The organism is Acidovorax sp. DW039 (assembly GCF_037101375.1).
In the GTDB taxonomy this organism is placed as follows: Bacteria; Pseudomonadota; Gammaproteobacteria; order Burkholderiales; family Burkholderiaceae_C; genus Acidovorax.
Genome location: NZ_AP029019.1, coordinates 3,567,672 through 3,795,030, shown reverse-complemented (window position 1 = coordinate 3,795,030; position 227,359 = coordinate 3,567,672). Strand labels below are relative to the sequence as shown.

Genomic DNA, 227,359 nt, shown 5'->3' with positions numbered 1-227,359 from the left:
CCTGCCGGTTTTTTGCGCAATGCTACATTTGAAGAGCCTTCTCGATGATTGTGTACGTCGGGCATTCCGGCGCTTGACCCTTTTGAGTGTCTTGGTGCCTGCGTGTGGGCGTTGCGGAAAACGGACTGTTCTGGCTCTCTCTGCAGCGGCTGTTCTCGCGGGGGGCGTACATGCGGCTCAGTCCGTAGGTTCGCAGGCGGCAACACCTTCTCAAGCTGCTTCACCTGCAACACTTCCTGTGCAAGACATGGATGTTGCGCGCTGGGTGGCCCGTCTCAGGGGAAATGGCTGCAGCAGATCGTATGTTGGTACGTTTGTGGTCATCTCCGCCAACGGTGCGATGTCCAGCTCACGGATTGCCCAGGCCTGCGATGGCGAAAAGCAGGTGGAGCGTGTTGAGGCGCTGTCTGGTGTGCCGCGTACGGTGTATCGCCGCAATGGAGAGGTTCGCACCTTTCTGACGCAGCCCCGCACGGTGCGTACTGACCGTAGCGATGCCTCTGGTTTGTTTCCCCAGCCACCCCTGGTTCCGGGTGCCAAGTTGTCGGATTTTTACGAAGTCCAGCGATTAGGCGTTGATCGCGTGGCGGGCCGCGGCGCTGATGTGTTTTTGTTTCGACCTAAGGACGATTTGCGCTTGGGATACCGGATTTGGGCAGACCAACAAACGGGTTTGCTGGTGAAACTGCAGACGCTTTCCGCCACATCTACTGTTGTGGAGCAGGCTGCTTTCTCGGAGATCGACTGGAATGCGTCTGTGTCTGTGGATGATCTCTCTCGCGGCATGGACGCCACGGAGGGATATCAGGTCATCTCTGCCCAGGTTTTGAAGACGACCGCACAGGCCGAAGGTTGGGGACTGCGCCAGGCGGTGGATGGATTTGTGCCTGTTCAATGCTATCGCCGGAGCCTGAATCCCAGAGCGCAGGGCTCCAGCAGCGTGCTGCAATGCCTCTACTCGGATGGCCTTGCATCCGTTTCCTTGTTTCTGGAGCCTTTGGATCCGGCCCGTCACGGCAATATCAAAGTCCAGGAAGTCAGCATGGGGGCAACTCAACTCCTCGCGCGGCGTGCTTCGGATGACACTTGGCTGACCATCGTGGGTGAAGTACCTCGTAAGACTCTGCATCTGTTTTCCAACTACTGGGAACGTTTGCGCTGATCGCTGCGACCATAGGGGCAGCCGTCGCAGAATCTCTCTACATCCACTCTGCGGACCCTCCGGTTCTGAAAAGGTCAGGGAACCATTCCCGCTGTAGACCTTCACAGCAACATTCATTCACTCAACCATCACAACATGTTTGAAAGGTCGAAGATGTCCGCAATGGATTGGAAACTCCTTCGCTCTGTCGCCCTTGCGGGGCTGGTCACCACCCTTTCCTTGGGTGCTGCCATCGCTCCGCAGTCCGTCTTGGCTCAGTCTGCGGTGGTGCGAGGGTTGCCAGATTTCACGGATCTGGTGGAGCAAGTCGGGCCCTCTGTCGTGAACATTCGCACCACGGAAAAGGTGACCAGCCGCGGTAATGTCAACGGTATGGACGAGGAAATGGCGGAGTTCTTCAGGCGTTTTGGTGTGCCTATTCCGAACATTCCTCGCCAACAGCGCCCCCAGCAATCCCAGCCCGAGGAGCAGCCGCGGGGCGTGGGGTCCGGGTTCATTCTCACTTCAGACGGCTTTGTCATGACCAATGCGCACGTCGTGGAAGGTGCAGACGAGGTCATCGTGACGCTGACCGACAAGCGGGAGTTCAAGGCCCGCATCGTGGGCTCTGACAAGCGTACGGATGTGGCCGTCGTCAAGATTGACGCGACTGGCTTGCCGGCCGTGAAGGTGGGGGATGTCAGCCGTCTCAAGGTCGGTGAGTGGGTGATGGCCATCGGTTCGCCGTTTGGTCTGGACAATTCCGTCACCGCGGGCATTGTGAGTGCCAAGCAGCGTGATACGGGGGACTATCTGCCTTTCATCCAGACGGATGTCGCCATCAACCCCGGCAATTCGGGCGGGCCGCTGATCAACATGCGTGGTGAGGTAGTAGGTATCAACAGCCAGATCTACTCGCGCTCAGGGGGGTTCATGGGAATCTCCTTTGCCATTCCCATGGACGAGGCGATCCGGGTGAGTGAGCAACTGCGTGCTTCCGGCAAAGTGACCCGTGGCCGTATTGGTGTGCAAATTGGTCCGGTGACCAAGGATGTCGCGGAATCCCTAGGGCTGGGCAAGGCCCAGGGGGCACTGGTAACCGGGGTCGAGGCCGGGTCTCCTGCTGAAAAAGCGGGTGTCGAGGCGGGGGACATCATCACCCGGTTTGATGGCAAGGCCATCGAAAAGGTTGCCGACCTGCCTCGTCTGGTCGGAAACACCAAGCCTGGCAGCAAGAGTTCTCTCACCGTGTTCCGTCGAGGCCAAAGCCGTGATTTGACGGTCACCATTGCGGAGATTGAGCCTGACAAGGTTGCTACCAAGTCTACGGAGCGCGAGGAGCGCGCCAAGTCTTCATCTGCAGGCCAGCAAGTGGGGTTGACGGTCTCTGATCTGACGGACGCCCAGAAGAAAGAACTCAAACTCAAGGGCGGTGTAATGGTCACGGCCGCAACAGACGGCGCGGCCCGTGCAGGTTTGCGCGAGGGGGATGTGATCCTGGCAATTGCGAACACCGAGGTGAGCAATGTGAAGGATTTCGATGCCATCCTCGGCAAAGTGGACAAAGCCAAGACGATCAACGTGCTGTTCCGCCGGGGCGACTGGGCACAGTACGCGTTGATCCGGCCCGCTCGGTGAGTTCAGCGGTGGGGTGTCAAGCACCCCACTTTTTTTCGCTTTCAATCTCAAGTTAGTGCATGCAAACTTGAAATAGGCGTATGGACGGATTTCGATAGAATAGAGCCTGTTTTTCAATGCTGCTGTGTATATCGGGAGAGAAATTCCTCACGATGCGATATGCATTGAAATGCTGCACAACCCTTCCACAGGCTGCGCACATGTTGTTCAGTTTTCATGCTTGCGTTTTGTGAATAACTTGTGCATAAAATTGCTGTTGCAGCATGGCAACGACCCTTGCATGCGTCATGCAGGCCTGTTGAGGAAAGGCTTTTTGCCTACAATGAAGGCCCAGCTATCGCAGTTGCCAATGATTGTTGGTTCAGGGCGCGTCGCCATTCGACGCGCCCTTTTTTCTTGTGTGCGCCGTTTTAATTCAATTACTTGACGCTTTCCGTTGATGAATCACATCAGAAATTTCTCCATCATTGCGCACATCGATCACGGCAAGTCCACCTTGGCTGACCGCCTGATCCAGCGTTGCGGTGGTTTGGCCGAACGCGACATGGAGGCCCAGGTGCTTGACTCCATGGACATTGAGAAAGAGCGCGGGATAACCATCAAGGCGCAGACCGCTGCGCTGCAATACAAGGCCAAGGATGGGCAGGTCTACAACCTCAACCTGATCGACACACCCGGCCATGTGGACTTCTCTTATGAAGTCAGCCGCTCGCTCTCTGCCTGCGAAGGTGCTCTGCTGGTGGTGGATGCCTCACAGGGTGTGGAAGCGCAGACGGTGGCCAATTGCTACACCGCGCTGGACTTGGGCGTCGAGGTTCTGCCTGTCCTCAACAAGATGGACCTGCCCAACGCGGACCCAGATAACGCCCGCGCTGAGGTCGAGGACGTGATCGGCATTGATGCGACCGATGCGATCCCTTGCTCGGCCAAGACCGGCATGGGCATCGAAGAGATTCTGGAAATGATCGTGGCCAAGGTGCCCGCGCCCAAGGGCAACCCCGAGGGCCCGCTGCGTGCCATGATCATTGACAGCTGGTTTGACAGCTATGTGGGCGTGGTCATGCTGGTGCGCATGGTCGACGGACGCCTGGTGAAGGGCGAACGCATCAAGATGATGGCGACTGGCGCTGTCTATGAGGCAGGCAGCCTGGGTGTGTTCACCCCGGCCAACCAGCCGCGCGAAAGTCTGGAAGCGGGTGAGGTGGGCTACATCATCGCCGGTATCAAGGAGCTCAAGGCCGCCAAGGTGGGGGACACCATCACGCTGGAAAAGAAGCTGCCCAACAACGTGGGCTCGGCCACCGAGGCGTTGCCAGGTTTCAAGGAAATCCAGCCCCAGGTGTTTGCGGGCCTTTACCCGACAGAAGCCAACCAGTACGACGCATTGCGCGATGCGCTGGAAAAGCTCCAGCTCAACGATGCTTCGCTCCATTTCGAGCCTGAAGTCTCGCAAGCGCTGGGCTTTGGTTTCCGTTGCGGCTTTCTCGGGTTGCTGCACATGGAAATCGTGCAGGAACGCCTGGAGCGCGAGTTTGACCAGGACCTCATCACCACCGCGCCCAGCGTGGTGTACGAAGTGGTCAAGGGTGATGGCGAAGTCATCATGGTCGAGAACCCTTCCAAAATGCCGGAGCAGGGCAAGATCCAGGAAATCCGCGAACCCATCGTGACGGTGCATCTCTACATGCCCCAGGACTACGTGGGGCCGGTGATGACCCTGGCCAACCAGAAGCGGGGTGTGCAGATCAACATGGCCTACCACGGTCGCCAGGTCATGCTCACATACGAGCTGCCGCTGGGCGAAATCGTGCTCGACTTCTTCGACAAACTCAAGTCTGTGTCGCGGGGCTACGCTTCCATGGACTACGAGTTCAAGGAATATCGGGCGTCAGACGTGGTCAAAGTCGATATCCTGCTCAACGGCGAGAAGGTGGATGCCCTGTCCATCATCGTGCACCGCTCCCAGTCCCAATACCGGGGCCGTGCGGTGGCTGCCAAGATGCGTGAAATCATCAGCCGCCAGATGTTTGACGTGGCGATTCAGGCCGCCATCGGTGCCAACATCATCGCGCGCGAGACCATCAAGGCCCTGCGCAAGAACGTGCTGGCCAAGTGCTATGGCGGCGACATCACCCGCAAGCGCAAGCTGCTCGAAAAGCAGAAAGCGGGCAAGAAGCGGATGAAACAGATTGGATCGGTGGAAGTGCCCCAAGAGGCGTTTCTGGCCATTTTGCAGGTGGAAGACTGATGCGCCTTATGGAAATCATCACGTCGCTGGTACTGGCGGCATTTGTGGGCTACATCGGAGCCTGGTATCTCGGTTGGCTGGAGGGCAACTTTGCACTGCTGCTATTCCTGGCGACGGTCGTCACAGGCGCTTATTGGCTGGGTGAGCGTTTCTACTTTTTGCCGCAGCGTCGCAAGGCTGCCCAGGCCGTTGAAGAGGCCGCGGTACAGCGCCGCGTAGAACTGGACCGCATGGGTATCCAGAAGGTGGATGTGGATGCGGAAGAAGCCAAAGGCCGCATCCTCATGCAGCCCTGGTGGCTGGACTGGACGGCTGGTCTCTTTCCAGTGATCGTCGCGGTCTTTGTACTGCGCTCGTTCCTGTTTGAGCCCTTCAAGATTCCGTCGGGCTCCATGGTGCCCACGCTGCGTGTGGGTGACCTGATTCTGGTGAACAAGTTCACCTATGGCATCAAGCTGCCGGTCATCCACACCAAGATCACGGAAGGCAACAAACCGGCTCGCGGGGATGTGCTGGTGTTTCGCTATCCTCCCCAGCCCAGTCTGGACTACATCAAGCGCGTGGTGGGTGTGCCGGGCGATGAGGTGGCTTACCTGAACAAACGTCTGACCATCAATGGCCAGCCGGTGGCAACCAGCAACCAGCCCGACTTTCTGGACGAAGAAAGCATGCGCTACTTCAAGCAGTTTGAGGAAAAGCTGGGGGAGCACACGCACCGCATGATCAACAACCCTGAGGTCCCACCCTTTGTGCAGGGAGCCAGCAATTTTGCCTACCGCGACAACTGCCGCTACAGTGTGGAAGGAGTGGTCTGCAAGGTGCCTGAGGGCCACTATTTCATGATGGGCGACAACCGCGACAACTCCCTCGATTCTCGCTACTGGGGCTTTGTGCCCGAGGGCAATATCGTAGGCAAGGCGTTTTTCGTCTGGATGAATTTTGGGAATATCAAGCGCATCGGGTCGTTCAACTGACCTGCTGAATGTCTGTACAACCGAGGAGGGTGAGAGGTATGAATTTGCATCGCACTGCTGCGCGTGCGCGTCAACGGGGTCTGTCTTTCATTGGCGTGATTTTTATTGGGCTGATTGCCGTCGCCACCTTTGCCATCGGTGGTCAGTCGGTGCCCATCTTTCTTGAATATCAAGCCATCCGCAAGGCTGCATTGAAAGCATCCAAGGAAGGCAGTTCCGTCGCTGAAATCCGGGCTTCTTTTGACCGTGCGGGAGCCATTGACAACATCAGCTCCATCGCTGGCAAAGACCTCGAAATTACCAAGCGCGGCGACAAGACCGTGGTGGGCGTCAAATACTCCCGCGAGATCGAGCTGGCCGGTCCTGCCTTCCTGGTGTACCGCTTCCAGTACCAGACGACTGATTAACCGAACTGAATCATTAGTGCATCCCAGTCTTTCTTCGCTGCAGACCCGTCTGCAGCATGTCTTTTCTGATCCCTCACTGCTGCAGCGGGCTGTCACCCACCGCAGCTTTTCGTCCGACCACAACGAGCGGCTCGAATTTTTGGGGGACTCTGTTCTCAACCTCGCGGTGTCCAGCTTGCTGTACCAGCGGTTGACCGAGTTGCCCGAAGGTGATCTTTCGCGGGTGCGGGCCAATCTGGTCAAGCAGGACACGCTGCACCAGATCGCCTTGCGCCTGCAGCTTTCTGAAGTGCTGCGGCTGGGCGAGGGTGAAGCCAAATCGGGCGGGCAAAAGCGCCCCTCCATCCTTGCCGACGCGCTGGAGGCCCTGATTGGTGCCGTGTACCTGGATGCGGGCTATGGCCCTGCACAAGCGCTGGTGCATCGCCTGTTCAACGGTGTGGAGATCAACCCCCACATGCAGGCCGCGGCCAAAGACCCCAAGACCGCTTTGCAGGAGTGGCTGCAGGGCCGCAAAATGAAGCTGCCGCAGTACCGTGTGGTGGGCACCGTGGGCGAAGCCCACCGCCAGACCTTTGACGTGGAATGCGATATTGCAGAACTGGGCCTGACCGAGCGTGGCATCGGCGGCTCCCGCAGGGCGGGCGAACAAGCCGCTGCTGCGGCCATGCTGGCCACACTGAAAGCGAAAAAACTATGAATGATGCTACCAAAAACGTAGCTGGTAGCGCTGATTCAGCAAGCGCTCAAGGCCCAAATGATCTGGATGCCATGCTCGCGGCAGCGCGCACGGCGGGTGCCGTTAAGGCTGCAGGTGCCAACCCCTCTGTGCCAGTAGAGGGCCAGCGCTGCGGCGTGATCGCCATCGTGGGCAAGCCCAACGTGGGCAAGTCCACACTGATGAATGCGCTGGTGGGGCAGAAGATCAGCATCACCTCGCGCAAGGCGCAGACCACGCGCCACCGCATCACCGGCATTCGCACGTTGGGGGCCACGCAGTTTGTGTTTGTCGATACGCCGGGCTTTCAGACCAAGCACAGCACCGCGTTGAACAAGTCGCTCAACAAGACCGTGATGGGCGCGATTGGCGATGTGGACCTGATTCTGTTTGTGGTGGAGGCTGGCAACTTCACCCTGGCCGACGCCAAGGTGTTGTCGCTGTTCAAGCCCGGCATTCCCACGCTGCTGCTCGCCAACAAGCTCGACATGGTCAACCGCCGCGCCGAGCTGGCCCCATGGCTCAAGAGCATGCAGGAGCGCCACCCGTTTGCCGAGTTCGTGCCCATGTCGGCCAAGAACAAGGGCGATATTGAACGCCTGTTTGGTGTCTGCGAGAAGTACCTGCCCGAGCAGCCCTGGTGGTATGCCGAGGATGAGCTGACCGACCGCAGCGAGAAGTTCCTGGCCGGTGAGACCGTGCGTGAAAAGCTGTTCCGCTTCACCGGCGATGAACTGCCCTATACCTCCACCGTCGTCATCGACAAGTTTGACGAAGAGCCCAGCAAGACCCACAAGCGCTTTGTGCGCGTGGCCGCCACCATCGTGGTGGAGCGCGACGGCCACAAGGCCATGGTGATTGGCGAAAAGGGCGAGCGTCTCAAGCGCATCAGCACCGAAGCCCGCCAAGAGCTGGAGAAGCTGCTGGATGCCAAGGTGTTCCTCGAAGTGTGGGTGAAGGTGCGTTCTGGCTGGGCCGACGATGAAGCCCGCGTGCGGTCCTTCGGCTATGAATAAGGCCCAACCCCCTGAGCGGCTGCGCCGCTTCCCCCTTCTCTCGCAACGCTGCGCGCTGCGGGAAGGGGGACGACGCCTGTGGCCGGGCCCAGCCCGCTCCACGGCGTCCGCTGGCATGGCCTGCTCCGCGGCCTTCTGACGGGCGGGTGTAGCGCGCTTCCATGCCCGTACGTCGCATCTCCGACGAACCCGCCTACGTGCTGCACAGCTACGACTGGAGCGAGTCCAGTCTGATCCTGGAGGCGTTCTGCCGCCGCCAGGGCCGTGTGGCGCTGGTGGCCAAGGGTGCCAAAAAGCCCAGCTCCAACTTCCGCCCCGTGCTGCTGCCGCTGCAGCCGCTGCTGCTCACCTACACCCTGGCGGGCGATGGCGCAGGCGACATCCACACCCTCAAGGCGGCCGAGTGGGTGGGCGGGCATGTGATGCCCACGGGCGACGCGCTGCTGTCGGGCCTGTACCTCAACGAACTGCTGCTGCGCCTGCTGGCCCGTGCCGATGCGCATACGGGCCTGTTTGACGTGTACGCCGGGGTGGTGCGCGTGCTGGCCAGCGAGCATGGCGATGCCTTGGAGCCCGTGCTGCGCAGCTTTGAGTTGCTGCTGCTGCGTGACCTGGGCCTGCTGCCCACGCTGGATGCCGAAACCGCCACGCTGGCCACCCTGCGCCCTGAAGGCCGCTACACGCTGGTGGCCGAAGGCGGTTTGCGCACCGCCTCGCAGACCGATCGCGCCAGCCTGACGGGCAGCCAATGGCGTGCGCTGCAAAAGGCGCTGGACGAAGCCGCCAGCTACACCGCCACGCTGCGCGCTTGCGCTCCCGTGGCGGCCGAACTCAAACCCCAGCTGCGGGCGGTGCTGCAATACCATTGCGGCAGTCCGGTGCTGCGCACCCGCCAGCTCATGATGGACCTGCAAACCTTATGACCACCCAGCCCTCCCAACATTCTCGTCACCGCACCGCCCTGTCCGTCAACGTCAACAAGGTCGCCCTGGTACGCAACACGCGCCACCTGGGTATTCCCAGCGTGACCCGCGCTGCTACCCTGTGCCTGCAGGCCGGTGCACAGGGCATTACTGTGCACCCCCGGCCTGACGAGCGCCACATCCGCGCGCACGATGTGTACGAGCTGGCCGAACTGATGAAGGCCTGGCCTGACCGCGAATACAACATTGAAGGCAACCCCTCGCAGAACCTGATGGAGTTCATCCGCACCGTGCGCCCCCATCAGGCCACCTTTGTGCCCGACAGCGAAGACCAATTCACCAGCGACCACGGCTGGAGCTTTCCGCAAGACGCTGAGCGCCTGGCCCCGCTGGTGGCCGAGTGCAAGGCCTTGGGCGTGCGCGTGAGCCTGTTCATGGACCCCGTGCCCGAGCAGATGGCTGCAGCCAAGGCCGTGGGCGCAGACCGCGTGGAGCTGTACACCGAACCCTACGCCGCCGCCTGGGGAACCCCCCAGCAGGCCGAGCAACTGGCCCGCTACGCTGCAGCCGCCCAGGCGGCGCTGGATGCGGGGCTGGGCGTGAACGCCGGGCATGACCTCAACCGCTACAACCTCGCCGCTTTTGTGCGCGAAGTGCCCGGTGTGCTCGAAGTCTCCATCGGCCACGCGCTGATTGCCGACGCGCTGGAGCTGGGCTACGCCGCCACGGTGCAGGCTTACCAAGCGTGTATCGATGCGGGCTTTGAAGGTCACAGCAACTCCTGATTTGATAGCTGCTTGCGCTGATCTATCAAGCGCTAGAGGCATATTTCACTCAAAACCATGATCTACGGCATTGGCACCGACATCTGCGATGTGCGCCGCATTCGCGAGAGCCTGGAGCGTCACGGCGACCGCTTTGCCGAGAAGGTGCTGGCTGCGGGCGAACTGGCTGTGTGGCGCGAGCGCACCGAGCGCTGGCCCGACCGCGGCCTGCGCTACCTGGCCACGCGCTTCTCAGCCAAAGAGGCCTTCAGCAAGGCCGTAGGCCTGGGCATGCGCATGCCCATGACGTGGCGCCACTGCGAGGTGGCCAAGCTGCCCAGCGGCCAGCCTGTCATCGTGCTGCACGGAGCTTTGAAAGCTTGGTTTGAAGAACGCAGCCTGCACGCGCACCTGAGCGTGACCGACGAGACCGACTATGCCGCCAGCTTCTGCGTGGTGGAACGTTTGGAGGCAAATCAGCCTCCAGCGCTCATCCCATAAGCGCAAGAAGCTCTTGATTTGATAGCAATTCATCCCCTCCGATCTTCCATGACCGAACACGCCCCTCTCATCATTGACATCGCTGGCACCGAACTCACCGCCACCGACCGCCGCCGCCTGGCCCACCCGCTGGTGGGCGGCATCATCCTGTTCGCCCGCAACTGGGTGGACCGAGCCCAGCTGCTGCAGCTCACCAGCAGCATCAAGGCCGTGCGTGACGATCTGCTCATTTGTGTGGACCACGAAGGCGGGCGCGTGCAGCGTTTTCGCACCGATGGCTTCACCCACCTGCCGCCCATGCGCGCGCTGGGCGAGATGTGGATGGATGACGGCAAGGGTGCCAAGGCTGTGCCCGGCAGCGGTGCGCTGCGTGCCACCAATGCGGCCACCGCAGCGGGCTATGTGCTGGGCAGCGAGCTGCGTGCGTGCGGCGTGGATTTCAGCTTTACGCCCGTGCTGGATTTGGACTGGGGCGAAAGCGGCGTGATTGGCGACCGCGCCTTCCACCGCGACCCGCGCGTGGTGGCCCTGCTGGCCAAGAGCCTGATGCACGGCCTGCTGCAGGCGGGCATGGCCAACTGCGGCAAACATTTCCCAGGCCACGGTTTCGTCAAGGCCGATTCGCACACCGAAGTGCCGGTGGACAAGCGCAGCCTCAAAGCCATCCTGGCCGACGACGCTGCGCCATACCCCTGGCTCAGCACCACGCTCACCAGCGTAATGCCCGCCCACGTCATCTACCCCAAGGTGGACAGCCGTCCCGCAGGCTTCTCGCAGCGCTGGCTGCAAGAGATTTTGCGCCGCCAGATGCGCTTTGACGGGACCATCTTCAGCGACGACCTGAGCATGGAAGGCGCACGGCGCATTGATGGCCAGGTGGTGAGCTACACCGATGCTGCATTGGCTGCGCTGGAGGCAGGCTGCGATCTCGTGCTGCTGTGCAACCAGAGCCTGGGCAAGGGCGAGGCAGTGGACGAGTTGATTGACGGACTGGCCGCCGCACAGGCGCAAGGCCGCTGGCAGCCTGATGTAGACAGCGAATCACGCCGCGTGGCGCTGCTGCCCGAAACCCTGCCCCAGCCCTGGGATGAGCTGATGCTGCAGCCTGCGTACATGCAGGCGCTGGATTTGTTGATGTGATGAGACATCGGTGCCCCACATAGCGCATGAGGGGCACTGTGCTGAGCGATCTTGTGCAGACCGTTCCGGTGTCAAGGCACCGGTGACGCCGCCCCAGGCTCCGGCCTGTTTTCGTGAGCGGGGGGTGATGATTGCGTGGGGGCTACAGCCCCTGCGGGCGGCACCCCATGCCAGCGCCGCACTACGCGCTGGAAGATCAGCGCATTCGGAATCTGCATCCAGGCGCTGCCCGGTGGGGTGTTGAACTCTTCCAGCGTGGTGTAGAGCAGGTTCACATCCACCACCATGCCCTTGGCTCCGGGCTTCTCGGCGGTGTCCAGCACCTCGATGTGGTCCCCAATGCGAAAGGGCCGCACGGTGAAGATCAGCAGCGCGCAGAACAGGTTGGACAGCACGCTCCACGCCGCAAAAAACGCTACGGCTCCCACGGTGGCAAAGCCGGTGAAGGCTGTCCACAGCACAGTGGCCGACACGCCCAGGCGCTCCAGCGCCAACAGCACGGCGCTGGCCATGATGGTCCAGCGGATCAGGCCGTTGATGGGCACCACCAGCTCGCCCGGTAACTGGTAGCGCACAGCAGCCTTGCGCACCAGCCGCCGCAGGAGCCCCTGCAGCAGGTACGCAATGAGCAGGATGCCCAGAATCTGACCGCCGGGCACGATCACCTCCAGCCAGTCTTGCACCCACTCTGGCAAGCGATGTTTGGGGATGGCCATGGCGCTTGTGATGTTCAGATCCTGCCCGTGTACTGCGGCTTGTTGCCCTGGTCTCAGGCGTGGTGGCCTTCGCGGCGCAGGGCCGGGAAGAGGATGATGTCGCGGATGCTGGGGCTATCGGTCAGCAGCATCATCAGACGGTCAATGCCAATACCGCAGCCGCCGGTGGGAGGCATGCCGTATTCGAGCGCACGCACAAAGTCGTGGTCGAAGAACATGGCTTCGTCGTCGCCGCTGTCCTTGGCGGCCACCTGGGCGTGGAAGCGTGCAGCCTGGTCTTCAGCGTCGTTCAGCTCGCTGAAGCCGTTGCCGAATTCGCGGCCGGTGATGTACAGCTCAAAGCGCTCTGTCACCTCGGGGCGGGTGTCGTTGGCGCGCGCCAGGGGGCTGATCTCGGTGGGGTGCTCCATGATGAAGGTGGGGTTCCACAGCTTCTCTTCCACCACTTCTTCAAAGTACAGCACCTGCAGGCTGGCCAGCGTACGGGTGGAGAGCTTGTCCTTCTCTTCGTTCATACCCAGCTTCTTGAGTGCGGCCACCAGCCAGTCGCGGCTGTTCACGTTGTCGCCTGCGTCTGTGTGCTTGACGATGGCTTCGGTGATGGTCAGGCGCTCAAACGGCTGGGCCAGGTCCACGGGCTTGCCGCCGTAGGTGAGCTGCAGCGTGCCAGCGGCTTTCATGGCGGCGTCGCGAACCAGTTGCTCGGTGTAGTCCATCAGGTCGCGGTAGTTCCAGTAGGCCGCGTAGAACTCCATCATCGTGAACTCGGGGTTGTGGCGCACCGAGATGCCTTCGTTGCGGAAGTTGCGGTTGATTTCGAACACACGCTCAAACCCGCCCACGATCAGGCGCTTGAGGTACAGCTCAGGCGCAATGCGCAGGTACATCTCCTGGTCCAGCGCGTTGTGGTGCGTGATGAACGGCTTGGCATTGGCACCGCCAGGAATGGGGTGGAGCATGGGCGTTTCCACCTCCAGAAAGCCGTGCTGCACCATGAAGTCACGAATGCCCGACACCGCCTTGCTGCGCGCCATGAAGCGCTTGCGGGCGTGTTCGTCGGTGATCAGGTCCACATAGCGCTGGCGGTACTTCTGCTCCTGGTCGCTCATGCCGTGGAACTTGTCGGGCAGGGGGCGCAGGCTCTTGGTGAGCAGGCGCAGGCTCGTCACCTTGATGGACAGCTCGCCCGTCTTGGTCTTCATCAGCGTGCCTTCTGCACCCAAGATGTCGCCCAGATCCCAGTGCTTGAAGGCGGCGTACAGTTCCTCGCCCAGCGCATCGCGCGTCACATACAGCTGGATGCGGCCACCGGTGTCACCCAGGGAGCCGTCTTGCACCGTGGCAAAGCTGGCCTTGCCCATCACGCGCTTGAGCATCATGCGGCCACCCACGCTGACGGTGACGGGACTGGCTTCCAGCGTTTCTGCGTCGTGGCCTGCGTAGGCCGTTTGCAGCTCGGCCGCCTTGTGGGCGGGCTTGAAGTCGTTGGGGAAGGCAACGCCGCCGCCTTGTGCCTGGGCTTCACGCAGGGCGCGGAGCTTTTCGCGGCGCTCGGCGATGAGCTGGTTTTCGTCTTGGGGTGCGAGGGCGTGGTTCTGTTCAGACATGGTGGCTGTGTGCTGTGGATGCAGGGCTTTTGGAAGGGGGCCACGGCGCGCAAGGGGCGGCCGTGGGGTGGCTATCGGCGCTGTACTGGGGCGAAATCGGTGGGCTGTGAAGGCATGCTTTCACAGCCGAACCTGTCATTTTAAGGTTTCTGCGGGTCCGCTGGCGCGCTGAACACGGCAGCCGCCGTGCGGGCGATGATGCGCAGGTCCAGCCACAGGCTGCGCTGCTGCACATATTGGCAGGCGTATTGCAGCTTGGCGGGCAGAATTTCCTGCACATAGGCACGCTCGGGGTCGTTGCTGCGTGCCAGCACTTCGCTCTCATCGCGGTAGGCCAGCGAGGCCAGGTCGGTGATGCCGGGGCGCACGCTCAGCACCTGCGCAGCGACCTCGGTGGGATACAGCGCCACGTACTTAGGCACCTCAGGCCTCGGGCCCACCACGCTCATGTCACCGCACAGCACATTGGCAAACTGGGGCAGTTCATCGAGCTTGGTGCGGCGCAAGAATTGGCCCGCACGGGTGATGCGTGCGTCGGCCCCCACCGTGATCTGCGGCCCGGCGGCATCGGCCCCCACGCGCATGGTGCGGAACTTGTAGATGCGAAACAGCTGCCCATGCCGGCCCACGCGCTCTTGCTGGTAGATGATGGGGCCGGGCGAGTCACGGCGCACCCACAGCGCAATCACGGCCAGCAGCGGTGCCAGCATCAGCAGCACGGTGGCCGAAAAGGCGATGTCAAAAGCGCGCTTGATCCACATGGTTGATAGAGGTGGCGGGCAGAGTTCTTCAGCCCAGCAGCTCGTGCAGAGCGGCAATCACCCGTTCCTGGTCTGCATCGCTCATGGCGGTGAACAGGGGCAGGCTCACCATGGCTAGGTAGGCGGCATCGGCATGCGGAAACTGCTCGGGCGTGAGCTGGTAGCGGTCGCGCCAGTAGGGGTGGCGGTGCAGCGGCACATAGTGCACGCTGGTGCCAATGCCCCGGTCTGACAGGCCCTGGATCAACGCATCGCGCCCGATGCGTGCCTGCGGCGCAAGGCGCACCACGTACAGGTGCCAGGCATGCACATCGCCCGTTGGGGCCGTGGCGGGCAGTACCAGGGGCAGGCTGGCCAGCGCGGCGTGGTAGCGCTGGGCCAGCTCCTCACGCCGTTGCACAAACTGTGGCAGGCGTGCCAGCTGCTGCACGCCCATGGCGGCAGCCACATCGGTCATGTTGTATTTGAAGCCGGGGGCGACCACCTCGTAGTACCAGGCCGGGGTCTTGGATGTGAAGCGGTCAAACGCATCGCGGTTCATGCCGTGCAGGCGCATCACGCGCATGCGCTGGGCCAGGGCTGCATCGCGCGTCACGGCCATGCCGCCTTCGCCGGTGGTGATGGTCTTGTTGGCGTAAAAGCTGAACACCGTCACATCAGACTGCAACTGCCCCACCAGCGCGCCGCGCCAGGTGGTGGGCAGAGCATGGGCAGCGTCTTCCACTACCTTCAGGCCATGCTCTTGGGCAATGGTCAGGATCGCATCCATGTCGCATGCCAGGCCGCCGTAGTGCACCGGCATGATGGCTTTGGTGCGGGGCGTGATGGCGGCGCGGATTTTGGCGGGGTCGATGTTCAGCGTGACCGGGTCCACATCCACCAGTACCGCATCGGCCCCCAGATAGCGCACCACCTCCACCGTGGCGGTGAAGGTGAGGGTGGGTGCAATCACCTCGTCCCCCGGGCCAATGCCCAAGGCCTCCAGCGCCAGGTGCAACCCGGCCGTGGCCGAATTCACGGCCACGCCCTGCAGCCCACCGCCCAGGTAGTCCACAAAGTTCTGTTCAAACTGGCGTGTGACGGGGCCGGTGGTGACCCAGCCGGAGCGCATGGCCTCGGTCACAGCGGCGATTTCGGCGTCACCGATGTCGGGGCGGGCGAAGGGGAGGAAAGGTGTGGTGGACATGGTGTTCAGGGATGTGAGGCGGCCACGAACGGAACGGCAGCACGGCCAACAGGGTGGTACTCCAGTCCGGCGGTGCGCATCGTATCGGGCTCAAACAGATTGCGTCCGTCAAACACCACCGGTTGCTTCAGTGTGGCAGCCATGTGGGCAAAGTCAGGGCTGCGGAATTCCTTCCACTCGGTGACGATGACCAGGGCATCCGCGCCCACCAGGGCTGCATCGGCCTGGGGTGCGTAGTACAGGTGGGGCCGTGGGCTCAGCACCGCTTGCGCTTGCAGCATGGCCTGCGGGTCATAGGCCACCACCTCGGCACCCCGCGCTAGCAGTTGCTCGATCACCGTCAGGCTCGGCGCCTCGCGCATGTCATCGGTGCCGGGCTTGAAGGCCAGGCCCCACAGCGCAAAGCGGCGGCCTTGCAAGTCGGGGCCAAAGCGGGCGACGATCTTGTCGATCAGCACCTGCTTTTGCCGCTGGTTCACCGCCTGCACGGCCTGCAGAATCTGCAGCGGCTGGCCCGCACTTTCGCCTGTCTGAATCAGGGCGCGTACATCTTTGGGAAAGCACGAGCCGCCGTAGCCGGTGCCCGCGTACAAAAAATGCGTGCCAATGCGCGGATCGGTGCCGATGCCGGTGCGCACCTGCTCAATGTCTGCCCCCAGCTTTTCAGCCAGCAGGGCCAGCTCGTTCATGAAACTGATGCGCGTGGCCAGCATGGCGTTGGCGGCGTATTTGGTGAACTCGGCACTGCGCACATCCATCTCGATCAGCCGCTCGCGGTTGCGCATGAAGGGGGCGTACAGCGTGCGCATCAGGGCGGTGGCGCGCTCGTTGTCGCTGCCCACGATCACGCGGTCGGGCCGCATGAAGTCCTGCACTGCAGAGCCTTCCTTGAGGAATTCGGGGTTGGACACGACGGCAAAGTCGGGCGGCAGCCCGCGGGCGGCCAGCTCCTGCGTTACTTCCTTCGCCACGGCATCTGCCGTGCCCACGGGCACCGTGCTTTTGTTGATGATGAGCTTGTAGCCCTGCATGCGCTCGGCCACGGCCCGTGCAGCGGCCAGCACATGCTGCAGGTCGGCCGATCCGTCCTCGCTGGGCGGTGTGCCCACGGCAATGAACTGCAGCAGGCCGTGCGCCACGGCGGTGTCGATGTCGGTGGTGAAGCGCAGGCGCCCGGCCTGGGCATTGCGCGCCACCACATCGCCCAGGCCGGGCTCGTGGATGGGCATCTCGCCCCGGTTCAGCGCGGCGATGCGCTGGGCGTCCAGATCGAGGCAGACCACCTGGTTGCCCATTTCTGCCAGGCAAGCGCCAGTGACCAGACCCACATAGCCGGTGCCGATAACGGTGATTTTCATGACGGTAAAGCGGTAGGCCCCGTACTGAGGGCTGGTTTCACCGCCCAGGTCAGGCGGTGGGTGCGCAAAAAGGGCAGCAGCGCGGCGCAAGGCGCAATCATGCCGCCGGGAAGGCGGCGCGCCACCGGCGGTGCCAGCGTGATGCGGTGCGAATGCAGTCGGGCCTGTGGGAACAGCCGCCGCACTTCGGCCAACGGCACGCCCTGCACATCGGGGTTACGCGGGTTGTTGACGACAAAGTCATACACCAGCACGCCGCCGCCGGGGGCCACCCACTGCCACATCTGCTGCGCAAGCGCGGTGCGGAAGGGGGCGTCGAGCAGCGAGCTGAACAGAGTGAACGCGAGCACGGCCTGCTGGCTGCCGGGGGCGATGGTGGCGCTGGCCGCATCGCCTGCGTGGATAGCCAGCGCGGCGGGCAAGGTGGCACGGGCCTGGGCGGCGCGTTCGGTCTGCAATTCCAGCCCTTGCAAGCGCTGGGGCTCTGCGCCCAGGCGCACCAGGTCGTGCAGGTTGCCGCCGCTGCCGCAGCCCACTTCGGTGATGTGCAGGCCCGCTAGGCTTTGCCAACCGTGCGTGCGCCACAGCTGCACCATGGCGCGCAGCCGTTCTTGCTGCGCCTGCAGAGCCGATGCGCTGGCGTACAGGCTGTAGTGCTGCGCGTCGGCTACCGCATTGCGCCGGGCGTAGCGGGCCTGCACGGCGGCGGGTTCGTGGGAGGGGTCGAGGCTCATGGGGAGGCGTGCAGCGGTTGGGAACAGGCTTATCGCGTGATGCGCGCAAACTGGGCCGAGGGCTCGCTGCCCCGCAGCACATCCCACAGGCCACGCCAGGTGCCCAGTCCGTAGGCGACGTGGTAGGCCGCAATCACCACCGGCAGGCGCGGCAAGGTGTTCCACTGGCCTGCAGCGCGGGCGGCCAACACCGAGGCTGCGCCCACATAGCCGCCATACGCTGCCAGCAGCGCTGCCAGTGGCCAAACACTCCAGGGGCTGATGGCAACAAAGCCCAGCAACGCGGCCACAAAGGCCGCTGGCACCAGCTGCCGCACCGAGCCTGGCTGGCCATGCTTTTGCATCACAAAGGGCCGCCAGTAGCCGTACTGCCGCTGCTGGGCAAACAGGTGGCGCAGCGAATCGCGGGGGCGGTAGCTCGACTGGATGCGCCCGCTTTGCCAGATGCGTGCACCGCCCAGGCGCAGCCGCAGGTTGTGCTCGTCGTCCTGGTTGCGCACCAGGGCTTCGTCAAAGCCGCCAAAGCGCTCCAGCGTGGCGCGGGGCCAGCAGCCCAGGTACACGGTGTCTACAGGGCCTTCGTAGGCTGTGTCGCGCGAAAGCGCCCCGCCCACCACCCATCGGCTCTGGAAGGCGGCAGCAATGGCACTACCCATGGCACCGCGCCCTTTGGCCACCCAGGGGCCGCCCACGTTGTCGGCCCCGGTGCGTTCCAGCGCCGCTAGGCACTGGGCTAGGTAGTCCGGCGCAAACTGGGTGTGCACATCCAGCCGTGCCACCACGCTGCCACGCGCCAGGCGCAGGCAGGCATTGAGCCCGGTGGAGACGATGCGGCCTGGGTTGTCCACCCAGCGCAGGCGCGGGTCGGCCGCGCAGCGCTGCTGCAGCCGCTCGCGCGTGCCGTCGTCGCTGCAACCGTCAGCCACCAGCACTTCCATCTGCCAGCCAGGGGGCAATTGCTGCTGCAAGGCGCTGTCGCAAAAAGCGTCGATGTGCGCGGCCTCGTTGCGGCAGGGCACGATGACGCTGAGCAGCTGGGGCTGGGCGGGCTGGGTGAACATGGTTGCTATATTTTATGTAGCTGCCAGCGCTTGATTGGATTGCGCTAGACGCCTATTTTCTTGTTAACTGGTGCCCGTGTGTGTCGCGGGGCGCTTCAACAGCCCACGGTACAGCGCATCCATGCGGTCCATTTGCACGGCGCGGTCGCCCTCTTGTTGAATGCGCTGGGCATTGTGCTGACCTGCCACATGCGCTGCGGCGTCGTCTTGCGCCAATACGGCCAGCTTCTGCGCCAAGGCGTGGCTGTCCTGTGCGGGTACCAGCCATTCTGCAGGCAACCATTGCGCGTTGGCCTGGAGCTGGGTGGCCACCACGGGCAGGCCGCAGGCCATGCTTTCGAGCACCGAGACCGAGGTGGCATCTTGCGTGGGCACCGACACCGACACTTTGCACCGCGCCAGCACGCGGGCCATGCCAGCGTCGTCGAGCCGTCCGTGAAAAGTCACTGCTCCGCTCAGGCCCAGGCGGGCGATTTGTTCGCGCAGGGCGGCCTCGAGGCTACCGCCGCCCAGCAAGTGCAGGTGCACGGGCAAAGCAGGTTGCTGCGCCCGCAGGTGCGCCACGGCCTCGATGATGGTGGCGATGTTGTAGTTGGGTTCCCACGAGCGCAGGCTCACGATTTCAAAGCCGGGTTTGTCTGGCCAGGGCGCAGGCGCAAAGCGCGCCAGGTCCACGCCCCAGTGGATGCAGTGCACCGCAGCGCGCGGGTGGTAGCTGTGCGCCGCATCGACCAAGCTTTGCGAATCGCCGGTGATGAGGTCTGCGCGGCGCAGCGTCCAGCCGGTGAGCCAGCGCATCCAGGGGTTGGCGAGCGGCGTCACCAGCAAGTCGCTGCCCCAGGCCGTCATCACCAGCGGGTAGCGGCCGCAACGTGCGCCCAGGTAGCCGTAGGACGTGGTGTAGTGCGCGTGCACGATGTCAGGAGCCAGCGCCTGCACGGCACGGCGTGTCTCGCCAGCGCGCAGCAGCCATTGGGCCGAGCGGCGCACCGGGTGCAGCACATGCTGCTCTACGCCATCGATGGGCGCAGGCCGCGCAGTGACCAGCGACACACGGTAGCCGCGCCCCTGCATCTCGCGCGCCCAGCGCTGGATGTGGGGGCTGGTGGCATCGCCCAGCAGGCACAGGTGGATGGGGGGCATGTCAGGCGTGATCAGAAGGTGGCATGGTTGTGGACGCGGGCGAGAGCGAGGTGGGCAGCGTGCCAGCCCATGCTGCGTAGTGCGCCTGCATGTCGGGGTATTGCGCCAGCAGGGCGGCGTCGCGCGTGCGCACGTCGCCCACTACACGGGCCGGTTGCCCGGCCACGATGGCAAAGTCTGGCACCTCGCCGCGCACTTGCGCGTAGGCGCACACCACCGCCCCCTTGCCGATGCGGCTGCCTGCTTCGATCAGGCTGTGCGGGCCCACAAAGGCGTAGGCACCGATGTGAACGGCCCCCTGCAGGTAGCCGGGGCGTACACCTGCAGTCCCCTCATGGGTCGCATAGCTGCGCCCCATGAGGCGTACGGCCCGGTGCGAGCTGTGGGTGACGATGCTCACAAAGTTGGTGATCTGCACGCCCTCGTCGATGCGCAGGCCGCCTGCCGCATCCAGAAAATTGAAGTGGCCGATGAATACATGGTCTGCCAGTTGCAGGCCCTCTTCACCCTCGATGCAGGTGCTGGGCGCGATGCGGGTGTGGGGCAGCGGGGTGCCCTGCGCGGTGCGCTCACCAAACACCATGCGGTAGAACAGCGCCTGCCACAGGCGGCGGCGCCAGCGGTTAAGCAAGGCTTTCATCGCGTCCTTCATGGGGGATGTCCTTCCAGGTAGCCAGGGCCCAAAAATAGTAGCCAAAGTACAGCAGCATGGAGGCCGAAATGCCCCAGGCTGCGCCCGTGAGGCCCCCCAGCGCCAACCCGCCCAGCAGCCCTGAAAAATAGGCCACCTGGCCTACCACGGCAAGGCGCAAGGCCCAGGCCTGGGCTTTCCATGCCAGCGTGGTCACCGCCAGGGGTGAAGCAATGAAATGCAGGGCAATGTAGGGGGCAAGGGCACGGGCCAGCTCCCCTGCTGCGCTCCATCGGGGGCCGAAGAACCATGCAAACAGATCAGGCCCCCAGAGCAAAAGCACCGCCGCCAAGGGCAGGGCCATGGCGGCCAAGGCCCGCATGCTGTGGTGAACAGCCTGGCGCGCTGCCTGCGCGTTGGGGGCTTGCACCAGGCGCGGGTACAGGGCCTGAGACAGGGCTCCGCCCAGCAGGCTGGCGGGTGCCTTCAGGTAGCGCAGTGACATGGCCCACAGCCCGGCAGCGGCATCGCCCGACCAAGCCGTGACGGCCAGCAGCGTCAAGGTGTCTTGCAACGCCCCCATGAAGGCATGCGGCGTGTTGAGCAGTGGAAAGTCGCGGTGCCGCAGTGCCATGTTGCGCAGCGTTTGCCTGGGTGTGTGCAGCAGCTTTTGCCAGCCGCCAACGGGTGCGGGGCGTGCCAGCAGCATGGCAGCCATCAGGCCTGCGGCCACAGCGCCTGCAAACAACCCGGCCATTCCCCCGACCCACCAGCCCAGCAGCAATTGCAGGACAGCACCGCCGCCGTACTGCACCAGCCGCGCGCCGGAGAGCAGGCCGAAGCGTTGTGCGCGGGTCGCCCACATCGTCAGCCACTGCGTGGCGGCCAGCGAGAGCACGGCCAGTGGCAGCAGCCCGTAGAGGCCAGCATGGTGGTGCCACGCCAGCGCGCCCCCTACACCCGCAGACAGCAATATGACTGCACCCAGCACCTGGGCACACAGCGCCATCAGGTGTGCGGCGTCAGGTTCGCTGCGCTCCAGCGGCAGGGCGTATTCGTAGCGTGCGCAGCCCACCACGGCGATATTGCTGGCCATGGCCCACAGCAGGGCAAACTGCCCAAAGGCTTCTGGCGGGTACGTGCGCGTGAGGGCAGGGCCCAGCACCAGCGGCAGGGCATGTGCGGCCACACTGCCGGTGAGCAGTGTGGCGGTGGCCTTGAACAGCCCGGTGGTCATGGCGCGGACGTCATGGGGGATGGGGCCTGTAGCGGCATCAAGTGGGCTGCCCGCCCATGTCCGGCTGGTAGCCGGGCACCAGCGTCTGAAGCAGGGGGCGTATGCGGTCCAGATCGTTGGCCTGGGCTGCCGCGTGCAGCTGGCCCAGCAGGTGGTGCAGGGTGGGCCAGTCAAACCGCTCTTCCTGCGCACGCAGGATGCGCGGGTGCGGGGTGGGCAGCGGGTTGTCACCGATCAGCAGCTCTTCGTAGAGCTTTTCGCCCGGACGCAGGCCAGTGAAGGTGATGGCAATGTCGCCACTGGGGTGCTCTGCGTCGCGTACGGTCAGGCCTGCCAGTGTCACCATGCGCTCTGCCAGCTCGCGGATGCGGATGGGCTCACCCATGTCGAGCACGAACACATCGCCCCCTTCGGCCATGGCACCGGCCTGCAGCACCAGCTGGGCGGCTTCAGCAATCGTCATGAAATAGCGGGTCACTTCCGGATGTGTGACGGTGATGGGGCCCCCGTGCGCAATCTGCTGGCGAAACAGCGGGATAACGCTGCCGCTGGAGCCCAGCACATTGCCAAAGCGCACCATCGAAAAACGGGTGGGGCTGCGCCAGGCGTGGGTTGGCTGTGTGGGTGAAGTGTCGAGTGCGCTTGTGATCTGCACTTCTTCACGGTTCGTGGTGAAAGGCAAAGGCAAAGGCAGTTGCGAGGCATGGGCCATGGCCTGCAACACCAGCTCGGCCACGCGTTTGCTGGCGCCCATCACATTGGTGGGGCGCACGGCCTTGTCGGTGGACACCAGCACAAAATCCTGCACGCCGTGCTGCATGGCGAGCTGCACCATGTGCAGGGTGCCAAAGACGTTGTTCAGGATGCCTTCCCCTGCATTGGCTTCCACCATGGGAACATGCTTGTAGGCTGCGGCATGGTAGATGGATGCGGGGCGGTGGGTACGGCACAGGTCTGCCATGCGCTGCAGGTGGTTGACGCTGGCGAGCAAGGGGGTCAGGCGGCACGCCACCACGCCCTGCTGCACAAGGGTCTGCAGCTCGTGGTGGATGCTGTAGAGCGCAAACTCGCTGTGGTCGACCAGCAGCAGCTCGGCCGCGCCCAGCTGTGCGAGCTGGCGGCACAGCTCGCTACCGATGCTGCCCCCGGCACCGGTCACCATCACCACCTTGCCTGCAATGTGTTGCTGCATGCGGGGCAGGTCTGGCTCTACCGTAGGGCGGCCCAGCAGGTCTTCAATGTCCAGGTCCTGAAAGTCTGTGACGGTGACCTTGCCGCTGGCCAGGTCGGTCAGGCCTGGCAGGGTGCGGATGCGCACTGGCAGGGAGCGCAGGCTTTCAATGATCTGCTGCCGCCTTTGTCGGGGCACGCTGGGCAGGGCCAGCAGCACGTCGGTAATGCCCAAGCGCTGGATGGTCGCGGCCAGGGTAGAGGGGGCGTACACACGCACCCCGTTGATGCTGCGGCCCACCTTGCTGGCGTCGTCATCTGCAAAGGCCAGCAACTGGTAGCTGCGTGCCGAGGCCAGGCCTGCGGCCGTTTGTGCGCCTGCCACGCCGGCACCGTAGATAAGCAACCGGTGCGTGGCGGCCCTGGGGCGGCCCGCCAGCCAAAGCCAGCCCAAGGCGCGGCTGGCACCCACCAGCAGCAGCAACAGCACCGGCTGCAAAATGCCCACGCTGCGCGGAATCCCCTCCCATTTGCCCATCAGCAAGATGAGTAGCAGCACTGCGCCATAGATGGCCACCGCCTTGCCTGTGGTGACCATGGCCTGCATGCCGGTATAGCGGAAGATGGCCCGGTACAGCCCCAGGTTCATCAGAATGGGAAACGCCAGCGCAGGGGCCAGCACATAGGCAATCCACTGGTTGCCCTCAGGCCAGTGCAGTGTGTCGAGCCGCAGGGTGAAGGCCAGCCACATGGCAAACAGGCCCATGCCTGCATCCAGTGCGGCCACAAAAAGGCGTTTGGTGGTGCGGTGCCAGCCAAGAATGCGCTGGGGCACGGTATGTCGGTCCTTGTCCGGCATGGTCACTCGGCGATGCCAGTGCGTTCGAGCACGTCTCCCACGAGCTCCAGCCGTACCAGGGGGTTGTCGAGTTCCATCAGGCGTTGTTTCAGCTCCAGTGGCACGGGCAGCAGTTCGCACCAGCGGTTGGCCACCCAGCCGCAGTTGTCCAGTTGCTCACGGGTGGGCAGGATGGACGTGGGGTTGAGCGCGTCGCGCGCGTGCAGGGTGTGCAGCACCTGCTGCAGCGCAGAGGCGGCTTTTTTCAGGTCTTCGGGCACGGGGATTGTCAGGTCGCGATCCAGCTGGTCCACGTCTGCCACCCACAAGCCGTGTACCAGATGATTGCTGCGTGTGATGCGAAAACGCTCGGTACCGCGGCATAGCAGGGTCATCAGACCGGGCTGGGCGGTCTCCAGCCGCTCGATCACTGCAAGCGTACCCACCTCGTTGAATTGCTCTTGCGCAGCCCCCGGCTTTCTCACTTCGCTTCCCTGGGTCAGGGAAACCACCCCGAAGGGCGCTCCGGTCTGATGGCATTTGCGCACCATGTCGAGGTAGCGCACCTCAAAGACGCGCAGCGCCAGATAGCCTTCGGGAAAGAGTACCGAAGCCAGGGGGAACAGGGGCAGCGAGGAGAGGGTAAGGGCTTGTGTCATGAAGGGGCTGAACCTTCAGCAGGTTCTCAGGCCGCTATCATCCCACGACGCTCCACCTCTCCGCACTACGCGATCGCTTTCTCTGCTCCACCCATGCTGTACCAGATTGTTACCTTGCTGCTCGATGTTGTCGGTGGTCTGCTCACCGGGGCCTGTCTTTTGCGGCTTTACATGCAGTGGCAGCGCGTGCCTTTTTCCAACCCCGTAGGGGCGCTGGTGTTTGCGTTGACGGACTGGTTCATCATGCCGCTGCGCCGCATCATTCCGCCCACCGGCCGGTGGGATGTGTCCAGCCTGGTGGGGGCGTTGCTGGTGCAGCAGGTGCAGTACGCGGTGCTGTGGCTCATCATCGGTGGCGCGATGACGGGAACGATGGTGCCTATCCTGGCTGCCTTTGGCCTGCTGCGGGTGGGCATCTCCGGGCTGATTGGCCTGTTGATCGTGCATGCCGTGCTCTCGTGGGTCCAGACCCGCTCCCCTTTGTCAGACGTGATCAGCCGCTTGTGCGCTCCTTTGCTGCGGCCTGTACAGCGCGTGGTGCCGCTGATGGGCGGACTGGATCTCTCTCCCCTGGTGCTGCTGGTGCTTTTGCAGATCGCCATGATCGTTCTGGGTCATCTGCAGGCCACCGTGCTGGCCAGCGTGGTGCGGTTCTGATAGCAGCCGCTTGCAGGATGAATAATTTCTACCCAAATAAGCTGCTAGCGCTTGAGGAATAAGCGCAGATAGCTATTTATTTGATAGCAGAAACACAAACGGGGCCTGAGGCCCCGTTTGTGTTTCTGCGTCACGCCGCGATTACATCACCGCATCCGCAGGCAGGCGCTGCAACATGGCCAGGCTGCTCGCCACAGTGTTGCGCAACTCGCGGCGGTCGCAGATCAGGTCGACGGCCCCCTTGGTTTGCAGGAACTCGGCGCGCTGGAAGCCTTCGGGCAACGTCACGCGCACGGTGGATTCGATCACGCGGGGGCCAGCAAAGCCGATCAGGGCCTTGGGCTCGGCAATCACGATGTCGCCCACAAAGGCAAAACCTGCGCTCACGCCACCCATGGTCGGATCGGTCAGCACGCTGATGTAGGGCAGGCCCTTCTTGGCCAGGCGGGTCAGCGCCGCATTGGTCTTGGCCATCTGCATGAGCGACAGCAGGCCTTCCTGCATGCGCGCGCCGCCAGTGGCAGTGAAGCAGATGAAAGGCACTTTCTGCTCAATGGCGGTTTCCACGCCACGCACAAAGCGCTCGCCCACCACGGAGCCCATGGAGCCGCCCATGAAGTCGAACTCGAAGCAGGCGGCCACCACATTGATGCTCTTGACGGCACCGCCCATCACGATGAGCGCATCGGTCTCGCCCGTGTTTTCCAGCGCTTCCTTCAGGCGCTCGGGGTACTTGCGGCTGTCCTTGAACTTGAGAGCATCCACCGGCAGCACTTCCTGGCCAATTTCGTAGCGGCCTTCCGCGTCCAGGAAAGCGTCCAAACGCGCACGGGCACCAATGCGGTGGTGGTGGCTGCAATGGGGGCAAACGTTCTGGTTTTGCTCCAGGTCCGCCTTGTAGAGCACCGTTTCGCAGCTCGGGCATTTGATCCACAGCCCTTCGGGCACCTGGCGGCGCTCGGTGGGGTCGGTTTGCTGGATCTTGGAAGGCAGAAGTTTTTCGAGCCAGGACATGGTGTTTTCCTCTCTAAGAATGGACCAGCAGCAGCACGGCCTTGATGGAGCACGCTGACCAATATCAGTGCTCCCGCGCCAGGGCCGTCCCGCCGCGCTGGGAGCGTCCTCCTTCCCGTGCGAAGCAAGAGAGAAGGGGGAAGCGGCAAAGCCGCTCAGGGGATGCCCCTATTTTATGCGTCGAGCGCCTTACGCACCCCGCGCAGGAAGTCCACCGTGAGGGGGACCACCTTGGCGTGCTCCTGATCCTCAATGATCTGGATGATGCGGCTGCCGATCACCACCGCGTCGGCCACCTTGCCAATGGCTTGTGCCGTTGCGGCATCGCGGATGCCGAAACCCACGCCGACGGGAATATGAACATGCTGGCGGATGCGTGGCAGCATCTGCTCCACAGCGCTGGTGTCCAGTGCCCCGGAGCCCGTCACGCCTTTGAGCGACACGTAATACACATACCCGCTGGCCACGCGGGCCACCTGGGCCATACGCTCATCGGTACTGGTGGGGGCCAGCAGGAAGATCAGGTCCATGCCCTGTTCGCGCAGGCTGGCCGCAAAGGCCTCGCACTCCTCAGGCGGGTAGTCCACGATGAGCACGCCGTCCACACCTGCCTCAGCCGCGTCCCGCACAAAGGCGCCGCTGCCGTGCTTTTGGTCGTAGCGTTCCACGGGGTTGGCATACCCCATCAACACCACGGGGGTGGTGCTGTTGCGCTTGCGAAATTCGCGCACGTAGTCCAGCACTTGCACCATGCCCACGCCTAGGCTTAGGGCCTTTTCTCCGGCCTTCTGGATGACGGGGCCATCGGCCATGGGATCGGAAAACGGCACGCCCAGCTCGATCACATCCGCTCCCGCTTCCACCATGCCGTGCATGAGGGCCGGAGTGATGTCTGCGAACGGGAAGCCTGCTGTCACATAGGGAATCAGCGCCTTACGGCCCTGCGCCTTGAGAGCGGAGAACGTTGCTTCGATGCGGCTCATTTGACCACCTTGATGGGTTGCTCGCCGCCCTTGACGGACTGCCCCTGGCAGCTGGGGCGGCAGTAGAAGTCGGCGCCACTGAGGTCGGCCACTGTGCCAATGTCCTTGTCGCCACGGCCGGACAGGTTGACCAGCACCGATTGATCGGGGCGCATGGTCTTGGCCAGCTTCATGGCGTAGGCCACGGCGTGGCTGGATTCCAGCGCGGGGATGATGCCCTCGGTGCGGCACAGGTAGTGGAAGGCGTCCAGCGCCTCCTTATCGGTGATGCCGACATATTCGGCACGGCCAATCTCCTGCAGCCAGGCGTGCTCTGGGCCCACGCCGGGGTAGTCCAGGCCCGCGCTGATGCTGTGGGTTTCGGTGATCTGGCCGTTGTCATCCTGCAGGATGAACGTGCGATTGCCATGCAGTACGCCAGCGCTGCCCTTTTGCAGCGATGCCGAGTGTTTGCCCGACTCCAGGCCTTCGCCCGCAGCCTCCACGCCGATGAGGCGTGTTTTCTCGAACGGGATGTAGGGGTGGAAGATGCCCATGGCATTGCTGCCGCCGCCCACGCAGGCGATCACGGCGTCAGGCTGCTGGCCCAGCACCTTTTGCTCGGCGAGCATGGCAGGCATCTGCTCAATGCATTCCTTGCCGATCACGCTCTGGAAGTCGCGCACCATCATGGGGTAGGGATGCGGGCCCGCCACCGTGCCGATGATGTAGAAAGTGTTGTCCACATTCGCCACCCAGTCGCGCATGGCGTCGTTCAGGGCGTCCTTCAGGGTCTTGCTGCCGGACTCGACGGGCACCACCGTGGCGCCCAGGAGCTTCATGCGGTACACGTTGGGGCTCTGGCGCTTCACGTCTTCAGCACCCATGTACACCACGCACTCCAGGCCATAACGTGCGCAGATGGTGGCTGTGGCCACGCCGTGCTGGCCTGCGCCGGTTTCAGCAATCACACGGGGCTTGCCCATGCGCTTGGCCAACATGGCCTGGCCGATCACGTTGTTGATCTTGTGCGCGCCGGTGTGGTTCAGGTCTTCGCGCTTGAGGAAGATCTGTGCGCCGCCCACTTCGCGGCTCGTGCGCGCTGCGTGGTAAATGGGCGATGGGCGGCCGACGAAGTGCTTGAGTTCGTACTGGAATTCCGCCAGAAACTCAGGATCGTTCTGGTAGCGGGCGTAGGCCTCGCGCAGTTCCTGGATGGCGTGGGTCAGGGTTTCGCTGACAAAACTGCCTCCATAGGGGCCAAAGTGCCCGGAGGCGTCAGGTTGCTGATAGGAGCTCATGGGGATTCTTTGCAAGTTGTGCATCGGCCGCACGCACGGCGGCTACGAAGCGTTGAATTTTTTCGGCGTCCTTGATGCCCTTGATGGGCTTGCCATCAGGGCCATCGGCTTCAACGCCAGAGCTGACATCCACCGCCAGCGAGAGTCCTCGCGGGCGGACTTGCAAAATGCCATCGGTCACGTTTGCAGGCGTGAGTCCACCAGACAAAACGAGGTGAGAGCTGACGCTTGGTGGAAGGAGTGACCAATTGAATGCCTTGCCGCCGCCGCCATAGCCGTCGACATGCGCGTCGAGCAGGATGGCTTGGGCGTGTGAAAAATCGTGAGCGTATTTTACGAGATCAAAACTTTCAGCACCGTCCCCTAGGGGTATGCGCGCAGCCCGCAGAAAGGGGCGTGCCCCGCCAGCCGTCCCTTCCAGGCAATCCTGAGGTGTTTCATCACCATGAAATTGCACGATAGCACCCTTCACCAAAGCGCTGGCAGCTATTATTTTAGGAGCGACTTCGTTCACAAAAAGCAGCACGGGTGTGACGAAGGGCGGAAGCCGCTGCGCCAGCTGTGCTGCACGTTCGGGCGTTACGGCGCGCGGGCTGGGGGCGTAGAGCACAAAGCCTATGGCGTCAGCGCCTGCCTGAACGGCCGCGTCCACATCCTGCTCGCGCGTCAGGCCGCAGATCTTGATGCGGGTGCGGGTGGAAGCTGGGCTGGTGGCGTGGGCGAAAGTGGGCTCGGTGCGGTTGAAAGGCGTGGATGGCGTCATGGTATCCAGTCAAACGGTGGGGTGCGCGCTGGCAAATTCCAGGCAGCATCGTAGACCGGACCCAGAAAGTACAAACCGTCAGGCGAGAAAGTGGGCGCAGCAGCATCACGTGAACGGGCTTGCAGCACATGCAACATCCATTCAGGCGGCTGTTTGCCGGTGCCGATCGTGATGAGGCAGCCCATGATGTTCCTGATCATGTGGTGCAGGAAGGCATTGGCCTGGAATTCAAAACGCCAGTAGCAAGGACTCCAGTCTAGATCGCCTGTGGGCTCAGATGGAACCGAGTGTCTGATTTCGATGCGCTCTACCGTCTTGATCGGGGTGTGAGCCTGGCAAGCCGCAGCACGGAACGAGGTGAAGTCATGCTCCCCCAGCAGGAAGGCCGCGCCTTCACGCATGGCGTGGGCATTCAGAGGCTGGTGTACCCACCCCACGCGGCCCGCATCAATGCTGGGGCGCACCGGGGACTGCAGCAGAACGTATGCGTAGCGGCGTGCCGTGGCGCTGGCCCGTGCATGAAAAGTGTCGGGCACATGGCGTGCCCACTGTACAGCGATGTCCGGAGGCAAAAAGGTGTTGGTCCCGCGCACCCAGGAGGCATCTGCACGGCGCAGGGGGGTGTCAAAGTGCACCACCTGCATCAGCCCATGCACACCGCTGTCGGTGCGGCCAGCGCACAGGGTGCTGACCTCATGCGTAGCAAAGCGGCCCAGGGCCGCTTCAAGCTTGTCTTGCACTGTGTCGCCAGAGGGCTGGCTTTGCCAGCCTTTGTAAGCCTGGCCGTTGTAACTGACCCCAAGCGCTACCCGTACCTTGGCGGGTTCGGAGAGCGCAGGGGTGTTCAGATCATTCGATGGCAGCGATTCCTGCATCAGCCCAGTTCAGCAAGCAGACGCTGGGCTCGTGTCTTCAGCGGGCCCGTTGCTTCTGCCACCACTTCTTCGATCAGGGTACGTGCGCCGTCCGTGTCACCGATGGCGTTGAACTCCTCTGCCAGTGCCAGCTTGGTGGCCAGAGGGTCATCGTTGGCTGGCTCGCCTTCATCTTCCTCTTCCACAGGGACCGATGCTGTGGAGATTTCTTCCACGGCAGGGGGCATGCTGGGGGTAAGAGGGGCAGGTGCAGACAGGTCCAGAGACAGGTCGCCGAGATCAAACTCCAGCGTCTCAGGCTCGGGCGCTTTGGAGCCTGCCAGCGGCGTCAGGCCAGAAGGCAGCATGCTCAGCTCTTCAGGCTGTGTGGGAATGTCCAGCGTGGGAGCTGGTTCCGAAATCGGCGCGCGTGCCGTGACGGGCTCATCGTCATCAGGCAGGCTGGGCAGATCCAAGCCGGAAGCTGCTGCAGCCGCAGCAAACCCGCCGGCCGCAGGAGCTTCTGTCAGCGCGTCCGTGGGCAGATCCAGATCCAGGTCGAGGTCCAGATCCGAAGGCAGCGCAGCACCAGGAGCGCCAGGCATCGTGGATGCAAAGCCCGCTGCAGGCACGGCAGGAGCCGCGTCTGCAGCACTGCCGGGACGGCCGCCAGGCTGGTACAGCGGATTTTCTGGGTCCAGCGTGCGACCCAGATCGGCGATACGCGCCCAGTCGGGGCCTTCGCCCTGTGTGAGCTTGAACACGTCACCTGCCACCGCTTCCAAGGCTTTGCGATCCTGGCGCTTGGCGTAGATCTCGCCCAGCTTCACATGCACGGAGACGCGTGCAGGGTTGTGGCGGATGGCTTCCTTCAGAATTTCTTCGGCTTGCAGGTCACGCCCGTAAGCGAGGTACACGTCGGCTTCCGCAACGGGGTCCACATCGCCGCCAGCATCCAGCTGACTGGGCGAATAGGCCATGGACGAGCCGCCTGTGGTCATCTCACTGTTGGCAGTGTCGATACGCTGACCGCCGCTGGCACCAAAGAAAGAGTCGGGCTGAATGCGGCTTTCGAGGAACGAGCTGTCTACCCCTCCCGCATTGCGGCGGCGCTGCACCACGCGGTACACGCCGTAACCCGCCAGCAATGCGAGCACGCCGCCACCGGCCAGAGGGATCAGTGGGTCGTCAAACAGGCCGGAGAAGAAGCTGGGCTCTTCCGCAGGTGGAGGAACCGGTGCTGGCTTGGGAGCCGGTGCGGGCGCCGATGCCACGGGAGCGGGTGCAGAGGCCGCATCAGACGCTGCCGAAGCTGCTTCCACGGGCAGGCTGGCTGCTTCTGCAGGAGCTGCCGGGGCGGACGCTGGGGCTTCAGGTGCAGTAGGTGTGGCAGGAACGCCTGGAGCTTCTACCTTGACCGGTGCCGGAGCACTGGCGGCGGCTGCCGGGGCAGGAGACGCTGCAGCGGCAGAAGCTGCACCCACCTTGTTCAGGTCGCTAATGTTCTTGGACAGCTCTGCCATGCGGGCGTTGGCCTCGTTGGCTTGCTTGTCCTTGGCCAACTGGTCTTCGGCTGCCTTTTGACCCTTGATGGAGCCCTTGGACAATGTCAGCTTGTCGGGTGCAGCCGTGGCGGGCTTGCGGTCTTCCACCTGAGCCTGCACCTTGCCACTGGCAGAGCGCTCTGCCGAAGCGACCGTGGCATTGGGTGCGGTGTCGGCCAGCTTGCGGCGGAAGGTGTTGAAGTCACGGCTCTGGGCGGCCAGAATCTGGCGCGCTTCGCTGGTCGGGACCGACTTTGCGGCACCTTCGTCGGGAATCTGCAGGACGGCACCCGCGCGAATGCGGTTGACATTGCCCTGGATGAAGGCGTCCGGGTTGGCGCGCATCATGGCTACCAGCATCTGATCCAGCGAGACGTCTGCAGGGCGATGTGCGTTGGCAATACGGCCTGCTGTGTCGCCGGGTTTGACGGTGACACCGTCCGCCGGGGCGGGGCGTGGTGCCGCAGCCGGAGCAGGACGTGGCGCAGCGGCAGGTGCTGCCGCTGCAGAAGGCGTGGTGGTGCGAGGCGCTGCTGCAGGGGCAGATGCCTGTGCCGTGACTTGGGGAGATGCCGTGACCGTAGGCGCTGCGCGGCGCAGTGCTGGCGGGTCGAACAGCATGGTGTAGCTGCGCACGATCTTGCCGCTGCCCCATGTGGCGTCCAGTACCAGATCCACAAACGGCTCGTTGACAGGGCGGTCGCTGGTGACGCGCAGCACGGCGCTGCCGTCAGCGCGGCGTTGCAGTTGCACCTGCAGGGCGTTCATCAGCGGAGTGAACTCCATGCCCTGGGAACGGAACACCTCGGGCGAGGCGGTGGATGTACGCAGGGTATCGGCTTCTGCGGGGGTGATCTGGGGGACTTCGATCTCTGCACGCAGAGGCTCACCCAGAGCGGATTGCACCGTGATGCGGCCCAAGGCCAAAGCCGAAGCGTCGCTGGCATAAAAACCGGCAGAGACTACGGCCGCGGCCGCTAGAGCTGAAAATTTCCAACGATGCATGTTTGCCATCAACTGATTAGGTTTTGCGGCTCGGTCGAGCGGTGCTGTTTTTCTCATGATCTGGTTCCCGCCCCGGCGCGTGAAAATATGTAAAAAGCACCATAGCAGCAATGTTTTGCACTGACAAGCTGAGGTGGTGTCCAAGCTTTGGTACCCCGTGTCACGCCCCGTTTTGGTGCAAAAGTCTGTTGTCATTCGGCAACGTGGCGTAACGGGTTGTTTCGATGCGTCAGACGCAAAAAAGCGCGCAAAACCGGGGTTTTGCGCGCTTTGCAGGCTGGGTGGATCAGGCGTCGAGCAGGATGCGCAGCATGCGGCGCAGAGGCTCTGCAGCACCCCACAGCAGCTGGTCACCAATGGTGAATGCGCCCACGTATTCGGGGCCCATGGCTAGCTTGCGGATGCGGCCCACAGGGATGGTCATGGTGCCGGTCACGGCCACGGGGGTCAGGTCCTTGATGGTGGCTTCGCGGGTGTTGGGCACTACCTTCACCCACTGGTTGTCGGCCGCAATCATGGCTTCGATATCGGCCACGGGCACGTCCTTCTTGAGCTTGAAGGTCAGGGCCTGGCTGTGGCAGCGCATGGCACCCACGCGCACGCAGAATCCGTCCACGGGGATGGCTGCAGAGTCGAAGCCTTCGCCCATGCCCAGAATCTTGTTGGTCTCCGCCATGCCCTTCCATTCTTCCTTGGACTGGCCATTGCCCAGGTCCTTGTCGATCCAGGGAATCAGGCTGCCACCCAGCGGGACGCCGAAATTGGCGGTTTCAGCGGCAGACAGGCTGCGCTGCTTGGCGATCACCTTGCGGTCGATTTCCAGGATGGCGCTCTTGGGGTCGTCGAGCAGCGCCTTCACTTCGGCGTTGAGGGTGCCGTATTGGGTCAACAGCTCACGCATGTGCTGTGCGCCGCCGCCGGACGCGGCTTGGTAAGTCTGGGTGCTCATCCACTCGACCAGACCGGCCTTGTAGAGCGCACCCACACCCATCAGCATGCAGCTCACGGTGCAGTTGCCGCCGATCCAGTCCTTGCCGCCGTGGGCCAGCGCGTTCTTGATGACGGGCATGTTCACCGGGTCTAGCACGATGACCGCGTTCTTTTCCATGCGCAGCGAGGAAGCGGCATCAATCCAGTGGCCGTTCCAGCCTGCAGCGCGCAGCTTGGGGTACACCTCGTTGGTGTAGTCGCCACCTTGGGCGGTGATGATGATCTCGCAGCGCTTGAGGGCCTCAATGTTGAAAGCGTCCTGCAGGGTGGTTTCGTTCTTGGCCTGTGCAGGGGCCTTGCCGCCAGCGTTGGATGTGGAGAAGAACAATGGCTCGATCAGGTCGAAGTCTTTTTCTTCGATCATGCGGTCCATCAACACCGAGCCGACCATGCCGCGCCAGCCGACCAAACCTACCAACTTGCTCATTTCAACGCCCTTTCAGTGATAAACAGTGCCAGACCAGACTGTTTGCCCCGGCTCGTCTGGCCAGGGAGGGCGCACGACGATACCGGAGCTGGATCAGCCCTTAATAATGGTCGTGGTTTTGGTGGTGATTGCGCGCACAGCCACGCCTGCCAGGGCGGCAGTAGCGGTGTTCAGGGCGAACGGGCGGGCGGCAAACATGCGCAGATTCTAGCCGATTGCGTGCATGGACCAATGCGGGAACTGCATACACCGATTTCCCAAAACAAAAAGGGCGGCCACAGCCGCCCTTGGGGTGACATGGCAAGCCAGGGATCAGGCGAGCGCCTTCACCACCGCATCGCCCATCTGCGCAGTGCCTACCTTGGTGGTACCTTCGCTGTAGATGTCGGGCGTGCGCAGGCCTTGGGCCAGCACCTTTTGCACGGCGGCTTCGATGCGCTGGGCGGCGGCTTCCTGGTTCAGGCTGAAGCGCAGCATCATGGCTGCAGACAGGATGGTGGCCAGGGGGTTGGCTACGCCCTTGCCTGCGATGTCGGGTGCGCTGCCATGGCTGGGTTCGTACAGGCCCTGGTTGCTGCTGTTCAGGCTGGCTGAGGGCAGCATGCCGATGGAGCCGGTGAGCATGGAGGCTTCGTCGCTCAAGATGTCGCCAAACATGTTGCCGGTCACCACCACGTCAAACGCCTTGGGGGCCTTGACGAGTTGCATGGCGGCGTTGTCCACGTACATGTGCTGCAGTTCGACGTCGGGGTATTCCTTGTGCACGTCGGTGACCACGTCCTTCCAGAACTGGAAGGTTTCGAGCACGTTGGCCTTGTCCACGCTGGTGACCTTCTTGTTGCGCTTGCGGGCGGCCTGGAAGGCGACGTGGGCGATGCGCTCGATCTCGGGGCGGCTGTAGCGCATGGTGTCGAAGGCTTCTTCCGCACCGGGGAAGTGGCCATCCACCGCTGTACGGCGGCCACGGGGCTGGCCGAAGTAGATGTCACCGGTCAGCTCGCGGATGATGAGGATGTCCAGGCCCGCAATCAGTTCGGGCTTGAGACTCGAAGCGCCCACCAGTTGCTCGTAGCAGATGGCGGGGCGGAAGTTGGCGAACAGGCCCAGGTTCTTGCGCAGGCCCAAGATGGCCTGTTCGGGGCGCAGGGGGCGGTCGAGCTTGTCGTATTTCCAGTCGCCCACAGCGCCGAACAGGATGGCGTCGGCTTCCTTGGCGAGCTTGAGGGTGGACTCGGGCAGCGGGTGGCCGTGGGCCTCGTAAGCGGCACCACCGACCAGGGCGGATTCCATTTCGAACTTCAGGTCGAGTGCCTTGAGGACCTTGACGGCCTCGGCCACGATTTCGGTACCGATGCCGTCACCCGGCAGAACTGCGATTTTCATTGTCTGGTGCTTCTGTTTTGATAGCTGCCAGCGCTTATTGCGTAAGCGCTGGAGGCTATTTTTCTTGAAATGAGAGATCAGGAAACCATCGAGTGCGCGAGCCAGGGCTTGGTGGCCAGGCGTTGCGCTTCAAAGGCCTTGATCTTGTCGGACTGGCGCAGGGTCAGGCCGATGTCGTCAAAGCCGTTGAGCAGGCAGTATTTGCGGAAGGCCTGCACCTCAAACGCAATCTCCTCGCCCTGCGGCGGCACGATCACCTGGCGTTCCAGATCGATGGTGAGCTGGTAGCCGGGGAAGGCATGCACTTCGTCAAACAGCTTGGCCACGGTGGCCTCGGGCAGCACGATGGGCAGCAGGCCGTTCTTGAAGCAGTTGTTGAAGAAGATGTCGGCAAAGCTGGGCGCGATGATGGCGCGGAAGCCATATTGGTCCAGCGCCCAGGGCGCGTGCTCGCGGCTGGAGCCGCAGCCGAAGTTCTTGCGCGCCAGAAGGATGCTGGCACCCTGGTAGCGGGGCTGGTTCAGCACAAAGTCGGGGTTGGGTTTGCGCTGGCTCTCGGGGATGCCGGGCTCGCCCTTGTCCAGGTAGCGCCATTCGTCAAACAGGTTGGGGCCAAAGCCCGTTTTCTTGATCGACTTGAGGAACTGCTTGGGAATGATGGCGTCGGTGTCGACGTTTTCCCGGTCCATGGGCGCGACGAGGCCCTTGAGCAAGGTGAATTTCTGCATGGTGGCCTTGGGTTGTGCCTTGTGATTTGCTTTTTACTTGGCGGCGCGCTCGATGGCGTTGCCTGCGCGTTCAATGTCCTGGCCCACACCCTTGACGGTGTTGCAGCCAGCCAGCACGAAGGCCAGGGACAGGGCGATGAGGGTGGCGGTCTTTTTCATGACAGGGCTCCTTCAGTCTGGGTCAAGTGATGGTGGATGGTGAGGTGATAAATCAGGCGAACTGGCGGATATCGACAAAGTGGCCGTGCACCGCAGCGGCAGCCGCCATGGCGGGGCTGACGAGGTGGGTGCGGCCACCGTTGCCCTGGCGGCCCTCGAAGTTGCGGTTGCTGGTGGATGCGCAGCGTTCGCCGGGCTCCAGACGGTCGGCGTTCATGGCCAGGCACATGCTGCAGCCGGGCTCGCGCCATTCAAAGCCTGCCGCCTTGAAGATCTGGTCCAGGCCCTCGCGCTCGGCCTGCTCTTTGACGAGGCCGGAGCCAGGCACCACCATGGCCAGCTTCACGTTGCTGGCCACCTTGCGGCCCAGGCTCTTCACCACGGCGGCAGCTTCGCGCATGTCTTCGATGCGGCTGTTGGTGCAGCTGCCGATGAACACCTTGTCTATGGTGATGTCATTGATCGGCTTGCCGGGCTGCAGGCCCATGTAGGTCAAGGCGCGCTCGATGGCGCCGCGCTTGTTGGCGTCCTTTTCCTTGTCGGGATCGGGCACGCGGGCGTCCACGCCCAGCACCATCTCGGGGCTGGTGCCCCAGGTGACTTGAGGCACGATCTCGGCAGCGTCCAGCTTGACCACAGCGTCAAACTTCGCGTCGGGGTCGGAGTGCAGCGTCTTCCAGTAAGCCACGACTTGGTCCCATTCCACGCCCGTGGGCGACAGGGGGCGGCCCTTCACGTATTCAATGGTCTTGTCGTCCACAGCCACCAGACCGGCGCGCGCACCGGCTTCGATGGCCATGTTGCACACGGTCATGCGGCCTTCCATGCTCATCGCGCGGAAGACGGAACCAGCAAACTCAATGGTGTAGCCCGTGCCGCCAGCGGTGCCGATCTTGCCGATGATGGCCAGCACCACATCCTTGGGCGTGACGCCTTTGGCCAGCGTGCCGTCCACCTGCACCAGCATGTTCTTGGCTTTTTTGGCCAGCAGGGTTTGCGTGGCCATGACGTGCTCGACCTCACTGGTGCCGATACCGTGGGCCAGTGCACCAAACGCGCCGTGGGTGGATGTGTGCGAATCCCCGCACACCACCGTCATGCCGGGCAGGGTGGCACCGTTTTCGGGGCCAATCACATGCACGATGCCTTGGCGCTTGTGCATGAAGGGGAAGAAGGCCGCTGGCGAGATTTCTGCCATGTTGGCATTCAGCGTGGTGATCTGTTCCTTGCTGATCGGGTCGGTGATGCCGTCGTAACCTTTTTCCCAGCCGGTGGTGGGCGTGTTGTGGTCGGCTGTGGCCACGATGGAGCTCATGCGCCACACCTTGCGACCGGCCCCGCGCAGGCCTTCAAAGGCTTGCGGGCTGGTTACCTCGTGCACCAGGTGCCGGTCGATGTAGAGGATGGAGGTGCCATCTTCTTCGGTGTGGACGACGTGTTCGTCCCAGATCTTGTCGTAGAGGGTGCGTCCCATGGTTTTGTCTTTCAGGTGGGTCAATGATTCTAGTGGTGAGGGGCTGATTCGGCGGGGCTTGCGGTGGGTTGCCCGGTGCTGGGGCGCTGGGCAGTCAGGTGCTCTACCAGCAGGCGCGAGGTGATGGGCAGGGCATCAAAATCACGCGCCACCACGCGCAGCTCGCGGTGAGCCCAGGCGTCTGTCAATGGAACGGCAGCCAGGCGGCCCACGCTGCGCATCAGCTCGAAGGCTCGGTCTGGCAGCAGGCCCACGCCCAGGCCGTTGTCGATCATGCGGCACATGGCGTCCAGCCCCGTGACCTGGATGCGCTGGCGCAGCGGGCGGCCCGCAGCCGCCGCGGCGGCACGCATGGCCAGGCTGATGCTGCTGTTGGCATGCAGGCCCACAATGTCCCAGTCCAGAACTGCTTCAAAATCAATAGCGTCCAGCGCTTGCAGCTCGTGCCCTGCAGGCACAACCAGCACCAGCCGGTCCGATCGGTAGAGCCTGCTGGGCAGGTCGTGGGCATTGCTGCCCATGCCCACATTGCAAATGCCCAGGTCTGCCGCCCCTTCCTGCACCGCGTGCAGCACGGCGCTGGAGAGGTGTTCTTGCAGGTCAATCTTGATCTGGCTGTGCTGGCGTGCAAAAGCGCCCAGGTCTTCCGGCAGAAACTGCAGGATGGCCGAGATGTTGGCGTGCACGCGCACATGGCCGCGCACGCCCTCGGCGTACTCGCTCAGCTCGCCCTGCATGCGCTCCAGCCCAAACAGCACGGTGCGGGCGTGGTGCAGCAGGCTTTCACCCGCCGGGGTCAGGGTCACGCCCCGGCTGTGGCGGTAGAGCAGGGCGGTATCCACGGCGGCTTCCAGATCGGACAGCCGCTTGCTGACGGCCGATGCGGCGATGAATTCGCGCTCTGCCGCTCGGCCAATGCTGCCCAGCTCGCACACGGCCACAAACAACTGCAGCGAGGTCAGGTCAATACGGCGCGCAAAGCTGCGCTCTGAGCTTTTCATCGGGGGGCCTTGAAGGAGACTTGCCTTCTTGTTTTGCGAAGGCACTCCATTTTCTACCTATTTTTAATGAGTTGTCATCGCTGAATGCGATGGGTTTCATCATTTTTAGGTAGCTGATCCCCGGTGAAGCTGCTTGGTATGTCTGGTTTGAAAGGTGAAAAGTGCCTTGGATGGCGTCAATAGAGCGCAAGCCGCTCTCATTTTGAGAGCGGATGGGCTGATGCCGGTGACCCGTAGCCGCGCTGCGGAGAGGGTGGCTACAAGGTCACTGTGCTGCCATGTTCGGGCACATCGGCTTGCCAGCGCAGTTCATGGCTGATGCGCTGGCGCAGGTGATCGGCTGCGTTCATTTCACCGTGGACCACCCATACATGCCCCGGCGCATGGTCCATGCTGCGCAGCCAGGCCATCAACTGGTTGCCATCGGCATGGGCTGAGGCCGAGTTCAGCTTGACCACTTCCGCGCGCACGGCCACATCCTGCCCGTGGATGCGGACGGACTTTTCGCCATCGGCCAGACGCGCGCCCCGCGTGCCCGGTGCCTGATGTCCGGTCAGGATGATCATGTTGCGGTGGTCCCCCGCATGCAGTGCCAAGTGATGCAGCACGCGCCCGCCCGTGGCCATGCCGCTGGCGGCCAGGATGACCATGGGGCCATGCAGGCGGGCCAGGCCTTTGGATTGTTCGGGCGTCTGCACCATGGTGGCCCCGTGCTCCAGTGCGTTGACCTCCCTCGCGTTCAGGCGGTGTTCGCCCAGGTGGTGCTGGTACAGCCCGGTGGTGCTGACGGCCATGGGGCTGTCGAGAAACACTTTGAGCGACGCAGGAATGAGCCCTTGCGCCTTGAGCAGACCAATGGCGTGCAGCACCACCTGGGCGCGGCCCACAGCGAAGACGGGTACCACGGCCACCCCGCCGCGCGCGGCCAGCCGGGCCAGTGCCGGGCCCAGTTCGCTCAGCAGGTCTTCGGGCGGGTGCTCGCGGTCGCCGTAGGTGGATTCGATCAGTACAGCATCGGCCTGGGGTGGCGCGTCCGGCGGGTTCATCAGCATGTCGTCGGGCCTGCCCAGGTCGCCGGAGAACAGGATGCGCCGTCCGCCCACTTCCAGCAGCACACTGGCCGCGCCCAGAATGTGGCCTGCATTGGAGAACGTGGCATGCCAGCCGGGCAGGGGCTCAAAGCGCTCGTGCAAGCGGTGGGCCTTGAACTGCTGGAGGCAATGCTGCGCGTCCAGCTTGGTGTAAAGCGGCAGTGCGGGCGCGTGGCTGCTCAGTTTGTGCCGGTTCAGAAAAGCGGCGTCCTCTTCCTGCAGGTGTCCGCTGTCGGGCAGCAGGATGGCGCAGAGGTCACGCGTGCCTGTGGTGGCATGCACGGGGCCTTTGAATCCGTCACGGGCCAGCAGGGGAAGGTAGCCGCTGTGGTCCAGGTGTGCGTGGGTGAGCAGTACGGCATCCACTTGCGAAGGCGACAAAGGCAGGGGCTGCCAGTTGCGCAGCCGCAGCTGCTTGTAGCCCTGGAACAGACCGCAGTCCACCAAGAGGCTTTTGCCGTTGTGGCGAACGAGGTATTTGGAGCCGGTGACGGTGCCTGAGCCGCCCAGGAAGGTGATTTTCACGTCCATGTGTGTCCTCCGATACTGCAGAGTCCCCATGGTAGGCCTGCTGCGGGAAGCAAGCCCGCCGGAAGCAGGCTTGCTTGATGCGAATCAAGAAGACGGTGTCGCGCATGGAAATGAAAAAAGCGACCGGGCTGTAGGCTCGGTCGCTTGGAGGGGGTACGCCTGCGGGTGAAGGCAGGCGGCTGGGTCAACTGAAGAAGTTCTTCAGCCGGTCTGTCCAGCTCTCGCCGCTGGGGGAGTGGCGGGAGCCGCCCTTTTTCAGCGACTCTTCCAGCTCACGCAACAGCTTGCGCTGGTGCTCGGTGAGCTTGACGGGTGTCTCCACTGCAATGTGGCAGTACAGGTCGCCCGGATAGCTGGAGCGCACGCCCTTGATGCCTTTGCCGCGCAGGCGGAACTGCTTGCCCGCTTGCGTGCCTTCGGGGATATCAATGGCTGCCTTGCCTTGCAGGGTGGGCACTTCAATTTCGCCGCCCAGCGCGGCGGTGATGAAGCTCACCGGCACCTGGCAGTGCAGGTCGTCGCCATCGCGCTCGAAGATGTCGTGCTTCTTGATGCGGATCTCGATGTACAGATCGCCGGGTGGGCCGCCATTGGTGCCCGGTTCGCCATTGCCTGTGCTGCGGATGCGCATGCCATCGTCGATGCCCGCAGGAATCTTCACTTCCAGCGTCTTTTGCTTCTTGATCTTGCCTTGGCCATGGCACGCAGTGCAGGGCTCGGGGATGATCTTGCCCGTGCCGCGGCAGTGCGGGCAGGTTTGCTGCACGCTGAAGAAGCCCTGGCGCATCTGCACCGTGCCTGAACCCTGGCAGGTGCCGCAGGTCTTGGCGCTGGTGCCGGGCTTGGCGCCGCTGCCGTGGCAGGTGTCACAGCTGTCCCACGAGGGGATGCGGATCTGTGCATCCTTGCCGCGGGCAGCTTCTTCCAGGGTGATTTCCATGGCATAGCTGAGATCGCTGCCGCGGTACACCTGACGCCCGCCCCGGCCACGCCCACCTTGCTGGCCGAACATGTCGCCGAAGATGTCGCCGAAAGCCTCGGCAAAACCGCCAAAGCCTTCTGCGCCGCCCCCGGGGCCGCGCATGTTGGGGTCCACCCCCGCGTGGCCATACTGGTCGTAGGCCGCCCGTTTCTGCGGGTCGGAGAGCATCTCGTAGGCCTCCTTGGCCTCCTTGAACTTCTCCTCTGCAGTCTTGGCGGCGTCCCCCTGGTTGCGGTCAGGGTGGTACTTCATCGCCAGCTTGCGATAAGCCTTCTTGATGTCTTCATCCGAAGCGTTTTTGGCAACGCCCAGGACTTCGTAAAAGTCTTTTTTCGACATGGTGATTTGTGGCCCGGTTGGAACAGGAACGCCGCGCAAGCCCCGTCAAGGGCCCCGCGCGGCGGCTGGGGTCAACGGGAAGGCGCTCAGCCCTTCTTGACTTCCTTCACCTCTGCGTCCACCACGTTGTCGTCGTCCGCAGGCTTGGCGGATGCGGTCGATGCACCAGCACCTGCCTCAGCACCACCGGCAGCCTGAGCCGCCTGGGCTGCTTGGGATTCGGCGTACATCTTCTCGCCCAGCTTCTGGCTGGCGGCCATCAGTGCGTTGGTTTTGTCTTCGATCGCAGCCTTGTCTTCACCCTTGAGGGCTTCTTCCAGGGCCTTCACGGCGGCGGTGATCGCGTCTTTCTCGCCAGCTTCCAGCTTGTCGCCATGCTCGGTCAGGCTCTTGTTTACGCTGTGGACAGCCGCTTCGCCCTGGTTCTTGGCCTGCACCAGTTCGAGCTTCTTCTTGTCGTCTGCAGCGTTCAGCTCGGCGTCCTTCACCATCTTCTGGATTTCCTCCTCGGACAGACCCGAGTTGGCCTTGATGGTGATCTTGTTTTCCTTGCCGGTGCCCTTGTCCTTGGCGCCCACGTGCAGGATACCGTTGGCGTCGATGTCGAACGACACTTCGATCTGTGGAACGCCACGGGCTGCAGGTGGGATGCCTTCCAGATTGAACTCACCCAGCAGCTTGTTGCCCGAAGCCATTTCACGCTCACCCTGGTAGACCTTGATGGTCACGGCAGGCTGGTTGTCATCGGCCGTCGAGAAGGTCTGCGCGAACTTGGTGGGGATCGTGGTGTTCTTGGTGATCATCTTGGTCATGACGCCGCCCAGGGTTTCGATACCCAGGGACAGGGGGGTCACGTCCAGCAGCAGCACGTCCTTGCGGTCACCCGACAGCACCTGGCCCTGGATGGCAGCGCCTACGGCCACGGCTTCGTCAGGGTTCACGTCCTTGCGGGGGTCCTTGCCGAAGAATTCCTTCACCTTTTCCTGCACCTTGGGCATGCGGGTCATACCGCCGACCAGGATCACGTCATGGATGTCGGACACGCTCACGCCAGCATCCTTGATGGCGGTGCGGCAAGGGGCGATGGTGCGCTCGATCAGCTCTTCCACCAGGCTTTCCAGCTTGGCGCGGGTGAGCTTGATGTTCAGGTGCTTGGGGCCCGAGGCGTCGGCTGTGATGTAGGGCAGGTTGATGTCGGTGGCGGACGAGTTCGACAGCTCGATCTTGGCCTTCTCAGCAGCTTCCTTCAGGCGCTGCAGGGCCAGCACGTCCTTGGACAGGTCCACGCCTTGTTCCTTCTTGAACTCGGCAATGATGTAGTCGATGATGCGTTGGTCAAAGTCTTCGCCGCCCAGGAAGGTGTCGCCGTTGGTCGACAGCACTTCGAACTGCTTTTCGCCGTCCACGTCGGCGATTTCGATGATGGACACGTCGAACGTGCCGCCACCCAGGTCATAAACGGCGATCTTGCGGTCACCCTTTTCAGCCTTGTCCAGACCAAAGGCCAGTGCTGCTGCGGTAGGTTCGTTGATGATGCGCTTCACGTCCAGGCCTGCAATACGGCCGGCATCCTTGGTGGCCTGGCGCTGGGCGTCGTTGAAGTAGGCGGGAACGGTAATGACGGCCTCGGTGACGGCTTCGCCCAGATAGTCTTCCGCCGTCTTTTTCATCTTGCGCAGCACTTCAGCGCTGATTTGAGGAGGTGCCAGCTTGTTGCCGCGCACTTCCACCCATGCGTCACCGTTGTCAGCCTTCGCGATGGTGTAGGGCATCAGGTCGATGTCCTTTTGCACTTCTTTTTCTTCGAACTTGCGACCAATCAGGCGCTTGGCTGCGTAGATGGTGTTCTTGGGGTTGGTAACGGCCTGGCGCTTGGCAGATGCACCCACCAGAATTTCGCCGTCTTCCTGGTACGCAATGATGGAAGGCGTCGTGCGTGCGCCTTCGCTGTTTTCGATCACGCGCGTGGTGTTGCCTTCCATGATGGCCACGCAGCTGTTGGTGGTGCCCAGGTCAATACCGATGATTTTTCCCATGTTTTTCTCCGCAATGTTGGAATGTTTGGATGTCTAGTAACTTGTGGATAACTTGCGTTGCTTCAAGTCGTCCCTCTCAAAAAATTACTTGGGCGCTGTCACGGTGACGAGCGCGGGCCGTAGAACCCGTTCGGCGATCATGTAGCCCTTTTGCAGCACGGCCACCACCGTATTGGCTTCCTGATCGGCAGGCACCACGCTGATGGCCTGGTGCTGGTGGGGGTCAAACTTGGTGCCTGCAGCGGGGTTGATGGCTAGCACCTTGTTGCGTTCCAGGGCAGAGGTCAGCTGGCGCAGCGTGGCATCAGCACCTTCGCGCAGTTGCTGGGGGGTGGCTTCCTTGATGGCCAGGGCTGCATCCAGGCTGTCTGCCACGGGCAGAAGGCTCTCAGCAAAGCTCTCAATGCCGAACTTGCGTGCCTTGGCGACTTCCTCTTCAGCGCGGCGGCGGGCGTTTTCGGCTTCTGCCTTGGCGCGCAGAAACTGGTCGGCCAGATCGGCGCTCTTGGCTTTCAGCTCTGCCAGTTCGGCTTGCAGACGCTCCATTTCGTCAGAGGCGTTGGCCGCCATGGCTGCTTCCACTTCTTCGGGGGAGGGTGCGGCTTGGTTGGTGTTGGGCTGGCTGTTGTCTGACATATTGAAGTCTTTTGGAATGAAAACAGTGGATTACGCGCGGTAGATGGAGGGGTATTGGCGCATTTCAAGATGCGTCTTCCCCTTCGGGGTGGGCTGAGGTCGATTCACGGGGTATCAGCGCCTCCGCCGCCCGTTTGCGGCGCCCTTAGTGTACAAGCGGAGTATGGCGAGGTATAATTTCCGGCTTTGCCTTGCCACACCGCACAATCGCGAGCAAATCATTGCTCAGATTGAGACGCTGCGGGCGGCTTCATCCACAAGGAGTATGCATGCGTCACTACGAAATCATTTTGTTGATCCATCCGGATCAAAGCGAACAAGTTCCAGCCATGCTGGAGCGCTACAAGGGCATGATCACCGCTGGCGGTGGCAAGGTGCACCGCGTGGAAGACTGGGGTCGCCGTCAACTGGCCTACCTGATCAACAAGCTGGCCAAGGCCCACTACCTGTGCGTGAACATCGAAGCTGACCAGGCTGTGATGGCCGAGCTGGAGCACGCCTTCAAGTTCAACGACGCCGTGCTGCGCCACCTGACTGTTCAGAAGAAGAAGGCTGAGACTGGCCCATCTTCCATGATGAAGACTGTTGAGCGCGAAGAGGCCCGCAAGGCCAGCCAAGCCGAGTACGCAGCGGCTGGCGAGCGCTGATCCATCCACTTTGGAGTGGAGAACCGCGTCGTCTTGACAGCATGTATCGCAGAGGCTGAGTCCCTGCGCTACACCCCCGCCGGTTTGCCTGCCATCAACCTGCGGCTCGAACATGAGTCGCAACAGACAGAAGCAGGTCACCCCCGGGCCGTCAAGGCAGCCATCAAGGCCGTTGCCTTTGGTGCAATGGCCGAGCGGCTGGCAAGGCAGAACATCGGAAGTCTCTGGACTTTTTCGGGTTTTCTGGCCACCCCGCGCAACGGCAAGAATGCAGTGCTTCACATCCAGGATATTCAACAAAATTAATTTTCAAGGGGTCCGCAATGGCCACGTTCAAGAAGTTCAACAAAGACAAGCGCCCAAAGCGCAACACCCAGTCCCTGCTGTTCAAGCGCAAGCGCTTCTGCCGCTTCACCGTGACGGGCGTTGAAGAAATCGACTACAAGGATGTCGATACGCTGCGCGACTTCATCGCCGAAAACGGCAAGATCATCCCCGCGCGCCTTACCGGCACACGCGCCATCTACCAGCGTCAGCTGAACACCGCCATCAAGCGTGCCCGCTTCCTGGCCCTGGTGCCTTACAGCGACCAGCACAAGATCTAAGGAGCACAACCATGCAAATCATTCTGCTCGACAAGGTTGTGAACCTCGGCAACCTCGGCGAAATCGTCAAGGTGAAAGACGGCTACGCCCGTAACTTCCTGATCCCTTCGGGCCGCGCTCGCCGCGCCACCGAAGCCAACAAGGCTGAGTTCGAAGCCAAGCGCGCCGAACTCGAAAAGGCCGCTGCTGCCAAGCTGGCAGAAGCCCAAGCCCAAGGCGAAAAGCTGGGTGGCACTACCGTCAAGCTGACCCAGAAGGCTGGCGTGGATGGCCGTCTGTTTGGTTCCGTGACCAACCACGACATCGCTGAAGAGCTGAACAAGCAAGGCTACAAGATCGTGAAGGCTCAAGTGCGTATGCCCAACGGTCCTATCAAGCTGGTCGGCGAAAGCACCGTGAGCGTTGCTCTGCACACCGATGTGGTGGTGGATGTGACTGTTTCGGTCTACGGCGAAACCGCCTAATTCCCTTTCAGGTGATCCAGCAAAAGCCGCCCTCGGGCGGCTTTTGTCATTGGGTCAGCCATCATCGTTTTCCGCTTGGGCAGCCGGTGCCTGGGTCGGGATAGCATTCAGGTCTCGTTCGGAGAATCTCCCATGTCCGCAGTTTTTCCCCCGCTAGATGACCAAGGTTTTTCTGCCCCCAACGTTCAGGATAACGAAGTCGCCCGTTTGCGTATTCCGCCGCATTCCGTGGAGGCGGAATCGAGCGTGCTGGGTGGCCTGCTGCTGGACAACAACGCCTGGGACCGTGTGGGCGACCTGCTGACCGAGAGCAACTTCTATCGCCACGAACATCAGCTGATCTTCACGGCCATTGCCACTTTGGTGAATGCGAGCAAGCCCGCTGATGTGATCACCGTGTTTGAGCACCTCCGCAGCCTGGGCAAAGCCGAGGAGGTGGGTGGGCTGACGTACCTGAACAACCTGGCCCAGTACGTTCCCAGTGCCAGCAACATCCGCCGCTATGCTGAGATCGTTCGGGAGCGGGCGATCCTGCGCAAGCTGGTCACTGCCAGCGACGAAATCTCTACCAATGCGTTTGATCCGCAGGGTAAGACGGTCGAGCGCATTCTGGACGAAGCCGAAGCCAAGATTTTTGCGATTGGCGAAGAGGGCTCACGCAACAAGCAGGGTTTCCAGTCTCTCGACACGCTGGTGGTGGACCTGCTCGACAAAGTGCAGGAGATGGCTGACAACCCGGCCGACGTGACCGGCGTGCCCACGGGATTTGCGGACCTGGACCGCATGACTTCCGGCCTGCAGGCGGGGGACATGATTGTTCTGGCAGCCCGCCCTTCCATGGGCAAGACGTCTTTTGCGGTGAACATTGCCGAGCACGTGGCGCTGAATGAAGGTCTGCCCGTAGCCATTTTTTCGATGGAAATGGGTGCCGCTCAGCTGGCGGTGCGTATTGTGGGCTCGATTGGTCGGGTCAACCAGGGCAACCTGCGGACCGGCAAGCTGACCGATGACGAATGGCCGCGCCTGACCGAGGCGATTGAAAAGCTGCGCACGGTATCTCTGCACATTGACGAAACCCCGGGTCTGTCCCCTGGGGAACTGCGCGCCAACGCCAGACGTTTGGCTCGCCAGTGCGGCAAGCTGGGGCTGATCGTGGTGGACTACCTGCAGCTCATGAGTGGCTCAGGCGCTGGCAGTGCCGACAACCGCGCCACAGAACTGGGAGAAATCTCCCGGGGGCTGAAGATGCTGGCCAAGGAGCTGCAGTGCCCTGTGATTGCGCTGTCACAGCTCAACCGTTCGGTGGAGCAGCGCACGGACAAGCGTCCCATGATGTCCGACCTGCGTGAATCTGGCGCTATCGAGCAGGATGCTGACATCATCATGTTCATCTACCGCGACGACTACTACAACAAGGACAGCAAAGAGCCCAACGTGGCCGAGGTCATCATTGGCAAGCAGCGTAACGGCCCTACCGGCACGGTCAAACTTTTCTTCCAGAAGAACCAGACGCGCTTTGAGAACCTGGCTATGGGTGGTGGGGATGATTACTAATAAAAATGGGCTCTAGCGCCCATGCTATAAGCGCGAGAAGCTATCAAATAAATAGCAAAACACCGACCAGACTTTTGTTTGGTCGGTGTTTTTTATTTCCCCTTGGGTTTGTCTGTGGCTCAGAACCTGGGGCAGATGGAGACCCTTACGGGCCGCAGCTATTGCCGGATCACAGCCACCAGCAGGCCCAGGCAAACGCAGCCCAGTCCCGCTGTAAGCAGCGTCAGCCGGCGATAGCGCTGGCGCAGGTCATCTACCGCCTGTATCACCTGGGCGTTTTGTTGGGCCAGGGACTGAATCAGCGCTGCGCTGTCCATTTGTTCCTGTTCCAGTTGTGTCACCCGTTCCCGCAGATGCTGCAGCTGCGTTGCAGCGGGCAGCTGGGCTTCTGCCTCGACATGCCCGGCTGAGGTGGTGACCGCGGTATCAGCCTTGCTCTTGCGCGCTGTTCCCAGCAGTTTTCTGGCGGCCTGCAGGATCTGGGGTGTGGCTTCAATCACATCACCCCATGGAACCAGCTTGAGTGCAGTGACCCAGCCCACCATCGTCAGAGCACCTCGCTGGCAAAGTCCGCCAGACGCGAGCGTTCGCCACGGGCCAGGGTGATGTGGCCGCTGTGTGGCCAGCCCTTGAAGCGGTCTACGGCGTAGGTCAGGCCCGAAGAGCCTTCGGTGAGGTACGGCGTGTCAATCTGGGCCAGGTTACCCATGCAGATGATCTTGGTGCCGGGGCCTGCGCGCGTGATCAGCGTCTTCATCTGCTTGGGCGTCAGGTTCTGTGCCTCGTCGATGATGACGTACTTGTTCAGGAAGGTGCGTCCGCGCATGAAGTTCATGCTCTTGATCTTGATGCGGCTGCGGATCAGCTCATTGGTGGCTGCACGGCCCCATTCGCCAGCGTTGCCGCCGTCGCCCTTGGCCAAAAACTCCAGGTTGTCATCCAGCGCGCCCATCCAGGGGCCCATCTTTTCCTCTTCGGTGCCGGGCAAAAAGCCGATGTCCTCACCCACGCTCACCGTGGCGCGGGTCATGATGATCTCGGTGTAGCGGCGGTCGTCCAGCACTTGGGTGAGGCCTGCAGCCAGTGCCAGAAGCGTCTTGCCGGTGCCCGCAGTGCCTGTGAGCGTTACGAAATCAATCTCAGGATCCATGAGCAGGTTCATGGCGTAGTTCTGCTCGCGGTTGCGCGTGGTCACGCCCCAGACAGCATTCTTGGTGGAGCCGTAATCCTTCAAGGTCTGCAGTACCGCAGTCTTGTCGCGGATTTCGCTCACGCGGGCGAACAGGCTGGGCTCGCCGGGAGCTTCAAAGTACACGAACTGATTGATCATCAGCTGCGGCACGATGGGGCCACTGATGCGGTAGTAGGTGTGGGCACCGCTTTGCCAGCTTTCCACGTTCTTGCCGCTCTTGGTCCAGAAATCCGGGGGCAGCGCCAATACGCCCGCGTAGAGCAGGTCACCGTCTTCCAGGGCCTTGTCGTTCTGGTAATCCTCGGCTGCCAGACCGAGTGCGCGGGCCTTGACCCGCATGTTGATGTCCTTCGATACGAGCACCACCTCGCGTGGCGCATGCTGCTTGCGCAGGGCTTCCACCACGCCCAGGATCTGGTTGTCGGCCTTGCCCTGGGGCAGGCTGGTGGGCAGGCTGTAGTCCAGCGGTTCCGTCTGGAAGAAGAGATGTCCGCCTGCGGCGCGTTGGCCCGTGGAATCCAGCTTGAGTCCCTTGGCTATGTCTGCGCCCTGGGCCGCTGCCAGTGCATCGAGGGTGCGGCTGGCCTGGCGGCCATTGCGTGCCACTTCCGTCATGCCCTTCTTGTGACCGTCCAGTTCCTCCAGAACGATCATGGGCAGGAAGATGTCGTGCTCTTCAAAGCGGAACAGGCTGGTCGGGTCGTGCAAGAGCACGTTGGTGTCCAGTACGAACAGCTTGGTCGGGCCCTGGGAGCGTGTCTTTTTGCTGCGGGCGCTGCGGCTCTCGGTAGTGGATGCGGCAGCGCTGCTGAGCGTGGCTGGTTCTGCTGCAGTCTCTTTGGGGGCCGCGGGTGCGCGACGCGCGGTGGGTGCTGGCGCAGCTTTGGCCACTGGAGCGGGTGTAGCGACCGTGGTAGCTGAAGCTTTTGAGCCGCGAGAGGCGCGAGTCCGCGTTGCGGGAGTGCTTGCTTCCAGAACGGCGATGTTGTTGTCGTCGTCTTCTGCGGCTGGGTTCGTTACTGCGCGAGCCGCTGCACGGGCAGAGCGGGCTTTGTTTTCATACGCCTCTGGTGCAAGCAGGGCGGCACGGCGGCTGGGGGCGGGTGGCAGGGGCATGGTGTGCAAGGGCCTCAGGCAAGGGTGTTCAGAAAGCAAAAAGCCGCCTGGAGGCCAAGGCGGCTTTTGTGATGGGAATGGGGCTTTGCAATGTGCAAGGGCATTAACCCATTATGCCCATTCCGTGTGAAGGCGCGGCAAGCACGCCCGGGCTGTGCGTATTTGTTGCTTGCAGCCCTCAAGCGGTGGTGATTCAGGCGGCCTTTTTCAGGGCCTTGAGCGACTTGACCGCCTTGAGCACTTCGTCCACGTGACCTGGAACCTTCAGGCCGCGCCATTCCTGGATCAGCACGCCATCAGGGCCGATCAGGAACGTGCTGCGCTCGATGCCTTTGACCTTTTTGCCGTACATGATCTTGTTTTTGACCACGCCGAACATGTGGCACATTTTTTCTTCGGTGTCTGCAATCAGCTCGAAAGGCAGTTCCAGCTTTTCCTTGAAGTCGTCGTGGGACTTCATGTTGTCGCGCGAAACGCCGAACACTGCGGCGCCCGCCTTGACGAAATCTTTGTACTTGTCACGGAACTGCATGGCTTCCGTGGTGCAACCAGGGGTGTTGTCCTTGGGATAGAAGTACAGAATCAGAATCTGGCCGGTGTGTGACGTGTTGGAGACCTTGATCCCGCCGGTCGCGTTGGCTTCAAATTCAGGGAGGGGTTTGTTGACAACGATCGCCATAGCACTTCAATCTCTCAGGATGTAGTCGTTGGTAAGCCGGAGGAGCGGGTGTGTTATTGCTCTTGGTGGTGCCCCCGACCGCAACCCGCGATTTTACTCTGAAAATGATACTTAGCCAACCACCGGGGCTGTATGTATGTACATATCTGCATAAGCATGCGTGCAAAACGCATGCCCGGTGATCGGTGGAGAGGCCTCGTGTCTGTCGGCCTCAGGGCTCGAGAATGAGCGCCGCGACAACGTTGCGGCCCTCGCCCGACAGGATGTTGTAGGTGCGGCAGGCGGCCGCCGTGTCCATGGTTTCCAGTCCCAGTTGTCGGGCGGCCAACGGGCGCAGCCACGCTGCGGGCGGAAAGCGGTTGCGCGCGCCACTGCCAAAGATGATGACCTCAGCCTCCAGTGTGGCCAAGTGCTCGAAGTGCTGGGCTGTCAGGTCTTCAAAGCGTGCGCAGTTCCACATCTCCAGCAGTCCGTTGGCGCCCACGATCAGGCTTTGGGTGTACTTGGTCCCGTCCACACCGATCCAGCCAGGGCCATAGCCGTGAATGGTCTGCGCGCTGGAGCGATCGGGCTGGAATTTCATGGGAGTGCCTGCGGTGCGAAGGGAGGGCGCGGGCCATGTACGACGGGGCTCGTTCGGGACGGCAACTGCGCGGAACTGTGGTCAAATTATAGGTTTCGCCAAGGCATGCCTTGCCCGGGTAGGCCTTTGTCCCCACGCCAACTCCGCCCGCCATGAAGACCGTTCAGAAATCCGCCAAGCTTGCCAATGTTTGCTACGACATCCGTGGGCCCATCATGGACGCGGCCAAGCAGATGGAGGAGGACGGCCACAAGATCATCAAGCTCAACATCGGCAATCTGGCCGTGTTTGGTTTCGATGCGCCCGAGGAAATCCAGCAGGACATGATCCGCAACCTGCCCAACTCGGCGGGTTACTCCGACAGCAAAGGCATCTTCGCTGCCCGTAAGGCGGTGATGCACGAAACCCAGAAGCAGGGCATCAAGGGTGTCACGCTCGACGATATCTATCTGGGCAATGGAGCCAGCGAACTGATCGTGATGGCCACCAATGCGCTGCTGGACAATGGCGATGAATTGCTGCTGCCATCCCCCGATTACCCGTTGTGGACGGCTGCGGCCAGCCTGTCAGGCGGCACCCCGGTGCACTATCTGTGCGATGAGGCCAATGGCTGGATGCCCGATCTGGACGACATCCGCTCCAAGGTCACGCCCCGCACCAAAGGCATTGTGGTCATCAACCCCAACAACCCCACGGGTGCTCTGTACTCCGAAGAGCTGCTCAAGGGCATCCTCGCCATTGCCCGTGAGCATGGCCTGGTGGTCTTTGCCGATGAGGTGTACGACAAGGTGTTGTACGACGGTGCCAAGCACACGGCCTTGGGTTCGCTCAGCGACGATGTGCTGACACTGACTTTCAACTCGCTCTCCAAAAGCTACCGCTCCTGTGGCTATCGCGCGGGGTGGTTGGTGGTGTCGGGCGACAAAAAACCGGCCAAGGACTACATCGAAGGGCTGAACATGCTCTCGAACATGCGGCTGTGTGCCAACGTGCCCGGGCAATGGGCCGTGCAAACAGCCCTGGGTGGCTACCAGAGCATCAATGACCTGGTCTCTGAAGGCGGTCGCCTGCGCAAGCAGCGCGATTTGGCCTATGAGCTGATCACTGCCATCCCTGGTGTCACCTGCGTCAAGCCCCGGGCTGCGCTGTATATGTTCCCGCGGCTGGACCCCGCTGTGTATCCCATCAAAGACGACCAGCAGTTCTTCCTGGAACTGCTACAGGAAACGAAGGTCATGCTGGTGCAGGGCACCGGGTTCAACTGGGGCGCGCCTGATCACTTTCGCATCGTCTTCCTACCGCACGAAGACGACCTGCGTGAGGCCATCGGCCGTGTTGCCCGGTTTCTGGAGCAATACCGCAAGCGCCATCAGACTGCTGCGGCGTAACACCGTGGTCCCTTCACCCAGCAAGCCCACTTTGTTCATGCGCCGTCTCCAGGATGTGATTGGCAGAAGGCTGGCCCTTATGGCGGGCTTGCTAGCCATGGCGGCTTTTCCCGCATGGGCGCAGACGCCTTCCGCCTCCAAAACCGTCAGCTTTTCGCACAAGGACTGGGCACTGCAGTGCGACAACACCCGCACCTGCCGGGCGGTGGGCTACCAGTCTGAGAGCGGTGATTCCGACCCGGTCTCCATGCTGCTCACCCGCAAGGCAGGGCCTGATGAGCCTGTCGAGGTGCAGTTGCAGGTCTACGCCGAAAAGGCCGATCCTTCCAGGCTGCAGTTGCGAGTGGGCAAGTTCACCTTGCCTGCACTCGAAGGCAGCAGCCCCAAGGTGCCTGCCGCACAGGTGCCACGCCTGATACAGGAGTTGATCAAGGCAGAGGACGCCATGGTGTCTGCTGGCAAGGACCTGTGGACGTTGTCGCTCGCGGGCGCGAATGCCGTGCTGCTCAAGATGGATGAAGCGCAGGGCCGCATTGGTACGGCCGGGGCGCTGGTGCGCAAGGGCTCCAAGCCAGAGTCTTCCGTGCTGCCAGCGTTGCCTGCGCCCGTCATCAAAGGAGTGAAACCCGTAGCGGCGCGCAAAGGCGATGCAGCATTGGTCAAGCCAGTGCTGGCTGCCGTGGGGCGCGACGAGCTGGAAGGTCAGTGCACCGGGGGCATTCCAGAGGCCTCGGAGATGAAGCTTCACCGCCTGACGGAGCGCAAGGTGCTGCTGGAGATTCCTTGCGCCATGGGTGCCTACAACTTTGGCAGCCTGCTGTTCATTGCCAACGACCGCCCGCCCTACCAGCCTGAGCTGCAAGGGGATGTGGATGGTGAATTTGATCCCGCCAAGGGCACCGTGCAGTCCTCCATGAAGGGGCGAGGCATTGGCGACTGCTGGTGGGTGCGCGAATGGGTTTTTGATGGCAAAGGCTTTGTGCTCACGGGTGAGCGCGGCGATTCCATGTGCCGGGGCTTTCCCGGCGGGGCGTGGCAGTTGCCCGTGCTCGTCACCCAACCGCAATGATGGGCACGCCTGCGGCCTTCCACTGCATTCCCAACGATTTTTGATTTGAAGAGAGTTATGACCATGAAACCCATCCAAGTAGGCCTGCTGGGCATCGGCACCGTCGGTAGCGGCGTGTTCAACGTTTTGCAACGCAACCAGGACGAAATCAGCCGCCGTGCTGGCCGTGGCATCGAGATCGCCATGGTGGCCGATCTGGATGTGGAGCGCGCCAAGAGCGTGGTGGGCCCCAACGTGCAAGTCGTCAACGACGCCCGCGCCGTGATTGCCAACCCTGACATTGACATCGTCATCGAGCTGATTGGCGGCTACGGCGTGGCCAAGGCTCTGGTCCTCGAAGCGATTGCTGCAGGCAAGCATGTGGTGACCGCCAACAAGGCGCTGCTGGCAGTGCATGGCACCGAGATTTTTGCGGCTGCTTCTGCCAAGGGCGTCATGGTGGCGTTCGAGGCCGCGGTGGCCGGTGGCATTCCCATCATCAAGGCGCTGCGTGAGGGTCTCACGGCCAACCGCATCCAGTGGATTGCCGGCATCATCAACGGCACCACCAACTTCATCCTGAGCGAGATGCGCGACAAGGGCCTGGACTTTGACGTGGTGCTCAAGGAAGCGCAGCGCCTGGGCTACGCCGAGGCAGACCCCACCTTCGACATTGAGGGCGTGGACGCCGCCCACAAGGCCACGCTGATGAGCGCCATCGCTTTCGGCATCCCGGTGCAGTTCGATAAGGCCTATGTGGAAGGCATTACCAAGCTGGGTGCGGCAGACATCAAATATGCCGAACAGCTCGGCTACCGCATCAAGCTGCTGGGCATCACCAAGCGCGCTGAAAAGGGGATTGAGCTGCGCGTGCACCCCAGCCTGGTGCCTGCCAAGCGCCTGATCGCCAATGTGGAAGGTGCCATGAACGCCGTGGTGGTGCAGGGCGATGCCGTGGGCACCACGCTGTACTACGGCAAGGGTGCAGGCAGCGAGCCCACCGCCAGCGCCGTGATTGCCGACCTGGTGGACATTGCCCGCCTGCACACGGCAGACCCTGAACACCGCGTGCCCCACCTGGCCTTCCAGCCCAACACGCTGGCCGACGCCATGGGCCAATTGCCTGTGCTGCCCATGAGCGAAGTGGTGACGAGCTACTACCTGCGCCTGCGCGTGGCGGATCAGGCGGGTGTGCTGGCCAAGGTCACAGGCCTGCTGGCCGAGGCAGGTGTGAGCATCGATGCCGTGCTGCAACGCGAAGCCGATGAGGTGGGCGGCGAAGGCTCCACGCAGACCGACCTCATCATCCTGACCCACGACACGCGCGAGGGCACCATGGACGCCGTCATCGCCCAGATGCAGGCTCTGCCTACGGTGCTGGCCCCTATCACCCGCATCCGCAAGGAAGAGCTCAACTGAGGAGCTGCCGCGAAGCCGTCGCCTGCCCCGTGCCTGTGATGCCCTCGCATGCCCACCCTTGTCGCCGTTCTCACGCTGGTGGCCCTGCTCAAGCTTTCGCTGGTAGAGCTGCCGCGCTGGCACCTGGCGTTCTGGTTCGGTTTGCTGGTCGGGCTGGCGCTGCTGGGCTCCATGTCGCGCCTGCATGCGCTGGCCAACGGTGTGGGCAGCTTCGTGGCCGCGTGGGTGTACTTCGAGTTATTGGAGCGCACCGATAATTACGAGGACAGGCCGTTGCACTGGCTTGTCCTGATCGGCGGTTTTGTGCTGCTGGTCGCTTCGCGTTTTTACATTGATATCCGCGTGTACGGCATCAGCCTTTGAACCCCACAGACGGGACACCTTCATGAAATACCTCAGCACCCGCGGCCATGCAGACCGCAAACAGTTTTGCGACATCCTGCTCGAAGGCCTGGCACCCGATGGCGGGCTGTACCTGCCTGAGCACTATCCGCAGGTGGATGACGCCATGCTCACGCGCCTGCGCCGTGCCTACCACGAGCAGGGCTATGCCGAGCTGGCCTTCCAGATCCTGTCGCTGTACATCGACGACATTCCTGCGGCCGACCTGAAAGCCCTGTGCGCCAAGACCTACACCGCCGAGGTGTTTGGCACGGGCGAGATCGTGCCCCTGCGCCACCTCGAAAACAGCATGTGGCTTGAAGCTCTGTCCAACGGCCCCACGCTGGCCTTCAAGGACATGGCCATGCAACTGCTGGGCAACCTGTTCGAATACGAACTGGGCCGCCGTGGTGCGGAGCTGAACATTCTGGGTGCCACCAGCGGCGACACCGGCAGCGCCGCCGAGTACGCCATGCGCGGCAAGAAGGGCATTCGCGTGTTCATGACCAGCCCGCACGGCCGCATGAGCCCCTTCCAGCAGGCGCAGATGTTCAGCCTGCAGGACGCGAACATCCACAACATTGCCATTGAAGGCGTGTTCGATGACTGCCAGGACATCGTCAAGGCCGTCTCCAACGACCTGGAGTTCAAGCGCAAGTACAAGATCGGCACCGTCAACTCCATCAACTGGGCGCGCCTCTTGGCGCAGGTGGTGTACTACTTTGCGGGCTACATCCAGGCCACCGAGACCAACGACCAGAAGGTCAGCTTCACCGTGCCTTCGGGCAACTTCGGCAACGTGTGCGCGGGCCATGTGGCGCGCATGATGGGCCTGCCCATTGCCAAGCTGGTGGTGGCGACGAATGAGAACGACGTGCTTGACGAGTTCTTCCGCACCGGCGTGTACCGCGTGCGCGGCAGTGCCGACACGCACGAAACGTCGAGCCCGTCCATGGACATCAGCAAGGCCAGCAATTTCGAGCGTTTCGTGTTCGACCTGCTGGGCCGCGACGGTGCCAAGACTAAGGCATTGTTTGGTGATGCGCTGTCGCAATCGGGCCAGTTTGACCTGAGCCAGGACCCGCGCTTTGCCGACGCGGCAGCCAAGTACGGCTTTGAAAGCGGCAAGAGCACCCATGCGGACCGCCTGGCCACCATCAAGGACAACTACCAGCGCCACGGCGTCACCATCGACACCCACACCGCCGACGGCGTGAAGGTGGCGTTGGAGCACCACAGCGATGCCAGCGTGCCCATGATCGTGCTGGAGACCGCCTTGCCCATCAAGTTTGCGGCCACCATCGAGGAAGCCCTGGGCCACTCGCCCGATCGACCCGCCAAGTTTGCGGGCATTGAAGACCTGCCCAAGCGTGTGCAGGTGATGCCCGCTGACGTGACCTTGGTCAAGGCCTACATCGAGCGCCACTGCACACCGCCCGTGCTGGGCTGATGGGGCGCGCAGCCTGCCCGCAGGCCTGGGGTGCCTTGGCCCCCGGAGGCTGTGGGCGGCCTCACGGGGTGGCATACCCGGTTTGGCAGGAAAAATGCCCCTGGCGCCCACTGGATAAGCGCTGGCAGCTATAAATAGCATAGCTAATCAAGGAGCATTGGATGAAGGTTGTAGGCTTTGCCGGGTTTTCTGGCAGCGGCAAGACCACATTGGTAGAGCAACTGATTCCCGAGCTGCGCATGCGTGGCCTCCGGGTGTCGGTGGTCAAGCACGCGCACCACAGCTTTGATCTGGACCATCCGGGCAAAGACACATGGCGCCACCGCGAGGCGGGGGCGTTTGAGGTGGTGGCTGCGTCCAGCAAGCGGCTCATGCTGGTGCGGGAATTTGAGCAGCCCACCGAACTGAACGTGCACCACCTGCTGGCCGAGCTGTACCAGGGGGTGGACTGGGTGCTGGTGGAAGGCTTCAAGGAGAGCGACCTGCTCAAGATCGAAGTGTGGCGGGCCGCCGATCCCGGCAAAGAGCCCAAGCCCGTGCGCTACCCCGAGGACGACTTTGTGGTGGCCGTAGCCACCGATGCCCCAGGCCAGCTCCCCGTGGCTACGGGCCTGCCCCTGCTCGACCTGAACGCCCCCGCGCAGGTGGTGGACTGGTTGCTGCAGCAGGGCGACCGCTTTGATTACAACTGGGAACTGCACGGAGCCGTGTGATGAACGCCTCAGCCAAACCCCGCGCCCCTTTGAAGCCCCTGGACGACGCGCTGGCCGACCTGCTGGCCCACGCGACCCCCCTGGCGGGTACCGACACCGTGGCCACCTTTGATGCAGACGGCCGCGTACTGGCCCAGCATTGCACGTCTGTCTTGCATGTGCCGCCGCAAGACAACAGCTCCATGGACGGCTACGCCGTGCGCTGCGCTGACATCACCGCACCGGGCACGGTGCTGCCCGTGTCGCAGCGCATTGCCGCGGGCAGCGCGGGCGAGCCGCTGGCTGCCGGCACGGCCGCACGCATCTTCACCGGCGCACCAGTGCCCGCCGGGGCAGATGCCATCCTGATGCAGGAAGACTGTGAAGCCTTGGCCGCGCAGGCCGGTGACGGTCTGGGTCAGGTACGTATCAACGCCGTGCCTCAGCCGGGGCAGTGGATTCGCCGTGCGGGCGAAGACATCACCCGCGGCGCGGTGGTGCTGGCCGCGGGCACGCGCCTGTCGCCCGCCGAGCTGGGTCTGGCCGCCAGCATTGGTCTGCACCAGTTGCAGGTGGCCCGCCGCCCGCGCGTGGCCTTGTTCTCCACCGGCGACGAACTGGTCATGCCCGGTGACGTGCCACCCGAGCAGATGCGCCCCGGTGCCATCTACAACAGCAACCGCTTCTTTTTGCGCGCCATGCTGCTGCGCCTGGGCTGCGAGGTGACGGACTTCGGCATCGTGCCCGACCGGCGCGACGCCACCGTGGCCGCCCTGCGGGATGCGAGCAGCGCGCATGATCTGATCCTGACCAGCGGCGGGGTGAGTGTGGGTGAGGAAGACCACATCAAGCCCGCCGTGGAGTCGCTGGGCCGCCTGGACCTGTGGCAGATCGCCATGAAGCCCGGCAAGCCCTTTGCCTACGGCACCGTGGGTAATGCCCATTTCATGGGCCTGCCGGGCAACCCGGTGTCCAGCTTTGTGACGTTTGCGCTGCTGGTGCGGCCGTTTGTGCTGCGGCTGCAGGGGGTGACCGATGTTGCTCCTAAAAAAATAGCTGCCACCGCCCGTTTTGATTGGCCTAAGGCCGATAAGCGCCGTGAGTTTCTGCGCGTGCGCCACCACCCCGAAGGCGGCCTGGAACTGTTCAACAACCAAAGCTCGGGCGTGCTCACCTCCGCCGCCTGGGGCGATGGCGTGGTGGACAACCCCGCTGGCCAGACGATTGCGGCGGGCGACACGGTGCAGTACATCGCCTTCTCGGAGCTTCTGGCATGAAAATCACCGTCCGCTACTTCGCCTCCATCCGCGAGGCCATCGGACAGGGCAGCGAGGCTGTGGAAACCAGCGCCGCCACCCTGGGCGCGCTGCGCGACGAACTCATCGCCCGCGGCGACGCCCATGCCACCAGCCTGGCGCGTGGCAAGGCGGTGCGCATGGCGCTCAACCAGACCTTGAGCAACGAATCCGCCACCCTGGCCGACGGGGCCGAGGTGGCGTTCTTCCCGCCGGTTACGGGCGGCTGAGTTCTGCCACCACCTGCGGGCGCTGCAAGCGCTGCAGGCGTTCTGTTAGCCCCTGCGAGGCCGGCATCATCGGCGCCCGAAGCTCATTGCGCATCCAGCCCGCCTGCGCCAGCACGGCCTTCAGCGGTGCCGGGTTGGGCTCGGCAAAACACAGCTCCACCCAGGGCTGCAGGGCGTGCCACCGCTGGCGCGCCGCAGCCAGGTCCCCCGCGCGTAGCAGCGCCACCAGAGCCACGAACTGCGGCGCCTGCCAGTGCGCGCTGGCCGCGATGGCGCCGGTGCCGCCCAGGGCCAGCGTGGTGAACATCTGCGCGTCTTCGCCCGCCAGTACCGCCAGACGGCCGTCGGCAATCAGCGCCTGCGTCTTGGCCGGGTTGCCGCCGCAGTCCTTGATGGCGCGGATGCCCGGGTGCCCGGCCAGCGCCAGCAGCGTCTCGGCGGCCAGCGTGGCGCCCGTGCGGTAGGGGATGTCGTAGATGACCAGCGGCACGTGGCTAGCATCGGCCAGTGTGCGGAACCAGTGCAGCAGGCCGTCCTGCCCCGGGCGGATGTAATGTGGCGCGGGCACCAGCAGCCCGGCCAGCGGGTGGCGCGCCAGCGTCTGCACCCACTCCACCGTCTGCCCCAGGTGGTAGCCCGACAGGCCCATCACCACCGGCAGTCCCTGCGCGGCGCCCAGCACCGTTTCCAGCACGGCCAATTGCTCGGCCTTGTCCAGCGCCGCAGCCTCGCCGGTCGAGCCGCAGGCTACAAAGCCCGACACGCCGTACTGAGCAAGCGTGGCGGTCATGGCGGCCAGGGCCGGGTGGTCGACGGCCCCGTCATGGAACGGGGTGACGAGGGGAATCCAGAGGCCGCTGAAGACGGCATCCACGGCGGGGCTGGTGGGCTGCGAAAGAGAAGAAGGCATGCGAAAGACTCCATGGAGGGTTCGACCGAGAGGAAGAACCGCCACCAGGGTGCGCGCGCGGAATGCCAGGAATCAAAAAAGGGGAGTTTTGTGCCAAGGGTTCCGTCGCTCATCCGGGACGGAACCATGCAGCTCCGGTCAGATGAGCTGGGGTTTTTTGGCGTTGGCGATGGCCACGCACGGCAATGCCACCGACGCCGTCGCTGCGGCGGTCAGGGCAAAAGGGGTGTGCGTGGGCATGCGGGGCAGTATAGCCAGGGGCGGCCCCTGCGCCTCAAGAACCTTCCGGGGGCTGTGGCGTGGGCACCACCAGCGCAGGGCAGGGCCAGTTCAGCAGCTCGGCCAGGCGGGTGGTGATCCACGTGGCTTCGGGCACCGGTACGCCCGACTCGGCCGCGCACAGGCCGGCGTGGATGCGCCGCAGGATCTCGGCTTCGGACGGCGCCTGCACGTGGTACAGCGTCTGCGCCTGCTCCACCAGGTGGCCGGCCAGGTCTTCGCACAGCTCGTAGCGGGTGCGCACCTCGTTCGTGCTGGCGGTGAGCCGGCCGCGGGCGTCGGAATACACCGCCATGAAGGAAGGCGGCACGTGGATCTGGTTGTCGTCGTACATAGAGTCCTGCAAGGTGTCAGTGGCCCGCGGCCTGCCGCGTGCTGCGGCTGGCCGCCTGGGCGGCTTCGGCAAACCAGCCCAGCAGGTGCTGCAGCCAGTGGCGCAGCTCGGCCTCGAAGCGGGGCGTCAGCGCCACCAGCCCGCGCCGCGCGTCCTGGGTGAGCAGGCCCGCGGCCGTGGCGTCGTTGACCAGGTTGCGCACGTGCGAATGCGAAAACCCCAGCCGCTCGGCCAGTTCCTGCGCGCGTAGCGGAAACAGGGGCGCTGGGCCGCTGCCCGGGCTGGCTGCGGTGGTGCGGCAGTGCTCGCGCAGCAGCAGCATGGCCACGCGCCCGCCGCCCTCGCGCTGGTCAAACCAGTCCCACCCGCCAAACTGGCCGCGGTGCGTGGCCAGGCGGTCCAGGATGGTGTCTGCCCGGCACAGAAAGGACTCGAAATAGTCCGCATCAGCCTGCAGCCGCGTGGCATGGCCGCTGGCGAGTACACCCAGCGCCTCGGCGCACTGCAGGTGGTGGACCACCCAGGTGCGCAGCCCGTCCAGCAGCCGCGGGCCGGGCACCAGGTAGCGCACGCGGCGGTCCGCCGCATCGGGCTCTGCACTGACCATGCCGGCCAGCCGCAATACCGCAAAGAACGTGGCCAGCGTGCGTCCGCCGCTGCCTGCCTGGCGCTGCAGCAGTGCCAGCGTGGGCCGGGGTGCGCCTTCGCGCTGCCACTGGAAATGCTGCACCACCAGCCGCCCGGCGGCGTGCGACTGCAGCGCGCGGCCGAAGATCTTGTTGATGAGCCGCTCGTTCCAGTGCAGGCGCAGGATGCCGTGGCAGTAGGCCTCCACGGCCGCGGTGTAGGCGTCGGGGGCCTGTGATTCCAGCGGGTGGAATGATTCCTCGAAATCCATAGACTCGATGGTGCGCAGGGGAGGTTCAGTCAGGCGTGAACAGGCGCTCAAAGCGTGTCTGGTCCGCCGCCAGTTCGAACGTCACTACCTGGCCCATCTTCATGTCGGCCAGCCGACACGCGGCAAACAGCGTGGTTTGGCCCGCCAGGTCCATCGCGTCGAGATCGATGAGGGCGTAGGGGTAGGGCACGAACACTTGGTGTGCAAACACGTCCTTGGTGGCGTTGCGTGGGGAGGGATAAAGCTTGTAGAGGTCGGTCTCAATGGTCTGAGTGGCCATGGCGTTAGGGTGAAATAGTCGACTGCTGGTTGGGCAGTGCGGGCACTGAACGGGTACAGTTCAGGCGAATCGTACAGATAAAGCTTTTTACCTGTTTATTTATGGCACGCAACAAAAGTGAATGGCCCGCCAAGGTGCTGGCCCTGGTGCGGGGCGGCAACATCCCTGCCGCCGTCGCCCAGATCAAGGTGGCGCCCACGGTGGGCGACATCACTCGCTTGCAGGCCCTGCTGGCCGAGTTGCCATCGACCCCCGCGCTGGTGCAGCTGAACAAGGTGGTGGAGGAAGAGCGCGCCCTGCTGGCCGCGCCGCGCCTGCACCGCGCGCCCTGAACCCCGAGTGCCTTGCCCCTTCCCAGACCTTCCATGACCCAGCCCCGCGTTTCCATCCAGACCGAGGACTTTGACCTCAGCGCCGAGGTCGCCGCCCTGCGCCGCGAGAACAAGGGCGTGGGCGCCGTGTGCAGCTTTGTCGGCACGGTGCGCGACCGCAACGAAGGCGACGCGGTCGCCTCCATGGAGCTGGAGCACTACCCCGGCATGACCGAAAAATCCATCGAAGCCATGGTGGATGAGGCCTTGCGGCGGTTCGACATTTTCGGCGCCCGCGTGATCCACCGCGTGGGCCTGCTGCAGCCGCTCGACCAGATCGTGCTGGTGGCGGTGACCAGTGCGCACAGGGGCCAGAGCTTTCAGGCCTGCGAGTTTTTGATGGACTACCTCAAGACCCAGGCGCCGTTCTGGAAGAAGGAAGAAACCCCGCAGGGCGCGCGCTGGGTGGATGCGCGGGTGAGCGACGACGCGGCGCTGGCGCGCTGGGGCATTGTGGCGGGCAACGCTGCCTGATCAGGCGCGCTGTGCGTTGGATCTCTGCTGTGTGCAGAGCGGCGTGCAGATGCATGCAAAGTTTGGACTGGGTGGGGGGCGGAAGTTTGCCGATACTGCGCGTTTTGTTTCATCTTCCTGCCTCACAAAGGGCTGGCAAAAGGTTATGCAACTTTTCGCACTGCAGTGGCGCATTCTGGATTTGCCACACTCGCCTTTCTTTCGCACTTGCCGTCGGTGGCTGGGTCTGAGTTGCCTGGTGTGGCCCCTGTGGGGCGGTATCGCGCCCGCTGCGGTATGGGCACAGACAGGGGCTTGGAATCCCGAACCCTATTACGAGATGGCTTTCGCCAGGACCGAGCACGCCACAGCGTTGTCGGGAGACAACGTTACGTCGCAGGTCCTGATGGTCACGGGAGGGATCGGTAACGGGAACATTGGCACAGTGGCTTTTACTGAGTTTTTCAGCGACAGCGGCTACTTTTATGGCAATGGTTGGATGTCTGAGAGTCGACAGGGGCATACAGCCACCAGCGTGCTGCACAACTCATACCGTGCCCTGGTCACTGGCGGCTTTTCGTCGACGGCAGCTACCGTGGTGGCTTCTGCCGAGTTTCTAGAAACTGACTCGTGGGGGCAACTGCAGAGCGTGCGCGCACCTTCTATGCAAGTGCCTCGGATTCGCCACACTGCGACCTCGTTGCCGGGCGGAGACGTGTTGGTGGTTGGTGGCAACCTGACTGAAGGTGAGGGCGAGATTTTGCATGTCCCTCACTACTTCGACACATCATCCTTTTCCTACTGGTCCTCGACCCAGCCGATGCAGGTGCGCAGGGAGCAGCACACCGCAGTTCTCCTGCCCTCTGGCAAAGTGCTGGTCGCTGGCGGCCTCACGCTCGGTGGTGCAACGGCTTCTGTGGAGCTTTTCGACCGTGCGACCAATGCCTGGTCATCCGCGCGATCCATGGGGGTTGCCCGCTACGGGCACACCGCGACGCTGCTGCCATCGGGGCAAGTGTTGGTGGCCGGTGGAAAAGACACGGCAGGAATGTCTCTCAGCGCTGCAGAGCTGTACGACCCTGGGACAGACACGTGGATCCCTGTAGGCTCCATGGCGTCTGCGCGTTATCGCCACACGGCAAGCTTGCTACCAACAGGCGAGGTGCTTGTCGCGGGCGGCTATTCGGGCCTGGTAGTCGACAGTGCAGAACGTTTCGATCCCTTCACCAGAACCTGGCAGATGGATGCATCCATGCCGCAGGTGCGAGCCAGTCATACGGCCACGTTGATGGCTGATGGCAAGGTGCTCCTGGTGGGGGGAGAAGGGAACAGCGGCGCCCTGTCCAGTACCGTGAGCTACCGCTATCAGCGGCCTCTGTGGGCAGATGCACAGGATCAGGGAACTGCGCGGGGCGATCAGAAAGCCGTGTTGCTTGCGTCCGGCAAAGTGCTGTCGACTGGCGGAGTGGATGCTGCCGGGCCAGTCGCCACGGCCGAGCTTTACGACCCAGCACTCAACAGCTGGACGGCTGCCTCGTCCATGGGCGCGCCGCGCCATCGGCACACCATCACGCTGCTGACATCTGGCAAGGTGTTGGTGGCTGGCGGCATTGCGTCCCGCTCCGCGGAGGTCTACGACCCCGCGACCGACACCTGGACAAACACCCCGGATATGGGTGTTGTCCGTGAACGACCTTCTGCCACATTGCTCGACGACGGCCGTGTTCTGGTGCTGGGTGGTGAGGGGGCAGCGGCGGACTCTGCCGAGATCTACGACCCTGCTCTCAATACTTGGACGATGGCTGCCGCGCCGGGACGCCCCTTCTCTGGGCATTCTGCCGTGCTGCTGGCTTCCGGCAAGGTGCTGGTATTGGGCGGGGACACTGGCAGTGTCCCTCAGGCCTCGCAGCTTTACGACCCAGTGACCGACAGCTGGAGCGACCAAGGGCAGATCAGCATGCGGCAGGCCACCCTCACGAAGCTGCGCTCCGGCGTGGTGTTGGCAGCAGGCGGCTATCACGCCGGTCAAGCCCTGAGCGAAGCCTATCTTTACTACCCGCAGTTGGGATGGCGCCGCGTCGCTGATCTGCCGCAGCCCCGGGCGCGGCACGCAGCCGTGCTGCTGGATGATGGCCGCGTTCTTATTGCTGGCGGAGATGGTGCGACGTCCGGTGCGCCTGTGTCGAGTCCGTATGACAGCGCGCTGGTCTTTGATGAATCCAGATTCACCTGGACCGAGGTGACGAGCTTGCGCACCGCGCGTGCTGAACTTGGGTTGGTCCTGCTGCCCTCGGGCCGTGCGCTGGGGGTGGGGGGAACGGTCGGAGGCAACCAGCACACCACCGAGGTGGACCAATTCGAGCAGCGGTTTGCGGTCACGCCGGCTTGGCACGAAGGCGGAGATATGTCACCAGCACTGCCAGTGAGTGCGCTGAGGGGAGAACGTGTTTCGTTTACAGTGCGGTCCAACCCAGGCGCGGTAGCGTCTGTTCAGGGCTGCGGCGGTACGCTGGTAGGCACGGTGTACACCACCGGCCCCATCACCGCCCATTGCAATGTGACCGCCAGTTTCGCGGTTGGACTCACAGTCACTGCGGTGGCCGGGACCGGGGGCACCATCTCCCCAAACGGTGCGCAGGTGGTTCCCGCAGGAGATTCCATCCGTTTCACCGTGACGCCCCAAACTGGCTATCAAATTGCGTCCGTGGTGGGTTGTGGTGGCACACGCGATCAGAACGAGTACACCATCAGTGCGGTCACGCAGAGCTGCACCGTCACAGCGGCTTTCACGCCCATCCTTCACGCTGTGACGGCTTCGGCCCTGCCTGGCGGCAGCATCAGCCCCACCGGCATGGTCAACGTGACCGAAGGCCAGGTCAGCAGCTTCACCGTCACCCCCGCAGCGGGTTACCGCATTGCCGCCGTCACGGGCTGCGGCGGCACACTGGCGGGCAGCACTTACACCACGGCGGCGGTGACGGCGGCCTGCACGGTGCAGGCGCGTTTTGAAACCCTGCCCCGGCCCACGGACACGGGCTCGGGCCCTGTCAATGTGGGCGTGGTGGACGATGCCACCAGCTGCCAGCTGGACCTGGCGGGCACCGGCCCTATGGGGGCGCCCGCGCCCTATCCGGGGGGCACCCTGCCGCACGGGGCGTTCCGCGTGCGCCTTGTCAATTGCCAGCCGGGCGCTACCGTGCGCGTGGCCGTCACGTTTCCGGACCTCACCGGCATGACGGTGAAAAAGTACGGCCCCACACCCGACAGCCCCGCGCGCAGCCGCTACTACGACCCTGCGAACCTGCAGATCAGCGGCAACACCGTGACGTATGACGTGACGGACGGCGGCTGGGGCGACAACAGCTTTGGCGTGCAAGACGGCACCATCAATGACCCCGTGGTCCCGGTGTTGCTGGCGGCTTCCGGCCCGGCCGCCATCCCGACCCTGTCGGCCTGGAGCCTGGTGGGGTTGGCCGCCTTGCTGGGCTTGGCGGCTGGGTGGGGTGGCGGCCCCGCACCCGGGCGGCTGCGCTCGGTCGGCAGGGCAACAAAAAACTGAAGAAAAATGGCTGCTAGCGCTTATGGGGTAAGCGCTATAAGCTATAAAATTAATAGCATTCTATGGCGCTGATGGCGGGATGATTCGCTGATGCAGGTCAATGGGCAGGCGGGGGCAGTGTCTTGAAATCAGGCACACCCCGCCTCAAGTGCTCTGCAATTCGGAGGACATTCACCCATGCGTCTCGACAAATTCACCACCAAATTCCAGGAAGCCCTGGGCGATGCACAAAGCCTGGCCCTGGCCCATGACAACGCCTACATTGAGCCCGTGCACGTGCTGCTGGCCATGCTCAAGCAGGACGACGGCCCCAAAGCGCTGCTGCAGCGCGCGGGCGCCAACGTACCGGGCCTGACCAGCGCAGCGGAAGCCGCCATCAAGCGCCTGCCGCAAGTGCAGGGGCACGACCAGGTGCAGGGCGGCCCCGAGCTGGGCCGTGTGCTGCAGGCCACCGAGAAAGAAGCCATCAAGCGCGGCGACCAGTTCATTGCCAGCGAACTCTTCTTGCTGGCGCTGACCGACAGCAAAAGCGATGTCGCGCAGATCGCCAAAGACAACGGCCTGACCCGCAAGAGCCTGGAGGCTGCCATCACCGCCGTGCGTGGCGGCCAGAAGATGGACAGTGCCGAGGCCGAAGGCCAGCGCGGCGCGCTGCAAAAGTACTGCCTGGACCTGACCGAGCGCGCCCGTGCAGGCAAGCTCGACCCGGTGATTGGCCGCGACGACGAAATCCGCCGCGCCATCCAGGTGCTGCAGCGCCGCAGCAAGAACAACCCGGTGCTCATCGGCGAGCCCGGCGTGGGCAAGACCGCGATTGTGGAAGGCCTGGCCCAGCGCATCGTGGCGGGCGAGGTGCCCGAGTCGCTCAAGGGCAAGCGCGTCCTTTCGCTGGACATGGCGGCCCTGCTGGCCGGTGCCAAGTACCGCGGCGAGTTTGAAGAGCGCCTCAAAACCGTGCTGAGCGAACTGGCCAAGGACGAAGGCCAGACCATCGTTTTCATCGACGAGCTGCACACCATGGTGGGCGCGGGCAAGGGCGAGGGCGCGATGGATGCGGGCAACATGCTCAAGCCTGCCCTTGCGCGCGGCGAGCTGCACTGCGTGGGTGCGACCACGCTGGACGAGTACCGCAAGTACATCGAAAAAGATGCTGCGCTGGAACGCCGCTTCCAGAAAATCCTGGTGGGCGAGCCCACGGTGGAGGCCACCATCGCCATCCTGCGCGGTCTGCAGGAAAAGTACGAAGTGCACCATGGCGTGGAGATCACCGACCCGGCCATCGTGGCTGCGGCTGAACTCTCCAATCGCTACATCACCGACCGCTTCCTGCCCGACAAGGCGATTGACCTGATCGATGAGGCCGCGGCCAAGATCAAGATCGAAATCGACTCCAAGCCCGAGGCCATCGACAAGCTCGACCGCCGCCTGATCCAGCTGCAGATCGAGCGCGAGGCGGTGAAAAAGGAGAAGGACGAGGCCTCGCAAAAGCGCCTGGCGCTGCTGGAGGAAGAGATCGACAAGCTGCAAAAAGAGATTGCCGACCTGGAGGACGTGTGGACCGCTGAAAAAGCCCAGGCCCAGGGCAGCCAGCAGGTGCGCGAGCAGGTCGAGAAAGTGAAGCAGCAGATCGAGGAACTCAAGCGCAAGGGCGACTTCAACAAGGTGGCCGAGCTGCAGTACGGCAAGCTGCCCGACCTGGAGCGCCAACTGAAGGAAGCGCAGGCCAAGGAAGAGGGCAAGGACGGTGCGTCCACCCCCAACCGGCTGCTGCGCACGCAGGTGGGTGCGGAAGAAATTGCCGAGGTGGTGAGCCGCGCCACCGGCATCCCTGTGGCCAAGATGATGCAGGGCGAAAAAGACAAGCTGCTGCAGATGGAAACCAAGCTGCACGAGCGCGTGGTGGGGCAGGACGAAGCCATTAGCGCCGTGGCCAACGCCATCCGCCGCTCGCGCTCGGGCCTCTCCGATCCGAACCGGCCCACGGGCTCGTTCCTGTTCCTCGGCCCCACGGGCGTGGGCAAGACCGAGCTGTGCAAGGCGCTGGCGGGCTTCCTGTTCGACAGCGAAGAGCATCTGGTGCGCATCGACATGAGCGAGTTCATGGAGAAGCACTCGGTAGCCCGCCTGATTGGCGCACCGCCCGGCTACGTGGGCTATGAAGAGGGCGGCTACCTGACGGAAGCCGTGCGTCGCAAGCCCTACAGCGTGCTGCTGCTCGACGAGGTGGAAAAAGCCCACCCCGACGTGTTCAACGTGCTGCTGCAGGTGCTGGACGATGGCCGCCTGACGGATGGCCAAGGCCGCACCGTGGACTTCAAGAACACGGTGATCGTGATGACGAGCAACATCGGCTCGCACCTGATCCAGGCCATGGTGGGCCAGGACTATGAGGAGGTGAAGGATGCGGTGTGGGGCGAGCTGAAGAACCACTTCCGCCCCGAGTTCCTGAACCGCATTGACGAGACGGTGGTCTTCCACGGCCTGGATGCGCAGCACATTGCCGCCATCGCCAAGATCCAGCTGGCGCAGTTGCAAAACCGCCTGGCGCGGATGGATTTGGAGTTGCAGGTGTCTGATGCCGCCTTGGCAGAATTGGCCAAGGTGGGGTTCGACCCGGTGTTTGGTGCGCGGCCGCTCAAGCGGGCGATCCAGCAGCGCATCGAGAACCCGCTGTCGAAGTTGCTGCTCGAAGGGCGCTTCCCGCCCAAGAGCGTGATTGCCGTGAATGTGAACCCGGTGCTGGAGCCTGGTGTATTCCAGTTCAGCACCACAGCGCAGGGTTGATTTGCGCGGTGGGTGGGGTGTGGCACATCCGGTCGAACCTGGCACCCCACCCATGTTGTGAATGAGAGGTGTCGTTTGAACGATTTTGTTGCAGGCCTGTTGCGCCTGTTGCTGCGCGCCGTGGTCCTGGCCATGGGCGTGGTGCTCTTCTTGAGCTTGCTGGCCGCTGTGATGGTGCTGGCTCTGGTGTGGGCCCTGCGTGCAGGCTGGGCGCGACTTACGGGCCGTCCCGTCACGCCCTGGGTGATGCGCATGGACCCCCGTGCGGGTTTTGATACGGTGTTCCGGTCCACCCAGCGCTGGTCTGGCGGGGCGCGCAGCCCTGCAGCCCCTGCCGATGCGGGCGAAGCGCCTGCTGCGCGGCGTGGAGGCATCTTGCCCGGCGCAGCCGAGGTGACGGACGTAGAGGCCCGCGAGGTACGCTGAGAGCGGCTTCGCACAGAGCGGTAGAAGGGGCTTGCTGAGCCCTTGCAGGGTACCAGCCGGGCACATGTGTCGGGTGCCAGACGCAACCCTGCGGCTGCCTTGTGTCCACCCGGCCCATGGGTGCTTTGGTGACAGGCAAACGGGTGGCGTCTCCTATGATCTTTGCATGACCCCTGCAGAAATCCACACCCATTTCCATCTTCAGCACCAGGCCAGCCGGGCCCACACCGATGTGCCTTTGCTGGTGCGCCGCGAGCGTCTGCTGCGGATGCAGAAAATGCTCAACGAGCACGCCCCGGTGCTGGCCGCTGCGGTGCAGGCGGACTTTGGCATGCGTTCCTCCCGTCTGACGGAGGTGGCAGACTTCTTTGTGCTGCGATCTCTGTTGTCGCACACGCTGCGCCATCTGGGGCGCTGGATGAAGCCCCGCAAAGTGTGGACGCCCCTCTTTCTCCAGCCTGCCAGCGCCTGGATTGAGCGGCAGCCCGTGGGTGTGGTGGGGGTGATTTCGCCGTGGAACTACCCGGTGCAACTGGCGCTGGCCCCCGCCATCACGGCACTGGCTGCGGGCAACCGCGTCATGCTCAAACCCAGTGAACTCACGCCCCATACATCGGCCCAGCTGGCGGCGCTGGTGGCCCAGTTTTTTGCACCGGACGAGTTTTGCGTGGTGCAGGGCGATGCCAATCTGTCTGCCCTGTTTGCCTCGCTGCCGTTCGATCATCTGGTGTTTACCGGCTCTACCGCCGTGGGGCGCAAGGTGGCCCAGGCGGCGGCCCAGAACCTGACGCCCACGACGCTGGAACTGGGCGGCAAGTCGCCCTGCATCATTGACGGGCACTGCGATCTGCGTGATGCAGCACTCAAGATTGCCCATGGCAAATTGCTGAACGCAGGCCAGACCTGTGTGGCCCCCGATTACGTGCTGCTGCCCCGCGGGCGCGAAGCCGAGTTTGCTCAGGCCTACAGCGCGGCCGTGCTGCGGATGTTTCCTGCCATCGAGGGCAACCCGGACTACGCCTCCATCATCACCTCGCGCCATCTGGCCCGGCTGCGCACCATGCTGCAGCAGGCCCAGACCCTGGGGGCGGAGGTGCAGACCATTGATCCGTCTGCGGGCAAGCCACCGGTGCACACCACCGGCACGCTGGGGGATGGGGCCAGCCGCCAGATGCTGCCCACGCTGGTGTTCGGCGTCACCTCGGCCATGCAGCTGATGCAGGAAGAAATCTTTGGCCCCATCCTGCCCGTGGTGCCCTACGAGCGGCTGGATGACGCCATTGCCCACATCAACGCAGGGCCGCGCCCCCTGGCGCTGTACTGGTTTGGCCAAAGCGAGGCCGTGCGTGACGATGTGCTGCGCCGCACCGTGAGCGGCGGTGTGACGGTGAACGACACCCTGATGCACGTGACGCACGACAACCTGCCGTTTGGCGGGGTGGGCGACAGTGGCTGGGGGGCCTACCATGGCGAGCAGGGCTTTCTGCGCTTTTGCCACCAGAAGTCGGTGCTGGTGCAGTCCCCCTGGTCGCTGGGCAAGCTGCTGTACCCGCCCTATGGGGCGCGGTTTGATCGCATCATGGGGGCGATGCGGCGTTTGTTTTAGGAGCGTACGCTGAAGGTGTCTGCCAGGCTGCGCGAGCTTTGATCGACAGCCGTGGCTGTGGCCTCAGGCGGTGTTGCGTGGCGTTGCCTGCTCGGCTGGCGCTGGCTCCCAGGGCGCTGGAACAGGTTGCTGCAGCGACTGGTTGATGGCATCGCGCAGCTGCCCGGTGGACACCGGCTTGTGCAGCAGCAGGGCAGAGGTGGACTGGGCATCGCGCAGCCGCTGGGGCGATGTATCGCCGGTCATGATGATGGCGGGCACCATCCAGCCCAGTTCCGAGCGCAAGGCTTCCAGCACCTGTTTGCCGGTTTCCTCGTTGCGCAGCCGGAAGTCCGTGATGATGAGCTGGGGTGTCATCCGCTGCAGGCAACGTTTGGCATCTGCACCCGACTCTGCGGTGAGGCACTCGCAACCCCAGCTCTCCAACAAGGACTGCATGCCCATGCGAACGGCCTCGTCATCGTCCACCGCCAGCACCCGCAGCCCGGCCAGGCGTTGTGGGTCCAGCACGGGCTGGGCTTCGTCTTCCAGTGCGCCTTGCCAGCTGTCCAGCCACAGGCGGAACACCGAGCCCTTGTCGGGGCGCGAGCGCACCTCCACCGTGGTGCCCATCTCGCGCGCCAGTCTTTGCACAATGGCGAGGCCCAGGCCCAGGCCCTTGCGGCGGTCGCGCTCGGGGTTTCCAAGCTGGTGAAACTCCTTGAAAATTTCTTCCCACTGGTGCTCCGGAATGCCAGGCCCTGTATCCCACACTTCCAGTGCCAGACGGCTTCCGCGCTGGCGGCAGGCAATCAGGATGCCGCCTTCGTTGGTGTAACGCAGCGCGTTGGAGATGAAGTTGTGCATCACCAGATCAACCAGTGAGCGGTCTGCAAATGCGGCAGCCGATGTCTCACGCGTGCGGTAGATGAGCCCTGCCGTATCGGCTTGCACCCCAAATTCCTGCTCCAGCGACGTGAGCAGCGCCTGGATGGAAAAAGCTGCGGGGCGCACCTTGACCACACCGGCTTCAAGGCGGGAGTAGTCGAGCAGCGTGGTGAGCATTTCTGCCGCCGCACCCGAGGCCGCATGGGCGTGGCCCAGAACGGTTTGCTGGTGGGCGTTGAGCGGGCTGCGCTGCAGCGTTTCCAGAAACAGGCCCATGGCATGCAGCGGCTGGCGCAGGTCATGGCTGGCCGCGGCCAGAAAGCGGGACTTGTCCCGGTCGGCCTGCTCTGCAGCTTCCTGTGCGGCCAGGGCTCTGCGTGATTCGGCCCGCAGCTCCGCCACCAGCCGCTCGTTTTCCAGTTTGAGCACGATGGAGCGCAGCGTGGCCTGTTCCCCGGTGCGGGCGTGCATGGAGGTCAGCGCGTAATACACGCACACCATGAGAAGCGCGGGCCACATCACCACACCGCCCGCCAGCGCCAGCGCGAGCAGAACTCCGCCGATGGCGAAAGTCAGGTAGACGATGTAGCCCCACAGCAGCGGGGCTCCCAGGCCCAGGGCACCGGACGATACGGTGCTGATGATGCCGATGGCGTAGATCACCGCTTCGCCACTGCCCCAGTACAGAACCACATGGCTCAGGCTGCCCCAGCTGATGCCCATCACGCTCATGCAGAGCATCAGGCGCCACACGGCTTGCCGGGGGTGTTCCTTGCCCGTGCGGTCAATGCCCAGCAGCACGGCGTACACGCAGGCCACGATCACGATGTGCGAGATCAGCCACGCCAGCATGGCCTGTTGGTCTGCCACGGGGCGCATCACCCACAGCGTGCCGAAGGCTGTGGCCAGTGAGGCCAGCAGCGTCATGGGAAAGTTGTGGCGCAACAGGAAGACCTGTTCGCGCAGGATTTCATCGCGCTCCCAGCGGGGCCATGCCCAGCGCCGAGGGGGCTCTGCGGGCGCAGCAGTTAAAGGGGCGGCCTCTTGTGCAGCACCGCCAGCCGCCATCGCCTCAGTGCTTGCCTCTTGGGCGTCAGACGGTGTCATGGCTTGGTATGGACACCAGGCCCATGCGCTGGGCCGCCAGCAGAGCGGCGCTGCGGCTGTTGACGCCCAGCTGCGTGAAGATGGCGGCCACATGCACGCGCACCGTGTTCTCGCTCAGGCCCAGGTCGCGCGCGATGACCTTGTTGGGCTTGCCTGCACACAACAGGGTCAGTACATCGAGTTGCCGCGAGGTCAGCGTTGCACCATCGGCAGGTTTTGCACCTGCGGGGGCATTGCCGTTGCTCGCCGGAAAACACGGCAGGCCGGCCAGCGCACAGGAGATCGCTTCCAGAATGTCCTCGCCGCTGGCCGATTTGGGCAGAAAACCGTCTGCACCGCGTGCACGGGCCTCGTTCACCGCATCGGGCGCCACGCTGGCCGACACCAGCACGATGCGCGCCTTGGGACACGCCTGGCGGATGAGGCGCAGGCCATCGAGGCCGCTCATGCCGGGCAGCTGGATGTCCAGCAGCACCAGGTCGGCATCGATCATCTTGAGCGCGCAGGCCTCTGCCACCGAACCCGCTTCGGCAATGTATTCCACAGACGGGTGACCCTGGACGATCAGGCGCAGTCCGGTGCGGAAGAGGGTGTGGTCATCAACAAGCAATAGGCGGGCAGACATACACCAAGTATTGCGCACAAACGGCTTGCGTGGACTAGTCCATTTTTGTTAGTCCATTTGTGCGATGGACGCAGGCCATACCGATTTCTAGACTTCCCCACCATGCATTGAACGGTGCCTCGAATTGCAAATGTCAATGCGTTTTCATCTTGTTTTCGATTGATTGTTCAGGGGGTTTCCATGACTGCTTTTGCCAACCGTTCTTCCGCTGAAGTGTTCGCTGCGCCCCGCGCAACGTCAGACCGCCGCAGCTCCCGCGGTGCGTCCCTGTCGGGCGGGGTGGGCGGCAACAGTGTGGTTCAGATCCTGCAGGACAACTGCCCTGATCTGGCGCTGTTTTCCGGCGTGGTGATTGAGCAGCTGGACGCACATGTGGGCACCTGGCAGTTCTCGACCGACGGCGGCCAGACCTGGCGCACCGTGCGCACCGACCTGATCAACCGTGCGGGCAGCTTGGGCCTGGCCCTCGACCGCGACGCCCGGGTGCGTGTGCTGCCCTTTGGCGGCAATCGCGTCAACAGCGCGCGCCTGGCCTTCCACGCCGTGCGCCGCAGCCACGGGCAGGGCAATGGCAGCTACCGTGCCTACGCGACAGAAGACCGTGAAGAGGATTCCCGCACCGTGACCCTGGTGCTGGGCCTGGGGGCCATCAATGGCATGCCACCAGCCGTGCACGCCCCTCGTCCACGCAACAAGCGTGCTCTGGTGCAGCGCGCTGCCCAAGCCATGGCAGCTACCGCCATGGGCAACGCCATGGCCATTGCCTGAAGGCTGCGCGCTGACCATCCCCCATAGGCTTCAAAGCCCCTGTTGGTGGGGCTTTGGGCGTTTTCCGTATGTGCAGGCTGCAGGCTCTTTGCCTGCCCAGAATGCCGGTCGTCGTTGTCTCCCGACAGCCCTTCGCAAGGTCAAAAAAGGGCTGAAAAATGGCTTCACAAGCCCTGCATGAAACCGAGCGCAAAAGGGTGGAAAACGGTTTGCGGCGACAATGCCGGTCCTTTCGTTTTTTTACACCCTGTTTTCGTTCGTTTTTTCCATGTCTAGTATCCAGGTTCGTCCCGCTACGCTTCGCGATGCAAAAGCTATTGCCCAGATCCACACCGTCTCCGCTCAAGAGGCTTACAAGGGTCTGGTGCCAGACGAGCAATTGAAAGCCATGTCCTCGGTCGAAAAGCGCCAAGCCTACTGGCGCGAGGCCATTGAATACTGCGAGCCCCAGGTTCAGGTGGCCGTTGATGGCGAGAAGATCGTCGGTTTTGTCGGCTATGACCGCTCGCGCGATGAAAAATCCCGTCCCACCACCGGCGAAATCTGGGCCATCTACGCCGCCCCCACCCATTGGAATCAAGGCGTGGGCCTTGCCTTGTGGGATGCAGCCCGTGACGGTCTTCAGGAAGAAGGCTGCACCAACGTCACGGCGTGGGTTCCGCTGCGCAACGAGCGTGCCCTTCGCTTTCACGAGCTGGCAGGCTTCAAGCGTGAACTCTCCACTGCCAAGACCGCTGTGATTGGCGGCGTCAAGATCGAAGAAGTGCGCCTGAAGCGCTCTTTGGCTGGCTGACACGCTGATGATCGAGTGGAGCCGCCAGGGCCAGGCCCACAGCGCGCCATGGCGCTCCGAAAGCGGCGCACCCGCGCCGCGCCGTGTCATCACTGCCGATGACACCTTGCCAGCGGATGCGGCTTACCGGCTGGCCTGCGAAGGCACCGGGCTGTTGTGGACGGGTGATTTCCAGAACGCTCGCATGCTGCTGCAGGCCATGGCCCGCCGTGCCGACCGCAAGGCGCGCCCCTCGCGCAAGAATGCGGCTCCTGCGCCCGCTGGTGCCAAGGGGCCAGAGGCCCTGGCCCAAGCCTTCCACCTCCATCGCCAGGCCCAGGGACAGCGCGCGCGCGTGCTGTCTGCGGTGCTTATCCCTCTGGAGGGTGACTACTCCATTGCCCTGCGCCGAGCGCCCGACCTGAGGCAGGCGTGTACCGAAGCCTGGGGCGCTGCCACTGGTGAGCGCTGTGTGGTTTCGCTGCGCGAACTGCTCGGTCTGGTGGGCGCGCATGAGTGGCGCAAGAAAGGGGTGGAAATTGCCGCCCTGGGCGCTGCCCCGCGCAACCGTATCCACCCGCACTACGGCGTGTTTTCGCCTGTGCGGGGTGAGTATGTGGACCTGGTGGCGCAAGCGCCCTTGCCCGCCACCACGCTGGCGTTTGACATTGGCGTGGGCACCGGGGTGTTGTCTGCCTTGCTGGCGCGCCGGGGCGTGCAAAAGGTGGTGGCTACCGACCAGGACCCCCGTGCCTTGGCCTGCGCGGCAGACAACCTGCAACGCCTGGGTGTGGCAGATCGGGTGCAGTTGCTGCAGACGGATCTGTTCCCCGAAGGGCGCGCCCCCCTGGTGGTGTGCAACCCGCCTTGGGTGCCTGCCCGAGCCAGCTCGCCCATCGAACGTGCGGTGTACGACGAGGGCAGTGGCATGCTGCGCGGCTTTCTGACCGGGCTGGTAGCCCACCTGGAGCCCGGCGGCGAGGGCTGGCTGATCCTGTCTGACCTGGCCGAACACCTGGGGCTGCGGCCACGTGCCCAGCTGCTGGAGTGGATCGCACAGGCGGGCCTGCGCGTGGTGGCCCGCCATGACATCAAGCCGCGCCACGGCAAGGCGGTGGATGCGGCAGACCCGTTGCACGCAGCGCGTGCGGCCGAGGTTACATCGCTGTGGCGTCTGGCGGCAGCCTGAGTGGATCTTGGTGGTTTCTTGCGCTGAAGGCGGGCTGGGTGAGAAGCTGTTCAAAGGACTCACGCAGCGGCCATGCTGGCCTCGCGGGGTAATAGCTGGGCCATGCGTTCGCGCACGCTCTGTGCGCGCTCTTCGCCCGCGAGGTGGGTGATTTCTTCCAGCAGGGACTCACTCACATCCAGCATGCTGTCCCGGTCTCGGGCGCTGCGTAGGGCGCTGTGGAAATGCTGGGCCATGGCCGGGTCACGCCGTGCAAACATGCGCTCGCAAATGTCGAACAGGTACATGCGTGCGCCCGCTAGTGATCGCAGGGCGTCAGCAGGCTGTGCGGGCTCGGCTGGCTTGGCCTGGGCCGCAGGCTGTGCGCTGACCACGGCCTCCTGCGCAGCTGCAGGGCTGCCAGAGGTATTCATAGCGGCGAGATAGCCTTGGCGCAGCAGGTGCTCGACAATCTGGGCACCGCCGCCGTTGTACATGGCTTGCAGGTCGGACAGGGGTTTGCCATCGGCCAGCAGCAACAGCGAGCGCTCGCGCAGGCTCAGTGTGCGCATGCCGGGTGCGAGTTCCTGTCGGGCTTTGTCGGTTTTGATGAGCAGCATGGCGGGAGGTCTCACGGGCAGTGGCCGGTATTGCACCAGCGCGCCGTGACATGTGCGTGACGCTACCGAGCGGTAACGCCACTGACGCTGGTGTGCACTGACTGCCGGTGGATTACGATCGCTATAATTTTTATAGCTTCTTGCGCTTGTTGGATAAGCGCTGCAATGCTTTTTGATGCTGATAGGCAGTGTCTTCCAGGGATGATTTCCGAATGACCTTGTTGCTTGCGCCCATGGAGGGCCTGCTGGATTTTGTGTTGCGTGATGTGCTCACCCGGGTGGGGGGCGTGGACCGCTGCGTGTCGGAGTTCATTCGCATCACCGGCTCACTGTTGCCCGACAAGGTGTTCCTGCGCTACGTGCCTGAGTTACTGAACGGCAGCCGCACTGCGGCGGGCGTTCCTGTGCGGGCACAGCTGCTGGGCTCAGACCCTGTATGCATGGCGGAAAACGCTGCGCGTCTGGCCGCCCTGAATCCCGAGGGGATCGACCTGAACTTTGGCTGCCCCGCCAAAGTGGTGAATCGCCACGGTGGGGGCGCGGCCCTGTTGCAAGAGCCTGAACGCATTGCGCAGGTGGTGGCCGCCGTGCGCCGCGCAGTGCCTGCGCATCTGCCGGTGTCTGCCAAGATGCGGTTGGGCTTCAACGACACATCGCTGATGCGTGAATGCGCCCAGGCCATGCAGGATGGCGGCGCAGCAGAACTGGTGGTGCATGCGCGCACCAAGTCCGACGGCTACCGCCCTCCGGCCTATTGGGAGCTGATTCCGGAAATCCGGGCCGCGGTGCGCATTCCGGTGGTGGCCAACGGCGAAATCTGGACGGTGCAAGACGCCCAGCGGTGCCGCGAGGTGTCTGGCTGCAACGCGCTCATGCTGGGGCGCGGCGCGGTGGCAGACCCGGGCCTGGCCCGTGCCCTGCGTGCGGCAGATTCTGGGCAGGCGGGCACGGACACGGTGCGGTGGGCGGACCTTCTGCCCCATCTGCAGACCTTCTGGGACCTGGTGTGCGCAGACTTGGAGCCCAGGCAACGCGCGGGCCGCCTCAAGCAGTGGCTCAACCTGCTGCGCAGGCGCTACCCTGAAGCCCAGCAGGCGTTTGACCATGTGCGCACACTGACTGACCAGCGTGAAATCACCCTCTGGATCGGGCAGCTGCAAACTGCCGCAGGGGGAGAGCGGGCGGGCTGATCTCGGTCTGCATGATTGCAGTTGCAACCACCGTTTGGGCTGAGCCGGCCCAAGCGTTGCACAGTGCGTCCCACTTTCTGGGCGCATTCAAGGGGTTTGAGGCCGGTTCCATGAGCGGTGCGAGCAGGCGACGGAACAACAACTCCAGGGGGCGTGTTGGTTGCACTTAAAGCAAGTGATCCGGCGCAAAGGGCTTGAGCAGCCACAACAGCCAACGCAAGGGGGCGCTGGTGTCTGGCTCGGTCGTGGCGTCTGCCAGCCCGCTGCCTTCGGGGGCTCGCCACAGCAGCTTGCCATCCGCATCTCTCTCCAGCCTCCACGCTGCCTCACGCAGCGCAGTCTCTATCTGTTCGGTGGCCTGCGTGGCGAGGCCGGTGCTGCGAATCAGGAGTGCGATCTCCGTGTTTTGCAGCTGGGAGCGCAGATCGAGGTTCATGGAGCCGATGGCGAGCAATCGCCCATCCAGAATGAGCAATTTGGAGTGCAGCATGGCGCGGGAGCTGCCTGCACCGCCTGCACCACCGCTGCTGCCCGATGCATTGAGCACATTGCTCAGGCCCGACAGTTCGCTGCGCATTTCATACAGCTGCACCCCGGCTTGCAGCAGATCAGGGCGGTGCCTTGCGTAGCCCGCATGGGCCAGCGGTGCGTCGTTGGAGGCCAGCGAGTTGGTGAGCACGCGCACGCGCACGCCGCGCGCCACTGCGTCTGCAAAAGCCTTTTTCATGTCCGGCCCCGGCACAAAGTAGGGCGACACGATGAGCATGTCTTTTTGGGTTTGCGCCATCAATGCCAGCAGCCCATCCACCACGGTTTCGCCTTGGGTGGGTTCAGCCACGGGTGCGGCCTCAGCCTGGGCTTTGGTTTGCTGCGTTGGACCCGGTACGCTGGTCTTGGCGGCAAAGGCTTGGGCTTTGGCGGGCGCTGAAGCGGCGGTTGGGGTCATGGGCGATGGGGGCGTCGGCGATGACGCAGCCGTGCCTGCCCCTTCCGCCGAAATCTTGGTGGGCTCATCCACCAGAACCGCAGCGGGTGCCCAGGTCCACCGGGCCTTGCTCAAATCCATGGGTTGCTGCCCCCAAATGCGGGCGCGTTGCTGCTGTGCGGTAGGAGACGAAGCTTTGGGCGCAGGCAACGGCTCGCCACTGCCTTCGCCCTCACCGTCCCGCACGGCCTTGACGCGTGGGCGGCTTGCCCCTTCGGCAGATTGAAAAGCCCCTCGCATGCGCTGCAGCTCCTGGTGCGAGATCAGCGACTGCACCGGATAGGCGCGCGGGTTGTTCCAGTACGCATCAAAGGTGCGTGACAGCTCCTGCACCACGGGCCCGTTGGCAAGCACATCCAGATCCACGAAGTTGCCTGCTTCATCGTTGCCGAAATAGGCATTGCCCAGGTTGCGGCCGCCTGCAATTCCCATCGCGTTGTCGGCAATGAACAGCTTGTTGTGCATGCGCTGCTGCACGCGCGAGAAGTCTCCCAGCAGGCTGAACATGCGCCCCAGTTGGGAGTTGCGTGCCCCCACCAGCGGGTTGAACATGCGCATCTCGATGTTGGGCGCAAAAGCCAGGCGCATCACCTGTGCATCCCGTCCGGTGCTGTGGAAATCATCCAGCAGAACGCGCACCCGCACCCCTCTTTGTGCAGCGGCAAGCACACCACGCAGCAGGCGCTCCGTGCTGGCATCTGCGTGGATAGCGTAGTACTGCAGGTCCAGCGTTTTCTGGGCCGATTCCACCAGTGCCAGGCGGCTGCTGTAAGCCGCTTCCGGGCCACTGAGCAGCACAAAGCCCGAGGCGTGGGAAGTGCGGGCCGCCTGCCGCTGTTGCTGCACCTGCTGACCGAGGGCTGTGGTTTCAGGCGCTTCCAGTGCGTGGCTTACTGGGCGGTCTACATGCTCTGGCAGACCTGCGCAGCCCGACAGCAGTGCACCTAGGGCGATAGCTGTTGCCGTGAAGAAGGCCAAGCCTGTGGCAAATCCAAAGCGATGGCCAGACGCTGGCCGGGGCAGGGCAGGGGGCATATTGGCGCGTGAAGATGAACGGGCAGTACGCCCGCCATCACTGTAATGCGCAGTGTTCTGCAGAGCTGTCGGACAACGCGCCAACCGCGCTCTGGAACACTCCGGAGGGCCTCCGCAGCGCGTTGAGCGAGCATGTGCAGCCCAAGAGGCTGGCGACCCCTGCCTTACCAGCTCACTTCGCGATCAGGGGTTGCGCTGATCTTGTGAATGGACAGGTCGGCACCGTCAAATTCCTCTTCCTGGCTCAGCCTCAGGCCCACGGTCGCTTTCAGGGTGCCGTACACCACAGCTCCTCCCAGCAGCGCCCATACCACCCCGAGCAGAGTGCCAATCAGCTGGCCGCTGAAGCTGATGCCCCCCAGGCCACCCAGCGCCTTGCTGCCAAAAATGCCTGCCGCCAGACCACCCCAGGTACCGCACAGGCCATGCAGGGGCCACACGCCCAGCACATCGTCAATCTTCCATTTGTTCTGCGTCAGCGTGAACATCACGACGAAGATCGCGCCAGCGACTGCGCCCACCACCAGCGCACCCAGAGGGTGCATCAGATCAGAGCCTGCGCATACGGCCACCAGTCCGGCCAGAGGGCCGTTGTGCACAAAGCCGGGGTCGTTTTTGCCCATGACCAGCGCCGTCAGGGTGCCGCCCACCATGGCCATCAGCGAGTTCACCGCCACCAGGCCCGAGAGCTTGTCCACGCTTTGCGCGCTCATCACATTGAAGCCGAACCAGCCCACGATCAGAATCCAGGCTCCCAATGCGAGGAAGGGAATATTGGAAGGGGGGTGCGCGGAAATGGCGCCGTCCTTGCGATACCGGTTGGCGCGAGAGCCCAGCAGGATCACGGCTGGCAGTGCAATCCATCCGCCCATGGCATGCACCACGACCGACCCGGCAAAGTCATGGAACTCTTCCCCTGTCAGCGCCTTGATCCAGGCCTGCACGCCGAAGTGCTGGTTCCAGGCAATGCCTTCGTAGAATGGGTACACAAACCCCACAATCACCGCTGTGGCAAGGAGTTGAGGCCAGAACCGGGCCCGCTCGGCAATCCCGCCGGAGATGATGGCAGGGATGGCGGCGGCAAACGTGAGCAGGAAGAAAAACTTCACCAGCCCATAGCCGCTTTGCAGAACCAGGGTGTCCGCACCTACAAAAAAGTGGGTGCCATAGGCTACCCCGTAGCCCACCACAAAGTAGACCACGGTGGAGACAGAGAAATCGACCAGAATTTTGACCAGCGCGTTCACCTGGTTCTTTTTGCGTACGGTACCCAGTTCAAGAAAGGCGAAACCCGCATGCATGGCAAGCACCATGATGGCGCCCAGCAGAATGAACAAGGCGTCCGTGCCCTGTTTGAGTGCTTCCATATCGTCCTCAAGCTGTGATGGTGTGTGTTTTGGTGCATGCGAGAGGTGCATTCACCAGTTTTGCACCATGAAAAAGCAAGAAGTGCGCCAGCTTGGTGCTGTGTGGTGGCGTGTGTGGGCCGTGTTGGTGCCTGTGGGTGGGGTGGGCGCAGACAGCCCATACGGCGCATGCCAGAGGCAGACCGTGGTGTGAGGCAGGCAGAATTCATGTGTAAAAAAATAGCCTCTAGCGCCCATCCCATGAGCGCAAGAAGCTATCTTTTATGTAGCAAAAGTCGAGGAGCGGTTTCGTTGGAGTGGCCGGTTGGCCGCTGCTGACTTGCCCCTGCTGCGTTAGCTGGTTACGGCAGGTGCGGCCATCATGCGCTCCACATACCGGGCGATCAGGTCAATTTCCAGGTTGACTTTCGAGCCTGCCTTGAGCGCGCCCAAAGCTGTGTTCTCCACGGTGTGAGGAATCAGGTTGATGCTGACTTCGCAGCCTGCCTCGGAATCCGCAATCCGGTTCACCGTGAGGCTTACACCATTGACGGTAATGGAGCCCTTGTAGGCAAGGTAGCGGCCCAGAGCGCGTGGGGCCATCACCCGCAGCTCCCAGCTCTCACCCACTTGGGCGAAGTGTGTGACCTGGCCCAGCCCGTCCACATGGCCGGACACAAGATGCCCCCCGAGCCGATCGTGCGCGCGCAGGGCCTTTTCCAGGTTGACCGGGCCTGTTGTATCCAGCCCCGTGGTTTTGTCGAGCGATTCCGCAGACACATCCACGGTGAACTGCTGGGCTTCCAGGGCCAAGGTGGTGACGGTCATGCATGCCCCGTTCAGGGCAATGCTGTCCCCCAGCCCGACATCGTCCAGATAGCCCGCGGGCGTCTGGATAGTGAGGCGTTTGCCGTGAGCGGCGGAGTCCCCCAGAGGGGCGACTGCTGTGATATGGCCTAGGCCGGTGATGATTCCTGTGAACATGGTGGTGATTTTGGCTAGAGCAGAAAAACGAGGTTTGCAGCAGGTCATTGCGCAGCACCATGCGCGAGCTGCACGGATGTCAAAGACTACGAATCAGATGTTTTGTTGGAGGTAAAGTGGTCACGCCCCCTTACGCGGGCGACGATGCGTACATCAGGCCCGATGCCTTCCACGCTCTGGAAAGTTAGGGGCAAGCCATCACCAAGATGGTCGATGGGCCCCCATTGGGCCATGCCAAACCCGGTGCCCAGCAATTGGGGCGCAAGATACACCAGCATTTCGTCCACGAGTTTCTCTCGCACGAAAGAGCCGTTGAGCTTGTGACCCGCCTCCACATGCAGCTCGTTGACGCCTTTGGTTGCCAAGTCGTGCAGCATGGCGGTCAGATCCACCTTGCCGTGTGGGTTGGGTAAATGAATCACGGTAGCACCCTGCGCCTCCAGTGCCTTCTTGCGACTCTGGAATGCCGCGTCTTGCGGGGCGGCGCAATAAACCCAGGTTTGCCGACCCGGCATGATGAGGCGCGCTTCAGGGGGCGTCTGCAACTGGCTGTCTACCACCACTGCATGGGGCTGGCGTGGGGTGGCGACCTCTCGCACATTCAGGCTGGGGTCATCGTCCAGCACGGTGCCAATCCCTGTCAGCACGGCACAGGCCCGCGCACGCCAGGCATGCCCATCCGCGCGCGCCTCGGCAGATGTGATCCATTGGCTCACGCCGTTGTGCAGGGCAGTCGTACCGTCCAGCGATGCGGCCACCTTCATGCGAACCCAAGGTGTTTTGCGCACCATGCGGCTGAAAAAACCAATATTTAGATCGCGTGAGGCGCTGGCTCCATCCCCAACTTCCACCTCAATGCCAGCTGCTCTGAGCTTGGCAAATCCGTTGCCTGCCACCTGCGGGTTAGGGTCAGCAATAGAAGCTACCACTTTGGCAACGCCCGCTCTAACCAGCGCATCGCAGCAAGGCCCGGTTCTGCCGTGGTGTGAGCAAGGCTCCAGCGTCACATAGGCTGTAGCACCACGCACATCGTGCCCGCGCTGCGCAGCGTCACGCAGCGCCATGATCTCGGCATGCGCTTCGCCAGCGCGCTGGGTAAAGCCCTGCCCAAGCACTTGTCCGCTAGGCGATGTGATGACGCAGCCCACGCGAGGGTTGGGGTTGGAAAGAAAAAGCGCCTGGGCGGCGAGCCCAAGCGCTTGGTCGATAGGTGAGGACGCTGAGGAAGTGGTCATTGCGCCCGCGATGGTAGCTCAGCGGTTACTTGCCCCAGCAGTCCGGGTCATAGCCGCTTTCGTTAGACTTTTTCCCGTTGGCACCGCGCAGACCGTTGTGCTCCAAGGTATACGCACCGCACTTATCCGTGGCTTGGGCTCCCTTGGGGGTCGCAGTCAGCATGTAGGTCACACCCTTGTCTTCATCTTTCCCACTCGTGGGCGAGGTGAGGGTAATGTTGTAGCGCTTGTCCTTGAATCCGGTCTTGCTCACATCCCATGCCAGAGTATCTGGCAAGGCAGCGGGGTAGACCCCCGTAGCTGTGGATGCGCGTTCCATCCACAACTGCGCTTGCAACAGGCCTGCACGGGCATCAGCACGATGGCCACGCCGCACGTACTCTTGGTAGCTCGGGATGGCAATGGCCGAGAGAATCCCCACAACGGCCACAGTAATCATCAATTCGATCAGCGTAAATCCACGCTGCGGCTTTGGCACATATCGAACCATGTCATTCCTCATTTCAGCTGACGCCAGCTGGGGCGCAGGGATTTTTCAGGCATACGGTTCAGCGTGTCACGGCCACCGCCACCGCCTGTTTTGTCCACAATACGATCACGTTTTGTGATCAAGACAGGAGTTCCTGTTTTGACTGCAGCGCGAGCCACATTCAGATCGCCAGCGTCGTATTGACCATTACCGTCATAGTCTACCAACTGCACGGTAGGAATCTTCCCATCCATGATGTTGATGAGCGTACGGAATTGGCTGCCCGCGCTGGTATCTACCTTCACTGGTACGCAGCTTTCATTGATGTTGTCACTTTCACTGTTTTTGGTGCCTGCAGGTGATTCTGAATAAACCGCAAGAATGTTACTACTATCAAAAAACTGCATGGGTTTCAAGAGGCGCTCTCCCGAGAACGGCAAATCCAGGTACCAACCTTTGTATGTCGACCAAGTTTCTTTATTCAAGTTCTGGGTTGCGTTTACGGTAGCAAAATCACCATCAACCTTAGAAACTTCCTGCTTTGCTAAGGGCTTTCCATCGGTAGTCATCGTGCCCACTGCTTCAGGGGTTGGAATACATGTGGCGGGTGCGCTGCCGCAGTCGCCGGTTCCAGGATGAACTTCAAGTGAAGTCTTGTCAGATCTCAAGCGGTAGCGCGCGTTATCCAGTACGGAATAAATAGTCTGCACTGGTTGGGTAATGTCCGTACGGCGATCCTGAGCTGTGAGATTGCGGCCCGTACCAAAAGCGACCATCATTCCGCCTACGGGCACTGTCTTGGCATCCTTGCCGGAGCCAACAGTTTTCATACGGTCATTGGGCCGGACAATCGGTGGAGCGGTGATAGGCTGCACTTGATCACGCGTTGTGGTGCTGGAGCTTGCCCGTCCACGCGCAGTAAAGAGCGGTTTATTTTTGCCAAAAGCCACATCCCAATTGGCATCTTTGATGCTTGTCAGGTCAAATTTCCACAGGTTTCCCTGGTTGTCGCCTGCATACACCACATCGGTCTTGCCATCGCCATCCAAGTCCACCAGTGCGGGAGAGGCCAAGCCATTATCAACGGCATAACCCGAGCCTGCTGAGTCTGTAGTGGCTGGAATAGTCTTCAGTTCTCTCATTCCATCCAGGTACTGAACCAGCAGTACAGGCCGCTGATTAACGCTGTTATAGCCATTCCCCATGATCACTGCCCAGCGGCCAGTGGTGCTGGCTTTACCGCTACCAAGGGCAGTTTCACTGTTCACGCGGGTGATCTGGGTCGCCTCTTGCATATTTGTAGGGTTGCGCCCTGGCTGGGCCACGATATTGCCAATATCCGCATCGTTGCCTGAGCCTGTTTCGGTATTGCTGCGGGTGCGATCCATGATGACCAAGCTAGACGGGGACTGAGTCTTGAACGAGTCGGGGTTTGTTACATCTAATACGAAGTAACCCTGACCACCAGCACCTAAGGTACCTATCAATACAGTTCCCCACCCTCCCGCTCCGCCTATGTCACCCGTCATAGGTGAACCGTCAACGTAGTAGCGATGTGCATAGTCTTTGTCGGCCAGGTCTTTAAGGCCGCTCACAACCCCTCGGGGCACGTAGGCGATTAACTCTTCACCGTTTTTCGCAGAAAAGCCATGCAACATGCCGTCGTTACCGCCTACATAGAGGACGGGTGTGCGGTCCTTCTGGCTCGCCACAAATTTCGAATATCCTTCAGCGTAATTGCCAGAGGGGCGACCCGTGTACCAGATTTCGGAGTTGACAATGTCGCCCTGTCGGCTGTAGCGCACGCGTAGGGGCTTATCTGGGGTTGTGCCTTCTTTGCTGCGGTCACCTCTGATGTAGTTAATGATGTCTTGGGCTTGGGTTTTCTGGGCCGTGGTGAAAGCGCCAGTTGTGGCTATACCCAACAGACTTCTTTTTTGTGCATCGCTGTATCCGAGCTCAGGCATCGTCGGGTCAGTAGTGTTGGTAGCCTTATCCCACTTGAACGGAATACCGCCGTTGCTAGCATCACTCCAACTCAAAATCAAACGGTTATCCACATTTGGCAAGGCGTCGAGTCTGTCAGCAGTGGATTTACCTTCCCAGCCTGCAATGGTGTCCGGGAATCGGATGCATTTGAGGTTGGGGTCATCCTTCGTTGGGCATGGATATTCTTCAGGTTCTATCGCACGTGTAGCTGTAATTGAACCACTCCAAGCGCGCTTGGGACTGTAAATCGATGCGAAGATACCCGCATTACTTTGAGAAACGTTATATCCGCTAGTGCTGCTACCGCCGGCGATTTCGTCTGGCAGGGGAGCACTTTCATCACTAATTTTGCCGATGATTTCTGTGAAAGCCTTTGCCAGATCCTCTGCTTCCGATACTGCATAAAATCTACCTCGGCCGTTAATTGCTGCATGCCATAAATCTAGTGCGCGCTTATCTTCACTATCCATGGCGGGCCAAGTTTGAAAACCAGTCACCAATTCGACGAAGCCGTTGTCATAGCCAAAAGGAACCGTTGTAGATGGTCCTATAATGTTACTGGCCCCTGGCCAAGTTGTGGCATCATCACTAAACCCAATGGTATAAGTGACCATATGAGGCCACGTTGCGGGATTATATTTTGGATTCCAATATTTTTGTAGATTTACAGATTTTGTTTCCGTTCCATCATTCACTTGGCAATTATTTGTCGTACCACCTAACCATGTTCCAGATAGCGCTAGACAAGCGTTCCGCCTTTGGGTGGTGGTGGTGCCAGTGGTTGTTATAATTTTAGTTTTATTTTTTGTCAGAGAAAATAGTTCTGTTGCTGGTGCATCGGTATAAACTTGGGATGGCTTAATCTTGTCTGCATCTTTTAAGCTTGTTGTAGATTGCAAGGGATCCATCCAGCTTTTAAATGCCCAGTCGGAGATCGTATCTGAATAGTTGTCGTAATAGATTCTGGTCTGGTCGGAGGCAGTGTTATATGCTTGGCGACCGCCTTGTGTAGCCCAGTTTTGTCCATCTTGATCTCCACCGGATACATCGCCGTTCCAGCGACCATCGGTCATCAAGATATGGTAATTCCGACGGCAACCAAGGTATTCTGTAGCTTTGCTACCCGTTCCTCCTGGGTCAGTAGCCCAAGGGCTGCTGCTGTTGAGTGGGCGCCGCATGTAAGCATCTGCTTGACTGGGGAGACGGTGTAAAGGAGTGCCGCCGTTTGGGGCTAAACCATTGACGAAAGTTAAGAAATTATCACGATGCTTCTTGCCCCCCACAATCGCATCTACGGGGCGCATAGAGTTAGTAGCCATACCGGCCACGTTAACGTTCTTCTGTGTACCGTTGTTCATGGATTGCCAAGCAATCCGTAATTTGTTTTCCGGTATAAGCGCCGTATCTTTGAAAACTTTATCCAAGGCATACTGTAAAACTTTTACTCGCCTGGCATCGTCCTTCCATTTGCCATTGCTATCGGGCACCGTGTAGCCTGGCCCTGTGTTTGATGAGCCAGTTGTGGAGGTTTTTACACCAAAGTTCATACTTCCAGAGTCATCAATGGAAATAATAACGTTTGGTGCTACAAATGCTGATTTGGATGTGGGTAGTGGCGGCTCTTTAACCAAATCTAGTGCCCAGCTTGTTAGTGGGGATAACAATGTGCTTGCAGCAATCGCCAGAAGACTTTTGGGGAAGGGAATTTTTGTGCTGTGGGGCATGATTGTTCCTTGAAGTCAATATGCTGAGGTAAATGTATTTATCTGTTGCATTGGCTGTAGTGTTAATCCTTGAGCCGCTGCCGGGCATAGGTTTCCTGTAGGACTACAGATGTGCCGGGTTTTGTGCCAATAGCTAAGACTGTGATTCGATATACCACGTAGACGTCAAGATTAAGAGGGAGTTGGCTACTGGATGAGTCAATCACGACATTTGCACTCTTGGCTTTGTCGCTATAACGTAGAATTTCAATCCAATACCAACCACCGCGTCCATCAGCTGTATCGGCCAATATGGGATTCGCGGGTTTGCCATTGGCACCCACTTTTGCGCCGGTAAACTGACCATAACGTGCTCCTACCCCTTCTTTAATAAGATCAGAAAGGGGGGTTTCGCCTTCTAGTTCGGCAGGCTTATAGTTGGCTTCCGGCTTGATGGGGGTGTCTGGCTTGACGTAGTTCCAAAAGTCTTGTCTTCCCATTCGGCGAGCGCAAAGCCCATCTTTGCAGCGTGTAGGCTGATCTAGCAAAAAAGTGATCAGTGGGTTGATTTCTTGAGTATCACCGGGAAACTGGAGTTTGCTGGTGTACGCGCGGCATGGCGCGCTGCTGCAAGGGGTGCCATCAGCCATTTCGCCGCGTATATCTAACTCGGCATCTTGTATCAAAGCTTGTGCCGCTTCAAAGGCACGTTGGTAGTTTGCATCATTACCTACCACCATTTCATTGAAGAGTGAGGTGCGAGATGCCCATAATGCCAACAGCATAGATAAGAGCACAAAAACAATTACTACAAACAAGGCAATCCCTTGTTGGCTGGTTCTTGTGTTTCCCATTGGTCTCTGCCCCTTGTTGTAGGGCGGGTTGGCTAATGGGTTGGACGAATTGGTTGGCATGGCTGCAAAGGGTGTGTGCTTGCTGTGAGATGGGCTGGTTTTTTTATGCGTTAAATCAGTCCCTGACTACGTAGCTGGAATGTGTTGCGGAACAGCAGATGCGCACGGTTCTTCCTGGTGTTCGTCAAGGTGGTCATATCTACGTTGTTTCCGCTGCAGTCGGTGTAGCTGCTGTTCGCAGGCATGTCGACGACTTCGTTGCCATAAAGCACTATGCAGACTTGCACTCCTTGGACAGTGCGCCAAATAGGGTCCGTGACATCGGTGGGCATATCACTTCCCTTCTTGAATTGAACTTTGGTGCCGCTGCCATCGTTGGTTTGCACTATGTAATTCACGAGGAACTCCGCAACGTTTTGAGCGATAGGTTGAGCGGCGGCTCCATTCCCTCCGCAGCTAAGCATGTTATCGGCGAAGCTGAAAATGCTCTCAACGCGTTCATCAGTCTTATTATTGGCTGGGGCTCCCACGCAATTACGTGCTAGATAATCTGTGCCTACGGTTGTGGTGGTTGCGTTGTCGGCGATAAAAACATTATCCTGGTAACGCCTAAAACCTGTTGTAACGCTGCTCGCAGTTCCCTTGATAGTGTCCTGTTGTGAGAAGCTGTTGCCTCCCCCTTGTCCGGTGGCCTGAATCTCAAAGGCAACAGCGGTAAGTACATCTGCGCTTGCAGCGCTAGCTGGATTGGGGTTGAGATACAGAGACCCGGACTGTCGCAGCTGCTGACCGATAGTCCGGAGAATATAAGCTCCCTGTTGCTGTAAGCCGCTTGCGTCACTCACGGTGCCTGAAACACCACGAGAAACCATCAATGCGCCCATTGCGACCGCAATCACCAGCAAGCCGATGGCAATACCTACCATCAGCTCGATCAATGTCACACCGCGTTGATGAATCATTTTTTTTCGACTTTTCATGTTCAATGCATTGCTTGGTACGTACTCGGCCGTATTGAGGGATTTGTATTCACGAGCAGTAAAACTTCTTTTTACCGCTGCCGTCTTCATAAGGTGCGCATCGCGCAGCTACGGGTATGTACTGCAAGTGACAGGTTCTATTTGCAGGGCAGGCATTCGTGACATCTGTTCCTGACAGCAATTTGCTGTCAGAGGCGCGGAACTTGCTGGCATCAATGTCGTCCTTGTAGCCGCCGGAGCCTGTAGTCGTCTCTTTCTCGTTTTCGCGCCAGGCGATCATCACTCCCAACTGTCGTCTATTGACATCCACGCCTGGGGGGTCAACATCCTCGCCTGGCGCAAGAAAGACACTCGCTTGGCCGGCGGGTAGGCTTTGTTCTACGGTTGTTTTCCACTGCTTCAGGTCGTATGTCACCAGTTCAGCGGGGGTGCACGCCACAGTGCTGCAGTCTGTAGCAGTAATCAGCGCGCTGCCTTTCTTGTTGTAGCCGGATTCGTAGCTTTTAATATTGGTGAGTGCATTGGGGTTGGCCTTCATGCGCTCACTCAAATCGTCGATCAGGCGTATCGCCTGTGCGCGACGCACTGAGGTAGACGTATCTGTCAATGTGCGCATCTGCACACCCAGAATGCCTAGGATTCCCAGCGCTGTGATAACCACGGCAACCAGGGATTCGATCAGTGTGATGCCACGTTGGTGTTGGTGTGAGGTGGTTGTCATGGCAGTCATGCTTTGCACGGTATTTCTTCTTGCGGAATGATGCGAATGCGGCCCCCTGAGCTCATGCAGACGCCACGTGCGCCTGGATGGGCAAGAGTTTTGTCGAGGGGGGTCAGGTTGAAACCGAGCCAGGTGCCGTCAACTAGGCCCCATCGGTTGAACTTGATAGTTGCACCGCCTTTGGAGCGATTGATATGGACTTTGGCCGATGTGTCAACGCGCTGTAAAACGGTTTCAGATGCGTTGCAGGTGCCATCACTATTGGTATCGTGGCATATAAACCATCCGCAATCCCATTCCAGCTTGTTTGAAGCTGTTTTGCAACCATTGGTGTTGTTGGGCAACTTCTGGATAGTTATTTGTCCTCCGCGCTTGATGGCTTCTGAGCGTGCATATTGCAGGCTGGCTTGGAGTTGCTCTGTTACCTCTTTCACTCGCCAACTCTCGATGATTGGCGTAAAGCTAGGGGCAGCCAATGCTGCCAAGGTTGCAACAATAGAGATTACTACCATCAATTCGATGCTGGTGAAGCCGCTTGCTGGTCGCCTGAATTGAGGGAAATGAAGAATGATGTCCATGGTGTTTGGGTCGCCTCATCAGGGGCACGCGGCACCTTGTTTCATTTGGGCAATGCGTCCTGATGAAGTACATAGCCTGATGGCGCTGGCATCACTTGCGTTCTTGCCTTCGGGGTAAATCACTATGTCGAGAGAGGTTGGCGCGCCACCACTTGTCTCTGACAGAGTGCCCCAGCGATCCAAGTACAACTTCGTCTTGTTATTACTTTGCACCAAGCTCACTTTGGCGGGCGTGGTGCTTATTTGCAGGTCTGTTGTTGTGCCGTTTACTGTTTGTGTGACCTTCCATCCTTGGCTCCATCCGTTGTATGCGTCAATAGCAATGCCGCCTCCGTTCTTGATAGCCTCAGACCGGGCGTAGTAGAGGGTGGATGTGAGGTCTTCCACCACGCTGCGAACACGCCAGCGTTCAATGAGTGGGGTGAAGCTGGGGGCAGCCAAGGCTGCTAGCACTGCAACAATGGCGACCACGACCATCAATTCGATGGCAGTAAAGCCGTGTTGGTCTGGAATTTGTTGGATTCCCGGGATGAGGGATGTTGCTTGCATGGGGCGATCCTAAGGATTTTGTGTTGTGTCGCAGTGGGTCGTGTGACTAATGGCCACGCCTTAAGGATGAGCGGCAGCCTATCTGCGGGTGTACCCCAAACAAGCACCAGCGTTAGGCATGCCTTTGCACTCTCTGTACAGTCTTCGATCACGCTCGGCTTGGGTTTCTTCGGATGGACTCTTGTGTGGGATCACTTTAAGGCCTCCTCGCTTTTGCTGTTGAGGCGCTTGGGTGGTCTTTGGTTTGCCTGTCTGGGATGCCTGGGCCCATGCAGTTCCAACGAGATGTGAAGAGCAAAGAAAGATGACTGTGCAAAACACGCTGCGCCAGCGGTGTGCGTGATGAGTGTGGGTAGAGTTCGTTATTTCCATTTGGGGTTGGTCAATGATCGGCTTCAGGATGATTGTGGGCTGGCTGCATTTGGGTGCTTGGCGCAGTGTTCTGGATTGCGGTTCCCTTTGCAAGTCCAAAAATTCCGTACAGGGTATACTTGGCAAGTTTTGCATGGTGCAAGACGCACGCCGTCGGTCATTCCAGCTGTTGGCGCAAGTAAAAACTATGGCTCTCATATTGGTGGGGCCACATTTAAGGAAAATCATGATCGCATCCTCCATCAAGGCCGAAGTCGTCAAGGCCAATGCGCGCAGCGCCAACGATACTGGTAGCCCAGAAGTGCAAGTGGCACTGCTGACAGCCCGTATCAACGAGCTGACACCTCACTTCAAGACCCACGCAAAAGACCACCATGGTCGCCGTGGTCTGCTGCGTATGGTGAGCCGCCGCCGCAAGCTGCTTGACTACCTGAAGGCCAAGGACGCTGACCGTTACACAGCACTGATCGCCAAGCTGGGTCTGCGCAAGTAATCGTTATCGCATGCAAAAACGCCTGGGTTAGTTCGCTAGCTCAGGCGTTTTTTACTTCGGAGTTGCAAAACGGAGCGAAGCTGTGTCATTCCAATGCAGTTGCAGGGCGCTGGTCATGCGGCAGCTTCACTGGAATGGCATCGTGTTCTGAATTGCTCTCCGCTCTGGCTGGTCTTCGGGCTGGCTGTTTTCTCAAGGAGCTGAAATGAGCATTTTCAATAAAGTGACCAAGACCTTCCAGTGGGGCGGCAAGACCGTCATCATGGAAACGGGTGAGATCGCCCGCCAGGCATCGGGCGCTGTTCTGGTCAACATCGAGGACACCGTGGTTCTGGCAACGGTGGTAGCATCCAAGTCTGCCAAGCCTGGCCAAGACTTTTTCCCGCTGACGGTTGATTACATCGAGAAGACGTACGCTGCTGGCAAGATTCCAGGCAGCTTCTTCAAGCGTGAAGCGAAGCCCAGCGAGCACGAAACGCTGACCAGCCGACTGATCGACCGCCCCATCCGTCCGTTGTTCCCCGAAGGCTTTTTCAATGAAGTGCACGTGGTGGTGCACACCATTTCGTTGAATCCTGAAGTGGATGCAGACATCGCTGCCTTGATTGCGACCAGCGCAGCCTTGGCTGTCTCTGGTATCCCATTCAACGGCCCCATTGGGGCTGCTCGTGTGGGCTATATCAATGGTGAATATGTCCTCAACCCTGGCCAGACTGCGCGCAAGAACTCGCAGATGGACTTGGTGGTGGCTGGCACCGAAGCCGCTGTGCTGATGGTGGAGTCCGAAGCCCTTCAGCTGTCTGAAGAAGTCATGCTGGGTGCTGTGGTGTTTGGCCATGAGCAAGGCAGGATTGCCATCAACGCCATCCATGAATTGGTGCGCGATGCAGGCAAGCCCGTCTGGCAATGGGAGGCACCCGCCAAGGACGAAGCGCTGATTGCCAAGGTGGTGGGTTTTGCAGACTCCAAGCTGCGTGCGGCTTATCAGATCCGTAACAAGCAGGCGCGTACCCAGGCGTGCCGTGAGGCCTACGCTTCCGTCATGGAAGCATTGAAGGCTGAGGGTGTCGAATTCGATTCCGTCAAGGTCGAAGGCATGCTGTTCGACATCGAGGCGGGCATTGTTCGCAGCCAGATTCTGGCTGGTGAGCCACGCATCGATGGCCGCGACACCCGTACTGTGCGTCCTATTGAGATTCGCAACAGTGTTCTGCCCCGTGCGCACGGCTCTTCGCTGTTCACGCGTGGCGAGACCCAGGCCTTGGTGGTGACCACTCTGGGTACGGAGCGCGATGCTCAGCGCATCGATGCACTGTCTGGCGAGTACGAAGACCGCTTCATGATGCACTACAACATGCCTCCCTTTGCCACGGGTGAAGTGGGGCGCATGGGTTCTACCAAGCGTCGTGAAATCGGTCATGGTCGTCTGGCCAAGCGCGCTCTGGTTGCCGTGCTGCCCACCAAGGAAGAGTTCCCCTACACCATGCGTGTGGTGTCTGAAATCACCGAGTCCAACGGTTCCTCGTCCATGGCTTCGGTGTGCGGTGGCTGTCTGTCGCTGATGGACGCTGGCGTGCCCATGAAGGCGCACGTGGCGGGTATTGCCATGGGCCTGATCAAGGACGGCAACCGTTTTGCGGTGTTGACGGACATTCTGGGTGACGAAGATCACCTCGGTGACATGGACTTCAAGGTGGCCGGGACTACCGCTGGTATCACGGCCCTGCAGATGGATATCAAGATCCAGGGCATCACCAAGGAGATCATGCAGGTGGCGCTGGCCCAGGCCAAGGAAGCCCGCATGCACATTCTGGGCAAGATGCAGGATGCCATGGGTGAAGCCAAGACCGAGGTGTCGAGCTTCGCTCCCAAGCTCTACACGATGAAGATCAACCCTGAAAAGATCCGCGACGTGATCGGTAAGGGTGGGGCGGTGATCCGTGCTCTGACAGAAGAGACGGGCTGCCAGATCAATATCGAAGAAGACGGCACCATCACTATCGCTGCCACAGAGGCTGCCAAGGCGGATGAAGCCAAGCGCCGCATTGAGCAAATCACGGCCGAAGTGGAGATCGGCAAGGTCTACGAAGGTCCTGTGACCAAGATCCTGGACTTTGGCGCACTCATCAACTTGCTGCCGGGCAAGGATGGTTTGTTGCACATCAGCCAGATTGCGCACGAGCGTGTCGAGAAGGTTTCCGACTATCTGTCTGAAGGCCAAATTGTCAAGGTCAAGGTCATGGAGACTGACGAGAAGGGCCGTGTCAAGCTGTCGATGAAGGCGCTGGCGGAGCGTCCCGCGGCTGGCGACCGCCCAGCCCCTGCAGAGCGGGGAGATCGGGAACAGCGTCGCCATGCATCGGAGCAGCAACAGCAACAGCAACAGCAGCAGTGATGTACGGGGCTTCGGCCCTGTATCTTCACGGCGCTACGTTTTTTATAGCTGCCAGCGCTTGATTGCAGGCGCTGGCATTGGTATTTCATCTAAACCCTACCGATATGACTGAACGCAGCATGCGCGCGGTGGAAATCTCTGAATTTGGTGCGCCAGACGTATTGCGTTTGGGGCAGCGCTCAGTGCCTGTCCCTGGTGAAGGCGAGGTTCTCATCCGTGTGACTGCCAGTGGCATCAACCGTCCGGATGTCTTGCAGCGTGCGGGGCATTACGCACCTCCTCCGGGAGTCTCTGATCTTCCGGGTCTGGAGGTGGCCGGTGTCATTGAATCGGGTGATGCGCGTGCGATGGAGGTGGCTGGCTTCAAGGTGGGTGACAGGGTGTGTGCGCTTTTGGCTGGAGGGGGTTACGCAGAGTGGTGCGTGGCTCCAGTCGGGCAGTGTCTGCCTGTGCCTGGCGCGTTGTCTGATGTCGAGGCTGCTTCTCTCCCGGAAACTTTCTTCACGGTGTGGAGCAACGTTTTTGATCGTGGACGCCTGCAGCGCGGAGAAGTTTTCCTGGTGCAGGGTGGAACGAGTGGTATCGGCGTGACGGCGATCCAGCTGGCTCGTGAGTGGGGTGCGGTGGTGATCGCTACAGCGGGCAGTGATGAGAAGTGCGCAGCAGCTGTGGAGTTGGGGGCACACCATGCCATCAACTACCGGTCGCAGGATTTCGTGGCCGAGGTCCGTCGTATCACCGATGGGCGGGGTGCGGACGTCATTCTTGACATGGTGGGTGGGGACTACGTCGCGCGCGAGGTGGATTGCCTGGCTGAAGATGGTCGTCTCGTCATCATTGCCGTGCAGGGGGGCACCAAGGCTGCATTCAATGCTGGTTTGGTGTTGCGTCGCAGATTGACCATCACTGGCTCTACTCTGCGTCCACGTTCTGTGGAGTTCAAGTCTGCGATCGCTCAAGCTTTGCGTGAGCATGTATGGCCTTTGATTGCGCAGTCCCGCCTTCGTCCTGTGATTTACCAAACGTTTGATGCTGGCCAGGCGGCAGCTGCCCACGCACTGATGGAGTCCAATCAACATATAGGCAAGATTGTTCTGACATGGTGAACATGAAAAAGAAACTGATCGCCGGTAACTGGAAGATGAATGGTGGGCTGGCGTCCAATGAGGCGTTGCTCAACGGTCTTCTTGCCGGCCTGCAGCAGGCTCCGGCATGCGATGTAGCTTTGGCTGTACCTGCGCCCTACTTTGCGCAAGTTTCGGCAAAGGTCGCTGGCAGTGCCATTGCGTTGGCAGCTCAAGATGTCTCAGCCCACGCATCCGGCGCGTACACCGGCGAAACTTCGTCGGTCATGCTGCAGGACTTTGGGGTCCGGTACGCGTTGGTGGGCCACTCCGAGCGGCGGCAGTACCACGGGGAGAGCGATGGCGTGGTCGCTGAAAAGGCGCGTCAGGCTCTGGCTGCAGGTATAACGCCTGTGGTGTGTGTGGGTGAAACCCTGCAGGAGCGTGAAGCGGGACAGACGGAAGCGGTGGTCAAGCGCCAGCTTGCGGCAGTCATACATGTCAATGGCCACTGCATCAGCGAAATCGTAGTGGCCTACGAACCGGTGTGGGCGATTGGTACGGGCCGCACTGCAACGCCTGAGCAGGCGCAGCAGGTGCATGCAGTTTTGCGTGCTCAGCTGGCTGCGGCCAGTGCACATGCTGACCGTATCCGTATCGTGTATGGCGGCAGTATGAACGCGGCAAATGCGGCTGAGCTGCTTGCTCAACCCGACATCGATGGCGGTTTGGTCGGTGGCGCGTCACTCAAGGCAGAAGACTTTCTCAAAATCATCGCTGCTGCACGTTGAATAAGCGCAGCGTGCTATTAAATTAGGAGTAAATATGGGTATCCTGGTAAATGTCATCCTGGCCGTTCAAATGCTGGCCGCATTGGGGATGATTGGTTTGATTCTGGTGCAGCATGGCAAGGGTGCTGACATGGGTGCTGCTTTTGGTAGTGGCTCCTCAGGTAGCCTGTTTGGTGCCAGTGGCAGTGCCAACTTTTTGTCGCGGACTACTGCCATTTTGGCTGCGGTGTTCTTCGCGGCAACTCTGGCGCTGGCTTACTTTGGCAATGTGCGTCCCGCGGGTGCAGGCAGTGTGCTTGAAACGCCAGCAGCCAGCGTGCCAGCTGCTGCTCCCACAGCAGACGTGGCGCCAGCTGTACCTGCCTCTGGCGCAGCGCAAATCCCTGCAAAATAATCTCCTTAAATTTGGGCCCTGCCGCTTCGGCAGGGTTTTTCCGGAGTAGAATTCCGGATTGTCTGGAAAGCCAAAGCCTTCATGGTTCCTCATGCCATCCAGACATGCAACATCAGCCGTCGTGGTGAAATTGGTAGACACGCTATCTTGAGGGGGTAGTGGCGAAAGCTGTGCGAGTTCGAGTCTCGCCGACGGCACCAAAACAAAGGCCTGCCTGCAAAATCTCGCGTTTTGACGGGTCGGGCCACAGCGGTGAGCATCCTCAAGATGAACCTCGATCAGTACCTCCCCGTCCTCTTGTTCATCTTGGTCGGCAGCGCCGTAGGCGTTGTCCCCTTGATCCTCGGTTATGTTCTGGGCCCCAATCGCCCGGATGAGGCCAAAAACTCCCCTTACGAATGCGGCTTTGAAGCCTTCGAGGACGCGCGCATGAAGTTCGATGTGCGCTATTACCTCGTGGCCATCTTGTTCATTTTGTTCGACCTTGAGATTGCTTTCCTTTTTCCTTGGGCGGTAACTCTGCATGAGGTCGGGATGACTGGTTTTGTGGCCGTTTCGATCTTCTTGGCCATCCTCGTTGTGGGCTTCGCCTACGAGTGGAAAAAAGGCGCCCTGGACTGGGAATGACCTGGCTTCAACAAGGACAGATGCAATGATTGAAGGCGTGATGAAAGAAGGCTTCATCACCACGAGTTACGACTCCGTGGTGAACTGGGCCAAGACAGGGTCCTTGTGGCCCATGACTTTCGGTTTGGCTTGCTGTGCTGTGGAGATGATGCACGCAGCTGCCGCTCGTTACGACATTGGTCGTTTTGGTGCGGAAGTTTTTCGTGCAAGCCCGCGTCAGTCTGACTTGATGATTGTTGCAGGCACGCTGTGCAACAAGATGGCTCCTGCCTTGCGCAAGGTGTATGACCAGATGTCTGAGCCTCGGTGGGTTCTTTCCATGGGCTCATGCGCCAATGGTGGTGGCTACTACCACTACAGTTATTCGGTGGTGCGCGGCTGTGATCGCATCGTTCCGGTGGATGTGTATGTTCCGGGTTGCCCTCCTACGGCTGAGGCACTTATCTATGGAATCATCCAGCTGCAGCAGAAGATTCGCCGCACCAACACCATTGCCCGTGTCTGAAGGTTTGATGATGACTTCTGTTGCCATTCGGCCTGAAACTCTGAAAAACACCATTGCCTCTGTGCTTGGTGACAAAGTGCGATCCATCGGTGTTGCTCTGGATGAGGTGACTGTTGAAGTTGCTGCGAAAGACTATCTGGTGGCAATGGGGCTGTTGCGGGACTCCGAGGGTTGTCGCTTTGAGCAATTGGTAGACCTGTGCGGCGTGGATTACTCTGCTTATGCAGATGCGGTACACGAGGGGCCTCGGTACTGTGTCGTCTCCCATTTGCTGTCAGTCAGCCTGAATCAGCGAGTGCGAGTCAAGGTTTTCTGCGCTGACGATGATTTTCCGGTCATTCCGTCTGTGGCGAACTTGTGGAATTCGGCCAACTGGTATGAGCGTGAAGCTTTTGATCTGTTTGGCATCGTGTTTGACGGTCATAACGACCTGCGTCGTATCCTGACCGATTACGGTTTCATTGGGCACCCATTCCGCAAAGACTTTCCTCTGTCTGGCCACGTGGAAATGCGCTACGACGCTGAGCAGCGCCGTGTGGTCTATGAGCCCGTTTCCATCGAGCCACGTGAAATCACGCCTCGCATCATTCGCGAAGACAAGTACGGAGGCCTTCACTAAGCCCTCTCGGGTTCGAGTGATACACCATGGCTGAAATCAAGAACTATTCCCTCAACTTTGGTCCCCAGCACCCTGCCGCGCACGGTGTGTTGCGCTTGGTGCTGGAGCTTGATGGCGAAGTCGTCCAGCGTGCCGACCCGCACATTGGCCTGCTTCATCGTGCGACAGAGAAGCTGGCTGAGCACAAGACATACATCCAATCGCTGCCTTATATGGATCGGTTGGACTATGTGTCCATGATGTGCAACGAGCATGCGTACTGCTTGGCGATTGAAAAATTGCTGGGTATTGAGGTGCCTCTGCGTGCCCAGTACATCCGGGTGATGTTTTCTGAGATCACGCGCCTGCTCAACCACCTCATGTGGCTCGGCTCGCACGGTAACGATTGCGGTAGCTCCACGATCCTGATCTACACCTTCCGCGAGCGTGAAGACTTGTTCGACATGTATGAGGCCGTCTCGGGCGCTCGCATGCATGCGGCTTACTTCCGTCCCGGTGGTGTGTACCGCGATTTGCCCGACAGCATGCCGCAGTACAAGGTCAGCAAGATCAAGAATGCCAAGGCGCTGGAGGCGATGAACAAGAATCGCCAAGGTTCTTTGCTGGACTTCATCGACGACTTCACTCAACGCTTCCCGGGTTGTGTGGATGAGTACGAGACACTGTTGACTGACAACCGTATCTGGAAGCAGCGTACGGTAGGCATTGGCGTCGTGGCGCCTGAGCGTGCATTGAACCTGGGCATGACAGGGCCAATGCTCCGTGGCTCTGGTATTGCTTGGGATTTGCGCAAGACCCAGCCGTACGATGCATACGATCGCGTGGATTTCGATATCCCTGTGGGCAAGACAGGTGACTGTTACGACCGCTATCTGGTTCGTGTGCAGGAGATGCGTGAGTCCAATCGCATCATCAAACAGTGCGTCGATTGGCTCAAGGCCAACCCCGGCCCGGTGATCACCGACAACCACAAGGTCGCCCCCCCAGCTCGCGAGTCCATGAAGTCCAATATGGAAGAGCTGATTCACCACTTCAAGCTCTTCACTGAAGGGTTCCATGTGCCACCGGGCGAAGCCTATGCAGCGGTGGAGCATCCCAAGGGAGAGTTTGGTATCTACCTTGTGAGCGATGGAGCCAACAAACCTTATCGCTTGAAGATTCGTGCTCCAGGTTTTGCCCATTTGGCAACCTTGGATGAAATGGCCCGCGGGCACATGATCGCGGATGCCGTTGCCATCATTGGCACCATGGATATCGTGTTCGGAGAGATTGACCGATGATTACCGAAGCGACCCTTGCGCGATTTGCGCGGGAAGTAGCCAAATACCCTGCAGACCAGAAACAGTCTGCAGTCATGGCCTGCTTGTCCATCGTGCAGCAGGAACAAGGCTTTGTCAGCCCCGAAAGCGAAGCGGTGATCGCCGACTATCTGGGTATGGCCCAGATCGCGGTGCATGAAGTCACCACGTTCTACAACATGTACAACCAACATCCTGTTGGCAAGTACAAGCTGAATGTGTGCACCAATCTTCCATGCCAGTTGCGTGATGGTCAAAAGGCCCTTCACCACCTGGAGAAGAAACTGGGTATCTCCATGGGAGAAACCACTTCCGACGGAATGTTCACCCTTCAGCAATGCGAGTGTCTTGGTGCATGTGCTGACGCACCTGTCATGCTGGTGAACGACCGGACCATGTGCAGCTTCATGGACAACGACAAGCTTGATCAGTTGGTGGATGGTCTGCGTGCAGCGGAGGGTAAGTGATGACCACGGCAGCACAGGTTCTCTCTCAATTCAAGGCCACAGGTGTCCAGACCTGTTTTCATGACCGTCATATCAATCCTCAAATCTATGCAGGGTTGGACGGAACCAACTGGGGTATCAAAGACTACGAAGCACGTGGTGGATACCAAGCTCTTCGTAAGATTTTGGGCAAGGACGGTGGTGAAGGTCTTACACAAGATCAGGTCATTGCCACTGTGAAGGAATCAGGCCTGCGTGGCCGTGGCGGCGCAGGTTTCCCGACAGGGCTGAAATGGAGCTTCATGCCCCGTTCATTCCCGGGGCAAAAGTATCTGGTTTGCAATTCTGACGAAGGCGAGCCAGGTACGTGCAAAGACCGAGACATTCTGCAATTCAACCCTCACATCGTAATTGAGGGCATGATCATTGCTGCCTATGCCATGGGCATCACCGTCGGGTACAACTATATACACGGTGAGATTTTCCAGACCTATGAGCGCTTCGAAGCGGCTCTGGAGGAAGCCCGTGCCGCAGGTTATCTGGGTGACAACATTCTGGGCAGCAGTTTCAACTTCCAGTTGCACGCTGCGCATGGTTTTGGTGCCTACATTTGTGGTGAAGAAACTGCGCTTCTGGAATCCCTGGAGGGCAAGAAGGGTCAGCCTCGCTTCAAGCCTCCGTTTCCCGCGAGCTTCGGGTTGTACGGCAAACCCACCACCATCAACAACACCGAGACATTTGCAGCGGTTCCCTGGATCATCCGCAATGGCGGCGCTGCTTACCTGGAGTGTGGAAAGCCCAACAACGGCGGCACCAAGATTTTCTCGGTGTCGGGTGACGTAGAAAAACCAGGCAATTACGAGATTCCTCTGGGAACACCATTTTCCAAACTGCTGGAGCTGGCTGGTGGTGTTCGCAAGGGCCGTCAGCTCAAAGCCGTCATTCCCGGAGGTTCGTCTGCTCCAGTGTTGCCCGCTTCCATCATCATGGAATGCACGATGGACTACGACTCCATTGCCAAGGCTGGCTCCATGCTGGGCTCCGGTGCTGTGATCGTCATGGATGATTCCCGCAGCATGGTGGAAAGCCTCCTGCGCCTGTCCTATTTCTATTCGCATGAGTCATGCGGCCAGTGCACTCCTTGCCGTGAAGGCACAGGATGGATGTGGCGTGTGATTGACCGCATCCAGCACGGGCAGGGACGCGAGGGTGATCTGGACTTGCTCAATTCTGTGGCTGACAACATCCAAGGACGCACCATTTGCGCGTTGGGTGACGCTGCAGCCATGCCCGTGCGGGCAATGATCAAGCATTTCCGTCCCGAGTTTGAAGCATTGATCCGGAACAAGGCGGCCCAGCCCGCAGCTTCTGTCTGATCGCGAGAAACATATGGTTGAAATTGAACTGGACGGTCAGAAGGTTGAGGTCGCCGAAGGTTGCATGGTGATGCATGCAGCTGAAAAGGCTGGTACCTACATCCCTCACTTCTGCTACCACAAGAAGCTTTCGATTGCCGCCAACTGCCGTATGTGCCTGGTGGATGTCGAAAAGGCTCCCAAGCCCATGCCTGCCTGCGCCACGCCCGTGACCCAAGGCATGATCGTGCGCACCAAGAGCGACAAGGCCATCAAGGCTCAGAAGTCGGTCATGGAATTCCTGCTGATCAATCACCCGCTGGATTGCCCCATTTGCGACCAGGGCGGTGAGTGTCAACTCCAGGATCTGGCCGTGGGCTACGGTGGCTCTTCCTCTCGTTATGAAGAGGAAAAGCGCGTCGTGCTGCACAAGGATGTGGGCCCTCTCATTTCCATGGAAGAAATGAGTCGCTGCATTCACTGCACTCGCTGTGTCCGCTTCGGTCAGGAAATTGCTGGCGTGATGGAGCTGGGCATGATCCATCGTGGCGAGCACTCTGAGATCACGACCGTTGCGGGTGACACGGTCGACTCCGAGCTGTCGGGCAACATGATTGATATCTGCCCTGTGGGTGCGCTGACCAGCAAACCTTTCCGCTACAGCGCTCGTACATGGGAGCTTTCTCGTCGTCGTTCGGTCAGTCCTCACGACTCCACGGGAGCCAATCTGATTGTCCAGGTCAAAAACCACCGCGTCATGCGTGTGGTTCCGCTCGAAAACGAGGCGGTCAATGAGTGCTGGATTGCCGACCGTGATCGTTTCTCGTATGAAGCGTTGAATGGTCCTGACCGCCTGACGCAACCCATGCTCAAGCAGGGTGGGGTGTGGAAGGAAGTGGATTGGCAGACTGCGCTGGAGTACGTCGCCAATGGTCTGAAGAACATCAAGACTGAGCACGGCACTGGTGCTATTGGCGCTTTGGTGAGCCCACACAGTACGCTGGAAGAGCTGTACCTGTCGTCGGCACTGGTGCGTGGTTTGGGTAGCGACAATATCGACTACCGCTTGCGCAATGCCCAGTTCGCAGCGCCTGAAGGCATCCGTTGGCTCGGAACCTCCATTGCTTCGCTGTCCACGCTCCGGCGCGTACTGGTGGTTGGCTCCAACCTGCGCAAGGACCATCCCCTGTTTGCCCAGCGTATCCGTCAGGCTGCCCGCCACGGATGCCAAGTCAGTGCTGTTGCTTCCAAGGTTCACGACTGGGCCATGCCTGTGGCTACGTTTGTGGCCCAGCCCGCCAACCAGTGGCTCTCCGTCCTCGGTGCGATTGCCACAGCTATTGCACAAGAGAAGGGTGTATCCGCTCCACATGGGGCCACGCCTGCTGATGACGCTGCAAAGGCCATTGCCGCCTCGTTGCTGGGTGGTGAACGCAAGGCTGTGCTGCTGGGTAATGCCGCCGCTCACCACGGGGAAGCCGCTCAACTGCTGGCATTGGCGAACTGGATCGGTCAGCAGACAGGTGCGACGGTGGGTTATCTCACTGAAGCGGCCAACACGGTTGGCGCACAGTTTGCGGGCGCTCACCCTGTGAATGGTGGTTTGAACGCCGCCCAAATGCTGTCGGGCGGAGTGAAAGCTGCGCTGTTGTTGAACAACGAGCCTGTTTACGATTCTGCTTGGGGTCAAAAGGCTGCTGAAGGACTGTCTCAATCCGAGATGGTGGTCACGCTGAGTCCTTTCAAGTCCAACTTGGAATTCAGCGACGTATTGCTTCCCATCGCACCGTTTACCGAAACATCTGGCAGCTTCGTGAATGCCGAAGGTCGCATCCAGAGTTTCCATGCTGTGGTTCGCCCTCTGGGTGAAACGCGTCCGGCCTGGAAGGTGCTGCGTGTTTTGGCCAATCTGTTGGGTATTCCCGGCTTCGACTTTGAAACGTCGCAGGATGTGCTCGCTCGTGCCACCAACGCCCCCGCTGGAACGGTTACTCATGTTCCTGCAAGTCAGCTGTCCAATGCCGTGAGTGGTACACCTGCTTCGGGCGCTACGATCGTGGCTGAACCTGTTGTCGCATCCATCTATGAACTGGATGGTTTGGTGCGTCGTTCTTCATCGTTGCAACTGACCGCGGATGCACGCATGGCAAAAGAAGAGGTGGCCGCATGATCGATGCGCTCTATAACGCCGGTCTGGGTTTGTTGCCCTTCGGATGGTGGTCGGCCATGGCATGGCCTGTGCTCTGGATCCTTCTGAAGATCGTGTGCATTCTGGCTCCCCTGATGGGCGCAGTTGCTTACCTGACTTTGTGGGAGCGGAAGCTGCTGGGTTTCATGCAAGTTCGCTATGGTCCCAACCGTGTGGGGCCTCTGGGGCTTTTGCAGCCTATCGCTGACGCCTTGAAGCTGCTGACCAAGGAAATCATCCAACCTACGGCTGCCAGCAAGGGCTTGTTCATCTTGGGGCCGATCATGGCCATCATGCCTGCTCTGGCTGCCTGGGTTGCAATTCCTTTCGCTCCGGACGTTGCTTTGGCCAATGTCAATGCCGGGCTGCTGCTGGTCATGGCGATCACTTCGATTGAGGTGTACGGCGTCATCATTGCGGGTTGGGCTTCCAACTCCAAATATGCCTTCCTCGGTGCTCTGCGCGCTTCGGCTCAAATGGTGAGTTACGAGATCGCCATGGGCTTCTGCTTCCTGGTTGTCATCATGGTTTCGGGCAGCATGAACCTCACCGAGATCGTTGCCAGCCAGAGCCGGGGCTGGGCTGCCTCGCATGGTGTATCGCTTCTGTCCTGGAACTGGTTGCCATTGCTGCCCATTTTCCTGGTGTACCTGATCTCCGGTGTGGCCGAAACCAACCGTCACCCCTTTGACGTGGTGGAGGGTGAGGCCGAGATTGTGGCGGGTCACATGGTGGAGTATTCCGGCATGGGCTTTGCCATCTTCTTCCTGGCTGAATACGCCAGCATGTGGCTGGTTTCCATTCTGGCGGTTTTGATGTTCCTGGGTGGATGGCTGCCTCCGGTGGATGCGCTTTCCTTCATCCCAGGATGGATCTGGCTCGGCCTCAAGACGTTCTTGGTCGTTTCCATGTTCATCTGGATCCGGGCTACGTTTCCTCGCTTCCGTTATGACCAGATCATGCGTCTGGGCTGGAAGATCTTTATCCCAGTTACCTTGGTGTATCTGGTCGTCGTGGGCGGTTGGTTGCTCTCGCCTTGGAATATCTGGAAATAAGCGGGGACACACATGACTGCTGTTGCTGCTGCTGCACCTTTTTCGTTCAAAGACTTTTTCAAGAGCTTCATGCTGGTGGAGCTCCTCAAGGGAATGGCCCTGACGGGGCGCTATGCCTTTCGCCGTAAGGTGACTGTGCAGTTTCCTGAAGAGAAGACACCGCTGTCGCCGCGTTTTCGTGGCCTGCATGCCCTGCGCCGCTATGAGAATGGTGAAGAGCGTTGCATTGCCTGCAAGCTGTGCGAAGCCGTGTGCCCTGCCATGGCTATCACCATTGAGTCGGATGTGCGCGACGATGGTTCGCGTCGGACCACCCGTTACGACATTGATCTGACGAAGTGCATTTTCTGTGGCTTCTGCGAGGAAAGCTGCCCAGTCGATTCCATCGTGGAAACGCACATCTTCGAATACCACGGAGAAAAGCGGGGTGACCTGTACTTCACCAAGGACATGCTCCTGGCAGTGGGAGACCGGTACGAAGGCGAGATCGCCGCGGCCAAGGCGGCAGACGCCAAATACCGTTGATCGGTGTTGAACTCGGCCTGTTTGCCTGACTTTCTATAAAGACCCGATCCATGGACGCCAAGACTGGTTTCTTCTACCTCTTCTCGGTAGTGCTGCTGTTTGCAGCCTTCCGGGTGATCACTGCACGCAACCCGGTGCATGCAGTGCTCTATCTGATTCTTGCTTTCTCGCAGGCTTCCGCTGTCTGGTTGCTGCTGAAGGCAGAGTTTCTCGCGATTGCGCTGGTGCTTGTGTACCTTGGCGCAGTGATGGTGCTTTTCCTTTTCGTGGTGATGATGCTGGATATTCACATCGACACGGTGCGCAAAGGTTTCTGGAAACACTTCCCTCTTGCTGCCACGGTGGGTGCATTGATTGCTCTCGAAATGGCTGCTGTCTTGATGGGCGGTTTCCGCGGTCTGGATGAGCCCAAAGTCGCCGCTCCCGTGCTGGATGCGGCCGGTCAGGTGGTTCAGCACTCCAACACCAAAATCTTGGGCAAGCTGCTGTACACCCAGTACCTCTACCCAGTGGAAATCGCAGCTGTCATTCTGCTGGTCGCCATGATCGCGGCGATTGCGCTGACTCTGCGTCAACGCAAGGACAGCAAGGCCATCAATCCTTCTACGCAGATCCGTGTGCAGGCGCGTGACCGTCTGGCTGTCGTCAAGCTGGCCCCTACACAAAAGCCTGCTGATCCAGCCCCTGAGGCGGCTGTGGCCGAGGAGAAAAAAGCATGACTTTGACTTTGGGACATTTCCTCTCGCTGGGGGCGATGCTGTTTGCTCTGTCCGTCATCGGCATTTTCCTGAACCGCAAAAACCTCATCGTGTTGCTGATGGCCATCGAACTGATGCTGCTGGCAGTCAACATGAACTTCGTGGCTTTCTCTCACTATCTGGATGACATGCACGGTCAAGTTTTCGTGTTTTTCATCCTGACAGTGGCTGCGGCAGAGTCCGCTATTGGTTTGGCCATTCTGGTGCTGCTGTTCCGTAACAAGTCCAGCATCAACGCAGAAGATCTCAACACCCTCAAGGGTTGATGAGTTCCCCGTATTTGCAAGGTTCTCAAGAATGAGTCAAACCCTCTCTGCATCCACGCTCCTGGCCGTTCCGCTGGCTCCGCTGGCGGGCGCTTTGCTCGCTGGTATCTTTGGTACGACCTTCGGTGGTAACTGGATTGGTCGCCGACTGAGCCACACCCTGACCATCCTTGGCGTGTTCGTGGCATTTGTGCTGTCTGCGCTCACGCTCAAGAGTGTTGCTCTGGATGGCGCACGATTCAACGAAACCCTCTACACATGGATGGTGGTGGGTGGCCTCAAGATGGAGGTCGGGTTCATGGTGGACAGCCTGACCGCCATGATGATGGTGGTGGTGACTTTCGTGTCGCTGATGGTGCACATCTACACCATCGGCTACATGGAAGAGGATGAAGGCTACAACCGCTTCTTCGCCTATATCTCGCTGTTCACTTTCTCGATGCTCATGCTCGTCATGAGCAACAACCTGCTGCAGCTCTTCTTTGGCTGGGAAGCGGTGGGCTTGGTTTCATACCTGCTGATCGGTTTCTGGTTCAACAAGCCATCGGCCATCTTTGCCAACATGAAGGCATTCTTGGTTAACCGCGTGGGTGACTTTGGCTTCATTCTGGGCATCGGCTTGATTGCGGCCTATGCAGGTACGCTGAACTACACCGAAATCTTTGCAAAGTCCTCTGAGCTTGGTGGCTTTACATTCCCTGGTACTGACTGGATGTTGATCACTGTGATCTGCATCTGCCTGTTCATCGGTGCGATGGGTAAGTCTGCCCAGTTCCCGCTGCACGTGTGGTTACCAGATTCGATGGAAGGTCCAACCCCCATCTCCGCCCTGATCCATGCGGCTACCATGGTGACGGCTGGCATCTTCATGGTGTCCCGGATGTCGCCCTTGTTTGAGCTGTCAGACACGGCCCTCAACTTCATCCTGGTCATCGGCTCCATCACAGCGCTGTTCATGGGCTTCCTGGGCATTATCCAGAATGACATCAAGCGCGTGGTGGCTTACTCCACCTTGTCTCAGCTGGGTTACATGACTGTGGCGCTGGGGGCATCCGCATACTCTGTGGCGGTGTTCCATCTGATGACCCACGCTTTCTTCAAGGCGTTGCTGTTCCTTGGCGCAGGCTCGGTCATCATGGGCATGCATCACAACCAGGACATCCGCTGGATGGGGGGCGTACGCAAGTACATGCCCATCACCTGGATCACATCTTTGCTGGGTTCCCTTGCTCTGATCGGTACCCCCTTGTTCTCGGGTTTCTATTCCAAGGACAGCATCATTGAGGCGGTGCATTTCAGTCATTTGCCTGCGGCCCACTTCGCTCACTTTGCTGTGTTGGCCGGTGTGTTTGTGACGGCGTTCTACTCGTTCCGCATGTACTTCCTGGTCTTCCATGGCAAGGAACGTTTTGATCAGAACCCGGATGCGCACCATGATGACCACCACGGTCACGAAGAGCACCATGAGCCTCACGAATCCCCATGGGTGGTGACAGTGCCGCTGGTGCTGCTGGCGATCCCCTCGGTTCTGGTGGGTTTCATGTTCATCCAGCCCATGCTGTTCGGCGACTTCTTCAAGGACGTCATCTTTGTGGATGCTGCCAAGCACCCTGCGATGGCCAAGCTGGCTGAAATCTTCCACGGTCCTGTGGCCATGGCCGTCCACGGTCTGCAAACCGCACCTTTCTGGCTGGCCTTGTCAGGTGTGGCGCTGTCCTACTACATGTACATGGTGAACCCTGCCTTGCCTGCAGGGATCAAGGCGCGCGTGCAACCCCTGTACCGCCTGCTCGAAAACAAGTACTACCTGGACTGGATCAACGAGAACATTCTGGCCCGTGGTGCCCGTGCCTTGGGTACTGGCCTGTGGAAGGTGGGCGACCAGGCCATCATTGACGGTGGTGTGGTGAATGGCTCATGGAAGCTGGTGGGGGCCGTGTCTGGTGTCGTACGCTGGGTGCAGTCGGGCTTTGTCTTCCACTACGCCTTGGTGATGATTTTGGGTGTATTCGCGCTGATGACATGGTTCGTTTGGGGCGATTTCTTCATGCAGCTCATCAAATAAGGAAAACAAGAAATGAGTTCGTTGTTGAGTCTGTCCATTTGGACCCCGATTGTTTTCGGCGCTGTCCTGCTGGCTCTGGGGCGTGATGAGCATGCCCGCGCCGTGCGCTGGATCGCCTTGATCGGTGCACTGGCTGGCTTCCTGGTGACCTTGCCTCTTTACGGTGGCTTCCAGACGGGCACCGCAGCCATGCAGTTTGTCGAGAAAGCGGTCTGGATTGAGCGCTTCAATGTGAATTACCACCTCGGTGTGGATGGCATTTCTTTCTGGTTCGTACCACTCACTGCGTTCATCACCGTGATTGTGGTTCTCGCTTCGTGGGAATCGATCACCGAGCGTGTGAACCAGTATATGGGCGCGTTCCTGATTCTTTCGGGCTTGATGATCGGCGTGTTCTCCGCACTCGACGGCATGCTGTTCTACGTGTTCTTCGAGGCGACCCTGATCCCCATGTACCTCATCATCGGTATCTGGGGTGGTCCTAACAAGATCTACGCAGCCTTCAAGTTCTTTCTGTACACGCTGCTGGGCTCGTTGCTCATGCTGATTGCGCTGATCTACCTGTACAACCAGTCGGGTGGCAGCTTCGACATTACCGCCTGGCACAAGCTGCCTCTGGGAATGTCTGCGCAGACATTGCTGTTCTTTGCATTCTTTGCAGCTTTTGCCGTGAAGGTGCCCATGTGGCCAGTCCACACCTGGTTGCCCGATGTGCACGTGGAAGCGCCTACCGGTGGCTCTGCTGTGCTGGCTGCCATCATGCTGAAGCTGGGTGCCTACGGTTTCCTGCGCTTCTCTCTGCCTATCGCTCCTGATGCGTCGCGTGAATGGGCCTGGCTGATGGTGGGGCTGTCGCTGGTGGCGGTGGTCTACGTGGGCTTGGTGGCCATGGTGCAGAAGGACATGAAAAAGCTGGTGGCTTACTCCTCTGTGGCACACATGGGTTTCGTGACCTTGGGTTTCTTCATCTTCAACGACCTGGGTGTGTCCGGTGGCCTGGTGCAGATGATTGCGCACGGTTTCGTATCCGGCGCCATGTTCCTGTCCATTGGTGTTCTGTACGACCGCGTTCACTCTCGTGAAATCTCTGCTTATGGCGGCGTGGTCAACACAATGCCCAACTTCACTGCGTTTGCTCTGCTGTTTGCCATGGCCAACTGCGGTTTGCCAGGTACTGCGGGCTTCGTGGGTGAATGGATGGTGATCCTGGGCGCGGTGAAGGCCAACTTCTGGATTGGCTTGATGGCTGCCACAGCCTTGATCTTTGGCGCTGCCTACACGCTGTGGATGTTCAAGCGGGTTTACCTGGGCCCCGTGGGCAACGATCACGTCAAGGAACTGTCGGACATTTGCAGCCGCGAATTCCTGATCCTTGCCATTCTGGCCATTGCTGTACTGGCCATGGGCCTGTACCCCCGTCCCTTCACCGATGTGATGGACGCCTCGGTGGCCGAGCTGCTCAAGCATGTTGCCCTGCATAAGCTGAACTGACCGACAGAACTGAGAGATTTGAGATGATTGACAACATCAGCTGGCTTGCGGTCTACCCCGAGATCGTCCTTCTTGTGATGGCCTGCGTGATCGCGCTGGTCGATCTGGGGGTGAACAGCCCCCGCAGGACTGCGACCTACGTGCTCACCATGCTGACACTGGCTGTGGTGGCAGCCCTGGAAGGCGTGTACGCCAGCAGCGGCAACACGTTCTACGGCTTCGGCAACATGGTGGTGAGTGACTCCATGGGCAACTGGCTTAAATGCTTTGCCACTGTGGCCGTGATGGTGACCTTGGTCTATTCCCGCCCTTACGCCGCTGACCGCGACATGCTGCGCGGTGGCGAAATGTTCACCCTGTCGATGTTCGCGCTGCTGGGCATGTTCATCATGATCTCCGGCAACAACTTCCTGGTGATCTATCTGGGCCTTGAACTGCTCACCCTGTCCAGCTACGCCCTGGTGGCCCTTCGTCGCGACAATGCAACCGCGACCGAAGCCGCAATGAAGTACTTCGTGCTGGGTGCCATGGCCAGCGGTTTCCTGCTGTATGGCCTGTCCATGCTCTACGGTGCCACAGGCTCTCTGGACATCGGTCAAGTCTTCAAGGCGGTGCTGTCGGGTCAGATCAAGCACCAGGTGTTGGTGTTCGGTTTGGTGTTTGTAGTGGCCGGTCTGGCATTCAAGCTGGGTGTGGTGCCCTTCCACATGTGGATTCCTGACGTGTACCAAGGTGCTCCCACAGCTATCACGCTGATGATTGGTGGTGCTCCCAAGCTCGCAGCATTTGCCATCACCATGCGTCTGCTGGTGGACGGGCTGCTGCCTCTGGCGATTGACTGGCAGCAGATGCTGGCCGTCCTGGCGATTGGTTCGTTGCTGATCGGTAACCTCGCAGCCATCGCGCAGACCAACCTCAAGCGCATGCTGGCTTACTCCACCATCGCGCAAATGGGTTTCGTGTTGCTGGGCCTGCTGTCCGGCGTCATCAATGGTCAGGTGAACCCCGCTGTCACCGAGAACGCTTACAGCGCCTCGATGTTCTACATCGTCACCTACGTGCTCACCACGCTGGCAAGTTTTGGTGTCATCCTCTTGCTGGCGCGTGAAGGCTTTGAAAGTGAAGAGATTTCCGACCTGGCAGGTCTGAACCAGCGCAGTCCCCTGTACGCGGGTGTGATGGCCATTTGCCTGTTCTCGCTGGCCGGTATTCCACCCATGGTGGGCTTCTACGCAAAGCTGGCCGTGTTGCAGTCGCTGCTGGCTTCGGGCCAAGGCATCTACATCGCACTGGCAGTGTTCGCCGTCATCATGTCGCTGATTGGTGCCTTCTACTACCTGCGTGTGGTGAAGGTGATGTACTTTGACGCTCCCCTCACCGCAACCAGCGTGTCTGCTCCTGTGGATGTGCGACTGGTGCTGACGGTGAATGGTGCCCTGGTGCTGGTGCTGGGCCTGCTGCCCGGCGGGCTGATGAGCCTGTGTGCCAACGCCATCGTGCGCGCACTGCAGACCTGATCTCCTGCGGGCGCTAGAGCTGTGTCACAAACCGGGGCCATCTGGCTGGTCATCATCGCTGCGCTGGTGGCCGCCAACCTGCCTTTCATCAGCCAGCGGCTGGCCCTGATCGGCCCGGTGGCAGCGCCCACAAAGAGCCTGCTCATCCGTTTGATCGAGTTGGTGGCGCTGTACTTTCTGGTGGGTGCACTGGCCATGCTGCTGGAGCGTCGCGCTGGCCAGAACGCTCCCCAAGGCTGGGAGTTCTACGCCATCACCGGCACTCTGTTTCTGACTCTGGCGTTTCCAGGTTTTGTCTATCGTTACCTGCTGCGTCGCCACGGCTGAGCCACAGTCGGGCTGCGTACGCTTCACGCCATGAAGGTACTCGATCTCCATTGCCGTAGCGGACACGTCTTTGAAGGTTGGTTCGCTTCCGAAGACGACTTCCAGTCCCAGCTGCAAAGAGGGCTGGTGCAATGCCCCATGTGTGGGGATGAGCACATCCAGAAAAAGCTCAGCGCACCGCGTCTGAACCTTGGCGCTGCTTCCGCTCACGAGGTTTCCAAGGCTGATTCCAGCACATCAAAAGAAGTGGCCTTGCCTTCTGCCCAACCGGCCTCGCCTCAGGCTGCCATGGCTGCATGGATGCAATGGGCCCGCAAGGTAGTGGCGCAGACAGAAGACGTAGGCCCCCGGTTTGTGGAAGAGGCCCGCAAGATGCATGCGGGTGAAGTGGATGAGCGCCCCATTCGAGGCCAGGCCACGATGAAAGAAACCGTAGAGCTGCTGGAAGAAGGCATTGCCGTGATGCCTTTGCCCGCTGCCATCAAAGAGCCACTGCAGTAAGCGCCTTTTGCCACCAGTCGCCCTGCCGACGCAATGCCGCGTTGCTGTTTTCCTGAGCGAGCATCTTTGTGTCTGAAGCCACGGTTCGGGCTGAGTCTGTCGAAGCCTTGCGCTGCGGCCTCGACAATCACTTTGGGCAAGCCTCAAACGGATGCGTCTGACTCAACGCTGCCTTCAAGCGCAGCTGCGTGCCTCCGCCCCCTCACTCACAGTCGCATTGCCCGCGTGTACCCCGTCATTTCCAGATAACCCTTGCCCACTGCATGACCCTGCGCGTTGTGCAGGTCTGACAGACCCTCCCAATACACCGCCCCGGTCGACCCACTGCTGTCCAGTTCCTGGTCGTCCAGCATTGCCATCACGGTGAAAACTCCGGCGGGCGTTGTCACCTGCCACTGCACCGGGTAGCGGGCATTGCTGCGGCCGCTTTGCCACCAGCGCAGGGGCTGCCAGGTCACCTCGGTCGCTGCAAAAATTCTGGCGGCCTGACCCGATGCGCGGTAAGAGCCGCCCGCCCACAGGGCTGATCCATCGGCTCGCCGCAGGCGGAAGGCCGTCAGCGCGCTGCCATCATGAAGATTCATCCCGATCCAGTCCCAGCCCACCGCATCGTCGGCCAGCAGGGCTTCGCTCCACTCGTGGTCCATCCAGGCTCGGGCGGGGGCGCTGGTGTCTACCGCCATGCGCCGCCCGGCTAAAACGATCTCACCGCTCACCGCCAACTGGGGCTGGCTGTAGTAGTAGCTCGCCTGCTCGGCCAACGGCCCTTTGCGCGACAGCCCGTTGCTGCCCTGCAGCAGCAGGGACTGGCTGGTGTCAAACTGCAGCTGCAGGCCAAATGACTCGCTTTCGATATGCGTGGTGTAGCGGCTGGCTTCAAAGGCGCTTTGGCCTTGCACAAGGTTCTCGCGCTTGAGCGTCCAGCGCTGCAGCTTCACGTCGGTGTCGGCCTCTGCCGCGCTCACGCCAAACCCTGCGCGCGCTACGCGCTGGTCGTGCAGCAGGCTGCGGCCCTGCACATCCGTCAGCGCCGCATGGGCAAACACCAGCTGCTTGGCCGCAAAGGCCGACTGCATGCCTTGCGTCGCATCCATGCGCGAGCGAAAAAATGTCACCTGAAACCCAAACGGCCGCCCGCCCGCCGTGGCATAGCCGGTGATGTACCACCACTCGGTGCGCAGTTCTGGGTGGCTGCCATGGTCGCGCGGAAACTGCAGCGCCCGCGCGGGCAGGGCTTGGGCGATAGGGCTAGCACCCGCACCCATGGCACCCAGCGCCCAGGCCAGCCACCTGCGGCGCGAGAGGGCACGCACCATTGCGGGCGCAGTTACATCAGTGGGCATAGGTGTCAGGGCACGCATCGGCATCAGGTTCGTCCGCCGTAGTTCCTATCAATCCAGCAGCGCAGCCATCCGCGCCTGCGCCTCGGTGCAGTCACCCATGGTGGCAGACACCCAGTCGCAGTTGTAGTACGTGGGCAAATAGCGCTCACCCGCATCGCACAGCAGCGACAAGATGGAGCCGCTCTCGCCCCGCTCCCGCATCTCATGCGCCAGCGTCAGCATTGCCACAAAGTTGGTGCCGGTGGATGGCCCCACGCGCCGCCCCAGCAGTTGCGACAGCACCCGCATCGCTGCCACCGAATCCACATCCGCCACATCCACCATGCGGTCTACCAGCGTGCGAATAAAGCTGGGCTCCACCCGTGGGCGGCCAATGCCCTCGATGCGTGAGCCGGGGGCCGTCAGGCTGGCATCGCCCGTGCGGTGGTAAGCGCTGAACACCGAGCCCGCCGGGTCGGCCACGCACACCTGCGTGGCGTGCCGCTGGTAGCGCACATAGCGGCCAATGGTGGCGCTGGTGCCGCCCGTGCCAGCGCCCACCACAATCCAGCGCGGCACCGGGTGCCGTTCGCGCGCCATCTGGGTGAACATGCTCTCGGCAATGTTGTTGTTGCCCCGCCAGTCGGTGGCCCGCTCGGCATAGGTGAACTGGTCCATGTAATGCCCGCCCGTCTCTGCCGCCACGGCGCGGGCTGCGGCATACACCTCACCCGCACTCTCCACCAGGTGGCAGCGCCCGCCGTGGAACTCGATCTGCGCAATCTTCTCGGGCGAGGTGCTGCGCGGCATCACCGCCACGAACGGCAAGCCCAGCAGCCGTGCAAAATAAGCCTCGCTCACTGCGGTGGAGCCGCTCGATGCCTCCACCACCGTCGATCCCTCATGCAGCCAACCATTGCACAGCGCATACAGAAACAGCGACCGCGCCAGCCGGTGCTTCAGGCTGCCCGTGGGGTGCGTGGACTCGTCCTTGAGGTACAGGTCAATGCCGTGCGCGGCAAAGGCGGGCAGGCGAAGTGGGATCAGGTGCGTATCGGCGCTGCGTTGGTAATCCGCTTCGATGCGTGCGATGGCTTCGTGGAGCCAGGGGGATAGGAGAGTCATAGCGAGATTTTCAGGCAGGTCAAACCAGGAATTTATGAGCGCGGCAAGAGGTTTTCCGCATCTTGCTGAGCGTTCCATCAGTTGCCGGCGGAAAGAAATGGCGCAGCGACGGGTGCGCATTGGGCCAAAAGTGGAGGTAGTTCTTTGCGGATTTGCGCCAGAGCTGCGGCTTCATCGCCGCAGTCTTCCAGCAGATGGTCAACAAGATACGAAAGTGAGACCAGCGGATTCTCCAAGTCTTCGCCCATGCAGCGCCGTGAAGCCCACAGTGCAAAAGCAAGCGTTTCTTCGTCTGAGTTCAGTGAAAAGTTGCAAGCTCGAATGCAAAACTCTTCGTTGAAGCTCAATCGCATTGGGCGCGGTGAAAAATCTTCGGCGGACTGTTTCAAGCATTTTTCTGGACCATCGTTTAAAAGATCGAAAAGCTCCATAGGTGGTGCATCCATTATTTCGATCTGCATTTGGGCCCACTCCTTCACTTGGTCCGACGTTATGAGTGACGCCGACCACAAGGTGAGTATTTGTTCAATGGTGCGCATGGAGTTCTTCCTGTTTGCCTGATTTGTTGGAGGCGGCGTCGCTTCAGACTACTACCAATCCTCCTTCACCGCCATCACCGCATCCCTCCCCGCCGCCGCCCTCCCGGCCAGCCAAGCAGTCACCGTCCCCGATACCACCACCGCCGCGCACAGCGCCCACAAGCGCGGCGCTGGGATGTTCATTTCCATCGTCCAGTGAAAACTCTGCGGGTTGACCACGTGCACCAGCACCACGGACACGGCCAGGCCCAGCAGCACGCCAGCGATGGCGCCAATGCCCGTCCAGGCCGCGCCTTCGCCTGCTACCACGGCCAGAATTTGGCGGCGGGTGAGGCCCAGGTGGGCGAGCAGGCCGAATTCTTTGCGGCGGGCCAGGACCTGGGCACTGAAGCTGGCGGCCACGCCGAAGAGGCCGATGCCCATGAACACGGCCTGTAGCCGATAGATGACGGCGAAGTTACGGCTACTCAAAGCCCGTAAAAAGCCTTGTTGGCTTCAATGCGAGCGGCATGCGCCTCGGGGTAGCGGCGCTCGGCTAGCAGACGCTGCAGCGCAGCACGACCCAGGTTGCGGTGGGGGGTGTAAAAGGCACTCACGGCCAGCTCATCCAGAGAACGCCAAGCGTATACCGGCGTGTCTATGAAGAGAATGTCTGCAGGTTGCGGAATTTGTGAAGCTTGCAGCGCAAACAGCGCAGCCAAAGCGTACTCTCCACATTCGCGATAGTAGCGGGCGAGTTCGCACAGCGGCTCTGCCCTCTGGGGACGGGCGGCATAGGCAGCCAGATAGGCTTCACGTACAGTGACTGCAGAAGCCTTGCTACGCTCATGCAGTACAGCGATCTGGAACAGTGCGTACCAACGCTCTTCTTCCCACCCGCCCATCTCAACCCTGCGCTGATACCAATGCAGACTGGGTTCGATCTTCCCGGCATCACGGCAGCTCTGGGCAAGGTAGAACACGTTACGTGTGTTGGTGGGATCGTCCCGCACGGCTTGCTCCAGCAATGCGATGTCACGCAGGTAGGTCTCCGGGTCACGTGCGCGGGCGCCATCGTGCGACACATGGATGACAGGGCCTTGCAATGTCTGCCACGGGCCGTGCTGCTTGGCGGTCAGATACTCATGCAGCACGCCCTCCCAATACCAGTTCACCCGTGTGGCAATCAGGCTATTGCGCTGGTATTCCCAGCCATCCATGTGGCATGTCAGGGTGTATCCGTCGGCCAGGAGAGCAGGCCAAGTAAAGCCGGATGGCACACGCAACTGCTCGTCAGCATCAATAAAAAGCAAGTAGCTGCCATGGGGGCGTGCTAATTCAAGCGCTTCGTTGCGGTTGTGGGCAAAGTTCTTCCAAGGACGTTCATACAGCGTGCCTGGAATACCCCGCATAAACTCGCGGACGATATCTTGCGTGCCATCTGTGGAGCCCGTGTCCACAATGACCCAATGATCTACGAAGGGTTTGACCGAAGCGAGGCACCTGGTGATCACCGGTGCCTCGTTTTTGACGATCATGTTCAGGCAGATACGGAGCGGGGCCAATGACTGCAATGCGTTTACGTGGTGGTGGCTTGTGCGCGTAACCTGCGGCACAGGTTACTGGCAGATGGCAGAGGCTTCCGCTGACAGGTCTTGGAATACAGTGTTTTCTTGTGTTGCTGAGTTGCTGAAAATCAAACACAGCCAAAAACGCAACGTCACTGACACAGGGCAAACGCGGTATGCGTGACCTGTACATCAGTAATGGCGTACTTGCACACCCACGTTGTGCTGGAACCTGGATAGCTTGCACCCAAAACATCCCCCTTGGTCACTGTAGTGCCATCAGTGGTATTGCAGCCCCCAGTCACTATGGTTTTACTAGCACCACAGGTCGCAGTGACGGTGTACCAACCGTTGACCAAATTTTCGGATGTAGACGTGTAGGTGGTGAGCGACACGGTTCCGGCCCCGGCGGCGCCGGTGGCACCCGTGGCCCCGGTAGCGCCCGTAGGGCCTTGAATTCCCTGAATGCCCTGTGGTCCCGGCACAGTGCTATTAGCACCTGTGGCCCCAGTGGCGCCGGTGGGGCCCGTTGCCCCAGTAGGGCCCGTTGCGCCAGTGACACCAGTAGCACCTGTGGCTCCCGTTGCTCCGGTGGCGCCCGTAGCACCAGTGCCGGAAGCGCCGGTAGCCCCAGTGGCCCCCGTTGGACCAGTGGCGCCTGTAGCACCCGTTCCGGCAGCCCCTGTGGCTCCTGAGGGGCCGGTGGCTCCAGTCGCCCCGGTGGGGCCTGTGGCTCCGGTGGCACCAGAACCAATGCCTGCTGCACAAGGCCCCAGCCGCCCTGTGGGTCCGTCAAAGCAGGTGAGATTGTTGTTGGTCGCAGCACCGCTGAGGCCAGGCGCACGCACCTCACCGTTGTCCTGTACCTTGAACCGTTCCTGTCCGCCAGGACTTTTGATCACAAAGCCGCCACCGCTGGGCACGGTGATGGATACATCGGCGGCCAAGGCCAAGGGAGTATGCAGTGCATAGATTGCGCTTAAGCTGCAGATGAGGCGCAACTGGCGAACAGATGAGTTCATAGCTTCAAGCCTTCGTGTTCGTCAAATTCGAATATGCCGATGGAAGTGAGTGTCTGCAGGGCGGCGGTGATACCAGAGCGCTACCAAGCCAATGAGCAATGTCATCAGCATGAGGCCGTACTCACTTAGTGTCGGAATACTCTTCGCAGTGGCAATAGCGTTGCCTATTTGGACATTACCAGCCACGGAAGTGAAGGTTTGGCTGACCGTGGCACTTGGGCCCAGGTTGATCACTGCAGCGCCGCCGCCAGAAGAGACGAGTTGGATATTTTGCCCAGGGGCCCCTTGCAGGGTCAGGGTGCCTAGCACCGTGATGTTTGCCCCCGCTGGAATGACAAAGGTGCGGCCTGTCGTGCTGGAAAGTGTCAGGTTCTGAAAAACGAAATTACCGTTGATTTGGCTGCTGTTGCCTGGATCGCAGCCATCGCGCAGTACCACGCTATTGCTACCGGTATTGATGTTGCCAGACGAGATGAGGTTTCCGCCCACGGCAATGACGCCATTATTCCCGGTGATGCTGGCGCCAGAGCCAAAGGTCACATCCGTGTCCACAGTAAGCGTACCGCCACTGAGGTTCAGTGTGCCTTGCATGTCCAAGGCTATGCACCCTTGATCCACCGAGCCGCCGGGTGGAACGTCTAGAGACGAGCCGGGGGGATAAACAATTTGCGCTGCGACAGGTGCGCAAACACTCAAAGCCACGGCACAACAGACCAGAAAACGTGACACGGTCCAACGCATAAACCTCCCTTGTTGACCATGTAAGCACCGCGTTGAAGCTAAACGTTTCCTCAGCGACTAGCTCTATTGGTCGGTGTCAAAATTCATTGAATCAATCATCTGTTAAAAAAATGTAAATGGCAACTAATATTCAGGCATTGTTGGGTGCTGGGTTCAATAGACCGTTGTTACATTTCAGCTGTTGATGGTCTGCCGGAGGCTCATTGTTACTCTCACCAATCCTCCTTCACTGCCATCACCGCATCCCTCCCCGCTGCCGCCCTCCCGGCCAGCCAAGCAGTCACCGTCCCCGATACCACCACCGCCGCGCACAGCGCCCACAAGCGCGGCGCGGGGATGTTCATCTCCATCGTCCAGTGAAAGCTCTGTGGGTTGACCACGTGCACCAGCACTACCGACACAGCTAGGCCCAGCAGCACGCCAGCGACGGCACCGATGCCCGTCCAGGCCGCGCCTTCAGCTGCCACCACGGCCAGGATTTGGCGGCGGGTGAGGCCCAGGTGGGCGAGCAGGCCGAATTCTTTGCGGCGGGCCAGCACCTGGGCGCTGAAGCTGGCAGCCACGCCGAAGAGGCCGATGCCGATGGCCACGGCCTGCAGCCAGTAGGTGACGGCGAAGCTGCGGTCAAAGATTTGCAGGGAGCGTTCGCGGATGGCTTGGGCGGATGCAAATTCGACCAGGGGCGGATGGCCATCCGTGCTGTGGTTGGCAGCGCCTGAGTCGCTGGAGCCCGCTGGAGTTGCAGCGCTGGCCTGCTGCGCCGTGCTGCGGATGCGGCTTTGCAGTGCGGCCAAGTCCACCCCATCGGCAGGCCACAGGGCCAGGTCGCTGATACGGGTGTCGCCGGTCAGGCGCTGGTAGGCGGCGCTGTCGAGGGTGATGGCCCCGGTCTGGCGCACATAGTCACGCCACACACCTGCTATGAAAAACGTAGCTGCTTGCGCTGGTGTATCAAGCGCTACAGGCATAAAAGCCTTAGAAAGATCGGGCCACGCCTGGCCGGGGCGCACGCCGTACAGGTCCACCACCGCTTCGCTCACATACACGCCGATCTGCCCCGCAGGTACGGGCAGGGCCGGGCCGGTGAGGGGCAGCACCTGGGCGGGGTCGGTGCCCAGCGGGCGGCTCAGCACGGTGAGGGCGGGGCGGGCGGCGCTCAGTTGCAAAGCACTGGCACGCAGCGGGGCCACCTTGTCCACGCCCGGCAGGCGGGCCACGGCTTCAGCAAAGCCCGGCGGCAGCAGGGCGGCATCACCGCCCGCGGCTTGCAGGGCCGATCGCACGTACAGCGGCGAGGGCAGCACCGCATCCAGCCACTGGATGACCGAGCCGCGAAAGCTGGCCACCATCACCGTCAGCGCCACCGCCAGGCTCAGGCTGGCCACCACGCCGCCCACGGCAATGGCGGCGGTGCCCCGCATGCGGCGGGCGCGCTCCAGCGCCAGCAGGCTGAGTGGGTGGCGCGCTGCCAGCGGTTGCAGCCGCTGCAGCAGCCAGGCCACGCCCCAGGGCAGCAGTGCAATGCCGCCCACCAACAGCATGCCAATGGCCACGTAGGCCGCCAAAGGAATGCCAAAAATGGGCGGAAGCGCCGCCAATACAGCGCTGGCAGCTATCAAAACCATACCAATCCAGCCCCGCCCGGTGCGCCCGCTGGCGCTGCCCAGGCCTTTGAGGGTTTGCGCCGGGGGCAGGGCCTGCGCGGCGCGGGCGGGCCACCAGCCGCCCGCCACGGCGGCGGCCACGCCCAGGCTGCCGTAGAGCAGGGCGGCGGGCAGGCTCCACTGCAGGCGGGGCTGCACCCCTGCAAAGTAACCACCGCCCAGGTCGCCGCCCAGCAATTGCAGTGCCGCGCTGGCCAGGGCCGTGCCCAATGCCAGCCCGGCCAGGCTGCCCGCTACGCCGAGCAGGGCCGATTCGGCCAGCACCAGCGCCAGCCGCTGGCGGGGCGTGGCGCCCAGCACGGCCAGCAGCGCAAACTGCGGCCCGCGTTGCGCCACGCTGAGGGCCAGCACCGAGAACACCAAAAACGCCCCGGTGAACAGCGCCACCAGCGCTAGCACCGTCAGGTTGACGCGGTAGGCGCGCGAGAGGTTGCTCACCCGCTGCGCCGCATCGCCGGGCTCGGCCAGGGTGGCTTGCGCGGGCCAGCCGGGCAGGGCCTGCAGCGCTTGCTTGAAGGCGCTGCGGTCGGTGCCGGGCTGCAGCTGCAGGTCGATGCGGGTGAGCTGGCCCACGCGGCCCAGCAGATCTTGCGCGGCGCCAATGTCCATCACCGCCAGCGGCGCGCCGGGGGCGCTCACGGTGCCCGCCACCTGCACGGCCAGGGTTTGCAGGCCGGTTTGCAGTTGCAATGTGGGGCGGGGCTGGGTGCCTTGTGGCGGCAGGCCCAGCGCCTGCAGGGCGGCGGGGTTGAGGTAGACGGTGGCGGGGGCAAACAGTGCGTCACGCGCCGCGCCTTCCCATGGCCGGGGCATGAGGGCCGGGGCCATGGCGGGCAGCAGCAGGGCGTCGGCACCCAGCAGGCGCAGGGCGATGGGGGCATTGCCTGGGGCCTGCGCCGCCGGGCGGGCCATGGCCGTGGCCTCCAGCACCGGGTTGGCGCGGGCTACGTCGGGGTGGGGGGCGATCTGGGCAAACAGCGATTCGGCCAGCGTGCCTTGCATGGGGCGCACTTCCAGGTCGGGCTGGCCGTTGACGGCGCGCACGGCCTGCGAGAACTCGTCCAGCGCCGATGCGTTGATGACGTGCACGGCAAAGGCCAGCGCCACGCCCAGCATCACGGCGGCCATGGCGGCGGCGCTGCGCCAGGGGTGGTGGCGCAGGTCTTGCCACGAGAAGGTGCGAAGCAGTGCAAGCATGAAAGCATTGTGCCGCCGGGGTGGGGCACGGCAGGCGGTGCGGGGCTTTTTGAGCCAACTCAAAGACCGTGGCGATGGGGACGTCCGGGGTCTGGTGGGGCCTTGAAATGGCAGGAGAGGCACCGTAATTTAAGAGTGTCGGAACGCTGGCGCAGGGTGTGCGCCAGCAGGTTTGTGTCACTGACTTTCTTGAAGGAGCATCACCATGAGTTCTCTGATCCCCCGCACCGGAACCCTGCTGGACGAGTTTTTCAAGGACGTGGCCCCGGGCTTTTATGTGCGCCCTCTGCATGGCGACGGCCTGCCCTCGGCGGCGCAGATCAAGGTGGATGTGAAAGAGTCTGACAGCGGCTACACCGTGCACGCCGAGGTGCCGGGCGTGGTCAAGGAAGATATCCACGTTTCGCTCGAAGGCAACGTGGTGAGCCTGCGCGCCGAGGTGCGCCAGCACGACCAGCAAAAAGACGGCGAGAAGGTGCTGCGCTCTGAGCGCTACTACGGCCAGGTCGCCCGCAGCTTTGCGCTGCCTGCCGATGTGGACGCCAGCCAGGCACGGGCCAAGTACGACCACGGCGTGCTGACGCTGACGCTGCCCAAGAAGCAGGCGAGCAACGCGCAACGGCTGCATATTGAGTGAGGGGGCCAACTGATGGGCGCGCGCCCTGTGAGTGTCGGGTGACGCCCTTGCGGGCTCACCTGACTTACGGTGGTAAGGGCTTGCGTAGGCTCAGCCTACCATGCCGCTGGCCGTCAGACGCAGCACCCGGTCGGCACGCGCAGCCGCTGTGTCTGAGTGGGTGACCAGCACCAGCGATGCGCCGTGCTCGCGCGTCTGGGCCAGCAGCAGGTCCATGACCAGCGCGGCGGTGGTGGGGTCCAAGTTGCCTGTGGGCTCGTCGGCCAGCAGCAGGCCGGGGCGGTGCACCAGGGCGCGGGCAATGGCTACGCGCTGCAGTTGCCCGCCGCTCAGTTGCTGCGGCAGGCGGTTGCCCAGCGTGCCCAGGCCCACGGCATCCAGCATGCGCTCCACACGCGCAGGGTCGGTCTGGCCCAGCAGCATCAAGGGCAGGGCCACGTTTTGTGCCACGTCCAGGTGCGGCAGCACATGGAAGGCCTGGAACACGAACCCCACATGGGCGCGCCGCCACAGGGCGCGGGCGGTGTCGTCCAGCTCTGCCAGGCGGGTGATGGAGCCGTCTGCTGCTGCATAGGCGATGTCGCCTTCATCCCAAGCGTCCAGCCCGGCCAGGCAGTTGAGCAGGGTGGACTTGCCCACGCCCGAATCGCCCACGATGGCCACAAACTCACCCGGCGCTACGCTGAAATCCACCCGCGCAAACACGGGCGTGCTGCCGTAGTGTTTGCCCAGTTGGCGCACGCTGAGGGTGGCTGGGCGCGGTGCGGTGTCGCTGGCTGTGTTGATGTCTGTCGTGGCCATGGCGAAGCGGAGTCCGGTCAGGCCACGGTGGCGGCGCGTGGGGTTGGCGCTGCGTCCAGCCGCTGCAGCACGGCCTGCACCAGTTCGGCCACGGCGGTGGGATGGTCGCAGGCAATGGCGTGGCGTTCGGGCATGCTGCGCAGCCAGGTCACCTGCCGCTTGGCGAGCTGGCGTGTGGCGACGATACCGCGCTCGCGGAAGTGGGCCAGGTTCAGCGGTGCGTCAGGCCCCTTGCTGGCCTGGTAGTCCAGTTCTTCCCATGCCTGGCGGTAGCCCACGCAGCGCATGGATGGCAGGTCGGCATGCAGTTCGCCGCGCGCACGCAGGGCACGCACCTCGTCCATGAAGCCTGCGTCCAGCATGGTGTCAAACCGGCGCGCAATGCGCTCGTGCAGCCAGGCGCGGTCGTGGGGCTCCAAAGAAAAAAGGGCTGTAGCGCTTGCTGCGCTTGTGCTGGCAGCTCCTTTTTTTGTAGTGTGAAAGCTCGACAGCGGCTGGCCGGACACATGCCACACCTCCAGCGCACGCTGTATGCGCTGGCTGTCGCCGGGGGCGAGGCGGGCGGCCGTGGTGGGGTCTACCTTGGCCAGCTCGGCGTGCATGCCGGGCCAGCCAATGGCCTGGGCCTGCGCTTCAAGCTGGGCGCGCACCTCGGGGTTGGCGGCGGGCATGTCGTCAATGCCGTCGAACAGGGCCTTGAAGTACAGCATGGTGCCGCCCACCAACAGGGGCAAGGCACCACGGGCGCGGATCTCGGCAATCAGCCGCGTGGCGTCTTGCACAAACTCGGCGGCGCTGTAGGCCTGCAGCGGGTCGCGGATGTCGATGAGGTGGTGCGGCACGGCGGCGCGCTCTGCCGCCGTGGGTTTGGCGGTGCCAATGTCCATGCCCTGGTACACCAGGGCCGAGTCCACGCTGATGATCTCTACCGGCATGCGCCGCCCCAGAACGGCAGCCAAGGCCAGCGCCCCGGCGGTTTTGCCCGATGCGGTAGGGCCTGCCAGCGCAATGTTGGGCAGGTGTTCAGGCAGCATGTCGCGGTTCTCCAAATTTTTGTACCAAAGTCCAGGATGTCATGCCCAGCACGACGGACCAGAACAGCACGCCGTAGATCAGGGGCCAGATGGTGCCGTTGAGGTGGGAGCCCACCCAGCCGCCCGTGGCAAAGGCGGCCAGCATCATCACAAAACCATTGAGGGCCGAGGCCACGCCCGCCGCCTGCGGAAACGGCCCGACTGAGCCCGTCTGCCCGCAGGGCTGGTGGATGCCGTGGCCCAGCATGAACAGATAAAACGGTGCTAGCAGTGCCACCGGCTGGTGCCAGCCCGCCAGTGCCACCAGCGCCATGCCGCAGCCGCCCAGCAGGCTCATGCCCCCGGCCACCGCCACAGTGCGGCGCAAGCCCAGCCGGGCCAGGAGGTAGCGGCACAGAAAGGTGCCTGCAAAATAAGCCACGCTGGTAGACAGCAGCATCCAGCCATATTCGGTGCGCGTGAGCTGCAGCACCTCGATGAACACAAACGATGAGGCGGCCAGAAAGGTGAACAGCCCGCCATACGTGGCGCTGGTCAGCAGCGAAAACGCCCAGAACGTAGGGTGCCCCAGCACCTGCCGCCAGGTGCGCAGCAAGGTGGCGGGTTGCAGGGCCTGCGGGTTTTTGTGCTGCACGGTTTCGGGCATGCGCAGGGCCACCAGGGCCAGCGTGCCCACCGCGTAGGCCGTGAGGGCCAGCAGCGCCGCGCGCCAGCCCAGCCACTGCGCCAGCATGCCACCCACAGGGGCACACAGGCAGGCCACCACGCCCAGCCCCGTCAGGGCCTTGGACATGGCGCGCGCCCCGGTCAGCGGCGTGTACAGGTCGCGCACGATGGCGCGGGCGCACATCACCACCGCGCCCATGGCCGCGCCTTGCAGCACGCGCCACACGATCAGCATGCCCATGCTGGGGGCCAGCGCGCTGGCCACCGATGCGGCGGTATAAATGCCCAGGCCCGCCAGCAGCACCGGGCGGCGGCCAAAGCGGTCAGACAGCGGGCCCCACACCAGTTGCGAGCAGCCAAAGGCCAGCAGCAGCGCGCTGAGCGTGAGCTGGCCTGCGGCTACGGTGGCATTCAGGTCGCGGGTGAGCGCGGGCAGTGCGGGCAGATAGAGGTCGGTGGTGACCGGCTGAATGCTGAGCAGCAGGGCCAGCACCACAATGGCCAGACTGGCCGGAACTGCAGGAGGTGCCGGGGGTGTGGAAACCGCCGCACCCACGGTGGCGGAAGGGGCAGACATAAGCGCCTGAGCGTACCAGATGGGGCAAAGCCCGCGAGTCTGGAAACCTGCAGGAGTGGATCGCCTGAGGAGCCTTTGAACAGGTTACTAGGGCGCCTGCAATTTGAAGAGCGAGGCCAGGGCTTGCCGGTATTGCTGCATACCCATGGCATTGGTGGTGTGGTGCGAGCCGCCTTCCACCAGCACAAACTGCTTGGGCTCCTGGGCCGCGTCAAACAGTTTGCGGCCCAGGGCAGGCAGGATGAGGCTGTCCTCGCTGCCGTGCACCACCAGCAGGGGCGAACCGATGCCCGCCACTTTCTGCACCGATTCGAACCGCTGGGTAATCAAAGGCGACACCGGCAGCCAGCCCCAGCGGAAGGTACTCACCACGTCCGGAATGCTGGTGAAAGTGCCTTCAACAATGGTGCCCTGTTCGTCCTCCACGCTGCGGGCGAGGTCAATGGCAATTGCGCCCCCGAGCGAGTGGCCGAAGATGTAGCGCGGCTTGCCGGGGTGGGCCTTTGCCAGCCACTGCCAGGCCATGCGGGCGTCTTCTGCTGCAGTGGCTTCCGATGGAAGGCCTGCGCTGCTCTTGCCAAAGCCCCGGTAGTCGATGGCCAGCACCGCAAAGCCCAGTTCCTGCATGCGCCGTATGCGGCCTGCGGAGCCCGCCACGTTCCAGCGCGCCCCGTGCAGGTACAGCAGCACGGGGGCGTCGTCGCGTGCGCTGGGCAGCCACAGGCCGTGCAGCCGCTCGGGCTTGCCCGATGCGACGGACTGGAACTCGATCCACACATCCTGCATGCCTTCGGTGGACGGTGCGCCGCCCCAGCTGCGGTCGCTGGGCTGGAAAATCCATTCGCGCTGCTTGGCGTCCAGGGTGGAGCATCCGGCCGTGACCGCCATGGCCAAGGCCAGCATGGCAAAAAGGGGTGTGCGTTTCATCGGTACGACTGATTGCCCCAGCGGGGCAAAAGTTCGGGCCTGTTACCTTTGTAAGGCACGGATTAAGGCGCTGCGGAGATGTTCAGGTGCAGGCCCGGGGCTCAGAAGTGCTGCGATGCCCGATGCTCGGGCGACGTGGGCTCAATCGTCAAATCCCCGGCGTCCGATGACTTGACGCCCGCTGCCAGCCGCACGCGCAGGGCCAGGTCGGTGCGCGAATCCGCGTTGTGCAGGGCTTCTTCCAGAGAGATGCGGCCTTCGGTGTAGAGCTTGTACAGCGCCTGGTCAAAGGTGCACATGCCCGATTCGGTGCTGTGGCTCATGGCCTCCTTGATGCCGGAGAACTCGCCTTTGCCAATCAGGTCGGCAATGTAGGGCGAGGTGAGCATCACCTCCACCGCGGGCACCAGCTTTTCGTGCAGGCCAGGAATGAGCCGCTGCGACACCACGCCCGCCAGGTTCAGGCTCAGGTCCATCAACAACTGGTGGTGTGCGTCTTGCGGGAAGAAGTTGATCACCCGCTCCATGGCCTGGTTGGCGTTGTTGGCGTGCAGGGTCGACAGGCACAGGTGCCCCGTCTCGGCATAGGCAATGGCCTGCTTCATGGTGTTGCGGTCGCGGATCTCGCCAATCATGATCACGTCAGGGGCCTCACGCAGCGCGTTCTTGAGCGCCTCTTCGTACGACTGCGTGTCGATGCCGACCTCGCGCTGGTCCACCACCGAGAGCCTGTGCGAGTGCAGAAACTCCAGCGGGTCTTCGATGGTGAGGATGTGGCCCGTGGTGTTTTCGTTGCGGAAGTTGATCATGGACGCCAGCGTGGTGGACTTGCCCGAACCCGTCGCGCCCGTCACCAGCACCAGCCCGCGCTTGAGCATGACCAGCTTCTCCAGCACCGGGGGCAGGCCCAGGGCGGCCAGGGGCGGGATCTTGTTCTTGATGTAGCGCACCACCATGCCGGTCTCGCCGCGCTGCACAAACACGTTCACCCGAAAGCGCCCCAAGTTTTCGGCCGAGATGGACAGGTTCATCTCCTGCTTGGCCTCGAACTCGCTGATCTGGCGTTCGTTCATGATCGAGTAGGCCAGTTGCTTGACCTGGCCAGGCAACAGCGCAGGCATCTTGAGCGGGTGGGTGATGCCCTCGATTTTCACGTTGACGGGTGCGCCCACGCTGAAGAACAGGTCTGAGCCACCTTTTTCGACCATGAGGTTCAGGAAGTTGAAGATTTCCATGCGCTGTGTTCCTCCACGGGTTGCACCGCCGGGGCCTTGATGGTGTTTTGGGGCCCGGGCGGCTGACTGCCAGCCAGCATACTGGCATCGCTGCGGTCGGCCAAATGAAAAAATGGGCTCAACGGGGTTGGGCGTGCGGCATGCCGATGGCCCCTGATCGGTGAGGCCCACACGATCATCCGTTCCTCAGCCGTTCGGGCTGAGCCTGTCGAAGCCTGGGCTTGCTCGTTGATTTGGCAGCATGCCTGTGCCCAGGGCGGGAGCCGGGTTGTCGCCCCGGCGGGCGACTCACTTTCTTTTGCTTCGCCAAAAGAAAGTAAGCAAAGAAAAGGCGACCCCCAGTCTGCGACCCCTTCGCGTTGCGAAGGGGCAAACCTGCGGCGGTGTGGTTGCGGGGTGCGCCGTGGAACTCGCTTTGCTGCTGCGCAGCGCCGCTCGGACAACCCCGGCGAGCTAGAGGACGAAGCATGGGCGCTTCGACGCCCATGCTCACCCCGCAACCGCACCACCGCAGGCGCAGCCAGCAGGGGGTTGGGGAGCTGAACAGCCAAACAGCCACTCGGGTCGTCGCTGCGCTCGACCCGGGTGTGCTGCGGCCTGTGCGTGGTATTTCCCTCCTCCGATCGGGCTGAGCCCGTCGAAGCCAAGGCGCGTCCCCAGCACGCACCCCTTGGGCACGCATCGGCGCGGTTGCACCATGGTGCGCTGCTTTACACCACGCCTTGGGCCAGCATGGCGTCGGCCACCTTCACAAAGCCTGCCACGTTGGCGCCGTCGATGTAGCTCACGCTGCCATCGGCGCGCTGGCCGTAGCGCAGGCAGGCGGTGTGAATGCCTTGCATGATCTGCAGCAGGCGGGCGTCCACCTCTTCGCGCGGCCACGACAGGCGGGCCGAGTTCTGGCTCATCTCCAGGCCTGAGGTGGCCACTCCCCCTGCGTTGCTGGCTTTGCCGGGCGCATACAGCACGCCTGCGGCTTCAAAGGCCTTGGCCGCTTCGATGGTGGAGGGCATGTTGGCACCCTCGGCCACGCACAGCACGCCGTTGCGGATCAGGGTAGCGGCGTCGTTGGCGTCCAGCTCGTTTTGTGTGGCGCAGGGCAGGGCCACGTCCACCTTCACATGCCAGGGGCGCACACCGGCTTCAAACTTCACGCCCGTGCGCGCTGCGTAGTCGCTCACACGGCCATAGTGGTGGTTCTTTACGTCCATCAGGATGGCCAGCTTCTCGGGGGTGAAGCCGTCTTCGTCCACGATGGTGCCGCTCGAATCCGACACCGTGACCACCTTGGCACCCAGTTGCATGGCCTTTTCCACCGCGTACTGCGCCACGTTGCCCGAGCCAGACACCGACACGCGCAACCCGTCAAACGAGCGGCCACGGGTTTTGAGCATTTCTTGCGCAAAGTACACGGTGCCGTAGCCCGTGGCCTCGGGGCGGATCAGCGAGCCGCCAAACGACAGGCCCTTGCCGGTGAACACGCTGGCCGCGTTGTTGGCCAGCTTTTTGTACATGCCCGCCATGAAGCCCACCTCGCGGCCGCCCACGCCGATGTCGCCAGCGGGCACATCGGTGTCGGGGCCCACGTGGCGGTACAGCTCGGTCACAAAGGCCTGGCAAAACCGCATCACTTCGCCAGCGCTCTTGCCCTTGGGGTCAAAGTCGCTGCCGCCCTTGCCGCCGCCCATGGGCAGGGTGGTCAGCGCGTTCTTGAAGGTCTGCTCAAACGCCAAAAACTTCAGCACCGACAGGTTCACCGACGGGTGAAAACGCAGCCCGCCCTTGTAGGGGCCAATCGCCATGCTGTGCTGGATGCGGTAGCCCCGGTTCACCTGCACGTTGCCGTGGTCGTCTACCCACGAGACGCGAAACATCACCGTGCGCTCGGGCTCCACCAGGCGCTCCAGCAGGCCGTGCTCTGCGTAGCGGGGGTTCTTCTGGATGAAGGGCCACAGGCTTTCCATTACCTCTGTCACGGCTTGCAGAAACTCGGGCTGGCCCGGGTTACGAAGGGAGACCTGGGAGAGGAAGCTGTCCACGGATTCGTATTTCATGTCCAAAAAGGCTTTCTGCATCAAAACAACAGGCAAGGCGCTGTGCACCAAATTATGTCAAACCGTCATAAGGTAATGCACAGAATTGGTGAATTGAAAGGGTTTATGCCTTGTTTTGGTGCTTTGCAGTGGTGTTTTTGCTCTGTTTTGGTGCTGCTTAAGGTGCTGAGGCTGCGGGTATGTCCGGAACATGACAGGGCGGGTGTTGTGTCATGGTGCCGTCACAAGGCAGGCTCACAGTGCGCCGCTGGGATCACAGACAACGAGAGGAGAAACGCAATGCACGCTGACATCGAACGCACGTCCCGTGAGGTATTCCGGGGCATTTCCCGTGGCTTCCGTCCTGCGGCACTGGCCGTGGCTGCAGCCTTGGCGCTGACCGCCTGTGGGGGCAGCGACAGCCCCAGCTACCCCACGCTCAACGGCGACACCCCCCTGGTGATTGGCCACCGGGGTGCCAGCGGCTACCTGCCTGAGCACACGCTGGAGGGTTACCAACGCGCTGTGGATCTGGGCGCGGACTTTATCGAGCCCGATCTGGTGGCCACCAAAGACGGTGTGCTGATCGCGCGGCATGAGCCCAACATCACCAACACTACCGATGTGTCCAAGCGCCCGGAGTTCGCCAGCCGCAAGACCAAGAAGGTCGTGGACGGAGTGGAAGAAGAGGGCTGGTTTGCCTCGGACTTCACCCTGGCCGAGATCAAGACCCTGCGCGCTGTGCAGCCCATGGCAGACCGCGACCAGTCGTTCAACGGCAAATACCAGATTCCTACGCTGGAAGAAGTGCTGGACCTGGCCAAGTCGGCGGGTGCCAAGGCCGGTCGCACCGTAGGCGTGTACCCTGAGACCAAGCACCCCACCTACCACGCGCGCCTGGGTCTGCCGCTGGAAGACCGGCTGCTTACCATCCTGGCCAAGTACGGCTACACCACCAAGGCCTCGCCCGTGATCGTGCAGTCGTTCGAGGTGTCCAACCTCAAATACCTGCGCACCAAGACGCAGATCCGCCTGGTGCAACTGGTGGACGCCAACGACGTGAATGCCGATGGCACCATGGACCTGACGGCCCCTTACGACAAGCCGTACGACTTTGCCGTGGCCGGTGATTCGCGCACCTTCGCCAGCCTGCTCACCCCCGCAGGCCTGAAAGAAGTCAAAACCTACGCTGATGGCATCGGCCCCTGGAAGCCATACCTGATCCCTTCCAAGCAAGTGGATGCCAACAAGGATGGCAAGCCGGACGACCTGAACGGTGATGGCGTGATCGACGAGCGCGACCGCGTGATGATGCCCGCCACTTCAGTGGTGAAGGACGCCCACGCCGCAGGCCTGTTCGTGCACGCCTACACCTTCCGTAACGAGGCCAAGCGCCTGGCTTCGGACTTTAAGGGCGACCCCAAGGCCGAGTACAAGCTGTTCTTCAACCTGGGTGTGGATGGCTTGTTCAGCGACTTTTCTGACACAGCGAAGGCCGCTCGGGATCAATAGTCCACAGATCGGCAAGAACCTGTTGATGTTCTCCCAGGAGGATCGTGCAGCGGTCTTCGCGAGATCGCAAACAGGCTCTAGGCCGCATCCTCCGGCATAAAGGCAATGTGCACCCGCCCCGTGTGTGGGTGCTGCCCCACATGGGCCCTGACCCCGTATGCGTCCTGAATGCGCTGCGGGGTCAGCACGTTTTCGGGGCTGCCTTGGCAGGTGACGGTGCCTGACTGCAGCAGATACAGCCGGTGGCAGTAGTGGGCCGCCAGGTTCAGGTCGTGCAGGGCCACGAGGGTGCTCAGGCCTGTTTTGCGCAGCAGGCCCATCAGCTCAAACTGGTGCCGTATGTCCAGGTGGTTGGTGGGCTCGTCCAGCAGGATCACACTGGGCTGCTGCGCCAGAGCCCGCGCCAGCAGCACGCGCTGGCGCTCCCCACCCGAGAGGCTGCCTACAGCCCTGTGGGCCAGATGCAATGCGTGCACCGCCTCCAGCGCATGGTGTACCTGGGCGTGGTCTTCGCGGCTGTCGGCCGCCCAGCGCGGCTGGTGGGGAATGCGGCCCATCATCACGCACTCCTGCACAGACCAGTGCGGGTCGAGCAGGCTGTCTTGTGCCAGCACGGCCACCTGGCGGGCAAAGTCTCTGACGGAGAGGTCTTGCACCGGCTTACCACGCAATGCCATGTGGCCCGACGTGGGCTGCAGTGCGCGGTACAGCAGCCGCAGCAGCGATGACTTGCCGCTGCCGTTGGGGCCAATCAGCCCCAGGCATTCACCGGGCTGCAGGTGCAGGCTCACATCCCGCACGATGTGCTGGCCTTGGGTTTGCCAGTGCAGGTGCTCAGCGCGCAGCATGGGTGTACCCCCTGGATGCATCGCGCACCAGCATCCACACGAAGACCGGGCCACCTATCAGTGCCGTGATCACGCCCACAGGCAGCTCGGTGGGTGCAAACGCGGTGCGCGCCACCAGATCTACCTGCACCAGAAACACAGCCCCTGCCATGGGGGCCAGCACCAGCAGCCTGTGGTGGTCGTGCCCCACGCACAGGCGCACCCCATGCGGAATGACCAGCCCCACAAAGCCTATGCAGCCGCTGACAGCCACCACCGTGCCCGTCAGCAGCGACAGCACCACAAACAGCATACGGCGCAGCCTGTGGGTTTCCACCCCCAGCGTGCCCGCCGTTTCGTCGCCTGTCATCAGAGCATTCAGGGCGCGCGCATGGCCCGTCAGCCACACCAGGCTGGCCAGCAGCACTGCACAGGGGATGGGCAGCTCGTTCCATTGTGTGCCCGCCAGGCTGCCCAGCGTCCAGCTCAGCACGGCGCTGGCCAGGTCGCGCTGGGCCGACAGGAGCGTGATGAGGCTCGTCACCCCCGCCAGCACATAGCCCACGGCCACGCCGCCCAGCACCAGTCGCGTCATGTGCAGGCGCTGGCCCGTCCAGCCAATGCGGTACACCACCAGCGTGGCCACCAGGGCCCCGGCAAAGGCCGCCAGGTTGATGGCCCACAGGCCCGCCCAGGCCCCCGCGCCAAACGCCAGCACCGACACCGCCCCCACCGAAGCCCCGGAGGACACGCCCAGCAGATACGGGTCGGCAATCGGGTTGCGCACCATGGCCTGCATGACCACGCCCACCAGCGCCAGGGCGGCCCCGGCCAGCGCGGCCATCAGCACCCGGGGCAGGCGGATCATCCAGACAATCTGGAAATGCTGCGCAGACCAGGGGGATGGGTCTGCGGCATCCATGCCCCAGACCTGGAGCCACTGGTGCCAGACCATCTGTGCCACGGTGCGCGGGGCAATGTCCACACTGCCCCAGGTGGTGGCCATGACCATGGTCACCAGCAATGCCAGAGCCAGTGCCGCCCATTGCCAGGGCAGGGCAGTGGAGCGCATGCGGGTGTGGGTAGGGGTGTGGGGCATGGCGGTCAACGCGGCGCCGCCATGCGCTCGGGGTGCAGTGCATTGGCCAGGGTGCGGGCCGCAGCCACGTTGCGCGGGCTGGGCGTGGCCTCGGCATAACTCAGGGTGATGAAGCGGTGGTGGCGCACGGCGTCCACCGTCTGCAGTTCGGGCTTGCGCAGCAGGAACTCGATCTTGCCCTGTGCGCTGGGCTCGCCATAGTCCACCACCACAATCCATTCGGGGTTGCGCTGCACCACGTCTTCCCAGTTGGCGTGGGGCCAGTTGCTGGCGATGTCATCAAAAATGTTGCGCCCGCCTGCCTCCTCAATCAGCGCCTGGGGCATGCCGTAGCGGCCCGAGGTCATGGGGATGTCCTGCCCGCTGTCGTACACAAACACGCGAGGGCGCGGGGTCGGCCCCTGTGGCTCCTGCTGCCCTCGCCGCCCCTGCACTGCTGGCTTGGCTTGCATGCGCGCACGCAGATCCTGCAAATCTCGCTCCAGGGCCTGCACCTGGGGCTCGGCCCTAGCGGTGATGCGGAAGATCTTCGCCAGGTTGCGCAGGTCAGCCAAGGTGTCCTCTATGCCCACCCTGGGGCGCGGCCCCACGCGGATGCACGACTCGCTGAGCACATACGAAGCCATGCCGTGCTGCTGCAAAACCTGGGGCGTGACCTGGCCTTGGCGAAACCCATAGTTCCATCCCGCAAACACAAAGTCCGCCGACACGCCCAGCATCGCCTCCAGGTTCATCCCTTGGCTCGACAGGTTGGGGCGTGCGGCCAGCAAAGATTGGTAGGGAGTCCACATTTCCTTGCGGGCGGGTATGCCGCTGTAGCCCACCCAGCGGTCTTGCAAGCCCAGAAACAGCAGCATCTCGGTGATGTTGACATCGTGCGTCACGGCCCGCTCGGGGGCGCGTGGGTAGGTGACGGGCGTGCCGCACACCTGCACCGTGACGGGCTCGGATGTCACTTCTGCATGCTTTTGCATGCCAGAGGCGGTGGGTGTGCCGTCTGGGGCCGACTGGGTGCACGCTACCAATGTGGCGGTCAGCAGCGCTGACGCGGCCCACAGCCATGTTGTGGGCGGTTGTGCAGTCTGAGTTCTGGTGAATAAGCGCATGTGCATAGTCCCATGGAGTGCCCCCCAGGTTTGGCGTGTTGGGGGCGTAGCAGCAAGGGAATGGGGCAAGGGCAGCAAACCTGCAGGCTGCCCCTTGTGCCTGTGTTCCCGGTGATGTGTTGCGCCGGGTCAGAACCGCCAGTGCACGGCCAGCTCCAGTCGGCGGCCTTGGCCCAGCAGGAACTGGTTGTCGCCGTAGCTGGCGCTGACGTAGCGCCTGTCTGCCAGGTTGCGTGCCACCAGGCTGACGGTCGCCTGCGGGCTGACCTGGTAATGCACCGCCGCATCCCACAGGGTGTAGGCAGGCAACTGCACGCTGTTGGCGTTGTCGGCAAACCGCTGGCCTACATGGCGTAAGCCGCTGGAGAGTTGCCACGCCCCGGTGCGGTAGTGCGCCCACAGGTTGGCGCTTTGGCGGGGCACGTTGGCTGGGCGGTTACCGGCCCGGTTGCCACCGGCCTCCAGCAGCGTGTCGAACTGCGCGTCCACCAGCGCCAGGTTGCCCTCCAGCCGCAAGGCGCGGGTGGCTTGCACCACTGCGGTCCATTCCACCCCGCGTGAGGATTGCTGCCCGCCTTGCACAGAGACAGAAGGCCGTGCCGGGTCGCGCGTGACGATGTTCTTTTTATCGATGTTGAATACGGCCAATGTCCATTCGCCCAGACCTTGCTGGATGGACTGCTTGATGCCCACTTCGGTCTGCGTGCCGCGGCTGAGCTGGAAGTCGCGGTTGGCCAGGTTGAGGCTGATCAACGCGGTCACCGGGTCATAGCCCGTGCTCACCTGCGCATAGACGCTGGTGCGGTCATCCCAGCGGTAGGTGAGACCACCCCGCGCAGACGTGCCGCCCATCTGCTTGTCAAACCGGGTTCCTGCCTGCAGTTCCTGCCGGTCATAGCGGTAGGCATCGTGGCGCAGGCCCACCAAGGCCAGCCACTGAGGTGCCAGTGTCCACGCATCTTCCGCATACACCGCATGCTGGGTCAGGCTCGTGTCGTACTTGGGCAGCGTGGCGTCGGGGCTGGCCCAGGTGCCCTGCACGGGGTTAATGGCCGAGACCGTAGAGGTGCCGCCATAGGGCGCATTGTTGGTGTGCGTGAAGCTGGACCGCACGGCGTCCCAGCCCACCACCCAACGGTGTGCGCCCGAGCGGCCCGCTGCACTGACGTTGTTACCGGTCTGCTCCAGGTGGTGCAGGATTTCCAGGTAGTCAGACCGTGTGACCGTGCCCGCCGCGGGGTTGAAGCTGTAGGCCTCAATGTTGCGCCAGTGCCGGTCGGTTTTGAAGTAATAGGTTTCGTTGCGCAGCGTCAGTGCGTCGCTCGCCTGCCACTGCACCTTGGCGCGCAGGCGGGTGTCCTCGTAGCGGATGATGCTGTCACTGGCATTGTAGTTCTCTCCAGCCAGCTCTGCAGCTACCCGGCCATTGACCCCGGGGGTGCCCCAGTACCGGGCGGGCTCCTGGGTGGCGCGGTCGGCCACCAGGTCTATCTGCAGATCTGCCCGGGGCTGCAGCCGCAGCGTGCCCATGAATTTGCCCGACTGGCTGAAGCTCAATGCCCGGTCGCCATCGGCCTGGCTGCCGTAGGCATCGATGCGGTAGCTGGCTGATTCGCCCAGTGGCCCGGTGGCACCCACGCCTGCACGGGCGGCCTCTTTCGTGCCGCCTGCCAGCAGCACTTCAGTGGTGCGCTCGCGGCTGGGGGCCTTGCGCACGGCGTTGAGGGTCGCGCCCACGGTGCCGCTGCCGTACATGAGCGAGGCCGGGCCGCGCAGCACTTCCATGCGCTCATAGCCCCAGGTGTCAGACGGGTAGGAGATGGTGCCTGCAGCCACCCCGGCGGCAACGCCGTCCTCGGCCACACCCACGGAGTTGGCCCCAAAAAAGCCCCGGCTGCTGAAGGCCAGCCCGCCATTGCCCGGCGAGCCTGCCGCCGTCAGGCCCACGGTGCGGGTGATGGCTTCGGTCACCGCCGTGTCGCCCCGCTCCTGCAGTTGCAGGTCTGACACGCCATCCATACTCATCGGGGCTTCGCGCACGGCAAGGCCCGTGCGTGTACCCGTGGTGCTCGCCTGCTGTAGCCGCAGGCCTGCGCGTTCGGCAGGCTCGGTGACATCTACGCTGGGTAGCGTGGTCTGAGCTGCTGCAGCGCAGCACGCCAGGGTGGCCGCTGCGATGGCGCTGTGCGCCAAGGGCATCAATGGCTTGAAAGGCTTGAAGAGTGCGTGGTGGCTGGTGCGCGAAGCAGCAGCCGATGAAGAGAGAACAGTATGTTGGCGTTGCATGACAAAAACAGGTTAGGCCACCTGAAGCGACAGCAACGCGCACGCCGCCACCCGCCGGGCAGGGCTTGCTGCATCACTGCCTGCACCCCGCAGGCGGCTGGTATGCGCACCCTCCGAAGGAGATGCGCGACGAAGAGCGGCTCACACAAGCCAGCGAAGCGGCCCTGGCTAGGCGTTCCGTCGCAGGCAGTACAAGCAGTACGGCAAGACGGGACAACGACGCCAGGGGGGTTGTGTGAGTCGCTCCAAAGCAGCAGGCCGGTATCCGGGCTTACAAAGGGCCAGATCGCAGAAGCGTTCTGACCAGACCCCCTCCTTCCCAAGCGCGCCGCGCATCTGCCGGGGGCAGACCACGTAGGCGCTCAGTGGATGCACGCAGACCGCGAGGCCTGTGTGCGATGGGGGCTGTCTTTGCTTACCGTTGCGGGGGCAGCCAAGGAGTGTGCGGTCCAGACCTCCATGAAGCCATGGGGCTTTGCGCAGTCACCTTGTTCCCGTTTACTCTGCATGAGACATGCAGACACCTGTTGCACGGTGTGCTTCGAGAGGCTTGCCGCATCCATCTGATGCGATGCAGCGCGTCCCAGCGAAGGCGGGCGCAGTATACGCGCAGCCCTTTTGCTTGCTGCACTGGGCGCGTGCTACTCCAGCACGTCGATGGAGCGGAACACGCGTTGTAACTGCGGGTCGGTGGTTTCGCGGCACGCATGCACCTGCCGTAGCAGGTGTGCCACAAAACGCTGGGCCACAAAGGGCAGTGGGCCGTGGCCGCGTTGCAGCACTCCTGCCACGTGGGGCTCAAAGGGTTCACTCAAGCGCAGAGGCGTAATGCGGCCCGCCGGGCCTTCGGTCTCAATCAGGGGCCAGGGACAGAACGACACCATGTCACTGTGCGCCACCAGGTGCAGCAGCAAAGAGGCAGAGTGCACGAGGTGAATGCGCCGCGTGGGCACCGCGATGCCGTGCCGCAAAAAGAGCTTTTCAAAAATGCCGCTCTCTTCGCTGGGCGTGTAGTTCAGCAGCCAGTCACAGTCATGCAGCTCGTGCAGCGACCTGGCCTGCACCAGCGGGTGCCCGGTGCGTGCCACCACGGCAGCTTCGTAGCGAAAGAGCGGCGTGGCGTGCAGGTCTTGCGCAGCGCTGCCAGTGGGCACACGGCCAATCAGCAGGTCGATGCTGCCTTCGCGCAGACGAGGCAACGCCACGGCAGACAAACCCTCAAACAGCTCCAGTCGCACCTGGGGCAGTTCCGCGCGGAAGCTGGCGAGCACCGTGGGCAGCAGGCTGTGCGCAATCCACGGCGTGACCGCCACTGCCAGGCGCATGTGGGCCTGCGGGTCGCGCAGGGCGGCCATTTCTGCCTCGGCCTGTTCCAGCTGCCCGGTGACCAACTGTGCGTGGCGCAGCAGCACCTGCCCCGCGTGCGTGAGCACCATGCCGCTGCTATGGCGCTGAAACAGCGGCAGGCGGTGCGCCTCCTCCAGCTCTCGCAGGCCCTGGGTGACGGCGGCTTGCGTCACCCCCAGCGCTCGCGCTGCAGCCCGCACACTGCCGCACTCCGCCAGCGCCACCAGATAGCGAATCTGGTGGAGTTTCATTGACAGATGGGGAGGGGTGCGCGCAGCGTCCATAACGCCATCATGCACATTCCATGCCGCCGGGCTTGCAGGCAGAGCGTACGGCGCGGGGTGCAAGGCACAGCCTGTCGTGCCAAGCAGCGGTGGTCTTTTGCCGCACCGCCTGCCTGCCTAGACTGGATTGCATGAACCAAGACCTTCTGCAAACTGCCGTGTTGCCCGGCATCCGCGCGTTGGAACCCGAAATGGTGGCCCTGCGCCACCACATCCACGCCCACCCCGAGCTGGCCTTTGAGGAATTTGCCACCAGTGACCTGGTCGCCGAGCGGCTGACCGAATGGGGCTACGAAGTGCACCGGGGGCTGGGCGGTACTGGCGTGGTGGGCACGCTGCGGGTGGGCCAGGGCAGCAAGCGCCTGGGCCTGCGGGCCGACATGGATGCGCTGCCCATCCACGAAGCCACGGGCCTGCCCTATGCCAGCCGCCATGCGGGCAAGATGCACGCCTGCGGGCACGACGGGCACACCGCCACGCTGCTGGCTGCAGCGCGCCACCTGGCGCAGACCCGGTCGTTTGACGGCACGCTGCACCTGATCTTTCAGCCCGCCGAAGAGGGCTTGGGCGGTGGCCGCAAGATGGTGGAGGACGGACTGTTCCGGCTGTTCCCGTGCGATGCCATCTTTGCCCTGCACAACATGCCCGGCTTTCCCGCAGGGCAGTTTGGCTTCATGTCGGGCTCGTTCATGGCGTCGTCCGACACCGTCATCATCAAGGTGCGCGGCAAGGGCGGTCACGGTTCGGCACCGCATCTGTCGTGGGACCCGGTGGTGGCCTCCGCGCATCTGATTCTGGCCTTGCAAACGGTGGTTTCGCGCAACGTAGACCCGCGCGACATGGCTGTGGTGACTGTGGGGGCCATCCATGCGGGCGATGCACCCAACGTGATCCCGAACGAGGTGGAACTGCGCCTGTCGGTGCGCGCCTACCGGCCCGAGGTGCGCCAGCAGCTGCGCGAGCGCATCACCGCCCTGGCCCACGCACAGTCCGCTGCACTGGGGGCCGAGGCCGAGGTGGAATACCGCTGGCGTTACCCCGCACTGGTCAACGACCCTGCCTGCACCGCCATCGCCCGGCAGGTGGCAGTGGACTGGCTGGGCGAGGGCGCCCTCATTCCCAACCTGCAACCCCTGACGGGCAGCGAAGACTTCTCTTTCATGCTCGAAGCCTGCCCCGGCAGCTACTTCATCGTGGGCAACGGCGAGGGGGACACCCATGGCACGGGCGGTTGCATGGTGCACAACCCTGGCTACGACTTCAACGACCGCATCCTGCCCGTGGCCGCTTCGTACTGGGTCAAGCTCACAGAGCACTTCCTTTCGGCCCAGGCAACCGCCTGATCGCTCCCGTTTTTTCTCTTCTTGACTGCGAGCTAATCCATGACTCTGTCTTTGCTTGATGCGGCCTCTGCTGCAACGTCCCGCCGTGATGTCCTGCGTGGCCTGGCCGCCTTGGGCGCTGCCGGGTGGGCCCTGCCCGGCAGTGCCCAGTCGGCCTACCCCTCCAAACCCATCAAGTTCGTGGTGGGCTACCCTGCCGGGGGCTCGGTGGACCTGATTGGCCGCGTGCTGGCCGATGCATTGGGCCCGCGCCTGAAGGCCACCACGGTGGTGGACAACCAGGGTGGCGCAGCGGGTGCCATTGCTGCGCAACGTGTGGCCACTTCCACGCCCGATGGGTACACGCTGCTGGTGGGTTCCAGCAACGAACTGGTGGGCACCCGCGTGGTCAACCCCGCCCAGCGTTATGACGGCCTCAAGGACTTCACCCCCATCGGCATGATGGCCACTGCCCCGGTGGTACTCACCGCTGCGCCGCATACGGGCATCAAGTCCATTCCTGAACTGCTCGACCTGCTGCGCCGCAACCCTGGCAAATACAGCTACGGCAGCTCGGGCGTGGGCTCCACGCTGCACTTTGCGGGCGAGTTGTTCAAGCAAAAGGCCGGGGTGTTCATGACGCACATCCCCTACCGGGGCGTGGCTCCGCTCACGAGCGATCTGGCGGGGGGGAGCCTGGACTTCGCGGTGCTGTCCCCGAGCTCGGCCATGCCCTTCATCCGCAGCGGCCGCATCACCGCCCTGGCCGTCAGCAGCACCCAGCGCCTGGGCAGCCTGCCCCAAGTGCCCGCACTGACCGAGTTTGCGCCCCTCAAGGGCTATGAGCTGGTGGGCTGGTATGCCCTGATGGCCCCCAAGGGCCTGCCTGCCGACGTGACCGCACTGCTGGCGAGCCAGCTGCAGACCACGCTGCAGGACCCCGTGGTGCGCAAGAAGCTGGAAGATGCAGGCATGGTGATGGCCACAGGCCGGGAGAACCTGGCCCGGTTCATGGCCGATGAAAGCAGCAAGTACGAAAAGCTGGCCGAGTTTGCCAAGATGCGCGAGGCCTGAGCGGGTCGTGGCCAGCGGGCCTTACCGCCCGCGCAGAAACAGCCCGTCCAGCTCCTTCATCGACAACTGCCGCCAGGTGGGGCGGCCATGGTTGCATTGGTCGGATCGGTCGGTGGTTTCCATTTGCCGCAGCAGGGCGTTCATTTCGTCCAGCGTAAGCTTGCGGTTGGCCCGTACCGCGCCGTGGCAGGCCATGGTGGCCAGGATTTCGTTGCGGGCGCGTTGCACCACGGTGGTGGCGTCGTGGGCGGCCAGCTCGGCCAGCACGCTGCGGGCCAGCTCCACTGGGTTGCCCTGGGCCAGCGTGGTGGGCACGGCGCGCACGGCCAGGGTTTTGGGCGAGAAGGGCACAACCTCCAGCCCCAGCAGGGCCAGCACTTCGGCCGATTCTTCAGCGGTGGCCACCTCCTGGGGGTTGGCGGCAAAGGTGGCGGGGATGAGCAGGGGCTGGCTGGCAATGCGTGCGCCGCTGTCCACCTGGGCCTTGAGGCGTTCGTACACGATGCGTTCGTGCGCAGCGTGCATATCCACAATCACCATGCCCTGGGCGTTTTCCGCCAGGATGTAGACGCCGTGCAGTTGGGCCACGGCACGGCCCAGGGGCCAGGCGGTGGCGTTGTCGCCGCGTTGTTCGGGCCACACCATGGCCTCGCTGGCGGGCGCATCGGTGGTCGCGTTGGTGGGCGCATGGCTCAGTGCCTGTGTTCCCACCGGTGTTCCCGCGGTGGGGGGCAGGGGTGAGGTGGCTGACGTGGCTGGTGTGGTGCCGATGGCTGTGGCATCGCCCGGCTGCGTGGCTGCAGGCTGGGTGGCGGGCGCCCACAAGCCGCCCAGCGCAGCATCAGGCGCTGCGGGAAATTCGCGGGGGGCCCACAGGGCCTGCAAATCTTCCACGCGGTGGCCGCGTTCTTCAAATTTCATAGCAGCCTGCGCTTGCCACATGGGCGCTACAGGCTTTTTGGGCTCTGAACCTATGGCAGCGGCGGCAGGTGCCACGCCTTCGCCCGCCGTCTGTGCCATGTTGGCTGCGGCCAATGCGGCAGCGCGGGGCGCGGCCAGGGCGTTTTCTACCGCATGGCGCACCGCCTGGTGCACCTCGCGGCTGTCCCGAAAGCGCACCTCGATCTTGGTGGGGTGCACGTTCACGTCCACGCGGGCGGGGTCGATTTCGACGTACAGCGCGTAGATGGGTTGCTTGTGGCCGTGCAGCACGTCCTCATAAGCGGCGCGGGCGGCGTGGGTGAGCACCTTGTCGCGCACAAAGCGGCCGTTGACGTAGCAGTACTGGTGATCAGGCCGCGAGCGGGCCGCATCGGGCAGCCCGGCGCGCCCGGTGACCACCACCGGGCCCACGCGGTGCTGCACGGTGACGGATTGCTCCACAAAGTCCTCGCCCAGCACGTCTGACAGGCGGCGGGCCAGAGCGTCTTGCGGGTTGCCCTCGCCGGGCACAAAGGTGGCGCGCCACTGCTCCACCAGCTTGCCCTCGTGCCAGATGGCAAAGCCCACATCGGGCCGCGCCAGCGCATGGCGGCGCACCGATTCAATGCAGTGCGCCAACTCGGTGGCGTCGGTCTTCAAAAATTTGCGGCGTGCGGGGGTGGAGAAGAACAGCTCCTTGACCTCCACCGTCGTGCCCTGGCTGCGCGCGGCGGGGCGCAATTCGCCGCTGCGGGCGTCCAGCAAAAAGGCGTTGGTCTGCAGGGCGGTGCGCGAGAGCAAAGCCATCTCCGACACCGAACTGATGGCCGCCAGCGCCTCGCCCCGAAAACCCATGGTGGCCACGGTTTCCAGGTCGTGCAGGTTGGTGATCTTGCTGGTGGCATGGCGGCGCAGCGCCACGGGCAGCTCTTCGGGCGGAATGCCCAGGCCGTCGTCCTCCACCGCAATCAACCGCACCCCGCCTGCCAGCAGCCGCACGGTGATCTGTGTGGCCCCGGCGTCCAGCGCGTTGTCCACCAGCTCGCGCACCACGGAGGCGGGGCGCTCCACCACCTCACCGGCGGCAATCTGGCTGATGAGTTCATCAGGCAGGTCACGGATGGGGCGTCGGCTGGCCTGTGCGACTTCTGGGGCGGGCGTGGGGGAGTGGGGAGGGGAGTCGGTGGGGTTCACCCTCGGGATTTTAGGCGGCTGCCCGGTGGGGATTTGGCGGCAGGGCGATAGGGATAATGCGCCCTGATTTTTGTCCCACTCAACGCCTGCCAAAGGCCATCCCATGGAACTAGTGACCTTTCTGATCGATTTCATCCTGCACGTGGACAAATACCTGGAAGCCTTTGTGCAGACCTATGGCATGTGGGTGTACGCGCTGCTGTTCCTCATTGTGTTTGTGGAAACGGGCGTGGTGGTGATGCCCTTTTTGCCAGGCGACTCGCTGCTCTTCATCGTGGGGGCGCTGTGCGGCGCGGGGCTGATGAATTTTCCGCTGGCGTGCGTGGTGCTCATCGTGGCGGCCATTCTGGGTGACCAGTGCAACTACTCCATAGGGCGCTACTTTGGCCCCAAGGTGTTCCAGTGGGAAGACTCGCGCTGGTTCAACCGCAAGGCCTTTGACCAGGCCCACGCGTTTTACGAGCGCTACGGCGGCATCACCATCGTGCTGGCGCGCTTCATGCCCTTCATCCGCACGTTTGCGCCCTTTGTGGCGGGTGTGGCGGCCATGAGCCGGACCAAGTTCACGGCCTTCAATGTCGGCGGTGCGCTCCTGTGGGTGCTGGGCATTGCCACTGCGGGGTACTTCTTTGGCAACTTTGCCTGGGTGAAGCAGAACCTGGACAAGATCATCTGGGCGCTCATCCTGGTGCCCGGTCTGATCGCCATCTTCGGAGCCTGGAAGGCCGGGCGGAGCAAACCGGCCCAGTCCTGATGCGGATCTGAGATTGCTATCAAATAAAGAGCTGCCAGCGCTTGTCATTCAAGCGCTGGCAGCTCTTTTTTTGGGGAACGCTACTTAGCGACGCTGGGAGCGGCGTTGGTCCTTGTCTTCGCCAATCTCATGCCCGATGAGGGCGCCTGCTGCGGCACCGCCCACGGTACCCAGGGTGCCGCCAAAGATGGCGTTGCCGGCCAAACCACCGGCTGCTGCGCCTACGCCGGTGCCGATCTGCGCGTTCGTAGGGTTGGAGGCACAACCGCCCAGGGCCAGTGTGGCGGTCACGATGAGGGTGCCTGCAAGGTAGTGAGGTCGTTGCATGGTGATTCCTTTCGTGGTGCGGGCCTGCGCGGCAGGATGGCTGCGCAGCCCATGAAAGGAGTGTGCCGAGACAAGGGAGAGTGCGCTGTCGGCCCCCGCGCATCCAGCTTGTAGGACGTGGGAGGTTGTTGCGCGCCCCTGCAGGCGCTACACCGACCGGCTACGCGCCAGCGGCGGGTTCTTGGCAAAGTAGCGGACGATGCCACGCATCAGCGCGTCGGCCAGCTCCTGCTGGTAGGCGCTGCTGCGCAGGCGCGCTTCTTCCTCGGGGTTGCTGATGAAGGCGGTTTCCACCAGCACGCTGGGAATGTCCGGTGCCTTGAGCACGGCAAAGCCTGCCTGCTCCACCCGGGGCTTGTGCAACTTACCGATGTTGCCAATCTCGCCCAGCAGCACGCTGCCGAGCTTGAGGCTGTCGTTGATCTGCGCGGTGGTGCTCATGTCCAGCAACGCGCGCTGCACATGCTGATCCTTGCTCTGCACATTGAGCCCACCCACCAGGTCCGCCTGGTTTTCCTTGTTGGCCAGCCAGCGCGCTGCCGTGCTGGATGCGCCGCTCTGGCTCAGCGCAAACACGCTCGCGCCGCGTGCAGCGGGGGTGGTGAAGGCATCGGCATGGATGCTGACGAACAGGTCGGCCTGCACGCGCCGGGCCTTTTCCACCCGCGTGCCCAGGGGCACGAAGTAGTCCGCATCGCGGGTGAGAAAGGCGCGCATGGGATTGCCGCCGACCGAGGTGGCGTTGATACGGTCGCGCAGCAGATGCGCCACGCGCAGCACCACGTCTTTCTCGCGGGTGCCTGCGGGGCCAATGGCGCCGGGGTCTTCCCCACCGTGGCCGGGGTCCAGCGCCACGATGATGATGCGGTCGGTCTGGGTGGCCGTGGCGCGCCCGCCGGGGCGGTTCGTTGCCGCTGGTGGGGCGGCAGGGGCTGTCGCCGTCTCGGTGGGGGCAGGCGCAGGGCTGGCGCTGTGGCTGGGGCTGGGGCTGGGGCTGGGGCTGGGGCTGGGGCGGTTGGTGTGCTGTGCAATCAGGTCGCCCAAGGGGTCGGCGGGTTCACCGGGTTTGGTGACCGCGCCCTTGTCGGGGGCCTTGCCACCTGCAACCGCAGCGGCCGATGAGGGTGCCGGTGCAGCGGCGGAGGAGGGCGTGCTGGCCGATGTGCCATGGGCGGGGCTGGTCTCGCGCAGCCGCTCGGCAATCAGGGCCTCCAGCGGGTCGATGGGCTCGGCCGGGTACAGGTCAAATACCAGCCGATGCTGGTAGGCCGCAATCGGCGGCAGCGTGAACACCTGCGGCTGGGCAGCCTGTTTCAGATCCACCACCAGCCGCACCACGCCCGGTGCGTTTTGGCCGACGCGGATGCCTGCGATGTTGGGGTCGTCGGGCTTGACCTTGGCGACCAGCTCGCGCAGCTCGGGGCTCAGGTCAATACCTTCAATGTCTACGGCCAGACGGGGCGGGGTGGTGACGAAAAACTGCTTGGCCACCAGCTTGGTGTCGGACTCGATGGTGACCCGGGAGTACTCAGGCGCTGGCCACACGCGCACGGCCAAAATCGTGGCACCGCGGGCAATCTGCTGCGTGCCCAGCAGCAGCACTACACCGCCTGCCTGCAGCAGGCTGCGGCGGCTGGGGGCATAGCCCCGGCGGGCGGAGGCATCGGGCTGGTGGGGCACAGAGCTGTCTACTGTGTGATGACGTGCAGGGCGGTCGGAATGGTCGGGGCTTGCAGGGTGTGCGTCAGCGGTCATGCGCTCAGTCCTTGAAGCAGTTCGCGCCCCGTGGCGCTGCCTGCGTGCAGGGTGACTTTTCTCTCGGTCTCGTCGATTGCTTCTAACGTGATAGCAAGGTCTGCAGTCGGGGCAAGCCCTTGCGCCTTTTGCGGCCATTCTGCCAGTTTGAGGCCGGGGCTGGCAAAAATGTCCCGGAACCCGGCGTCTTCCCATTCGCGCGGGTCGTCAAAGCGGTAAAAGTCAAAGTGCCACACGGCCATGTGTGCCGTTTCGTGGGGCTCTACTACCGCGTAGGTGGGGCTCTTGATGCGGCCCTGCACGCCCAGTGCGCGCAGCAGGTGGCGCACCAGGGTGGTCTTGCCCGCGCCCAGGTCGCCATGCAGGGTGATATAGGCCTGCGCCAGCGCAGGCTGGGCGGCCAGGCGTGCGGCCCAGGCGGCGGTGTCTTCTTCGCTGCGCCAAACGAATGTGGCTGGGCCCGTGCTGGGGCTTTCTACAATCTGGCCGGTATGTGGTGCAACAGTCAACTCGTTCCTCAAATGCAGGAGTGGGCCCGCGAGCTGGGATTTTCCCAAATCGGCGTGGCCGGGGTGGATTTGTCTGCGTCAGAGCCCGGATTGATGCAGTGGCTGGCGCAAGGGTTCCATGGTGACATGCATTACATGGCGGCCCATGGCCTCAAGCGTGCCCGACCTGCCGAGCTGGTGCCGGGCACCGTGAGCGTCATCACCGCGCGCATGGACTACCTGCCCCGGGGCCGTGACGACCACCCTGCCGTGGCCCAGGCGGGTGGCTGGCAGGCGATGGAGTTGCAGCGCCTTGAGCGGCCCGGCGAAGCCATCGTGTCCATGTACGCCAGGGGGCGCGATTATCACAAGGTATTGCGTGCCCGGCTGCAAAAGCTGGCCGACCGCATTGCCGAGGCGGTGGGGCCCTTTGGCCACCGTGTGTTCACCGACTCCGCCCCCGTGCTGGAGGCTGAGCTGGCTGCCCGCAGCGGCCAGGGCTGGCGCGGCAAGCACACGCTGGTGCTCAATCGCGAGGCGGGCTCCACCTTCTTTCTGGGCGAAATTTATGTGGACATGCCTTTGCCCGCTACCGAGCCTGTGACGGCCCACTGCGGCAGCTGCAGCGCCTGCATTGATGCCTGCCCCACGCAGGCCATCGTTGCGCCGCACAGGGTGGACGCACGGCGTTGCATCTCTTACCTGACCATTGAGCATGCCGGGCCGATTCCGCTGGAGTTGCGCCCCCTGTTGGGCAACCGCATCTACGGCTGCGACGACTGCCAGCTGGTGTGCCCCTGGAACAAGTTTGCCCAGGTCAGCCGCCTGCCTGATTTTGATGAGCGCAAGGGCCTGTCGGGCCAGCAGCTGGTGCATCTGTTTGCGTGGGACGAGCCCACCTTTTTGCGCATGACCGAGGGCGGCCCCATCCGCCGCATTGGCCACGAGCGCTGGCTGCGCAATGTGGCTGTGGCCCTGGGCAACGCGCTGCGCAAGACGGGCGCGGGTGACGTGCGTGCTGCACTGCAGGCGCAGGCCGAGCACCCCAGTGCCCTGGTGCGCGAGCATGTGGCGTGGGCGCTGGCGCAGGCGCAGGAATGATGGAGTCAAAATTGGCTGTAGCGCTTATCTATAAAGCGCAGGAAGCTATCTTTTTGGTAGCAATCCTGTGCGCTGCAGGGTATCGACCAACCCTTCGGTAAACCGTGCATAGCCTGCCGCATTGGCATGCACGCTGTCTGCGCGCAGGCTGGCGTCGGCCAGCACGGCAGACCAGCCATCTGCATGCAGCGGGATCTTGAGGCTCTTGGCCAGTTCGGCATACATCTCATGGTCACTCAGGTGCCCGGCGGCCGCCATGAGTGACAGGCCCGGAACGGCCACCAGCAGCACCTGCGCACCGCTGGCACGGGCTTGTTCACAGATCTGGCGAATGTTGGTGCGGGTGCCCTCTGCCGACATGCGCCGCAAAAAGTCGTTGCCACCAATGCTCACGATGACCAGCGCTGGCTGGTGGGTTTGCAGCAGGGCAGGCAACCGCTCCAGGGCCTGGGCCGATGTGTTGCCAGAGACCCCGGCGTTCACCACTTTCCAGCCTGTGCGCGCCTCCAGCAGCGCGGGGTAGGCGGTGCCTGGCGTTGCCCCCACGCCCGAGGTGAGTGAATCCCCCAACGCCAGCACGGTGGCCCCGGCAGGGATGGCCTGTGCGGAGGGCTTTTTGCTGCAACCGGGCAAGGCCAGAGCCGTGGCACCCAGCCCTGCCAGGGCCGCAGCGCCCAGCCTGCCCAGCAGGTGACGGCGTTGCGGCATCGGCAGATCGTGGGGGTTTGGAACTTGTATGCGCTGCTTCATCGCAGAAACCCCAGCGCAAAAGGCAGTGACACCACGCCCAATATCGTGGAGAGCGTGACCAGCCCGGCCACATAAGGGCCGTTGTAGCCCATGCGGGCCGCCAGCACGTAGCAGGTGGAGGCCGTAGGCAGGGCCGAGAAGGCGAGCAGCACGGTGGTCTGCTCTGCATTCAGGCGGAACAGGTGCGCCACCGCCCATCCAATCAGCGGCTGCAGCAGGTGGCGAATGCCCAGCACGGAAACCGTGAGCGCCTTGCCCCGACTGAGCAGCCCGAATTGCATGCCTGCGCCCGCGGCCATCAACCCCAGCGCAAGGGATGCCGCGCTGATGCGGCCCACCGTGGGGCTCGCCCATTCGGGAATCTGAAAGCCCAGCAGGTTGGCCACCAGGCCAGATGCGGTGGCGATGATGAGCGGGTTGCGCAGCAATTCGCGCACAAAGCCATGGCCGCCATGACGCGCCATGGGCCACACAGCCGCCACGTTGAACAGCGGCACGCACACGCCGATGAGCACCGCAATCATCAGCAGCCCCTGGGTGCCCGCCAGCCGCTCGGCAATCGCCAGGCCAATGAAGGAGTTGAAGCGAAACGCCACCTGCGCGCTGGCCGCGTGGTCCCGCCTGTCCAGCCGCTGGCCCAGCCAGGGCCACCAGGGCAGCGAATACGCCAGCGCAATGCCTGCCACCCCTGAGAGCAAGCCAGCAGCAATGAGGCTGGAGGCTGCGCCCACATCAATGGGGCTTTTGACGATGGACTGGAACAGCAGGACGGGAAACAGCAGGTAGTACACCAGGCTTTCCACCGGCTGCCAGATGGCCCGGTTCAGCGCGGTGTACCGGCACAGCAGGTAACCCAAGAGAATGAGAGAGAAATCCGGAAGCAGGAGCTGGGCGTAGTTCACGCTTCGAGAATAACTGAAGCATGGCAGTGCGCTGCCCCCTGCAGGCTGCGCGGGTCGGGCCGCAAAAGCCTGAACCTCTGCGCTGGCGCAGAGCCTGTGCGTAATCCCCAAGCGTTGTGGGCCTTCATTGCGCATAACATCGCACCTGTCTGAAAACCCCACAAAGGAGAACTCGATGTACCGTCGCCACTGTATTGCTCTGGCGCTGGCTGCTGTTGCAGGATCTGCAGCCGCACAAGGCTACCCGAACAAGATCATCAAGCTGCAGGTGCCGTTTGCGCCCGGCGGCACCACAGACATCATCGCCCGTGTGATTGCCGACCCACTCGGCAAGGCCCTGGGCCAGAGCGTCATCGTCGAGAACAAGGCGGGTGGCGGCGGCATTGTCGGGGCCAACGAGACGGCCAAGTCCGCACCCGATGGCTACACGCTGGGCATTGCGACAGTCTCGACCACGGCCGCCAACCCGGCCATCAACCCCAAGACGCCCTACAACCCGCTGACGGACTTCACGCCCATCGTGAACATTGCCGCCACGCCCAACATCATTGCGGTGCACCCCAGCTTTCCGGCCAAGGACTACAAGGGCTTCATTGCCGAGCTGAAGAAGTCGGCAGGCAAGTATTCGTACTCTTCGTCGGGCACGGGTGGCATTGGCCACCTGCAGATGGAGCTGTACAAGAGCCTGACCAACACTTTCGTGACGCACATCCCCTACCGCGGTGCGGGCCCCGCCCTGAACGACACGGTGGCAGGCCAGGTGCCCATGATTTTTGACAACCTGCCTTCGGCGCTGCCCTTCATCAAGGAAAACCGCCTGGTGCCCATCGTGGTGGCGGCACCCCAGCGCGTGGCGGCTTTGCCCAACGTGCCCACCTTCAAGGAAGTGGGGCTGGAGCCTGTGAACCGCATGGCTTACTACGGCATTGTGGGCCCCAAGGGGCTGCCCAAGGAAGTGGTGGACAAGGTGAATGCTGCCGTGCGCAAGGCGCTGGAAGACCCGGCAGTGAAGAAGCGCATTGAAGACACGGGCTCCCTCGTGGTCGGCAACACGCCTGAGCAGTTTGCCGAGCAGATCAAGGCGGAGTTCGCCGTGTACAAGGAAGTGGTCACCAAGCAGAAGCTCACGCTCGACTGATCGCTACCTTTGCGCTAGTCCGTCCACCGAATCCTTGAAATCACCGCCGATTTCAAGGATCCGGTGGACCGGAAGCCGCACGGTGCCAAGCCGTGCGGCTTTTTTCATTCCATGGGAGATGCGGCGTGCGCGGCATGCTATCGTTTTTGGATGCTTGAAGACAGCCTGCGCGCGATCGATACCTTTGTGGATGCCCTGTGGCTCGAAGATGGCCTTTCGCGCAATACCCTGGCGGCCTACCGCCGCGATCTCACGCTGTACGCCCAATGGCTGGCCCAGCAGGAGCCATCGCTGGCCCTGGACGCCACGGAAGAATCTCACCTGAACGGCTACTTTGCCGCGCGCCATGAGCAAACGCGGGCCACCTCGGCCAACCGCCGCCTCACGGTGCTGCGCCGGTACTTTCACTGGGCGCTGCGGGAGCGGCGCATCACCCAAGACCCGACGCTGCGCCTGCAGGCTGCCCGCCAGCCTCTGCGGGTGCCCAAAACCTTGTCGCAAGCGCATGTAGAGGCGCTGCTGAACGCCCCCGACCTGGGCAACCCCCTGGGCCTGCGCGACCGCACCATGCTGGAGCTGATGTACGCCAGCGGCTTGCGCGTGACGGAGCTGGTGACGCTCAAGACCTTTCAATTGGGTCTGAACGAAGGTGTGCTGCGTGTGATGGGCAAGGGCAGCAAGGAAAGGCTGGTGCCCTTTGGCGAAGAAGCGCGCAGCTGGCTGCAACGCTACCTGCAGGAAGCACGGGGTGCCATCCTGGCCGGGCAGCAGACGGAAGACCTGTTTGTCACCCAGCGCGGCGAGGGGATGACGCGTGTGGCGTTCTGGATGATCGTCAAGAAGTGGGCACAGGTGGCAGGCATTACGGTGCCGCTGTCACCCCACACGCTACGCCATGCGTTTGCCACCCACCTGCTCAACCATGGTGCTGACTTGCGGGTGGTGCAGCTCCTGCTGGGGCACGCCGACATTTCCACCACCACCATCTACACCCATGTGGCGCGTGAGCGGCTCAAGGCGCTGCATGCGCAGCACCATCCTCGTGGCTGAGTTTGCGGCGCTGCCTGGGGTGTTTCTCGTTTTTTGTTTCCTCTACTTCTCATTTCACGACCATGAAAAAACTGTTGACGGGCCTTTTTCTTCTGGGCTCCTGCGCCTGGGCTGCGGCCCAGGCCTGGCCCACGGCCAAACCGATCCGTATCGTGGTGGCCTACCCCGCAGGGGGCGTGAGCGACAACGTGGCGCGTGCCCTGGCCGACAAGCTGGCGGGACAACTGGGCACCCCAGTGGTGATCGAGAACAAGGCTGGTGCCAGTGGCAGTCTGGGCATGGATGCCGTGGCCAAGGCCGCGCCGGACGGCTACACGCTGGGCTTTGCTGCCGTGAGCCCGCTGGCGCTGAACCCGCACCTGGGCAAGTCGCCGTTTGATCCGCAAAAAGACATTGCTCCGGTGGTGAGCGTGATGTACTCGCCCGTGCTGCTGCTGGGCACCCCTGCCAGCAAGTCGGCAGACTTCAATGCCCTGGTATCCGCCGCGCGTGCGCAGCCCGGTAGTGTGCGCTGGGCCACGTCCGGCCAGGCATCCCTCGGGCACATCATGCTGGAGCAGATCCAGTCCGTCGCCAAGGTGCAGATCACGCACATCCCCTACAAAGGGGGCGGGCAGCAGATGAACGATGCGCTGGGCGGGCAGTTTGAGGTGCTCTCCACCAATGCTGGCCCGGCGGTACTGCAGCACATCAAGGCGGGCAAGCTCAAGCCCCTGGCCGTGGGTGCGCCCGCACGGCTGGATTCACTGCCCGATGTGCCTACCCTGGCGGAGCTGAAGCATCCTGCAGCCAACCTGTCGTCGCTGTTCGGCATTTTTGCACCGGCGCAGACTCCGCCAGCCATCGTGGCGCGCTTGAATGCCGAAGTGAACAAGGTGCTGGCCCAGCCCGATATCCGCGCCAAGCTGGACGCCACGGACAATGTCCCCACCGGCGGGACCACCGCAGAGTTTGCGCGCCAGATTGCCCAGGAATCCGAGAGCAATGCACGCATCATTCGGGCGGCCAAGATCCAGGCGGAATAGGCCTCGGTTTTCGCGGTTCTCCCATCCCCGCAAAACCCAACAAAAAAGGGCTCCTGCAAGGAGCCCTTTTTGTCGGATGGATGTGGCCGAGTTGAGTGGCCTTGAGGTCACTCCATGCTCAGGTTTTCAGCCCAGGTCAGTGCCTGCAGATGGGCCCAGTTCACCTGACGGTTGGACAGGTGCAGTTCATCGGCCATCTTGGCAAACATGACATCGTCGCCGCTTTCGCAGGCTTTGGTCAGCGCCAGGAAGGGGGCGAACACGCCGGTGCCATGCAGCAGGGCGTCCGTCACGGATTGAGGCAGCGCCACCGATTCCAGGGCCTTTTCAATCGGGACATTGAGCATGGCATCCAGCAGCGAGAACACGCCCACCACAAAGGCGTTGTCGCATTCTTCTGGGGGCAACAGCTCGGCGGCCAGCAACTCCATCAGGCGGCCACGCACCACGGCGGTCTGGCCCACTGCAGGAGGTGATCCATCCGCACGCGAGGTGGTCATCAACAGCGCGGCCCAGCGGAACAGTTTCTTCAGGCCCAGAATCATCACGGCATGCCGGAACGAGGTGACCTCGCACGACAGGCCAAAGCCCGAGGAGTTGATGAAGCGCAGCAGGTTGAAGGAGAGGGTGGGGTCTTTCTTCAGCAGCTCCTCGATCTCGCTGGTCTCCGCCTGCTTGCGAACCAGATTGATGAGCTGAATGATCGTGGCCTGCGACGGGCGCAGCGTGGTGGCCTTGACCAGAGAAGGGGTGGCGAACCAGAAGCCCTGGAACAGCTTCACCCCCAGATCGGACATCAGCTTGAACTGCTCGGCGGTTTCCACCTTTTCGGCAATCAGCGTGGCTTTGGAGTGGGTGCTGGCAAATTTGACCAGCGGCCCTGCCAGCTCAGGCTTGAAGGCCTGCATGTCCAGCTTGATGAACGAGGCCAGGGGCATCCAGGCTGCGTAGGGCTTGCGCAGGGCGTTCTGGTTCAGCGCCAGCCTGAAACCCCGCTGCCGCAGGGCCTGCAGGGCAGGGACGCGCTGGTCGATCTCTTCCTGGGTGGCGCTTTCGGGCAGGGGGGGCACTTCCAGCACCACTTTTTCGGGGTGGATCAGCTCCAGGTGGCCGCCCGCCAGGCTGTCGTGCGTGCAGTTGATGAACACGGTCTTTTTGCCCACCAGCGCCTCGGTGCCTGCGTAGGACAGGGCGTTGAACAGCAGGGCTGCATCGCTGGCTGCCGTGTGCGAGTCGGCTGCGGTAGAGCGGTCGAACAGCTCATAGCCGTAAACGGCGCGGTTCTGGTCCACGATGGCTTGGCGGGCAATGATGGCCAGATTGCTGGCTGCCACGTCTTCCTGCGGGGCGGGTGCTTCGGCTTCAGGAGTGACTTGGTCTGGGGTGCTCGACATGGTGGGGCAAAAAAGAGGTTGAGCGAAACGCTGCGTCTGATTCTAGACCCGACAGTGCACCTATGGCAGGTTCGTGCGGAGTCGGCGCTACCTTGGGTGTGTGTTTGACGCAGCGGCGGTATTGAACCGGATTGGGCAGGCATCAACAAAAAAGCTGCCGCTCCTTTCGGAGCATGCAGCTTGGATGGCTGGGCTGGCCTTGTCGGGTGGCGGTGCACCCGGTAACGCACACACTCAGGCTTGCTCTGTCATCTGGTCAGCCCACGCCAGTGCCTGCAGGTGGGCCATGTTGATTTGCTGGCTGGTCAGGTGCAGGGTGCCTGCAGCCTTGTGGAAGACGGCATCGTCACTGGACTCGCAAGCCTCGGCCAGGGTCAGCAGGTCTCCCAGCACGCCCTCGCGGCGCAGCAGTGCAGCGGCCACGTTGTCGGGCACGGTCAGCAGGCTCAGGGCAGATTCCATGGGGATGGAGAGCATCACGTCCAGCAAAGAGAAGATCCCGACTACAAAAGCCTGGTCGGCCTCTTCGGGCGGCATGCTTTCCAGCGCCAGCAATTCCATGAGTCGGCCACGCACCACTGCTGTCTGGCCGACGGAGGAGGGCGCGCCTCCAGTGCGGGCGGCGGTGAGCAGCAGGGCGGCCCAGCGGAACAGCTTTTTGAGGCCCATCAGCATCACGGCCTGGCGGAAGGACGTGATTTCACGGTTGAGCCCGAAGCCTGCCGAGTTGATCAAGCGCATCAGGTTGAAGGCCAGTCCGGCATCTTTCTTGAGGACTTCCTCGATTTCGTCGGTGCTGGCCTGCTTGCGCACCAGATTGATGAGCTGGACGATGCTGGACTGCGCGGGCGACAGCAGCTTGGTTTCCACAATCGATGGCCGCGCAAACCAGTAACCCTGGAACAGTTGCACGCCTTGGCTGGACACCATGTCGTACTGCTGGGCGGTCTCCACCTTTTCTGCAATCAGCTCGGCCTGCGTGTTGCGCCCCGCGTAACGGATGAGCACGGCCAGCTGGTCGGGGGCCAGCACCGACAGGTCCAGCTTGATGTAGTCGGCCAGTGGCAGCCACGCTGCATAGGCTGATTCCAGCACGGTGTGGTTGAACGCCAGATGAAAACCCCGGTCGCGCAGACCCTTCAGGATGGGCAGACGGGTTTCCACTTCCTGGGCTGCTGCATGGCCCAGCGGGGGAATTTCCAGCACCACCTTGTCCGGATCCAGCAGCTCCAGGTGTCCGCCCGACAGGCTCTCGTGCGTGCAGTTCACGAAGATCAGCTTTTTGCCCACCAGCTCTTCCGTGCCTGCATGCGAGAGCGCGGTGAACACCAGGATCACATCCGTGGCGGCCGTGTGGCCGATACCGGTGCGCGAGCGGTTGAACAGCTCATAGCCAACGACCACCTGCTGGGCGTTGACGATGGCCTGGCGAGCGATCATGGCCACAGTGGTTTGCCCTGGTGCGTTGCTTGCAGGGTAGGCCGCCGCAGGGGCAGGTGTGTTGGACATGGTGGACGACTCACAAGTGAACGATTCATCAAAAGCATCTGGCAGGGCGTTGGATTGTAGGTAACGCGCAAATCCCGCATGTTTCGCTCAGCCCTGCTGCAGCCATTGCAACTCCGCTTCGGTAAAGCCTGCCCTGCGGCGCGCTGCATCGTTGAAGGGGGGCTTCAGGCGCGGCGCTTCATACTGCCGCACGAGTTGGGCGTAATGGGTTTCGGGGTTGAAGCCATCCCGCTCGCACAGCCAGCGGTACCAGTGGTTGCCGATGGCCACATGGCCCACTTCGTCGCGCAGGATGATGTCCAGGATGTCCACAGCCGCCAGCGCGTCGGGTGTGCCCACCTGGCGCAGCTTGTTCTGGATCTGCGGCGTGGCATCCAGCCCCCGGGCCTCCATGGTGCGGGGCACCAGGGCCATGCGGGCGACGATGTCATGCTGCGTTTTCTCGCACATGGTCCACAGCCCCTGGTGGGCCGGAAAGTCGCCATAGTCGTGGCCCTGGGTGCTCAGGTGGTTGCGCAGCAGGGTGAAGTGGGTGGCTTCCTCGGCAGCCACCAGCAGCCAGTCCAGGTAGTACTGGCGGGGCATGCCAGCGAAGCGCCAGATGGCGTCCAGCGCGAGGTTGATGGCGTTGAACTCGATGTGCGCAATCGCGTGGATCAGAATGGCCCGCCCCTCGGCGGTGGCGGGAGACCTTCTGGCCACCTCGGTATGCCTGAGCAGCGAGGGGCGCGCAGGGTGCCCGGGCAGGCTGACAGCAGTGCCGGGCTCCAAAATCGCTTGATCTGCTATCAAAAGGGTAGCTGCCTGCGCTTGTAGATAAAGCGCTGCAGCCGATTTTTGTTCCGGGTCTGCAATGCACAAGACCTGCAATGCACGTTGGCGAAGCTCCATCCTTACAATTCTAGGCCCTGCCATCCAACGCACTGCACACGCTTTGTAACCATTGGCAGCCTCTTTCTTGGTCTTCTTTGGAATGGGAGTGTGTGGCATGGCTTTGTACGAACTCGACGGGGTGGCCCCCCAGATGGCTGCATCGGCCTGGGTGGCTGACAGCGCGCAGGTCATGGGCCGCGTGGCGCTCGGTGAAGACGCCAGCGTGTGGTTTGGGGCCGTGGTGCGTGGGGATACGGACAGCATCACTATTGGCGCGGGCAGCAACATACAGGACGCCAGTGTTCTGCACGCTGACCTGGGTCAACCCCTGGTGGTGGGTGAACGCGTCACGGTGGGTCATCAGGTCATGCTGCACGGCTGCACTATTGGCGACGAGTCGCTGATCGGCATCGGGGCGGTGGTGCTCAACGGTGCAAAGATTGGCAAGAACTGCCTGGTGGGTGCAGGGGCCTTGGTGACCGAGGGCAAGGAGTTTCCCGATGGCTCCATGATCCTTGGCAGCCCGGCCAAAGTGGTGCGCCAGCTGACGCCTGAGCAGATGGAAGGGCTGCGTCAGAGCGCGCAGCATTACATCGACAACGCCCGGCGCTTCAAGAAGGGGCTGCGCAGGCTGGACTGAAGGCTGCGCTTTACCGCCGGGCAAGTTCCTGTATTGGGCTTGATCCTGGGTTGCAGTGCCCCACGTGGTGGGGGCGCTTTCGCATTTGTTTGTTTTATCTGGAATTCCGAGTGTCTGAACTGCACAAGTTTCTTTTTGATGGCCTGCCCGTGCGCGGCATGATTGTTCGCCTCACCGATGCGTGGACGGACATCCTTCAGCGCCGAGCCAGCAACACCACGACGGGTGCCTATGCGCCCCCCGTGCAGGAGTTGCTGGGCGAAATGGCTGCCGCGGGCGTGCTCATGCAGTCCAACATCAAATTCAGTGGTGCCCTGGTGCTGCAGGTCTTTGGCGATGGCCCGGTGAAGGTGGCGGTGGTGGAGGTCCAGTCGGACCTGAGCCTGCGCGCCACGGCCACCGTCAACGGTGTGGTGCCCGAAGGCGCCCGCTTGAGCCAGATGGTCAACGTGGGCGGTGGCGGGCGCTGCGCCATCACGCTAGACCCGCAAAACAGGCATCCGGGCCAGCAGCCTTACCAGGGCGTGGTGCCCCTGCACGGCGATCACCACGAGAAGCTGGAACGTCTTTCGGATGTGCTGCAGCACTACATGCTGCAGTCAGAACAGCTCGACACGGTGCTGGTGCTGGCCGCCAACGACAAGGTGGCCGCAGGCCTGCTGATCCAGCGCATGCCGCTCAAGGGCGAGGGCAACTTGGCCCAGGGGCTCTCGCACCGCGAGAACGAGGACCAGATCGGTCAGAACGAGGACTACAACCGCATTGCGCACCTGGCTTCCAGCCTGACGCGCGATGAGTTGCTGACGCTGGATGTGGACACCATCCTGCGTCGCCTGTTCTGGGAAGAGAAACTGATCCGCTTTGAACCCCAGCAGGGCGAAAACGGCCCGCGCTTTGCCTGCACCTGCAGCCGCGAGCGCGTATCCAACATGCTGCGTGGCCTGGGTGAAGAAGAAGCACAGAGCATTCTGGCCGAGCGCAAGGACATCGAAGTCGGTTGCGAATACTGCGGTCAGCAGTACCGCTTTGACGCGGTGGACGTGGCGCAGCTTTTTGTCTCTTCTGCAGCATCGCAGCCCCCAGGGCCGTCCGGAGTGCAATAAGAGCCGCCAACACAACCCCTTGGCATCGTTGTTCCGTCTTGCCGTACTGCTTGTACTGCCTGCGACGGAACACTTGGCCAGTGCACTTTGCCTGGTTCTGTGAGTTGCTCCAAGCCAAGCATTGCCGCTGTTCTGGCTGGCTTTCCGATGACGATTGTTGACATATCGTCTCCGGGTGCTCCCCTAAGATTCTCCCCACAAGGGAGGGTTTGCATGGATTTTCTTCGCCGGCTTCTTGGCGTCTCTGATTCCGGTGCGGTGGCCCCTGAAAGCTCCACGCAGCCTTTGGCACTGGGATCGCCGCCCGCGGACTCCGTGCCTGCTGCGCTGGATGTGGATGCCGCCATCAACGCCCACGAGCGTTGGAAAGCGCGCCTGATGGATTACCTGGAGGGACGCACGCAAGTGGGGCTCGATCCCGAGGTGATCCGCCGCGACGATCACAGCGCCTTGGGCCGCTGGCTCCATGGGGTGGGTCGCGAAATGCTGGGGCACCATCCCGAATACCCCATGCTGCTGGCCAGGCACCGCTATTTTCATGAACAGGCGGCCGATATCGTGACCCTGGCCCAGCGGGGCGAATGGGATCGTGTGGTGGCCATTCTCAACGGGGGCTACCGTTTTGCCTCCAGCCAGGTGGTGCTGTTGCTGAAGTCCATTCGGCACAGCGTCAGTCAGGAGGGCGGTGAGTCACTGCTGCGCTGACGGCTTGCGGCTACTTGTGGCGACTTGCAGCGGCTCGCGCTTAACGTCCCCCTGCGTCGTCGCGCAGGGAGGTGAACAGACGGTGTTCGCACTCGGGGTCGCTGCACTTTTCGCAGCCCCACGCGCGCATGCGGGCGCGTCGTTCGGCGGTCGGGCCAGCTCCTGCTGGAGGTGAAGCCTCCACAGCCGCGGCGGGTACAGCGGGCTCCACCGTGGGGCGTGCTGCCTGCAGCATGGCGAGCACACTCGTCACCCTTTGTGCCGGGTTGCCATAGATCACGCGGTAGGGCTGCTGCTGCCTCTGCAGCAGGGCGCGCAACTCTGCGTCTTCACGCTGTCTGCGGTCCAGTTCTGCGTGGGGGCTTGGCCAGTCCAGTCCTGCCAGAACAACGGTGGCTCCGGCGGGAACCTCAATGGTTGCAGTGGCTGCAAGAGGTAGGTAGAGCAGCCTCCACTGCGCCGAGTTCTGACCGAGCTGAGCTGACAGTGCTTGGAACAGATCCGAAGCGCCTGAGTGCGCGGCTCCCAGAATGCAGAGCGTGCTGAGCGCGCCTGACGATGCGTTAAAGGGTTGCACGCGGGTGTGCGAAGAGAAGAGTGTGGGGGAGGTCCGCGAGGCAGCTGCAGTCAGCGCGGAGTGAACTGCACGTACACCTCGTTGGGCTTGACCATGCCCAGCTCGCTGCGGGCTTTCTCTTCCACCATGTCCAGACCTTCCTTCAGATCATGGACTTCAGAGGCCAGCCGCTCGTTGCTTTGGCGCACCTGTGCATTGGCCGCCTTTTGCGCGTCAATTTTTTGCTGCATGGCCGCCACCTGGGGCAGGCTGCCCCGCCCCAGCCACAACTGCGCATGCACGGCAGCCAGCAATGCCAGCAAAACCACGGGGATGAGGCGTGTGCTCATGGATGGGGCTGTGAGTGCGCAGGTGGACGAAGAGGCGTGAGAGAGGGCCTGGGCCGCCGATCAGATGATTGTGGCGGTCCTGCCCCTGATTCCGATCAACGCAGGTTGTAGAACGCCTGGCGACCGGGGTAGTGGGCGATGTCGCCCAGGTCTTCCTCGATGCGCAGCAGCTGGTTGTACTTGGCGATGCGGTCCGAGCGCGACAGCGAGCCGGTCTTGATCTGACCTGCGTTGGTGCCCACAGCGATGTCGGCAATGGTGCTGTCTTCGGTTTCGCCCGAGCGGTGCGAGATCACGGCGGTGTAGCCAGCGCGCTTGGCCATCTCGATGGCGGCAAACGTTTCGGTCAGCGTGCCGATCTGGTTGATCTTGATGAGGATGGAGTTGGCGATCTGCTTGTCGATGCCTTCCTTCAGGATCTTGGTGTTGGTCACGAACAGGTCGTCGCCCACCAGCTGCACGTTCTTGCCCAGGCGCTCGGTCAGGATCTTCCAGCCGTCCCAGTCACCTTCGTGCATGCCATCTTCGATGCTGATGATAGGGTACTTGTCGCACCACGATGCCAGCATGTCCGTCCATTGCTGGGCGGTGAGCTTGAGGCCGCCTTCGCCTTCGAGCACATACAGGCCGTCCTTGTAGAACTCGCTGGCAGCGCAATCGAGGCCCAGGGCGATTTGCTCGCCAGCGGTGTAGCCAGCAGCTTCAATGGCTTGCAGGATCAGCTGGATGGCCGCTTCGTGGCTCTCAACGCTCGGGGCAAAGCCACCTTCGTCACCCACAGCGGTGCTGATGCCCTTGTCGTGCAGGATCTTCTTGAGGGCGTGGAACACTTCGGCGCCCCAGCGCAGGGCTTCGCGGAAGGTGGGGGCGCCCACGGGGATGATCATGAACTCTTGCAAGTCCAGGCTGTTGTTGGCGTGCGCGCCACCGTTGATGACGTTCATCATGGGCACGGGCAATTGCATGCTGCCCATGCCGCCCAGGTAGCGGTACAGGGGCAGGCCGGATTCTTCGGCAGCAGCACGTGCCACGGCCATCGACACGGCCAGCATGGCGTTGGCGCCCAGGCGGCTCTTGTTTTCGGTGCCGTCCAGGTCGATAAGGGTCTTGTCCAGGAAGGCTTGCTCGGAAGCGTCGAGGCCCAGCACGGCTTCGCTGATTTCGGTGTTGATGTGCTCCACAGCCTTGAGCACGCCCTTGCCCAGGTAGCGGCTCTTGTCGCCATCGCGCAGTTCAATGGCTTCGCGGCTGCCGGTGGATGCGCCCGAGGGCACGGCGGCGCGGCCCATCACGCCCGATTCCAGCAGCACGTCGCATTCGACGGTGGGGTTGCCGCGGCTGTCCAGCACTTCGCGGCCTACGATGTCAACGATGGCACTCATGGTTTTCCTTTTACAGAAGTTTCAAATCAAACCGGGCTCCAGCGCTTGTTGGTAAAGCGCTGGCAGCTATCAATTAGAGAGCAAATCTGTGGCGGGCAAAAAGTTTCTGCCCGGCGCGCAGGGCCCGCTCAGACGCCTTCCACGCACACCATGCGCATGATGGCAGCGCCTTCGCGCGCCGCCTTGGCTTTCTGGTATTCGGGAGTGTCGTAAAAAGCGCGCGCTGCTTCAAACGTGGGGAACTTGAGGATCACGGTGCGGCCGGGGTTCCAGTCACCCTCCAGCACTTCCACCTTGCCGCCGCGCACGCACACCTCTGCACCGTGGGCCTGCATGGCCAGCGTGCTCCACTTGCGGTACTCGTCGTACTGCGTGGGGTTGGTGACGGTTACGGACGCGATGATGTACCCACTGCTCATGTCTCAGGCTCCAAAGTTGTTTTCGAGGAATCCGTTTTTCTTGGTGATGTCGTCCAGCGCGACCAGCGTCTCCAGCAGTGCCTTCATGTGCTTGAGCGGCACTGCGTTGGGGCCGTCCGACCAGGCTTCGGCAGGCTTGGGATGCGTTTCCATGAAGAGGCCTGCCACGCCCACCGCTACACCGGCGCGGGCCAGCACGGGCACCATGTCGCGCGCGCCGCCGCTCACGGCCCCCAGGCCGCCGGGCTTTTGCACAGAGTGGGTCACATCAAACACCACAGGCGAGCCAGACTTGCGCATCTCCGCCAGGCTGGTCATGTCGGCCACGAGGTTGTTGTAGCCAAAGCTCACGCCGCGCTCACAGGCCAGAAAGCGGTCTTCCGACAGGCCGACTTCGGCTGCTGCCGCCCGCGCCTTGTCGATGACGTTCTTCATGTCCCAAGGGGCCAGAAACTGGCCTTTCTTGATGTTGACGGGCTTGCCCGACTGCGCCACGGCGCGGATGAAGTCGGTCTGGCGGCACAGGAAGGCGGGGGTTTGCAGCACATCGACCACGCTGGCCACTTCGGCCACCTGGGACTCGTCGTGCACGTCGGTGAGCACGGGCAGGCCCGTCTGGCGGCGCACTTCGTCCAGGATCTTGAGACCGTTGTCCAGCCCCACGCCGCGCTGGCTGGTGCCGGAGGAGCGGTTGGCCTTGTCAAACGAGCCTTTGTAGATGAGCGGGATGCCCAGAGCGGTGCAGGCTTCCTTGAGCTGCCCCGCGACATCCAGCGACATCTGCAGACTCTCGATCGAGCAGGTGCCTGCAATCAAAAAGAAACGCTGGTCCAGACCGATGTTGAATCCGCAGAGTTGCATCGTCACTTCCTCAGACTTTGTGGGGCGCTTTGTGGTGTTGCACCGCTGCCTTCACAAAGGCGTTGAACAGCGGGTGCCCGTTCCAGGGCGTGGATTTGAACTCGGGGTGGAACTGCACGCCGATGTACCAGGGGTGCACGGTGTTTGGCAATTCCACGATTTCGGTGAGCTGCTCGCGCTGTGTCAGCGCCGAGATCACCAGGCCCGCTTTGCGCAACTGGTCCAGGTACTGGGTGTTGGCTTCGTAACGGTGGCGGTGGCGTTCTGTGACCACATCGCCGTAGATGCTGTGGGCCAGGGTGCCGGCTTGCACGTCAGAGGACTGCGCGCCTAGGCGCATGGTGCCGCCCAAGTCAGAGTTCGCATCGCGCGTCTTGATGGTGCCGTCCGCATCCTTCCACTCGGTGATAAGGGCGATCACCGGGTGCTTGGCGTGCGGATCGAACTCGGTGGAGTTGGCACCTTCCAGCCCCGCCACGTGGCGGGCGTATTCAATGGTGGCTACCTGCATCCCTAAGCAGATGCCGAGGTAAGGCACCTTGTTTTCGCGGGCGAAGCGGGCGGTGGAAATCTTGCCTTCCACACCGCGCGAGCCGAAGCCGCCGGGCACCAGAATGGCGTCGTAGTGGCCCAACTGCTGCTTGGCGTTGGCATCGGTGATGGTTTCCGAGTCCACGTGGTCGATCTTCACGCGCACATGGCTTTGCATGCCTGCGTGCTTGAGGGCTTCGTTGACCGATTTGTAGGCGTCGGACAGATCCACATACTTGCCCACCATGGCGATCTTGACCTCGCCTTGCGGATGCTCGGTCTCGTGCACCAGCGCATCCCAGCGCTTGAGGTTGGTGGGAGGCGTGTTCAGGCGCAGCTTGTCGCAGATCAGGCCGTCCAGGCCCTGTTCGTGCAGCATGCGGGGCACCTTGTAGATGGTGTCCACGTCCCACATGGAGATCACGCCCCACTCAGGCACGTTGGTGAACAGGGAGATCTTTTCCTTCTCCTCGTCAGGCACCTGGTGCTGCGCGCGGCACAGCAGCGCATCGGGCTGGATGCCGATTTCGCGCAGCTTTTGCACCGTGTGCTGCGTGGGCTTGGTTTTCAGCTCACCCGCTGTGGCAATGTAGGGCAGGTAGGTGAGGTGCACGAAGGCCGCGTTGTTCGGGCCCAGGCGCAGGCTCATCTGGCGCACGGCTTCCAGGAAGGGCAGGGACTCGATGTCGCCCACGGTGCCACCCACTTCGCAGATGGCTACATCCACGGCGTCCGGCGTGTCGATGCCCGCGCCACGCTTGATGTATTCCTGGATTTCGTTGGTGACGTGGGGAATGACCTGCACGGTCTTGCCCAGGTAGTCGCCGCGGCGCTCTTTTTCGAGCACGGACTGGTAGATCTTGCCCGTGGTGAAGTTGTTGGACTTCTTCATGCGCGTTTCAATGAAACGCTCGTAATGGCCCAGGTCCAGGTCGGTTTCCGCGCCGTCGTCGGTCACGAACACTTCGCCGTGCTGGAAAGGCGACATCGTGCCGGGGTCGACGTTGATGTAGGGGTCAAGCTTGATGAGGGTGACTTTGAGTCCCCGCGATTCGAGGATCGCGGCAAGGGAGGCTGAGGCGATTCCCTTACCGAGGGAAGACACCACACCGCCGGTGACGAAGACAAATTTGGTCATGTCGTTTTATGGTGGTGGGAAATTGGGATTATAGATGGGGCATGGCAGCGACCCCTGACCTTCCAACACCTTGAGCGTGCCGGGGTGCATGTGCCGGGTCTGCTAAATTCGCGCCCATGAATGAGCTTGCTGGCAAACACATTGTTCTGGGTCTGAGTGGAGGCGTGGCTTGCTACAAGGCGGCGGACTTCTGTCGTCAACTCATCAAGGCCGGGGCCACGGTGCAGGTGGTGATGACCGAGGCGGCCGAGCAGTTCATCACCCCGGTCACCATGCAGGCGCTGTCGGGACGGCCTGTTTATGGCTCGCAATGGGATGCCCGCGAGCCCAACAACATGCCGCACATCAACCTCAGCCGCGCGGCGGATGCCATTGTGATTGCCCCGTGCAGTGCCGATTTCATTGCACGGCTGGTGCAGGGCAGGGCAGACGAGTTGTTGAGCCTGATGTGCCTTGCTCGCCCTATCGACCGGGTGCCCCTGCTGCTTGCGCCCGCCATGAACCGTGAGATGTGGGCCCACCCCGCCACCCAGCGCAACCTGACCCAGGTGGCCGCCGATGGCGCCCTAGTGCTGGGCGTGGGCCGTGGGGACCAGGCCTGTGGCGAAACGGGTGACGGGCGCATGCTGGAACCCGAAGAGCTGCTGGACGAGGTCATTGCGTTCTTTACCCCCAAGGTGCTGGCGGGGCACAAGGTGTTGATCACCGCCGGGCCGACGTTTGAAGCGATCGACCCCGTGCGCGGAATTACCAACCTTTCCAGCGGGAAGATGGGTTTTGCCATTGCCCGCGCCGCCCGTGAGGCCGGTGCCGATGTGACGCTGGTGGCAGGCCCCGTGCATCTGCCCACGCCCCGTGGCGTGAAGCGGGTGGACGTGAAATCTGCACAAAATATGCTGCTGGCGGTTGAGCAGCAAGCGCAGGCAGCTACTGTTTTTATAGCGACTGCAGCGGTGGCTGACTGGCGGGTGGCTACGCAGTCCACAGAAAAGATCAAGAAGGATGGCTCCGGCCAGCCCCCAGCGCTGCATTTTGTAGAGAACCCCGACATCCTGGCCCAGGTCGCGCAGTCGCCTCGTGCGCAGGCGGGCGATTTGTACTGTGTGGGCTTTGCCGCCGAGAGTCATGATCTGCTGGCACACGCCACAGCCAAGCGCGCGCGCAAAGGGGTGCCTTTGCTGGTAGGCAACATTGGCCCGGCCACCTTCGGGCAGGATGACAATGCGCTGCTGCTGGTAGATGCGCAGGGGCATCGGGAACTGCCGCGTGCCTCCAAGCGGGTTCTGGCCCAGCAGCTGGTGACTGAAATCGCCGGGCGGTTGTCGCGCTGATCCTGTCGATCGGTTCTCTGTTTTTTCCCGGCAAACTCCGCGCTCTCAGCACTTCCCCTGTTTGGCCTTCTGCCGATGCAGAAGGTTTTTTCATGCCCCTGCGGCATTCACAACATCAATGGTTTGAACGGATCGCTCCATGAAGATCGACATCAAGATTCTCGACCCCCGCATTGCCGAGCAGCTGCCTGCCTATGCCACCCCAGGCAGTGCCGGGCTGGATTTGCGCGCCTGTCTGGATGCACCACTCACACTGCAACCCAACGCCTGGCAACTGGTGCCCACGGGTATTGCCATGTACCTCAAGGACCCCGGCTATGCCGCGTTGATCCTTCCCCGCTCGGGGCTGGGGCACAAGCACGGCATCGTGCTTGGGAACCTTGTCGGGTTGATCGACAGTGACTACCAGGGCCAGTTGATGGTGAGCGCCTGGAACCGCAGTGATGTGGCCTTCACCATCGAGCCCATGGAACGTCTGGCCCAGATGGTCATCGTGCCGGTGGTGCAGGCGCAGTTCAATGTTGTCACGGATTTTGTGGCCACCGAGCGTGGCGAGGGCGGCTACGGCTCCACGGGCAAAGCCTGATCACTGTCCATCCACAGGGCGCACAGGGCGGCGGCTTCGTCAGCTTTTTCTTACGTTTGGTAGAGCTTGTTACGGGCACCTTGATGCGCCGTGTGCACTCTCACCGAATGTGGCGCGTTGAAGTAACCTGTACCCACTGGCTAGGCGTTGCGTGCCGTTGGTGTGCCGCAACTTTTTTGCCCCTACAAGGAGAATTCTGATGCCTTCTTTGGAACGATCTGCCGCTCTGGCTTGCACAGCAGTGGCGGCCCTGGCCCTGACAGCTTGCGGCCATAACCGTCCCGATCCCTACTACTACGGCGGTGGTTACCAAGGGGCTGCACCCGCTTACCCCACCACTAACTACTACCCTCAAGGTACAGAGTTTGGGCGCGTTTCCAATATTGAAGTGCTGCAAAGCCGTGGTTCTGGCCAAACCTCCGGCGGCGGCGCTGTGCTGGGTGCAGTGGTTGGTGGCCTTCTGGGCAACCAGGTGGGCAAGGGCTCAGGCCGTGCTGCGGCCACCGCTGTGGGTGTGATTGGCGGCGCCGTCGCAGGCAACGCCATTGAAGGTCACAACAACTCCGGCTATGCCGAGAGCTACCGCATATCCGTTCAACTGGATCGCGGCGGTTATCGCGTGTATGACGTGAGCTCTCCTGGCGACCTGCGCATTGGGGACCGGGTGCGGCTCTATAACGGCCAGATTTCCCGTCAATAACGGCTTGCCAGCCTCTCTGGCTGAGGTTTATTACCGCCCCTTTTCGAAAGGGGTGGTTTTGTTTTATCAGTGCAGGAGGTTATTGCCCGGCGCCTGGGCTTCAATGCGGAAGAAGCCGGTGCCGGTCGTCCCTTTGCCTATCTCCTCTTCGGTGGCTTCCCTGACCGATTCCACCTTCACCTGCAGGCGCAGCGCAATGCCTGCCAATGGGTGGTTGCCGTCCAGCACCACATGCTCGGGGTAGATTTCTGCCACCGTGTACAGACCGCTGCGCGGTGCGTCAGGGTTGCAACCCTCGGGCAAGGCAGAGCCCTCGAACGTCATGCCTTCTTCAATCTCCGCAGGGAAAAGCTGCCGGGGCTCCAGAAAGAGCAGCTGATCGTTGAAATCGCCGAAAGCATCTTCGGGCTCCAGATGCAACGAGAGCTTGGCCCCGGCGGAATGCCCTTGCAGGGCTTCTTCGATACGGGGCAACAAGTCATTGCCACCCACCAGAAACTCGACGGGCTCCTCCAGCACGTCGAGTTCTTCGCCAAGGGTGTCTTTCAGGGTCCAGGTCAGTGCGACCACGCATTGTTGGGTAATTTCCATAGGAGAATTGTCGCAGTTTGACCAATGGCCCCGCCAGGGGCACCAGCCTTTCCATGGATACCCAACAACCTTTATCCCTTCTGGGCGGGCTCACTCCCGAGCAGTTCATGCGCCGCCACTGGCACAAAAAGCCCTTACTGGTGCGCCAGGCCATCCCCAACTTCAAGCCGCCGGTACTGCGCTCCGAAATGTTCGCCCTGGCAGCGGAAGAGGCGGTGGAGTCGCGCTTGGTACAGCAGGTCAAGGGCGCATGGAAACTGCGTCATGGCCCTTTTGCCCGCCGTTCCCTGCCAGCCATGACCCAGCGTGAATGGACTTTGCTGGTGCAAGGCGTGGACTTGCACAACGATGCTGTGCACCAGTTGATGCAGCAATTCCGCTTCGTGCCGGAAGCCCGCCTGGACGACCTGATGATCAGCTACGCCACCGACGGTGGTGGAGTGGGTCCCCATTTCGACAGCTACGACGTATTTCTGCTTCAAGCCCATGGGCGCAGGCGTTGGCGCATTGGGCGGCAGAAGGACCTGAGTCTCAAGGACGGGATCCCCCTCAAGATACTGGCCGACTTTGAGCCTGAAGAAGAGTTTGTCCTCGAGCCCGGCGACATGCTGTATCTGCCCCCGCGCTACGCCCACGACGGCATTGCCGAAGGGGAGTGCATGACCTATTCCATCGGGTTCCGTTCCCCGGCCCGCGCGGAGCTGGCGCAGGAGCTGCTGGTGCGCTTGTCGGAAGATGCGGCCGATGACGAGCAGGTGCAGATGTACCGCGATCCCAAGCAGGAGGCTGTGTCTGAGCCTGGAGCCATACCGGCCAGTCTGCAGGGGTTTGCCCAAGCGGCTTTGCAGCGTGCGCTGGCTCAGCCGCTGGCACTGGAGCGCGCACTGGGTGAATATCTGACGGAGCCCAAGCCCAACGTCTGGTTTGATGCCCAGGGGTCGGGGGGCATGATGGAAGCCGTTCGCCTGGATCGACGCACCCGCATGATGTACGACGCGCACCATGTTTTCATCAACGGAGAAAGCTATCGCGCCGCAGGCAAGGACGCAACGCTGATGCGTCGCCTGGCCAATCAGCGTTATCTCAGTGCCAAGGATCTTGCCCGCGCCAGCGATGATGCGCTGGAGCTGATCTCTACCTGGTGCGATGATGGCTGGGCGCAGCCCTGCGCGGACATCGATCTCGCACCATGACGCAAGCTTCCGGTACACCTTCCTCTCAGCCCTCACCAGGGTCTTCTGCGCACGGGCTGCCCGCGGGCAGATTCAGCAGCCGCGAAGCCTTTTTGCAGATGGTGCGAGACGCATTTGCTGCTGCGGCCCGCGAGGGGTGGCCGGAATTGCTGGTCAGTGACGCCAATTTCCACGACTGGCCGTTGGGCGAGCGGGCGGTGGTGGAATCCCTGCAAGCCTGGGCCCGCAGTGGTCGCAAATTCACCATGCTGGCCTGCAGTTACGACGATGTGATTCGCCGTCATGCCCGCTTTGTGCAGTGGCGAGGCACCTGGGATCACATCATCACCTGCCGTAAATGTCCTTCGGCGGATCCGCTGGAGTTGCCCAGCGTGCTGTGGTCTCCCGTGTGGGTGATGCAGCGGCTGGACACGCAACGGTGCGCAGGTGTCACGGGCACCGAGCCCGAGCGCCGTGTTCTGGTGCATGAGTCGCTGAGCGAGTGGATTCGCAGCAAAAGCGCGCCGGGTTTTCCGGCCACGACGTTGGGTCTCTAAGGCCCGTGCTGCCAGCGCATCCCCACAATGGAGCACTGCTACAGAAGGCAGTGTTGCATCGGTGCCTATGTCAACTTGCAGTAAACCTTTTTTCGGTGTTAGCCACTATTGACTAAATACCAATATAATTTATGGCTGCGCCCGAAAATGGTGCAACCCTCAAGTGCATTGCGCCAATGCGTACCAGGGCTTTTAGCGCCGGTCGCTGTGGCTTTTCAAGCTTTTTGTCTGTCCAACTAGGAAATTTGAAATGAAGAACTCCGTCGTTCTGGCCGCCCTGATCGCTGCTGCTGCTCTCGCCGCTTGTGGCAAGAAGGAAGAACCCGCTCCAGCACCAGCTCCTGCACCTGCAGCAGCTCCCGCCCCTGCTCCAGCACCTGCTGCTTCTGAAGCCGCTCCTGCTGCCTCCGAAGCCGCTCCTGCTGCCGCTGCTTCCGACGCTGCTCCTGCTGCTGACGCTGCCAAGGCTGCTGCTGACACAGCCGCTGCTGCTGCCACCGGCGCTTCGCAAGCCAAGTAATTGACGGACAGAGTTTGTTGCCGCACGCGGCAGCAAACTCTCTTCTCCAAAGCCCCGCTTTCGCAAGAAGCGGGGCTTTTGTTTTTTATCTGTCCGCAAGATGACGGGTAAAGCTTGGTTCTCAAAAAGTCTCTTGGAGTCTGCTGTAAAGCCACAGAGCCAGCGCAGCGAGAGCTGCTATCCACACGGCCACAATCGCAATGCCTCCCCACAGGCTGCGGGGTTTGCGTGTGTGCTTGAGCATCCATTCATCTGCTTGCGCTCGGCTGGCCAGCAGAACCGATTCAGGCAACAGCTGGATGGTCAGCCAGATCAGGCAGGGTAGCAGTACGACATCGTCCAGGTAACCCAGGATGGGGATGAAGTCTGGTATGAGATCCACTGGACTGAGTGCGTACGCCACAACAAAGCCCGCCATGCCTTTGACATACCAGGGCGTTGCCGGGTGCTTGCAGGCGAACCATAAAGTCACGCCATCTCGCTTGATTCGCTGGGCCCAGGTTTTCAGCTTCAGATGCATGCCCATGCACCGATTGTCGTTCTGCCGCGGTGTGAGGGTTTTGAAAGACCCCGAGCTCTCCCTTGGCGCTCCATACTCCCGCGAGACTGTCTTGAAGTCAGCTGGGGCGCACGCGAATCCAGTGCGTTCCGTTGATCGGATGCGCAACCTCGATCTGCTCGGGCGGCCAGTCCATGGCGGTACTCAGTGCATTGCGTGCCATCTCTGGCGTGTTGTTGTGTGCGCTCAGGTGCGCTGCGATGACCTGGGTCAGCCCCGGGTGGCGCACTGTGGAGAGCAGATCAGCCGCAGCAGTATTGGCCAGGTGCCCATACTTTCCGCCGACCCTGCGTTTGAGAAAGGCAGGGTAGTGGGACGCCTCCAGCATCGCGGTGTCGTGGTTGGATTCCAGAAAAAGCGCATGGCAGTCCGTTACCTGGTCCAGCACATGGGGCGTGATATGTCCCAGGTCTGTCAATACACCCAGGCGTACGTCGCCATCGGTGCAAGTCAGCTGCAAAGGCTCTCGGGCATCGTGGGGCACGGTGAAAGGTGTAGCTTGCCATGCACCCAGGTCGATGGGTTGCATGTCGTGCGCAATATGCAGCAAACCTTGCAGATCAGGTGCACCCAGGGCGGTGTGGGTGCCGTGGCTCATCCATACGGGGATGCCGCGCTTGCTGGCGACAGACAGCGCACAGCCGATGTGGTCGGCATGTTCGTGGGTGATGAACAAGGCGTCGATATCGGCCAGCGTGAGTTCCGCCTGCCCCAGCCGTGCTTCCAGCTGGCGTATCCCCAGCCCGCAGTCCACCAGCAGACGCCGCGTGTGGAGGCCATCACTGCCTTCAATCACCGTGGCGTTGCCTGAGCTGCCACTGCCCAGATTTTTAAGGCGCAGCATGCATCGATCCTGTTGGGCGCTACCGTGTGCAATATGCTGGCAGCCCGTATGTTCATCAAAATAAAAAGCCCCGCGGGCTCCTAAGGGGCTGCGGGGCTTTCGTTGGAGGGGCCGAAGCCCCTGAAGAGCCTTACTTCAGCTCGTCCGCAATCACCCGTACGATGCGTTCGGCGTTGGCAGAGGTTTCAGGATTGCCCGCCTCGTTGAGGACGGAGACGGTGCTGGAGTTGCCCTCGCTACGCACAGCAATCCGGTACTTGATCGGTGGAATGGCCGCCGCAGAGCTGCCGAACAGCTTGCTGAAGAATCCGGGCTCTTTCTTGTCCGGATTGGGGGGCACGTAACGTACGAAGTACAGGCCGTCCTTGCGGTTGCGGTCTTCCACGGTGAAGCCTGTGCGGTCCAGTGCCAGACCTACGCGACGCCAGGCGCGGTCGAAGTTTTCGTCCAGCTGCACGGCTGGGGCGTTGTTCACGGTGGCAATACGGGCTGCTGGTGTGACCTGAGCGGGCGCGCTGGCGGCAATCGCCTTGGATTGTTCCTGGCTGACGCCCAGCTTTACCATGAGGCGACGCAAGAATTCGGCTTCCAGCTCAGGATCGGCCGGGCGAGGCTGCCAGATCGTCTGGTCTTTGTGGGTGCTGGTGTAGACCTCGATCATGCCGCGGTGGCTGATGTAGATGTCTGTGCCCCCATTGGCGTTGCGCTCCAGGCGGGTGCGGAACTTGTCGCGCTCACCGGTGGAGTAGAGCGATTCGAACACTTTGCCGATGGTGGAGCGCACGATGTCCTGCGGCAGCTTGGCGCGGTTTTCCGCCCAGTCGGTCTCCAGAATGCCCAGATTGGCCTGTTCTTGCGTGAAGATAAAGCCGCTTTCCAGCCAGAAGTCACGCACGGGCTCCCACAGTTTGTCGGCCGGGCGGTTGATGACCAGCCAGCGCTGGTTGCCATCGCGTTCAATGCGCACATCGCCAATCGCGGTGGCGGCTGTCTGGCTGGCTGCTGTGGGCTGTGCTGCCTGCTGGCTGGCTTGCAGGGCTGCTGCCGACACAGCACCCCCTGGCACGGCGTAGCGCGAGTCCTTGGCCAGCTGGGTCAGGTCTGGAGGCACTTCCAGGGTCGAACCCTTGGTGGCACTCTTGTAGTCGATTTTGTCGCCCTCAAGGGTCGAGCATGCTGAAAGGGCTGCAACAAGGGCGAGCAGGCCCAGGCGGGTATTTGCTTTCACTCGGAAATCCTTGGAATGTCTGTGAGGGGGCGGATCAAAGCAGGCCGCTGCTGCGCAATGCAGCTTCAACCACGGCTTCGTTGCTCTGGGACAGTGGAGTCATGGGCAGGCGCATGGTTCCGCCGCACAGTCCCATGCGGGCCATGGCCCACTTCACGGGAATGGGATTGGCTTCCACGAACAGGTTTTTGTGCACGGGCAGCAACTGCAGCTGGATTTCCATGGCACGCTTGACGTTACCCGCAATGGCAGCCTTGCACAGCTCGTGCATCAGCTTGGGTGCTACGTTGGCAGTAACGCTCACGTTGCCGTGGCCGCCGCAGAGCATGAGGGCGACGGCGGTTGGGTCATCGCCCGAGTAGATGCCAAAGCCCTTGGGCGCTTCACGGATGAGCCACTGGGCGCGCTCGATGTTGCCCGTGGCTTCCTTGATGCCGATGATGCCGGGCACCTGGGCCAGGCGCAGCACGGTGTCATGCTGCATATCGGCCACCGAGCGGCCGGGCACGTTGTACAGGATGGTGGGCAAGTCACCCACCGCCTCTGCGATGGCCTTGAAGTGCTGGTACTGGCCTTCTTGCGTGGGCTTGTTGTAGTAGGGCACCACTTGCAATTGCGTGTCTGCGCCCACCTTCTTGGCAAATTTGGCCAGCTCGATGGCTTCGGCGGTGGAGTTGGCCCCGCAGCCCGCCATGATGGGTACGCGCTTGGCGGCCTGTTCCACGGCCACGCGGATGATTTCGCAGTGCTCTTCCACGTTCACGGTGGGCGATTCCCCCGTGGTGCCCACCACGCCGATGCAATCTGTGCCTTCGGCGATGTGCCAGTCGATCAGTTTGCGCAAGGTGGGGTAGTCCACGCTACCGTCCTCGTGCATGGGGGTGACGAGGGCGACGATGCTGCCGGTAAGGGGCACGGAAGAAGATGTCATGTCCGCAGAAGGAAACGGTAAAAGGGCATTCTAACTAGACGCGGGGCACAGACTGTGACGCGCAGGGGCTGGGCCCTGAGGTGTTTCCCGTACCGCAGTGATGCGCTGCACAAAACGGGCGGGGTTTTCCAGGTAGCCGTCTTCGTACGCCACGATGCGCAGGCCGCTGCAAACCTGTAGCAGCTCACCAGGGCGCAGCAGGAAATCCGGGCGGCTGGGGCGGCCCACAGATTCATTTCCGTGCGCAAAAGTCTCGTAGATCAGCACGCCTGCCGGGGCGAGGCTATCCAGCAGAACGGGCATCAGCGGGCGCCACAGATAATTGGTCACCACCACGCCGCCAAACGTCCGCCTTGGCAGAGGCCAGGGGCCATTTTCAATATCTGCACACACCAGCGTGCCCAGGCCCTCGCAGGCCGCCAGCGCTTCTGCAGAGCGATCAATGCCCGTAACCCGGTAGCCCAGGCTGCCCAGCCAGCGCATATGGCGGCCTGCACCGCAGGCTACGTCCAGAACTTCGCTGCCAGCGGGGATCAGGTGGCTCCAGCGCTGGACCCATGGGGAAGGAGCTTCAGTTCCGTGCATTGCTATTGATTTGATAGCTGCCTGCGCTTGATGGGTAAGCGCCAGCCAGCAAAAACACTCTTATTCACCAATGTGCCACTGTTTCACAGGCAGCGCACAGCAAGCCTCAGAAGCAGGACCACACCTTGTCCGCCACCATGACCATGAAGTCCGGCACGGTATACATAGCAAACACCAGTGCGCAGACGCCGATGGCTGCCGCCCACCCCAACACCCGCCACCCGCGGCTGCGCACTGGGGTTGTGGGCGTGGATGAGGTGGTGCTCATGTAGTGCTCATGCTCAGGCGGGATGGGGTTGGGTGCGCTGCAGGGGCGCTTCCTTGATGGGCAGGTTGACCAGACCGGCCAGCACGCCTAGCGCGATGGCGATGTACCAGACGATGTCATAACTGCCGGTGGCGTCATACAGATAGCCCCCCAGCCACACGCCCATGAAGCTGCCGATCTGGTGGCTGAAGAACACAAACCCGCCCAGCATGGACAAATGCTGCACCCCAAAAATCTGGGCAATGGTGGCATTGGTGGGTGGCACTGTAGACAGCCACAGCGCGCCCATCACGGCAGAGAACACGTACACCGACAGGGGCGACAGCGGCACCAGCAAGAAGATGCTGATGGCTACTGCCCGTGCCAGATAGATGAACGACAGGATGAAGCGCTTGGGCATGCGCTGCCCCAGCGTGCCTGCGATGTAGGTGCCAAACACGTTGAACAGCCCGATCAGCGCCAGCGCGTAGCTGGCCACCTGGGGCGACAGGCCATGGTCCTTGAGGTAGCTGGGCATGTGCACCCCGATGAACACCACCTGGAAACCGCACACGAAATAGCCCGCCATCAGCAGGTTGAAGCTCGGGTAGCTGAAGGCTTCCTTGAGCGCGTGACCAATGCTCTGCTCCCGCTTGGGAGCGGCAGAGCCTTCAAAGCCGGGCTCCCGCAGACCGAACGCCAGCGGGATGATCATCAGCACCGCCAGCGACAGCACCAGCAGGGCCTGCTGCCAGCCCAGGCTGGCAATCAACTGGCCCTCCACAGGCACCATCAGGAACTGCCCGAATGAGCCCGCCGCGGCCGCCACCCCCATGGCCCAGGACCGCTTTTCAGGGGCAATCTGCCGCCCCAGCACGCCATAAATCACCGCATAGGTGGTGCCCGCCTGGGCTGCGCCAATCAGCATCCCGGTAGTCAGTGCAAACATGAGCGGCGTAGGAGACAAGGCCATGCCTGCCAGCCCCATCCCATATAGCACGGCTCCGCCCATCAAGACCTTGAAGGCCCCAAACCGGTCGGCCGCCATGCCGGCAAAGATGCCGATCAAGCCCCAAGACAGGTTTTGCAGCGCAATCGCAAAGGCAAACGACTGCCGCGTCCATCCCATCTCCTGCGTAATGGGTTGCAGCCACAGGCCAAACCCGTGGCGGATGCCCATGGACAAAGTCACGATGGCTGCCCCGCAGACCAGCACCTGGGCCATGGATAGTTTGGGAGGATTCATATGCATGCACCGGAATGTAGCGAGATTGCGTGAAACGCGCTGGTACACGGTTGACCAATACAGTTGCCAGCGGGGTCGGATGGCCTGGGCCTGCGCGGGCTTGCCGCTCAACCTGTCTGGAAAGCAAACGAGGGATGAGTTGAAGGCTGTTTATTTATCCAGCCTTTGCTGCGCTGCCGCACTACAATCCGCGCCATGGCAGCCAAACCTTCCTCTGTTTCCGCAAACGAATATTCCGAAGGCTCGATCCGCGTGCTCAAGGGCCTGGAGCCCGTCAAGCAGCGTCCGGGCATGTACACCCGCACCGACAACCCCCTGCACATCATCCAGGAAGTGCTGGACAACGCTGCCGACGAGGCCCTGGCAGGGCATGGCAAGAAGATCAAGGTGACTTTGCACGCCGATGGCTCGGTCAGTGTGGAGGACGATGGCCGCGGCATTCCCTTTGGCATGCACCCCGAAGAAAAGGCCCCGGTGATCGAACTGGTCTACACCCGCCTGCACGCGGGCGGCAAGTTCGACAAGGGCAAGGGTGGTGCCTACAGCTTCTCGGGCGGCCTGCATGGCGTGGGCGTGTCGGTGACGAACGCATTGGCCACGCGGCTGGAGGTGGCCAGCCACCGCGAGGGGCAGGTGGCGCGTCTGGCTTTCTCTGGCGGCGATGTGATCGAAGCGCTGGTGGTCCGCCCGCTGGAGCAAGGCGAGCGCAAGCAGGGCACCACCGTGCGCGTGTGGCCGGATGCCAAGTATTTCGAGTCCAGCGCCTTGCCCATGGGCGAGCTGACCCACCTGCTGCGCAGCAAGGCGGTGCTGATGCCTGGCGTGTCCGTCTCGCTCATCAACGAGAAGGCGCGTGACACCCAGACCTGGCAGTACAAGGGCGGCCTGCGCGACTACCTGACGCAGACGCTGACTGCCGACCCGGTGATCCCCCTGTTTGAAGGCGAAGGCTTTGCCGACAGCGGCAATGAGAGCTTTGCCGAAGGTGAAGGCGCTGCCTGGGCCGTGGCCTTTACCGAAGAGGGCGCTCCGGTGCGCGAGAGCTATGTCAACCTGATCCCCACCAGCGCGGGCGGCACGCACGACAGCGGCCTGCGCGATGGCCTGTTCAACGCAGTCAAGAGCTTCATCGAGCTGCACAGCCTGGCCCCCAAAGGCGTCAAGCTGCTGCCCGAAGACGTGTTTGCGCGCGCCAGCTATGTCCTCTCAGCCAAGGTGCTGGACCCGCAGTTTCAGGGCCAGATCAAGGAGCGGTTGAATTCACGCGACGCGGTGCGCCTGGTCAGCGGCTTTGTGCGCCCGGCGCTGGAGCTGTGGCTGAACCAGCATGTCGAATACGGCAAGAAGCTGGCCGAGCTGGCCATCAAGGCCGCGCAGACCCGGCAGAAGGCGGGCCAGAAGGTGGAAAAGCGCAAGGGCTCTGGCGTGGCCGTGCTGCCCGGCAAGCTCACCGACTGCGAAAGCCGCGACACCAGCCACAACGAGGTGTTTCTGGTGGAAGGCGACTCGGCCGGTGGCAGCGCCAAGATGGGCCGCGACAAGGAAAGCCAGGCCATCCTGCCCCTGCGCGGCAAGGTGCTCAACACCTGGGAGGTAGAGCGCGACCGCCTGTTTGCCAACAACGAAATCCACGACATCTCGGTCGCCATTGGTGTGGACCCACACGGCCCCAATGACACGCCGGACCTGAGCGGCCTGCGCTACGGCAAGGTCTGCATCCTGAGTGATGCGGATGTGGACGGATCGCACATCCAGGTGCTGCTGCTCACGCTGTTCTTCCGCCACTTTCCCAAGCTCATCGAAGCGGGTCACATCTATGTGGCACGGCCGCCGCTGTTCCGTGTAGACGTGCCTGCGCGTGGCAAAAAGCCTGCTGCCAAGATGTATGCGCTGGACGATGGGGAACTCAATTCCATACTCGACAAATGCGCCAAGGAAGGCGTGCCGCGCGACAAGTGCCAGATCAGCCGCTTCAAGGGCCTGGGCGAGATGAATGCCGAGCAGCTGTGGGAAACCACGCTCAACCCCGACACCCGCCGCCTGCTGCCCGTCAAGTTGGGAGACCTCGACTTCGCCGCTACCGAAGGCCTCATCACCAAGCTCATGGGCAAGGGCGAGGCCGCCGCGCGCCGCGAACTGATGGAGCTGCACGGCGATGCGGTGGAGATCGATATCTGACCTCCCTCTGACCCCCATCTGACCAAATCGGCTCCGCTGTCTTTCATGAAAACGTCGCGCCCAAAAGGCCTCTTGCGCTTTTCTGTATTGGGCTTGTCGCTCTGCTTTTTGCAGCAACAAGCCCACGCAGACCTGTGGGCGCATGTGGACGAGCGCGGCGTGACGCACTTTGCGGCCGAGCAGCTCGATGAGCGCTACCAGCTGTTCTTTCGCGGCACCGAATTCGATTCCACCCGCGACGGCCCGGCAGGCCAGCCACCCATGCCGCATGCTCTGCCCAGTGCCGGTGCGCGGTTGCTGGCGTTTTTTGACATTGCCCCCGGCTACAAAAGCATCAAGCACCACCTGCGCGCCGCAGCCCAGCAGCAGGCGGTGGATTACGAGTTGCTGCAGGCGCTGATTGCAACCGAATCCGGCTTCGATACCCAGGCGGTGTCGCCCAAGGGGGCGGTGGGCTTAATGCAGCTCATGCCTGCCACGGCCAGCCGTTTCGGGGTGCGTGCCGATGCGCGCCGCACCGTGGAGCAAAAGCTGACGGACCCGGCCGTGAATGTGCCCACTGGCACGCGCTACCTGCGCTATCTGCTGGACCTGTTCCCGGGCCGCATGGATCTGGCCCTGGCGGCCTACAACGCAGGCGAGGGCGCGGTGCAAAAGGCGGGCAACCAGATTCCTGCGTTCAAGGAAACCCAGAACTACGTGCGCACCGTGATGGCGCTTTACACACAGCTCAAACCGCCTGCTCCGGTGCAGGCGCAACGGGCGGTGCCCGGGCGTGTGCGCATGCAATTGCAAGGCGTGCAAGGCGGTGCACAAAACCGCGGCGGCATGCCTGCGGATGTGCAGGTGGCGCTGCCCCGCCAGGCCAACGAAACTTTCTCGACCTCTCTTCACGAATGAGCGATTCCACTCTCTCCGATTTCACGACCACCGGCGATGACGGCGGCGACGCCCTGGACCTGGGCGGCTACGCGCAGCGCGCCTATCTGGAATACGCCCTCTCCGTCGTCAAGGGCCGCGCCTTGCCTGATGTGTGCGACGGCCTCAAGCCCGTGCAGCGGCGCATTCTTTATGCGATGGATCGCATGGGGCTGGGCTTCAGTGGGCCCACTCGCAACACGCCTGCCAAGCCCGTCAAGAGCGCCCGCGTGGTGGGCGATGTGCTGGGCCGCTTTCATCCGCACGGCGACCAGTCGGCCTACGACGCGCTGGTGCGCATGGCGCAGGACTTTGCGCAGCGCTACCCGCTGATCGACGGCCAGGGCAACTTTGGCAGCCGCGACGGCGACGGCGCTGCGGCCATGCGCTACACCGAGGCGCGCCTCTCCCGCATCACCAGCCTGCTGCTGGACGAAATTGACGAAGGCACCGTCGATTTCATGCCCAACTACGACGGCAGCACCCAGGAGCCGCGCCAGCTGCCCGCCCGCCTGCCGTTTGCGCTGCTCAACGGTGCCAGCGGTATCGCTGTGGGGCTGGCCACTGAAATCCCCAGCCACAACCTGCGCGAGATTGCAGATGCCTGCATCGCACTCATCAAGACGCCAACGCTGAGCCAGGAAGAGCTGCTGGCCATCGTGCCCGGCCCGGACTACCCCGGCGGCGGTCAGATCATCAGCAGCCCCGGCGACATTGCAGATGCCTACCGCACGGGCCGCGGCAGCCTCAAGGTGCGTGCGCGCTGGAAGATCGAGGACATGGCGCGCGGCCAGTGGCAACTGGTCGTCAACGAACTGCCGCCCGGCGTGAGCACGCAGCGCGTGCTGGAAGAAATCGAGGAAATCACCAACCCCAAGATCAAGGCGGGCAAGAAGGCGCTGAGCCAGGAGCAGACCCAACTCAAGGCCAGCATGCTGGCGGTGCTGGATGTGGTGCGCGACGAGTCGAGCAAAGACGCTCCTGTGCGCCTGGTGTTCGAGCCCAAGACGGGCAAGACGCCGCAGCAAGAGCTGATTACCGCACTGCTGGCCCACACCAGCCTGGAGACCTCGGCCCCCATCAACCTCACCATGGTGGGGCTCGACGGCAAGCCGGTGCTAAAGTCGCTGCGCGTGATGCTGGAAGAGTGGATCGCTTTCCGCCAGACCACCATCACCCGCCGCAGCCAGCACCGGCTGGACAAGGTTCTGGACCGCATCCACATTCTCGAGGGGCGGCAACTGGTGCTGCTCAACATCGACGAGGTGATTGCCATCATCCGCCACGCCGAGGAACCCAAGGCCGCGCTGATTGCGCGCTTCAACCTCAGCGACCGGCAGGCCGAGGACATTCTTGAAATTCGCCTGCGCCAGCTGGCGCGGCTCGAGGCCATCAAGATCGAACAAGAGCTGAAAGAACTGCGCGAGAGCCAGGGCAAGCTCGAAGACATCCTGAACAACCCCAGCGCCCTGCGCCGCACCATGGTCAAGGAGATTGAGCAGGACGCCAAGACCTTTGCCGACCCGCGCCGCACGCTGATTCAGGCCGAGAAAAAGGCCGTGGCTGAAGTGAAGGTGGTGGACGAGCCCGTCACGGTGGTGGTCTCGCAAAAAGGCTGGGTGCGCGCCCGCACCGGCCATGGCCACGAGGCCGCCAGCTTTGCCTTCAAGGCGGGTGACGGCCTCTACGGCACCTTTGAATGCCGCACGGTGGACACGCTGCTGGCTTTTGGCAGCAACGGCCGGGTGTATTCCGTGCCAGTGTCGGCCCTGCCCGGTGCGCGGGGCGATGGCCAGCCCGTCACCACGCTGATCGAGCTGGAATCGGGCACGCAGTTGCTGCACTACTTCGCGGGCCCTGCCACGGCCACACTGCTGCTGGCCAGTTCAGGCGGCTACGGTTTTGTGGCGGCGGTAGAGAACATGGTCTCGCGCCAGAAGGGCGGCAAGGCTTTCCTCACGCTGGGCGAGGGCGAAACCGTGTGCGTGCCTTCGCATGTGGCAGGTACTTCCGGCAGCAAGCCCGTGTTGCCCGCCACGCATGTGGCCTGTGCGTCCGTGGGCGGTCGCATCCTGACCTTTGAGATCACCGAACTCAAGACCATGACCAACGGTGGCCGCGGCCTGATGCTGATTGATCTGGAAGACAAGGACCAGCTGGCGGGCGCTGCAGCCTACACCCGCAGCATCCGGCTGGACGGCATTGGCCGGGGCGGCAAGGTGCGCGACGAAACGCTGGAAATCCGCAGCCTCAACAACGCACGTGCCGCACGGGGCCGCAAGGGGAAGGCGGCCGATCTGGGCTTCAAGCCCCAGACTGTGACCCGCGTGGAGTGACCTTTCGCTGTGTCCATCAAGCCCTGATCACGCGGAGGAAGAGGGCTTGTGTTGGATAAATCGCGTGCCGTCAGACGGGTCTGATCCCACTCAATACCCCGTGCTGGCTTGATAAGTTGTTGTCGCACATCTGATCTCTGATCCGGTGGCTGGAAAGCCGCGAGCGCGCCCAGGTGCTCAAGGATGGAAGAGAAGAGGTCTCTGATTGCTGGTGTACAGAGGGTGTTTTCCCTCTGTGGCCTTCTACGGATAAACCATGAGATGTGTGATGAGTGGCGCTGCTAGTCTCTGAAGACTGTCTTCAGAAAAGGTGAGCCACTTGTCTTTCAACGTTTCTTTGATGCCCGCGTCGTTGACCCATCGGATGGTCTTGAGTTTCGGGCTGGTGCTTGCCATTCTGGTGGGGCTCACGGCCTTGGCCTTGCATCGTATTGGTGTGTTGGGCGACACCCTGGTGCAGGTGGCGGGCACGGGCGCCCAGCGCAGTCAGGCCATTCGCAGCATGGAGCGTGAGATGGAAACGGTGGCCCGCATGCTGCCCGGTTTGCAATCGACACCCTCAGACAAGTTGGCCGACAGCCTGCGGCTGATCGAGGCTTCTGGCAAGAAGTACATGGAATACAGCGATGTGGCCCAGTCTTTGACGGCAGAGGCTGAGGGGCTGGAGCTCAATCGCACAGCACGTGCTGCGGCTCTGGGCAGTTTGGAGATTGTCTCCATGGGACGCAAAGAGGCGGGCGACAGTGGCGAAGGGGCTGCTGCGCTCATGGTGCGGTTGAGTTTTTCGGCCGACAACGCCAAGTGGCAGCAGCGGCTCAATGACTGGCGGTCTGGCGTGCGTGCGCTGGGGGCCTGGGATGACCAGCAAGTCAACCAGGCTGCAGGCGCCGCAGGCGCGATGGTGTCCTCGGCCCGGTGGATGCTCAGCCTGGGGGCAGCACTGGCTCTGGTGCTTGCCGCCGCCATGGGGTGGCGTTTGACGCGGGACGTGGTGTCAGGCCTGGCGGGGGCTGTGCAGGCGGCCAACAGCATGGCGCGGCATGATCTGTCGACCGCCGTTGTGGTGCAGCGCAACGATGAAATTGGCGGCCTGTTGCGCGCCCAGGAACACATGCGCAGCAATCTGCACCAGCTGGTGGGCGGTGTGTCTGATGCGGCCCATGCCATCTACCAGACCTGCACCGAAATCAGCGAGGGCAGCCTGAACCTGAGCAACCGGGCCGAAAGCACTGCGGCCACCTTGCAGCGCACACAGTCCGTGGTGGACGGTCTTTCGGATTCGGTGCGGCACAACAGCCAGTCCGCCAGAGATGCCAATGCCCTGGCTGACCAGGCACGGCAGGCTTCGCGCGCTGGCGAACAGAAGGTGAATCAGGCGATGTCCACGATGCAGGACATTGAGCAGGCCTCGCGCAAGATCGGCGACATCATCGGGCTGATCGACAGCATTGCTTTTCAGACCAACATCCTGGCCCTCAACGCCGCGGTGGAGGCGGCCCGGGCCGGTGAACAGGGGCGGGGTTTTGCTGTGGTGGCCAGCGAGGTCCGCAACCTGGCCCAGCGCAGTGCAGAGGCTGCCAGGGAGATCAAGGGGTTGATTCACAACTCGCTGGAGCATGTCTCTGCCGGAGTGCAGGAAGTGCGCGAAACGGGCGATGCCACGGCCTCGATCCGTGACGCGGTGGAGCGGGTGGCACAGCTCATCGAGTCCATTGCCCGCGATTCGCAAAACCAGCTTGATCTGATTGGCAAGGTCAACAGCGACACGCTGGAGCTGGAGAGTTCGGTGCAGCAAAACGCCAGCTTGTCGGAGGAGTCTGCTGCGGCAGCCCAGTCCCTCAACGAGCAGGCCGCGCGCTTGACGCAGATGGTGGAGCGCTTCAAGCTCGCCGCCTGACATGCGCCCCCTTCGCATGGATCGCTGAAAAGGGGGTAGAGCAGCCTATACAGGCTGCATAGAGCGATCAGGCCAGCTCGGCAATCAGCTCAATCTCCACGCAGGCACCCATGGGAATCTGTGCCACGCCAAAGGCGCTGCGGGCGTGCACGCCCTTGTCGCCAAACACCTGGCCCAGCAGTTCGCTGGCGCCATTGGTCACCAGATGCTGCTCGGTGAAGTCGCCTGTCGAGTTCACCAGGCTCATCACCTTGACGATGCGCTTGATGCGGTTCAGGTCATTGCCGGTAGCCACTTCCAGCGTGCCCAGCAGGTCGATGGCAACAGCGCGGGCTGCCAGCTTGCCTTCTTCGGTGGTGATGTTCTTGCCGAACTGGGCGGCCCAGGGTTTGCCGTCCTTGCGGGCGATGTGGCCGCTCAGAAACACCAGGTTGCCCGTCTGCACGTAGGGCACGTAGGCTGCGGCAGGCACGGCCACGGGGGGCAGGGTGATGTTGAGTTCTTTCAGCTTGTCGTAAACGCTCATGGTCGGTCTTCCAGATGGGTTGCGGATGGGTTGTGAAACCGGCAGCGCAGGCGCACCGCCGGATGTGCGGCGCCAAGTGTTACACAGCCGGGCAGCCGCTGGCACGGCCCAGGCTGCCTGCGGCTCGCATTAGCATCAGCCCATGTTTGCCATAAGCCCTCCTAATAAGCCCCCTCACGCGGCCGCGCCGGTTGCGGAGCCGGAGCTGGCCGAGGCTTCGGGCTCCTTGTGGCAGGTGCCAGCAGGTTTGCTGGGCTGGGTGGCAGGCACTGCGCTGCAGCTTTGGCAGTCTGCCCTGTGGTCGCAGGTTGCATACGTGCTGATGGCTTTGGCCGCGCTGATGGCGGGCTGGGCGCTGCCCCGGTGGCTCAGGTCGCGGCGCATGCTCGGGGCCCGTGCCGTGGCGGTTTTACTGCTGGGGGCTGTGGCAGGGTTTGGCGTGTGTGGGTGGCGGGCCACCAGTTTTGCGGCCCAGGCCCTGGCACCTGAGCTGGAGGGCCAGGATGTGCGCGTGACGGCCATAGTGGCTGCCATGCCCCAGCGCAGCGAGCTGGGCACGCGCTTGCGGCTGGAAGTGGAATCTGCCGAATGGAATGGCCGGGCGGTCGTGTTGCCAACGGTGATCGAGGTCTCCTGGTACGGTGGTGCTTGGCGGGATACCGCTGGCGTGGCAGACCTGCAGCGCGTGCCCCCTGATCTGCGGGCGGGCGAGCGCTGGCGCATGACCGTGCGACTGAAGGCACCGCATGGCTTGCGTAACCCGCATGGTTTTGATTACGAGCTGTGGCTGTGGGAGCAGGGCGTGCAGGCGGTGGGCTATGTGCGCGCGGGCCCGCGGGATGCGCCCCCTGAGCGGCTGGCAGCCACCTGGAGCCGCCCGGTAGAGCAACTGCGCCAATCGGTGCGCGATGCCATCGTGCAGCGTCTGGCCCTTGGTGCCGCTGGTGCCGACGATGCTGCAGCCACCCGCGCTGCCGGTGTGGTGGCGGCACTGGTCACCGGCGACCAGCGCGCCATTGACCGGGCCGACTGGGACATCTTCCGCGCCACCGGCGTTGCGCATTTGATGAGCATTTCGGGGCTGCACATCACCCTGTTTGCGTGGCTGGCTGCAGCGGGTGTGGGGGCGTTGTGGCGTCGCTCATCGCGTCTGTGCCTGGCAGTGCCCGCACCTGCGGCGGCCCTGGTCTGTGGTGTGCTGCTGGCCGGGGCCTATGCGCTGTTCAGTGGGTGGGGCGTGCCCGCCCAGCGCACAGTGCTGATGCTGGCGGTGGTGGCGGCCTTGCGCATCAGCGGGCGGCGTTGGCCCTGGCCGCATATCTGGCTGCTGGCCTGTGCGGCGGTGGTGGCTGCCGACCCGTGGGCGCTGTGGCAGGCGGGGTTCTGGTTGAGCTTTGTTGCGGTGGGTGTGCTGTTTGCTACTGATTTTGTAGCTGGCTCCGCTCAAAAGACGGGCGCTAGAGGCCATTTTTATGCCTTGCTCCGGGAACAGTGGGTGGTCACGCTGGCGCTGACGCCGCTGGGGCTGGTGCTGTTTGGCCAAGTGTCGCTAGTGGGTTTTGCAGCCAATGCGGTGGCGATTCCGTGGGTGACGCTGGTGGTGACGCCACTGGCCCTGGCGGGCGTGTTCTTCGCCCCGCTGTGGTCTCTGGCTGCGTGGGCCTTGCAGCCGCTTGCCGCTTTGTTGCAGTGGCTGGCGGGCTGGTCTTGGGCGGTGTGGTTCCTGCCTGCAGCGCCATGGTGGGCTGGCGTTTTGGGGTTGCTGGGCGGCTGCCTGCTGGCCATGCGGCTGCCTTGGGCGCTGCGTCTGTGGGCGGTGCCACTGGTGGTGCCCTTGCTGTGCTGGCAGCCGCCCCGGCCCGTGCCAGGGCAGTTTGAATTGCTCGCCCCGGACATTGGCCAGGGCAACGCTGTGCTGGTGCGCACGGCTCATCACACTTTGCTTTACGACGCAGGGCCGCGATTCAGCCGCGAGAGTGACGCCGGGCACCGGGTGCTGGTGCCACTGCTGCGTGCCTTGGGCGAAAAGGTGGATGTGCTGATGCTCAGCCACCGCGACGCAGACCACACGGGCGGTGCTGCCGCGGTGCTGGCGCAGCAACCATCTGCGGCGCTGACGGGCTCCATTGAGGCGGAGCATGCCCTGCAGGCGCTGCGCCCTGCCACCCCCTGCCAAGCGGGCCAGAGTTGGGTATGGGATGGCGTGAGTTTCGAAGTGCTCCATCCGCTGGAAGCCGAAACGGACCGCGCGCCGCGCGCCAATGCCTTGAGTTGCGTGCTGCGCGTGGCTACCCAGCCTGGCGCTAGCGCGGCTGTGGGCGCGGCAGATGGGAAAGTGGTTAGCGAGGGGCCCGACCACCGGGACGATCCGGTGGTGGCCCTGCTGGTGGGTGACATTGAGGCGGAGCAGGAGCAGGCCTTGCTGGCCCGCTCGGCCCCACTGCGGGCCGATGGGCTGCTCGTGCCCCACCACGGCAGCAAAACCTCGTCCAGTGCGGCGTTTCTGGATGCGGTGGCGCCCCGCACCGCTTTGGTGCAGGCGGGTTACCGCAACCGCTTTGGGCATCCGGCTCCCGAGGTGCTGCAGCGCTATCGCCAGCGTGATGTGCAGGTGGTGCAGTCCACGCACTGTGGGGCGGCCCAGTGGGCGTCCTCCCAGCCCGACGCTGTTGCCTGTGAGCGCGACACGGGCCGCCGTTACTGGCAGCACCGGGTGCCTGAGTGATGCGCTGGGTGTTTCGTCGGTGGACTCTCGACTCTGGGCGAGGGTTTTGTGGCGTTTGCCAGATGCACGGTTCAATTTAAGTCCCGCGCTTTTTGAGTTGGCAAAGCCCGACGCCAGACTCAACAAGGCATGCCGTGTAAGCAAATACTTGCAACGGTGAAGGCGTTGAATGCGCTGCGGAATGTCAGGCGCGGCGGTGCTGGTTTGCGCAAGATTTCGAGCCATATCAGGGTTTGTGCGGGTCCACCGCTGATCTGCCCGGATGTGGGCGCACAACTTGCTATCCTGACTGCACAGGAGGCCAGTTCATGCAGAAATTTGACGAGATGTACGCCACGCTTCCTTATGCAGGCAGTGACGTGCGAGAACACTACCGGCGCTATGCGCAGTGGTTATCCCAGCAGCCCTCTGACGTGATGCAGGCCCGCAGGGCCGAAGCCGAAATGATCTTCCGGCGCGTAGGCATCACCTTTGCCGTGTACGGCGCCAAGGATGAAGGCGGTGCAGGCAACGAGCGGCTCATTCCGTTCGACCTCATCCCCCGCATCATCCCGGCGCACGAATGGAGCAGCATGCAGCAGGGGCTGGTGCAGCGGGTCACAGCACTCAACCGCTTCATCCACGACGTGTACCACGGGCAGGACATCATCCGTGCCGGTGTGGTGCCCAAAGACCTCATCGTGGACAACGCCCAATACCGACCCGAGATGGCGGGCGTGCAGGTCCCCCAGAACATCTACGCCCACATTGCCGGTATCGACATCGTGCGCGCCCCCGATGCACAGGGCAAGGGCGAGTACTACGTGCTGGAAGACAACCTGCGTGTGCCCAGCGGCGTGAGTTACATGCTGGAAAACCGCAAGATGATGATGCGGCTCTTCCCGGAACTGTTCAGCCTGCACAAGGTGGCCCCCGTGGCCCACTACCCCGACATGCTGCTCGAAACCCTGCGTGGCAGCGCCCCTGCCACGGCCGACGAGCCGACGGTGGTGGTGCTCACGCCTGGCATGTACAACAGCGCCTACTTCGAGCATGCCTTCCTGGCCCAGCAGATGGGTGTGGAGCTGGTCGAAGGACAAGACCTGGTGGTCAAGGACAAGTTCGTCTACATGCGCACCACACGTGGCCTGCAGCGGGTGGACGTGATCTACCGCCGGGTGGACGACGACTTCCTGGACCCGCAGGTGTTCCGCCCCAACTCCACACTGGGCTGCCATGGGTTGATGGAGGCCTACCGTGCAGGCCATGTGGCCATCTGCAACGCTGTGGGCACGGGCGTGGCGGACGACAAGTCGGTGTACCCCTACGTGCCCGAGATGATCCGCTTCTACCTCGGTCAGGAGCCCATCCTCAAGAACGTGCCGACCTGGATGTGCCGCAAGCACGACGACTTGCAGTACGTGCTGGCGAACCTGAAGGACCTGGTGGTCAAGGAGGTGCATGGAGCCGGTGGCTACGGTATGCTGATCGGCCCGGCTGCCACGCAGGCCGAGATCGAAGACTTCCGCCGTGCCTTGCTGGCCAACCCTGCTGGCTACATTGCCCAGCCCACGTTGAGCCTGTCCAGCTGCCCGACGTTTGTGGACAGCGGCATCGCACCCCGCCACATTGATCTGCGCCCCTTTGTGCTCAGCGGCAAGGAAGTGCAGATGGTGGCTGGTGGCCTTACCCGCGTAGCCCTGCAAGAAGGCTCGCTGGTCGTCAACTCATCGCAGGGCGGCGGCACTAAAGATACCTGGGTTCTTGGAAATGGAGGGGCTGAATGATGTTGAGCCGTAGCCCTTTCACTGACTTGCCCTGTTTGACCAAGGAGGCCGCATGCTGAGCCGCACTGCTGACCATTTGTTCTGGATGTCTCGCTACACAGAGAGGGCAGAAAAGCCTGCCGCAGGCGGGCTTTCAACACAACACTGCGGGCGTGCGCAGCACGCGCGGGGTTCTCTGCCCTGTTTGACCAAGGAGGCCGCATGCTGAGCCGCACTGCTGACCATTTGTTCTGGATGTCCCGCTACACAGAGAGGGCAGAGAACACCGCCCGCATGCTGAGCGTGAGCTACGAGACATCGTTGTTGCCACAGGCTGCGGAGGCTGCCCAGGAAGGCTGGGAAGGGCTGCTGTCCATCAGCGAACTCATCCCGGCCTACACGGCCAAGTACGGCGAAGTGACGCCAGCCAGCGTGCTGGACTTCATGGTGCGTGATGGGTACAACCCATCGTCCATCGTCTCGTGCCTGCGCGCAGCGCGTGAGAACGCCCGTGCCGTGCGCGGTGCGCTCACCACCGAGGTGTGGGAGACCATCAACCAGACCTGGCTGGAACTGCATCGCCAACTGGAGGGCAACGCCTTTGAGCGGGACCCTGGGCAGTTCTTTGAATGGGTGAAGTACCGCTCCCACCTCTCGCGCGGCGTGACGGCGGGGACGATGCTGCAGGACGAGGCGTTTCACTTCCTGCGCATGGGTACCTTTCTGGAGCGGGCGGACAACACCGCGCGCCTGCTGGATGTGAAGTTCCATGCGGTGCAGAACGACTTTTTTGGCCGTGCCAGCGAGCGCAACCAGGAGAACGATTTCTACCACTGGAGCGCCATCCTGCGCAGCGTGTCAGCGTTTGAGGTGTACCGCAAGGTCTACCGCGATGTGATCACGCCGGGCCGCGTGGCGGACCTGCTGATTCTCAAGCGCGACATGCCCCGGTCGCTGCACGCCAGCCTGCACGAGGTGGTGCAGAACCTCAATGTGCTGACCAATGATCACTCGGCAGAGACGGAACGCCGTGCTGGTCGCTTGTTGGCAGACTTGCAGTATGGTCGTATCGACGAGATCCTGTCGCAAGGCCTGCATGCCTTCCTGACCCAGTTCCTCGACAAGGTCAATGAGCTGGGTGCAGGCATCAGCCGGGATTTTCTGGTGCCCACCACGCATTGAGTCTGCCGCCGGGCAGCCATTTGCTCAGTCCCCGGATGCCTCTGATCCGGTGGACTGGGCAAGACACCTGCAGGGCAGCCCCTCGGCATCAGCGAGCGAGCGGTTGGCTGCGTTCACTGGCCAGGGCTGTGGCGCAGGATGTTTTCTGAACGCGCTCCATGGATAGCCCGTATGACTCCAGCATTGCCGCTTCCATCTCTCCCGATGCACGGGCGCATTCCAGCTCCGCAATCACCTCGGCCCGGGTGCGACCTTGGGGCTGTGTGGACAGCTGTGTTTGTGGCTGCGTTGCAGCCTGATCGGGCGCGGTAGTGACTTGGGCGCTAGCGCTCACGCTGGCAAGGCCCAGCACCAGGCCTGCGGCGCAAGCCAGTGTGTGGCGCACAACGGTGTTTTGAAACGATGAGGGGATAGAGGCGAAAAGCTGCACGATAGGCTCCTGTGTCTGTCATCGGCTGGCGAAATGCCTTCCGTGGATGTCACTGTGCCCGGGGCCTGTCGTGTGTTCCAGCGCCTTGCGATGAAAGCACCCAGGAGGGGTGCCAAATGCTTTTGCCGTTCGTGAATTGGAGCTTGGAACAGGTTCTGTGGTGGGCTCTCAGCCTTCACCCGTGCGCCGCCGCTCGCGCTGCATGAAGAGATACAGGCTTTCCACTTTCTCGCGGGCCCAGGGGGTTTTGCGCAGGAACTTGAGGCTGGAGCTGACACTGGGGTCTTGCTGAAAACAGCGCACAGGAATGCGTTGCCCCAGTTCCTTCCAGCCAAAGTAGCTAGAGAGCTCCACCACCATCGCTTCCAGGGTGATGCCGTGCAGAGGGTTGCGGGGCTGCTTTGCGGGGGCTGTGGGTGGCGGTGCCGTGGCGGCCTGTGCAGAGAGCGCGGTGTCTTGCTCTTGTGGGCCAGCGGCGGTGGGCGGTGCAGATTTCATGGACCCGAGGATACGCTTTGCGGCGACCTCATGCGATGGGGTATCGCGTGGGCTGATTTCAAGTATTCAGTGGACTAGGTGTTCCGCTTCTCATGGGCCTGCAGATGGGGCTCGCGCTGGAACAGTTCTGCCGTCCAGTCCACGAAAGCCCGCACCTTGGCACTCAGGTGGCGGTTGGGCGGGTACACCACGTAGATGGGGAGCAGGGGTTGTGTCCAGTCGGGCAGCAACTGCACCAAGGCACCACTCTTCAGGTGCGTATGCGCCTGAAAGCTGCTTATTTGCGCCACACCCATGCCATGCAGGGCTGCTGACACATAGGCATTGGCCTCGTTCACGCTCACCTGATAGGGGCCGGTGATATCGATGGATTCTCCGCCCCGACGAAACTCCAGCGGGTAGTGCCGCCCGGACAGGGGCGAGAAATACAGCAGGCTGGTGTGCTTCTCTTCAATCTCCAGCGGGTGCTGGGGTGTGCCATGGCGCGCAATGTAGTCGGGCGATGCCACGGTGATGAATTCCAGGTTGCCAATGCGCCGGGCTACCAGAGACTGGTCCGAGAGTTCACCCCCGCGGATGACGCAGTCCACGTTGTCGCCGATCAGGTCCACCGGGCGGTCGCTCACTCCCAGGTCGAGCTGGATGTCGGGAAAGCGCTTCTGAAAGTCCGCCAGGTGAGGAATGATGAGCAACTGCGCTACCGATGTGCCCACGTCCACCCGCAGCCGCCCCATGGGATTGGCGCGGGCGTTGGTCATACTGGCCTCGATATCGTCCAAATCCGCCAGCAGGCGCACCGTGCGCTCGTAGTACGCGGCACCATCGGCAGTCACGGTGACACGGCGCGTCGTGCGGTTGAGCAGCTTCACGCGCAGGCGCTCTTCCAGTGCCTGTACATGTTTGGTGACGGTGGCCTTGGGTAGCGCCAGCGAATCTGCTGCGCGCGTGAACGTTCCGGCTTCTACGACACGGGTGAATATGCGCATGGCCTGTATCTGGTCCATCGCCCCTCCTGGAATCCTGGAAACTTGTTGATCAGCGCCTACAGAACTTGTTCTGTAGGCGCTGAAGAATTCTCACACGCAACCCATGTTTTGATTGTTGAGGTTTTGGAAACACTGCTGTGGTGTTTGCCGGGTTTATCTGCTGGCACGCAGCCGGTACATTCCCCAACATCGCAATCACTCTGACCTCCTCACTACAGGCCCCTGCCATGCCGTCCGATACACCTCGCTCAGTCACACCGCCATCCCCAGCAGCCACCAAGGTGCGTCCTGCTGCTGCGCGCTGTGTGGATAGCGCCATTGACCTGGCCGGAGGCAACAAGGTGGCGGTGCGCATGTATGGCCGCAAGAAGGCAGGGCACATCGCTCCGGTGGTGGTGCATTTTCATGGCGGTGCATTTGTCTCCGGTGATCTGGACAACGGCTGCACCGTGGGCAATCTGCTGGAAGGGGCGGGTGCGGTGGTGGTGTCGGTGGCTTACCCGCTGACCCCGTTTCCGCAACCTGTGGATACGGGCTACGACGTACTCAAGTGGGTGCACCGCAACCGCACCAAGCTGGGTGGTCAGGGTGCCCTTGTGTACCTTGCGGGTGAAGAGGCGGGTGGCAACCTGGCAGCCGCGGTGGCGCTGATGGCCCGCGATCAATCTCACCCGCCCCTGGCGGGTCAAATTCTGTTGTCTCCCATGCTGGACCCCTGCGTAGGTTCTGCGTCACAGCGCCGCATGACGGGCGATGCGGTGGACTGCAAGTGGGTGGAAGGCTGGCGTAATTTTCTGCGTTGCCCACGCGATGCAGAGCACCCTTATGCCGTGCCCGCCTCAGCCCACCGGCTGGCGGGCCTGCCGCCTACGCTGGTGCTGGTGGGTGATACCGATCCCATGCGTGATGAGGCGCTTGCCTATGCTGCCCGCCTGCGTGCAGCGGGCTTGCAAGTGACCCAGCATGTATTCGCCAAAGCGGAAAAGTGGCCAGAGCCTTTGCTTGAAACCGGTCCGCACGAATGCCCTTGCGCTGGGGCTGTGCAGGAAGAGTTTCGGCGGTTTTTTGAAGCCACCCGATGTCGGGAGTCCTCCTGACGCTGCTGACCTGCTGATTTTTTAAGACCTCGCTTTCTGCATTTTCCCAGCCCCTTGAGCGGGCTGGAAGCTGCTGCGTTGTCTTTTGATTTTTGACGAGATTTCGATATCCGGCCCTGGGGGCTGGAGGGCATTGCTTTGCCTGCCATTTTTCCGGGTGCGTGTCCGTGCCGTGGTTTACCCACAAGTCACAGCGGCGCACTGCCCGGGTTACGACACGACCGAATGACCGAATGACCGAATGACTGATACGGAGGAAAACACCATGGATCACAACACATTGCTTTCATCTCCCCGCCGCCGCTGGTGGGCTGCTGCGGGTGCCCTGGCTGCTGCTGCGGCTGTGGCCGGTGGCGCAAGCCTGGGCTTGCGCGACTCTCATGCCGAAAGCACCCCTGCTGGGGGCGCGCCTGCGGGCGTTCCCGTCTCTGTGGCTGCCGTGCTGCAAAAAGACATTGCCTTGTGGGACGAGTTCTCAGGTCGGCTCGAAGCCGTGCAGCGTGTGGATGTACGCCCTCGCGTTGCAGGGGCTCTGCTGGCGGTGCACTTCCGCGAAGGCGCGCTGGTGCGCCAGGGCGATCTGCTGTTCACGGTAGACCCTGCGCCTTACGCTGCAGAGGTGGACCGTGCCGAAGCGCAGGTGGCGGCGGCCCAGGCCCGTCTGTCCTATACCCGCAGTGAGCTGGAGCGTTCTACCCGCCTGCTGCAGGAGAGCGCCATTGCCCAGCGCGAGCACGACGAGCGTCAAAACGCCCACCGTGAAGCCGATGCCAACCTGCGTGCAGCCCAGGCCGCTTTGCAGACGGCGCGTCTGAACCTGTCTTACACCCAGGTGCGAGCCCCCGTGGCAGGGCGAGTGGGGCGCATCGAAGTCACCGTAGGCAACCTCGTGGCCGCAGGGGCGGGGGCTCCGGTCCTCACGTCGCTGGTATCGGTCAGCCCCATTTACGCCAGCTTCGATACCGACGAGCAGATCGTGGTCAAGGCCCTGCAGGATCTGCAAAGCGGCTCCAAGGGCCAGAGCGCGCGCCAGCTCATCGAGCGCATTCCGGTGCAGATGGGTACAGGCACCAGTGGCGGCACGCCCTACAACGGCCATCTGCAACTGATTGACAACCAGGTGGACGCCCGAAGCGGCACGGTGCGGGTGCGTGCCGTGTTTGACAACGCCGACGGCTCGCTCATCCCCGGTCAGTTCGCCCGCATCCGCATGGGGCAGGCCCGCAACACCCAGGCCGTGCTGATCAATGAGCGCGCCGTGGGCACAGACCAGAGCAAGAAGTTTGTGATGGTGGTGGCAGAGGGCAACAAGGCTGAGTACCGCGAGGTCACTCTGGGTGCCCCTGTAGATGGGCTGCGCGTTGTGACATCAGGCCTCAAGGCGGGCGAAACCATTGTGGTCAATGGCCTGCAGCGGGTGCGCCCCGGTGCGGTGCTGGCCCCGCAAGCCGTGCCCATGGCAGCCAAGGCCGAGGTGCCCGGTGAGCGCAAGCAAGCCCAAGGTGCCAGCAAGTCGCCCGCCGTCTGAGTGGAGTGAGGAACCAGGAATTTTTGTATGAACCTGTCCCGTTTTTTCATTGACCGCCCCATCTTCGCCGGGGTGCTGTCGGTGCTCATCTTTCTGGCGGGCCTGATCGTATTGCGCGGTCTGCCTATCTCTGAGTATCCTGAGGTCGCACCACCCTCCGTGGTGGTTCGTGCCCAGTACCCCGGTGCCAACCCCAAGGTGATTGCCGAGACCGTAGCCACCCCGCTGGAGGAATCCATCAACGGTGTGGAAGGCATGCTCTACATGGGCAGCCAGGCCACCACCGATGGCACGATGACGCTGACCGTGACCTTCAAGCTGGGCACCGACCCGGACAAGGCGCAGCAGCTGGTGCAAAACCGTGTCTCTCAGGCTGAGCCGCGACTGCCTGAAGAGGTTCGCCGCCTGGGCATCACCACCGTCAAGAGCTCTCCCGACCTGACCATGGTGGTGCACCTGGTATCGCCCAACAACCGCTATGACATTGACTACCTGCGCAACTACGCGGTGCTCAATGTGAAGGACCGGCTTGCTCGCATCGGCGGCGTGGGCCAGGTGCAAATCTTCGGCGGGGGCGACTATTCGATGCGCGTGTGGCTCGACCCCCAAAAGGTCGCGCAGCGTGGCCTGTCGGCCAGCGATGTGGTAGCCGCCATCCGTGGTCAGAACGTGCAGGCTGCGGCCGGTGTGGTGGGCGCATCGCCAGGTCTGCTCGGTGTGGACCTGCAACTGTCCATCAACGCTCAGGGCCGCCTGGGCAGCGAAGAGGAATTTGGCGACATCATCGTCAAGACCGGTGCCGATGGCGCAGTGACGCGCCTGCGCGACATCGCCCGCCTGGAGCTGGGTGCCGCCGACTATTCGTTGCGCTCGCTGCTCAACAACGACCCCGCTGTGGGCATGGGCGTGTTCCAGGCGCCGGGCTCCAATGCGCTCGATATCTCGGCCAATGTGCGCAAGACCATGGACGAGCTGCAGAAGAACATGCCCGAAGGCGTGGAATACCGCATTGCGTACGACCCCACGCAGTTCGTGCGTGCGTCCATCAAGTCGGTTATCCAGACGCTGATTGAAGCCATCGCCCTGGTGGTGATCGTGGTGATCCTGTTCCTGCAGACCTGGCGTGCGTCCATCATTCCGCTGCTGGCGGTGCCGGTGTCGGTGGTGGGCACGTTTGCCGTGCTGCACCTGCTGGGTTTCTCCATCAACGCCCTGAGTCTGTTTGGCCTGGTGCTGGCCATCGGTATCGTGGTGGACGACGCCATCGTGGTGGTGGAGAACGTGGAGCGCAATATCGAAGAAGGCCTCACCCCCCGCGAGGCCACCTACCGTGCCATGCGTGAAGTTTCCGGCCCCATCATCGCCATTGCGCTGGTGCTGGTCGCGGTGTTCGTGCCGCTGGCGTTCATCAGCGGGCTCACAGGCCAGTTCTACCGCCAGTTTGCGGTCACCATCGCCATCTCTACGGTGATCTCGGCCATCAACTCGCTGACCCTTTCGCCAGCGTTGAGCGCGCTGCTGCTCAAGGGGCACGATGAGCCCAAGGATGCGCTGACCCGCGGCATGGACCGGGTGCTGGGGCGCTTCTTCGGCGCGTTCAACCGCGTGTTCCAGCGCGGCTCGAACGCCTACAGCGGTGGTGTGCAGCGCGTCATCACCCGCAAGGCGCTGATGTTGGCGGTGTACCTGGCGCTGGTCGGTGTGACCTGGGGCCTGTTCAAAGTGGTGCCCGGCGGCTTCGTGCCCGCGCAGGACAAGCAGTATCTGGTGGGCTTCGCGCAGCTGCCGGACGGTGCGACGCTGGACCGCACGGACGACGTGATCCGCCGCATGGGTGAGATCGTCAAGACCAACCCCAATGTGGAAGACGCCATCGCCTTCCCGGGGCTGTCCATCAACGGCTTCACCAACAGCTCCAACGCAGGCATCGTGTTCGTCACACTCAAGCCCTTTGCCGAGCGTACCCGTGCCGACCAAAGCGGCGGTGCCGTGGCCATGCAGCTGAACCAGGCGTTTGGCAGCATCCAGGATGCGTTCATTGCCATGTTCCCGCCGCCTCCCGTGGCAGGCCTGGGCACCACCGGTGGCTTCAAGCTGCAAATCGAAGACCGTGCCTCTCTGGGCTATGAAGCCATGGACGCCGCAGTGAAAGCCTTCATGGGCAAGGCCTACCAGACGCCTGAGCTGGCTGGCCTGTTCACCAGCTGGCAGGTCAATGTGCCGCAGCTGTACGCCAACATCGACCGCACCAAGGCCCGTCAGCTGGGTGTGCCGGTGACGGACATCTTCGATACGCTGCAGATCTACCTGGGCAGCCTGTACGCCAACGACTTCAACCAGTTTGGCCGCACCTACAGCGTGCGTGTGCAGGCCGATGCGGCCTACCGTGCGCGGGCTGAGGACGTAGCCGCGCTCAAGGTGCGCTCTAGCACGGGCGAGATGGTGCCGCTGTCGGCGCTGATGAAGATCGAGCCCAGCTTTGGCCCTGAACGCGCCATGCGCTACAACGGCTACCTTGCCGCTGATGTGAACGGCGGCCCCGCGCCCGGCTTCTCTTCGGGCCAGGCTCAGGCGGCGATCGAGCGCATCGCGGCCGAGACGCTGCCCCAGGGCATCACGTTTGAATGGACCGAGCTGACCTACCAGGAAATCCTGGCGGGCAACTCCGCGGTGCTGGTGTTCCCGCTGGCCATCTTGCTGGTGTTCCTGGTGCTGGCGGCGCAGTACGAAAGCCTTACGCTGCCCATTGCCATCATCTTGATCGTGCCCATGGGCTTGCTGGCGGCGATGACGGGCGTGTGGCTCACCAAGGGCGACAACAACGTGTTCACGCAGATCGGGCTCATCGTGCTGGTGGGGCTGTCGGCCAAGAACGCGATCCTGATCGTGGAGTTTGCGCGCGAGCTGGAGTTTGCGGGCCGCAGCCCGGTGCAGGCCGCCATTGAGGCCAGCCGCCTGCGTCTGCGCCCCATTCTGATGACCTCGTTGGCGTTCGTGATGGGGGTGCTGCCTCTGGTGCTGTCCACCGGTGCGGGCGCAGAAATGCGCAGCGCCATGGGCGTGGCCGTGTTCGCCGGGATGATCGGGGTGACGGCCTTTGGCTTGTTCCTTACGCCCGTGTTTTATGTGCTGCTGCGCAAACTGGCAGGCAACCGCCCGCTGGTGGAGCACGGTGCGCATGTGGCGCCCATTTCTCACACCCCGCACGGCCCTCAGGCGGGCCACGCCGCGGGCAGTGCCCACCCTGTGCTGGCAGCTCCCAGAAACCCGCATGACGCGGCCTGACCCCGCTGGAAGCAGGAGAACCTACATGACAGACAACGTGATTCTCTCGGGGGGCATGACGGCCCCCACCGCCCGCAGGCGCAGCCTGCTGGCCCCTGTGGCTGCCGCACTGGTGCTGGCGGGCTGCATGACGCAACCCGTAGTGCCCGCGCCGCACGCGGGTGTGCCGGTGCCTGATGCGTTCAGTGCAGGCGCACAGCAGGCGGCTGTACCGCCAGCACCGTGGACAGTGGCGCCGCCCGCTGAGGCACAGCCCCGTGGCGAATGGTGGCTGGGCTTTCAGGATGCAACGCTGGTCGACCTGGTGCAGCGCGCAGGTAATGCCAACACCAGCATCCAGCAAGCTGCCGCCCGGCTGGCCGAAGCCCGTTCGTTGCTGCGCTCGGCCGATGCTGCACGGTCTGTGCAGGTAGGCGCATCCACCGGCGTGACCCGCCAGGCAGGGGCTGCCACCACAGGTGGTACCACACCCGCCACGCTGGGCACTGCAGCGCTGAATGTGTCTTACGAATTGGACCTGTTTGGCAAGCTGTCCCAGACCAGCGACGCCGCGCGGCTGGACGCCGATGCCCGCGCTGCGCTGCTGCAAAGCACGCGGCTCATGGTGCAGGCCGATGTGGCGCAAACCTATCTGCAGCTGCGCGCTGCACAGACCGAACTGCAGCTTGTGAATGAGAGCCTGGCCGCCTACCAGGACACACTGCGCCTTACGCAGCGGCGTTTGCAGGCGGGCGACGTGGCCGAGCTGGACGTGGCCCGTGTGCAGACCGAGGTGGCCGCCACCGAGTCTGAAGCCATGGCGGTGCAGCGCCAGCAAGCCTTGCTGACCCACGCCTTGGCGGTGCTGGTGGGAGAGGTGCCGGGCAGCTTCACACTGCCCGCTGCGGTGGGCGATGCAGCCTTGCCTGTCATCCCCCCCGGCGTGCCGGGCACGGTGCTGGCGCGCAGGCCTGACGTGTCGGCCGCGCAAGCCTCGGTGCTGGCTGCCCAGGCCCGGGTGGGCGTGGCGCAGACGGCGTGGTTCCCGGCCATCACGCTCACGGGCAATGCAGGCCACGCGTCGCCCGAGCTGGGCGACCTCTTCAAGTGGTCGGCCCGAGCCTGGGGGGTGAGCGCCTTGCTGTCCTTGCCCCTGTGGGATGGCGGCCAGCGCGACGCCCAGGTGCAAGGTGCCAACGCCCGCCTGGAGCAGGCTCTGGCCAGCCACCGTGAGCAGGTGCTTGGCGCCTTCCGCGAGGTGGAGGACCAGTTAGCCTCCCTGCGCTGGCTGGCCGGGCAAGCCGAGGCGCAAGACCGCGCCGTGGCCGCAGCCCGCCGTGCCACGCAGCTGTCTGACACGCGTTACCGCAATGGCTTGGTCAGCCAACTGGAGTTGCTGGACGCCCGCCGCAGCGAACTGCGCAACCGCCGCCAGGCGCTGCAGGTGCGCACGGCCCAGTACACAGCCACCGTGGGGCTCATCCGTGCCCTGGGGGGCGACTGGGGCGATGCCGCCCCGCGTGTGGCCGTAGCACCCTGACCAGCGGGTGAAGGTGCCACGCTGTGTGCCGCGGCGCGGGCTGTTGGCGGAGCGCAAAGGTTGGGATCGCAGTACCCACACCTTTGCCTCGGGTTGTCATACAACCATGGCGGCCCGCTAGCGCTGCGCCTATAGTGTGGGGCGCGCTTGGGTTTCAACGCCGTGTTGGGGTTCAAGCCAATTCATCAGGGGGCCCGGCCCGGGGCTGGCCACCGTCTTTTGTTTTCACCACAGGAGTTTTTGCATGAGCTACCCCCACACCCGTCTTTTCATTGCAGGCACTTGGCAGGACGCTGCAGACGGCAAGACCATCGCCGTGCACAACCCCGCCACCGGCAAGGAAATTGGCCGGGTGGCCCACGCTGGCAAGGCCGACCTGGACCGCGCCCTGGAAGCCGCCCAAAAGGGCTTTGAAGCCTGGCGTGACATCCCTGCCGTAGACCGCGCCAAGACCATGCGCCGCGCGGCTGCGTTGATCCGCGAGCGTGCCGACGCCATCGCCGCCATCATGGTGCAGGAGCAGGGCAAGCCCCTGGCCGAAGCCAAGGTGGAAACCATGTCGGCTGCAGAAATCATCGAGTGGTTTGCCGACGAGTCGCAGCGCGTGTATGGCCGCATCGTGCCCTCGCGCAACCTCAAGGCCCAGCAGATGGTGCTGAAGGACCCCGTGGGCCCCGTGGCGGCCTTTACGCCGTGGAACTTCCCCATCAACCAGGTGGTGCGCAAGCTGGCCGCCGCCCTGGCCGCAGGCTGCTCCATTCTGGTCAAGGCCCCTGAAGAGACGCCTGCCAGCCCCGCCGAGCTGATCCGCGCCTTTGCCGACGCTGGCGTGCCCGCAGGCACCGTAGGCCTGGTCTATGGCGACCCTGCCGAGATCTCTGGCTACCTGATTCCTCACCCCATCATCCGCAAGGTCACCTTCACCGGCTCCACCCCCGTGGGCAAGCAACTGGCTGCCTTGGCTGGCAAGCACATGAAGCGCGTGACCATGGAGCTGGGCGGCCACGCCCCCGTCATCGTGGCAGAAGACGCTGATGTCGAGCTGGCCATCCGCGTGGCCAGCGGCGCCAAGTTCCGCAACGCCGGGCAGGTGTGCATCTCGCCCACCCGCTTTCTGGTGCACGAAAGCATCCGTGCTGAATTTGTCGCAGCCTTCGCGCGCCATGCCCAAAGCCTGAAGGTGGGCGATGGCTTGGCAGAGGGCACACAAATGGGCCCCCTGGCCAACCCCCGCCGCATCACCGCCATGGCCGACTTGCTGGCCGACGCCGTGCAGCAGGGCGCACAAGTGGCCGCAGGGGGCCAGCGCATCGGCACCGAGGGCAACTTCTTCCAGCCCACCGTGCTGAACGACGTGCCCCTGTCGGCCCGCATCTTCAACGAAGAACCCTTCGGCCCCGTGGCCGCCGTGCGTGGCTTTGAAAAGATCGAAGAAGCGATTGCCGAGGCCAACCGCCTGCCATTTGGCTTGGCCGGTTACGCCTTCACCACCTCGCTGAAAAACGCCCACCTGCTGGCTCAGCGTCTGGAAGTGGGCATGCTCTGGATCAACCAGGCCGCCGCCCCTGCTGCCGAACTGCCCTTTGGTGGGCTGAAGGATTCGGGCTACGGCTCAGAAGGCGGTTCCGAAGCCATAGAGGCACACCTGAACACCCGTCTGGTGTCCATCATGAACCCTTGATGGGGTGACGTTGCAGGCCACCGGCTGGTGCGTGCAAGGCGCACTGGCTGGGGGCTGTGGCATCTGGAGGGAGTGCGTTGTGAGCCCTGTGGGGGCAGCGCTTGCCGCAGTTTGCTTTGTGCTGCAGTTTCTCGGGCTTCAACCTGCTGCTGTCGGTCAGGAGCAGCCGGTCATCTCAATCAAAAGTGGACACTCAACTAGAAGCGCGGAGGGAAACAAAATAACAGCTTTTGAACGACTCCTCGGCTGCCGGGTTAGGACGTTTGCTCATGATTGAGCGATAACTATCTCGACGCCACGAGCGCAGAACGTAATAGCGCCCCATGAGCTTTCAAAATCGGCAACCTCAATTTTGGTGTTTTCCAGCCCATCTGCAGATCGGTCATAGAACACCATTCCTCTCGTAGGCCGCGGGAAGCCCTCCTCGATCTTTAGATTGGCGGGCTGCCAAAACCGAAGTGTGACGCTGTCCATGTTTTTTTGAAGTGTCATCTCTATGAATGACTCGCTAGGCTGTTCTCTGTCAACGTGATAGCGAAAGTCGCTGATGGCGTACTCGTTTGGCCTGTTCAGAATGGGATGGAGTTTAGGTTCGTCCATTGATACGTGAATTCGTAATGAGAGTTTCGGACCCTACCGTCTAATGTTTGACGTGAGGTGCGGCCTGACAATAGCAGTCCGAGTGGCGTTTCTCAATTGAGACTGCCGCTCCACTAGCACCCCTTGTCATAGGGCAGAGTTGGGCCCAAAGCCGATATCCACCGCATCTTGCAGCTGGTTGCCTGGACTCCCTATCACGCGTCCTTTCTACCAAAAACACCTTCATATCTCGCAGCATCGCTCTGCGTAGTCTCCCCCAAGGGCTTTCTCCGCGATAGCTCGCAATCTTGCCGACTCTGACGGATGCAGTGTCTGCCTTCAGGGGATGTTTAGTGAATTTGCTATTTATTTAACAGCTGCTTGCGCTTGATGGGTAAGCGCTAGAGGCTGTTTTTGATCAGTTTTCAGCATCTGCAAACAGTTCCTGCACTCTCCATCTCGATCGCGCGAAAGGCAGGGCAGCCCCGGATACATAAAGCCCCTGGGTTGAGATAAATTGGTTATGAAAAATAACCAGGAGACACCCCATGGCCCCCATTGCCCGTGGCGCAAGAAAGCAAGAGCCTTTGCTGGGGCACCTGCCGCCTTTGCGGGCGCTCAGCACCAGTTTGCTGGAGCTGACGGCCCTGGCGCAGAAGGTGGCGCCCCAGCAGATGCTGCATGAGGCGTTGCAACTGCTGCAGCGGCTGGTACCGTTTGACTCGGCCTGGTGGGGGGAGGTGTCTGCAGGCAATGCGCAGGCTGCGCCGCGCAACTGGTTGCACGGCAGCATCGGCTTGAGCCAGCAGTTTGCGCAGGAGTGGAATGCGCTGGCGGCGGTGGACGATTTCGCGCGCCTGTCTATGGACCGCCTGGGTGAGGTCATTTGCGAAAACGGCCCCGATGCTCCGGGTGCCATTCCGCCGGAGATGGAGGCTTTTAGCCGCCGCCACGGGTTGTTCCACTGCATGGCCATCACGGTGGAATTGCCTGCCAGCGGCCTCATGTTCTTTGTCTCCATCTACCGCAAACCGCAGGGCTTGCCGTTTGGTAGCGTAGAGGCAGAGCTGTTTGGCGAGTTTGTCCCCCATCTGCTGTGCCACTGGCATCACGCTCTGCACCGCCTGCAAGCGCTGCCTGCCAGCCATCCATGGGACCACCACGCGCTGGCAGAGCCTGATGGCAATCTGCTCTACGTGGGCTTGCGCCTGGGGCAGGCGCTGCAGCAGGCCGATCCGCACTGGTCTGGCCCCGCGTTGCCTGCGGACGTCTGCGCTGGCTTGCGCAAGTTGCCGTGCAGCGTGGCCGTGGGCAAAAACGCCCGCCTGCGGCTGGAGGCCTGCGGCCCCCTGGTGCTCATCAGCCTGGCAGCGCGGCAGCAGGGGGGCAGCCATATGCCGCTGGCCCCGCGTGAACTGGGCGCGGCCACCCTGTATGCCCATGGCCATTCGTATAAAGACATTGCCTCTGCCCTGGGCCTTTCGCCCGCCACGGTGCGCACCTATCTGCGCAGCGCCTACACCCTGCTGGGCGTGCGCAACAAGGTCGAGTTGGTGAGCGCGCTGCGCAAATAGTGGTCTTATGGCGCTGCAGCATCGGCTGTAGCCGTCTGCACCAGCGCTCAGGACTTTCCCTTCCCCTCTGCATTTGCAGAGGCTTTTTGCAGCCCCTGGCCTCCTATCGTGACGCCTGGAGTCTTCGCAATGCCGTTCACCCTCTGCACGCCGGGTGCTGCGTGCTGCATGCGAAGCCTCTGCAAAACCATCACCACATGAGGAGACTTTGCCGATGAATTCCCCCCACTTCCATCTGCCTGCCAAGCACCCGTCAGGCCCCGGTCTGACAGGGCACCGTGCAGCGGGCGCGGCGCTGGCCATGGCTGCCGCACTGGCCTTGAGCGCCTGCGGCGGCGGCAGCGATGGCACGCCACCCCCTTCCGCACGCCCCCTGGCTGAGGCTTGCCCGAGCTATCGCCCGGCTGCGTTGCCTGGCAACGCCAAGGTCACAAAAACGGAAGTCCGCAAGTCCAACGGCAGCCTGCCGGATGTGTGCATCGTGCGCGGAGAGATCGTCTCGTCGGCCGAGTCCACCATCCACTGGGCGGTAGAGCTGCCCAGCGGCAATACATGGAACGGCAAGACCCTCACGATTGGCGGGGGCGGCTTTGATGGCTTCATCCCCACGGACGATCCCTTCTATCAACAGCTTGTCGGTCCCTCTGCCAACCCATACGTCAAGATCAGCTCGGACTCCGGCCACGGGCCTACCGGTTTCTCTTGGGGCAACAGCGATGCAGCTCTGCGCAACCACGCGTTTGAGGCTAACCACCTGGCTCTGGAAGTGGGCACCGCCATCGCCACCGACTTTTATGGCAAGCGCCCCGTGCGCCGCTACCACATGGGCCATTCCAACGGCGGCCGGTCTGCCTTGGCGGCTACGCAGCGCTACCCCAGGGATTACGACGGCGTGATCGCCATGGAACCCGCCATCAGCCAGCAGGCGCACCAGGTCAACCTGGGCCCCACGGTGCTCAAGCACATTTTTTCCAAGCCTGAAAACTGGCTCAGTGCGGAAAAGATTGCCCTGTATGCCAAGGCCGAGACAGCAGCTTGCGACGGTCTGGACGGGCTCAAGGACGGCATCATCGGCAACGTGGAGGCCTGCAACTACGTACCCACAGAGCTGCTGTGCAAGGGGGCTGACAACGATTCCTGCCTGACAGCGGGCCAGATCGAATCCATCCGCCTGATCTATGCCAACCACGACACGCCTGTCACGCTCTCACGCGGCGCGCGTGGTTACCCCCGCTACGGACGCGGCGGCGCATCCACGTCAGACTGGAAGGATTACATGTTTGGCAACAGCTTTGCCGCGCGTGATTCGTTCAACTTCATGGCGGCGCAAGAGGCCGCGCGTCTGGTGGAGGCCAACCCCCAACTCAGTCTGCTGGACCACGACCCCACGCGCTTCCCATCGCAGTATCTGCGCCTGGCCGAGATGATCGACTCCACCAACCCGGATATCTCGGCATTTGCCGACAACGGGGGCAAGTTGCTCATCTGGTATGGCCTGGCCGACACCTGTGTGTCTGTGTACCGCACGGCTGAGTACTTCGGGTCGATGAAGCAACAACTGGGCGCAACCAAGGCCCGTGGCTTTGCGCGCATGCTGACCTCGCCGTCCGTGGGGCACAACCTGGATGGTGCGGGCACAGACCCACTTTCCATCGACCTGCTGACCGCCCTCGACAACTGGGTGGAAAAGCAGACCGCACCTGACAAGCTGGTGGCAACCAAGTTTGCCGAGGGCAGCAAGACACCCGTGCTGCAGCGCCCTGTGTGCGAATTCCCTCAGTTCCCCCGCTACAACGGCACGGGAGACCCTGCCAAGGCGGAGAGCTTTACCTGCTCTGCGACCTGAGGGTGAGCTCCCACGGAGCCCTTCCAGGGCTCCGCGGGGCTTTTTCCTTGCCGGGCCTGCATCAGGCCGCTTGCGCGCCTTGCACAGGGGCAGAGGTGTTGCGCTGCAGCAGCTTGATCAGCACATGCAGCCCCAGGGCGATGGCGAGCAGGAACAAGGCCCCCAGCCCCCAGATGCCCCAGGCCAGCACGGTCACTGCTCCGGCGAGGGCGGGAACGCTTTCCAGCGTGGATTGCAGCATGGGGCCTGCGGAGGCGATCCAGCTCTCCAGCGTGCGCAGCAGCTCGGGCGGTATCCAGCCCTGCAGCCACGCGGGCAGCATGGCGGCCTGGGCTGCTGCACTGCCTGCGGCACCCGCCGCACCAGCGGCCAGGGCACCGGCACTGGACATGGCCCACACCGTGAATGCGTGCGTGCCCCAGCACAGCAGTGACCAAAGTGCCAGCAACGACAACGACAAGAACCAGCTGATGGCATAGAACATGGGCACACTCCTTTTTTGAATACCGGATCAAATACAGCGGCTCAGTATGGAGATGGAGCCCAAAAATAGACACCAGTATGGGTCGAACCTAGTATTCGGTTTTTTCGAACTGGGGGCCGCATGCTCAATTACCGTCATCTCTACTATTTCTGGATGGTTGCCAAGGAGGGCGGCTTTGCACGGGCTGCCGACAGGCTGGAGATGGCGGTGCAGACCATCAGCGCCCAGGTGCGTGAGCTGGAAAAGTCGCTCGGGCACCAGTTGCTCAAACCCTCGGGGCGCGGGGTCGCGCTGACAGAGGCTGGGCAAGCCGCCTACGTGCGGGCGGAGGAAATCTTTCAGCTGGGCGAGTGCATTACCGATGAGGTGCGCGTGGCGGCCAGCAGCCCTGCTGCAAGGTTGTCGGTAGGGCTGTCGGACGGTATCTCCAAGCTGGCTGCACATGCATTGCTGGAGCCTGTGCTGGCAACCCCCAACCTGCGGCTGGTGTGCCATGAAGGGGAGTTTGACGAGCTGCTGTCCGAGTTGGCATTGCACCAGCTGGACGTGGTGCTCGCCGGGCAGGCCGCGCCCCGCAACCCCCACCAGCGCCTTTCCAGCGAGCGCATTGCACGCACGGCCGTGCAGTGGTATGGCCCTTCGTCCCTGGTCAAAAAATCGGCGCGCGACCGGTTTCCGCAATCACTGCAAGACCTGCCTGTGTTGCTGCCCACCATGCATTCGCCCCTGCGGTCCACGCTCGATGCCTGGTTCCATGATCTGGGCCTGCGGCCGCGCGTGGTGGGAGAGTTTGAAGACAGTGCCTTGCTGGCCGTATTTGCTGCTCGGGGGCTGGGGGTGTTCCCGGTCAGCCAGCTGGGTGCGCAGGACGTGGGCCTGGTGCGCGGGCTGCGCCTGTTGGGCGACAGCGCTGACGTGCATGAAGAGGTCCACGCTATCTGGTCACGGCGCGGGCAGCACCACCCTTTGGTGCGCCAGATGGTCAGTGCCGCCAGCGCTGCCGTTGCAGGGGTGACAGAGCGGTAGTTCGCCCTATGCCTGTGCTGCAGCGGCTTCGAATTGCCAGTGCCTCAGCGCGGCTTCCATCACCCATGCCTCTGCAGGCGCAATGTGCCTGTCGGCCTGCGCTGCGGCATCCGCAAAGTACAGGGCCTGGTGTTGCAGGTGGGCGTCCGTCACTTCTGCCAGCAGCGCAGCCAGCGTACTTTCGTCAATGCTGCCGGTGAGCAGTCGCCGGTCACGCATGCCCATCAGCAGGTCTTCGCACAAGGTATGAAGCACGTTGGCAAACTCACCGGGCGGCAGGCCCAGCTCGCACTCGATGTCGCGCCCGTACAGGGCATCCAGCTCCGAGCGGCTGACATGTCCGTCGGCAATCAGCAGCAAGGCAACGATGCGTGCGGCTGCGTGTGGGCTGTTGTGGGGGTAGCTGCGCATAACGGTTTCCTCACAAATCGAAGGTAAACAAGTTGGGCTGGATTGCAAAAGGGAACGTTGAACGGCTTCTCAGTCGGAATAGGCGCGTAGCCGCCTGGTGCGACGTTGACTGTCATGCAGTGGGGGGCTCTCGCCCTGGATACGCACAGGCACCAGAGTGGGCATGCGGCGCTGACTCAAGCGCTGGGCCCACTGCCACAACAGCTGCAAGACCTGCTCGCGCAACGCTTGCAGACGTTGCATGACTGTGGGGCGCAGGGTTCGGCGGGTTTTCATCAGGCATCTCCAAATGAGTGAAGCACAGCCTTGAATGTGAGGCTGCATCGGCTTATCACCAACCATGTTTTTTGGAAGTGCGGGTGCGGTTTTATCGATGTGTCCAGAACTGGGGCGTTGAGCTGAATAGCAGCCTGCGGCGAAGTCACGTTCTCAAAAAAGCTGCTGGGTCGGTTTTGACGAGGCGCCTAAGGTGTGGTCTCCAACCAAGGAGAGCATTGATGCAGATACTTTTCAAGTCCCGCCATCCCGAAGCCGCCTTGATGCGTGACACCGTGGAACGCCGCGTGCGGTTTGCCCTGCGGCGTCTGAATGCCCTGGTACCCCGTGCCGACGTGCACCTGGCCGATGTGAACGGCCCCCGTGGCGGGCTGGACAAGCGATGCCAGATCACCTTGCGCACCGATGGCGCAGGCGAGGTGGTGGTGTCATCGGTTGCCGATAACTGGCGCACTGCGCTGGACGAAGCGCTGGCGCGTGCAGTGCGCCATGTGCTGAATGTGTGGCGCAGGGCGACGCTGGTGCGCCGCCCTCATTCCCGTCAGAGACCACGGGCTGTGGAGGCATAGGCCTGCAAGATCTGAGCACGCGTGCGGTGCAACTGCAGGGCACCGCACGCATCCCGTGTGTCTCAGAACCTGTAGGTGGATGTGAGCGTGTAGGTGCGTGCCTGTCCGTAGAAGCAGTCACCCCGTGCCAGGCACTGGGTGATATACACCTTGTCGGTCAGGTTGACCACGTTGAACGCCACACGCCAGTCGCCTGCGTCGTAGGCCACCATGGCGTCGGCAATGGTGGATGCTGGTGTGCCGATGGAATACGTGCCATCGGTGCTGAGCTGTGTGCCGGTGTACCGCAGCCCGGCACCCACGCTCCAGCTGCCGCCGCCCGTCTGGGCAAAGCGGTGGGTCAACCATGCAGAGGCCGTGTGCTTGGGCACGCTCTCCAGCCGCTGGCCGACATTGCCGTCATTGCTTTTGGAAATGCGTGCATCCGTGTAGGCGTAGCCCATGCTCAGGTCCCAGCGTGGCACCAGGGTGGCCTTGATTTCGGCCTCCAGACCACGCACCTTGGCTTCGCCCACCTGCAGGCTGTTGTTGGGGTTGGCGGGGTCGGTCGTCAGGCGGTTGGTTTCGCGCAGCTGGTACACGGCGGCGTAGGCGCTGATACCCTGGCCCGGCGGCTGCCACTTCACACCGGCCTCCCACTGCTTGCCGCGCGTGGGCTTGTAGGGCTTGCCGTAAAAGTTCACACCGCTCAGGGGCAGAAACGACTCCGCATAGCTGACGTAAGGAGCCCAGCCATGGCCCCACTGGTAGGTGGCGCCGATGCGCTTGCTCCAGGCCTTGTCTTCTGACGCTGCCGCGGGGTCTCCGTCGGTGTCAGAGTTGGCCTTGTCGTGACGCAGACCCACCGTCACCGTCCATGCGTTCCAGCGGATCTGGTCTTGGGCGTAGAAGCCCAGCTGGCGACCGGTCACGTTGGGCTGCACGACCAGGTCTGCTGCGGTGGGCGGCGTGAAGCGCCCGTACACGGGGTTGTAGAGATCCAGATCTGCTGCGTTGGACTGGAACCAGTCTGATCCACCCGTGCGCACGCGCTGCACATCCATGCCCATCAGCAGGTTGTGCTCGGTACTGCCCCACTGCTGCTTGCCTTGCAACTGGGTGTCCACCAGCAGCATGCGCGCGTTGCCCAGGTGCCAGCTGGCATCGCGCTGGATGGTGCGGTTGTCTGCCGTGAACACCGGGCGCGGCGAGAAGCTGGTGTACAGCGTCTTGTAGTCCACGTCGCTGACGCTGCGGCGCAGGTTCTGGCGCAGGGTCCAGTCGCTGCTGAGCTGGTGGCTGAACTGGTAGCCGATGGAGTCGCTGCTGGCGTTGTAGGCATCCCAGCCCGGCTCGCCATTGAAGCGAGACGTGGGGATCTGCCCGTAGGTGTTGGGCAGCAGCGTACCTTGCCAAGGGAAGAAGCCAATGAGCGAGCCGCTCTTATCGCGCTGGTGCGTGGCTTGCAGCGTGAGCGATGTGGCGGCGTTGGGCTTCCAGGTGAGTGAGGGGGCTATCACCACCCGGTCGTCCTTGACGTAATCCACCTGCGTGTCGCTGTCTCGCCCCACAGCCACCAGGCGGTAGAGCCACTGGCCTTCCTTGTCGAGCGGCCCGGTCAGGTCAGCCGCCATCTGCTTGCGGCTGTGGCTGCCGAGCTGGACCTGCACCTCGCGCTGAGCTTCTTCCAGCGGGCGCTTGCTTGTCAGCGCCAGCACGCCACCCACGGTGCCTTTGCCGTACAGCACGGACGAGGGGCCGCGCAGCACTTCTGCGCGCTCCAGGGTGTAGGGATCGGGGCGGGTGTCGTTCCAGTAGCCGGTCTGTCGCAGCAGGCCGTCCAGGTATTGCGACAAGTCGTTGCCCCGCACGGTGAAGGAGTCCTGCCGACTGTCAAAGTAGTTGGACACGACACCTGCCGTGTAGGCGGTGGTTTGCCGCAGGGTCTGAGAGCCCTGGGCTTCCATTTCATCGCGGGTCACCACGCTGATGGCCTGCGGAGTCTCGAGCAGGGGCGTATCGGTCTTGGTGGCGCTCAAGGCACGTTTGGCCACAAAGCCGGTCACGGGCGATGTGGCAGTTTCTCCGCCGCTGGGGGCGGCGTTGACGGTGATGGAGGGCAGGGCCTTGTCGGCTGTGGAAGCCTCGGCGCTGGATGTCTGTGCATGTGCTGCGCTGGCGCACAGCAGCGCCAGCGCAGCTTGTGCCACCGCAGTCAGTGCGGGGTGCGCAGGGCGCGAAAGAGGGTAACGGGTCATGGCATTACATGGGTCGGGTGGATGGAAAGGGTGAAAGTGCGCGTCGATGAAAAAATGGCGGGCCCGCAAGGGCTGCGGCCCGCCGATGTGGTCTGTGTGCTGTGCAGCGATTTCCGCTCAGGGCTCGCTGCGCCTCATGCAGGCTTCAAGCAGCGTCAGAACCGGTAGGTGGACGTGAGCGTGTAGGTACGCGCCTGGCCGTAGAAGCAGTCGCCCCGCGCCAGGCACTGGGTGATCTGCACCTTGTCGGTCAGGTTGACCACGTTGAACGCCACACGCCAGTCGCCTGCGTCGTAGGCCACCATGGCGTCGGCAATGGTGGATGCTGGTGTGGTGACGGCCGAGGTACCCGTCCATTGCGAGCCGGTGTAGCGCAGCCCTGCGCCCACCGTCCAGCCGCCACGCCCCTCTGCGGCAAAGCGGTGGCTGATCCAGGCGGAAGCGGTGTTTTTGGATACGCCTGCCACAGGTTGCCCCTGGTCACCCGCATTGCTGCGCGTGACCTTGGCATCGGTGTAGGCATAGGCCAGGGTGAAGTCCCACTGCCTGGCCAGGCTGGCCTGCACTTCAGCCTCAAAGCCGTTGGTCTTGGTCTCGCCAATCTGCAGGCTGTTGAGCGGATTGGTCGGGTCGCTGGTCTTGCGGTTCTTTTCGCGCAGGGTGTATACGGCGGCGTAGGCCGATATGCCGCGCCCTGCGGGTTGCCATTTCACCCCCGCTTCCCACTGTTCACCGCGCTGCGGTTTGTAGGGCGTGCCATACACGTCCGCACCGCCCAAGGGCTGGAAAGACTCGGAATAGCCCACATACGGTGCCCATCCGCCGTCCAGCTGATAGGTCAGGCCAGCGCGTTTGGTCCAGGCCTTGTCGTCCACCGCGGCGGCGGGGCGGCCCTCGGTGTCGGTCTTGGCACTGTCGTGGCGCAGGCCCAGGGTGGCGGTCCAGCGGTCCCACTTGATCTGGTCTTGCGCGTAAAAGCCGAGCTGCTTTTGCTCCACGCTGGGTTGGCGCACCAGTTGCGATGCCGTGGGTGGGGTGAAGTTGCCGTAGACGGGGTTGTAGACGTCGATGGATGAAATGACAGAGCTCCATGACTTTTGCCCCGTGTGGTTGCGCTGGATGTCGATGCCCGCAAGCAGGGTGTGGCTGGTATCGCCCGCCTTGAGCTTGCCTTCCAGTTGCGTGTCGATCAGCAGCATGCGGCCGGTGTTGAACTGCCACGCAGCATCGCGCACCACCGTGCGGCCATCGCTGTTGAAAACGGGGCGGGCCGGGCGGCCCGTAGCCGCGTTGGCCTTGAAGCTGGTGTAGATGGTGCGGTAGTCCACTTCGCTCACGGTGCGGCGCAGGTTCTGGCGCAAGTTCCAGTCGCTGTTGAACTCGTGGCTGAAGAGGTAGCCCCAGGAGTTGTTGGTGGTGTCGTAGGCGTCCCAGCCCGGCTCGCTGATGAAGGTGTTGGTCGGAATCTGCCCATAGCGGCTGGGCAACTGTGTGCCCTGCCAGGGGAAGAAGCCGATCAGCGAGCCGCTCTTGTCCTTCTGGTGCAGGCCTTGCAGGGTGAGCGATGTGGAGGCGCTGGGCTTCCAGGTGAGCGATGGCATCAGCACTACGCGGTTGTCGTCCACATGGTCCACCTGGCTGCCACTGTCGCGCCCAATGGCCACCAGGCGGTAGAGCCATTGCCCGTCCTGGTCCAGCGCACCGGTAAGGTCGGTGGCAATCTGCTTGCGGCTGTAATTGCCCAGTTGCACCTGCACTTCGCGCAGGGGCTCAGCCTGGGGGCGCTTGCTGGTGAGGTTGAGCACGCCGCCCACGCTGCCCTGCCCATACAGCACCGAGGTGGGGCCGCGCAGAAACTCCACGCGCTCCAGCGTGTAGGGGTCGGGTCGGCTGTTGTTGTAGGTGCCGTAGGTGCGCAGCAAGCCGTCCTGGTACTGCGTCACGTCGCTGCCCCGAGCCTTGAAGGCGTCCACACGGCTGTCGAAGTAGTTGGACACTGCCCCGGCGGTGTAGGCGGTGACCTGGCGCAGCGTCTGCGCACCCTGGGCCTCTATCTGGTCGCGTGTCACCACGCTGATGGCCTGCGGGGTTTCGAGCAGGGGGGTGTCGGTCTTGGTCGCACTCAGGGCACGCTTGGCCACAAAGCCGGTGACGGGCGATGTGGCTGTTTCACCGCCGCCCGGGGCGGCCTGGATGGTGATGGAGGGCAGGGTCTTGTCAGCCGCTGCGGCGTTTGTCGTGGCGGCGGGTGCGTCAGCGCTTTGCGCATGGGCAGCGCAGGCGCACATCAGCAGCGTGGCGTAGGCCACGGCGGTCAGCACGGGCCGTGCAGTACTGGCGGAGGGGGAAAGGGCAGAGGTGGAGAAGGTCATGGTGTTACATCGGATGTCTCGGTGAAGAGCGCGAGGAAATGGAATTGCTATCGAATCAGTAGCTGCCAGCGCTTGATTGGAAAGCGCTGGAGGCTCCTTCAGTGCGCGTGCGGTGCGGGCAGCGCGGGCGATGCCATGCCCTCGGCCTGCACAAAGCTCAGGGTGATGAGGTGGCTGACCTCGCCGTACTTCTGGCCTTGCGCCTCGCCGGGCGTCTTGTCGGTGTGCTTGACCTCGGCCACGTACTGGCCCTTCCACGGCAGGGCGAAGGTGACGGTGCCGTCCTCGCCGCTGGTAGCTTCGCGCGACCAGCCGGAGGGGGACACCAGCTCCACCTTGGCCTTGGGCAGAGGGGCTCCGTTGAACACGACCTTGAGCTGGCCGGGTTTACCGGTGGGCACCAGGTCCAGTGCAGCCGTGGGTGTCACGGGTTTGGCCAGGCTGGCCACCCAGCGGGCGGTGGGCTTCCACAGCAGCGGGGGCAGGTTGGCCTTGGTGCGGTCGATCACGGGGTAAGCTGGGTGGGCAAACAGGGTGTCTGCGTTGGGCGCTGTGGCGTAGCTGAAGGCTTCCTTGGTGAGCTGACCTTGCACCCGCTCGGTGGCACCGGCCACCGATTGCTCCAGCACGGGTACGCCCTTGAACTTGTCGAGCAGGCCGGGCGAGGTCTCGCGCACGTTGTCGTTGTATTCGCCAAAGTGCAGCCGGGCCTGGCCGCCGGTGTGCTCCAGCCACACCTGGTGGGCCTGGGCGGCCAGGCCAGTGGTGGCCAGCAGGGCGGCGATCAGCAGGGTGCGGGTGGGTGGGTTCATACGATGGTTCATGGCGGTCAGCTCCTTACAGTAGGTTGAACAGAACGGGTTTCAGAAATCTCAGGGTGAGCACATCCAGCCCCACGGTGGCGGGGGCGAAAATGCTCATGTTTTGATAGCTGCCTGCGCTTATGGGATAGGCGCTGGTGGCTGCTTTTGCTTTGATGCTTAGCTTGGGCGTGGTGCGCGCCCCTCAGGTCAGGGGCGCGTCGGTGTCACGTTAGATGGCGAAGCGGGCAGTTATCTGCAGGCGGATGGGCCGCAGCGCAGCAGAGTCAGAAATCCACGCTGGCGCTCAGGCTCACGGTGCGTGGTGCGCTCACTGTCAGGTAGCCTGATCCGGGATATCCACCCACCGAGGCCCAGTAGCTCTTGTCGGCCACGTTGTCGATGCGCAGGCGCAGGGTGACGAGCTTGCCTTGCACTTCCGTCAGATAGCGCACGCCCAGGTCCAGCCGGTTCCAGCCGCCCACCTTGAGGGTGTTGGTCGCGTTGGCGTAGCTTGATCCGGTGTGCACCAGGCGGCCGTCTACGGCAAGGCCGGGCACGCCGGGCACATCCCACTCCGCGCCGATATTGGCTTGCACTTCGGGCACGCCAATCACGCGCTTGCCATCGGTGGTGGCAGAGCCTGTGGCTTGCTGCTTGGCGTCCAGCCAGGTCAGGCCGCCCAGCACGCGCAGGCCCTTGGTGGCTTCGCCCTGCACGGCCAGTTCCAGGCCCTGGTGGCGGTCTTTGCCGTAGGTGCCGAACACATTGCTGGTGTTCAAGAAGGCGCGAGGCTTGTCGGTGCTGAAGAAGGCCAGGCTGCCCGCCACGCGGCCCGCGTCGTACTTCACGCCCACTTCCTTTTGCTTGGCCACGTAGGGCTTGAGCATCTCGCCCCGGTTGGCCGCCGTGCTGGGCGCGGTTTGCCCCTGGCTCAGTCCTTCGACATAGTTGGCGTACAGCGACAGGCTTTTGTCCAGCTTGTACACCGCCGCCAGCAGGGGGCTGGTGCGGCTTTGCTCATAACGGTCGGTGAGGGATCCGTTGGCATACAGGTAGTTGGCAATGTTGATCTTCTGGTGGCGCAGGCCTGCGGTGAGCAGCAGGCGCTTGTCCAGCAGCGACAGGGTGTCGCCCACGGCAAAGCTCGTCAGCCGCGTGGTGCCGGTGCGCAGCGGGTTGGCCAGATCGCCACCGTACAGCGTGTTGCCACTGAAGGCGGGCAGGTTGGTGGACACCGGTCCGTACAGGTTGGTGTCCAGCGTGTTGCGCCAGTCCATGGCGTAGGCGTTCTTCTTCTCAAAGTCGAACAGCGACGCCGTGGCCACCCATTCGTGCCCCACGCTGCCGGTCTGCAGCTTGCCGCGCACGCCCAGTTCGCCGGTGTTGACGCTGTCCTTGCGCGTGTTGTCAAAGCGGTAGGTGGTGGCAGCGCCCGTGCTGCCGTTGTTGACGGTGATGTTGGCCAGCGAGTTGGCCTCGTCGCTGCGGCGCGCGCCAGCGGCGGCCCAGGCGGTCATGTCTGGCGTGATGTCCCACTCGCCACGGAAGGTGCCGAAGGTGTCGCGCTCGTTCGAGTAGCTCCAGGGCTGGGCGTAGTTGCTCTGGTTGTCGGGCACGGCGGGCACGCTGGTCACATTGGCGCCCAGCGTCACGTTGGTGCGGGTGCGCTTGAGCTTGTGGTCCTGCCAGCCGATGTCGCCCGACAGGCGCACATCGCGGCTGCGCCAGTCCAGCCCCACGGCCAGCAGGCCCAGTTTGGCGTCTTCGTCGTTGATGGCGGTGCCGCCGCTGTGGGTAGCAGCGTTCAGGCGCACGCCGGTGCTGCCATCCGGCCCAAAGCGGCGGGCAATGTCTGCCGCCAGCTGGGTGCTGCCGCCGCTGCCCACGCCAAAGCTCACGCGGTTCAATGGCTCGTTGGGCGCACGCTTGGGCAGCAGGTTGATGCTGCCCCCAATGCCTCCCCCTGCGGGGCTGGCACCGTTCAAAAAGGCCGATGCGCCGCGCAGCACTTCCACCCGCTCGAACAGCTCGGTGGCGATGTACTGGCGGGGCAGCAGGCTGTACAGGCCGTTGAACGCGGTGTCGTCCGAATCGAGCAAAAAGCCGCGAATGAAGTACGACTCCTGGAAGTTGCCGAAACCACGCGCCACGCGCACGGTGGGGTCGTTCTGCAGCACATCGCCCACGCTACGGGCGTGGCGGTCCAGGATCAATTCGTTGGTGTAGCTGATGGCGGAGAACGGCGTGTCCATCGCATCGCGCGTGCCCAGAATGCCCGCACGCGCGCCGCGCGCTACCTGGCCGCCGGGGTAGGCGGGAGACAGGCCTTGGGCTGATGCGTCGGCACTGGCGTTGACGGTGACGGTGGACAGGCTCTTGTCGGCCTGGGTGCTCGTCCCGGAAGGGGGCGTCGCTGATGTGTCGGCGGCTCCTTGCGCGTGGGCAACGGGCCATGCCAGCATGCAAGTGAGGGCGGCGGCAAGTGCCACGGGGCGGATCAGGGTACGGTGTTGGCTGTGCATGAAAAGTTGGCTCAGGTCAGGGTTGGAAAAATCAAGGCAGGAGGGCAGAGACGTACAGAGGGCACCGTGGGTACAGGGCTTCAGCGCGGGGCGTCTTGAGATCGGGAGCGCTTGCGGGGCCAGGCGTGCCAGCCCATCACCAGCGTGGGCAGGCCCAGTGCACACCAGGCCCACCAGTCGCCCCAGGTGTCCGACACCAGCGCGCTGACAAGGCCTGTGGCCGTGAGCACGGCCAGGACGATGGGCCAGCCCCACAGGGCCCAGAAGGGAGATGGCGCCTTCATGCGGAGGCTCCTTGCGCTGAGGCAGCAGGCGCGGTGGGCGCGCCCGGCTGGGCGGCGTTGCTCCCCGCCGTAGCGGGTGCCCTGCGGCGCAGCCACAGGTACAAGCCACTGCCCAGCACCACGATGGTGGCAATGTCCAGCAGGGCCCACAGCACCTTCATGGGCATGCCGCCGTAGTCGCCAAAGTGCAGGGGTTGCGAGACCAGCAGGGCCGTGAGGTACCACGGCAGTTGCGGCGCGGCGGTGACCTGGGCTGTGCGTGCATCCACCAGCACCGGCTGCAGCAGGCGCGAGGTCAGCGGTGTGTTGCCCCGCAGGAAGAAGGTGTTGTGGTGTGGGCTGGAAAACGCGGTGCCCGGGAAGGCAATGAACGATAGCTTCATGCCCGGCGCATGTGCCAGTGCGGCCTCCAGCGCGGGCTGCAGTGCGCTGCGCTCGGCGGCAGGCACCGTGGGCTGGCCCGCATAGGGTGCCAGCAGGGCCGAGAGCTTGTCGTGCTGCCAGTACTTGATCATCAGGTCGGCCCAGGTGTTGATCATGCCGGTGCCACCCACCACCAGCGCCCACACCACGGTGACGATGCCCAGCAGGTTGTGCAGGTCCAGCCACTTCAGCCTGGGCGACTTGGTGCGCCGCACCTCACCAAACGCCAGCTTGCGCATGAAGGGCGCATACAGCACCACACCGGTGACGATGGCCACCAGCAGCAGCAAACCCATCAGCCCCAGGAACAGCTTGCCCGCCAGCCCGGCAAACAGGTCCACATGCAGGCGGAACATCACATACATGAATCCCTGATCCACCGGCCGCCGCGCCAGCACCTGCGCGGTGCGGCCATCCACGGCGATGGATTTGAAATCTTCGGTGGGGGCAGGCGTAGGGGTGAGGGTGACGAACCACAGGGCATCGTCTTCGTCCGACTGCGAGGCGAACTGCACTACCCGATCGGGGTACTCGGCCCGTGCGGAGGTCAGCACCTGGTCTAGGCTGGCGCGCGGGGTGCCCGCAGGCATGGGGGGCGCTTCCACCTCGGTGCCCAGCACATGGCCGATCTCATGGTGAAAGATGAGCGGCAGCCCGGTGATGCACAGCAGCAGCATGAAAAGGGTGCAGACCAGGCTGGACCATTTGTGGGTCCAGGACCAGCGGCGCAGGGCGGTGGGCGAAAGCATGGTGGCGGCGGCTGCACGGGGCGCCGGCCCGGGCTCTGTGCAGAGCAGGGGTGTTGATTGCGCAGCCAAAAGCCGTAGCACCCACGCAAAGCAAGCCAGAGACAGGGCCGAACATTCCCCACAAGAGGGGTGTTGGACACAGGGGTGCTGGCTGCAGCGGGCGTGGCCTGCACTGCTGGCTTGCTGCCCGATGCGCACGACGTGCATCAGGCCTTGCGCAGGCCGTTCCACCTCAGCCCCTTCGTCCTGGCCCTGGTGGCGGGGCGGTGGGCAAAGGGCGCAGCGGTGGGCGGGCCCATGCGCAAGCTTTCCATTCTAAATGAGAATGGTTCTTTTTATGTTTTCATGCGTGGCGATCCCGCCAAGTCGCCATGACGTGTGGCGTGCGGCCCACACCCTGGTCCCGCCTCTGTGACGGAGTACGCACAACTCACAAATGGTTTCTCTTTCGCTGGCTGCCTGCGGCGCTTTGGCGCAGGGCGTGGGCAGAATCGGCGCGCCCGGCATCCCTCGAACCTCCTCCATTGCGTGAGGCGTTGCGGTCTGCCGGGGTAGCGCAGGCGCTGGCGTGGAGGCAGCACCTGCTGGCCGGGCAGTGCCAGTGCACATCACTCCCCCCGGCGTTGGCCCCTTATCGCTTGTTGCCTTGCTGTGGTGTGGCAGGGAGCGGGCGCGGGGCCAGCGTCACGGGGCCGCGTGGCGTGCGTTGCGATGGCTGCTGACGGACCTGGAAGCCTGTTCAACCATTACTCAAACATCATGGCATTTTCAATTGGAGAGAAAGTCGGCAGGGTGTGGAACCTGCTGCCCAGCAGCGCCAAGCTAGTGCTCTGGTCTGTGTGCATTCCTTTGCTGCTGGCTGGTATCGGGGTGTGGGAATACCGGCAGTATGAACAGCCGGGCCTGTCGCCCGAGCATCAGGAACTGCTCGGGCAGATCCAGCAGGCGCAGGATGCACTGCGCGAGAACCCGCGCACGCAGATCACGATCGACGGTCGGGCGCTCAGTGGCATCGTCGCCAAGGCGCGGCTGCAGCAGATTGAGCGGCGGATTCGCGAAGACAGTGACTCGCAGAACCTGGTGGGCAAGATCGTTCGCCCAGGCAGTCTGGTCGCGGTAGGGGCTGGGCTGTTGGCCGCCGCGGTGGCGCTCGTGGGCTTTTTTGGCGTGAATACGGCCGGCCGCAAGGCCTTGCAGTCGCGCGATGCGCTCATGGCCCAGTTCGCCCGCTGGCGCAGCCTGTTGCCCACCTACCTTTCGGTGCACATGGGGCTGTTCATGGTGTCGGTGGCGGGCCTGCTGGCAGCGCGGCTGGGGGTGGCTTACCAGGTGGTGGTCATCGGCCATGCGAGCAAGGGTGAAGTGAAACTCCAGATGATCATTCTGGTGGTGGCGGGCACGGTGCTGTGGTGTGGCGTGACCTTGCTGCGCGCGCTGTACAAGTCGCTGCGCGAGTTGCAGGACGAGCCCAGCACCGTCATGGGTGTGGCGGTGTCCCGGCAGGAGGCTCCTGCCCTCTGGTCCTATGTGGAAACGCTGGCCCAGGGCGCAGGTGCTGCCACCCCGGCCCATCTGGTGGTGGGCCTGACGGATGGCTTCTACGTGACAGCCCATGCCATGCGCCTGATGCCCAGCGGGCAGGAACTGCGTGGCGAGACCATGTATCTGCCCCTCACCTACCTGACCTTGCTGGAGCGCGATGAAATTAGCGCCATCCTCGCGCACGAGCTGGGGCACTTTGCCGGGTCTGACACGGCCTACAGCCTGCGCTTCTCGCCCATCTACCAAGGGCTGGTGGCCAACCTGCAGGCCATTTATGGCCGCAAGGACAGCAGCGACTGGATGGACCTGCCTGCCACCAGCTTCATCGAATACCTGCTGGAGCGCTTTGACTTGGCCGTGAAGCACTGGAGCCGTGAGCGCGAGTTTGCAGCAGACCAGGTGGCTGCGCGCCTGGTGAGCGGCGAGGCAGTGGCCCGTTCGCTGGTGCGTGTCACTGCGTTGAACGATGTGGTGTACGAGGTGCTGAGCGACATTGGCCGCCGCCCCCAGGAGGCGGGCAGCGATGTCGTGCAGATGCTGCACGACGCCGTGCAGGCCAAGGGCCTGACGGCTCCCAACTTCGCTACCGAAGTGGCCACCGTGCACCCCACCGACACCCACCCCCCGACGCTGGAGCGCGCCAAGGCCGTGAATGCGCCTGTGACCGATGCCATGGTGCAGGCTGCACTCACGCTGCCCGATGCGCAAGCCTTGGCGTGGGTACGCTCGCTGTTTGCTGACAGCCAGGGCCTGCAGGCGCGGCTGTTGAACGACTTCAAGGGCGTGGCGCAGGAGCACAACGAGCAGGTACGCAAGGACCTGACCGAGGCGGTGCAGCAAGCGCAGGGCTCGCTCGAGTTGTATGAGCGCCGCAATAACGTGTGGTTGTTTGGTGGGGTGGCGCTGGTGGCGTTGATCAGCGCCGTGGCCATTGCCGCGCAGGCCGTCGTGGCGGGTAAGTCATTTGCCGGCGTGCGGGATGTGGTGATGATTGCCTTGGCCTGCTTCGGTGGGCTGGCGGGCATGGCCTGGTTGTTCTGGCGTCGCTCATCGGTCATGGTGATGCAGCTTACGGCCGAGGGCATGCGCGTGCCGGGCTGGCCGCAGGTGGTGCCATGGTCCGCCGTGGCGGACTATTCGTCTACCGTAGTCAATGGCTCCAACTTGGTCATGACCTTTGACCTGGACCCTGCCGCTCCGCGCCTGCAGGCCCCGCACACGAACCTGCGCCGTGTCACCTATCGCCCCCAGAAGAACAAGCTGGTGGTGGGCACCACCAAAATCAAAGGCATGGACCTGGAAGCTGTGCACGAAGCCGTATTGCGCTACCTCTCGGGCTGGCATGCGCGCAAGCACTTGGAGTCGATGTAATCGCCCCCCCGCGCCCAAGGGCGCAAGGCCTGCGAGCTTCCCGCGCGTGAGGCCTGGTTCTAGTACCGGGCCTTCAGCGCCACGGTGATGCGGCGGGGCTCTCCATAAAAGTTCTGGCGGCCCACGCTGCCCACTTTTTCGTAGTAGGTTTTGTCCAGCAGGTTGTCCACCGTCAGGCTCACCCCCAGGTGGTCGTTGATCTGGTAGGCCACCTGTGCGTTGAGCACCGCATAGTCGCCGGACATCAGCCGCAGCGCGCCACTTTGTGCGTAGAACTCGCTGCGATAGGCCACGCCGCCGCCCACGCTCCAGCCCTGCAGGCCGGGGCTTCGCAAGGCGTAGCGGGTGGACAGGTTCAGGCTGTGGCGTGGGGTGATAGGGCTGAACACCTGGCCTTGCTGCGCAGCAGGGGCTTTCAGGTACCTGGTGTCGGTGTAGGCGTAGCCCGCCAGCACATCCCAGCCGGGGGCCAACTGGCCGCTCACTTCCATCTCCAGACCCTGGCTGCGCACCTTGCCGCCCGGTATGGACGCGGTGGCCACCCCCGGGTCGGCAATGGCGCGGTCGCTGTCAAGGATGCGGAACAGCGCCGCATGGGCCTGCAGGCGCCTGTTCAGGAATTCGCCCTTCACCCCCAGTTCGACCTGCGAGCCGGTGCGCGGGGGCAGCAGGCTGCCGGCCGAGGTCAGCGCGGACTGCACCACCATCGTCTCGGCATAGCTGGCGTAGGCCGTGGTCTGTGCATTCAGGTCATACAGCGCCGCCACAGACGGGATGAACTGCCGCCCCGGGTTGGCGGTGGAGGTGATCTTGCCGTCGCTCAGGCGCTCGGTCTCTACCTTGGCCCAAGACAGGCGTCCGCCCACCAGCACGCGCGCGCGGTCGGTCACGCTCAGCTGGGCTTGGCCGTAGATGGCGTTCTCGGTGCGGCGGGTGTCGCTGTCATAGCCTGGCAGCGTCAGCACGGGATAAGGCGCGGCGTAGTTGGGGGCAAAAATGTTGGCGATGGATGTGGGGCCGTACACCAGGTTGCCGCCCAGGCTGCTGTTCTGGCTGTGGCTCATGCCCAGCAGCACGCGGTGGGTGCGGCCCAGCCACTGTACGGGTGTGGTCAGGTAGGCGTCGTAGTTGCGGTCGGTGTTCTCCTGCAGGTAGTCCACCGTCTGCATCTGGTAGTTGCCATTGGCGGCCACGGCCGAGTTGGCGCGGGCCGCGCTGTAGAACGATTCGCGCTGCACCTGCCGCGCCGCCAGCTTCACCAGCCCACCGTTGTCCAGGCGGTGTTCCAGCTCGGCAAAGGTGTCGGTGGTGTCCAGGTTCTGCTGGTTGCGTGCCAGCCCGGCAAAGGTGGCGCGGGGCACGTCGAGCAGGCGGCCATCGGCATAGGCGGGCAGGCCCTGGTCGATGGTGGCGCGCACGCGCTGGCGGGTGTGGCCCACCGACAGCGTGGTGGCCGCGTCGATGTCCAGCTCCACGGTGCCGTAGCCCGCTTGCTTGTTGTTGGACAGCGTGTCCACAAAGCTGTTGCGCTCGTCAGAGACCACCACCAGCCGCCCGCGCAGGCTGCCGGTGGCGTTGAGCGCCCCGGTGATGTCTACATCCGCGCGGCGCATGTCCCACGAGCCTGCGGACAGGTTGGCCGACAGGCCCAGCGGGCTGCGTGCACGCTTGCGCACCATGTTGATGGTGCCGCCCGGCTCACTTGCGCCCTGCAGCAGGCCGGATGGGCCGCGCAGCACTTCGATGCGGTCGTAAATGGCGGTGTCCAGCGCCGTGGCAAAGTTGGCACCCTGCGGGATGGCAATGCCGTCCAGCTGGATGGCACCAATGTCGAACCCGCGGGCCTGGATGGTGTTGTAGTTGCCCGCACCGTCCAGCCGCGTCACGTTCACGCCGGTGGTCTGCTTCACGGCGTCTTCGAGTTTGGTGATGTTCAGGTCATCCAGCCGCTGGCGCGTGATAACGCTCATGGACTGCGGCGTTTCGCGGGGCGACTGCACCAGCTTGCCCACGCTCACCTCGCGCGCTGTGTACTGGCCGGAGCCTTCGGTGGCGGCGCTGTCGGCTCCGTCGCTCACCTTCACCTCGGGCAGTGCGGTGGTGGTCTGTGCCTGGGCGTGCTGGGCCATCACCATGGCGACCAGTAAAGAGGCTGCAAGGGCCTGCGGGCGGATGTGCATGTTGTGTCTCCCTCTTCGATGTGTGAGAAGTGCTATTGAATTTGTAGCTGCCTGCGCTTATTGATAAAGCGCTGGAGGCCTGTTTTGCTTGAAATGGCGTGCGCGGGCGATGCGCACGCCGGTGGGCGTGCGGTGCTCAGAACTGCGTACGCAAAGTCACCTGCACGGCGCGGGGCGAGCCCGGCAGGATGAGGTTGTCGTTGCTGCCGTGCGCAGACACGTAGTACTTGCGATCGGCCAGGTTCTTCACGTTCACATCCAGTTCCCAGCGGCCCACGGTGTATTGCAGGGCGGCGTCCAGCGTGGTGTAGGCGGGCAGGGTGACGAGGTTGGTAAGGGAGGTAAAGCGCTCGCCCACATAGCTGACACCGCCGCCCAGGCGCAGGCCTTGGCCCAGGTCCTTCATGGCCCATACAAAGGCGGAGTTGCGGGGCGTCAGTGCCGGTACCTTGCCTGCCGCAGGAACGGCCACTGTCGGCAACTGGGCCGAGGTGGTGGTCGCCAACGATTTGGTCATGCGGCCGTCCAGGTAGGCATAGCCTGCGCTCACGTCCCAGCGGCCTGGCAGGCGGCCGCTGGCCGTCAGTTCAAAGCCGTTGGTGCGCTGGGTGCCCACGTTGATCTGGCGTGCAGGGTTTGTGGGGTCGGTGTTCTTGATGTTGGTGCGCTCGAGGTTGAAGAGAGCGGCGGTCACGCTCAGCTGCTTGTCCAGCAGGTCCAGCTTCACTCCAATCTCTTTGTTCTGGGTGATCTCGGGCTCGGCCGCCGTGATGTTGGCGGCCAGGGCAAACGTCTCTGCCGACGGCTGGAACGATTTGCTGTACGACACGTAGTACGACACAGTGTCGCTGGGCTGCCAGACCAGTCCGGCGCGGGGGCTGAATTTCTTGTCGGTGCGCGAGAGGGTGGAGAGCTTGCGGTCAAAGCGTGTCTCCTGCCCGAACACGTCGTAGCGTGCGCCCACCAGGGCTTTCCACTGGGGGGCCAGTGTGATCTGGTTTTGCCAGTAGAGGGCTGCGGTGTCTTGCGTGGTGTGGCTTGGAATGGCGCTGTCGGCCGCATAGCTGGCGGCTGGAATCACCGGTGCCGCACCAGAGGGGTTGAGGATGGACACACGATCTGCCCCGCCCGACACGGATTCGGCCCGCTTCTTCTGCTGGCCCAGTTCCATGCCCATCAGCCATTCCTGCTGCAGGCCGCCGAGCTGGTTGCGCCAGGTCACATCGGTCTGGTTGAAGAAGCCGCTTTCATCGCGCAGGATGAACGAGCGGGTGCGCCCCACGGTCAGGTTCACCGGATCGGTGGTGCCGCCGGGCAGGGTGTTGTAGCGGTCCAGCGTGTAGTCGTAGGCGCGGGTGACGTTGCGCACCGACCAGTCATCGTTGAAGCGGTGGTTGAGGGTGGCTGTGAACGACTGCATAGTGCTCGTGGTGGTGTCGTCCTGCGCTGCATTGCTGGAGCCGTAATACGTGCCCACGGGCACGTTCACGGGCCGGCCGTTGATGGCGGGGATGCCGAAGTCCGTCAGGCGCTTGTCGCGGGCGTTGGTGTATTGCAGCAGCAGGTCCGTCTGCGCAGACAGCTTGAGCGCCAGGGACGGTGCGAAGTTGTGGCGCTTCACAAACTGCTGGTCGCGGTAGCTGCCAGAGTCCTCCACGGCGGCATTGATGCGGAAGGCCGCCGTGTCGCTGATGCCCACATTCACGTCAGCCGTGGCGCGGCGGTACTGGAAACTGCCCAGGCCGATGGAGGCCTCGCCCGTGGTGTCGCCAAACACCGGCTTTTTGGTCACGCGGTTGATCAGCCCGCCCGAAGACCCGCGCCCGTACAGCACGGCGGCCGGGCCTTTGAGCACCTCGATGCGTTCAATGTCTGCCAGGTCGCGGAAGTACAGCGCATCGTCGCGCACGCCGTCCACAAACTGGTCGGCGATGGCGGTGAAGCCGCGGATCACCACCTGGTCGCGTTGCCCGTCGCCATGGCTCATGGCCACGCCTGGCACGTTGCGCAGCGCATCTTCCATGGTCCGCGCGCCCTGGTCGCGCAGCACCTGGGCGGGCACCACGTTCACCGCCTGGGGCACATCACGCAAAGGCGCGCTGCCTTTGGTGGCGGTCGAGCTGGCTGTGGGCGCATAGGTTTCCTGCGGCGTGGCATGGATGGTGACTTCGCCCAGAGCAGGCGCAGATTCGGTGGCTGCCGGGGTGCCTTGTGCCAGGGCTTGGCTGCAGGTCAGCGCCAGCACGGCACAAGCCAGCGGGGTGAGGGCGCCATGACGAAGCGGATTGCAGGGAACAGACATCTGAAAACTCCTTGAACAATGAACAGTGGAAATGCGGGGTGCAGGCCGCCTGCCCACAGCGCCTGCGCAGCTGTGGGGGCTTAGAGCAAGAGGAATGGGCCGCTGGGGTTTGTGGTGGCTTGAATGCGCTACCTGCCGGGTTTCACCAGCCGAGCAAGCAGGTCAGCACGGCCAGCGCCAGCGCCCCGGCGCCCAGCTGCACGGTGCGCTTTGGCATCCACGTCATGGCGGCAGTGGCCCCCAACGCGGCGGCAGACAGGGCTACGGCCCACAGCGTGATGCCCAGCGATGGGGGGCGGTCAGGCCGCGCCTGCGCCGCCAGCCACAGCGATGCCAGCAGGATGAGCCACGCCACTTGCCGCCAGCGCCGCAGCAAGGCAGGGCTGGCTTCGCGGGCCATGGCGTCTTCATGGTGTTTGTCCATACCCAGGGCCATGGCCAGCCAGGCCGTCAGACAGAAAAGAAAGGTCGACATGCTTCAGACCCCCGCAGTGGCTTCGGTGGTGCGGGCCTGCATGGCACCGGCCTTGCCTTGCGATGCCATCGCAGGCTTGCGGCGGTGCAGGTGCCACGCCACCGCGCCCAACAATGCGCCGGTGCCAGCAAAGGCCAGGTCCATGCCTGCCCACGCCCATTCACCGGCAGGCAGGGTGATGCCCAGATGGGTGTGCGTGGTGATGGCATTGAGAACCGGCAAAGCGGCCCAGGCCAGGGCGGCCAGCGCCAGCACCACGGTCCAGCCCTTTCGCCTTGGAACCAGAAGGCCCCAGACCACTGCCAGCCCCCAGGTGGTGAAGAAGCATGCCAGCTCGGCGTCGGCCCGGCCTTCCAGCCCCAGCGGCAGCAGCCGGTTGGAGGCAAGGTACACCGCGCACGCCAGGGGCAGGCCTGCCAGGGTGCCAATGTTGAGCCCGGCCACCAGCCGCTCGCCCACGGGCATGCGGGTGGGGGCGCTTGCGCCCTTGCGCTGCGCCTGGCTGCTACGCTTGACGGACCAGAGCACCAGGCCCGAGGCGATCATCAGGCTGCCCAGCAGCCCAAAGCCCAACAAGGCCCAGCGCATGCCAGGCCCGGCAAAGCGGGCCATGTGCAGGCCGTACAGCACACCATAGGTCTGAATGGCCGCACCTGCGGGGTCGATGTAGTCCATGGGTTGTGCCGTCACGCCATCAAACACCATGCGGGGGGGGCGGTACTGCAGCCGGTCGCCGTCGTGGCGTGTCACTTCAACCACCACCTGCCCCTGCGCGTCACGCCGGGCCTGGATGGATCCGATGCGTCCGTCCTGCCACTTTTGCCGTGCGGTCTCCATCATGGTGGCCAGGGGCACCACGGGCAGCGGTGGCTGCTGCATGCCGCGCGCGCGGCGCGCACTGCGCTCGGGCTTGTCGCCCTGCATCTCGGCAAAGTAGGCGGCAGAGTCCACCTTGCCATCCGGCCCGGCATAGGCGGTGGCAATGCCACTGGGCAGGTACAGCGTGTGGAAGATCATCAGCCCGCTGAAGGTGATCATCAGGTAGAAGGGCAGCACCAGCACGCCGGTTACGTTGTGTGCGTCCAGCCAGGCGCGCTGACCCCCCTTGCCGGGGCGGAAGGTGAAGAAGTCCTTGAAGATGCGGCGGTGCGTGACCACGCCCGTCAGCAGGGCAATGAACATCAGCAGAGTAGCCACGCCGACCACCCAGCGGCCCTCCAGCGCCCAGCGGCCTTTCTGTGCGGTGCGCAGCTCAAAGTGGAAGCGATAGAAGAACTCGCCACCCATGGTCCGGCGGCCCTCGATCACCTCGCCGGTCTGCGGGTTCATGTGCAGGGTTTCAAAGCGGCCATTGCCACTATCGCGCCACAGTACGGTGACAGCTGGGTCCCGCTCATCGGGCAGGCGCATGATCCATTGCGTCACCCCTGGCACTTTCTTGTGCAGGGCGGCCAGGGCCTTTTCTGCGGTGTGCGCGTCGGCTGCGGGCAGGCCGTGCATCTCAGGCTGCATCCACAGGTTGAACTCGCTTTTGAAGAACGACAGCGTGCCCGTCAGGAAGATGGCGAACAGCAGCCATCCCAGCACCAGCCCCGCCCAGGTGTGCAGCCAGGACATGGCCTGCCGGAAGCCCTCGCGGTCATTGGGCTTCTTGCTGCGTGCCGGGATGTTTGCCGCCGTTGCAGAAATGGCTGCAGATGGGTTGGCCGCAGAGGACATATCTGGGGATGTGGTTGCCCTGGTCATGCCCCGGCCCCCATCCAGCGGGGGGCCATGGCCACAGCCCCTAACGCGGCTGCAGGCAGCAAGGTGCCCAGCCATGCACCCCAGGCAGTGCGTGCGTAGAACACCCAGCCCACGGCGATGGCGTAAACCAGCCAGGCCAGCATGGTGGCGGTCAGCACAGCCTCGGCCCGGGGCATGAGCTGGGCCAAAGCGAGAGAGAGCGCTGCCGCGCAGCCCGCTGCGACGGCATAACCCCCCGCAGCAGCGGCCAGGGTGCGCGAAGTCACCGCCAGGCGGTAACGCCAGTCGAGTTGGTGGGTTTTCATGGCTGCCCGGGCCTCCGGGGCAAGGCAGGGCAGATGCGGGTGCGCGGCATAGGGAATGCTCCAGTCTGGGTGGATCCAAGTGCTGGCTGGCATTCCCGGTGGGGATTCGCTGGCTTGCTGGGGCCTTCAGAAAACAGGTGCAGTCCCTCACAAAAGAGACGAAGTCCCAACGGCCCGGGCGGTTATTCTACTTTTATTGAGAAGTATTCGCGTTTGATTTGCGCTGTGCTGCAAAGAATTGCGAATTTCAAGCCCGATTTGCAACAGATTGCTGTGGATGGGCTGCGCTCGGTCCAGTGTGGTCTGAGTGCAGTGGGCATAAAAAAACGGGCCGTGGCCCGTTTCAAGGTGCGAAGTGCAGAGTGCAAGGGCTGATCGCCCGGCACTCAGTCTGCGTCGCCCATTTGCGACTGCAGGTAGTTCTGGATGCCCACCTTGTCGATCAGGTCGATCTGGGTTTCGAGGAAGTCGATGTGCTCCTCCGTGTCGTCCAAAATTTTCTGCAGCAGGTCACGCGAGACATAGTCGCGCACGCTTTCGCAGTGGGCAATGCCTTCCTTGATGGTGGCTTGCGCGCCTTGTTCCGAGCGCAGGTCGCACGCCAGAATCTCTGGCACGTCTTCACCCACTTGCAGCTTGCCCAGGTCCTGCAGGTTGGGCAGGCCGTCCAGCATGAAGATGCGGTCCATCAGCCAGTCGGCATGCTTCATCTCGCCAATGGATTCTTCGTATTCCTTCTTGGCCAGCTTGTCGAAACCCCAGTGCTTGAGCATGCGGTAGTGCAGGAAGTACTGGTTGATGGCAGTGAGTTCGTTCTTCAGCTGCGCCTGCAGATGCGCAATGACTTGTGCGTCGCCTTTCATGGGGCTCTCCTTGTAGATAGTGTCGGGCGCGATTGTGGGGGGCGTTTGACCACCTGACAAGGCAAGCCCCCGCCACGGCAGATGGGCTGCGTTTGATAGGCAATTGCGTTTGCATTACTGTGCGCTGCACGGCGGCTGAAGGGCGCGCGAGGCGTGTCATAAAATAGTCATCGCCAATTGATTCAATGAAATCAATTAATTGGATGCATTGAGTCAAAGCGCCTAGACTTCAGTCCTGTGTTCAGTCAACCAACCCTTTAAGGAAACAGCAATGTCCCTGATCAACACCCAAGTCCAGCCTTTCAAGACCACCGCTTTCGTGAACCGCAACGGCAAGGGCGAGTTCATCGAAGTCACCGAGCAGTCCCTGAAGGGCAAGTGGTCCGTGCTGATCTTCATGCCTGCCGCTTTCACCTTCAACTGCCCCACAGAGATCGAAGACGCTGCCGACAACTACGCAGCCTTCCAGGCAGCCGGTGCCGAGGTCTACATCGTGACCACCGACACCCACTTCTCCCACAAGGTGTGGCACGAGACATCTCCTGCCGTGGGCAAGGCCAAGTTCCCTCTGGTCGGCGACCCAACACACCAGCTGACCAACGCTTTTGGCGTGCACATCGCTGAAGAAGGCCTGGCACTGCGCGGCACTTTCGTGATCAACCCCGATGGCGTGATCAAGACCCTGGAAATCCACTCCAACGAAATCGCCCGCGACGTGTCTGAAACCCTGCGCAAGCTCAAGGCTGCCCAGTTCACCGCCGCCAACCCTGGCCAGGTGTGCCCCGCCAAGTGGAAGGAAGGCGCCAAGACTCTGGCTCCATCCCTGGACCTGGTCGGCAAGATCTAAGCGATCACCTGCCTCGGCTGAGCGCGCCATCATGGCGCGTTCCCCAAAGCCGGACAGCGCCATGGTGCGTGCGCCATGCCGTCCGGCTTTTTTTCGCCCGGAATTTGGCCATCAGGCTTGAATGAATCACCTGAAGCCCTTAAACCTGCAACACCACAACTCGAATTTTCAGGAAGCCACCATGCTCGACGACCAACTCAAATCGCAACTCTCGGCCTATCTGGAACGCGTGCAACAGCCGTTTGAACTGGTGGCTTCTTTAGACGACAGCGACACCGCCCGCGAAATGCGCGAGTTGCTGGAGACCATCCAGTCCCTGCGCAGCGACAAGATTACGCTGCGCACCGATGGCAACGATGCCCGCAAGCCATCTTTCAGCCTCCAGCGCGTAGGCTCTACCAACAGCCTGCGCTTTGCGGGCCTGCCCCTGGGCCACGAGTTCACCTCGCTGGTGCTGGCCCTTCTGT

The 227,359-nt window shown here is 62.7% G+C and carries 208 protein-coding genes, 1 tRNA gene, 1 pseudogene and 1 riboswitch (2 of these 211 only partly in view); of the genes and pseudogenes, 98 read left to right on the top strand and 112 right to left on the bottom strand.

Annotated features, from left to right (window positions below; all coding sequences use genetic code 11):
- The 12 genes from AACH87_RS17000 to nagZ form a co-directional block, all read left to right on the top strand.
- Nucleotides 1-48, top strand: the final stretch of a protein-coding gene (locus tag AACH87_RS17000; RefSeq protein WP_338795686.1) for an RseA family anti-sigma factor. The gene continues 549 nt to the left of window position 1, outside the view; 48 of the gene's 597 nt are visible here — the last part of the coding sequence; the start codon falls outside the window, past its left edge; its stop codon occupies nt 46-48.
- A gap of 199 nt (nt 49-247) precedes the next feature.
- A complete protein-coding gene (locus tag AACH87_RS16995) occupies nt 248-1,162 on the top strand; it encodes a MucB/RseB C-terminal domain-containing protein (RefSeq protein ID WP_338795684.1) in 915 nt (304 codons plus the stop codon).
- Between the two features lie 153 nt (nt 1,163-1,315).
- A complete protein-coding gene (locus AACH87_RS16990; protein ID WP_338795683.1) occupies nt 1,316-2,779 on the top strand; it encodes a DegQ family serine endoprotease in 1,464 nt (487 codons plus the stop codon).
- 439 nt (nt 2,780-3,218) lie between these two features.
- Nucleotides 3,219-5,027, top strand: coding sequence for a translation elongation factor 4 (gene lepA, locus AACH87_RS16985; RefSeq protein ID WP_338795682.1), 1,809 nt, complete (start codon nt 3,219-3,221; stop codon nt 5,025-5,027).
- The gene (lepB, locus tag AACH87_RS16980) at nt 5,027-6,001 is read left to right on the top strand and encodes a signal peptidase I (protein ID WP_338795681.1); all 975 of its coding nucleotides are present in this window, start codon (nt 5,027-5,029) and stop codon (nt 5,999-6,001) included. The genes lepA and lepB overlap by 1 nt, the downstream gene beginning before the upstream one ends.
- A 38-nt stretch (nt 6,002-6,039) precedes the next feature.
- Nucleotides 6,040-6,408, top strand: a complete 369-nt coding sequence (locus tag AACH87_RS16975; protein WP_338795680.1) for a DUF4845 domain-containing protein — start codon at nt 6,040-6,042, stop codon at nt 6,406-6,408.
- Nucleotides 6,409-6,424: 16 nt separating this feature from the next.
- Complete coding sequence (gene rnc / locus AACH87_RS16970) at nt 6,425-7,108, top strand: ribonuclease III (protein WP_338795679.1); 684 nt, start codon at nt 6,425-6,427, stop codon at nt 7,106-7,108.
- Complete coding sequence (gene era / locus AACH87_RS16965) at nt 7,105-8,142, top strand: GTPase Era (protein WP_338795678.1); 1,038 nt, start codon at nt 7,105-7,107, stop codon at nt 8,140-8,142. The genes rnc and era overlap by 4 nt, the downstream gene beginning before the upstream one ends.
- A 161-nt stretch (nt 8,143-8,303) precedes the next feature.
- Nucleotides 8,304-9,065: a DNA repair protein RecO gene (gene recO, locus AACH87_RS16960; protein WP_338795677.1), complete on the top strand. Its 762-nt coding sequence runs from the start codon at nt 8,304-8,306 to the stop codon at nt 9,063-9,065.
- Complete coding sequence (locus tag AACH87_RS16955; RefSeq protein ID WP_338795676.1) at nt 9,062-9,850, top strand: pyridoxine 5'-phosphate synthase; 789 nt, start codon at nt 9,062-9,064, stop codon at nt 9,848-9,850. Before recO ends, AACH87_RS16955 begins: the two co-directional genes overlap by 4 nt.
- A gap of 57 nt (nt 9,851-9,907) precedes the next feature.
- A complete protein-coding gene (acpS, locus tag AACH87_RS16950) occupies nt 9,908-10,330 on the top strand; it encodes a holo-ACP synthase (RefSeq protein ID WP_338795675.1) in 423 nt (140 codons plus the stop codon).
- 48 nt (nt 10,331-10,378) lie between these two features.
- Nucleotides 10,379-11,470 carry a beta-N-acetylhexosaminidase gene (gene nagZ, locus AACH87_RS16945; RefSeq protein WP_338795673.1) on the top strand — a complete coding sequence of 364 codons (1,092 nt, stop codon included), beginning with the start codon at nt 10,379-10,381 and terminating at the stop codon, nt 11,468-11,470.
- 71 nt (nt 11,471-11,541) lie between these two features.
- On the opposite strand, the gene AACH87_RS16940 is transcribed toward nagZ, so the two are convergent.
- From AACH87_RS16940 to AACH87_RS16885, 12 genes are all read right to left on the bottom strand, one after another.
- A complete protein-coding gene (locus AACH87_RS16940; RefSeq protein WP_338795672.1) occupies nt 11,542-12,186 on the bottom strand; it encodes a mechanosensitive ion channel family protein in 645 nt (214 codons plus the stop codon).
- A 53-nt stretch (nt 12,187-12,239) separates the two neighbouring features.
- Nucleotides 12,240-13,793 carry a lysine--tRNA ligase gene (lysS, locus tag AACH87_RS16935; protein ID WP_338795671.1) on the bottom strand — a complete coding sequence of 518 codons (1,554 nt, stop codon included), beginning with the start codon at nt 13,791-13,793 and terminating at the stop codon, nt 12,240-12,242.
- Nucleotides 13,794-13,933: 140 nt separating this feature from the next.
- On the bottom strand, nt 13,934-14,554 hold the full coding sequence (locus AACH87_RS16930) for a sugar transferase (RefSeq protein WP_338795670.1): 621 nt from the start codon (nt 14,552-14,554) through the stop codon (nt 13,934-13,936).
- 28 nt (nt 14,555-14,582) lie between these two features.
- The gene (locus tag AACH87_RS16925) at nt 14,583-15,740 is read right to left on the bottom strand and encodes a DegT/DnrJ/EryC1/StrS aminotransferase family protein (protein ID WP_338795668.1); all 1,158 of its coding nucleotides are present in this window, start codon (nt 15,738-15,740) and stop codon (nt 14,583-14,585) included.
- Between the two features lie 5 nt (nt 15,741-15,745).
- Nucleotides 15,746-17,098 carry a UDP-glucose/GDP-mannose dehydrogenase family protein gene (locus AACH87_RS16920; protein WP_338795667.1) on the bottom strand — a complete coding sequence of 451 codons (1,353 nt, stop codon included), beginning with the start codon at nt 17,096-17,098 and terminating at the stop codon, nt 15,746-15,748.
- A complete protein-coding gene (locus AACH87_RS16915) occupies nt 17,095-17,832 on the bottom strand; it encodes a class I SAM-dependent methyltransferase (protein WP_338795666.1) in 738 nt (245 codons plus the stop codon). The genes AACH87_RS16920 and AACH87_RS16915 overlap by 4 nt, the downstream gene beginning before the upstream one ends.
- Before the next feature lie 29 nt (nt 17,833-17,861).
- A complete protein-coding gene (locus AACH87_RS16910) occupies nt 17,862-18,893 on the bottom strand; it encodes a glycosyltransferase family 2 protein (RefSeq protein WP_338795665.1) in 1,032 nt (343 codons plus the stop codon).
- Between the two features lie 63 nt (nt 18,894-18,956).
- A complete protein-coding gene (locus AACH87_RS16905; protein ID WP_338795663.1) occupies nt 18,957-20,036 on the bottom strand; it encodes a glycosyltransferase in 1,080 nt (359 codons plus the stop codon).
- A 1-nt stretch (nt 20,037) separates the two neighbouring features.
- Nucleotides 20,038-20,676 carry an acyltransferase gene (locus tag AACH87_RS16900; RefSeq protein ID WP_338799002.1) on the bottom strand — a complete coding sequence of 213 codons (639 nt, stop codon included), beginning with the start codon at nt 20,674-20,676 and terminating at the stop codon, nt 20,038-20,040.
- Nucleotides 20,660-21,904 (bottom strand): oligosaccharide flippase family protein, encoded by a 1,245-nt coding sequence (locus tag AACH87_RS16895; RefSeq protein ID WP_338795662.1) that lies wholly within the window; start codon nt 21,902-21,904, stop codon nt 20,660-20,662. Before AACH87_RS16895 ends, AACH87_RS16900 begins: the two co-directional genes overlap by 17 nt.
- Before the next feature lie 37 nt (nt 21,905-21,941).
- Nucleotides 21,942-23,909 (bottom strand): nucleoside-diphosphate sugar epimerase/dehydratase, encoded by a 1,968-nt coding sequence (locus AACH87_RS16890; RefSeq protein ID WP_338799000.1) that lies wholly within the window; start codon nt 23,907-23,909, stop codon nt 21,942-21,944.
- A 26-nt stretch (nt 23,910-23,935) separates the two neighbouring features.
- Nucleotides 23,936-24,571 (bottom strand): LON peptidase substrate-binding domain-containing protein, encoded by a 636-nt coding sequence (locus AACH87_RS16885; RefSeq protein ID WP_338795661.1) that lies wholly within the window; start codon nt 24,569-24,571, stop codon nt 23,936-23,938.
- A 93-nt stretch (nt 24,572-24,664) separates the two neighbouring features.
- On the opposite strand from AACH87_RS16885, the gene AACH87_RS16880 reads away from it, so the two are divergent.
- Nucleotides 24,665-25,228 carry a YggT family protein gene (locus AACH87_RS16880; RefSeq protein WP_338795660.1) on the top strand — a complete coding sequence of 188 codons (564 nt, stop codon included), beginning with the start codon at nt 24,665-24,667 and terminating at the stop codon, nt 25,226-25,228.
- Nucleotides 25,229-25,369: 141 nt separating this feature from the next.
- Here AACH87_RS16880 and accD read toward each other — a convergent pair whose 3' ends face one another.
- From accD to grpE, 17 genes are all read right to left on the bottom strand, one after another.
- Entirely contained in the window at nt 25,370-26,242 is an 873-nt protein-coding gene (gene accD, locus AACH87_RS16875) for an acetyl-CoA carboxylase, carboxyltransferase subunit beta (RefSeq protein WP_338795659.1), read from the bottom strand.
- A gap of 173 nt (nt 26,243-26,415) precedes the next feature.
- Nucleotides 26,416-27,225, bottom strand: coding sequence for a tryptophan synthase subunit alpha (gene trpA, locus AACH87_RS16870; RefSeq protein ID WP_338795658.1), 810 nt, complete (start codon nt 27,223-27,225; stop codon nt 26,416-26,418).
- The gene (trpB, locus tag AACH87_RS16865) at nt 27,222-28,505 is read right to left on the bottom strand and encodes a tryptophan synthase subunit beta (protein WP_338795657.1); all 1,284 of its coding nucleotides are present in this window, start codon (nt 28,503-28,505) and stop codon (nt 27,222-27,224) included. The genes trpA and trpB overlap by 4 nt, the downstream gene beginning before the upstream one ends.
- The gene (locus tag AACH87_RS16860) at nt 28,483-29,268 is read right to left on the bottom strand and encodes a phosphoribosylanthranilate isomerase (protein ID WP_338795656.1); all 786 of its coding nucleotides are present in this window, start codon (nt 29,266-29,268) and stop codon (nt 28,483-28,485) included. Before AACH87_RS16860 ends, trpB begins: the two co-directional genes overlap by 23 nt.
- Nucleotides 29,265-30,143 carry a tRNA pseudouridine(38-40) synthase TruA gene (gene truA / locus AACH87_RS16855; RefSeq protein WP_338795654.1) on the bottom strand — a complete coding sequence of 293 codons (879 nt, stop codon included), beginning with the start codon at nt 30,141-30,143 and terminating at the stop codon, nt 29,265-29,267. The genes AACH87_RS16860 and truA overlap by 4 nt, the downstream gene beginning before the upstream one ends.
- Entirely contained in the window at nt 30,143-32,671 is a 2,529-nt protein-coding gene (locus tag AACH87_RS16850) for a FimV/HubP family polar landmark protein (RefSeq protein WP_338795653.1), read from the bottom strand. The genes truA and AACH87_RS16850 overlap by 1 nt, the downstream gene beginning before the upstream one ends.
- Nucleotides 32,672-32,957: 286 nt before the next feature.
- Entirely contained in the window at nt 32,958-34,088 is a 1,131-nt protein-coding gene (asd, locus tag AACH87_RS16845; RefSeq protein WP_338795652.1) for an aspartate-semialdehyde dehydrogenase, read from the bottom strand.
- A gap of 312 nt (nt 34,089-34,400) precedes the next feature.
- Nucleotides 34,401-35,471 carry a 3-isopropylmalate dehydrogenase gene (leuB, locus tag AACH87_RS16840; protein ID WP_338795650.1) on the bottom strand — a complete coding sequence of 357 codons (1,071 nt, stop codon included), beginning with the start codon at nt 35,469-35,471 and terminating at the stop codon, nt 34,401-34,403.
- A gap of 77 nt (nt 35,472-35,548) precedes the next feature.
- Complete coding sequence (leuD, locus tag AACH87_RS16835; RefSeq protein ID WP_338795649.1) at nt 35,549-36,199, bottom strand: 3-isopropylmalate dehydratase small subunit; 651 nt, start codon at nt 36,197-36,199, stop codon at nt 35,549-35,551.
- Nucleotides 36,200-36,232: 33 nt separating this feature from the next.
- Entirely contained in the window at nt 36,233-36,358 is a 126-nt protein-coding gene (locus AACH87_RS16830) for an entericidin A/B family lipoprotein (RefSeq protein WP_069105166.1), read from the bottom strand.
- A 52-nt stretch (nt 36,359-36,410) separates the two neighbouring features.
- Nucleotides 36,411-37,832 (bottom strand): 3-isopropylmalate dehydratase large subunit, encoded by a 1,422-nt coding sequence (gene leuC, locus AACH87_RS16825; RefSeq protein WP_338795648.1) that lies wholly within the window; start codon nt 37,830-37,832, stop codon nt 36,411-36,413.
- Between the two features lie 29 nt (nt 37,833-37,861).
- On the bottom strand, nt 37,862-38,833 hold the full coding sequence (locus AACH87_RS16820) for a LysR family transcriptional regulator (protein WP_338795647.1): 972 nt from the start codon (nt 38,831-38,833) through the stop codon (nt 37,862-37,864).
- Nucleotides 38,796-39,023, bottom strand: a complete 228-nt coding sequence (locus AACH87_RS16815) for a hypothetical protein (protein ID WP_338795646.1) — start codon at nt 39,021-39,023, stop codon at nt 38,796-38,798. The genes AACH87_RS16820 and AACH87_RS16815 overlap by 38 nt, the downstream gene beginning before the upstream one ends.
- Nucleotides 39,024-39,090: 67 nt before the next feature.
- The gene (locus tag AACH87_RS16810) at nt 39,091-40,455 is read right to left on the bottom strand and encodes an MBL fold metallo-hydrolase (RefSeq protein WP_338795645.1); all 1,365 of its coding nucleotides are present in this window, start codon (nt 40,453-40,455) and stop codon (nt 39,091-39,093) included.
- A gap of 184 nt (nt 40,456-40,639) precedes the next feature.
- The gene (gene dnaJ, locus AACH87_RS16805) at nt 40,640-41,776 is read right to left on the bottom strand and encodes a molecular chaperone DnaJ (protein WP_338795644.1); all 1,137 of its coding nucleotides are present in this window, start codon (nt 41,774-41,776) and stop codon (nt 40,640-40,642) included.
- A gap of 86 nt (nt 41,777-41,862) precedes the next feature.
- Nucleotides 41,863-43,812 (bottom strand): molecular chaperone DnaK, encoded by a 1,950-nt coding sequence (dnaK, locus tag AACH87_RS16800; protein WP_338795643.1) that lies wholly within the window; start codon nt 43,810-43,812, stop codon nt 41,863-41,865.
- Between the two features lie 84 nt (nt 43,813-43,896).
- Entirely contained in the window at nt 43,897-44,448 is a 552-nt protein-coding gene (grpE, locus tag AACH87_RS16795) for a nucleotide exchange factor GrpE (protein WP_338795642.1), read from the bottom strand.
- Between the two features lie 269 nt (nt 44,449-44,717).
- On the opposite strand from grpE, the gene rpsF reads away from it, so the two are divergent.
- The 5 genes from rpsF to dnaB all read left to right on the top strand — a co-directional run bounded on the left by rpsF (nt 44,718) and on the right by dnaB (nt 47,718).
- The gene (rpsF, locus tag AACH87_RS16790; protein ID WP_015013245.1) at nt 44,718-45,095 is read left to right on the top strand and encodes a 30S ribosomal protein S6; all 378 of its coding nucleotides are present in this window, start codon (nt 44,718-44,720) and stop codon (nt 45,093-45,095) included.
- A gap of 15 nt (nt 45,096-45,110) precedes the next feature.
- Complete coding sequence (gene priB, locus AACH87_RS16785) at nt 45,111-45,401, top strand: primosomal replication protein N (protein WP_044397944.1); 291 nt, start codon at nt 45,111-45,113, stop codon at nt 45,399-45,401.
- Between the two features lie 17 nt (nt 45,402-45,418).
- Complete coding sequence (rpsR, locus tag AACH87_RS16780; RefSeq protein WP_044397946.1) at nt 45,419-45,700, top strand: 30S ribosomal protein S18; 282 nt, start codon at nt 45,419-45,421, stop codon at nt 45,698-45,700.
- A gap of 11 nt (nt 45,701-45,711) precedes the next feature.
- The gene (rplI, locus tag AACH87_RS16775) at nt 45,712-46,164 is read left to right on the top strand and encodes a 50S ribosomal protein L9 (protein ID WP_338795640.1); all 453 of its coding nucleotides are present in this window, start codon (nt 45,712-45,714) and stop codon (nt 46,162-46,164) included.
- A gap of 132 nt (nt 46,165-46,296) precedes the next feature.
- Nucleotides 46,297-47,718 (top strand): replicative DNA helicase, encoded by a 1,422-nt coding sequence (dnaB, locus tag AACH87_RS16770; RefSeq protein ID WP_338795638.1) that lies wholly within the window; start codon nt 46,297-46,299, stop codon nt 47,716-47,718.
- Between the two features lie 158 nt (nt 47,719-47,876).
- Here dnaB and AACH87_RS16765 read toward each other — a convergent pair whose 3' ends face one another.
- The 4 genes from AACH87_RS16765 to AACH87_RS16750 all read right to left on the bottom strand — a co-directional run bounded on the left by AACH87_RS16765 (nt 47,877) and on the right by AACH87_RS16750 (nt 51,288).
- Complete coding sequence (locus AACH87_RS16765; protein ID WP_338795636.1) at nt 47,877-48,263, bottom strand: hypothetical protein; 387 nt, start codon at nt 48,261-48,263, stop codon at nt 47,877-47,879.
- Nucleotides 48,264-48,265: 2 nt separating this feature from the next.
- Nucleotides 48,266-50,026, bottom strand: a complete 1,761-nt coding sequence (locus AACH87_RS16760) for a PhoH family protein (RefSeq protein WP_338795635.1) — start codon at nt 50,024-50,026, stop codon at nt 48,266-48,268.
- 193 nt (nt 50,027-50,219) lie between these two features.
- A complete protein-coding gene (locus AACH87_RS16755) occupies nt 50,220-50,705 on the bottom strand; it encodes a peroxiredoxin (protein WP_338795634.1) in 486 nt (161 codons plus the stop codon).
- A 211-nt stretch (nt 50,706-50,916) separates the two neighbouring features.
- Nucleotides 50,917-51,288, bottom strand: coding sequence for an Mth938-like domain-containing protein (locus AACH87_RS16750; protein WP_338795633.1), 372 nt, complete (start codon nt 51,286-51,288; stop codon nt 50,917-50,919).
- 152 nt (nt 51,289-51,440) lie between these two features.
- Here AACH87_RS16750 and AACH87_RS16745 point away from each other — a divergent pair, with 152 nt between their 5' ends.
- The 8 genes from AACH87_RS16745 (at nt 51,441) to moaD (ending at nt 59,191) form a co-directional block, all read left to right on the top strand.
- A complete protein-coding gene (locus tag AACH87_RS16745; RefSeq protein WP_338795632.1) occupies nt 51,441-52,676 on the top strand; it encodes a pyridoxal phosphate-dependent aminotransferase in 1,236 nt (411 codons plus the stop codon).
- Between the two features lie 37 nt (nt 52,677-52,713).
- Nucleotides 52,714-53,745: a DUF1176 domain-containing protein gene (locus AACH87_RS16740; RefSeq protein WP_338795631.1), complete on the top strand. Its 1,032-nt coding sequence runs from the start codon at nt 52,714-52,716 to the stop codon at nt 53,743-53,745.
- A 63-nt stretch (nt 53,746-53,808) separates the two neighbouring features.
- Entirely contained in the window at nt 53,809-55,143 is a 1,335-nt protein-coding gene (locus tag AACH87_RS16735) for a homoserine dehydrogenase (RefSeq protein ID WP_338795630.1), read from the top strand.
- 48 nt (nt 55,144-55,191) lie between these two features.
- Nucleotides 55,192-55,506 (top strand): response regulator, encoded by a 315-nt coding sequence (locus AACH87_RS16730; RefSeq protein ID WP_338795629.1) that lies wholly within the window; start codon nt 55,192-55,194, stop codon nt 55,504-55,506.
- Nucleotides 55,507-55,528: 22 nt separating this feature from the next.
- Nucleotides 55,529-56,974 (top strand): threonine synthase, encoded by a 1,446-nt coding sequence (gene thrC, locus AACH87_RS16725; RefSeq protein ID WP_338795628.1) that lies wholly within the window; start codon nt 55,529-55,531, stop codon nt 56,972-56,974.
- 161 nt (nt 56,975-57,135) lie between these two features.
- A complete protein-coding gene (gene mobB, locus AACH87_RS16720; protein WP_338795627.1) occupies nt 57,136-57,687 on the top strand; it encodes a molybdopterin-guanine dinucleotide biosynthesis protein B in 552 nt (183 codons plus the stop codon).
- Nucleotides 57,687-58,943 carry a gephyrin-like molybdotransferase Glp gene (gene glp, locus AACH87_RS16715; protein ID WP_338795626.1) on the top strand — a complete coding sequence of 419 codons (1,257 nt, stop codon included), beginning with the start codon at nt 57,687-57,689 and terminating at the stop codon, nt 58,941-58,943. Before mobB ends, glp begins: the two co-directional genes overlap by 1 nt.
- Nucleotides 58,940-59,191 carry a molybdopterin converting factor subunit 1 gene (gene moaD / locus AACH87_RS16710; RefSeq protein WP_338795625.1) on the top strand — a complete coding sequence of 84 codons (252 nt, stop codon included), beginning with the start codon at nt 58,940-58,942 and terminating at the stop codon, nt 59,189-59,191. Before glp ends, moaD begins: the two co-directional genes overlap by 4 nt.
- Here moaD and AACH87_RS16705 read toward each other — a convergent pair.
- The 4 genes from AACH87_RS16705 to AACH87_RS16690 all read right to left on the bottom strand — a co-directional run bounded on the left by AACH87_RS16705 (nt 59,178) and on the right by AACH87_RS16690 (nt 61,892).
- Nucleotides 59,178-60,101, bottom strand: coding sequence for a 4-hydroxy-tetrahydrodipicolinate synthase (locus tag AACH87_RS16705; RefSeq protein WP_338795624.1), 924 nt, complete (start codon nt 60,099-60,101; stop codon nt 59,178-59,180). The two genes, moaD and AACH87_RS16705, sit on opposite strands and share 14 nt — an antisense overlap.
- A 274-nt stretch (nt 60,102-60,375) precedes the next feature.
- Nucleotides 60,376-60,714 (bottom strand): hypothetical protein, encoded by a 339-nt coding sequence (locus tag AACH87_RS16700; RefSeq protein ID WP_338798999.1) that lies wholly within the window; start codon nt 60,712-60,714, stop codon nt 60,376-60,378.
- 16 nt (nt 60,715-60,730) lie between these two features.
- On the bottom strand, nt 60,731-61,612 hold the full coding sequence (locus tag AACH87_RS16695) for a hypothetical protein (RefSeq protein WP_338795623.1): 882 nt from the start codon (nt 61,610-61,612) through the stop codon (nt 60,731-60,733).
- Between the two features lie 25 nt (nt 61,613-61,637).
- The gene (locus AACH87_RS16690) at nt 61,638-61,892 is read right to left on the bottom strand and encodes a hypothetical protein (RefSeq protein WP_338795622.1); all 255 of its coding nucleotides are present in this window, start codon (nt 61,890-61,892) and stop codon (nt 61,638-61,640) included.
- Between the two features lie 101 nt (nt 61,893-61,993).
- Between AACH87_RS16690 and AACH87_RS16685 the strand changes: the two genes are divergently transcribed.
- The 6 genes from AACH87_RS16685 to AACH87_RS16660 all read left to right on the top strand — a co-directional run bounded on the left by AACH87_RS16685 (nt 61,994) and on the right by AACH87_RS16660 (nt 71,091).
- On the top strand, nt 61,994-62,224 hold the full coding sequence (locus AACH87_RS16685; protein ID WP_338795621.1) for a hypothetical protein: 231 nt from the start codon (nt 61,994-61,996) through the stop codon (nt 62,222-62,224).
- A gap of 33 nt (nt 62,225-62,257) precedes the next feature.
- Nucleotides 62,258-62,737, top strand: coding sequence for a molybdenum cofactor biosynthesis protein MoaE (locus tag AACH87_RS16680; RefSeq protein ID WP_338795620.1), 480 nt, complete (start codon nt 62,258-62,260; stop codon nt 62,735-62,737).
- A gap of 145 nt (nt 62,738-62,882) precedes the next feature.
- Nucleotides 62,883-66,275: a kelch repeat-containing protein gene (locus tag AACH87_RS16675; RefSeq protein WP_338795618.1), complete on the top strand. Its 3,393-nt coding sequence runs from the start codon at nt 62,883-62,885 to the stop codon at nt 66,273-66,275.
- A gap of 177 nt (nt 66,276-66,452) precedes the next feature.
- The gene (gene clpB / locus AACH87_RS16670; RefSeq protein WP_338795617.1) at nt 66,453-69,059 is read left to right on the top strand and encodes an ATP-dependent chaperone ClpB; all 2,607 of its coding nucleotides are present in this window, start codon (nt 66,453-66,455) and stop codon (nt 69,057-69,059) included.
- Between the two features lie 75 nt (nt 69,060-69,134).
- Nucleotides 69,135-69,485 (top strand): hypothetical protein, encoded by a 351-nt coding sequence (locus AACH87_RS16665; protein ID WP_338795616.1) that lies wholly within the window; start codon nt 69,135-69,137, stop codon nt 69,483-69,485.
- A 166-nt stretch (nt 69,486-69,651) separates the two neighbouring features.
- The gene (locus AACH87_RS16660; RefSeq protein WP_338795615.1) at nt 69,652-71,091 is read left to right on the top strand and encodes a coniferyl aldehyde dehydrogenase; all 1,440 of its coding nucleotides are present in this window, start codon (nt 69,652-69,654) and stop codon (nt 71,089-71,091) included.
- Between the two features lie 63 nt (nt 71,092-71,154).
- On the opposite strand, the gene AACH87_RS16655 is transcribed toward AACH87_RS16660, so the two are convergent.
- Nucleotides 71,155-73,065, bottom strand: coding sequence for a hybrid sensor histidine kinase/response regulator (locus tag AACH87_RS16655; RefSeq protein ID WP_338795614.1), 1,911 nt, complete (start codon nt 73,063-73,065; stop codon nt 71,155-71,157).
- Entirely contained in the window at nt 73,052-73,690 is a 639-nt protein-coding gene (locus AACH87_RS16650; RefSeq protein WP_338795613.1) for a response regulator transcription factor, read from the bottom strand. Before AACH87_RS16650 ends, AACH87_RS16655 begins: the two co-directional genes overlap by 14 nt.
- Before the next feature lie 180 nt (nt 73,691-73,870).
- On the opposite strand from AACH87_RS16650, the gene AACH87_RS16645 reads away from it, so the two are divergent.
- From AACH87_RS16645 to AACH87_RS16635, 3 genes are all read left to right on the top strand, one after another.
- A complete protein-coding gene (locus AACH87_RS16645) occupies nt 73,871-74,458 on the top strand; it encodes a hypothetical protein (protein ID WP_338795612.1) in 588 nt (195 codons plus the stop codon).
- 268 nt (nt 74,459-74,726) lie between these two features.
- Complete coding sequence (locus AACH87_RS16640; RefSeq protein WP_338795610.1) at nt 74,727-75,251, top strand: GNAT family N-acetyltransferase; 525 nt, start codon at nt 74,727-74,729, stop codon at nt 75,249-75,251.
- Nucleotides 75,252-75,258: 7 nt separating this feature from the next.
- A complete protein-coding gene (locus AACH87_RS16635; RefSeq protein WP_338795609.1) occupies nt 75,259-76,419 on the top strand; it encodes a class I SAM-dependent methyltransferase in 1,161 nt (386 codons plus the stop codon).
- Between the two features lie 59 nt (nt 76,420-76,478).
- On the opposite strand, the gene AACH87_RS16630 is transcribed toward AACH87_RS16635, so the two are convergent.
- Nucleotides 76,479-77,018, bottom strand: coding sequence for a hypothetical protein (locus tag AACH87_RS16630; RefSeq protein WP_338795608.1), 540 nt, complete (start codon nt 77,016-77,018; stop codon nt 76,479-76,481).
- Nucleotides 77,019-77,230: 212 nt separating this feature from the next.
- Here AACH87_RS16630 and AACH87_RS16625 point away from each other — a divergent pair, with 212 nt between their 5' ends.
- Nucleotides 77,231-78,208, top strand: a complete 978-nt coding sequence (locus AACH87_RS16625) for a tRNA-dihydrouridine synthase (RefSeq protein WP_338795607.1) — start codon at nt 77,231-77,233, stop codon at nt 78,206-78,208.
- Nucleotides 78,209-78,374: 166 nt separating this feature from the next.
- On the opposite strand, the gene AACH87_RS16620 is transcribed toward AACH87_RS16625, so the two are convergent.
- A complete protein-coding gene (locus tag AACH87_RS16620; RefSeq protein WP_338795606.1) occupies nt 78,375-80,228 on the bottom strand; it encodes a phospholipase D family protein in 1,854 nt (617 codons plus the stop codon).
- Between the two features lie 164 nt (nt 80,229-80,392).
- Nucleotides 80,393-81,595 carry an ammonium transporter gene (locus tag AACH87_RS16615; RefSeq protein WP_338795605.1) on the bottom strand — a complete coding sequence of 401 codons (1,203 nt, stop codon included), beginning with the start codon at nt 81,593-81,595 and terminating at the stop codon, nt 80,393-80,395.
- 67 nt (nt 81,596-81,662) lie between these two features.
- On the opposite strand from AACH87_RS16615, the gene AACH87_RS16610 reads away from it, so the two are divergent.
- Complete coding sequence (locus tag AACH87_RS16610; RefSeq protein ID WP_338795603.1) at nt 81,663-81,788, top strand: hypothetical protein; 126 nt, start codon at nt 81,663-81,665, stop codon at nt 81,786-81,788.
- A 140-nt stretch (nt 81,789-81,928) separates the two neighbouring features.
- Here AACH87_RS16610 and AACH87_RS16605 read toward each other — a convergent pair whose 3' ends face one another.
- From AACH87_RS16605 to AACH87_RS16565, 9 genes are all read right to left on the bottom strand, one after another.
- Nucleotides 81,929-82,558 carry a riboflavin synthase gene (locus AACH87_RS16605; RefSeq protein ID WP_338795601.1) on the bottom strand — a complete coding sequence of 210 codons (630 nt, stop codon included), beginning with the start codon at nt 82,556-82,558 and terminating at the stop codon, nt 81,929-81,931.
- A gap of 86 nt (nt 82,559-82,644) precedes the next feature.
- Nucleotides 82,645-83,793, bottom strand: coding sequence for a bifunctional diaminohydroxyphosphoribosylaminopyrimidine deaminase/5-amino-6-(5-phosphoribosylamino)uracil reductase RibD (ribD, locus tag AACH87_RS16600; RefSeq protein ID WP_338795600.1), 1,149 nt, complete (start codon nt 83,791-83,793; stop codon nt 82,645-82,647).
- Nucleotides 83,794-83,818: 25 nt separating this feature from the next.
- Nucleotides 83,819-84,283 carry a type IV pilin protein gene (locus tag AACH87_RS16595; protein WP_338795599.1) on the bottom strand — a complete coding sequence of 155 codons (465 nt, stop codon included), beginning with the start codon at nt 84,281-84,283 and terminating at the stop codon, nt 83,819-83,821.
- An 8-nt stretch (nt 84,284-84,291) separates the two neighbouring features.
- Complete coding sequence (locus AACH87_RS16590) at nt 84,292-87,975, bottom strand: PilC/PilY family type IV pilus protein (protein ID WP_338795597.1); 3,684 nt, start codon at nt 87,973-87,975, stop codon at nt 84,292-84,294.
- Nucleotides 87,976-88,037: 62 nt separating this feature from the next.
- Complete coding sequence (locus tag AACH87_RS16585; protein ID WP_338798998.1) at nt 88,038-88,808, bottom strand: PilX N-terminal domain-containing pilus assembly protein; 771 nt, start codon at nt 88,806-88,808, stop codon at nt 88,038-88,040.
- Nucleotides 88,809-88,918: 110 nt separating this feature from the next.
- Nucleotides 88,919-89,878 carry a PilW family protein gene (locus AACH87_RS16580; RefSeq protein WP_338795596.1) on the bottom strand — a complete coding sequence of 320 codons (960 nt, stop codon included), beginning with the start codon at nt 89,876-89,878 and terminating at the stop codon, nt 88,919-88,921.
- A complete protein-coding gene (gene pilV / locus AACH87_RS16575) occupies nt 89,838-90,518 on the bottom strand; it encodes a type IV pilus modification protein PilV (protein ID WP_338795595.1) in 681 nt (226 codons plus the stop codon). Before pilV ends, AACH87_RS16580 begins: the two co-directional genes overlap by 41 nt.
- The gene (locus AACH87_RS16570; protein ID WP_338795594.1) at nt 90,515-91,087 is read right to left on the bottom strand and encodes a GspH/FimT family pseudopilin; all 573 of its coding nucleotides are present in this window, start codon (nt 91,085-91,087) and stop codon (nt 90,515-90,517) included. Before AACH87_RS16570 ends, pilV begins: the two co-directional genes overlap by 4 nt.
- A gap of 18 nt (nt 91,088-91,105) precedes the next feature.
- On the bottom strand, nt 91,106-91,636 hold the full coding sequence (locus tag AACH87_RS16565) for a GspH/FimT family pseudopilin (RefSeq protein WP_338795593.1): 531 nt from the start codon (nt 91,634-91,636) through the stop codon (nt 91,106-91,108).
- 598 nt (nt 91,637-92,234) lie between these two features.
- On the opposite strand from AACH87_RS16565, the gene rpsO reads away from it, so the two are divergent.
- The 22 genes from rpsO to AACH87_RS16455 all read left to right on the top strand — a co-directional run bounded on the left by rpsO (nt 92,235) and on the right by AACH87_RS16455 (nt 112,688).
- Nucleotides 92,235-92,501, top strand: a complete 267-nt coding sequence (gene rpsO / locus AACH87_RS16560; protein ID WP_291486243.1) for a 30S ribosomal protein S15 — start codon at nt 92,235-92,237, stop codon at nt 92,499-92,501.
- A 205-nt stretch (nt 92,502-92,706) separates the two neighbouring features.
- Nucleotides 92,707-94,896: a polyribonucleotide nucleotidyltransferase gene (gene pnp / locus AACH87_RS16555; RefSeq protein WP_338795592.1), complete on the top strand. Its 2,190-nt coding sequence runs from the start codon at nt 92,707-92,709 to the stop codon at nt 94,894-94,896.
- 119 nt (nt 94,897-95,015) lie between these two features.
- Nucleotides 95,016-96,002 (top strand): NAD(P)H-quinone oxidoreductase, encoded by a 987-nt coding sequence (locus AACH87_RS16550; RefSeq protein ID WP_338798997.1) that lies wholly within the window; start codon nt 95,016-95,018, stop codon nt 96,000-96,002.
- Complete coding sequence (tpiA, locus tag AACH87_RS16545; protein WP_338795591.1) at nt 95,996-96,751, top strand: triose-phosphate isomerase; 756 nt, start codon at nt 95,996-95,998, stop codon at nt 96,749-96,751. Before AACH87_RS16550 ends, tpiA begins: the two co-directional genes overlap by 7 nt.
- A gap of 34 nt (nt 96,752-96,785) precedes the next feature.
- Nucleotides 96,786-97,145 carry a preprotein translocase subunit SecG gene (secG, locus tag AACH87_RS16540; RefSeq protein ID WP_338795589.1) on the top strand — a complete coding sequence of 120 codons (360 nt, stop codon included), beginning with the start codon at nt 96,786-96,788 and terminating at the stop codon, nt 97,143-97,145.
- Between the two features lie 115 nt (nt 97,146-97,260).
- A tRNA-Leu gene (locus tag AACH87_RS16535) sits at nt 97,261-97,345 on the top strand.
- Between the two features lie 67 nt (nt 97,346-97,412).
- A complete protein-coding gene (locus AACH87_RS16530) occupies nt 97,413-97,772 on the top strand; it encodes an NADH-quinone oxidoreductase subunit A (RefSeq protein ID WP_338795588.1) in 360 nt (119 codons plus the stop codon).
- 25 nt (nt 97,773-97,797) lie between these two features.
- Entirely contained in the window at nt 97,798-98,277 is a 480-nt protein-coding gene (locus tag AACH87_RS16525; protein WP_007849129.1) for an NADH-quinone oxidoreductase subunit B, read from the top strand.
- Between the two features lie 10 nt (nt 98,278-98,287).
- Entirely contained in the window at nt 98,288-98,896 is a 609-nt protein-coding gene (locus AACH87_RS16520; protein ID WP_338798996.1) for an NADH-quinone oxidoreductase subunit C, read from the top strand.
- Between the two features lie 26 nt (nt 98,897-98,922).
- A complete protein-coding gene (locus tag AACH87_RS16515) occupies nt 98,923-100,176 on the top strand; it encodes an NADH-quinone oxidoreductase subunit D (RefSeq protein ID WP_338795584.1) in 1,254 nt (417 codons plus the stop codon).
- The gene (nuoE, locus tag AACH87_RS16510) at nt 100,173-100,661 is read left to right on the top strand and encodes an NADH-quinone oxidoreductase subunit NuoE (protein WP_338795583.1); all 489 of its coding nucleotides are present in this window, start codon (nt 100,173-100,175) and stop codon (nt 100,659-100,661) included. Before AACH87_RS16515 ends, nuoE begins: the two co-directional genes overlap by 4 nt.
- The gene (gene nuoF, locus AACH87_RS16505; protein WP_338798995.1) at nt 100,661-102,016 is read left to right on the top strand and encodes an NADH-quinone oxidoreductase subunit NuoF; all 1,356 of its coding nucleotides are present in this window, start codon (nt 100,661-100,663) and stop codon (nt 102,014-102,016) included. The genes nuoE and nuoF overlap by 1 nt, the downstream gene beginning before the upstream one ends.
- Before the next feature lie 13 nt (nt 102,017-102,029).
- Entirely contained in the window at nt 102,030-104,165 is a 2,136-nt protein-coding gene (gene nuoG / locus AACH87_RS16500) for an NADH-quinone oxidoreductase subunit NuoG (protein WP_338795582.1), read from the top strand.
- Complete coding sequence (nuoH, locus tag AACH87_RS16495; protein ID WP_338795581.1) at nt 104,162-105,238, top strand: NADH-quinone oxidoreductase subunit NuoH; 1,077 nt, start codon at nt 104,162-104,164, stop codon at nt 105,236-105,238. Before nuoG ends, nuoH begins: the two co-directional genes overlap by 4 nt.
- Nucleotides 105,239-105,250: 12 nt before the next feature.
- Entirely contained in the window at nt 105,251-105,763 is a 513-nt protein-coding gene (gene nuoI / locus AACH87_RS16490) for an NADH-quinone oxidoreductase subunit NuoI (RefSeq protein WP_218295510.1), read from the top strand.
- Nucleotides 105,764-105,813: 50 nt separating this feature from the next.
- Nucleotides 105,814-106,482, top strand: coding sequence for an NADH-quinone oxidoreductase subunit J (locus tag AACH87_RS16485; protein ID WP_338795580.1), 669 nt, complete (start codon nt 105,814-105,816; stop codon nt 106,480-106,482).
- Nucleotides 106,479-106,787: an NADH-quinone oxidoreductase subunit NuoK gene (gene nuoK, locus AACH87_RS16480; RefSeq protein ID WP_338795579.1), complete on the top strand. Its 309-nt coding sequence runs from the start codon at nt 106,479-106,481 to the stop codon at nt 106,785-106,787. The genes AACH87_RS16485 and nuoK overlap by 4 nt, the downstream gene beginning before the upstream one ends.
- 31 nt (nt 106,788-106,818) lie before the next feature.
- Complete coding sequence (nuoL, locus tag AACH87_RS16475) at nt 106,819-108,852, top strand: NADH-quinone oxidoreductase subunit L (RefSeq protein WP_338795578.1); 2,034 nt, start codon at nt 106,819-106,821, stop codon at nt 108,850-108,852.
- Nucleotides 108,853-108,864: 12 nt separating this feature from the next.
- Nucleotides 108,865-110,343: an NADH-quinone oxidoreductase subunit M gene (locus tag AACH87_RS16470; RefSeq protein WP_338795577.1), complete on the top strand. Its 1,479-nt coding sequence runs from the start codon at nt 108,865-108,867 to the stop codon at nt 110,341-110,343.
- A gap of 23 nt (nt 110,344-110,366) precedes the next feature.
- Entirely contained in the window at nt 110,367-111,860 is a 1,494-nt protein-coding gene (gene nuoN / locus AACH87_RS16465) for an NADH-quinone oxidoreductase subunit NuoN (protein WP_338795575.1), read from the top strand.
- 21 nt (nt 111,861-111,881) lie between these two features.
- Nucleotides 111,882-112,187 carry a DUF2818 family protein gene (locus tag AACH87_RS16460; protein WP_338795574.1) on the top strand — a complete coding sequence of 102 codons (306 nt, stop codon included), beginning with the start codon at nt 111,882-111,884 and terminating at the stop codon, nt 112,185-112,187.
- Nucleotides 112,188-112,217: 30 nt separating this feature from the next.
- Entirely contained in the window at nt 112,218-112,688 is a 471-nt protein-coding gene (locus AACH87_RS16455; protein WP_338795573.1) for a DUF1178 family protein, read from the top strand.
- Nucleotides 112,689-112,894: 206 nt separating this feature from the next.
- Here the strand turns inward: AACH87_RS16455 and AACH87_RS16450 are convergent, their stop codons facing one another.
- From AACH87_RS16450 to AACH87_RS16415, 8 genes and pseudogenes are all read right to left on the bottom strand, one after another.
- Nucleotides 112,895-114,055: a carotenoid 1,2-hydratase gene (locus AACH87_RS16450; RefSeq protein ID WP_338795572.1), complete on the bottom strand. Its 1,161-nt coding sequence runs from the start codon at nt 114,053-114,055 to the stop codon at nt 112,895-112,897.
- 24 nt (nt 114,056-114,079) lie between these two features.
- On the bottom strand, nt 114,080-115,135 hold the full coding sequence (locus AACH87_RS16445; protein WP_338795571.1) for a PLP-dependent cysteine synthase family protein: 1,056 nt from the start codon (nt 115,133-115,135) through the stop codon (nt 114,080-114,082).
- 77 nt (nt 115,136-115,212) lie between these two features.
- Nucleotides 115,213-115,674, bottom strand: coding sequence for a hypothetical protein (locus AACH87_RS16440; protein WP_338795570.1), 462 nt, complete (start codon nt 115,672-115,674; stop codon nt 115,213-115,215).
- Nucleotides 115,675-115,725: 51 nt separating this feature from the next.
- Nucleotides 115,726-116,136, bottom strand: a pseudogene (locus AACH87_RS16435) (ABC transporter permease); the annotation flags it as partial.
- 5 nt (nt 116,137-116,141) lie between these two features.
- Nucleotides 116,142-117,191 carry a glycosyltransferase gene (locus AACH87_RS16430; RefSeq protein ID WP_338795569.1) on the bottom strand — a complete coding sequence of 350 codons (1,050 nt, stop codon included), beginning with the start codon at nt 117,189-117,191 and terminating at the stop codon, nt 116,142-116,144.
- Between the two features lie 182 nt (nt 117,192-117,373).
- Complete coding sequence (locus AACH87_RS16425; protein ID WP_338795568.1) at nt 117,374-118,243, bottom strand: collagen-like protein; 870 nt, start codon at nt 118,241-118,243, stop codon at nt 117,374-117,376.
- Nucleotides 118,244-118,264: 21 nt separating this feature from the next.
- Nucleotides 118,265-118,834, bottom strand: coding sequence for an IPTL-CTERM sorting domain-containing protein (locus tag AACH87_RS16420; RefSeq protein WP_338795566.1), 570 nt, complete (start codon nt 118,832-118,834; stop codon nt 118,265-118,267).
- 362 nt (nt 118,835-119,196) lie between these two features.
- Nucleotides 119,197-121,845 (bottom strand): FtsX-like permease family protein, encoded by a 2,649-nt coding sequence (locus AACH87_RS16415; protein ID WP_338795565.1) that lies wholly within the window; start codon nt 121,843-121,845, stop codon nt 119,197-119,199.
- Nucleotides 121,846-122,050: 205 nt separating this feature from the next.
- On the opposite strand from AACH87_RS16415, the gene AACH87_RS16410 reads away from it, so the two are divergent.
- Entirely contained in the window at nt 122,051-122,482 is a 432-nt protein-coding gene (locus tag AACH87_RS16410; RefSeq protein ID WP_338795563.1) for an Hsp20/alpha crystallin family protein, read from the top strand.
- Nucleotides 122,483-122,572: 90 nt separating this feature from the next.
- On the opposite strand, the gene AACH87_RS16405 is transcribed toward AACH87_RS16410, so the two are convergent.
- The 6 genes from AACH87_RS16405 to gdhA all read right to left on the bottom strand — a co-directional run bounded on the left by AACH87_RS16405 (nt 122,573) and on the right by gdhA (nt 129,776).
- On the bottom strand, nt 122,573-123,283 hold the full coding sequence (locus AACH87_RS16405) for an ABC transporter ATP-binding protein (RefSeq protein WP_338795562.1): 711 nt from the start codon (nt 123,281-123,283) through the stop codon (nt 122,573-122,575).
- Between the two features lie 17 nt (nt 123,284-123,300).
- Nucleotides 123,301-124,317 carry a tRNA (adenosine(37)-N6)-dimethylallyltransferase MiaA gene (gene miaA, locus AACH87_RS16400; protein WP_338795561.1) on the bottom strand — a complete coding sequence of 339 codons (1,017 nt, stop codon included), beginning with the start codon at nt 124,315-124,317 and terminating at the stop codon, nt 123,301-123,303.
- On the bottom strand, nt 124,307-125,560 hold the full coding sequence (locus AACH87_RS16395; RefSeq protein ID WP_338795559.1) for a multidrug effflux MFS transporter: 1,254 nt from the start codon (nt 125,558-125,560) through the stop codon (nt 124,307-124,309). The genes miaA and AACH87_RS16395 overlap by 11 nt, the downstream gene beginning before the upstream one ends.
- 87 nt (nt 125,561-125,647) lie before the next feature.
- Entirely contained in the window at nt 125,648-126,487 is an 840-nt protein-coding gene (locus AACH87_RS16390; protein ID WP_338795558.1) for an alpha/beta fold hydrolase, read from the bottom strand.
- A 101-nt stretch (nt 126,488-126,588) separates the two neighbouring features.
- Nucleotides 126,589-127,722 (bottom strand): PilT/PilU family type 4a pilus ATPase, encoded by a 1,134-nt coding sequence (locus AACH87_RS16385; RefSeq protein WP_338795556.1) that lies wholly within the window; start codon nt 127,720-127,722, stop codon nt 126,589-126,591.
- A gap of 710 nt (nt 127,723-128,432) precedes the next feature.
- On the bottom strand, nt 128,433-129,776 hold the full coding sequence (gene gdhA / locus AACH87_RS16380) for an NADP-specific glutamate dehydrogenase (RefSeq protein ID WP_338795555.1): 1,344 nt from the start codon (nt 129,774-129,776) through the stop codon (nt 128,433-128,435).
- A 279-nt stretch (nt 129,777-130,055) separates the two neighbouring features.
- Between gdhA and AACH87_RS16375 the strand changes: the two genes are divergently transcribed.
- Entirely contained in the window at nt 130,056-131,267 is a 1,212-nt protein-coding gene (locus AACH87_RS16375; protein ID WP_338795554.1) for a glycerophosphodiester phosphodiesterase, read from the top strand.
- Nucleotides 131,268-131,344: 77 nt separating this feature from the next.
- On the opposite strand, the gene AACH87_RS16370 is transcribed toward AACH87_RS16375, so the two are convergent.
- From AACH87_RS16370 to AACH87_RS16350, 5 genes are all read right to left on the bottom strand, one after another.
- On the bottom strand, nt 131,345-132,115 hold the full coding sequence (locus AACH87_RS16370; RefSeq protein WP_338795553.1) for an ABC transporter ATP-binding protein: 771 nt from the start codon (nt 132,113-132,115) through the stop codon (nt 131,345-131,347).
- Nucleotides 132,102-133,193, bottom strand: a complete 1,092-nt coding sequence (locus tag AACH87_RS16365) for an iron ABC transporter permease (protein WP_338795552.1) — start codon at nt 133,191-133,193, stop codon at nt 132,102-132,104. The genes AACH87_RS16370 and AACH87_RS16365 overlap by 14 nt, the downstream gene beginning before the upstream one ends.
- A gap of 5 nt (nt 133,194-133,198) precedes the next feature.
- A complete protein-coding gene (locus AACH87_RS16360; RefSeq protein ID WP_338795551.1) occupies nt 133,199-134,167 on the bottom strand; it encodes an ABC transporter substrate-binding protein in 969 nt (322 codons plus the stop codon).
- A gap of 261 nt (nt 134,168-134,428) precedes the next feature.
- The gene (locus AACH87_RS16355) at nt 134,429-136,585 is read right to left on the bottom strand and encodes a TonB-dependent receptor (protein ID WP_338795550.1); all 2,157 of its coding nucleotides are present in this window, start codon (nt 136,583-136,585) and stop codon (nt 134,429-134,431) included.
- A 238-nt stretch (nt 136,586-136,823) separates the two neighbouring features.
- Nucleotides 136,824-137,128, bottom strand: a riboswitch (cobalamin riboswitch).
- Between the two features lie 98 nt (nt 137,129-137,226).
- Nucleotides 137,227-138,183: a LysR substrate-binding domain-containing protein gene (locus AACH87_RS16350; protein WP_338795549.1), complete on the bottom strand. Its 957-nt coding sequence runs from the start codon at nt 138,181-138,183 to the stop codon at nt 137,227-137,229.
- 164 nt (nt 138,184-138,347) lie between these two features.
- On the opposite strand from AACH87_RS16350, the gene AACH87_RS16345 reads away from it, so the two are divergent.
- Together AACH87_RS16345 and AACH87_RS16340 are read left to right on the top strand one after the other, a co-directional pair.
- Nucleotides 138,348-139,559: a M20 aminoacylase family protein gene (locus AACH87_RS16345; protein ID WP_338795548.1), complete on the top strand. Its 1,212-nt coding sequence runs from the start codon at nt 138,348-138,350 to the stop codon at nt 139,557-139,559.
- Between the two features lie 39 nt (nt 139,560-139,598).
- The gene (locus AACH87_RS16340) at nt 139,599-140,612 is read left to right on the top strand and encodes a tripartite tricarboxylate transporter substrate-binding protein (protein ID WP_338795547.1); all 1,014 of its coding nucleotides are present in this window, start codon (nt 139,599-139,601) and stop codon (nt 140,610-140,612) included.
- A 21-nt stretch (nt 140,613-140,633) separates the two neighbouring features.
- Here AACH87_RS16340 and mutL read toward each other — a convergent pair whose 3' ends face one another.
- On the bottom strand, nt 140,634-142,655 hold the full coding sequence (gene mutL, locus AACH87_RS16335) for a DNA mismatch repair endonuclease MutL (protein WP_338798994.1): 2,022 nt from the start codon (nt 142,653-142,655) through the stop codon (nt 140,634-140,636).
- Between the two features lie 175 nt (nt 142,656-142,830).
- Here mutL and AACH87_RS16330 point away from each other — a divergent pair, with 175 nt between their 5' ends.
- Entirely contained in the window at nt 142,831-143,481 is a 651-nt protein-coding gene (locus tag AACH87_RS16330) for a DedA family protein (protein WP_338795546.1), read from the top strand.
- 84 nt (nt 143,482-143,565) lie between these two features.
- Here AACH87_RS16330 and AACH87_RS16325 read toward each other — a convergent pair whose 3' ends face one another.
- The 3 genes from AACH87_RS16325 to tsaE all read right to left on the bottom strand — a co-directional run bounded on the left by AACH87_RS16325 (nt 143,566) and on the right by tsaE (nt 146,072).
- On the bottom strand, nt 143,566-143,808 hold the full coding sequence (locus AACH87_RS16325) for a glycine zipper 2TM domain-containing protein (protein ID WP_338795545.1): 243 nt from the start codon (nt 143,806-143,808) through the stop codon (nt 143,566-143,568).
- A 147-nt stretch (nt 143,809-143,955) separates the two neighbouring features.
- Nucleotides 143,956-145,563 carry an N-acetylmuramoyl-L-alanine amidase gene (locus AACH87_RS16320; RefSeq protein WP_338795544.1) on the bottom strand — a complete coding sequence of 536 codons (1,608 nt, stop codon included), beginning with the start codon at nt 145,561-145,563 and terminating at the stop codon, nt 143,956-143,958.
- Nucleotides 145,560-146,072, bottom strand: a complete 513-nt coding sequence (gene tsaE, locus AACH87_RS16315; RefSeq protein WP_338795543.1) for a tRNA (adenosine(37)-N6)-threonylcarbamoyltransferase complex ATPase subunit type 1 TsaE — start codon at nt 146,070-146,072, stop codon at nt 145,560-145,562. The genes AACH87_RS16320 and tsaE overlap by 4 nt, the downstream gene beginning before the upstream one ends.
- Before the next feature lie 12 nt (nt 146,073-146,084).
- Between tsaE and queG the strand changes: the two genes are divergently transcribed.
- Nucleotides 146,085-147,152, top strand: coding sequence for a tRNA epoxyqueuosine(34) reductase QueG (gene queG, locus AACH87_RS16310; protein WP_338795542.1), 1,068 nt, complete (start codon nt 146,085-146,087; stop codon nt 147,150-147,152).
- A gap of 45 nt (nt 147,153-147,197) precedes the next feature.
- Here queG and AACH87_RS16305 read toward each other — a convergent pair whose 3' ends face one another.
- The gene (locus AACH87_RS16305; RefSeq protein ID WP_338795541.1) at nt 147,198-147,860 is read right to left on the bottom strand and encodes a GDSL-type esterase/lipase family protein; all 663 of its coding nucleotides are present in this window, start codon (nt 147,858-147,860) and stop codon (nt 147,198-147,200) included.
- Between the two features lie 38 nt (nt 147,861-147,898).
- Nucleotides 147,899-148,804, bottom strand: a complete 906-nt coding sequence (locus AACH87_RS16300) for an AEC family transporter (protein WP_338795540.1) — start codon at nt 148,802-148,804, stop codon at nt 147,899-147,901.
- A 175-nt stretch (nt 148,805-148,979) separates the two neighbouring features.
- On the opposite strand from AACH87_RS16300, the gene AACH87_RS16295 reads away from it, so the two are divergent.
- From AACH87_RS16295 to AACH87_RS16285, 3 genes are all read left to right on the top strand, one after another.
- Entirely contained in the window at nt 148,980-149,942 is a 963-nt protein-coding gene (locus AACH87_RS16295) for a tripartite tricarboxylate transporter substrate binding protein BugE (RefSeq protein ID WP_338795539.1), read from the top strand.
- 150 nt (nt 149,943-150,092) lie between these two features.
- Nucleotides 150,093-150,992, top strand: coding sequence for a site-specific tyrosine recombinase XerD (xerD, locus tag AACH87_RS16290; protein ID WP_338795538.1), 900 nt, complete (start codon nt 150,093-150,095; stop codon nt 150,990-150,992).
- Between the two features lie 62 nt (nt 150,993-151,054).
- Nucleotides 151,055-152,017, top strand: coding sequence for a tripartite tricarboxylate transporter substrate binding protein (locus tag AACH87_RS16285; protein ID WP_338795537.1), 963 nt, complete (start codon nt 151,055-151,057; stop codon nt 152,015-152,017).
- 107 nt (nt 152,018-152,124) lie between these two features.
- Here AACH87_RS16285 and AACH87_RS16280 read toward each other — a convergent pair whose 3' ends face one another.
- From AACH87_RS16280 to AACH87_RS16270, 3 genes are all read right to left on the bottom strand, one after another.
- On the bottom strand, nt 152,125-153,411 hold the full coding sequence (locus tag AACH87_RS16280) for an HDOD domain-containing protein (RefSeq protein WP_338795536.1): 1,287 nt from the start codon (nt 153,409-153,411) through the stop codon (nt 152,125-152,127).
- Nucleotides 153,412-153,645: 234 nt separating this feature from the next.
- Nucleotides 153,646-154,920, bottom strand: a complete 1,275-nt coding sequence (locus tag AACH87_RS16275; RefSeq protein WP_338795535.1) for an HDOD domain-containing protein — start codon at nt 154,918-154,920, stop codon at nt 153,646-153,648.
- Between the two features lie 87 nt (nt 154,921-155,007).
- Nucleotides 155,008-155,811 carry a ferritin-like domain-containing protein gene (locus AACH87_RS16270; protein WP_338795533.1) on the bottom strand — a complete coding sequence of 268 codons (804 nt, stop codon included), beginning with the start codon at nt 155,809-155,811 and terminating at the stop codon, nt 155,008-155,010.
- Between the two features lie 97 nt (nt 155,812-155,908).
- Between AACH87_RS16270 and AACH87_RS16265 the strand changes: the two genes are divergently transcribed.
- The 3 genes from AACH87_RS16265 (at nt 155,909) to AACH87_RS16255 (ending at nt 158,241) form a co-directional block, all read left to right on the top strand.
- Nucleotides 155,909-156,433: a gamma carbonic anhydrase family protein gene (locus AACH87_RS16265; protein ID WP_338795532.1), complete on the top strand. Its 525-nt coding sequence runs from the start codon at nt 155,909-155,911 to the stop codon at nt 156,431-156,433.
- Between the two features lie 110 nt (nt 156,434-156,543).
- Nucleotides 156,544-157,536 (top strand): Hsp33 family molecular chaperone HslO, encoded by a 993-nt coding sequence (locus AACH87_RS16260; RefSeq protein ID WP_338795531.1) that lies wholly within the window; start codon nt 156,544-156,546, stop codon nt 157,534-157,536.
- A 213-nt stretch (nt 157,537-157,749) separates the two neighbouring features.
- Nucleotides 157,750-158,241, top strand: a complete 492-nt coding sequence (locus tag AACH87_RS16255) for a CZB domain-containing protein (RefSeq protein WP_338795530.1) — start codon at nt 157,750-157,752, stop codon at nt 158,239-158,241.
- Nucleotides 158,242-158,281: 40 nt separating this feature from the next.
- Here AACH87_RS16255 and AACH87_RS16250 read toward each other — a convergent pair whose 3' ends face one another.
- The 6 genes from AACH87_RS16250 to AACH87_RS16225 form a co-directional block, all read right to left on the bottom strand.
- Entirely contained in the window at nt 158,282-158,818 is a 537-nt protein-coding gene (locus tag AACH87_RS16250; RefSeq protein WP_338795529.1) for a hypothetical protein, read from the bottom strand.
- A gap of 50 nt (nt 158,819-158,868) precedes the next feature.
- Complete coding sequence (locus AACH87_RS16245; RefSeq protein WP_338795528.1) at nt 158,869-159,147, bottom strand: septum formation initiator family protein; 279 nt, start codon at nt 159,145-159,147, stop codon at nt 158,869-158,871.
- 95 nt (nt 159,148-159,242) lie between these two features.
- Nucleotides 159,243-160,529, bottom strand: coding sequence for a phosphopyruvate hydratase (gene eno, locus AACH87_RS16240; protein WP_338795526.1), 1,287 nt, complete (start codon nt 160,527-160,529; stop codon nt 159,243-159,245).
- Nucleotides 160,530-160,657: 128 nt separating this feature from the next.
- Entirely contained in the window at nt 160,658-160,948 is a 291-nt protein-coding gene (locus AACH87_RS16235) for a DUF1330 domain-containing protein (protein ID WP_338795525.1), read from the bottom strand.
- Nucleotides 160,949-160,951: 3 nt separating this feature from the next.
- Entirely contained in the window at nt 160,952-161,809 is an 858-nt protein-coding gene (gene kdsA, locus AACH87_RS16230; protein ID WP_338795524.1) for a 3-deoxy-8-phosphooctulonate synthase, read from the bottom strand.
- A gap of 10 nt (nt 161,810-161,819) precedes the next feature.
- Nucleotides 161,820-163,478, bottom strand: a complete 1,659-nt coding sequence (locus AACH87_RS16225) for a CTP synthase (RefSeq protein ID WP_338795523.1) — start codon at nt 163,476-163,478, stop codon at nt 161,820-161,822.
- Between the two features lie 116 nt (nt 163,479-163,594).
- Here AACH87_RS16225 and coaBC point away from each other — a divergent pair, with 116 nt between their 5' ends.
- The 3 genes from coaBC to AACH87_RS16210 all read left to right on the top strand — a co-directional run bounded on the left by coaBC (nt 163,595) and on the right by AACH87_RS16210 (nt 166,095).
- Nucleotides 163,595-164,809: a bifunctional phosphopantothenoylcysteine decarboxylase/phosphopantothenate--cysteine ligase CoaBC gene (gene coaBC / locus AACH87_RS16220; protein WP_338795521.1), complete on the top strand. Its 1,215-nt coding sequence runs from the start codon at nt 163,595-163,597 to the stop codon at nt 164,807-164,809.
- Between the two features lie 139 nt (nt 164,810-164,948).
- Nucleotides 164,949-165,395: a dUTP diphosphatase gene (gene dut, locus AACH87_RS16215; protein ID WP_338795520.1), complete on the top strand. Its 447-nt coding sequence runs from the start codon at nt 164,949-164,951 to the stop codon at nt 165,393-165,395.
- 199 nt (nt 165,396-165,594) lie between these two features.
- Nucleotides 165,595-166,095, top strand: a complete 501-nt coding sequence (locus tag AACH87_RS16210) for a glycine zipper 2TM domain-containing protein (RefSeq protein ID WP_338795519.1) — start codon at nt 165,595-165,597, stop codon at nt 166,093-166,095.
- A 66-nt stretch (nt 166,096-166,161) separates the two neighbouring features.
- On the opposite strand, the gene AACH87_RS16205 is transcribed toward AACH87_RS16210, so the two are convergent.
- A complete protein-coding gene (locus tag AACH87_RS16205) occupies nt 166,162-166,686 on the bottom strand; it encodes an FKBP-type peptidyl-prolyl cis-trans isomerase (protein WP_338795518.1) in 525 nt (174 codons plus the stop codon).
- 53 nt (nt 166,687-166,739) lie between these two features.
- On the opposite strand from AACH87_RS16205, the gene AACH87_RS16200 reads away from it, so the two are divergent.
- From AACH87_RS16200 to AACH87_RS16190, 3 genes are all read left to right on the top strand, one after another.
- Nucleotides 166,740-167,879 (top strand): cupin domain-containing protein, encoded by a 1,140-nt coding sequence (locus AACH87_RS16200; protein ID WP_338795517.1) that lies wholly within the window; start codon nt 166,740-166,742, stop codon nt 167,877-167,879.
- Nucleotides 167,876-168,415 (top strand): hypothetical protein, encoded by a 540-nt coding sequence (locus AACH87_RS16195; protein ID WP_338795516.1) that lies wholly within the window; start codon nt 167,876-167,878, stop codon nt 168,413-168,415. The genes AACH87_RS16200 and AACH87_RS16195 overlap by 4 nt, the downstream gene beginning before the upstream one ends.
- A 250-nt stretch (nt 168,416-168,665) precedes the next feature.
- Complete coding sequence (locus AACH87_RS16190; protein WP_338795515.1) at nt 168,666-168,935, top strand: hypothetical protein; 270 nt, start codon at nt 168,666-168,668, stop codon at nt 168,933-168,935.
- Nucleotides 168,936-169,056: 121 nt separating this feature from the next.
- Here AACH87_RS16190 and AACH87_RS16185 read toward each other — a convergent pair whose 3' ends face one another.
- The 5 genes from AACH87_RS16185 to AACH87_RS16165 form a co-directional block, all read right to left on the bottom strand.
- Complete coding sequence (locus AACH87_RS16185; RefSeq protein WP_338795514.1) at nt 169,057-169,461, bottom strand: YkvA family protein; 405 nt, start codon at nt 169,459-169,461, stop codon at nt 169,057-169,059.
- 91 nt (nt 169,462-169,552) lie between these two features.
- Nucleotides 169,553-170,338, bottom strand: a complete 786-nt coding sequence (locus AACH87_RS16180; RefSeq protein WP_338795513.1) for an MBL fold metallo-hydrolase — start codon at nt 170,336-170,338, stop codon at nt 169,553-169,555.
- Between the two features lie 130 nt (nt 170,339-170,468).
- The gene (gene bamC, locus AACH87_RS16175) at nt 170,469-171,566 is read right to left on the bottom strand and encodes an outer membrane protein assembly factor BamC (RefSeq protein WP_338795512.1); all 1,098 of its coding nucleotides are present in this window, start codon (nt 171,564-171,566) and stop codon (nt 170,469-170,471) included.
- A gap of 34 nt (nt 171,567-171,600) precedes the next feature.
- Nucleotides 171,601-172,497: a 4-hydroxy-tetrahydrodipicolinate synthase gene (dapA, locus tag AACH87_RS16170; RefSeq protein ID WP_338795511.1), complete on the bottom strand. Its 897-nt coding sequence runs from the start codon at nt 172,495-172,497 to the stop codon at nt 171,601-171,603.
- Between the two features lie 30 nt (nt 172,498-172,527).
- Nucleotides 172,528-173,082: a class I SAM-dependent methyltransferase gene (locus tag AACH87_RS16165; RefSeq protein ID WP_338795510.1), complete on the bottom strand. Its 555-nt coding sequence runs from the start codon at nt 173,080-173,082 to the stop codon at nt 172,528-172,530.
- Between the two features lie 125 nt (nt 173,083-173,207).
- Here AACH87_RS16165 and AACH87_RS16160 point away from each other — a divergent pair, with 125 nt between their 5' ends.
- On the top strand, nt 173,208-173,354 hold the full coding sequence (locus AACH87_RS16160) for a hypothetical protein (protein ID WP_338795509.1): 147 nt from the start codon (nt 173,208-173,210) through the stop codon (nt 173,352-173,354).
- A 9-nt stretch (nt 173,355-173,363) separates the two neighbouring features.
- Here the strand turns inward: AACH87_RS16160 and AACH87_RS16155 are convergent, their stop codons facing one another.
- Nucleotides 173,364-174,581, bottom strand: coding sequence for an MFS transporter (locus tag AACH87_RS16155; RefSeq protein ID WP_338795508.1), 1,218 nt, complete (start codon nt 174,579-174,581; stop codon nt 173,364-173,366).
- 189 nt (nt 174,582-174,770) lie between these two features.
- On the opposite strand from AACH87_RS16155, the gene AACH87_RS16150 reads away from it, so the two are divergent.
- The 4 genes from AACH87_RS16150 to AACH87_RS16135 all read left to right on the top strand — a co-directional run bounded on the left by AACH87_RS16150 (nt 174,771) and on the right by AACH87_RS16135 (nt 181,904).
- Nucleotides 174,771-176,753, top strand: a complete 1,983-nt coding sequence (locus tag AACH87_RS16150; RefSeq protein WP_338795506.1) for a DNA topoisomerase IV subunit B — start codon at nt 174,771-174,773, stop codon at nt 176,751-176,753.
- A 45-nt stretch (nt 176,754-176,798) separates the two neighbouring features.
- Nucleotides 176,799-177,653, top strand: a complete 855-nt coding sequence (locus AACH87_RS16145; protein WP_338795505.1) for a lytic transglycosylase domain-containing protein — start codon at nt 176,799-176,801, stop codon at nt 177,651-177,653.
- Nucleotides 177,650-180,007 (top strand): DNA topoisomerase IV subunit A, encoded by a 2,358-nt coding sequence (parC, locus tag AACH87_RS16140; protein ID WP_338795504.1) that lies wholly within the window; start codon nt 177,650-177,652, stop codon nt 180,005-180,007. Before AACH87_RS16145 ends, parC begins: the two co-directional genes overlap by 4 nt.
- A 340-nt stretch (nt 180,008-180,347) precedes the next feature.
- A complete protein-coding gene (locus AACH87_RS16135) occupies nt 180,348-181,904 on the top strand; it encodes a methyl-accepting chemotaxis protein (protein ID WP_338795503.1) in 1,557 nt (518 codons plus the stop codon).
- Nucleotides 181,905-181,971: 67 nt separating this feature from the next.
- On the opposite strand, the gene AACH87_RS16130 is transcribed toward AACH87_RS16135, so the two are convergent.
- Nucleotides 181,972-182,430, bottom strand: a complete 459-nt coding sequence (locus AACH87_RS16130) for a RidA family protein (protein ID WP_338795502.1) — start codon at nt 182,428-182,430, stop codon at nt 181,972-181,974.
- Between the two features lie 142 nt (nt 182,431-182,572).
- Here AACH87_RS16130 and AACH87_RS16125 point away from each other — a divergent pair, with 142 nt between their 5' ends.
- From AACH87_RS16125 to AACH87_RS16115, 3 genes are all read left to right on the top strand, one after another.
- Nucleotides 182,573-185,155 carry a DNA internalization-related competence protein ComEC/Rec2 gene (locus AACH87_RS16125; RefSeq protein ID WP_338795501.1) on the top strand — a complete coding sequence of 861 codons (2,583 nt, stop codon included), beginning with the start codon at nt 182,573-182,575 and terminating at the stop codon, nt 185,153-185,155.
- Between the two features lie 308 nt (nt 185,156-185,463).
- The gene (locus AACH87_RS16120; RefSeq protein ID WP_338795500.1) at nt 185,464-186,921 is read left to right on the top strand and encodes a circularly permuted type 2 ATP-grasp protein; all 1,458 of its coding nucleotides are present in this window, start codon (nt 185,464-185,466) and stop codon (nt 186,919-186,921) included.
- Nucleotides 186,922-187,122: 201 nt separating this feature from the next.
- Nucleotides 187,123-188,082, top strand: a complete 960-nt coding sequence (locus tag AACH87_RS16115; protein ID WP_338795499.1) for an alpha-E domain-containing protein — start codon at nt 187,123-187,125, stop codon at nt 188,080-188,082.
- 88 nt (nt 188,083-188,170) lie between these two features.
- Here AACH87_RS16115 and AACH87_RS16110 read toward each other — a convergent pair whose 3' ends face one another.
- The 3 genes from AACH87_RS16110 to AACH87_RS16100 all read right to left on the bottom strand — a co-directional run bounded on the left by AACH87_RS16110 (nt 188,171) and on the right by AACH87_RS16100 (nt 190,014).
- Nucleotides 188,171-188,512, bottom strand: a complete 342-nt coding sequence (locus AACH87_RS16110; protein WP_338795497.1) for a DUF4148 domain-containing protein — start codon at nt 188,510-188,512, stop codon at nt 188,171-188,173.
- 168 nt (nt 188,513-188,680) lie between these two features.
- The gene (locus AACH87_RS16105) at nt 188,681-189,010 is read right to left on the bottom strand and encodes a VF530 family protein (RefSeq protein WP_338795496.1); all 330 of its coding nucleotides are present in this window, start codon (nt 189,008-189,010) and stop codon (nt 188,681-188,683) included.
- Nucleotides 189,011-189,084: 74 nt separating this feature from the next.
- Nucleotides 189,085-190,014, bottom strand: a complete 930-nt coding sequence (locus AACH87_RS16100; protein ID WP_338795495.1) for a LysR family transcriptional regulator — start codon at nt 190,012-190,014, stop codon at nt 189,085-189,087.
- Between the two features lie 209 nt (nt 190,015-190,223).
- Between AACH87_RS16100 and AACH87_RS16095 the strand changes: the two genes are divergently transcribed.
- The 5 genes from AACH87_RS16095 (at nt 190,224) to AACH87_RS16075 (ending at nt 199,106) form a co-directional block, all read left to right on the top strand.
- Nucleotides 190,224-191,093, top strand: coding sequence for an alpha/beta hydrolase (locus AACH87_RS16095; protein ID WP_338795494.1), 870 nt, complete (start codon nt 190,224-190,226; stop codon nt 191,091-191,093).
- Nucleotides 191,094-191,358: 265 nt separating this feature from the next.
- Nucleotides 191,359-192,621: an efflux RND transporter periplasmic adaptor subunit gene (locus tag AACH87_RS16090; RefSeq protein ID WP_338795493.1), complete on the top strand. Its 1,263-nt coding sequence runs from the start codon at nt 191,359-191,361 to the stop codon at nt 192,619-192,621.
- A gap of 27 nt (nt 192,622-192,648) precedes the next feature.
- On the top strand, nt 192,649-195,906 hold the full coding sequence (locus AACH87_RS16085; RefSeq protein ID WP_338795492.1) for an efflux RND transporter permease subunit: 3,258 nt from the start codon (nt 192,649-192,651) through the stop codon (nt 195,904-195,906).
- A 25-nt stretch (nt 195,907-195,931) separates the two neighbouring features.
- A complete protein-coding gene (locus AACH87_RS16080) occupies nt 195,932-197,425 on the top strand; it encodes an efflux transporter outer membrane subunit (protein ID WP_338795490.1) in 1,494 nt (497 codons plus the stop codon).
- A 244-nt stretch (nt 197,426-197,669) separates the two neighbouring features.
- Nucleotides 197,670-199,106 carry an NAD-dependent succinate-semialdehyde dehydrogenase gene (locus tag AACH87_RS16075; protein ID WP_338795489.1) on the top strand — a complete coding sequence of 479 codons (1,437 nt, stop codon included), beginning with the start codon at nt 197,670-197,672 and terminating at the stop codon, nt 199,104-199,106.
- A 267-nt stretch (nt 199,107-199,373) separates the two neighbouring features.
- Here AACH87_RS16075 and AACH87_RS16070 read toward each other — a convergent pair whose 3' ends face one another.
- Nucleotides 199,374-199,706, bottom strand: a complete 333-nt coding sequence (locus tag AACH87_RS16070; protein ID WP_338795487.1) for a hypothetical protein — start codon at nt 199,704-199,706, stop codon at nt 199,374-199,376.
- A 527-nt stretch (nt 199,707-200,233) separates the two neighbouring features.
- On the opposite strand from AACH87_RS16070, the gene AACH87_RS16065 reads away from it, so the two are divergent.
- On the top strand, nt 200,234-201,259 hold the full coding sequence (locus tag AACH87_RS16065) for a helix-turn-helix transcriptional regulator (protein ID WP_338795486.1): 1,026 nt from the start codon (nt 200,234-200,236) through the stop codon (nt 201,257-201,259).
- 214 nt (nt 201,260-201,473) lie between these two features.
- Nucleotides 201,474-203,105: a tannase/feruloyl esterase family alpha/beta hydrolase gene (locus tag AACH87_RS16060; RefSeq protein WP_338795484.1), complete on the top strand. Its 1,632-nt coding sequence runs from the start codon at nt 201,474-201,476 to the stop codon at nt 203,103-203,105.
- A 61-nt stretch (nt 203,106-203,166) separates the two neighbouring features.
- On the opposite strand, the gene AACH87_RS16055 is transcribed toward AACH87_RS16060, so the two are convergent.
- Nucleotides 203,167-203,589, bottom strand: a complete 423-nt coding sequence (locus AACH87_RS16055; protein WP_338795483.1) for a hypothetical protein — start codon at nt 203,587-203,589, stop codon at nt 203,167-203,169.
- A 120-nt stretch (nt 203,590-203,709) separates the two neighbouring features.
- Between AACH87_RS16055 and AACH87_RS16050 the strand changes: the two genes are divergently transcribed.
- A complete protein-coding gene (locus tag AACH87_RS16050) occupies nt 203,710-204,615 on the top strand; it encodes a LysR substrate-binding domain-containing protein (protein ID WP_338795482.1) in 906 nt (301 codons plus the stop codon).
- Nucleotides 204,616-204,621: 6 nt separating this feature from the next.
- Here the strand turns inward: AACH87_RS16050 and AACH87_RS16045 are convergent, their stop codons facing one another.
- Nucleotides 204,622-205,026, bottom strand: a complete 405-nt coding sequence (locus tag AACH87_RS16045; protein ID WP_338795481.1) for a TerB family tellurite resistance protein — start codon at nt 205,024-205,026, stop codon at nt 204,622-204,624.
- Nucleotides 205,027-205,095: 69 nt separating this feature from the next.
- Nucleotides 205,096-205,302, bottom strand: coding sequence for a hypothetical protein (locus AACH87_RS16040; protein WP_338795480.1), 207 nt, complete (start codon nt 205,300-205,302; stop codon nt 205,096-205,098).
- 221 nt (nt 205,303-205,523) lie between these two features.
- Between AACH87_RS16040 and AACH87_RS16035 the strand changes: the two genes are divergently transcribed.
- Nucleotides 205,524-205,871 (top strand): HPF/RaiA family ribosome-associated protein, encoded by a 348-nt coding sequence (locus AACH87_RS16035; RefSeq protein ID WP_338795479.1) that lies wholly within the window; start codon nt 205,524-205,526, stop codon nt 205,869-205,871.
- Between the two features lie 62 nt (nt 205,872-205,933).
- Here AACH87_RS16035 and AACH87_RS16030 read toward each other — a convergent pair whose 3' ends face one another.
- The 6 genes from AACH87_RS16030 to AACH87_RS16005 all read right to left on the bottom strand — a co-directional run bounded on the left by AACH87_RS16030 (nt 205,934) and on the right by AACH87_RS16005 (nt 215,261).
- Nucleotides 205,934-208,108: a TonB-dependent siderophore receptor gene (locus AACH87_RS16030; protein ID WP_338795478.1), complete on the bottom strand. Its 2,175-nt coding sequence runs from the start codon at nt 208,106-208,108 to the stop codon at nt 205,934-205,936.
- Nucleotides 208,109-208,263: 155 nt separating this feature from the next.
- On the bottom strand, nt 208,264-210,480 hold the full coding sequence (locus AACH87_RS16025; protein WP_338795477.1) for a TonB-dependent siderophore receptor: 2,217 nt from the start codon (nt 210,478-210,480) through the stop codon (nt 208,264-208,266).
- A gap of 98 nt (nt 210,481-210,578) precedes the next feature.
- Nucleotides 210,579-211,292 (bottom strand): DUF4198 domain-containing protein, encoded by a 714-nt coding sequence (locus AACH87_RS16020; protein ID WP_338798993.1) that lies wholly within the window; start codon nt 211,290-211,292, stop codon nt 210,579-210,581.
- Between the two features lie 275 nt (nt 211,293-211,567).
- Complete coding sequence (locus tag AACH87_RS16015; protein ID WP_338795476.1) at nt 211,568-213,805, bottom strand: TonB-dependent receptor; 2,238 nt, start codon at nt 213,803-213,805, stop codon at nt 211,568-211,570.
- A gap of 80 nt (nt 213,806-213,885) precedes the next feature.
- Complete coding sequence (locus tag AACH87_RS16010; RefSeq protein ID WP_338795475.1) at nt 213,886-214,089, bottom strand: hypothetical protein; 204 nt, start codon at nt 214,087-214,089, stop codon at nt 213,886-213,888.
- On the bottom strand, nt 214,086-215,261 hold the full coding sequence (locus AACH87_RS16005; RefSeq protein WP_338795474.1) for a PepSY domain-containing protein: 1,176 nt from the start codon (nt 215,259-215,261) through the stop codon (nt 214,086-214,088). The genes AACH87_RS16010 and AACH87_RS16005 overlap by 4 nt, the downstream gene beginning before the upstream one ends.
- Before the next feature lie 132 nt (nt 215,262-215,393).
- Here AACH87_RS16005 and AACH87_RS16000 point away from each other — a divergent pair, with 132 nt between their 5' ends.
- Nucleotides 215,394-215,636: a hypothetical protein gene (locus AACH87_RS16000; RefSeq protein ID WP_338795473.1), complete on the top strand. Its 243-nt coding sequence runs from the start codon at nt 215,394-215,396 to the stop codon at nt 215,634-215,636.
- A 384-nt stretch (nt 215,637-216,020) separates the two neighbouring features.
- Entirely contained in the window at nt 216,021-218,174 is a 2,154-nt protein-coding gene (locus AACH87_RS15995) for a M48 family metalloprotease (protein ID WP_338795472.1), read from the top strand.
- A 59-nt stretch (nt 218,175-218,233) separates the two neighbouring features.
- Here the strand turns inward: AACH87_RS15995 and AACH87_RS15990 are convergent, their stop codons facing one another.
- From AACH87_RS15990 to bfr, 6 genes are all read right to left on the bottom strand, one after another.
- Nucleotides 218,234-220,354 carry a TonB-dependent siderophore receptor gene (locus AACH87_RS15990; RefSeq protein WP_338795471.1) on the bottom strand — a complete coding sequence of 707 codons (2,121 nt, stop codon included), beginning with the start codon at nt 220,352-220,354 and terminating at the stop codon, nt 218,234-218,236.
- A 136-nt stretch (nt 220,355-220,490) separates the two neighbouring features.
- Complete coding sequence (locus AACH87_RS15985) at nt 220,491-222,656, bottom strand: TonB-dependent siderophore receptor (RefSeq protein WP_338795469.1); 2,166 nt, start codon at nt 222,654-222,656, stop codon at nt 220,491-220,493.
- A 142-nt stretch (nt 222,657-222,798) separates the two neighbouring features.
- Complete coding sequence (locus AACH87_RS15980; RefSeq protein ID WP_338795468.1) at nt 222,799-223,131, bottom strand: DUF3325 domain-containing protein; 333 nt, start codon at nt 223,129-223,131, stop codon at nt 222,799-222,801.
- Between the two features lie 3 nt (nt 223,132-223,134).
- Nucleotides 223,135-224,748, bottom strand: coding sequence for a PepSY-associated TM helix domain-containing protein (locus tag AACH87_RS15975; protein WP_338798992.1), 1,614 nt, complete (start codon nt 224,746-224,748; stop codon nt 223,135-223,137).
- A 125-nt stretch (nt 224,749-224,873) separates the two neighbouring features.
- On the bottom strand, nt 224,874-225,182 hold the full coding sequence (locus tag AACH87_RS15970; RefSeq protein ID WP_338795467.1) for a DUF3649 domain-containing protein: 309 nt from the start codon (nt 225,180-225,182) through the stop codon (nt 224,874-224,876).
- Between the two features lie 386 nt (nt 225,183-225,568).
- Entirely contained in the window at nt 225,569-226,045 is a 477-nt protein-coding gene (gene bfr, locus AACH87_RS15965) for a bacterioferritin (RefSeq protein WP_338795466.1), read from the bottom strand.
- A 271-nt stretch (nt 226,046-226,316) separates the two neighbouring features.
- Here bfr and ahpC point away from each other — a divergent pair, with 271 nt between their 5' ends.
- On the top strand, nt 226,317-226,892 hold the full coding sequence (gene ahpC, locus AACH87_RS15960) for an alkyl hydroperoxide reductase subunit C (RefSeq protein ID WP_338795465.1): 576 nt from the start codon (nt 226,317-226,319) through the stop codon (nt 226,890-226,892).
- Between the two features lie 181 nt (nt 226,893-227,073).
- A protein-coding gene (gene ahpF / locus AACH87_RS15955) for an alkyl hydroperoxide reductase subunit F (protein ID WP_338795464.1) crosses the window boundary here: on the top strand, nt 227,074-227,359 show its 5' end (the start). The gene runs 1,283 nt beyond the window's last position; the window shows 286 of its 1,569 coding nt (coding positions 1-286); it begins with the start codon at nt 227,074-227,076; the stop codon falls past the right edge of the window.

Coding starts and splice junctions, on each gene's coding strand:
- AACH87_RS16995 (WP_338795684.1), top strand. CDS start 248: ATGGATGTTGCGCGCTGGGTGGCCCGTCTCAGGGGAAATGGCTGCAGC.
- AACH87_RS16990 (WP_338795683.1), top strand. CDS start 1,316: ATGTCCGCAATGGATTGGAAACTCCTTCGCTCTGTCGCCCTTGCGGGG.
- lepA (WP_338795682.1), top strand. CDS start 3,219: ATGAATCACATCAGAAATTTCTCCATCATTGCGCACATCGATCACGGC.
- lepB (WP_338795681.1), top strand. CDS start 5,027: ATGCGCCTTATGGAAATCATCACGTCGCTGGTACTGGCGGCATTTGTG.
- AACH87_RS16975 (WP_338795680.1), top strand. CDS start 6,040: ATGAATTTGCATCGCACTGCTGCGCGTGCGCGTCAACGGGGTCTGTCT.
- era (WP_338795678.1), top strand. CDS start 7,105: ATGAATGATGCTACCAAAAACGTAGCTGGTAGCGCTGATTCAGCAAGC.
- recO (WP_338795677.1), top strand. CDS start 8,304: ATGCCCGTACGTCGCATCTCCGACGAACCCGCCTACGTGCTGCACAGC.
- AACH87_RS16955 (WP_338795676.1), top strand. CDS start 9,062: ATGACCACCCAGCCCTCCCAACATTCTCGTCACCGCACCGCCCTGTCC.
- acpS (WP_338795675.1), top strand. CDS start 9,908: ATGATCTACGGCATTGGCACCGACATCTGCGATGTGCGCCGCATTCGC.
- nagZ (WP_338795673.1), top strand. CDS start 10,379: ATGACCGAACACGCCCCTCTCATCATTGACATCGCTGGCACCGAACTC.
- AACH87_RS16940 (WP_338795672.1), bottom strand. CDS start 12,186: ATGGCCATCCCCAAACATCGCTTGCCAGAGTGGGTGCAAGACTGGCTG.
- lysS (WP_338795671.1), bottom strand. CDS start 13,793: ATGTCTGAACAGAACCACGCCCTCGCACCCCAAGACGAAAACCAGCTC.
- AACH87_RS16930 (WP_338795670.1), bottom strand. CDS start 14,554: ATGTGGATCAAGCGCGCTTTTGACATCGCCTTTTCGGCCACCGTGCTG.
- AACH87_RS16925 (WP_338795668.1), bottom strand. CDS start 15,740: ATGTCCACCACACCTTTCCTCCCCTTCGCCCGCCCCGACATCGGTGAC.
- AACH87_RS16920 (WP_338795667.1), bottom strand. CDS start 17,098: ATGAAAATCACCGTTATCGGCACCGGCTATGTGGGTCTGGTCACTGGC.
- AACH87_RS16915 (WP_338795666.1), bottom strand. CDS start 17,832: ATGAGCCTCGACCCCTCCCACGAACCCGCCGCCGTGCAGGCCCGCTAC.
- AACH87_RS16910 (WP_338795665.1), bottom strand. CDS start 18,893: ATGTTCACCCAGCCCGCCCAGCCCCAGCTGCTCAGCGTCATCGTGCCC.
- AACH87_RS16905 (WP_338795663.1), bottom strand. CDS start 20,036: ATGCCCCCCATCCACCTGTGCCTGCTGGGCGATGCCACCAGCCCCCAC.
- AACH87_RS16900 (WP_338799002.1), bottom strand. CDS start 20,676: ATGAAAGCCTTGCTTAACCGCTGGCGCCGCCGCCTGTGGCAGGCGCTG.
- AACH87_RS16895 (WP_338795662.1), bottom strand. CDS start 21,904: ATGACCACCGGGCTGTTCAAGGCCACCGCCACACTGCTCACCGGCAGT.
- AACH87_RS16885 (WP_338795661.1), bottom strand. CDS start 24,571: ATGACACAAGCCCTTACCCTCTCCTCGCTGCCCCTGTTCCCCCTGGCT.
- AACH87_RS16880 (WP_338795660.1), top strand. CDS start 24,665: ATGCTGTACCAGATTGTTACCTTGCTGCTCGATGTTGTCGGTGGTCTG.
- accD (WP_338795659.1), bottom strand. CDS start 26,242: ATGTCCTGGCTCGAAAAACTTCTGCCTTCCAAGATCCAGCAAACCGAC.
- trpA (WP_338795658.1), bottom strand. CDS start 27,225: ATGAGCCGCATCGAAGCAACGTTCTCCGCTCTCAAGGCGCAGGGCCGT.
- trpB (WP_338795657.1), bottom strand. CDS start 28,505: ATGAGCTCCTATCAGCAACCTGACGCCTCCGGGCACTTTGGCCCCTAT.
- AACH87_RS16860 (WP_338795656.1), bottom strand. CDS start 29,268: ATGACGCCATCCACGCCTTTCAACCGCACCGAGCCCACTTTCGCCCAC.
- truA (WP_338795654.1), bottom strand. CDS start 30,143: ATGCAGGAATCGCTGCCATCGAATGATCTGAACACCCCTGCGCTCTCC.
- AACH87_RS16850 (WP_338795653.1), bottom strand. CDS start 32,671: ATGCATCGTTGGAAATTTTCAGCTCTAGCGGCCGCGGCCGTAGTCTCT.
- asd (WP_338795652.1), bottom strand. CDS start 34,088: ATGAGCAAGTTGGTAGGTTTGGTCGGCTGGCGCGGCATGGTCGGCTCG.
- leuB (WP_338795650.1), bottom strand. CDS start 35,471: ATGAAAATCGCAGTTCTGCCGGGTGACGGCATCGGTACCGAAATCGTG.
- leuD (WP_338795649.1), bottom strand. CDS start 36,199: ATGCAGAAATTCACCTTGCTCAAGGGCCTCGTCGCGCCCATGGACCGG.
- AACH87_RS16830 (WP_069105166.1), bottom strand. CDS start 36,358: ATGAAAAAGACCGCCACCCTCATCGCCCTGTCCCTGGCCTTCGTGCTG.
- leuC (WP_338795648.1), bottom strand. CDS start 37,832: ATGGGACGCACCCTCTACGACAAGATCTGGGACGAACACGTCGTCCAC.
- AACH87_RS16820 (WP_338795647.1), bottom strand. CDS start 38,833: ATGAAAAGCTCAGAGCGCAGCTTTGCGCGCCGTATTGACCTGACCTCG.
- AACH87_RS16810 (WP_338795645.1), bottom strand. CDS start 40,455: ATGGACGTGAAAATCACCTTCCTGGGCGGCTCAGGCACCGTCACCGGC.
- dnaJ (WP_338795644.1), bottom strand. CDS start 41,776: ATGTCGAAAAAAGACTTTTACGAAGTCCTGGGCGTTGCCAAAAACGCT.
- dnaK (WP_338795643.1), bottom strand. CDS start 43,812: ATGGGAAAAATCATCGGTATTGACCTGGGCACCACCAACAGCTGCGTG.
- grpE (WP_338795642.1), bottom strand. CDS start 44,448: ATGTCAGACAACAGCCAGCCCAACACCAACCAAGCCGCACCCTCCCCC.
- rpsF (WP_015013245.1), top strand. CDS start 44,718: ATGCGTCACTACGAAATCATTTTGTTGATCCATCCGGATCAAAGCGAA.
- rpsR (WP_044397946.1), top strand. CDS start 45,419: ATGGCCACGTTCAAGAAGTTCAACAAAGACAAGCGCCCAAAGCGCAAC.
- rplI (WP_338795640.1), top strand. CDS start 45,712: ATGCAAATCATTCTGCTCGACAAGGTTGTGAACCTCGGCAACCTCGGC.
- dnaB (WP_338795638.1), top strand. CDS start 46,297: ATGTCCGCAGTTTTTCCCCCGCTAGATGACCAAGGTTTTTCTGCCCCC.
- AACH87_RS16765 (WP_338795636.1), bottom strand. CDS start 48,263: ATGGTGGGCTGGGTCACTGCACTCAAGCTGGTTCCATGGGGTGATGTG.
- AACH87_RS16760 (WP_338795635.1), bottom strand. CDS start 50,026: ATGCCCCTGCCACCCGCCCCCAGCCGCCGTGCCGCCCTGCTTGCACCA.
- AACH87_RS16755 (WP_338795634.1), bottom strand. CDS start 50,705: ATGGCGATCGTTGTCAACAAACCCCTCCCTGAATTTGAAGCCAACGCG.
- AACH87_RS16750 (WP_338795633.1), bottom strand. CDS start 51,288: ATGAAATTCCAGCCCGATCGCTCCAGCGCGCAGACCATTCACGGCTAT.
- AACH87_RS16745 (WP_338795632.1), top strand. CDS start 51,441: ATGAAGACCGTTCAGAAATCCGCCAAGCTTGCCAATGTTTGCTACGAC.
- AACH87_RS16740 (WP_338795631.1), top strand. CDS start 52,714: ATGCGCCGTCTCCAGGATGTGATTGGCAGAAGGCTGGCCCTTATGGCG.
- AACH87_RS16735 (WP_338795630.1), top strand. CDS start 53,809: ATGAAACCCATCCAAGTAGGCCTGCTGGGCATCGGCACCGTCGGTAGC.
- AACH87_RS16730 (WP_338795629.1), top strand. CDS start 55,192: ATGCCCACCCTTGTCGCCGTTCTCACGCTGGTGGCCCTGCTCAAGCTT.
- thrC (WP_338795628.1), top strand. CDS start 55,529: ATGAAATACCTCAGCACCCGCGGCCATGCAGACCGCAAACAGTTTTGC.
- mobB (WP_338795627.1), top strand. CDS start 57,136: ATGAAGGTTGTAGGCTTTGCCGGGTTTTCTGGCAGCGGCAAGACCACA.
- glp (WP_338795626.1), top strand. CDS start 57,687: ATGAACGCCTCAGCCAAACCCCGCGCCCCTTTGAAGCCCCTGGACGAC.
- moaD (WP_338795625.1), top strand. CDS start 58,940: ATGAAAATCACCGTCCGCTACTTCGCCTCCATCCGCGAGGCCATCGGA.
- AACH87_RS16705 (WP_338795624.1), bottom strand. CDS start 60,101: ATGCCTTCTTCTCTTTCGCAGCCCACCAGCCCCGCCGTGGATGCCGTC.
- AACH87_RS16700 (WP_338798999.1), bottom strand. CDS start 60,714: ATGTACGACGACAACCAGATCCACGTGCCGCCTTCCTTCATGGCGGTG.
- AACH87_RS16695 (WP_338795623.1), bottom strand. CDS start 61,612: ATGGATTTCGAGGAATCATTCCACCCGCTGGAATCACAGGCCCCCGAC.
- AACH87_RS16690 (WP_338795622.1), bottom strand. CDS start 61,892: ATGGCCACTCAGACCATTGAGACCGACCTCTACAAGCTTTATCCCTCC.
- AACH87_RS16685 (WP_338795621.1), top strand. CDS start 61,994: ATGGCACGCAACAAAAGTGAATGGCCCGCCAAGGTGCTGGCCCTGGTG.
- AACH87_RS16680 (WP_338795620.1), top strand. CDS start 62,258: ATGACCCAGCCCCGCGTTTCCATCCAGACCGAGGACTTTGACCTCAGC.
- AACH87_RS16675 (WP_338795618.1), top strand. CDS start 62,883: ATGCAACTTTTCGCACTGCAGTGGCGCATTCTGGATTTGCCACACTCG.
- clpB (WP_338795617.1), top strand. CDS start 66,453: ATGCGTCTCGACAAATTCACCACCAAATTCCAGGAAGCCCTGGGCGAT.
- AACH87_RS16660 (WP_338795615.1), top strand. CDS start 69,652: ATGACCCCTGCAGAAATCCACACCCATTTCCATCTTCAGCACCAGGCC.
- AACH87_RS16655 (WP_338795614.1), bottom strand. CDS start 73,065: ATGACACCGTCTGACGCCCAAGAGGCAAGCACTGAGGCGATGGCGGCT.
- AACH87_RS16650 (WP_338795613.1), bottom strand. CDS start 73,690: ATGTCTGCCCGCCTATTGCTTGTTGATGACCACACCCTCTTCCGCACC.
- AACH87_RS16645 (WP_338795612.1), top strand. CDS start 73,871: ATGACTGCTTTTGCCAACCGTTCTTCCGCTGAAGTGTTCGCTGCGCCC.
- AACH87_RS16640 (WP_338795610.1), top strand. CDS start 74,727: ATGTCTAGTATCCAGGTTCGTCCCGCTACGCTTCGCGATGCAAAAGCT.
- AACH87_RS16635 (WP_338795609.1), top strand. CDS start 75,259: ATGATCGAGTGGAGCCGCCAGGGCCAGGCCCACAGCGCGCCATGGCGC.
- AACH87_RS16630 (WP_338795608.1), bottom strand. CDS start 77,018: ATGCTGCTCATCAAAACCGACAAAGCCCGACAGGAACTCGCACCCGGC.
- AACH87_RS16625 (WP_338795607.1), top strand. CDS start 77,231: ATGACCTTGTTGCTTGCGCCCATGGAGGGCCTGCTGGATTTTGTGTTG.
- AACH87_RS16620 (WP_338795606.1), bottom strand. CDS start 80,228: ATGCCCCCTGCCCTGCCCCGGCCAGCGTCTGGCCATCGCTTTGGATTT.
- AACH87_RS16615 (WP_338795605.1), bottom strand. CDS start 81,595: ATGGAAGCACTCAAACAGGGCACGGACGCCTTGTTCATTCTGCTGGGC.
- AACH87_RS16610 (WP_338795603.1), top strand. CDS start 81,663: ATGAAAAAGCAAGAAGTGCGCCAGCTTGGTGCTGTGTGGTGGCGTGTG.
- AACH87_RS16605 (WP_338795601.1), bottom strand. CDS start 82,558: ATGTTCACAGGAATCATCACCGGCCTAGGCCATATCACAGCAGTCGCC.
- ribD (WP_338795600.1), bottom strand. CDS start 83,793: ATGACCACTTCCTCAGCGTCCTCACCTATCGACCAAGCGCTTGGGCTC.
- AACH87_RS16595 (WP_338795599.1), bottom strand. CDS start 84,283: ATGGTTCGATATGTGCCAAAGCCGCAGCGTGGATTTACGCTGATCGAA.
- AACH87_RS16590 (WP_338795597.1), bottom strand. CDS start 87,975: ATGCCCCACAGCACAAAAATTCCCTTCCCCAAAAGTCTTCTGGCGATT.
- AACH87_RS16585 (WP_338798998.1), bottom strand. CDS start 88,808: ATGGGAAACACAAGAACCAGCCAACAAGGGATTGCCTTGTTTGTAGTA.
- AACH87_RS16580 (WP_338795596.1), bottom strand. CDS start 89,878: ATGAAGACGGCAGCGGTAAAAAGAAGTTTTACTGCTCGTGAATACAAA.
- pilV (WP_338795595.1), bottom strand. CDS start 90,518: ATGACTGCCATGACAACCACCTCACACCAACACCAACGTGGCATCACA.
- AACH87_RS16570 (WP_338795594.1), bottom strand. CDS start 91,087: ATGGACATCATTCTTCATTTCCCTCAATTCAGGCGACCAGCAAGCGGC.
- AACH87_RS16565 (WP_338795593.1), bottom strand. CDS start 91,636: ATGCAAGCAACATCCCTCATCCCGGGAATCCAACAAATTCCAGACCAA.
- rpsO (WP_291486243.1), top strand. CDS start 92,235: ATGATCGCATCCTCCATCAAGGCCGAAGTCGTCAAGGCCAATGCGCGC.
- pnp (WP_338795592.1), top strand. CDS start 92,707: ATGAGCATTTTCAATAAAGTGACCAAGACCTTCCAGTGGGGCGGCAAG.
- AACH87_RS16550 (WP_338798997.1), top strand. CDS start 95,016: ATGCGCGCGGTGGAAATCTCTGAATTTGGTGCGCCAGACGTATTGCGT.
- tpiA (WP_338795591.1), top strand. CDS start 95,996: ATGGTGAACATGAAAAAGAAACTGATCGCCGGTAACTGGAAGATGAAT.
- secG (WP_338795589.1), top strand. CDS start 96,786: ATGGGTATCCTGGTAAATGTCATCCTGGCCGTTCAAATGCTGGCCGCA.
- AACH87_RS16530 (WP_338795588.1), top strand. CDS start 97,413: ATGAACCTCGATCAGTACCTCCCCGTCCTCTTGTTCATCTTGGTCGGC.
- AACH87_RS16525 (WP_007849129.1), top strand. CDS start 97,798: ATGATTGAAGGCGTGATGAAAGAAGGCTTCATCACCACGAGTTACGAC.
- AACH87_RS16520 (WP_338798996.1), top strand. CDS start 98,288: ATGACTTCTGTTGCCATTCGGCCTGAAACTCTGAAAAACACCATTGCC.
- AACH87_RS16515 (WP_338795584.1), top strand. CDS start 98,923: ATGGCTGAAATCAAGAACTATTCCCTCAACTTTGGTCCCCAGCACCCT.
- nuoE (WP_338795583.1), top strand. CDS start 100,173: ATGATTACCGAAGCGACCCTTGCGCGATTTGCGCGGGAAGTAGCCAAA.
- nuoF (WP_338798995.1), top strand. CDS start 100,661: ATGACCACGGCAGCACAGGTTCTCTCTCAATTCAAGGCCACAGGTGTC.
- nuoG (WP_338795582.1), top strand. CDS start 102,030: ATGGTTGAAATTGAACTGGACGGTCAGAAGGTTGAGGTCGCCGAAGGT.
- nuoH (WP_338795581.1), top strand. CDS start 104,162: ATGATCGATGCGCTCTATAACGCCGGTCTGGGTTTGTTGCCCTTCGGA.
- nuoI (WP_218295510.1), top strand. CDS start 105,251: ATGACTGCTGTTGCTGCTGCTGCACCTTTTTCGTTCAAAGACTTTTTC.
- AACH87_RS16485 (WP_338795580.1), top strand. CDS start 105,814: ATGGACGCCAAGACTGGTTTCTTCTACCTCTTCTCGGTAGTGCTGCTG.
- nuoK (WP_338795579.1), top strand. CDS start 106,479: ATGACTTTGACTTTGGGACATTTCCTCTCGCTGGGGGCGATGCTGTTT.
- nuoL (WP_338795578.1), top strand. CDS start 106,819: ATGAGTCAAACCCTCTCTGCATCCACGCTCCTGGCCGTTCCGCTGGCT.
- AACH87_RS16470 (WP_338795577.1), top strand. CDS start 108,865: ATGAGTTCGTTGTTGAGTCTGTCCATTTGGACCCCGATTGTTTTCGGC.
- nuoN (WP_338795575.1), top strand. CDS start 110,367: ATGATTGACAACATCAGCTGGCTTGCGGTCTACCCCGAGATCGTCCTT.
- AACH87_RS16455 (WP_338795573.1), top strand. CDS start 112,218: ATGAAGGTACTCGATCTCCATTGCCGTAGCGGACACGTCTTTGAAGGT.
- AACH87_RS16450 (WP_338795572.1), bottom strand. CDS start 114,055: ATGCCGATGCGTGCCCTGACACCTATGCCCACTGATGTAACTGCGCCC.
- AACH87_RS16445 (WP_338795571.1), bottom strand. CDS start 115,135: ATGACTCTCCTATCCCCCTGGCTCCACGAAGCCATCGCACGCATCGAA.
- AACH87_RS16440 (WP_338795570.1), bottom strand. CDS start 115,674: ATGCGCACCATTGAACAAATACTCACCTTGTGGTCGGCGTCACTCATA.
- AACH87_RS16430 (WP_338795569.1), bottom strand. CDS start 117,191: ATGATCGTCAAAAACGAGGCACCGGTGATCACCAGGTGCCTCGCTTCG.
- AACH87_RS16425 (WP_338795568.1), bottom strand. CDS start 118,243: ATGAACTCATCTGTTCGCCAGTTGCGCCTCATCTGCAGCTTAAGCGCA.
- AACH87_RS16420 (WP_338795566.1), bottom strand. CDS start 118,834: ATGCAAGGCACACTGAACCTCAGTGGCGGTACGCTTACTGTGGACACG.
- AACH87_RS16415 (WP_338795565.1), bottom strand. CDS start 121,845: ATGCTTGCACTGCTTCGCACCTTCTCGTGGCAAGACCTGCGCCACCAC.
- AACH87_RS16410 (WP_338795563.1), top strand. CDS start 122,051: ATGAGTTCTCTGATCCCCCGCACCGGAACCCTGCTGGACGAGTTTTTC.
- AACH87_RS16405 (WP_338795562.1), bottom strand. CDS start 123,283: ATGGCCACGACAGACATCAACACAGCCAGCGACACCGCACCGCGCCCA.
- miaA (WP_338795561.1), bottom strand. CDS start 124,317: ATGCTGCCTGAACACCTGCCCAACATTGCGCTGGCAGGCCCTACCGCA.
- AACH87_RS16395 (WP_338795559.1), bottom strand. CDS start 125,560: ATGTCTGCCCCTTCCGCCACCGTGGGTGCGGCGGTTTCCACACCCCCG.
- AACH87_RS16390 (WP_338795558.1), bottom strand. CDS start 126,487: ATGAAACGCACACCCCTTTTTGCCATGCTGGCCTTGGCCATGGCGGTC.
- AACH87_RS16385 (WP_338795556.1), bottom strand. CDS start 127,722: ATGGAAATCTTCAACTTCCTGAACCTCATGGTCGAAAAAGGTGGCTCA.
- gdhA (WP_338795555.1), bottom strand. CDS start 129,776: ATGAAATACGAATCCGTGGACAGCTTCCTCTCCCAGGTCTCCCTTCGT.
- AACH87_RS16375 (WP_338795554.1), top strand. CDS start 130,056: ATGCACGCTGACATCGAACGCACGTCCCGTGAGGTATTCCGGGGCATT.
- AACH87_RS16370 (WP_338795553.1), bottom strand. CDS start 132,115: ATGCTGCGCGCTGAGCACCTGCACTGGCAAACCCAAGGCCAGCACATC.
- AACH87_RS16365 (WP_338795552.1), bottom strand. CDS start 133,193: ATGCCCCACACCCCTACCCACACCCGCATGCGCTCCACTGCCCTGCCC.
- AACH87_RS16360 (WP_338795551.1), bottom strand. CDS start 134,167: ATGCAAAAGCATGCAGAAGTGACATCCGAGCCCGTCACGGTGCAGGTG.
- AACH87_RS16355 (WP_338795550.1), bottom strand. CDS start 136,585: ATGCAACGCCAACATACTGTTCTCTCTTCATCGGCTGCTGCTTCGCGC.
- AACH87_RS16350 (WP_338795549.1), bottom strand. CDS start 138,183: ATGAAACTCCACCAGATTCGCTATCTGGTGGCGCTGGCGGAGTGCGGC.
- AACH87_RS16345 (WP_338795548.1), top strand. CDS start 138,348: ATGAACCAAGACCTTCTGCAAACTGCCGTGTTGCCCGGCATCCGCGCG.
- AACH87_RS16340 (WP_338795547.1), top strand. CDS start 139,599: ATGACTCTGTCTTTGCTTGATGCGGCCTCTGCTGCAACGTCCCGCCGT.
- AACH87_RS16330 (WP_338795546.1), top strand. CDS start 142,831: ATGGAACTAGTGACCTTTCTGATCGATTTCATCCTGCACGTGGACAAA.
- AACH87_RS16325 (WP_338795545.1), bottom strand. CDS start 143,808: ATGCAACGACCTCACTACCTTGCAGGCACCCTCATCGTGACCGCCACA.
- AACH87_RS16320 (WP_338795544.1), bottom strand. CDS start 145,563: ATGACCGCTGACGCACACCCTGCAAGCCCCGACCATTCCGACCGCCCT.
- queG (WP_338795542.1), top strand. CDS start 146,085: ATGCAGGAGTGGGCCCGCGAGCTGGGATTTTCCCAAATCGGCGTGGCC.
- AACH87_RS16305 (WP_338795541.1), bottom strand. CDS start 147,860: ATGCCGCAACGCCGTCACCTGCTGGGCAGGCTGGGCGCTGCGGCCCTG.
- AACH87_RS16295 (WP_338795539.1), top strand. CDS start 148,980: ATGTACCGTCGCCACTGTATTGCTCTGGCGCTGGCTGCTGTTGCAGGA.
- xerD (WP_338795538.1), top strand. CDS start 150,093: ATGCTTGAAGACAGCCTGCGCGCGATCGATACCTTTGTGGATGCCCTG.
- AACH87_RS16285 (WP_338795537.1), top strand. CDS start 151,055: ATGAAAAAACTGTTGACGGGCCTTTTTCTTCTGGGCTCCTGCGCCTGG.
- AACH87_RS16280 (WP_338795536.1), bottom strand. CDS start 153,411: ATGTCGAGCACCCCAGACCAAGTCACTCCTGAAGCCGAAGCACCCGCC.
- AACH87_RS16275 (WP_338795535.1), bottom strand. CDS start 154,920: ATGTCCAACACACCTGCCCCTGCGGCGGCCTACCCTGCAAGCAACGCA.
- AACH87_RS16270 (WP_338795533.1), bottom strand. CDS start 155,811: ATGGAGCTTCGCCAACGTGCATTGCAGGTCTTGTGCATTGCAGACCCG.
- AACH87_RS16265 (WP_338795532.1), top strand. CDS start 155,909: ATGGCTTTGTACGAACTCGACGGGGTGGCCCCCCAGATGGCTGCATCG.
- AACH87_RS16255 (WP_338795530.1), top strand. CDS start 157,750: ATGGATTTTCTTCGCCGGCTTCTTGGCGTCTCTGATTCCGGTGCGGTG.
- AACH87_RS16245 (WP_338795528.1), bottom strand. CDS start 159,147: ATGAGCACACGCCTCATCCCCGTGGTTTTGCTGGCATTGCTGGCTGCC.
- eno (WP_338795526.1), bottom strand. CDS start 160,529: ATGAGTGCCATCGTTGACATCGTAGGCCGCGAAGTGCTGGACAGCCGC.
- AACH87_RS16235 (WP_338795525.1), bottom strand. CDS start 160,948: ATGAGCAGTGGGTACATCATCGCGTCCGTAACCGTCACCAACCCCACG.
- kdsA (WP_338795524.1), bottom strand. CDS start 161,809: ATGCAACTCTGCGGATTCAACATCGGTCTGGACCAGCGTTTCTTTTTG.
- AACH87_RS16225 (WP_338795523.1), bottom strand. CDS start 163,478: ATGACCAAATTTGTCTTCGTCACCGGCGGTGTGGTGTCTTCCCTCGGT.
- coaBC (WP_338795521.1), top strand. CDS start 163,595: ATGAATGAGCTTGCTGGCAAACACATTGTTCTGGGTCTGAGTGGAGGC.
- dut (WP_338795520.1), top strand. CDS start 164,949: ATGAAGATCGACATCAAGATTCTCGACCCCCGCATTGCCGAGCAGCTG.
- AACH87_RS16210 (WP_338795519.1), top strand. CDS start 165,595: ATGCCTTCTTTGGAACGATCTGCCGCTCTGGCTTGCACAGCAGTGGCG.
- AACH87_RS16205 (WP_338795518.1), bottom strand. CDS start 166,686: ATGGAAATTACCCAACAATGCGTGGTCGCACTGACCTGGACCCTGAAA.
- AACH87_RS16200 (WP_338795517.1), top strand. CDS start 166,740: ATGGATACCCAACAACCTTTATCCCTTCTGGGCGGGCTCACTCCCGAG.
- AACH87_RS16195 (WP_338795516.1), top strand. CDS start 167,876: ATGACGCAAGCTTCCGGTACACCTTCCTCTCAGCCCTCACCAGGGTCT.
- AACH87_RS16190 (WP_338795515.1), top strand. CDS start 168,666: ATGAAGAACTCCGTCGTTCTGGCCGCCCTGATCGCTGCTGCTGCTCTC.
- AACH87_RS16185 (WP_338795514.1), bottom strand. CDS start 169,461: ATGGGCATGCATCTGAAGCTGAAAACCTGGGCCCAGCGAATCAAGCGA.
- AACH87_RS16180 (WP_338795513.1), bottom strand. CDS start 170,338: ATGCTGCGCCTTAAAAATCTGGGCAGTGGCAGCTCAGGCAACGCCACG.
- dapA (WP_338795511.1), bottom strand. CDS start 172,497: ATGACATCTTCTTCCGTGCCCCTTACCGGCAGCATCGTCGCCCTCGTC.
- AACH87_RS16165 (WP_338795510.1), bottom strand. CDS start 173,082: ATGCACGGAACTGAAGCTCCTTCCCCATGGGTCCAGCGCTGGAGCCAC.
- AACH87_RS16155 (WP_338795508.1), bottom strand. CDS start 174,581: ATGCATATGAATCCTCCCAAACTATCCATGGCCCAGGTGCTGGTCTGC.
- AACH87_RS16150 (WP_338795506.1), top strand. CDS start 174,771: ATGGCAGCCAAACCTTCCTCTGTTTCCGCAAACGAATATTCCGAAGGC.
- AACH87_RS16145 (WP_338795505.1), top strand. CDS start 176,799: ATGAAAACGTCGCGCCCAAAAGGCCTCTTGCGCTTTTCTGTATTGGGC.
- parC (WP_338795504.1), top strand. CDS start 177,650: ATGAGCGATTCCACTCTCTCCGATTTCACGACCACCGGCGATGACGGC.
- AACH87_RS16135 (WP_338795503.1), top strand. CDS start 180,348: ATGCCCGCGTCGTTGACCCATCGGATGGTCTTGAGTTTCGGGCTGGTG.
- AACH87_RS16130 (WP_338795502.1), bottom strand. CDS start 182,430: ATGAGCGTTTACGACAAGCTGAAAGAACTCAACATCACCCTGCCCCCC.
- AACH87_RS16125 (WP_338795501.1), top strand. CDS start 182,573: ATGTTTGCCATAAGCCCTCCTAATAAGCCCCCTCACGCGGCCGCGCCG.
- AACH87_RS16120 (WP_338795500.1), top strand. CDS start 185,464: ATGCAGAAATTTGACGAGATGTACGCCACGCTTCCTTATGCAGGCAGT.
- AACH87_RS16115 (WP_338795499.1), top strand. CDS start 187,123: ATGCTGAGCCGCACTGCTGACCATTTGTTCTGGATGTCCCGCTACACA.
- AACH87_RS16105 (WP_338795496.1), bottom strand. CDS start 189,010: ATGAAATCTGCACCGCCCACCGCCGCTGGCCCACAAGAGCAAGACACC.
- AACH87_RS16100 (WP_338795495.1), bottom strand. CDS start 190,014: ATGGACCAGATACAGGCCATGCGCATATTCACCCGTGTCGTAGAAGCC.
- AACH87_RS16095 (WP_338795494.1), top strand. CDS start 190,224: ATGCCGTCCGATACACCTCGCTCAGTCACACCGCCATCCCCAGCAGCC.
- AACH87_RS16090 (WP_338795493.1), top strand. CDS start 191,359: ATGGATCACAACACATTGCTTTCATCTCCCCGCCGCCGCTGGTGGGCT.
- AACH87_RS16085 (WP_338795492.1), top strand. CDS start 192,649: ATGAACCTGTCCCGTTTTTTCATTGACCGCCCCATCTTCGCCGGGGTG.
- AACH87_RS16080 (WP_338795490.1), top strand. CDS start 195,932: ATGACAGACAACGTGATTCTCTCGGGGGGCATGACGGCCCCCACCGCC.
- AACH87_RS16075 (WP_338795489.1), top strand. CDS start 197,670: ATGAGCTACCCCCACACCCGTCTTTTCATTGCAGGCACTTGGCAGGAC.
- AACH87_RS16070 (WP_338795487.1), bottom strand. CDS start 199,706: ATGGACGAACCTAAACTCCATCCCATTCTGAACAGGCCAAACGAGTAC.
- AACH87_RS16065 (WP_338795486.1), top strand. CDS start 200,234: ATGGCCCCCATTGCCCGTGGCGCAAGAAAGCAAGAGCCTTTGCTGGGG.
- AACH87_RS16060 (WP_338795484.1), top strand. CDS start 201,474: ATGAATTCCCCCCACTTCCATCTGCCTGCCAAGCACCCGTCAGGCCCC.
- AACH87_RS16055 (WP_338795483.1), bottom strand. CDS start 203,589: ATGTTCTATGCCATCAGCTGGTTCTTGTCGTTGTCGTTGCTGGCACTT.
- AACH87_RS16050 (WP_338795482.1), top strand. CDS start 203,710: ATGCTCAATTACCGTCATCTCTACTATTTCTGGATGGTTGCCAAGGAG.
- AACH87_RS16045 (WP_338795481.1), bottom strand. CDS start 205,026: ATGCGCAGCTACCCCCACAACAGCCCACACGCAGCCGCACGCATCGTT.
- AACH87_RS16040 (WP_338795480.1), bottom strand. CDS start 205,302: ATGAAAACCCGCCGAACCCTGCGCCCCACAGTCATGCAACGTCTGCAA.
- AACH87_RS16035 (WP_338795479.1), top strand. CDS start 205,524: ATGCAGATACTTTTCAAGTCCCGCCATCCCGAAGCCGCCTTGATGCGT.
- AACH87_RS16030 (WP_338795478.1), bottom strand. CDS start 208,108: ATGACCCGTTACCCTCTTTCGCGCCCTGCGCACCCCGCACTGACTGCG.
- AACH87_RS16025 (WP_338795477.1), bottom strand. CDS start 210,480: ATGACCTTCTCCACCTCTGCCCTTTCCCCCTCCGCCAGTACTGCACGG.
- AACH87_RS16020 (WP_338798993.1), bottom strand. CDS start 211,292: ATGAACCCACCCACCCGCACCCTGCTGATCGCCGCCCTGCTGGCCACC.
- AACH87_RS16015 (WP_338795476.1), bottom strand. CDS start 213,805: ATGCACAGCCAACACCGTACCCTGATCCGCCCCGTGGCACTTGCCGCC.
- AACH87_RS16010 (WP_338795475.1), bottom strand. CDS start 214,089: ATGAAGGCGCCATCTCCCTTCTGGGCCCTGTGGGGCTGGCCCATCGTC.
- AACH87_RS16005 (WP_338795474.1), bottom strand. CDS start 215,261: ATGCTTTCGCCCACCGCCCTGCGCCGCTGGTCCTGGACCCACAAATGG.
- AACH87_RS15995 (WP_338795472.1), top strand. CDS start 216,021: ATGGCATTTTCAATTGGAGAGAAAGTCGGCAGGGTGTGGAACCTGCTG.
- AACH87_RS15990 (WP_338795471.1), bottom strand. CDS start 220,354: ATGCACATCCGCCCGCAGGCCCTTGCAGCCTCTTTACTGGTCGCCATG.
- AACH87_RS15985 (WP_338795469.1), bottom strand. CDS start 222,656: ATGTCTGTTCCCTGCAATCCGCTTCGTCATGGCGCCCTCACCCCGCTG.
- AACH87_RS15980 (WP_338795468.1), bottom strand. CDS start 223,131: ATGTCGACCTTTCTTTTCTGTCTGACGGCCTGGCTGGCCATGGCCCTG.
- AACH87_RS15975 (WP_338798992.1), bottom strand. CDS start 224,748: ATGTCCTGGCTGCACACCTGGGCGGGGCTGGTGCTGGGATGGCTGCTG.
- AACH87_RS15970 (WP_338795467.1), bottom strand. CDS start 225,182: ATGAAAACCCACCAACTCGACTGGCGTTACCGCCTGGCGGTGACTTCG.
- bfr (WP_338795466.1), bottom strand. CDS start 226,045: ATGAAAGGCGACGCACAAGTCATTGCGCATCTGCAGGCGCAGCTGAAG.
- ahpC (WP_338795465.1), top strand. CDS start 226,317: ATGTCCCTGATCAACACCCAAGTCCAGCCTTTCAAGACCACCGCTTTC.